This window comes from Streptomyces sedi (assembly GCF_006335015.1).
Taxonomy (GTDB): domain Bacteria; phylum Actinomycetota; class Actinomycetes; order Streptomycetales; family Streptomycetaceae; genus Streptomyces; species Streptomyces sedi.
Window position 1 is genome coordinate 1 of the sequence record NZ_VDGT01000004.1, and the last position, 230,686, is coordinate 230,686.

Annotated in this window: 188 protein-coding genes, 3 tRNA genes, 1 other RNA gene and 2 pseudogenes (1 of these 194 cut by a window edge); 83 read left to right on the plus strand and 111 right to left on the minus strand. The window is 72.6% G+C overall.

The genetic code is table 11. From position 1 onward, the window contains the following. Window positions 1-346 precede the first annotated feature (346 nt). From FH715_RS06720 to FH715_RS06730, 3 genes are all read left to right on the plus strand, one after another. Window positions 347-721, plus strand: a complete 375-nt coding sequence (locus tag FH715_RS06720) for a mCpol domain-containing protein (protein ID WP_139641775.1) — start codon at window positions 347-349, stop codon at window positions 719-721. A 95-nt stretch (window positions 722-816) separates the two neighbouring features. Then, entirely contained in the window at window positions 817-1,518 is a 702-nt protein-coding gene (locus FH715_RS06725; protein ID WP_139641778.1) for a hypothetical protein, read from the plus strand. Window positions 1,519-1,968: 450 nt separating this feature from the next. Beyond that, the gene (locus FH715_RS06730) at window positions 1,969-4,002 is read left to right on the plus strand and encodes a nuclease-related domain-containing DEAD/DEAH box helicase (RefSeq protein ID WP_246108606.1); all 2,034 of its coding nucleotides are present in this window, start codon (window positions 1,969-1,971) and stop codon (window positions 4,000-4,002) included. A gap of 128 nt (window positions 4,003-4,130) precedes the next feature. On the opposite strand, the gene FH715_RS06735 is transcribed toward FH715_RS06730, so the two are convergent. The 5 genes from FH715_RS06735 to FH715_RS06755 all read right to left on the minus strand — a co-directional run bounded on the left by FH715_RS06735 (window position 4,131) and on the right by FH715_RS06755 (window position 10,992). Then, window positions 4,131-4,601, minus strand: a complete 471-nt coding sequence (locus FH715_RS06735; RefSeq protein ID WP_139641782.1) for a hypothetical protein — start codon at window positions 4,599-4,601, stop codon at window positions 4,131-4,133. 238 nt (window positions 4,602-4,839) lie between these two features. Beyond that, complete coding sequence (locus FH715_RS06740) at window positions 4,840-5,157, minus strand: hypothetical protein (protein WP_139641784.1); 318 nt, start codon at window positions 5,155-5,157, stop codon at window positions 4,840-4,842. Then, window positions 5,154-9,620, minus strand: coding sequence for a TreTu family toxin (locus tag FH715_RS06745; protein ID WP_139641786.1), 4,467 nt, complete (start codon window positions 9,618-9,620; stop codon window positions 5,154-5,156). The genes FH715_RS06740 and FH715_RS06745 overlap by 4 nt, the downstream gene beginning before the upstream one ends. Before the next feature lie 312 nt (window positions 9,621-9,932). Next, window positions 9,933-10,006, minus strand: a tRNA-Pro gene (locus FH715_RS06750). Window positions 10,007-10,050: 44 nt separating this feature from the next. Then, on the minus strand, window positions 10,051-10,992 hold the full coding sequence (locus tag FH715_RS06755) for a metallophosphoesterase (protein ID WP_139641788.1): 942 nt from the start codon (window positions 10,990-10,992) through the stop codon (window positions 10,051-10,053). Window positions 10,993-11,050: 58 nt separating this feature from the next. On the opposite strand from FH715_RS06755, the gene FH715_RS06760 reads away from it, so the two are divergent. Continuing rightward, window positions 11,051-11,515: a GatB/YqeY domain-containing protein gene (locus FH715_RS06760; protein ID WP_139641791.1), complete on the plus strand. Its 465-nt coding sequence runs from the start codon at window positions 11,051-11,053 to the stop codon at window positions 11,513-11,515. Between the two features lie 82 nt (window positions 11,516-11,597). On the opposite strand, the gene FH715_RS06765 is transcribed toward FH715_RS06760, so the two are convergent. Continuing rightward, window positions 11,598-13,883: a transglycosylase domain-containing protein gene (locus tag FH715_RS06765; RefSeq protein WP_139641793.1), complete on the minus strand. Its 2,286-nt coding sequence runs from the start codon at window positions 13,881-13,883 to the stop codon at window positions 11,598-11,600. Window positions 13,884-14,243: 360 nt separating this feature from the next. Here FH715_RS06765 and FH715_RS06770 point away from each other — a divergent pair, with 360 nt between their 5' ends. Beyond that, window positions 14,244-14,597, plus strand: coding sequence for a WhiB family transcriptional regulator (locus FH715_RS06770; protein ID WP_139641795.1), 354 nt, complete (start codon window positions 14,244-14,246; stop codon window positions 14,595-14,597). Window positions 14,598-14,884: 287 nt separating this feature from the next. Here the strand turns inward: FH715_RS06770 and bagB are convergent, their stop codons facing one another. From bagB to bagA, 3 genes are read right to left on the minus strand one after another with little or no spacing between them, the layout of a single operon-like run. Then, entirely contained in the window at window positions 14,885-16,369 is a 1,485-nt protein-coding gene (bagB, locus tag FH715_RS06775; protein ID WP_139641797.1) for an ATPase BagB, read from the minus strand. Continuing rightward, complete coding sequence (locus FH715_RS29275; RefSeq protein ID WP_281290712.1) at window positions 16,366-16,497, minus strand: hypothetical protein; 132 nt, start codon at window positions 16,495-16,497, stop codon at window positions 16,366-16,368. Before FH715_RS29275 ends, bagB begins: the two co-directional genes overlap by 4 nt. After that, window positions 16,491-17,447: an ATPase BagA gene (bagA, locus tag FH715_RS06780; RefSeq protein ID WP_139641799.1), complete on the minus strand. Its 957-nt coding sequence runs from the start codon at window positions 17,445-17,447 to the stop codon at window positions 16,491-16,493. The genes FH715_RS29275 and bagA overlap by 7 nt, the downstream gene beginning before the upstream one ends. Before the next feature lie 72 nt (window positions 17,448-17,519). Here bagA and sp36 point away from each other — a divergent pair, with 72 nt between their 5' ends. The 3 genes from sp36 to FH715_RS06795 all read left to right on the plus strand — a co-directional run bounded on the left by sp36 (window position 17,520) and on the right by FH715_RS06795 (window position 20,155). Next, the gene (gene sp36, locus FH715_RS06785) at window positions 17,520-17,681 is read left to right on the plus strand and encodes a Sp36 family protein (protein ID WP_139641801.1); all 162 of its coding nucleotides are present in this window, start codon (window positions 17,520-17,522) and stop codon (window positions 17,679-17,681) included. A 5-nt stretch (window positions 17,682-17,686) separates the two neighbouring features. Beyond that, window positions 17,687-18,154 carry a RidA family protein gene (locus FH715_RS06790; protein WP_425472691.1) on the plus strand — a complete coding sequence of 156 codons (468 nt, stop codon included), beginning with the start codon at window positions 17,687-17,689 and terminating at the stop codon, window positions 18,152-18,154. Between the two features lie 147 nt (window positions 18,155-18,301). Continuing rightward, on the plus strand, window positions 18,302-20,155 hold the full coding sequence (locus FH715_RS06795) for a S9 family peptidase (RefSeq protein WP_139641805.1): 1,854 nt from the start codon (window positions 18,302-18,304) through the stop codon (window positions 20,153-20,155). On the opposite strand, the gene FH715_RS06800 is transcribed toward FH715_RS06795, so the two are convergent. The 4 genes from FH715_RS06800 to FH715_RS06815 all read right to left on the minus strand — a co-directional run bounded on the left by FH715_RS06800 (window position 20,100) and on the right by FH715_RS06815 (window position 25,023). After that, window positions 20,100-21,011, minus strand: coding sequence for an SURF1 family protein (locus FH715_RS06800; protein WP_139641807.1), 912 nt, complete (start codon window positions 21,009-21,011; stop codon window positions 20,100-20,102). The genes FH715_RS06795 and FH715_RS06800 overlap by 56 nt on opposite strands. 154 nt (window positions 21,012-21,165) lie before the next feature. Continuing rightward, on the minus strand, window positions 21,166-22,692 hold the full coding sequence (locus FH715_RS06805) for a hypothetical protein (protein ID WP_139641809.1): 1,527 nt from the start codon (window positions 22,690-22,692) through the stop codon (window positions 21,166-21,168). Continuing rightward, window positions 22,689-23,318 carry a SigE family RNA polymerase sigma factor gene (locus FH715_RS06810; protein WP_139641811.1) on the minus strand — a complete coding sequence of 210 codons (630 nt, stop codon included), beginning with the start codon at window positions 23,316-23,318 and terminating at the stop codon, window positions 22,689-22,691. The genes FH715_RS06805 and FH715_RS06810 overlap by 4 nt, the downstream gene beginning before the upstream one ends. Window positions 23,319-23,751: 433 nt before the next feature. Next, the gene (locus FH715_RS06815; RefSeq protein ID WP_139641814.1) at window positions 23,752-25,023 is read right to left on the minus strand and encodes an aspartate kinase; all 1,272 of its coding nucleotides are present in this window, start codon (window positions 25,021-25,023) and stop codon (window positions 23,752-23,754) included. 272 nt (window positions 25,024-25,295) lie between these two features. Between FH715_RS06815 and FH715_RS06820 the strand changes: the two genes are divergently transcribed. Further along, complete coding sequence (locus tag FH715_RS06820; RefSeq protein WP_139641816.1) at window positions 25,296-26,039, plus strand: DUF2625 family protein; 744 nt, start codon at window positions 25,296-25,298, stop codon at window positions 26,037-26,039. A 153-nt stretch (window positions 26,040-26,192) separates the two neighbouring features. After that, window positions 26,193-28,319: a SpoIIE family protein phosphatase gene (locus tag FH715_RS06825; RefSeq protein ID WP_139641818.1), complete on the plus strand. Its 2,127-nt coding sequence runs from the start codon at window positions 26,193-26,195 to the stop codon at window positions 28,317-28,319. A 91-nt stretch (window positions 28,320-28,410) separates the two neighbouring features. Here the strand turns inward: FH715_RS06825 and FH715_RS06830 are convergent, their stop codons facing one another. The 5 genes from FH715_RS06830 to ffs form a co-directional block, all read right to left on the minus strand. Next, a complete protein-coding gene (locus tag FH715_RS06830) occupies window positions 28,411-29,103 on the minus strand; it encodes a DUF5063 domain-containing protein (protein WP_139642301.1) in 693 nt (230 codons plus the stop codon). Window positions 29,104-29,262: 159 nt separating this feature from the next. Beyond that, window positions 29,263-29,862, minus strand: coding sequence for a recombination mediator RecR (recR, locus tag FH715_RS06835; RefSeq protein ID WP_139641820.1), 600 nt, complete (start codon window positions 29,860-29,862; stop codon window positions 29,263-29,265). Window positions 29,863-30,145: 283 nt separating this feature from the next. Further along, complete coding sequence (locus FH715_RS06840; protein WP_097234075.1) at window positions 30,146-30,487, minus strand: YbaB/EbfC family nucleoid-associated protein; 342 nt, start codon at window positions 30,485-30,487, stop codon at window positions 30,146-30,148. A gap of 69 nt (window positions 30,488-30,556) precedes the next feature. Then, on the minus strand, window positions 30,557-32,749 hold the full coding sequence (locus FH715_RS06845; protein WP_139641823.1) for a DNA polymerase III subunit gamma and tau: 2,193 nt from the start codon (window positions 32,747-32,749) through the stop codon (window positions 30,557-30,559). Between the two features lie 30 nt (window positions 32,750-32,779). After that, an RNA gene (gene ffs, locus FH715_RS06850) (signal recognition particle sRNA small type) lies at window positions 32,780-32,876 on the minus strand. Between the two features lie 95 nt (window positions 32,877-32,971). On the opposite strand from ffs, the gene FH715_RS06855 reads away from it, so the two are divergent. Further along, a tRNA-Ser gene (locus tag FH715_RS06855) sits at window positions 32,972-33,056 on the plus strand. A 94-nt stretch (window positions 33,057-33,150) separates the two neighbouring features. On the opposite strand, the gene FH715_RS06860 is transcribed toward FH715_RS06855, so the two are convergent. The 9 genes from FH715_RS06860 to FH715_RS06900 form a co-directional block, all read right to left on the minus strand. Then, window positions 33,151-34,398, minus strand: coding sequence for a tyrosine-type recombinase/integrase (locus FH715_RS06860; protein ID WP_139641825.1), 1,248 nt, complete (start codon window positions 34,396-34,398; stop codon window positions 33,151-33,153). Window positions 34,399-34,408: 10 nt separating this feature from the next. Then, window positions 34,409-34,627: a helix-turn-helix domain-containing protein gene (locus tag FH715_RS06865; RefSeq protein WP_170184654.1), complete on the minus strand. Its 219-nt coding sequence runs from the start codon at window positions 34,625-34,627 to the stop codon at window positions 34,409-34,411. Further along, window positions 34,624-35,961 (minus strand): replication initiator, encoded by a 1,338-nt coding sequence (locus tag FH715_RS06870; protein WP_246108624.1) that lies wholly within the window; start codon window positions 35,959-35,961, stop codon window positions 34,624-34,626. Before FH715_RS06870 ends, FH715_RS06865 begins: the two co-directional genes overlap by 4 nt. A gap of 140 nt (window positions 35,962-36,101) precedes the next feature. Continuing rightward, a complete protein-coding gene (locus FH715_RS06875; RefSeq protein WP_139641831.1) occupies window positions 36,102-36,296 on the minus strand; it encodes a hypothetical protein in 195 nt (64 codons plus the stop codon). A gap of 24 nt (window positions 36,297-36,320) precedes the next feature. Continuing rightward, the gene (locus tag FH715_RS06880) at window positions 36,321-36,506 is read right to left on the minus strand and encodes a mobile element transfer protein (RefSeq protein ID WP_139641833.1); all 186 of its coding nucleotides are present in this window, start codon (window positions 36,504-36,506) and stop codon (window positions 36,321-36,323) included. After that, window positions 36,445-37,092: a DUF2637 domain-containing protein gene (locus FH715_RS06885; RefSeq protein WP_139641835.1), complete on the minus strand. Its 648-nt coding sequence runs from the start codon at window positions 37,090-37,092 to the stop codon at window positions 36,445-36,447. The genes FH715_RS06880 and FH715_RS06885 overlap by 62 nt, the downstream gene beginning before the upstream one ends. 5 nt (window positions 37,093-37,097) lie before the next feature. After that, the gene (locus FH715_RS06890; protein WP_139641837.1) at window positions 37,098-38,438 is read right to left on the minus strand and encodes an FtsK/SpoIIIE domain-containing protein; all 1,341 of its coding nucleotides are present in this window, start codon (window positions 38,436-38,438) and stop codon (window positions 37,098-37,100) included. Between the two features lies 1 nt (window position 38,439). Continuing rightward, window positions 38,440-38,790, minus strand: coding sequence for an SCO3933 family regulatory protein (locus FH715_RS06895; RefSeq protein WP_139641839.1), 351 nt, complete (start codon window positions 38,788-38,790; stop codon window positions 38,440-38,442). Between the two features lie 207 nt (window positions 38,791-38,997). Further along, entirely contained in the window at window positions 38,998-39,786 is a 789-nt protein-coding gene (locus FH715_RS06900) for a GntR family transcriptional regulator (protein ID WP_139641840.1), read from the minus strand. Window positions 39,787-39,871: 85 nt separating this feature from the next. On the opposite strand from FH715_RS06900, the gene FH715_RS06905 reads away from it, so the two are divergent. The 4 genes from FH715_RS06905 (at window position 39,872) to FH715_RS06920 (ending at window position 43,525) form a co-directional block, all read left to right on the plus strand. Next, complete coding sequence (locus tag FH715_RS06905; RefSeq protein ID WP_139641842.1) at window positions 39,872-40,303, plus strand: NUDIX hydrolase; 432 nt, start codon at window positions 39,872-39,874, stop codon at window positions 40,301-40,303. A gap of 141 nt (window positions 40,304-40,444) precedes the next feature. Next, complete coding sequence (locus FH715_RS06910) at window positions 40,445-41,101, plus strand: hypothetical protein (RefSeq protein ID WP_139641844.1); 657 nt, start codon at window positions 40,445-40,447, stop codon at window positions 41,099-41,101. Window positions 41,102-41,640: 539 nt separating this feature from the next. Beyond that, on the plus strand, window positions 41,641-43,014 hold the full coding sequence (locus tag FH715_RS06915; RefSeq protein WP_139641846.1) for an AAA family ATPase: 1,374 nt from the start codon (window positions 41,641-41,643) through the stop codon (window positions 43,012-43,014). Next, window positions 42,980-43,525: a hypothetical protein gene (locus tag FH715_RS06920; protein WP_139641848.1), complete on the plus strand. Its 546-nt coding sequence runs from the start codon at window positions 42,980-42,982 to the stop codon at window positions 43,523-43,525. The genes FH715_RS06915 and FH715_RS06920 overlap by 35 nt, the downstream gene beginning before the upstream one ends. 1,027 nt (window positions 43,526-44,552) lie before the next feature. Here FH715_RS06920 and FH715_RS06925 read toward each other — a convergent pair. The 6 genes from FH715_RS06925 to FH715_RS06950 all read right to left on the minus strand — a co-directional run bounded on the left by FH715_RS06925 (window position 44,553) and on the right by FH715_RS06950 (window position 48,922). Then, window positions 44,553-44,942 carry a hypothetical protein gene (locus FH715_RS06925; RefSeq protein ID WP_246108608.1) on the minus strand — a complete coding sequence of 130 codons (390 nt, stop codon included), beginning with the start codon at window positions 44,940-44,942 and terminating at the stop codon, window positions 44,553-44,555. A 171-nt stretch (window positions 44,943-45,113) separates the two neighbouring features. Next, the gene (locus FH715_RS06930) at window positions 45,114-45,374 is read right to left on the minus strand and encodes a hypothetical protein (RefSeq protein ID WP_139641850.1); all 261 of its coding nucleotides are present in this window, start codon (window positions 45,372-45,374) and stop codon (window positions 45,114-45,116) included. 218 nt (window positions 45,375-45,592) lie between these two features. Continuing rightward, window positions 45,593-46,315, minus strand: coding sequence for a phosphotransferase (locus FH715_RS06935; protein ID WP_139641852.1), 723 nt, complete (start codon window positions 46,313-46,315; stop codon window positions 45,593-45,595). Between the two features lie 38 nt (window positions 46,316-46,353). After that, on the minus strand, window positions 46,354-46,938 hold the full coding sequence (locus FH715_RS06940; RefSeq protein ID WP_139641854.1) for an HhH-GPD-type base excision DNA repair protein: 585 nt from the start codon (window positions 46,936-46,938) through the stop codon (window positions 46,354-46,356). Between the two features lie 114 nt (window positions 46,939-47,052). Further along, a complete protein-coding gene (locus FH715_RS06945) occupies window positions 47,053-47,931 on the minus strand; it encodes an LLM class F420-dependent oxidoreductase (protein WP_139641856.1) in 879 nt (292 codons plus the stop codon). Between the two features lie 124 nt (window positions 47,932-48,055). Next, window positions 48,056-48,922: a glycoside hydrolase family 16 protein gene (locus FH715_RS06950; RefSeq protein WP_139641859.1), complete on the minus strand. Its 867-nt coding sequence runs from the start codon at window positions 48,920-48,922 to the stop codon at window positions 48,056-48,058. A gap of 255 nt (window positions 48,923-49,177) precedes the next feature. On the opposite strand from FH715_RS06950, the gene FH715_RS06955 reads away from it, so the two are divergent. Further along, complete coding sequence (locus FH715_RS06955) at window positions 49,178-49,438, plus strand: hypothetical protein (RefSeq protein WP_139641861.1); 261 nt, start codon at window positions 49,178-49,180, stop codon at window positions 49,436-49,438. A gap of 709 nt (window positions 49,439-50,147) precedes the next feature. Here FH715_RS06955 and FH715_RS06960 read toward each other — a convergent pair. From FH715_RS06960 to katG, 4 genes are all read right to left on the minus strand, one after another. Continuing rightward, window positions 50,148-51,020 (minus strand): RNA polymerase sigma factor SigF, encoded by an 873-nt coding sequence (locus FH715_RS06960; protein WP_139641863.1) that lies wholly within the window; start codon window positions 51,018-51,020, stop codon window positions 50,148-50,150. Between the two features lie 206 nt (window positions 51,021-51,226). Continuing rightward, on the minus strand, window positions 51,227-52,009 hold the full coding sequence (locus tag FH715_RS06965) for an RNA polymerase sigma factor SigF (RefSeq protein ID WP_139641865.1): 783 nt from the start codon (window positions 52,007-52,009) through the stop codon (window positions 51,227-51,229). Window positions 52,010-52,244: 235 nt separating this feature from the next. Continuing rightward, window positions 52,245-52,406 (minus strand): hypothetical protein, encoded by a 162-nt coding sequence (locus FH715_RS28100; RefSeq protein ID WP_170184658.1) that lies wholly within the window; start codon window positions 52,404-52,406, stop codon window positions 52,245-52,247. Between the two features lie 226 nt (window positions 52,407-52,632). After that, window positions 52,633-54,858, minus strand: a complete 2,226-nt coding sequence (gene katG, locus FH715_RS06970) for a catalase/peroxidase HPI (RefSeq protein WP_139641868.1) — start codon at window positions 54,856-54,858, stop codon at window positions 52,633-52,635. Window positions 54,859-55,111: 253 nt separating this feature from the next. On the opposite strand from katG, the gene FH715_RS06975 reads away from it, so the two are divergent. After that, window positions 55,112-55,525, plus strand: a complete 414-nt coding sequence (locus tag FH715_RS06975) for a Fur family transcriptional regulator (RefSeq protein ID WP_139641870.1) — start codon at window positions 55,112-55,114, stop codon at window positions 55,523-55,525. 10 nt (window positions 55,526-55,535) lie between these two features. On the opposite strand, the gene FH715_RS06980 is transcribed toward FH715_RS06975, so the two are convergent. From FH715_RS06980 to FH715_RS06995, 4 genes are all read right to left on the minus strand, one after another. After that, entirely contained in the window at window positions 55,536-56,555 is a 1,020-nt protein-coding gene (locus FH715_RS06980; RefSeq protein ID WP_139641872.1) for a methyltransferase, read from the minus strand. Between the two features lie 205 nt (window positions 56,556-56,760). Then, a tRNA-Ser gene (locus tag FH715_RS06985) sits at window positions 56,761-56,847 on the minus strand. Between the two features lie 10 nt (window positions 56,848-56,857). Continuing rightward, window positions 56,858-57,343 carry a tRNA adenosine(34) deaminase TadA gene (gene tadA, locus FH715_RS06990; RefSeq protein ID WP_139642303.1) on the minus strand — a complete coding sequence of 162 codons (486 nt, stop codon included), beginning with the start codon at window positions 57,341-57,343 and terminating at the stop codon, window positions 56,858-56,860. A gap of 46 nt (window positions 57,344-57,389) precedes the next feature. Beyond that, window positions 57,390-57,932, minus strand: coding sequence for a tRNA adenosine deaminase-associated protein (locus FH715_RS06995; protein WP_139641874.1), 543 nt, complete (start codon window positions 57,930-57,932; stop codon window positions 57,390-57,392). Window positions 57,933-58,186: 254 nt separating this feature from the next. Between FH715_RS06995 and upp the strand changes: the two genes are divergently transcribed. After that, on the plus strand, window positions 58,187-58,819 hold the full coding sequence (upp, locus tag FH715_RS07000; protein WP_139641877.1) for a uracil phosphoribosyltransferase: 633 nt from the start codon (window positions 58,187-58,189) through the stop codon (window positions 58,817-58,819). A gap of 187 nt (window positions 58,820-59,006) precedes the next feature. Here the strand turns inward: upp and FH715_RS07005 are convergent, their stop codons facing one another. From FH715_RS07005 to FH715_RS07015, 3 genes are all read right to left on the minus strand, one after another. Continuing rightward, window positions 59,007-59,699, minus strand: a complete 693-nt coding sequence (locus tag FH715_RS07005) for a LytR C-terminal domain-containing protein (RefSeq protein WP_139641879.1) — start codon at window positions 59,697-59,699, stop codon at window positions 59,007-59,009. A gap of 108 nt (window positions 59,700-59,807) precedes the next feature. Further along, window positions 59,808-60,107: a type II toxin-antitoxin system VapB family antitoxin gene (locus FH715_RS07010; protein ID WP_097234055.1), complete on the minus strand. Its 300-nt coding sequence runs from the start codon at window positions 60,105-60,107 to the stop codon at window positions 59,808-59,810. Window positions 60,108-60,222: 115 nt separating this feature from the next. Then, complete coding sequence (locus FH715_RS07015) at window positions 60,223-61,683, minus strand: M28 family peptidase (protein WP_246108609.1); 1,461 nt, start codon at window positions 61,681-61,683, stop codon at window positions 60,223-60,225. Window positions 61,684-61,825: 142 nt separating this feature from the next. On the opposite strand from FH715_RS07015, the gene FH715_RS07020 reads away from it, so the two are divergent. Continuing rightward, window positions 61,826-62,749: an AEC family transporter gene (locus FH715_RS07020; protein ID WP_139641881.1), complete on the plus strand. Its 924-nt coding sequence runs from the start codon at window positions 61,826-61,828 to the stop codon at window positions 62,747-62,749. Window positions 62,750-63,144: 395 nt separating this feature from the next. Here the strand turns inward: FH715_RS07020 and FH715_RS07025 are convergent, their stop codons facing one another. The 3 genes from FH715_RS07025 to FH715_RS07035 are packed head-to-tail and all read right to left on the minus strand — an operon-like array spanning window position 63,145 to window position 65,921. After that, window positions 63,145-64,071, minus strand: coding sequence for a UbiA prenyltransferase family protein (locus FH715_RS07025; protein ID WP_139641883.1), 927 nt, complete (start codon window positions 64,069-64,071; stop codon window positions 63,145-63,147). Then, window positions 64,055-65,287, minus strand: a complete 1,233-nt coding sequence (locus FH715_RS07030) for a 4-hydroxybenzoate 3-monooxygenase (protein WP_281290715.1) — start codon at window positions 65,285-65,287, stop codon at window positions 64,055-64,057. The genes FH715_RS07025 and FH715_RS07030 overlap by 17 nt, the downstream gene beginning before the upstream one ends. 52 nt (window positions 65,288-65,339) lie before the next feature. Further along, on the minus strand, window positions 65,340-65,921 hold the full coding sequence (locus FH715_RS07035) for a hypothetical protein (protein ID WP_139641887.1): 582 nt from the start codon (window positions 65,919-65,921) through the stop codon (window positions 65,340-65,342). Between the two features lie 355 nt (window positions 65,922-66,276). Between FH715_RS07035 and FH715_RS07040 the strand changes: the two genes are divergently transcribed. The 3 genes from FH715_RS07040 (at window position 66,277) to FH715_RS07050 (ending at window position 70,185) form a co-directional block, all read left to right on the plus strand. After that, window positions 66,277-67,809, plus strand: coding sequence for an SDR family oxidoreductase (locus FH715_RS07040; protein ID WP_139641889.1), 1,533 nt, complete (start codon window positions 66,277-66,279; stop codon window positions 67,807-67,809). 74 nt (window positions 67,810-67,883) lie between these two features. Further along, entirely contained in the window at window positions 67,884-69,245 is a 1,362-nt protein-coding gene (locus FH715_RS07045) for a cryptochrome/photolyase family protein (RefSeq protein ID WP_139641891.1), read from the plus strand. 73 nt (window positions 69,246-69,318) lie between these two features. Further along, on the plus strand, window positions 69,319-70,185 hold the full coding sequence (locus tag FH715_RS07050) for a PhzF family phenazine biosynthesis isomerase (protein WP_139641893.1): 867 nt from the start codon (window positions 69,319-69,321) through the stop codon (window positions 70,183-70,185). On the opposite strand, the gene FH715_RS07055 is transcribed toward FH715_RS07050, so the two are convergent. Continuing rightward, window positions 70,186-71,262, minus strand: coding sequence for a hypothetical protein (locus tag FH715_RS07055; protein WP_139641894.1), 1,077 nt, complete (start codon window positions 71,260-71,262; stop codon window positions 70,186-70,188). A gap of 168 nt (window positions 71,263-71,430) precedes the next feature. On the opposite strand from FH715_RS07055, the gene FH715_RS07060 reads away from it, so the two are divergent. Continuing rightward, on the plus strand, window positions 71,431-73,653 hold the full coding sequence (locus FH715_RS07060) for a terpene synthase family protein (RefSeq protein ID WP_139641896.1): 2,223 nt from the start codon (window positions 71,431-71,433) through the stop codon (window positions 73,651-73,653). 58 nt (window positions 73,654-73,711) lie between these two features. Here the strand turns inward: FH715_RS07060 and FH715_RS07065 are convergent, their stop codons facing one another. Then, on the minus strand, window positions 73,712-76,060 hold the full coding sequence (locus FH715_RS07065) for a rhamnogalacturonan lyase (RefSeq protein ID WP_246108610.1): 2,349 nt from the start codon (window positions 76,058-76,060) through the stop codon (window positions 73,712-73,714). 292 nt (window positions 76,061-76,352) lie between these two features. Here FH715_RS07065 and FH715_RS07070 point away from each other — a divergent pair, with 292 nt between their 5' ends. Further along, window positions 76,353-77,060: a sensor domain-containing protein gene (locus FH715_RS07070; RefSeq protein WP_139641898.1), complete on the plus strand. Its 708-nt coding sequence runs from the start codon at window positions 76,353-76,355 to the stop codon at window positions 77,058-77,060. Window positions 77,061-77,185: 125 nt separating this feature from the next. Here FH715_RS07070 and FH715_RS07075 read toward each other — a convergent pair whose 3' ends face one another. The 6 genes from FH715_RS07075 to FH715_RS07100 all read right to left on the minus strand — a co-directional run bounded on the left by FH715_RS07075 (window position 77,186) and on the right by FH715_RS07100 (window position 83,767). Next, window positions 77,186-77,521 (minus strand): hypothetical protein, encoded by a 336-nt coding sequence (locus FH715_RS07075; protein WP_139641900.1) that lies wholly within the window; start codon window positions 77,519-77,521, stop codon window positions 77,186-77,188. Window positions 77,522-77,537: 16 nt separating this feature from the next. Continuing rightward, a complete protein-coding gene (locus tag FH715_RS07080) occupies window positions 77,538-78,992 on the minus strand; it encodes a WXG100 family type VII secretion target (RefSeq protein ID WP_170184659.1) in 1,455 nt (484 codons plus the stop codon). 459 nt (window positions 78,993-79,451) lie between these two features. Beyond that, window positions 79,452-81,323, minus strand: coding sequence for a hypothetical protein (locus tag FH715_RS29280; RefSeq protein WP_170184660.1), 1,872 nt, complete (start codon window positions 81,321-81,323; stop codon window positions 79,452-79,454). A gap of 80 nt (window positions 81,324-81,403) precedes the next feature. Next, window positions 81,404-82,039 (minus strand): MBL fold metallo-hydrolase, encoded by a 636-nt coding sequence (locus FH715_RS07090; RefSeq protein ID WP_139641904.1) that lies wholly within the window; start codon window positions 82,037-82,039, stop codon window positions 81,404-81,406. Beyond that, window positions 82,036-83,121: an S-(hydroxymethyl)mycothiol dehydrogenase gene (locus tag FH715_RS07095; RefSeq protein ID WP_139641905.1), complete on the minus strand. Its 1,086-nt coding sequence runs from the start codon at window positions 83,119-83,121 to the stop codon at window positions 82,036-82,038. Before FH715_RS07095 ends, FH715_RS07090 begins: the two co-directional genes overlap by 4 nt. 145 nt (window positions 83,122-83,266) lie before the next feature. Beyond that, window positions 83,267-83,767 (minus strand): hypothetical protein, encoded by a 501-nt coding sequence (locus FH715_RS07100; protein WP_139641908.1) that lies wholly within the window; start codon window positions 83,765-83,767, stop codon window positions 83,267-83,269. A 196-nt stretch (window positions 83,768-83,963) separates the two neighbouring features. On the opposite strand from FH715_RS07100, the gene FH715_RS07105 reads away from it, so the two are divergent. Further along, window positions 83,964-84,392 (plus strand): pyridoxamine 5'-phosphate oxidase family protein, encoded by a 429-nt coding sequence (locus tag FH715_RS07105; protein ID WP_139641910.1) that lies wholly within the window; start codon window positions 83,964-83,966, stop codon window positions 84,390-84,392. Between the two features lie 122 nt (window positions 84,393-84,514). On the opposite strand, the gene FH715_RS07110 is transcribed toward FH715_RS07105, so the two are convergent. After that, window positions 84,515-85,096 (minus strand): hypothetical protein, encoded by a 582-nt coding sequence (locus FH715_RS07110; RefSeq protein WP_139641912.1) that lies wholly within the window; start codon window positions 85,094-85,096, stop codon window positions 84,515-84,517. Window positions 85,097-85,455: 359 nt separating this feature from the next. Here FH715_RS07110 and FH715_RS07115 point away from each other — a divergent pair, with 359 nt between their 5' ends. The 13 genes from FH715_RS07115 (at window position 85,456) to FH715_RS07175 (ending at window position 119,559) form a co-directional block, all read left to right on the plus strand. Continuing rightward, window positions 85,456-89,415 (plus strand): non-ribosomal peptide synthetase, encoded by a 3,960-nt coding sequence (locus tag FH715_RS07115; protein WP_139641914.1) that lies wholly within the window; start codon window positions 85,456-85,458, stop codon window positions 89,413-89,415. Window positions 89,416-89,508: 93 nt separating this feature from the next. Then, on the plus strand, window positions 89,509-95,949 hold the full coding sequence (locus FH715_RS07120; RefSeq protein WP_139641916.1) for a non-ribosomal peptide synthetase: 6,441 nt from the start codon (window positions 89,509-89,511) through the stop codon (window positions 95,947-95,949). Next, entirely contained in the window at window positions 95,946-103,877 is a 7,932-nt protein-coding gene (locus FH715_RS07125) for a non-ribosomal peptide synthetase (protein ID WP_139641918.1), read from the plus strand. The genes FH715_RS07120 and FH715_RS07125 overlap by 4 nt, the downstream gene beginning before the upstream one ends. Then, the gene (locus tag FH715_RS07130) at window positions 103,874-111,013 is read left to right on the plus strand and encodes an amino acid adenylation domain-containing protein (RefSeq protein ID WP_170184661.1); all 7,140 of its coding nucleotides are present in this window, start codon (window positions 103,874-103,876) and stop codon (window positions 111,011-111,013) included. The genes FH715_RS07125 and FH715_RS07130 overlap by 4 nt, the downstream gene beginning before the upstream one ends. 33 nt (window positions 111,014-111,046) lie before the next feature. After that, on the plus strand, window positions 111,047-112,030 hold the full coding sequence (locus FH715_RS07135; protein WP_139641923.1) for an ATP-binding cassette domain-containing protein: 984 nt from the start codon (window positions 111,047-111,049) through the stop codon (window positions 112,028-112,030). Beyond that, on the plus strand, window positions 112,027-112,815 hold the full coding sequence (locus FH715_RS07140) for an ABC transporter permease (RefSeq protein ID WP_139641925.1): 789 nt from the start codon (window positions 112,027-112,029) through the stop codon (window positions 112,813-112,815). Before FH715_RS07135 ends, FH715_RS07140 begins: the two co-directional genes overlap by 4 nt. Window positions 112,816-112,833: 18 nt before the next feature. Beyond that, complete coding sequence (locus FH715_RS07145; RefSeq protein WP_139641927.1) at window positions 112,834-113,688, plus strand: tryptophan 2,3-dioxygenase family protein; 855 nt, start codon at window positions 112,834-112,836, stop codon at window positions 113,686-113,688. A gap of 77 nt (window positions 113,689-113,765) precedes the next feature. After that, window positions 113,766-114,305 (plus strand): DUF3995 domain-containing protein, encoded by a 540-nt coding sequence (locus tag FH715_RS07150; protein WP_139641928.1) that lies wholly within the window; start codon window positions 113,766-113,768, stop codon window positions 114,303-114,305. Window positions 114,306-114,438: 133 nt separating this feature from the next. Then, window positions 114,439-115,062 (plus strand): hypothetical protein, encoded by a 624-nt coding sequence (locus FH715_RS07155; protein ID WP_139641930.1) that lies wholly within the window; start codon window positions 114,439-114,441, stop codon window positions 115,060-115,062. After that, window positions 115,059-116,285, plus strand: a complete 1,227-nt coding sequence (locus tag FH715_RS07160) for a cytochrome P450 (protein ID WP_139641932.1) — start codon at window positions 115,059-115,061, stop codon at window positions 116,283-116,285. Before FH715_RS07155 ends, FH715_RS07160 begins: the two co-directional genes overlap by 4 nt. An 80-nt stretch (window positions 116,286-116,365) precedes the next feature. Then, window positions 116,366-117,688, plus strand: a complete 1,323-nt coding sequence (locus tag FH715_RS07165; protein ID WP_246108611.1) for an acetylxylan esterase family protein — start codon at window positions 116,366-116,368, stop codon at window positions 117,686-117,688. Window positions 117,689-117,773: 85 nt separating this feature from the next. Continuing rightward, entirely contained in the window at window positions 117,774-118,514 is a 741-nt protein-coding gene (locus FH715_RS07170) for a TetR/AcrR family transcriptional regulator (protein ID WP_139641934.1), read from the plus strand. A 76-nt stretch (window positions 118,515-118,590) separates the two neighbouring features. Continuing rightward, complete coding sequence (locus FH715_RS07175; protein WP_139641936.1) at window positions 118,591-119,559, plus strand: alpha/beta hydrolase family protein; 969 nt, start codon at window positions 118,591-118,593, stop codon at window positions 119,557-119,559. 38 nt (window positions 119,560-119,597) lie between these two features. Here FH715_RS07175 and FH715_RS07180 read toward each other — a convergent pair whose 3' ends face one another. Next, window positions 119,598-120,059 carry a DUF4396 domain-containing protein gene (locus FH715_RS07180; protein WP_139641939.1) on the minus strand — a complete coding sequence of 154 codons (462 nt, stop codon included), beginning with the start codon at window positions 120,057-120,059 and terminating at the stop codon, window positions 119,598-119,600. 183 nt (window positions 120,060-120,242) lie between these two features. On the opposite strand from FH715_RS07180, the gene FH715_RS07185 reads away from it, so the two are divergent. The 5 genes from FH715_RS07185 to FH715_RS07205 all read left to right on the plus strand — a co-directional run bounded on the left by FH715_RS07185 (window position 120,243) and on the right by FH715_RS07205 (window position 126,108). Beyond that, the gene (locus FH715_RS07185; protein WP_139641941.1) at window positions 120,243-120,521 is read left to right on the plus strand and encodes a heavy-metal-associated domain-containing protein; all 279 of its coding nucleotides are present in this window, start codon (window positions 120,243-120,245) and stop codon (window positions 120,519-120,521) included. A 74-nt stretch (window positions 120,522-120,595) separates the two neighbouring features. Further along, window positions 120,596-121,525 (plus strand): hypothetical protein, encoded by a 930-nt coding sequence (locus tag FH715_RS07190; protein WP_139641943.1) that lies wholly within the window; start codon window positions 120,596-120,598, stop codon window positions 121,523-121,525. Between the two features lie 71 nt (window positions 121,526-121,596). Further along, the gene (locus FH715_RS07195; protein WP_139641945.1) at window positions 121,597-123,921 is read left to right on the plus strand and encodes a heavy metal translocating P-type ATPase; all 2,325 of its coding nucleotides are present in this window, start codon (window positions 121,597-121,599) and stop codon (window positions 123,919-123,921) included. A 72-nt stretch (window positions 123,922-123,993) separates the two neighbouring features. Further along, window positions 123,994-124,899, plus strand: a complete 906-nt coding sequence (locus tag FH715_RS07200; protein WP_139641947.1) for an aminoglycoside phosphotransferase family protein — start codon at window positions 123,994-123,996, stop codon at window positions 124,897-124,899. Window positions 124,900-125,118: 219 nt separating this feature from the next. Beyond that, window positions 125,119-126,108, plus strand: coding sequence for an excalibur calcium-binding domain-containing protein (locus FH715_RS07205; protein ID WP_170184662.1), 990 nt, complete (start codon window positions 125,119-125,121; stop codon window positions 126,106-126,108). A gap of 140 nt (window positions 126,109-126,248) precedes the next feature. Here the strand turns inward: FH715_RS07205 and FH715_RS07210 are convergent, their stop codons facing one another. The 22 genes from FH715_RS07210 to FH715_RS29285 form a co-directional block, all read right to left on the minus strand. Beyond that, the gene (locus tag FH715_RS07210) at window positions 126,249-127,229 is read right to left on the minus strand and encodes a helix-turn-helix transcriptional regulator (protein ID WP_139641951.1); all 981 of its coding nucleotides are present in this window, start codon (window positions 127,227-127,229) and stop codon (window positions 126,249-126,251) included. A 190-nt stretch (window positions 127,230-127,419) separates the two neighbouring features. Beyond that, entirely contained in the window at window positions 127,420-127,626 is a 207-nt protein-coding gene (locus FH715_RS07215; protein ID WP_139641953.1) for a hypothetical protein, read from the minus strand. Between the two features lie 119 nt (window positions 127,627-127,745). Beyond that, on the minus strand, window positions 127,746-128,783 hold the full coding sequence (locus tag FH715_RS07220) for a polyprenyl synthetase family protein (RefSeq protein WP_139641957.1): 1,038 nt from the start codon (window positions 128,781-128,783) through the stop codon (window positions 127,746-127,748). 413 nt (window positions 128,784-129,196) lie between these two features. Then, on the minus strand, window positions 129,197-129,409 hold the full coding sequence (locus FH715_RS07225; RefSeq protein ID WP_139641959.1) for an MbtH family protein: 213 nt from the start codon (window positions 129,407-129,409) through the stop codon (window positions 129,197-129,199). Window positions 129,410-129,604: 195 nt separating this feature from the next. Then, window positions 129,605-130,255, minus strand: coding sequence for a 2-hydroxychromene-2-carboxylate isomerase (locus tag FH715_RS07230; protein ID WP_139641961.1), 651 nt, complete (start codon window positions 130,253-130,255; stop codon window positions 129,605-129,607). 34 nt (window positions 130,256-130,289) lie between these two features. Continuing rightward, a complete protein-coding gene (fabG, locus tag FH715_RS07235) occupies window positions 130,290-131,036 on the minus strand; it encodes a 3-oxoacyl-[acyl-carrier-protein] reductase (protein WP_139641963.1) in 747 nt (248 codons plus the stop codon). After that, window positions 131,033-131,728 (minus strand): 3-hydroxyacyl-ACP dehydratase FabZ family protein, encoded by a 696-nt coding sequence (locus tag FH715_RS07240; protein WP_342782163.1) that lies wholly within the window; start codon window positions 131,726-131,728, stop codon window positions 131,033-131,035. Before FH715_RS07240 ends, fabG begins: the two co-directional genes overlap by 4 nt. After that, window positions 131,725-132,243, minus strand: a complete 519-nt coding sequence (locus tag FH715_RS07245) for a 3-hydroxyacyl-ACP dehydratase FabZ family protein (RefSeq protein ID WP_139641965.1) — start codon at window positions 132,241-132,243, stop codon at window positions 131,725-131,727. Before FH715_RS07245 ends, FH715_RS07240 begins: the two co-directional genes overlap by 4 nt. Next, a complete protein-coding gene (locus FH715_RS07250) occupies window positions 132,243-132,497 on the minus strand; it encodes an acyl carrier protein (RefSeq protein ID WP_097231058.1) in 255 nt (84 codons plus the stop codon). Before FH715_RS07250 ends, FH715_RS07245 begins: the two co-directional genes overlap by 1 nt. A 91-nt stretch (window positions 132,498-132,588) precedes the next feature. After that, a complete protein-coding gene (locus FH715_RS07255) occupies window positions 132,589-133,695 on the minus strand; it encodes a beta-ketoacyl synthase N-terminal-like domain-containing protein (protein WP_139641967.1) in 1,107 nt (368 codons plus the stop codon). Window positions 133,696-133,812: 117 nt separating this feature from the next. Further along, window positions 133,813-134,259 carry a hypothetical protein gene (locus FH715_RS07260; RefSeq protein ID WP_246108612.1) on the minus strand — a complete coding sequence of 149 codons (447 nt, stop codon included), beginning with the start codon at window positions 134,257-134,259 and terminating at the stop codon, window positions 133,813-133,815. A gap of 1 nt (window position 134,260) precedes the next feature. After that, complete coding sequence (locus FH715_RS07265; RefSeq protein WP_139641969.1) at window positions 134,261-134,668, minus strand: hypothetical protein; 408 nt, start codon at window positions 134,666-134,668, stop codon at window positions 134,261-134,263. A gap of 2 nt (window positions 134,669-134,670) precedes the next feature. After that, window positions 134,671-135,024: a hypothetical protein gene (locus FH715_RS07270; RefSeq protein ID WP_139641971.1), complete on the minus strand. Its 354-nt coding sequence runs from the start codon at window positions 135,022-135,024 to the stop codon at window positions 134,671-134,673. After that, complete coding sequence (locus FH715_RS07275) at window positions 135,021-136,064, minus strand: hypothetical protein (RefSeq protein ID WP_139641973.1); 1,044 nt, start codon at window positions 136,062-136,064, stop codon at window positions 135,021-135,023. Before FH715_RS07275 ends, FH715_RS07270 begins: the two co-directional genes overlap by 4 nt. Continuing rightward, entirely contained in the window at window positions 136,061-136,891 is an 831-nt protein-coding gene (locus FH715_RS07280; RefSeq protein ID WP_139641975.1) for an alpha/beta fold hydrolase, read from the minus strand. The genes FH715_RS07275 and FH715_RS07280 overlap by 4 nt, the downstream gene beginning before the upstream one ends. Then, window positions 136,888-137,838, minus strand: coding sequence for a beta-ketoacyl synthase N-terminal-like domain-containing protein (locus tag FH715_RS07285; RefSeq protein ID WP_139641978.1), 951 nt, complete (start codon window positions 137,836-137,838; stop codon window positions 136,888-136,890). Before FH715_RS07285 ends, FH715_RS07280 begins: the two co-directional genes overlap by 4 nt. Further along, a complete protein-coding gene (locus tag FH715_RS07290) occupies window positions 137,835-138,980 on the minus strand; it encodes a beta-ketoacyl-[acyl-carrier-protein] synthase family protein (protein WP_139642312.1) in 1,146 nt (381 codons plus the stop codon). Before FH715_RS07290 ends, FH715_RS07285 begins: the two co-directional genes overlap by 4 nt. Beyond that, on the minus strand, window positions 138,980-140,278 hold the full coding sequence (locus FH715_RS07295) for a beta-ketoacyl-[acyl-carrier-protein] synthase family protein (RefSeq protein WP_139641980.1): 1,299 nt from the start codon (window positions 140,276-140,278) through the stop codon (window positions 138,980-138,982). Before FH715_RS07295 ends, FH715_RS07290 begins: the two co-directional genes overlap by 1 nt. 88 nt (window positions 140,279-140,366) lie before the next feature. Further along, window positions 140,367-140,621 (minus strand): acyl carrier protein, encoded by a 255-nt coding sequence (locus FH715_RS07300; RefSeq protein WP_139641983.1) that lies wholly within the window; start codon window positions 140,619-140,621, stop codon window positions 140,367-140,369. A 209-nt stretch (window positions 140,622-140,830) separates the two neighbouring features. Continuing rightward, window positions 140,831-141,619: a thioesterase II family protein gene (locus tag FH715_RS07305; RefSeq protein WP_139641986.1), complete on the minus strand. Its 789-nt coding sequence runs from the start codon at window positions 141,617-141,619 to the stop codon at window positions 140,831-140,833. A gap of 123 nt (window positions 141,620-141,742) precedes the next feature. Then, window positions 141,743-143,440, minus strand: a complete 1,698-nt coding sequence (locus FH715_RS07310; protein ID WP_139641988.1) for a hypothetical protein — start codon at window positions 143,438-143,440, stop codon at window positions 141,743-141,745. A 1,470-nt stretch (window positions 143,441-144,910) separates the two neighbouring features. Continuing rightward, window positions 144,911-154,561, minus strand: coding sequence for a condensation domain-containing protein (locus tag FH715_RS29285; protein WP_139641989.1), 9,651 nt, complete (start codon window positions 154,559-154,561; stop codon window positions 144,911-144,913). 289 nt (window positions 154,562-154,850) lie between these two features. Between FH715_RS29285 and FH715_RS07320 the strand changes: the two genes are divergently transcribed. Both FH715_RS07320 and FH715_RS07325 read left to right on the plus strand, forming a co-directional pair. Next, window positions 154,851-156,821, plus strand: coding sequence for an ABC1 kinase family protein (locus FH715_RS07320; protein WP_139641991.1), 1,971 nt, complete (start codon window positions 154,851-154,853; stop codon window positions 156,819-156,821). Between the two features lie 92 nt (window positions 156,822-156,913). Then, window positions 156,914-157,612, plus strand: coding sequence for an SIMPL domain-containing protein (locus FH715_RS07325; protein WP_139641993.1), 699 nt, complete (start codon window positions 156,914-156,916; stop codon window positions 157,610-157,612). Between the two features lie 13 nt (window positions 157,613-157,625). On the opposite strand, the gene FH715_RS07330 is transcribed toward FH715_RS07325, so the two are convergent. Beyond that, complete coding sequence (locus FH715_RS07330; protein WP_139641995.1) at window positions 157,626-157,832, minus strand: DUF397 domain-containing protein; 207 nt, start codon at window positions 157,830-157,832, stop codon at window positions 157,626-157,628. Further along, window positions 157,829-158,623 (minus strand): helix-turn-helix domain-containing protein, encoded by a 795-nt coding sequence (locus FH715_RS07335; RefSeq protein ID WP_139641997.1) that lies wholly within the window; start codon window positions 158,621-158,623, stop codon window positions 157,829-157,831. The genes FH715_RS07330 and FH715_RS07335 overlap by 4 nt, the downstream gene beginning before the upstream one ends. Window positions 158,624-158,779: 156 nt before the next feature. On the opposite strand from FH715_RS07335, the gene FH715_RS07340 reads away from it, so the two are divergent. The 3 genes from FH715_RS07340 (at window position 158,780) to FH715_RS07345 (ending at window position 160,140) form a co-directional block, all read left to right on the plus strand. Then, complete coding sequence (locus tag FH715_RS07340; RefSeq protein WP_139641999.1) at window positions 158,780-159,181, plus strand: hypothetical protein; 402 nt, start codon at window positions 158,780-158,782, stop codon at window positions 159,179-159,181. 199 nt (window positions 159,182-159,380) lie between these two features. Next, the gene (locus FH715_RS28110) at window positions 159,381-159,518 is read left to right on the plus strand and encodes a hypothetical protein (protein ID WP_170184655.1); all 138 of its coding nucleotides are present in this window, start codon (window positions 159,381-159,383) and stop codon (window positions 159,516-159,518) included. Further along, window positions 159,511-160,140, plus strand: coding sequence for a DUF6879 family protein (locus tag FH715_RS07345; RefSeq protein WP_139642001.1), 630 nt, complete (start codon window positions 159,511-159,513; stop codon window positions 160,138-160,140). The genes FH715_RS28110 and FH715_RS07345 overlap by 8 nt, the downstream gene beginning before the upstream one ends. Window positions 160,141-160,272: 132 nt before the next feature. On the opposite strand, the pseudogene FH715_RS07350 reads toward FH715_RS07345, so the two are convergent. Beyond that, window positions 160,273-160,875: pseudogene (locus FH715_RS07350) on the minus strand (lytic polysaccharide monooxygenase auxiliary activity family 9 protein); the annotation flags it as partial. A gap of 432 nt (window positions 160,876-161,307) precedes the next feature. Then, window positions 161,308-162,162 (minus strand): NAD(P)H-binding protein, encoded by an 855-nt coding sequence (locus FH715_RS07355; protein WP_139642005.1) that lies wholly within the window; start codon window positions 162,160-162,162, stop codon window positions 161,308-161,310. Window positions 162,163-162,402: 240 nt separating this feature from the next. Here FH715_RS07355 and FH715_RS07360 point away from each other — a divergent pair, with 240 nt between their 5' ends. The 9 genes from FH715_RS07360 to FH715_RS07400 all read left to right on the plus strand — a co-directional run bounded on the left by FH715_RS07360 (window position 162,403) and on the right by FH715_RS07400 (window position 172,609). Next, a complete protein-coding gene (locus FH715_RS07360) occupies window positions 162,403-163,161 on the plus strand; it encodes a helix-turn-helix domain-containing protein (protein ID WP_170184663.1) in 759 nt (252 codons plus the stop codon). A 107-nt stretch (window positions 163,162-163,268) separates the two neighbouring features. Then, complete coding sequence (locus FH715_RS07365; RefSeq protein WP_139642009.1) at window positions 163,269-164,276, plus strand: glutathione S-transferase family protein; 1,008 nt, start codon at window positions 163,269-163,271, stop codon at window positions 164,274-164,276. 925 nt (window positions 164,277-165,201) lie between these two features. Beyond that, window positions 165,202-165,735 (plus strand): hypothetical protein, encoded by a 534-nt coding sequence (locus tag FH715_RS28115; RefSeq protein WP_170184664.1) that lies wholly within the window; start codon window positions 165,202-165,204, stop codon window positions 165,733-165,735. A 259-nt stretch (window positions 165,736-165,994) separates the two neighbouring features. Continuing rightward, window positions 165,995-166,363, plus strand: a complete 369-nt coding sequence (locus tag FH715_RS07375; protein ID WP_139642011.1) for a hypothetical protein — start codon at window positions 165,995-165,997, stop codon at window positions 166,361-166,363. Window positions 166,364-166,749: 386 nt separating this feature from the next. Next, window positions 166,750-167,964 (plus strand): hypothetical protein, encoded by a 1,215-nt coding sequence (locus FH715_RS07380; RefSeq protein WP_139642013.1) that lies wholly within the window; start codon window positions 166,750-166,752, stop codon window positions 167,962-167,964. A 727-nt stretch (window positions 167,965-168,691) separates the two neighbouring features. Further along, window positions 168,692-169,201: a SigE family RNA polymerase sigma factor gene (locus FH715_RS07385; RefSeq protein ID WP_139642016.1), complete on the plus strand. Its 510-nt coding sequence runs from the start codon at window positions 168,692-168,694 to the stop codon at window positions 169,199-169,201. A gap of 22 nt (window positions 169,202-169,223) precedes the next feature. Continuing rightward, window positions 169,224-170,561, plus strand: coding sequence for a hypothetical protein (locus tag FH715_RS07390; protein WP_139642018.1), 1,338 nt, complete (start codon window positions 169,224-169,226; stop codon window positions 170,559-170,561). 120 nt (window positions 170,562-170,681) lie between these two features. After that, complete coding sequence (locus tag FH715_RS07395) at window positions 170,682-171,344, plus strand: hypothetical protein (protein ID WP_139642020.1); 663 nt, start codon at window positions 170,682-170,684, stop codon at window positions 171,342-171,344. 245 nt (window positions 171,345-171,589) lie between these two features. Next, a complete protein-coding gene (locus FH715_RS07400) occupies window positions 171,590-172,609 on the plus strand; it encodes a hypothetical protein (protein WP_425472692.1) in 1,020 nt (339 codons plus the stop codon). A gap of 162 nt (window positions 172,610-172,771) precedes the next feature. Here the strand turns inward: FH715_RS07400 and FH715_RS07405 are convergent, their stop codons facing one another. Beyond that, a complete protein-coding gene (locus FH715_RS07405) occupies window positions 172,772-173,251 on the minus strand; it encodes a DinB family protein (RefSeq protein WP_246108626.1) in 480 nt (159 codons plus the stop codon). Window positions 173,252-173,460: 209 nt separating this feature from the next. Between FH715_RS07405 and FH715_RS07410 the strand changes: the two are divergent. Beyond that, window positions 173,461-174,408: pseudogene (locus FH715_RS07410) on the plus strand (helix-turn-helix transcriptional regulator); the annotation flags it as partial. 354 nt (window positions 174,409-174,762) lie between these two features. On the opposite strand, the gene FH715_RS07415 reads toward FH715_RS07410, so the two are convergent. Next, window positions 174,763-175,452 carry a glycoside hydrolase family 11 protein gene (locus tag FH715_RS07415; RefSeq protein WP_139642027.1) on the minus strand — a complete coding sequence of 230 codons (690 nt, stop codon included), beginning with the start codon at window positions 175,450-175,452 and terminating at the stop codon, window positions 174,763-174,765. Window positions 175,453-175,939: 487 nt separating this feature from the next. Here FH715_RS07415 and FH715_RS07420 point away from each other — a divergent pair, with 487 nt between their 5' ends. The 6 genes from FH715_RS07420 to FH715_RS07445 are packed head-to-tail and all read left to right on the plus strand — an operon-like array spanning window position 175,940 to window position 180,965. Next, complete coding sequence (locus FH715_RS07420; protein ID WP_139642028.1) at window positions 175,940-176,962, plus strand: MBL fold metallo-hydrolase; 1,023 nt, start codon at window positions 175,940-175,942, stop codon at window positions 176,960-176,962. A gap of 60 nt (window positions 176,963-177,022) precedes the next feature. Next, on the plus strand, window positions 177,023-178,402 hold the full coding sequence (locus FH715_RS07425; protein WP_139642030.1) for an ATP-binding protein: 1,380 nt from the start codon (window positions 177,023-177,025) through the stop codon (window positions 178,400-178,402). Beyond that, the gene (locus FH715_RS07430; RefSeq protein WP_139642032.1) at window positions 178,399-178,827 is read left to right on the plus strand and encodes a roadblock/LC7 domain-containing protein; all 429 of its coding nucleotides are present in this window, start codon (window positions 178,399-178,401) and stop codon (window positions 178,825-178,827) included. Before FH715_RS07425 ends, FH715_RS07430 begins: the two co-directional genes overlap by 4 nt. Beyond that, entirely contained in the window at window positions 178,824-179,195 is a 372-nt protein-coding gene (locus FH715_RS07435) for a DUF742 domain-containing protein (RefSeq protein ID WP_139642034.1), read from the plus strand. Before FH715_RS07430 ends, FH715_RS07435 begins: the two co-directional genes overlap by 4 nt. Beyond that, window positions 179,173-179,775, plus strand: coding sequence for a GTP-binding protein (locus FH715_RS07440; RefSeq protein ID WP_139642035.1), 603 nt, complete (start codon window positions 179,173-179,175; stop codon window positions 179,773-179,775). The genes FH715_RS07435 and FH715_RS07440 overlap by 23 nt, the downstream gene beginning before the upstream one ends. Continuing rightward, complete coding sequence (locus FH715_RS07445; RefSeq protein WP_139642037.1) at window positions 179,772-180,965, plus strand: cytochrome P450; 1,194 nt, start codon at window positions 179,772-179,774, stop codon at window positions 180,963-180,965. Before FH715_RS07440 ends, FH715_RS07445 begins: the two co-directional genes overlap by 4 nt. A 99-nt stretch (window positions 180,966-181,064) precedes the next feature. On the opposite strand, the gene FH715_RS07450 is transcribed toward FH715_RS07445, so the two are convergent. The 3 genes from FH715_RS07450 to sigJ form a co-directional block, all read right to left on the minus strand. Then, window positions 181,065-182,135 carry an acetylserotonin O-methyltransferase gene (locus FH715_RS07450; RefSeq protein ID WP_246108613.1) on the minus strand — a complete coding sequence of 357 codons (1,071 nt, stop codon included), beginning with the start codon at window positions 182,133-182,135 and terminating at the stop codon, window positions 181,065-181,067. A gap of 32 nt (window positions 182,136-182,167) precedes the next feature. After that, window positions 182,168-183,754, minus strand: coding sequence for a class I adenylate-forming enzyme family protein (locus tag FH715_RS07455; RefSeq protein WP_139642039.1), 1,587 nt, complete (start codon window positions 183,752-183,754; stop codon window positions 182,168-182,170). Between the two features lie 115 nt (window positions 183,755-183,869). After that, on the minus strand, window positions 183,870-184,808 hold the full coding sequence (gene sigJ, locus FH715_RS07460) for an RNA polymerase sigma factor SigJ (protein ID WP_139642041.1): 939 nt from the start codon (window positions 184,806-184,808) through the stop codon (window positions 183,870-183,872). A gap of 230 nt (window positions 184,809-185,038) precedes the next feature. Between sigJ and FH715_RS07465 the strand changes: the two genes are divergently transcribed. Continuing rightward, a complete protein-coding gene (locus FH715_RS07465) occupies window positions 185,039-185,413 on the plus strand; it encodes a DoxX family protein (RefSeq protein WP_139642043.1) in 375 nt (124 codons plus the stop codon). A gap of 156 nt (window positions 185,414-185,569) precedes the next feature. Continuing rightward, window positions 185,570-186,178 (plus strand): NAD(P)H:quinone oxidoreductase, encoded by a 609-nt coding sequence (wrbA, locus tag FH715_RS07470; protein ID WP_139642045.1) that lies wholly within the window; start codon window positions 185,570-185,572, stop codon window positions 186,176-186,178. A gap of 60 nt (window positions 186,179-186,238) precedes the next feature. On the opposite strand, the gene idi is transcribed toward wrbA, so the two are convergent. The 16 genes from idi to FH715_RS07550 form a co-directional block, all read right to left on the minus strand. Next, the gene (idi, locus tag FH715_RS07475; RefSeq protein ID WP_139642047.1) at window positions 186,239-186,811 is read right to left on the minus strand and encodes an isopentenyl-diphosphate Delta-isomerase; all 573 of its coding nucleotides are present in this window, start codon (window positions 186,809-186,811) and stop codon (window positions 186,239-186,241) included. Window positions 186,812-186,918: 107 nt separating this feature from the next. Next, window positions 186,919-187,833: an aromatic prenyltransferase gene (locus FH715_RS07480; RefSeq protein ID WP_139642050.1), complete on the minus strand. Its 915-nt coding sequence runs from the start codon at window positions 187,831-187,833 to the stop codon at window positions 186,919-186,921. 60 nt (window positions 187,834-187,893) lie between these two features. Further along, window positions 187,894-188,892, minus strand: coding sequence for a class I SAM-dependent methyltransferase (locus tag FH715_RS07485; RefSeq protein ID WP_170184665.1), 999 nt, complete (start codon window positions 188,890-188,892; stop codon window positions 187,894-187,896). After that, complete coding sequence (locus FH715_RS07490; RefSeq protein ID WP_139642052.1) at window positions 188,889-190,049, minus strand: DegT/DnrJ/EryC1/StrS family aminotransferase; 1,161 nt, start codon at window positions 190,047-190,049, stop codon at window positions 188,889-188,891. Before FH715_RS07490 ends, FH715_RS07485 begins: the two co-directional genes overlap by 4 nt. Continuing rightward, complete coding sequence (locus FH715_RS07495) at window positions 190,046-190,609, minus strand: cupin domain-containing protein (protein ID WP_139642054.1); 564 nt, start codon at window positions 190,607-190,609, stop codon at window positions 190,046-190,048. The genes FH715_RS07490 and FH715_RS07495 overlap by 4 nt, the downstream gene beginning before the upstream one ends. Before the next feature lie 101 nt (window positions 190,610-190,710). After that, a complete protein-coding gene (locus FH715_RS07500) occupies window positions 190,711-191,778 on the minus strand; it encodes a type III polyketide synthase (protein ID WP_211367479.1) in 1,068 nt (355 codons plus the stop codon). 824 nt (window positions 191,779-192,602) lie between these two features. Further along, a complete protein-coding gene (locus FH715_RS07505; RefSeq protein ID WP_139642057.1) occupies window positions 192,603-192,806 on the minus strand; it encodes a MerR family transcriptional regulator in 204 nt (67 codons plus the stop codon). After that, entirely contained in the window at window positions 192,803-193,270 is a 468-nt protein-coding gene (locus tag FH715_RS07510) for a hypothetical protein (protein WP_246108614.1), read from the minus strand. The genes FH715_RS07505 and FH715_RS07510 overlap by 4 nt, the downstream gene beginning before the upstream one ends. A gap of 611 nt (window positions 193,271-193,881) precedes the next feature. Then, window positions 193,882-194,751: an ABC transporter ATP-binding protein gene (locus tag FH715_RS07515; protein WP_139642059.1), complete on the minus strand. Its 870-nt coding sequence runs from the start codon at window positions 194,749-194,751 to the stop codon at window positions 193,882-193,884. Continuing rightward, a complete protein-coding gene (locus FH715_RS07520) occupies window positions 194,748-195,803 on the minus strand; it encodes a FecCD family ABC transporter permease (RefSeq protein ID WP_139642062.1) in 1,056 nt (351 codons plus the stop codon). The genes FH715_RS07515 and FH715_RS07520 overlap by 4 nt, the downstream gene beginning before the upstream one ends. Further along, window positions 195,800-196,861 (minus strand): FecCD family ABC transporter permease, encoded by a 1,062-nt coding sequence (locus tag FH715_RS07525; protein ID WP_139642064.1) that lies wholly within the window; start codon window positions 196,859-196,861, stop codon window positions 195,800-195,802. The genes FH715_RS07520 and FH715_RS07525 overlap by 4 nt, the downstream gene beginning before the upstream one ends. After that, on the minus strand, window positions 196,858-197,928 hold the full coding sequence (locus FH715_RS07530) for an iron-siderophore ABC transporter substrate-binding protein (protein WP_139642067.1): 1,071 nt from the start codon (window positions 197,926-197,928) through the stop codon (window positions 196,858-196,860). The genes FH715_RS07525 and FH715_RS07530 overlap by 4 nt, the downstream gene beginning before the upstream one ends. Window positions 197,929-198,180: 252 nt before the next feature. After that, complete coding sequence (locus FH715_RS07535) at window positions 198,181-198,999, minus strand: helix-turn-helix domain-containing protein (RefSeq protein WP_139642069.1); 819 nt, start codon at window positions 198,997-198,999, stop codon at window positions 198,181-198,183. A 161-nt stretch (window positions 199,000-199,160) separates the two neighbouring features. Beyond that, a complete protein-coding gene (locus FH715_RS28120; protein ID WP_170184666.1) occupies window positions 199,161-199,448 on the minus strand; it encodes a hypothetical protein in 288 nt (95 codons plus the stop codon). Window positions 199,449-199,600: 152 nt separating this feature from the next. Beyond that, complete coding sequence (locus FH715_RS07545) at window positions 199,601-201,013, minus strand: sensor histidine kinase (protein WP_246108615.1); 1,413 nt, start codon at window positions 201,011-201,013, stop codon at window positions 199,601-199,603. 32 nt (window positions 201,014-201,045) lie between these two features. After that, the gene (locus FH715_RS07550; RefSeq protein ID WP_139642070.1) at window positions 201,046-201,708 is read right to left on the minus strand and encodes a response regulator transcription factor; all 663 of its coding nucleotides are present in this window, start codon (window positions 201,706-201,708) and stop codon (window positions 201,046-201,048) included. 146 nt (window positions 201,709-201,854) lie between these two features. Between FH715_RS07550 and FH715_RS07555 the strand changes: the two genes are divergently transcribed. After that, window positions 201,855-202,562, plus strand: a complete 708-nt coding sequence (locus FH715_RS07555; RefSeq protein ID WP_139642073.1) for a DinB family protein — start codon at window positions 201,855-201,857, stop codon at window positions 202,560-202,562. Then, on the plus strand, window positions 202,559-203,125 hold the full coding sequence (locus tag FH715_RS07560) for an AAA family ATPase (RefSeq protein WP_139642075.1): 567 nt from the start codon (window positions 202,559-202,561) through the stop codon (window positions 203,123-203,125). The genes FH715_RS07555 and FH715_RS07560 overlap by 4 nt, the downstream gene beginning before the upstream one ends. 29 nt (window positions 203,126-203,154) lie before the next feature. Here the strand turns inward: FH715_RS07560 and FH715_RS07565 are convergent, their stop codons facing one another. Next, window positions 203,155-203,580 (minus strand): DUF6896 domain-containing protein, encoded by a 426-nt coding sequence (locus tag FH715_RS07565; protein ID WP_139642077.1) that lies wholly within the window; start codon window positions 203,578-203,580, stop codon window positions 203,155-203,157. Between the two features lie 392 nt (window positions 203,581-203,972). On the opposite strand from FH715_RS07565, the gene FH715_RS07575 reads away from it, so the two are divergent. The 14 genes from FH715_RS07575 (at window position 203,973) to FH715_RS28130 (ending at window position 217,093) form a co-directional block, all read left to right on the plus strand. Beyond that, window positions 203,973-205,121 carry a helix-turn-helix domain-containing protein gene (locus tag FH715_RS07575; RefSeq protein WP_139642079.1) on the plus strand — a complete coding sequence of 383 codons (1,149 nt, stop codon included), beginning with the start codon at window positions 203,973-203,975 and terminating at the stop codon, window positions 205,119-205,121. A 168-nt stretch (window positions 205,122-205,289) separates the two neighbouring features. Then, window positions 205,290-205,583 (plus strand): Os1348 family NHLP clan protein, encoded by a 294-nt coding sequence (locus FH715_RS07580; RefSeq protein WP_139642081.1) that lies wholly within the window; start codon window positions 205,290-205,292, stop codon window positions 205,581-205,583. 301 nt (window positions 205,584-205,884) lie between these two features. Continuing rightward, window positions 205,885-206,862, plus strand: a complete 978-nt coding sequence (locus FH715_RS28125) for a hypothetical protein (RefSeq protein ID WP_170184656.1) — start codon at window positions 205,885-205,887, stop codon at window positions 206,860-206,862. Beyond that, window positions 206,852-208,114 carry an alpha/beta hydrolase gene (locus FH715_RS07590; protein ID WP_139642083.1) on the plus strand — a complete coding sequence of 421 codons (1,263 nt, stop codon included), beginning with the start codon at window positions 206,852-206,854 and terminating at the stop codon, window positions 208,112-208,114. The genes FH715_RS28125 and FH715_RS07590 overlap by 11 nt, the downstream gene beginning before the upstream one ends. Further along, window positions 208,111-209,535 (plus strand): AMP-binding protein, encoded by a 1,425-nt coding sequence (locus tag FH715_RS07595; protein WP_139642085.1) that lies wholly within the window; start codon window positions 208,111-208,113, stop codon window positions 209,533-209,535. The genes FH715_RS07590 and FH715_RS07595 overlap by 4 nt, the downstream gene beginning before the upstream one ends. Beyond that, window positions 209,525-209,869, plus strand: coding sequence for a phosphopantetheine-binding protein (locus FH715_RS07600; RefSeq protein ID WP_170184667.1), 345 nt, complete (start codon window positions 209,525-209,527; stop codon window positions 209,867-209,869). Before FH715_RS07595 ends, FH715_RS07600 begins: the two co-directional genes overlap by 11 nt. Beyond that, complete coding sequence (locus tag FH715_RS07605) at window positions 209,862-210,584, plus strand: 2OG-Fe(II) oxygenase (RefSeq protein WP_139642089.1); 723 nt, start codon at window positions 209,862-209,864, stop codon at window positions 210,582-210,584. Before FH715_RS07600 ends, FH715_RS07605 begins: the two co-directional genes overlap by 8 nt. Window positions 210,585-210,634: 50 nt before the next feature. After that, complete coding sequence (locus tag FH715_RS07610; protein ID WP_139642091.1) at window positions 210,635-211,375, plus strand: 2OG-Fe(II) oxygenase; 741 nt, start codon at window positions 210,635-210,637, stop codon at window positions 211,373-211,375. Beyond that, window positions 211,372-212,715 carry an MFS transporter gene (locus FH715_RS07615; RefSeq protein WP_139642093.1) on the plus strand — a complete coding sequence of 448 codons (1,344 nt, stop codon included), beginning with the start codon at window positions 211,372-211,374 and terminating at the stop codon, window positions 212,713-212,715. Before FH715_RS07610 ends, FH715_RS07615 begins: the two co-directional genes overlap by 4 nt. Before the next feature lie 21 nt (window positions 212,716-212,736). Next, window positions 212,737-213,792, plus strand: a complete 1,056-nt coding sequence (locus FH715_RS07620) for a radical SAM protein (RefSeq protein ID WP_139642094.1) — start codon at window positions 212,737-212,739, stop codon at window positions 213,790-213,792. Then, on the plus strand, window positions 213,792-214,559 hold the full coding sequence (locus FH715_RS07625) for a class I SAM-dependent methyltransferase (protein WP_139642095.1): 768 nt from the start codon (window positions 213,792-213,794) through the stop codon (window positions 214,557-214,559). Before FH715_RS07620 ends, FH715_RS07625 begins: the two co-directional genes overlap by 1 nt. Before the next feature lie 20 nt (window positions 214,560-214,579). After that, on the plus strand, window positions 214,580-215,662 hold the full coding sequence (locus FH715_RS07630; RefSeq protein WP_139642097.1) for a GSCFA domain-containing protein: 1,083 nt from the start codon (window positions 214,580-214,582) through the stop codon (window positions 215,660-215,662). A 37-nt stretch (window positions 215,663-215,699) separates the two neighbouring features. Beyond that, on the plus strand, window positions 215,700-216,311 hold the full coding sequence (locus FH715_RS07635; protein ID WP_246108616.1) for a hypothetical protein: 612 nt from the start codon (window positions 215,700-215,702) through the stop codon (window positions 216,309-216,311). Between the two features lie 128 nt (window positions 216,312-216,439). Continuing rightward, entirely contained in the window at window positions 216,440-217,093 is a 654-nt protein-coding gene (locus FH715_RS28130; RefSeq protein WP_170184668.1) for a hypothetical protein, read from the plus strand. A gap of 178 nt (window positions 217,094-217,271) precedes the next feature. On the opposite strand, the gene FH715_RS07645 is transcribed toward FH715_RS28130, so the two are convergent. Continuing rightward, complete coding sequence (locus FH715_RS07645; RefSeq protein ID WP_139642101.1) at window positions 217,272-219,830, minus strand: NACHT domain-containing protein; 2,559 nt, start codon at window positions 219,828-219,830, stop codon at window positions 217,272-217,274. Window positions 219,831-219,970: 140 nt separating this feature from the next. Continuing rightward, window positions 219,971-220,591 (minus strand): hypothetical protein, encoded by a 621-nt coding sequence (locus FH715_RS07650; protein WP_139642103.1) that lies wholly within the window; start codon window positions 220,589-220,591, stop codon window positions 219,971-219,973. 91 nt (window positions 220,592-220,682) lie between these two features. Between FH715_RS07650 and FH715_RS07655 the strand changes: the two genes are divergently transcribed. Continuing rightward, a complete protein-coding gene (locus FH715_RS07655) occupies window positions 220,683-225,140 on the plus strand; it encodes a CHAT domain-containing protein (RefSeq protein ID WP_139642105.1) in 4,458 nt (1,485 codons plus the stop codon). A gap of 306 nt (window positions 225,141-225,446) precedes the next feature. On the opposite strand, the gene FH715_RS07660 is transcribed toward FH715_RS07655, so the two are convergent. From FH715_RS07660 to FH715_RS07670, 4 genes are all read right to left on the minus strand, one after another. After that, on the minus strand, window positions 225,447-225,893 hold the full coding sequence (locus FH715_RS07660) for an SUKH-3 domain-containing protein (protein WP_170184669.1): 447 nt from the start codon (window positions 225,891-225,893) through the stop codon (window positions 225,447-225,449). After that, window positions 225,893-228,523 carry an RHS repeat-associated core domain-containing protein gene (locus tag FH715_RS07665; RefSeq protein WP_170184670.1) on the minus strand — a complete coding sequence of 877 codons (2,631 nt, stop codon included), beginning with the start codon at window positions 228,521-228,523 and terminating at the stop codon, window positions 225,893-225,895. The genes FH715_RS07660 and FH715_RS07665 overlap by 1 nt, the downstream gene beginning before the upstream one ends. Next, window positions 228,469-230,421 carry a DUF6531 domain-containing protein gene (locus FH715_RS28135; RefSeq protein ID WP_170184671.1) on the minus strand — a complete coding sequence of 651 codons (1,953 nt, stop codon included), beginning with the start codon at window positions 230,419-230,421 and terminating at the stop codon, window positions 228,469-228,471. The genes FH715_RS07665 and FH715_RS28135 overlap by 55 nt, the downstream gene beginning before the upstream one ends. Window positions 230,422-230,613: 192 nt before the next feature. Next, window positions 230,614-230,686, minus strand: partial view of a 5-methylcytosine restriction system specificity protein McrC gene (locus FH715_RS07670; protein ID WP_139642111.1) — the 3' portion only. The gene runs 1,199 nt beyond the window's last position; 73 of the gene's 1,272 nt are visible here — the last part of the coding sequence; its start codon lies off the right edge, out of view; it ends in the stop codon at window positions 230,614-230,616.

Consider the following 230,686-nt stretch of genomic DNA (forward strand, 5'->3'; position numbering starts at 1 on the left):
ACACTCCGCCACCATGGTCCGCTGGGCGATGACCGACGTGATACTCCGCCGACTCACCCGTGGCCAACCCGCGACCCGACCCGGACGGCGCCCCCTACGACGCACCTCATAACCAGATCTCAAACGCGCTCTAAGATCATGGCCCCAACGTCGTGCTTGATCGGGCAGGTCCACGGACTGCCCGATGCGTCGAAAGCTTACAGGGCCATGATCACTCGCCCCAAAGCTCTCTGGCCCGAAGCCGTTCCGCCAACCGGAGGGTCTGGCCGACCCTTTACACTAGATTCCCAACGCAAGCGCTCATCTGCACGCGATAAGAGCCGTATTCCACATCCAAGAGGTAGGAATGGAATTCGCATACTTTGACGGGGACGACATCGGCGGACCTCTCGAACTTCTTCTTCTTGAGGAGAGGGTGAGTGATGCCTGCAACTACAGCAAACTAGTTAGCGCCGCAATGGGGAAGTTGATCTCGGATTTGAGTGCTAGCCGTGGCGTTGATGTTCTCTTCAGCGGTGGGGACGATCTTCTGGCCGCATGGCGGCAAGGGCGTGTCGACGTCGGTGAGATCGAGGCAATGAGAAGGCGCTTCACCGGTTTGTGTGGAAGGACCATCAGCGTAGGAGTTGGATCATCGGCATCCGAGGCGCTTGGGAATCTGCGGAAGGCTAAGCTGTCCGGCAAAGATCGCGTCATGGCGACAATGGTGGTTTGCGAGTGATTCGGAGAAGAAGACGGTTCGATGGCGGGTCCCGCAATATCTACCTACTTGTCACCTCGCACATTCCTGATCCTTACGTAAATGTACTCACCTACTTGTTTGAGCATGAAGCGCCTGCATCGATCACTTTCGTCAAGATCGTCGAAAGTGGCGACATCTCCGCGGAAGCTGATGAGCAGATTCATTCCATTTACACAAAGATCTCGAATCTTATGGAAGGATTGGCCGGTGGGTACTACCCTAAAAGAGTGGGCGAAGGAGTCCAGCCTCGTAAGATCGATAGGCTAGCTGTCGATAGATACCGAGGCGTCCTCGATAAGTTGTTGCAGACAGAAACCCGAATGACAAGTGTAGCTTGGAGTGAGTTAGACAAGGAGTTGGGGAGGTTCCTTGTTGACGACCAGGCGGTCTTCGATGTCACGACACTCAAAAAAAATCTTCTCGTTGACGTAACCTCCCTCCTGGTTTCTCGCGATTGTCTGGAATTCTACTCTTTCGACCTGGGGGAGGCTCCTCGGCATTTTGATGATCGAGAGTTGATTCACTCGCTGGATCCCGGCAGGTATAGGTACAGGAGGATTTCGGATAGTCCACACGTGGTGACGGCGAGAAAGCGAATGGTGGCGAGGTCGGCGACCTTGAAAGTCTTGCTGTTTTCTGCCTCTTCGGTTGGCCTGTCCGTGATTCTTATTCAATTCCTGCTTTCGGGGTCTTGGGTCGATAGACTGGTGGTGGCAATCGCGACGGCGGCCAGCATTGTCAGTCTTATTTTGGCCCTGCGAAGGGATGACCGCTGAGAGTCTACGTGCGGGCAGTGCATCTGTGGTTGCTGTACAGCAGCTCGGTACCGCAACCACAGCAGCCGCCACCACCCTTCGCCGCTCCTCACCACCCCAACCGCGCCCCCAACGACCGCAGATGACCGATCTCTTTCGAGCTACGGACCAGAAGGTTGCAGGTTCGAATCCTGCCGAGCGCGCACCAGCTCAGAGGCCCTGTCGAGTGATCGACGGGGCCTTTTGCATGGGGCGTGACGCCCACGGTTGACGCCAACCGCCACTCGCGGGCGTGGTCTGCCGCGCCGGAGCCCGGCCGGCACTCGGTCGTCCCGGTGAGTTTCCGGCCTCGTACCCCTGTCGGACCGTCGCTTACCGTCCTATGATCGCTACTCCACGTACGAGGGGTAGGGCATGGCCGCGGGGGGATCTGCGTCGCGACGGGCTCAGGAAGCGCGTCGCCAGGAGCGGTTGCTGCGGGAGCAGTGGCAGGCGGCGCGGTGGGAGGCGTACAGGTGGGAGGCCGCCAGCGAGGGTGAGCAGGCGGTGGCCGCGCAGCTGCTGGTGTTGACGGAGCGCGGGTGGCGGCTGCTGGTGGACCGGAAGTGGCCGGGGACGCGGGCCGCCAACGTCGACATGATCCTCGTCGGTCCCGGTGGCGTGTTCGTGCTGGACGTCAAGAACTGGCGTTCCGCTCCCGAGGTGGCCCAGGGGGCCCTCCGCGCGGGTGGTCAGAACCGCGACGAGCACGCCGCGAAGCTTCTGGCGGTGACCAGAAGCGCCGAGGGGGCGGTGGCGTCGCTCGGGATGTCGCCGGTCGCGGTGCGGCCGTTGATGGTCTTCGCCGGCCGTAGCCTCGACACCGAGCTGGGGCGCATCCGGCTGCTGGGTGAACGCGAGGTCGGCCCCGTGCTGTTGTCGGAACGCCTTCGGCTGCCTGCCAACTCCGTGCGTGCCATAGCCGATCACCTGGAGCGCGCCTTCCCCGAGTACGAGGGGTCCGCCGTGGCGCCGCCCGCGTCGGAGCCACGGGAGCGGCGCACCGAGCCCGCCGACGGTCTGTTCGATCTCGAAGGACTGCGCGACGCGGCCCTGGAGGAGGCGTTGCGCGCCCCGATCGAGCAGTGGATGACGTTTCTCCACCCGGACCAGGTGGCCCTGGTGCGGCGCAACTGGTCCGGTCCCGCTCGTATCAGTGGGCCGGCCGGTACGGGAAAGACCGTCGTCGGCCTGCACCGCGCCGCTCACCTCGCCCAGCGCGGCAGCGGGCGCGTGCTTTACATCACCTTCGCCAGGAATCTGCACCGGGTGCAGGCCACCTTTCTCAAGGCGATGTCGCCGGCGGTGGCCGACAGGGTCGACTTCCGCGGTCTGCACGCCTGGGCGCAGGAGTTCCTTCAGGACCGCGGTGTCCGGGTTCGAATCAACGGCGAGAAGATCGACACCGCCTTCGGCTTCGCCTGGAAGAACGTGGGCAGGGACAGCTGCCTCGCCGAGATCGACGACACCCCCGGGTACTGGCGCGAGGAGATCGACTACGTCATCAAGGGGCGGGGCATCACCTCGTTCGAGGAGTACGCGGGCCTGTCCCGTCGTCGCCGACGCGCGAGACTGGGGCGGGAACACCGGCGGGCGGTGTGGAACCTCTTCGAGGAATACCAGTCCCGGCTCGCCGAACGTGAGGTCCACGACTTCCAGGACGTTCTCGCCCTCGCCCTGGCGGAGGCCCGTCGTGAAACGGGTCAACGCCCGTACGCGGCGGTCATCGTGGACGAGGTGCAGGATCTGACACTGGTCGGCGTCCGCCTTCTGCACGCGCTCGTCGGGGACGCGCCGAACGGGCTTCTGCTGGTGGGGGACGGTCAACAGGCCGTGTATCCGGGCGGGTTCCGCCTGTCCGAGGCGGGTATCGACATCCGCGGTGACCGTGGGCAGGTGCTGCGCACCAACTACCGCAACAGCAAGGAGATCCTCGACGCCGCGCTGGCGGTGGTCGCCGACGACCCCTTCGAGGACATCGACGGCCTGCGCACTCCCGGGCGTCGGGACGTCGATCTGACGTACCACGACGGTAGGGTGGTACGCGTCGTGAAAGCGTCAACGGCCGAGCACGACGAGGCACTTCTGGACGCGCTGCGGGCCCTGCCGTCCGACGCCCGCCGGGACAGCGCCGTGCTCTGCGCCTCGATGCGCGCCATCAGTCACTACCAGCGGCTTCTCGACCGGGCCGGGATGCGGGTCTGCCTGCTTGAGCACTACGACGGCAACCCCGTCGAGGCGGTCAAGCTCGGAAGTTACCACCGCGCCAAGGGGCTTGAGTTCAAGCGGGTGTTCCTGCCCGGCCACGACACGGACGGCCTCGCCGATGCTCGGGCTCCCCAGGAGCAGGTCCCGGACACGGTCCGCGAACGACGCGAACTCTCCCGCAGCCGACTCTTCGTGGCCATGACGCGCGCACGTGACGAACTCTGGCTGGGCAGTGTGCGACGGGACCCGGCGGGGTGACGCGGGGCGGCTCGCTGGTCCATCCGAGGATGGCACGTGCCGACGCGGTCCGTTCACTCCCGTGGGAGGTCAACGGAGGTCGACGGCCGTGGAGGTCGACGGCCGTGGGGCACGCGCGAGGGAACGGGTCACCCGTCCAACCGCCGGATGATCTCCAGGACATAGGCCGTCCATCCGGTTCCGCACGCGGGGCAGTGGGTGATGTGGTCGTGCTCCTGGAGCCGACGGGGGCGATCACGGGAGAAGCCGGGGAACTCGACCGCGTAGAGGATGGAGAAGCGGGCCCCGCACCCACGGCACCGGCGGGTCAACGTCTGGCCCGTGACCGCGTCGTGGAAGTCCTCCTCCGTGGTCGTGCCCGCAGCGACCCGTGCGTCCAATTCGGTGAGCGAAGCCGCCTCGCTCCAGTGGAGATACAGCGCGACGAGCGGGGAACTCGGCAGCGGCCGGAAAACGACGCGGCGCACCCGCGCATTCCCGGCCAGCAGCGCGTCCTCATGAGGGGCGAGATACCGCACCGGCTCCTCGGCGTTCAGCACTTCGCCGCCAGTGAAGTACCGGACTGACACACCACCGATGGTCAGGTCGTGGGCTTCCACGGCGTTGTCTCGACTCCGTTTCTCTCGTGGGCGTTCCTTCGATTGTCACTCCCGTGCGCCGCGTCCGAGTCAGGCCGCGGAGCGGAGGGACGGGCCGTGCCAGGCGAAGACAAGCTGCCTGTTCCGTCCCTGTGTCGAGACGAGCCCGCAGCCTCCACTCCGGGTGAGGGGGAACGTGGAGAGCCCGCCGCCCCGCGCCACCGCCAGGTGCTCCTGCCCGGGGCGCACGCGGTGGGCGTCAGCCTCGTGGATCCGGCGGTCGCGCCCAGTTGAGCCGTTCGTTCAGTTCGTCTTCCAACTGCTCGGGGGAGAGCGACTCGTGGTACGTATGCGTCGGTTCGGCTGCCGCGGCGTAGTCGACGGTCGAGAACTGGACCTCGCCCGAACTCCACGCGGTCACTTGGACACCACGGTCCTCGGACTCGAAGTAGGCCGTCAGCGACGGCTTCGCCGCCTCGGGCTCCGAGGCGGTGGGTTCCTCCAGGGAGAAGCCGCGCCGAGCGAGTTCGGCGGTATGCGACCGATGCCAGTCGGCTAGCCATTCGTGGAGTCTCATGAGCATTTTCTCGTGATCATCTGGATGTTCTCGAAGCGCGGCATCTCGGGTGGTGGCAGGCCCCGGCGCGCGTTCAGCCTGGTATAGAGCTGGTTGTCCGGGCCGGGGATCTGGCGCCAGCCGGGCTCGCCGGCTGTCCTGAGGGAATCGCTGGGTACGTCGAACTCCACGTAGAGCGAGCCGGGTGCCGCCTGCCGACCATACGCGGTCTGGTCCGAGGGGAAGGCCACGTAGGTGGACTGTCCTCCGCTGCCTGCCTGCACGTAGCCCGTGTCGAGCATGGCCTGGTACTCCGCATCACCCATCCAGCGGCCGACCCGGCTCATGTCCAGCCCCAGCGGGTCGGCCCAGGTGAGCGGGTTGTGCACGTAACCCGTGGGGTTCGGCGACGGGTCCAGCCCCAACGGGTCAGGGGAGGTGTACCGCGCCGTCCGCGGGTCGTAGTGCCGGTGAACGTTGTAGTGCCAGCCGGTCTCGGTGTCCTCGTACTGACCGGGGAAGCGCAGCGGGGTGCTGACGGACGCCGCGGTGTCGCGTCCCCCGCCGGCGCGCAGGCCCCAGACCGTGGTGCGTGCCCGCCAGACGACGTGGCCTCGGTCGTCGAGGAGTTCGGTGGGGGCGCCGACGAGATCCGTGACGATGGCGTAGAACCGTTCGTCGACGTCAGCCTGGGGCAGGTCGGCCGCCGGTAGTTCGCGTTCGATCTGCGCTACCGGGTGAAGCCCGTGGTACTGCCAGCTCACGGCAGTCGCGCGGTCTTCCGCCTGAGTTCTGCTCAGTTGTTCCACCAGGGTGGTGCCGGACCAGCTGAAATCAACCCGCTCCCGCACGCCGCCGTCCTCGCCCAGCCGAAGCTTGGCGACCCGACGGCCCAACCCGTCGTACTGGTAACGCCACCGGCTCCCGTCCGGTGTGCTGGCCTCGACCAGCCGGTCCTCCGCGTTCCAGCGGTAGTGCCAGGTCGACGACGTCCCGGAGAGCGACTTCGTCGTGCGCCGCACCACCCGGCCGGGTGCGTCGTGATGGTAGTGAGCCCGCCCCGCACGGGACACCCGGTTCCCCAGGTAGGCGCGGTCACCGGAAGCATCGGCCAGATCGTCGCCCCAGTGGGCGGTGAGCTGGTTGCCGAGCGCGTCGTAGGTGTAGGTCTCGGCCCGTTCGCCACCCGAGTGCACCGCGGCGACCCGCCCCAGAGCGTCGAGATCGAGAGCGATCCGTGGCGCGCCCGCCTCGTGCAGCTCGGTGAGGTAGTGGTCCGGGCGGTAGGCGAAGCCGCGCTCTTGAAGCAGACGCCCACCGGAGAGAACCTGCTGTTGGGAGAGCCGGCTGACAGGGTCCCAGCTCATCCGGAGGCTCAGCGCGGCGCCGTCCGCACCGGTGATGTGGCGCTCGGCCTCGCGCCCCAGCGCGTCCCTGGCGAAGACGATGCGGCGTTCACCGGAGGCCATCGACGCGACGTTGTCCTCGTCGTCGTAACGCCAGTCCGTACGGTGGCCGGAGGGGCTCGTCCGGGTGGTGAGCCGGCCCAGCGCGTCGTAGCTCTGGCGGACCTGACGGCCGTTGACCGACTCCGCGACCACGCGACCGACCGGGTCCCGGTCCAGCGTCAGTTCGACTTCGCTGCTGAACGATCTCACCAGCCGACCGAGCGGGTCGTATTCGAAGCGGGTCACTTCCCCTTCGACGTCCTTGCCGACCAGGCGCCCCAACGCGTCCCAGTCGAACGAGACGGTCTCGCCCAGCGCGTTGGTGCGCCGCGTGACCCGCCCGGCGGCGTCGTGGGCGAAGCGGACCTCGTGACCGTCGAGGTCGGACTCCGCCACCAGCTGTCCGGCGGGGTCATAGGTGTACTCCCAGGTCTGACCCTTGGGATTGACCACCCGGAGCAGCCGCAGCTCGGCGTCCCTGTGGAACTCGAACCGTTGGCCGTCGGGCCTGACCTGGGCCGTGGGCAGGTCGAAGGGGCCGTACTCGTAACGAGTGGTTCCGCCGTTCTCGTCCGTGTGCGCGAGGCAGTTGCCTTCGCCGTCCCACCTCCAGGTCGTGGAGTGGCCCGAGGGGTCGATCTGTTCGGTGAGCTTCCCCTCGGTGTTCCACCGCAGCCGCGTCACGCCGCCGGACGGGTCGGTGATCTCGATCGGGCGCCCGAAGGGGTCGCGGCGCTGCCTGGTAGTGGCGCCCAGGGGCGTGGTGACGGCGAGCGGCAGTCCGCAACCGTCCGACTCCACGCGGGTGGTGCGCCCGAGCGCGTCGACGACGGAGACCATCTCTCCCCGGACGCCATAGGAGTAGCGGGTGACGGCGCCGGTGGGGTCTGTGCCCTCCGTCTGGTTGCCCCGCGCGTCGTAGGCCATCTGCCATACGGCGCCGTTGGGTTCGATGAGCTGTACGGGCAGTCCGCGTTCGTCGTAGCGGGCGCGGGTCGCGCGGCCGTCCGGCCGGATCACCGCGACCAGGTTGCCGTGCTCGTAGGTGTAGCTCGTCTGGTGCCCTGCGGGGTCGGTCAGGCTGACGAGGTTGTCGTAACGGTCCCAGGTCCGGTGCGTCTTCCGTCCCAATGGGTCGGTCTCGACGAGGAGTTGGAAGCAGTCGTTGAACTCGTAGGTGGTGATGTGACCCTGCGAGTCGGTGAAGAGGGTGCGGTGATTCTCCGCGTCATAGGCGACTCGGCCCCGTAGGTAGCCCTCGCTGCCCGTCGCCTCGACGCAGCGGCCGTCTTCGTCGTAACGGTAGCCGTACCAGGTGTCGTTGCGGTCCCGCCAGCCGGTGAGGCGCCGGGAGTCGTCGTAGGAGAACCGCATCGGGCGGTCCGAGGAGTTGAACACCTCGCTCAGATTGCCTCGGCCGTCGTAGCGGTACCGCACCAGCACCGGTTGGTCGGGCGCGCTGAGCAGCCGCAACTCGGTGACGCGGCCCCGGTCCGTGGTGATGCCCAGGTGGTAGCCGCCGCTGTGGTGGAGCGCGACGGGAGCGCCCCGCCCCCCGTACTCCACGCGCGTCTCGTTGCCGTTGGTGTCGAGAACCGCTGTCAGGGGAAGCTCGCTGCCCGGACGTGACTCCGTGGGCGCGAAGACCAGGGTGGTTCCTCGCTCCGGCTGGCGGAGGTACATCGGTGTCCCCGGCTCTCCCTGCCAGGTCAGCCCCCAGCGAGGGCCCTCGACGGGATAGACCTCCACGTCCGCAGGGGGGCGGGGATAGGTGAGCACCATTCCGTCGGCGGTGATCACTTGCACGCCCTCCGCCCGCAGCAGGATGCGCTGGTCGAGGGTGGAGGCCCAGGAGGGCCCGAAGCACCGGCCGGTGACCACCGAGGTGCGATGGTGTCGTTCCAGCAGCAGGGGGAGTACACCCGGGAGATGCACATCGGTCGCGGACATGACGACCTCACCTGTTGCCATGTCGATCGGGTCCACCCGGCAGAACAGCCGCCGAATGCTTCTGCTCATGCCGCGAAGTCCCTGACCGAGGCCCCTGACTCCGGCGGAGATCCCGCGCAGCCCGGTACTGGCCAGGCCCCTCAACCCTCGGGCGAGTCCGCCGAGGGTGGTGAGGCCCTTCATGCCGGGGATGCAGTCGAGTGCTGCGAAGGCGACGTCGAGGAGTCCGGCTTCTCCTCTGGCGTATTTGATGAGGGTGTCGGCGAGGACGACGAGGGCGGCTGCGAGGACGACCCAGGCGAGGGGGCCGCCGATGATCATGACGACGATGCCGAGGACGGCGACGATGACCTTGCATATCTCGACGAGGGTGTCCCAGTTGTCGGTGGCCCATTTGATGGCCTTTTCCCACCAGCGGCGGTTCTGGATGCCGGCGTCGGAGGCCTCGTCGATGTCGCGGGCGCACTCGCGTGCGGCTTCCTCTCGCATCTCCTGGGCGTCGAGGGCGAGTTGGCGGGCGGCGGAGAGGCGTTCCTCCGCGTCGTTGACCTGGGACTGGGCGGCGCCGGCGGCGGCTTCGGCGGCCTGCTGGTCGCGGGCGGCGGCGCGGACGTCGGCCTCGTCCGGGGGGTCGACGTTGTCGCGTTCGCCTTCGCGTTGGAGGCGTTCGGCCTCGTCGCCGGCGCGGCCGACCCAGTCGGAGGCGTCGCCGAGCGCGGACTGCGCGGAGGCCAGGTCCGCCTGCGCGGTGATGGCGCGATCCAGGGCGCGGTCGGCCATGCCCTGGGCGGTCTGGAGCTTCGGCCAGTAGGTGTGCAGCGCCTGGGAGCAGAGGGAGTAGGAGTCTTCGAGTTTGGTGAGGTTGTCCGGGACGCCGTCGAACTCCCGGCGGAACGCGTCCGCCGAGAGCCCCGCCCAGTCCAGTACCGCTCGCTCGCCCGCCATGCCCCGGATCTTGCCGAGCGCCTCACCGACATCGTCGGCGAACTCCCCCAGATCATCGGCCAGTTCCCTGACCTCGTCCGGGTCCCCCGGCGTCGGGTCCCGGTCCATGTCCACCGGTGACCAGTCAGACGGTCGCGCCACCAGTCCCACCCCCCCCGTGAGCGTTGGTCCGACGAGGTTACCCGAGGTCAGGCGCTGTTGTCGTGAGCAAGGCGGTGGAGGGCAGGGGGGCGCCAGGGCGCCGCCGTCGGCGTCGTGCACCCGCGCCGGCCTCGACGGTGGCGGGGCGGGGGTGCTCGTGCCGGGGGCGGGGGGCGTTGTGACGCGGGCCCTGTGCATTCCCTCGGGCGCGTGGAATGGGGCCGCATCGGTTCTTGGCCCTCAAGTGTGCCCCCACGCACATCAGGCCCGGTACTGATCTCTCAGTACCGGGCCTGACCTGGTGTTTCACCGTCGGGGTGGCGGGATTTGAACCCACGACCTCTTCGTCCCGAACGAAGCGCGCTGCCAAGCTGCGCCACACCCCGGTGGAGCGTGAACTACTTTAGCTGACCAGCGGGCGTTCACGAAATCAGGTTTCGGCGGGGGTCAGGGTCAGCAGCGTGGCCTCCGGGGGGCAGGCGATGCGGACGGGGGTGTAGCGGTTGGTGCCGCAGCCCGCGGAGACGTGGAGGTAGGAGCGGTGGTCCGCCGCCTCGTGGTGGGAGAGGCCCTTGACGCGGTCGGTGTCGAGGTCGCAGTTGGTGACCAGGGCGCCGTAGAAGGGGACGCAGAGCTGGCCGCCGTGGGTGTGGCCGGCGAGGATGAGGGGGTAGCCGTCGGCCGTGAAGGAGTCCAGGACGCGCAGGTAGGGGGCGTGCACCACGGCCAGGGCGAGGTCGGCGTCGCGGTCGGGGCCGCCGGCGACCTTCTCGTAGCGGTCGCGTTTGATGTGCGGGTCGTCGAGCCCGGTGAGGGCGATCTCCGCGCCGCCGGCCTTGAGTTGGCCGCGGGTGTTGGTGAGGTTGACCCAGCCGGCCTCGTCGAACGCGTCGCGCAGCTGCCACCACGGGTTGCGGGGAACGTTGCGCGCCGGCGCGTTGCCGTTGAGGCCGTGGCGGCCGGAGGAGCGTTCCGCCAGGTAGCGCACGGGGTTGCGCAGGCGGGGCGCGTAGTAGTCGTTCGAGCCGAAGACATAGGCGCCGGGGAACTCCATCAGCGGCCCCAGCGCGTCCAGCGCCTCCGGTACGGCCTCGGGGTCGGAGAGGTTGTCGCCCGTGTTGATCACCAGGTCGGGCCGGAGGCCGGCGAGGGACTGGAGCCAGCGGCGCTTCTTGTTCTGCCCTGAGACCATGTGGATGTCCGAGACCTGGAGCACCCGCAGCGGCGGCGCCCCCGGGGGCAGCACGGGAACGGTCACCCGCCGCAGCCGGAAGGATCTCGCCTCGAACCCCGCGGCGTAGGCGACCGTCCCGGCCGCGAGGGCGCCGGCGGCGAGGGCTGCGTTCAGGGGAATGCGGTATCGCGCGCGCATGTGACCATCGTCGCAGAGCCCACCGGGTGGGCGGGAACCGGCTGTCACAATGGTCGACATGACCACGTTCAAGTCCCGGCTGCAGGGCGATCTGACGGCAGCGATCAAGGAGCGCGACGAGCTGCGTTCCGCCACCCTCCGGATGGCGCTCGCCGCGATCACCACCGAGGAGGTCGCGGGGAAGACCGCGCGCGAGCTCTCCGACGACGAGGTGCGGAAGGTGCTCGCGCGCGAGGCGAAGAAGCGCCGGGAGGCCGCCGAGGCGTTCGAGAAGGGCGGCCGGGCCGAGAGCGCGGAGCGGGAACGGGCCGAGGGCGCGGTGCTGGCCGACTATCTGCCGCGGCAGCTGACCGACGAGGAGCTGGCGGTTCTGGTCGACGAGGCGGTGGCCGAGGCCAGGGCGCAGGGCGCGGAGGGCCCGCGCGCGATGGGTGCCGTGATGAAGGCGGTCAACCCGCGGGTCGACGGCCGGGCCGAGGGCGGCCGGGTGGCCGCCGCCGTCAAGCGCGCGCTGGCCGGCTGACCAGGACGGTAACGAACGAGGCGCCCCCGTCCGCTCGTCGTGAGCGGGCGGGGGCGCCTCTCGTGTCGCCGGGGCCCCGGGCCTACGGCCATTCGCCCCAGTCGAAGTCGTCCCAGTTCGGGCCGTTGTTACCGCCACCGCCACCGCCACCGCCGCCACCGCCCGGGGGCCGGGCGTCGTCGCGGTCCTCGTCACGGTCCCGGTCCCGGTCACGGTCGCGATCGCGATCGCGGTCACGGTCCCTGTCGCGGTCGTCGTCGTCCCGGTCGTCGTCGTCCCTGTCGTCGCCCCTGGGGACGTCGACCTGGGTGAACTCGGTGGCCTGCACGCCCTGGAGCGCGCCCGACATGGCCTGGCGCCAGATCGGGCCGGCCACGGCCGCGCCGCTGGCCCGCTCGTAGTACTGTCCGCCGATCGTGATGTCCTCCATCGGCGGCAGCGTCTGGTCGCCGCCGACCCGGACGGCGGTGGAGAGCTGCGGGGTGTAGCCGACGAACCAGACGTTCTTCCGCTCGTCGGTGGTGCCGGTCTTGCCCGCGTTGTCCCGGTCGGAGAGGCCGACGGTCTGGCCGGTGCCGTCCTCGACGACGCCGCGGAGCATCATGTTGATGGTCCTGGCCGTCTTCGCCGACATCACCTGCCCGCACTCGCTGGGCGGAACGCTCAGCTCCTCGCCGTCCGCGTTGGTCACACCGGTGATCGCCACCGGGCGGCAGTAGGTGCCCTCGTTGGCGAACGCCGCGTAGGCGCTGGCCATCATCAGCGGGGTGGTCTCCTGGCCGCCGAGGGTCACGGAGGGGTTGGCGCCGAGCGGCTCGTCGCTGCCGCGCTCGACGCCGAGGTCGCCGGCCATGGTGATGGTCTCGCAGAGGCCGGCCTGGCGCTCCAGCTCGGCGAAGTAGGTGTTGATCGACTGACCGAGCGCGTCGGTCATGTCCCACTCACCGGTCTCGTCCTCGCGCTCGTTCTTCAGCGTCCACTCGCGCTCGTCGGCCGAACCCAGCGGCTGGTTCTCGCAGTTGCGGAAGTCGGCCATCGGGAGGGTGATCTCGTGGTCGGTCTCGTAGGTCTGCGCGGGGGAGATGCCCTGTTCGAGCGCGGCGGCGGCGGTGAACGGCTTGAACGTGGAGCCGGGCTGGAAGCCGTAGGTGGTGCCGCCCATGCTGCTGGAGACGTTGAGGTTGATCGAGGTCTGGTTCTCGCCGTAGCCGTAGGGGCGGCTCTGCGCCATGGAGACGATATGACCGGTGCCGGGTTCCACCTGGACGACGGCCGCGGTGATCGGCTCGTCCGGGTTGGCGCCGTCGCGTGCCGCCTGGGAGGCGGCCTCCTGGGCCTGGGGGCGCAGCGTGGTCTGGATGGTCATGCCGCCGAGCGCCCACTGGGCGGCCCGCTCGTCGCGGGTCTCGCCGAAGATCGGGTTCTCCAGGAACTCGCGGTGCACGTAGTCGCAGAAGAACGCCGCGTCGTTGGGCGCGGTGATGCAGCCGTTCCTCGGCTCGCTGATCGCCAGGTTCAGCTCGGCGGCCATCGCCTCCTCGGCCTCGGCCTCGTCGATGTCGCCGACGTCCAGCATCCGGCCGAGCACCAGGTTGCGTCGTTCGATCGCGGCCTCTTCGTTCGCGACCGGGTCGTATCGACTCGGTGACTGGACGAGACCGGCGATGAGCGCGGACTCGGCGAGGTCGAGGTCGGCGGCCGACTTGGAGAAGTACCGCTTGGCGGCGGCCTCCACCCCGTAGGCCTGCTGGCCGAAGTACGTGATGTTGAGGTAGTTCTCCAGGATCTGGTCCTTGGAGAGCTCCTGTTCGAGCTGGATCGCGTACTTCATCTCGCGGATCTTGCGGCCGAGGCCCACGGCGCCGGACTGCTGGGTGGCCTCGGCCACCGCCTCCTCGTCCTCGCCCGCCGCCTCGACGAACACGTTCTTCACGTACTGCTGGGTCAGGGTGGAGGCGCCCTCGGCGACCCCGCCCGACTCCATGTTGCGGTTGAGCGCGCGGAGGATGCCGCGCAGGTCGACGGCGCCGTGCTCGTAGAACCTGGCGTCCTCGATGGCGACGATCGCGTTGCGCACGTCCTCGGACATCTCGTCCAGCGAGACCACGGTGCGGTCGCGGAAGTAGACGTCGGCGATCTGGTTGCCCTCGGCGTCCAGAATGGTCGTCTTCTGGCTCAGCGGAGGGCGCTTCATCATGGCGGGGATCTCGTCGAAACCCTCGGCCGTGCCCCGGGCCGCCAGACCGATGGCGCCGACGGCGGGCAGGGCGATGCCCGCCAGCACGGCGCCGGAGAGCACGCTCACACCGAGGAACTTGGCCACCTGCTGAGCGGCGCTGAGGCCGCCACCGGGACGCTTCCTACCCATGGGCCCAGCCTACGTTCTCAAACGCCGGACAGGGGCCCGGGTGTTCGCCTAAGCTACTTACCGGTTCACATCTCGCCTTGCGAGTCAAGTTCCCCCTCACTCGAAGGGGTGAGTTCGCAAAGGGTCTGTGTGTCGCCGCCCACCCCCTACACAACTCGCACGCGCGCTCTGGACCGAGTCTCCGAACTGTCACTCTTTCGAGTTACTTCGCGCTTCCCATAGTCCGATCGGGCCATTCAAGATGAGACCCCTCGGGGGTGTTGTGGTGTGGCTGCCTTCCGTAACGTCGCCAACTGGCGAGGGCGAATATGCCACTTGCCGCCGTGGGGGAGCCTCGATTCGGGAGAGGACGGCACCGGCATGGGCTGGGTTACCGACTGGAGCGCGCAGGCGGCCTGTCGCGCGACAGATCCGGATGAGTTGTTTGTTCAGGGCGCGGCGCAGAACCGCGCCAAGGTGGTCTGCACCGGCTGCCCGGTGCGCACCGAGTGCCTGGCCGACGCGTTGGACAACCGCGTCGAGTTCGGCGTGTGGGGTGGCATGACGGAGCGCGAGCGGCGTGCGCTGTTGCGCCGGCGCCCGACGGTCACCTCCTGGCGTCGTCTGTTGGAGACGGCGCGCACCGAATACGAGCGGAGTCTGCGCTACAGCGGAGACGGCCGTTATGGAGACGCCGCCGGCGGTTCCTTCGAGGAGTGGGCAGGGGTGGGATAGAGAACGAACGGAGGCGCGTGACATCGGGCGCGCCCGTGGCATAGCTGTTCCCGCTTTCCGGGGGTCCCGGAAGCGCGTGACGCATTTCGCGTTGTTCGTATATGGCGGATGCGCTACTGGATTTGTTTGATTTGCTGTGCGGCGATGGACGTGAGTGGCGTCTGAGGCGCGAGTGACACGAGTGTTTCTGACGCCATGGCCACTGTGAGGGCTCTCACAGTGGCCTCGGTCGTCCTCCCCTCCCCTCAGATGACCGGGGCACGGCTCAGGAAGCCGGGGCCACGGGTTCAGGGAGCGGAGTCGCCGAGCGCGGCGCCGATCGTCCGCAGTCCGTCCAGGTCGTGCACGTCCCCCGGGAGCGCGGCGACCTCGACGACCGGCACCTCGGGGTGGAGCGCGGTGAAGCGTGCCCTGGTGCGGTTCTCCCGCGCCAACTGCCGCATGTGCTCGGCGTGGACGCGCAGCAGGGCCGCCGCGAGCAGGTCGGCCGTCACGGGGGTAGCGCCCTCGTCGTGCCCGGTGCCCTCGTGCCCGATGTCCTCGCGCGGGATCGGGATGCCGTGCTGCCCGCCGCTGTCGTGCCCGCCGTCGGTCGTCTTGTGGTCGGCGGCCTCGGCGTCCGTCGGGTAGGAGCCCGTGGAGGAGTGGGTCTCGGGAGAACGACGGCCCGGCGGTCGCTCCCGCCCGGAATCCCCGGGGGATGGGGATTCCTGTGCGGTGGTCCGCTCCGTCTCTGTCTGCCCGGTCGGATCATCGGCCATGCCCTGCGGAGCAAGATTTTTTGCCTCCAGGGTCTCGGCCGCAGCCAACGCGCGCTCCGCGCTCAGCCCGGGGGCCCCCGAGGTGTGCACCCGGTTGAGCACCAGGCCGGCCAGCGGCATCCGGTCGGCCGCCAGCCGCTCCACGAAGTAGGCGGCCTCCCGCAGCGCGTCCCGCTCCGGCGCCGCGACCACCAGGAACGCCGTGCCCGGCGCCTGGAGCAGCCGGTACGTGGCGTCGGCCCTGGTCCGGAAGCCGCCGAACATGGTGTCCAACGCGGCGACGAAGTTCTGCACGTCGCGCACGAGGCCCGCGCCCACCACCCGGTCGATGGTCCCGGTGAACCGGGAGAGCCCGGCGAGCCCCAGGTCCATCACCTTGCGCCCGGCCCGGCCGCCCGCCTTCGCCGGCCCCATCAACACCCGGATGAACCGCCCGTCCAGGAACGAGCCGAGCCGCTGCGGCGCGTCCAGGAAGTCCAGCGCCGAACGGCTGGGCGGGGTGTCGACGACGATCAGGTCCCACTCGTCGCGCGCCACCAGCTGCCCCAGCTTCTCCATCGCCATGTACTCCTGGGTGCCGGCGAAGCCGGTGGAGAGCGACTGGTAGAAGGGGTTCTCCAGGATCGCGCGGGCGCGCTCCGGGTCGGCGTGCTCCTCGACGGTCTCGTCGAAGGTCCGCTTCATGTCGAGCATCATCGCGAACAGCTCGCCGCCGGCCGAGCCGTCGACGTCCGGCACCCGGCGCGGCACGTTGTCCAGCTCCGCCAGGCCCATCGACTGCGCCAGTCTGCGGGCCGGGTCGATCGTCAACACCACGACGCGCCGGCCCCGTTCGGCAGCGCGCAGGCCGAGCGCCGCCGCTGTCGTGGTCTTGCCGACCCCGCCCGAGCCGCAGCAGACCACGATCCGGGTCTCCGGCCGGTCCAGCAGCGGGTCGATCGCCAGCGACGGCACCTCGGCGACGGCCGGGTCGACGTCCGCACGCTCCCGGCCCTGCCGCGGCTCGGTCATCGGTCGGCTCCTCTCACGCCTCGCACACTCCCCGGCCCGGTCCACGCCTCGTTCCCGGCCGCCTCGACGACTCCGGCCACCCCGACCACCCCGACCATCTCGGCCACCTCGGCCGCTGCGGTCACCATGCGTGCTCCCGCAGCCGGCGGGCCAGGCGGTAGAGGCCGGCGAGGTCCGCGCCGTCCGCCAGCAGCGGCAGCTCCCGCACCGGCAGCCCCAGGGCGGCCAACTCGGCGCGCTGCGCGGCCTCCAGCGAACGCCGCTCCGCGTGCGCGGCGCCCTCGTCGAGCAGCGGGTCGACCAGCCGCGTCGGCGCGCGCAGCCCGGCCGAGCGCAGCGCGGCGGCCAGCTCCCGCCGGTCGACGCCGGCCGGGGCGGCCGGCCCCTCCACCGGCGGACGGACCATGTTGACCACCACGGTGCCGACCGGCAGCTCGGCGGCGCGCAGCTCGGCGACGCCGTCCGCGGTCTCCTGGACCGGCATCTCCTCCAGTAGGGTCACCAGATGGACCGCGGTCTCCGCGGACTTCAACACCCGCATCACCGCCTGCGCCTGGTGGTGGATCGGGCCGACCTTCGCCAGGTCGGCGACCTCGTCGTTGACCCCGAGGAACCGGGTGACCCGGCCCGTCGGCGGCGCGTCCATCACCACCGCGTCGTAGACGAACCCGCCGTCCGGGCCGCGACGCCTGGTGGCCTCGCAGACCTTGCCGGTCAGCAGCACGTCACGCAGCCCGGGGGCGATGGTGGTGGCGAAGTCGATCGCGCCGATCCGCCGCAGCGCGCGGCCCGCGCCGCCGAGCTTGTAGAACATCTGGAGGTAGTCGAGCAGCGCCTTCTCCGTGTCGATGGCCAGCGCGTACACCTCGCCACCGCCGGGGCCGATGGCGATCCTGCGCTCCTCGTAGGGCAGCGCCTGGGTCTCGAAGAGCTGGGCGATCCCCTGGCGTCCCTCGACCTCGACCAGCAGGGTGCGCCGCCCCTCCTCCGCCAACGCCAGGGCGAGCGCGGCAGCGACGGTCGTCTTGCCGGTGCCGCCCTTGCCGGAGACCACGTGCAGTCTGCGTTCTGGGGTCACGTGGGCGAGCCTAAGGGAACGCCGGGAGAACGCCTCGGGCGGCCGTCGCGGACAGGCTCTAGAGTGGCCGCCATGAAGAAGTGGGAATACGCGACGGTGCCCCTGCTGGTGCACGCGACCAAGCAGATCCTGGACACCTGGGGCGAGGACGGCTGGGAGCTGGTGCAGGTCGTGCCGGGGCCGAACGCCGAGCAGCTGGTGGCGTACTTCAAGCGCGAGAAGCCGACCGGATGAGCGCCGTGAGCGGCGTGGAGCGGCGCCTGGCGGAGCTGGGGCTCGAACTGCCGCCGGTCGTACCGCCGGTGGCCGCCTATGTGCCGGCCGTGATCAGCGGGCGCTACGTCTACACCTCCGGGCAGGTCCCCCTGGTCGCCGGCGAGCTGCCGATCGCGGGGAAGGTCGGCGCCGAGGTCGACGAGGAGCGGGCGCGCGACATGGCGCGGGTCTGCGCCCTCAACGCGCTGGCCGCCGTCAAGTCCGTGGCGGGTGACCTGGACCGCGTGGCCAGGGTGGTGAAGGTGCTGGGCTTCGTCGCCTCGGCGCCGGGCTTCACCGGCCAGCCGCAGGTGGTCAACGGCGCCAGCGAGCTGCTCGGCGAGGTCTTCGGCGAACGCGGACGCCACGCGCGCAGCGCGGTGGGCGTCGCGGTGCTGCCGCTGGACGCGCCGGTCGAGGTCGAGCTCCAGGTCGAGCTGGCCGACGGCTGAGGTACGCGGGGTCTTCGAAGGTTCCACGCCGGGTCCAACGAGCGGACGCGCACGGTGCCTTCACCGGTTGCCGGTTCAGGCAACGCGTCCTTCGGCCGGGGGAAGCGCGACGGTGCGCTGTCGGTCCCTTCGGGTACAACTGACCGCATGACTGATTCCGCGTTCGAGGAGGTCGGGACCACACCGACCGACGGTGCCGCCCCCGAAGTACCCGACTGGGAGCTGCGGTTCCGGGCGCCCCGGGTGAGCCTGCCGAGCTGGGCCCGCGAGGCGCCCGACCGTTCCCTCTTCGTCTCCAACGCCACGGGGACGTTCGAGCTGTACGCCTGGGACCGGGCCACGGGGGAGCGTCGGCAGGTCACCGACCGGCCCAACGGCACGGTCTCCGGGCGGCTCTCGCCGGACGGCGAGTGGGTCTGGTGGTTCGACGACACGGACGGGGACGAGTTCGGCGTCTGGCGGCGGCAGCCGTTCGGCGGCGGCCCGGACGAGACGGCCGTGCCGGGGCTCGCCGCCGGGTACCCGAGCGGGCTGGCGCTCGGCCGGGACGGCACGGTCGTCGTCAGCCGGGACACGGAGGAGGACGGCTCCACGATCCACGTCCGACGGCCGGGCGAGGCGGAGACCACCGAGATCTACCGGCACCGGCAGTCCGCCGACGTCGCCGCGATCTCCCACGACTCCTCGCTGCTGGCGATCGAGCACACCGAGCACGCGGACGCGATGCACTCCGCGCTGCGGATCGTCCGCCTGGACGGCTCGACGGTGGCCGAGATGGACGACACCGAGGGCGGCACGGTCGAGTCGGGGCTGCTGGCGCGTGGCTTCGCGCCGCTGCCGGGCGACAGCCGGCTCCTCGTGGGACACCAGCGCCGCGGCCGTTGGGAGGCGCTGCTGTGGGACCCGCTGACCGGTGAGCGGCGCGAGCTGTCGTTCGGCCTGGCGGGGGACGCGTACGCCGACTGGTATCCGGACGGTTCGGCGCTGCTGGTGCTGCACAGCTTCCAGGCGCGCGACGAGGCGTACCGCTACTCGCTGGCCGACGGCGAGTTGACCCGCCTGGAGACGCCGCCCGGCACGCTGGGCGGGGCCGCGGCGCGGCCGGACGGCGAGGTCGAGTTCCTCTGGTCCTCGGCCGCCGAGCCGCCCCGCGTCATGTCGACCAGCGGGCGGACGGTGCTCGACCCGCCGGGGCCGAAGGCGCCGCGCTCGGTGCCGGTCGAGGACGCCTGGGTGGAGGGGCCGGGCGGCCTGGTGCACGCGCTGGTGCAACGGCCGGCCGGCGAGGGCCCGTTCCCCACGGTCTTCGACATCCACGGCGGGCCGACGGCGCACGACGAGGACGGTTTCGCCGCGGGTCCCGCCGCCTGGGTCGACCACGGTTTCGCGGTCGTCCGGGTCAACTACCGCGGCTCGACGGGCTACGGCAGGGAGTGGACGGACGCGCTCAAGCACCGTGTCGGGCTGATCGAGTTGGAGGACATCGCCGCGGTGCGCGAGTGGGCGGTCTCCTCGGGGCTGGCCGATCCGGAGCGGCTGGTGCTGACCGGCGGCTCCTGGGGCGGGTATCTCACCCTGCTCGGCGTCGGCGCCCAGCCGGACAGCTGGGCGGTCGGGGTGGCGGCGGTCCCGGTGGCGGACTACGTCGCGGCCTACGACGACGAGGTGGAGGCGTTGAAGGCGCTGGACCGCACGCTGCTCGGCGGCACGCCCGAGGAGCGGCCCGAGCGGTGGGCCGCCTCCTCACCGATCACCTATGTCGACGAGGTGAGGGCTCCCGTCTACATCTCGGCGGGGACGAACGACCCGCGCTGCCCGATCCGCCAGATCGAGAACTACGTGACCCGGCTGACCGACCGGGGCCATCCGCTGGAGGTCTACCGGTACGACGCGGGACACGGCTCGCTGGTCGTGGAGGAGCGGATCAAGCAGGTGCGGATGGAGATCAGGTTCGCGCGAGATCATCTGCCGGCTGCTCGGGAGGCCGCTTCGACCGACTAGCCGCGGTGTTCGCGCCGCCGCCGGTGTCGCGGGTGCTCTCCGCGCCTTCGGCGCTCGCCTCCCCGGCGTCCTTCGGGGCGCCGGGGGAGGGGGGCGGTTCCTCGGCCAGGCCCAGCTCGCGGTCGCGCTGCTGCTCCACCTCGCGGCGGAGCAGCCGGAACCACATGAAGACCGCGAAGCCGGCGAAGACGAACCACTCGGCGGTGTAGCCCAGGTTCTGGAAGGCGTCGAGGTCGAGCCCTGTGCCGGTGGGCGCGGTCGCCGGCACGGCCACCATCGGCGGCTCGGGGTCGCGCACCGTGATCCAGGAGTCCTGGGTCTCGTACGGCAGGACGTTGATCAGCGAGGCCGCGCCGATCACGCCCAGCTCGCCGGGGGCGAGGCCCTCGGTTCGCCCGCTGACCGTGCTCGGCGACTCGGCGGCCTGGAGCGCCCCGACGACGGTCACCTCGCCGGCCGGCGCCTCGGGCGCGGCGGCGGGATCGGCCGCGCCCGGCAGCCAGCCGCGCACCACCGGCACGGCGGGCGAGCCGTCCGAAGGGCGCAGCGGGGTCAGCACATAGAAGCCGCGCTCGCCGTCCACCATCCGTTCGGGGACGAGGAGTTGGTTCTCCGCGTCGAAGGTGCCCGCGACCTCGACCTGGTGGCCGACGGTGTCGGTGGTCAGCGGCAGCATCTCGGCGATCGGGCGTACCTCGCCCTCGCCCCGCGCCAGCTCCTGCTGCGCGCGGTGCGAGTCCACCTGCGCCTCGAACCGGCTCAGCTGCCAGGTGCCGGCGGCCAGACAGACGGGCACGGCCAGCACCACGAAGACGTTGATCGCCCACCATCGGGGGGTGAGCAGGAACCGGTACACACCCCAACGGTACTGGCGCCCGCCCGCCTCCCCGGTGCGGGGGTCGCCGGGGTCGACGCCTCACGCGCACGGCTCGGACGGGTGTTCGTCCGCGCCCCGGTGGCGGGTTTCCCCTGCCGCCGTCGCCCCGGTGGGCGGGCTTTGGGCGCGGGTGTCAGCCGGCGGCCGTCAGGACGCCGGTGCGGTAGACCGTTCCGGAGCAGGTGCCGTCGAGCAGGATGCGCGCGGCTTCCGGCTCCCCGGCCGCCGGGGTGTAGCGCAGCACCACGCCCGCGGACTCGCCGCCACTCCCGCTGCTGTCGGACGGCGCGGTGGAGCCGTTGTCGCCCGAGCCGCCGCCGGGGCCGCCCGGGTCGGAGCCGCCGGCGCCGCCCGCACCTCCCGCGCCCTCGTTCACGCCCCCGGCGCCCTCGTCGGTGCCGCCGTCGTCGCCCGAGCCGCCGTTGCCCGAGCCGCCGTTGCCGGAACCGCCGCCGGAGCCAGAGCCCCCCGCGCCGCCGCCGACCGTCTCCGAACCGTCCGCGTCACCCGAGCCGCTGGTGTCGCCGGAGGTCCCGGTGGCCCCGGAAGTGCCCGAGTCCCCGGAGCCGTCCGATCCTCCGGAGCCGTCCGCGCCGGCCGAGTCCGCGTCGCCCTCGCCCGTCGACGTCTCCGGGGTCTCCCTGCCCAGCTGCGGGCTGAGCGTGGAGCCGCCGTTCTCCGCCGGGCTCGCCGCGACCGCGCAGCCGCTGATCGCCATGCCGCCGTCCGGCACCCAGGCGAAACGCACCTCGTATCCCTCGCCGGGCGGCAGGATCAGCTCCTCGTGCGCCTCGTCCGGGGTCGGCAGCCGGGTGGCGCGGTCACCCTCCGTACGGTCGACGACCCGCACGAGGGGACCGCCGGCCGAGTCGGAGAGCACCGCCAACTCGCCGTCGCCGGTGACCCGGCAGGCCTCGTTCGAGACGTTGACCATGCGGATCACGCCATAGATCCGGCCGTTCTCGTCGGCCGGCTCGGTGTCGGCCGCGACCTGGCCGAGCTGTTCCCGCAGGCAGCTGGGCGAGGTCACGCCCAGGGTCTCGCGCGCGTCCGTCGGGTCGCCCTCGCCCGGCTCGCCGATGTCGAACGGGTGGTTCTCGCCGTTGCCCGCGCCGCCGTTGGCCAGCTGGCCGGGGTCGGCGCCGTCCGTCGGATAGGTCGCCTCGGGGTCGCCCGGACCGGTGTTGTCGCCCCAACTCCCGGGCGGGCCACCGCCGTTGGAGGTGTCCATGGCCGAGTCCTGGCCGCCGTCCGAGTCGGCGACGCTGGCCATCAGCGGGGCGCCGATGCTCAACAGGGCGACCGAGGCAGCCGCGCCCAGCAGCACATGGCGGCGGCGTCGACGGCGCAGCGGCACCGCCACCCGCAGGTTCTCCAGGGAGTCGGCGCCCGGTTCGAGATCGCCGACGGTCTCCTGGAAGAGCCGCCGCAACGCCTCGACCTCGGCGTCCTTCGCGTCGGCCGGGGCCCCCCGCTCGTCTGCCGAGGCCCCCCGCTCGCCGGGGGTCTCGTGTCGTCCCGCCGGGCGCGGCTCGTCGCGGTCGGCGGAATCGGCCGCCGGGTGCTCCGAGGGCTCGGCCTCGTGCCGGCCCCGCCTCGCGTGGGCGTCGTGGGGCTCCGGGTCCGGCTGGTGCCGGGAACCGGGGCGTGGCTCGGTCATCTGGCGGCCTCCATGGCGACGCGCAGCGCCGCGATCCCGCGTGAACCGTATGCCTTGACCGAACCGGCCGAGATGCCCAGCGTCTTGGCCACCTCGGCCTCGGACATGTCGGCGAAGTACCGCAGCACCAGGACCTCGCGCTGGCGTCGCTGGAGTCCGCGCATCGCCTTTATCAGGTCGGCGCGCTCCAGCTGCTCGTACGCGCCCTCCTCGGCGCTGGCCATGTGGGGCAGCGGCTTGCTGAGCAGCTTGAGGCCGATGATCCGCCGACGCAGGGCGGAGCGGGAGAGGTTGACCACCGTCTGCCGCAGGTACGCCAGGGTCTTCTCCGGGTCGCGCACCCGGCCGCGCGCCGAGTGGACGCGGATGAACGCCTCCTGCACCACGTCCTCGCAGGAGGCGGTGTCGTCGAGGAGCAGGGCGGCCAGGCCGAGCAGCGAGCGGTAGTGCTCGCGGTAGGTCTCGGTCAGGAAGTCGACGGTGGTTCCCTCAGCCATCGCGTCGTCCGCACCCGCGCCGAGGGCGGGGATGCGACTCGGTCGCGCCGCCGGCAGGGGCGCGGTCACGGCCCCGCCCCCGGCTCCCGACGAGTGGGGACGGGAGAACGGTCGGTTCGGCGCCGCCATGAATTCGAGGACCTCTGCCACGCCTGTTGGACACGTTCTCCCCCGCGAAGGTTGTACGGCGCGGGCAAGCGGTCGCCTATCGGGTGATCTGCCCTCATGTTCCCGCCCTGCCGTCGATGTCCTGGTCTGGTCGGTGCCTGGCCCTGCATGCGAGGACGCACTAACGACTCTCCCCGCGACCGCGGTGGGAACGTGCGGCGCGGGGAGAAGAAATCGTCTCTCGGGTGCTCGGTCCCTAGCAAGCCGCAGCGGCCTACGAGTTGGTCACGGGGGACGCACAAGCGGCCATCATCGGACGTCGAGGGTGGCAAACAAGTCAGCGAACGGTCCGGCCGGGGCCGTGCGACCGACGGGACCGCACCGCGGTGGCGGGGTCCCGCGGCGGAGTCCGGCGGCGGGCGACGCCGCCGAACCCGCCTCCGGGCGACCGGAGTCAGCGCCCCGTTCCGCCGTAGACCACGGCCTCGTCGCTCTCGCTGTCGAGGCCGAACGCGGTGTGCACCGCGCGGACCGCCGAGTCGGCGTCATCCTCGCGGGTGACGACCGAGATCCGGATCTCCGAGGTCGAGATCAACTCGATGTTGACCCCGCTGTGGGAGAGCGCCTCGAAGAACGTCGCCGTGACGCCGGGGTTGGTCTTCATCCCCGCGCCGACCAGCGAGATCTTGGCGACCTGGTCGTCGTAGCGCAGCGCGTCGAAGCCGATCTGGGAACGCCGCTTCTCCAGCGCCTCGATCGCCTTGCGCCCCTCCGTCTTGGGCAGGGTGAAGGAGATGTCGGTCAGCCCGGTCGAGGCGGCCGAGACGTTCTGCACCACCATGTCGATGTTGATGGTGGCGTCGGCGATGGCCCGGAAGATCTTGGCGGCCTCACCCGGCTTGTCCGGCACCCCCACGACCGTGATCTTGGCCTCCGAGGTGTCGTGGGCCACCCCCGAGATGATTGCCTGCTCCACCGCTTCCCCTTCCTGCTGACGGCTCCCGACCCAGGTCCCGGGCTTGCCGGAGAAAGACGACCTGACGTGGATCGGGATGTTGTAACGGCGGGCGTACTCCACACACCGGTGGAGCAGCACCTTCGAGCCGGAACTGGCCAGTTCCAGCATGTCCTCGAAGGAGATCCAGTCGATCTTCCTGGCCTTCTTCACCACCCGGGGGTCGGCGGTGAAGACGCCGTCGACATCGGTGTAGATCTCACAGACCTCGGCGTCCAGCGCGGCGGCCAGCGCCACCGCCGTGGTGTCCGAGCCGCCCCTGCCCAGGGTGGTGATGTCCTTGCTGTCCTGGGAGACGCCCTGGAAACCCGCGACGATCGCGATGTTCCCCTGGTCGACGGAGCTCTTGATGCGCCCGGGGGTCACATCGATGATGCGTGCCTTGTTGTGCACGGCGTCGGTGATCACGCCGGCCTGGCTACCGGTGAACGACTGGGCCTCGTGGCCCAGCGAGGTGATCGCCATCGCCAGCAAGGCCATGGAGATGCGTTCCCCGGCGGTCAACAACATGTCCATTTCCCGCCCCGAGGCGACGGGGGACACTTCAGCGGCGAGATCCATCAGCTCGTCCGTCGTGTCGCCCATCGCGGAGACCACGACCACCACCTGGTGGCCGTTCTTCTTGGCCTCGACGACTCGCTTGGCGACCCGCTTGATACCTTCGGCATCGGCTACGGAGGAGCCGCCGTACTTCTGCACGACAAGGCCCACGTGTGCTCGCTCCTCGTGTAAGTCACTCTCCGCAGTCGCTGAGGACTGCGGCCGGCTGAATACTACCGAGCGAAGCCATGGCCCCGCCCGTCCAGCCACGAGCCCTGCCCGCTGGTCGGGGGGTCACACGGAAACAAGCACGAAACGTAATCGACCTCACATCAGCAGCGAAATGCTGAGAGTGGTCGACGATGATGTCGACACGGCGAGGATGATGTCGGCAGGACGTGGAAGCCGCAGGAAACCCGGCACAGATGGGGCACAACATGAATATGCGCGGTCTCGAAGAACTCACCGGAGTGCCCGAGCCCGCCTGGCCCCGGCTGGTGAGCAGGGTCTCCTCGGCCACCGTCCCCCTGGAGATCGTGCCGGTCGACGCCGCGTTGGGCCGTTCGACGCTCCTCCAACTCCAGGTCACCGCCCGTTCCTACCTGGGCGCCTTCGCCCTGCACTGCGGCGGGCTGCTGCTGGACGACGGCTGGCTCCGGGTCTTCGGCAGCGCGACACCCCGCAATCCGCACGGGCTGCCCAGCCTCGCCCGGGTCAACGCGTTCCCCGCCGACCTCGTCCCCGGCTGGCGGCCCGGTTCCGGTCTGGTGCTGGCGCAGGACGTGGTCGGCGGCGTCTTCGCGCTCAACGGGCCGGAGCCGGAGGCCGCCGGGCGTCCCGGCCGGCCGGACGAGGTGATCTACTTCGCGCCCGACACCCTCGGCTGGACCGCGCTCGACGTGGCGCACCAGGGCTGGTTCGACTGGCTGCTGACCGGCGGGTCCGCCGCGTTCTACCAGGACGTGCGGTGGCCCGACTGGCGCGCGGAGACGAAGGCGCTGGCCACGGCCGGCGAGGGGCTCTCGGTCGTGCCGCCGCTCTGGTCGCGTGAGGCGCGCGCCGACCTGTCGGGGACCTCGCGCCGGCCCGTGCCGATGGGCGAGCTGCTCGGGTTGCACCAGGAGTACGCCCGCCAGCTGACCGGCGCCGACCCGGGCTTCCTCGGGGAGACGGACGTCCCGGAGTAGCCGTGCCGTTGGGGGACGCCCTCGGCGCCTCGACGTTCCAGAGGCGGGCCGGGTGGGCCGGGCGGGACCTGGTGGACCGGACCGAATCGGGGCGGGGCGGATCGGGGCGGGCGGGGACGCGCGACCGGTGCGTATCGGGCATATCTTTTGTTTATGGGCGTTTCGCGGCGCGGCTCCCGGCTCTCCTCGCTGGAACCGCCGGTGGTGGAGGCGCTGGAGCGGACCGGTGCCTACGGCGCCCTGGTCCATCTGCTCCAGCCCGGTTCCACGCTGCTCCGTCTCGCCCTGATCAGCGGCGTTCCCCCTAACCTCGCCTGGCAGTGGACGCGGGTCGAGCTCGGCTCCCGCCAGCCGGTCGCCGAGGCGGCCCGGCGCCTGCGACTCGCGTGGCGGGACGTCCAGGGGCGCGGCGAGGTGACGGGCGAGGGGCAGGCCGCGATGGCCCTGCCCTACGCGTTCGCCCTCGGCTCCGCCCCGATCCGCGACGCGCACGACGCGCCCGACACCTGCTGGGGCGTCGCCACCCTGCTCTGGCCCGCCTCCCACCCGCGCGGCCCCTCCGCGGGCGAGGCGAACGAGCTGCACCGGCTCTGCCGCCGGCTGGCCGGGCCGCTGCGGCGCGCGGAGGAGGAGGGCGAGCCGCACGTCGCCGACGCGGAGCCGGTCGTGCTCTCCCGACCGCGGTCGCGCACCCCGACGCCGCACGAGGCGCTCGCCGCCGCCGACCTGGTCGAGGGGCTGCCCGACGGCTGGTGCGCCGTCGACCTCTTCGGGGTCGTCGCCTACGCCAACAGCCGGGCCGCCGAACTCCTCGACACCCGGGTCGACGCACTCCTCGGCAGCCTGCCGGCCGAGACCGTGCCCTGGCTCGGCGACCCGATCATCGAGGACCGCTACCGCACCGCCATCTTCAGCCGGGAGCCGCTGTCGTTCTCCATGGCCAAGCCCTCCGGCGAGTGGCTGACGTTCCACGTCTACCCGGGCCCGCGGGGCATCACCATCCGGATCAGCCCGGCGCCGGCGAGGGCCGCGGGCGACGAACGCCCGCCCGACCTCGGTCTCCCCCACGCGCCGGCGGAGGGCGGCGCGCTCTACCAACTGCTCCAGCTCGGCGCCGCGCTCACCCAGGCCGTCGGGGTCAAGGACGTGGTGGAAACGGTCGCGGAGCAGGTGATGTCGGCCTTCGAAGCACAGGGGCTGATCATCTATGTGGCGGAAGGCGGTCGACTTCGGTCCGTCGGCTATCGCGGCTTCACCAGGCGGCAGCTGGAGCGCTACGACAACACCCCGCTGCACCCGCCCCCTTCACCCCCGGCGAGGACGCTGGTCAACAGGGCCCCCGCGTTCTACGACTCCCGCGAGGACCTGGCGCTCGACTACCCGGAGCTGCGCGGCAACCTGGTGATGCGTGCCTGGGCCTTTCTGCCGTTGATCACCTCCGGTCGCTCAGTGGGCTGCCTCGTGCTCACCTATGACCGGGACCATCACTTCACTTCCGAGCAACGAGCGGTACTGACCTCGTTGTCCAGCCTGATCTCCCAGGCCCTGGACCGGGCGCGGCTCTACGACGCCAAGCACCAGCTGGTCCTCAGCCTCCAGGCCGGGCTGCTGCCGCACCGGCTCCCCGAAGCCGGGGGGCTGTCCGTGGCGGCCCGCTATCTGCCGGCCACCGAGGGCATCGAGATCGGCGGCGACTTCTACGACGTGATCCCGTTGGACGCCCGCCACACCGCGGTCGCCATCGGCGACGTCCAGGGCCACAACGTGCGGGCGGCGGCGCTGATGGGGCAGGTGCGCACGGCCGTGCACGCCACGGCGGGCGCCGCGCCCGGCGAGGTGCTGCGCCGCACCAACCGGCTGCTCACCGACCTCGACCCCGGCCTCTTCACCAGCTGCCTCTACGGCCACTACGACCGTTCGACGCACCGACTGCGGCTGGCCAGCGCCGGCCACCCGCCGCCGCTGCTGCGCCACCCGGACGGGCGGGTCGACCTGCTGACCGTCCCGCCCGGGCTGCTGCTGGGCATCGACCCGGCTGCCGAGTACCCGGAGACCGAGGTCGCGTTGCCGCCGGGATCGGTGCTGCTCATGTACACCGACGGCCTGATCGAGACCCCGGGCGAGGACCTGGAGGACTCGGCGCTGCGCCTGGCCGGCCAGCTGGTGCGCGGCGAGGGCCAACGGATGGACGCGCTGGCCGACACGCTGCTGCACGGCACACACCACGCGGAGACCAGGGACGACGACATCGCGCTGCTCCTGCTGCGGACCGTGGACTGACCGCGCTCCGTTCCCGTTCGTTCCGTTCCGTTCCGTTCCGGTCCGCTCCGGTCCGCCGGTCCAGGTCGTCCGGTCCCGGTCGTCCGGGGACTCAGCGCGGGTCGCGCGTCCGCAGCCCCAGCGGGGCGCCGATCTCGGCGGCCATGACCCGCCCGGCCTGGCGCTCCAGGTCGCCGTCCTCCGCCGCGCTGTCGGTGTCCAAGCCGTTCAACTCGGCCAGCGGCGTGTTCAGTCGGACGTGCGCCACCAGCGACTGGAGCGCGCGCAGGGCGGCACTGGCCGTGGGGCCCCAGTTCGTCAGGTAGGAGAACTGCCACCACCACAGCGCCTCGCTGACCCGGCCCCTGCCGTAGTGCGCCATGCCGTGGCGCAGGTCGCTGACGATGTTCGCCAGGTCGTCCGATATCCGGGCCGCCACCGGCTTGCTGTGCGGCACATAGGGGTCGAAGACCTCGGAGTAGACATCCACCGGCGTCAGCAGCGCCGCCAGCCCCTCGCGCAGCGAGTCCATGTCCGGGTCGGGGCCCGCGTCCGGCTCGTACCGCTCGTCCGGGAGGATGTCCTCGTGCGCCCCCAACCGGCCGCCGGCCAGGAGCAGTTGCGAAACCTGGAGCAGCAGGTAGGGCACCGCGCTGTCCGGGTCGTCGCCTCTGGCGACCTCGGTCACCGCGACCACGAAGCTCTCGATCTGGTCCGCGATCTGCACCGAGAAGCTGTCGGGCCCGGTCAGGGCCCCGACGGCCTCCTCGCGGACCGACGGGCCGGCCTGCTCGACCTGGTCCATCGGCGTCTCCTCGATCTCCGGCCTCGTCGTCGCATCGGACATCAGGCGGTCGCCTCCCCAAAGGTCACTACGTCTGCAACGGACGCCGCGCGCACCACGTTCCCGGCCGCGCGGACGTCCGGCGGAACGGCACCGGCCCTCGCCGCCACCGTCCGCGCGTCACACATCAAGCAGCCGCCTGCCCTCGAAGGCCCGGCCCAGGGTGACCTCGTCGGCATACTCCAAGTCTCCCCCCACCGGCAGGCCGCTGGCTAGCCGGGTGACCCGGAGGCCCATGGGGCCGACCATCCGCGCCAGATAGGTGGCGGTGGCCTCGCCCTCCAGGTTGGGGTCGGTGGCCAGGATCAGCTCGGTGACCGAACCGTCGGCGAGCCGCGCCAGCAGCTCCCTGATCCGCAGGTCGTCCGGGCCGACCCCGTCGATGGGGCTGATCGCGCCGCCCAACACGTGGTAGCGGCCCCGGAACTCGCGGGTCCGCTCGATCGCCACCACGTCCTTGGGCTCCTCGACCACGCAGATCACGGCCGGGTCCCGGCGGGGGTCGGCGCAGACCCGGCACCGCTCCTCCTGCGCGACGTTGCCGCACACGGCGCAGAACCTGACCTTCTCCTTGACCTCGGTGAGGGCGTGGGCGAGCCGGCGCACGTCGGCGGGCTCGGACTGGAGGATGTGGAAGGCGATCCGCTGGGCGCTCTTCGGGCCGACGCCGGGGAGGCGGCCCAACTCGTCGATGAGTTCCTGGACTACGCCCTCGTACACGGGATGCCTCTTCCGCCTTCGCCGTCCGCACCACCTGCGGCGACCATCGCCTGGACGGCCGCGCTCCTGCTCGTGTTCCCCGGGGCGAGGGCCGACGCGGCGGTCGGTGTGGCCGCCGCGGTCGTCATCGCCTCCGTGCCCGCCGTGGCCCTCGTGCCCGCCATGCCCTTCGTGGACCTGGTGGACCTCGTGGACCTCGTGCCCGCCGTGGACCTCATGGCCTTCGTGCTCGCCGTGCTCGCCGTGCTCGCTGTGGTCGTCATGGTCGCTGTCGCGGGGTGGCTCACATCGGCAGGCCGGGGATGCCGCCGCCGCCCAGACCCTGGGCCAGCGGGCCCAGCTTCGCCTTCGCCAGCTCCTGGGCCGCGTTGTTGGCGTCGCGAACGGCGGCGATCACCAGGTCGGCCAGGGTCTCGGTGTCCTCGGGGTCCACGGCGGCGGGCGAGATCACCAGGGCGGTCAGCTCACCGGAGCCGGTGACCGTGGCCTTCACCAGGCCACCGCCGGCGCTGCCCTCGACCGGGGTCTCGGCCAGCTCCTGCTGCGCCGTGGCGAGATCCTGCTGCATCTTCTGGGCCTGCTGCAACAACTGCTGCATATCGACCCCACCGCCACCAGGGAACACGGGCTTCACTCCTGGGCTATCGACAACAATTCCGTACCCCTGAGCGTACGGGCTCCGGCGGCTTCGGTCTCACTCGTGCCGAATCTCCTCAACAACCGTCGCTCCCAGCTCGCGAACGATCAACTCGTGGCCGTTGAGCGCCGTCTCGTCCAGGTCGGGATCGTCCTCGTCCGGGATGTCGTCCTCGACGGCCACCCGGGGGCGCGGCGCGGGGGGCGCCTCGGCCACCGGAGCCGGGGCGGCAGGGGCGGGGGCCGGCGGCGCCTGGTGCGTCGACTGGCCGGGCTGCTGCGGGGACGGGGCGGCCCCAGGCGCCGGCGGCTGGGCCGGGGACTGCTGCGCCGAGGGCTGCCGCGGGGGCGCGGAACGGTCCGCAGGCGGCGCCTGGTGCGGCGGGGGGGCGGCCGGCGGCGCCGAGGGGCCGGAGCCGAACCCGCCTCCCGGCCCGCCGAACCCGCCTCCGGGACCGCCTCCCGGCCCGCCGGAACGGGGGCCACCGCCCCCGCCCTGGTCGACCACGGCCTCGATCCGCCAGGTGACGCCCATCCGGTCGTTCAACGCCTGACGCAGCACGTCTTCGCTGCCGCTGTTGACGAAGTTGTCCCGGGCGCCGGAGGAGGCGAAGCCGAGACGGAGCGTGGAAGTGCCGTTGTCGAAGCCGACGACCTGGGCGTTCTGGCTCAGCAGGATCCAGCTGTAGCGGCGGCGCTTCTTCACCGCGTCAAGGATCTCCGGCCACAGCTGGCGCACCTGCGCCGGGTCGCCCCCGCCGCCACCGGGCGCGGGCGGCGGCGCGGCGGCCACGGGCTCCGGCCGGGACGCCGGCTCGGGCCGCGCGGCGGGCGCGCCCCCGCCCCCCGGCCAGGCGCCGGGGCGCGGGCCGCCACCGGAACCGGCGGCCCCCGAGGGCCACGCGCCGGGCTGCGGCTGCTGCTCCTGGGGTTGCTGTTCCTGCGGTTGCGACTGCACGGGGGGCTGCTGCTCCCGCACCGGCGGCGGCGCCGGCTGCGCGGCCGGGGGCGCCTGCGCGGCAGGGGGAGCGGGAGCCGGGGCGACGGGCGCCGCCTGCGCCTGCGCCGCCTGCGCCGGCGGCCCGGCCAGCGAGACGCCGCGCTCCAACCGCTCCAACCGGCTCTGCAACGACCGTTCGTCGTCGAACGCCGCCGGCAGCAGCACCCGCGCACAGATCAGTTCGAGCTGCAACCGGGGGGACGTCGCGCCCCGCATCTCCGTCAACCCGGAGTTGACCAGATCGGCGGCTCGGCTCAACTCCGCCGCGCCCATCCGTGTCGCCTGCTCCCGCATCCGCTCCAGCACGTCGGCGGGAGCGTCGATCAGGCCCTTCTCCGCCGCGTCGGGAACCGCGGCCAGGATCAGCAGGTCCCGCAGCCGCTCCAGCAGGTCCATCACGAAACGACGCGGGTCGTGCCCGCCCTCGATCACCCGGTCCACCACGCCGAAGGCGGCCGAGCCGTCGCCCGTCGCGAACGCGTCGACGACGCTGTCCAGCAGCGCGCCGTCCGTGTACCCGAGCAGCGCGGTCGCCATGTCGTAGGTGACGCCGGAGTCGGTGGCGCCCGCGAGCAGCTGGTCCATCACCGACATCGAGTCCCGCACCGAACCCGCGCCCGCCCTGACCACCAGCGGCAGCACTGTCTCCTCGACCGGAATCGACTCGCTGCCGCAGACGCTGGCCAGATACTCCCGCAGCGTGCCGGGGGGAACCAGCCGAAAGGGGTAGTGGTGGGTGCGCGACCTGATGGTGCCGATGACCTTCTCGGGCTCCGTGGTCGCGAAGATGAACTTCAGATGCTCCGGAGGCTCCTCCACCACCTTCAACAGGGCGTTGAACCCCGCCGAGGTGACCATGTGCGCCTCGTCGATGATGTAGATCTTGTACCGGCTGGACGCCGGGCCGAAGAACGCCTTCTCCCGCAGGTCCCTGGCGTCGTCGACACCACCGTGCGACGCGGCGTCGATCTCGATCACGTCGATCGAACCGGGCCCGTTCCGTGCCAGGTCACGGCAGGACTGGCACTCCCCGCAGGGGGTCGGCGTCGGGCCCTGCTCGCAGTTGAGACAACGGGCGAGGATCCGCGCGCTCGTCGTCTTTCCGCAGCCTCGCGGGCCACTGAACAGATACGCGTGGTTGACCCTGTTGTTCCGCAGGGCCTGCTGCAACGGATCGGTGACATGCTCCTGCCCGATGACCTCGGCGAAGGTCTCGGGTCGGTAGCGGCGGTACAGCGCGAGGGAGGACACGACAACGACGATATCGGCCCCCACTGACAACGCGAGGGCCCCTCACGCACCCACCAGAGCCCACCTACCCTTGCTGCCTTCCGGCCCTGGGGGAGTTCAGTGAGATAGCGCCGCGTGAGGGGCTGTCCCCAACCCTACCGGATGCTTCCCCCGCCCCTCACACCCCCGGCCCAACGGAAGCGGGTTCGCGACCACACTCCTCGGTCTTGTATCGTGTCCGGCGGAGGATTCGCCTAGAGGCCTAGGGCGCACGCTTGGAAAGCGTGTTGGGTTCACACCCTCACGAGTTCGAATCTCGTATCCTCCGCCCAGCCTTCACCGGGCTGTCACGAAGCCCCGACCGGCTCGCCGGTCGGGGCTTCGTCGTGCTCCGTCTCACTTTCCGTCTCAGTCGCCCGGACTCAGGTCGTCGGCTGCTCGCCCCAGAGCGCGTCGCCGACCTGCCCCGCGACCTGCTTCAGGACCGGCCCGGTGATGTGCATGTACCGCGCCCGCATCCGGGCGGCCCCGCCCGGCTCCCATCCCATGATCGCGTCGGCGACGACATCCGGGACGCCGAGGATCAGCAACACCGTCGCGGCGGTGTGGCGCGCGTCGTGCAGCCGGCCGTCCCGCACCCCGGCGTCCCGCAGCAGCTGCTTCCACACGTGGTAGTCCGTGTTCGGACTCAACGGCCCACCGGTCGGCGAGGCGAACACATAGCCCGTCCCCCGCCAACCCCCACCGGCCGCCTCCCGCTCCCGTTCCTGCTCCTCCCGGTGCTTACGCAGCAGCTTGACCACCGGCTCGGGCAGCCCGATCGTGCGACGGCCCGCGCGCGACTTCGTTGACTTGAACTCGCGTCGCACCTGCTTTCGTTGCGGGCAGTACCCCGGCTTCCGGCCGCAGGTGTCGCCGCAGCCGTGCGCGTACTTGGGCCGCAACCGGTTCTTCCTGGTCCGCAGATAACCGGCCGCCAGGTCCACGTCCTCCCAGTGCAGCCCGAGCGCTTCGCCCTGCCGCAGGCCGAGCGCCAGGGCGACGACCCACCGTGCGCTGTTGCGGAGCCTGGATGCCTCCAGGAGCACCCGTTGCACCTCCTCGATGGTGAACGGCTCGATGTCCTCCTCTTCCAGTCGAGGCGCCTTGGCGATCTCCGCGACGTTGACCGTGAGATGCCCCCGCCTGACGGCTTGGCCCAGGGCGACCCGGATGGTCCGGTGAACGTGATGGGCCGTCGCGGCGGCGCTGCCGTTGCGCTGCATCTTCAGGTAGAAGCGCTCCAGGTGCTCCGGCTTCAGCCCGTCGAGCAGATGGGCGCCCAGCCCCGGCACCAGGTGCACACGCACGTCCACCTCGTAGCCGTCGTAGGTGTTCTCGGACACGTACGGCTTGGCGATCTCGGTGACCCAGTGCTCAAGCCATGCGCCGAGCGTCCACCGCTTCCCGGCCTTGCGCAGCTTCCCGGCGTCCCGCTGCTTCTCCAACTCCCGGACGGCGCGGGTGACCTCGGCGCGCGTCCTACGCTCGACGTGCCGGCGGTCCGGCTTCCCGTCGTCGCGCACGCCCACGGTGACGCGGCCGTGCCACTTCCCGTCCTTGCCGAGGTAGATCGAGGAAGCGCCGTTGGGCTGGCGCGTCCGCTTCTTCTGTTCTGGCTGCTCCGTCATCGTCGCCCCCTCACGCGGCCAGGGCGGCACGGGAGGAAGCCCGCAACCGGTGGACGTAGGCGGCCAAGGCATCAACGGGAACACGCCGCAGCCGCCCCACGGTCACCGACTCGATCTGGCCGGAGGAGATCAGGGCGTAGCAGGTCGTCCGCCCGATCCGCAGCCGATGAGCCGCCTCCTCAACGGTGAGCAGGGCGGTGTGGGTGGTGGTCTCGGTGAACTCCTTCACAGCGATGTCTCCCTGATCGTTTCGCGGGCGGTGGTGCGGTGGGTCTGTTCGGCTTGGCCGAGGCTTGCTGAGAGCCAGGTTTCGGCGGGGCTGAGGCCGACTCCGGCGTAGGTCCATTCGGCGATGACGAGGGTGGTTTCCCCGTCCGGGCCGTGGTCGCCGGCTTGTTGGCGTCTCCATTCGGCGCGGGCGTCGCGAAGCGCGCCGAGGGTGGTGGAGTAGTGGCGGGATTTGGTGGAGAAGTGGCCTCGGAAGCCGAGCATGTGGGCCCAGGCGCGCAGGCGTAGGTGTTCGAGGTTGGTGCGTGCGCCGAGGTTCCAGGCGGTTCGGATGAGGCGTCGGGCGTGGTCGGAGATGTCCAGGGGGCCGAGTTCGGCGAGGAACTTGAGGGGGCGGTCGAGGGCACCCGTGGTTGCCTCGGCGCCTTTGGTGGCGTACTTGGCGATGTAGCCGGCTACGGCTTGGTCGGTGAGTTCGGTGTCGCCGTCGAATTCCGTGCTGCGGATGGTGCGGACGTCGGTTTGGCGGCCGAAGGTGAGGGTGTGGGTTCGGCTGTCGATGGTGGGGCCGGTGATGTGGGTTCGTTGTGCGGCGGTGTGGATGGCGTCGGTGAGCAGTTCGGCGGTCGCCCACGAGGGCGGGGTGGTCGAGCCGCCGTGGGGGCCGTCGAGGCGGATGACGGCGTGGAAGTGGACGGCGCCGCGTTTTTGGAACTCGGCGACTTTGGCGAAGGAGACGCGGGCGTGGTCGGCCAGGGCGCGTTGGGTGAGTCCGGCGCGTTTGGCGATCTCCCGCCGGAGGTGGATGGTGAAGCGGCGCCAGAGGTGTCCGGCGTGGGCGTTCCAGAGCACCGCGGCTTCGTAGTCGTAGCGGTCGGGGTCGAGGGGTTGTCCGAGTCGGGTGTCGTCGGGGTGGTGGGTGGTTCCGCAGCGGCAACGGGCACCGGCGGTGGGGCGGTTGTGGACGGGGCCGAAGCTGGGGGCGGTGAGGGTGGCGAAGACGCGCGGGTGGGTGGCGATGCGTGCTGGGGTGCCTTTGCCACCTTTGAGGCCGGCGGTGATGAGGTGGTAGGTGTCGCGGCGGTAGGTCTCGGCGCAGGCGGGGCAGCGGGTGGCGCGGCGGTTGTTGCAGCGGGTCAGCAGGTTCCCGGCGGGCAGCTCGGTGGAGACCAGAGACCGCAGCGGGGCGCCGATCTCTCCGGTGGTGGCGTCGATGGGGTGTTCGGTGCGGTGTCCGTTGAGGCGAACGGGGCGGGTGCAGCCGCCGAGGCGGGCGAGTTGGTGGCCGAGGGCGGGCAGGGTTCCGGTCGCGGCGAGTTTTCCGAGTTCGGGCAGCGGGGGCGGGGTGGTGCGGGTGAAGATGGGACTGCTCCTTCTGCGTGCGCGTGGGTGGAGTGGGGGTCCCGGGGGCGGTGGATGCTTGGCGGTATCGGTTCCGCCCCGGGGCCTCGGTCCGTTGCTCGTTGGCTAGTTGTCTAGTCGTGTTGGTTGTTGACGATGTCGACTCCGGTGCGGGTGCCGTTGTCGATGGCGGGGGCGGCGAAGGTGTCGGCGAGGTAGAAGCCGAACAGGGCGATCAGGGCCACGGCCCATGGGCGGATGCCGAGCAGGCGCACGGCGGCCCAGGCGGCGAGGCCGAAGACGACGACCACGGGCAGGTTCACGTTCACGGTGCGGTCTCCCTCAGCGGCGTTTCAGTGGGCGGAGCAGCGGTGTGTGGTGGCGGCGAGTTCGGCGGCCGAGCGGGTGTCGTACTCGGCGGAGAACCCGCAGCGGGGCGCGGTGCAGGCGGCCGTGTGCTTCTCTCGGCCACGCTGGTCATAGCCGGTGGCGACCTGGACCGGACCGAGGCGGGCGAGGTTGCGGAAGCGGCGCAGCATCAGGCGTGATCTCCCTCGTTCCAAGCTGTCGGTTGATGGCCTCGGCCAGCGGTGCGGGGACGCCGAGGCGGGCGCGGAGTGTGCCGGTGTCGATGGGTTGGCCGGTGCGTTGCTGGTGTTCGGCGGCGACCTTCCGCGCGTGCTCCACCAGCGCGGCCGGGACAGGCGGAGGAGGAGGCGCGGCGGGGGCGACCTCGGGTTCGATGGAGGCAGGTTGTTCGAGTTGGCGTGTGTGGGCGAGGAGCGTTCCGCCGAGGAAGGCGAGGGCGGGCCAGCCGGCGACCAGGACGCGCAGCCAGTCGGGCACGTCGCCCAGGTCGAGGAGGCCAGCGGTCGCGATGTTCGCGCCGAGCGAGGCGGCCAAGGCGATCAGGAACCAGCACCAACCCGCCGCCACCCCGTTCCCGGACCGCAGTCGCCGCCAGGCCGCCACCAACAGCAGGTCAACGGAGACCGGATACGCCCACGCCTTCCACCCGTCCTGTCCGGCAGCCGCCGCCAGGTCGTGAATGTGCGCGAACGACAACGCGGCAGCGATCACCGCCTGAACCAACACCGGGTCCGGCCTGATCAGATGTGCACGCAACGCGATCAACTCCCCGCAGGTACGGTCTCGACCGCCGTCGAGGCCCCGGGCCGGAAACGAGCAAGAGCGGGCAGCACCGGAGTCCGGTGGGTATGGATCGCGCAGTGCGTGGCAGCGTCGGTCAGCGACAGGTACGGGGTGCGCGCCCGTGTCCAACGCCCGGAGGAATCGGCGGCCACGGCGAGGCCGGGGCGTTCGGCGGGGATGGCGCAGGCGGCCGTGACGGCTTCGGGCGCGATGTCGCCGAGGGCCATCTTCGCGGAGGCTTCGTCGTTGACTCGGTGGCAGACGCGACCGGTCAACTGGGCGCGGAGCATGGTGGCCCCCTTGCCCAACTCGGCGCCGAAGCGCTGCCCACAGACCTCCAGGTAGATCCCGGCTGCGCGGCCGAGTTGCGCCAGCCGCACGAGATGCGTCACCAACTCGTCCCGCCGTTCCTCGTCCTTCCGCGTCGCGGTCAGGAACAGCTCCGCCACCTCGTCCACGAACACCACCACCGGCATCGGCCGTTCCTCCTCCGGCAACCCCCACACATCCGACGTGGCCCCGTCGTCCCGTTGCCGGGCGCGTATGAGGTCATAGCGCTCCTCCATCAACGCCACGAGCGCGGGCAGGAGTTGACCGGCCTCGGCCGGGTCGGTGGCCAGCGCCGACAGGCGTGGTGCGAACGGAGCCAGCTCGACGCCGCGCTTGCAGTCGATCCCGACCAGCGCGACCCGCTGCGGGGCAAGGCCGGCAACGAGATGCCGCAGGTACATGGACTTCCCCGACAGCGTCGCGCCGAGGGTGAGTTGATGCGGAACGGTGCGGTAGTCGCGCACGAACGGCGTGGCGTCCTCCCGCAACGCGACCGGCACCCGCAGCAACCCGTCACCGCCGTCGCTCGTTCTCGGCATTCGCACGTCGTTGAGTACGTCGAAGCCGACCAGGCGCAGTTCCACTACACCCGGTTTGACCTCGGCGACGTGCACGGCGTGGACGCTCCACGCGTGGCGGAGGCGTTCGGTCGCGGCGGCCAGGTCGGCTACCTCCTGCCCAGGGGCGAGCCGCAGCCGCACCCGCAACCCCGTGGCTGTCGGACGCACCAACCCACGCCGAGGCGGAACAGGCCGCACCTCCCGACGCGTCGTCGCCCGAACAGCCAACGCCCGCAACCGGGACGGAGGAACGGCCAGCCCGCACGCCTCCATGACCGACCCGTAAGTGGTCAGCAACCGGACAACTGACCACGGCAGGCCGACCGTTGACCAGTACAGACGCGGGCACCTCGCGCGGGCGAGGGCTGCGCCCCCGGCAGCGGCGGCCACCGGGGCGCCGGTGCTCAACAGGGTGACCAGTTCGGACACGTCAGGCCCCCGCCGAGGCCGGGAGGGCGGCCGGGGTGACGGCGGCGGCGCGGAAGGCGATGCCGTGGCGGGACTGGCCGTTGAAGACCGACTCCCACGGCCGGGCGATCAGCCCCGGCAGCGCGACCGGGCCGCCGAGGGCCAGGCCCTCGGAGACGCCGGACTCGGGGACGGTCACCTGGAGGAGGGAGGATTCCCCGTCCTCCAGGTAGACGACGCCAACCTTCATCAACGCTTCGCCCGTCACGGCGTCCTTGGCGATCTCCCCGGTCTGCCGGTCGCGGACCTTGGGGGCCGGCTCCTCGGTCAGCAGGATGGTGGCGGCGGAGGTCTCAACTCGGATGGTGCGCACGCTCGTTAACTCCTCGTACGGTTTTCCAGACACCGGGACGACCGTGTACGGCTAGTCGTCTAGACAAGATGCGATCCGGTGGCCCCGCGGGTGTGGTGGCGTGGTCCAGTGTGCCACACCTCTGACTACTCGTCTATACGAGTATGGGTGTTGGTGTGTACGAGTCGTTCCGACCGGCTCCCGAAGAAGCCGTCCTGTCAGGTGCCGTCAATTGGCGGGGAGTTGGTAGGCCAGCACGTAGGCGTCGGCGGCCATCACGGTGTCGCAGACCTCGACCGCGCGGCCCTCGGTGTCGTAGGCGGTGCGCACGAGGTGGATGACGGGGACGCCGGCGGCCAGGTGGAGGCTCTTGACCTCGGCGGGGGTGGGCATCCGGGCGCGCACCTCTTCGTCGAAGTGGTCGAGGCGGTGGCCGAGTTCTTCCAACCGGGCGTAGATGCCGCCGGGACCCGGGTTGGGCTGGGCGATGGGGGTGTCGCGGGCGATGTCCAACGGCAGGAACGAGGCCGCGAACTCGACCGGCCGCCCATCCAGCAGGTAACGCCGCCTACGCGCCAGGACCTTGCGCGGCTCACCGAGCCTTGTGGCGATGTCGCGGGTGGGGCGTTCCTCCTTGACCTGGAGGTTGTCCACCTCGGGACGGCTCCCGGCCGCCTCGGCCTCCACCGTGAACGCGGACTTCCCCTGATCCCGATGCCGCCGCGCGAACCGGTCGGAGGCGAGGCGCCGCACGGGCGGCCGGGGGCGGACGAAGACGCCCTTGCCGTGCTCGGAGTGCACCAGCCCTTCGCCCTGGAGGACGGAGAGCGCGTTGCGTACGGTCATACGGGAGACGCCGAAGTGCTCCACCAGCTCGGACTCCGATGGCAGCTTGGCGCCCTCCTTGAAGCGGCCCTTGTCGATCGCTTCGCGCAGCCGGTCGGCGATCTGGCGGAAGACCGCCCGGTCACTGGTGGAATCCAGCGAGCCGAGAACGCCGGAGGAAAGAGGCGCCATGGAAGTACTCCTTTAGGTATCTAGACGAGAAGCTGAGTTCTGTTGCTACGGTGGGAAGCCTAGCCAGTCGAGAGGGCCGAGGAACATGAGTCGTGAGCGTCCGCACTCCGTCAGCGTTGCGGGAGTGATCGTGGACGATCAGGGACGTGCACTGCTGATCAAGCGGCGCGACAACGGCAAGTGGGAACCGCCCGGGGGCGTGCTGGAGGCCGGGGAGACGATCCCCGAGGCCCTGGAACGCGAAGTCCTCGAAGAGACCGGCATGAAGATCGCCGCGCCCGCAGCCCTCACGGGCGTCTACAAGAACATGACCGGCCTGATTGTCTCCCTGGTCTTCCGCTGCACCGCCATCGGCGGCCAGCCGACGACCGGGGACGAGACCAGCGAACTGCGCTGGGTCACCCGCGAGGACGTCTCGACACTGGTCGACGAGGCGTACGCGGTCCGCGTCACGGACGCCCTGGACGGGGCCAACCCGCCGGCGGTCCGCGCGCACGACGGCGTGCGACTCGTCTAGCACCAACCCATACCCCATAGCCGCCTACCAGCACGGAGAAACTTGTATGCACGAGTATACGAGCACACGTGAGACGGGTAAATGGCCTCAGAACCATCGGGCCGACGAACCGCCCCTCAACACGCCTACCGGGTGGCTCCGATGAGCCCGGCGACCACCACCAGGACGACCGTCCCCTACATCACCCAGTGGACCGGCGAACGTTCCGTGCGCACGGAGGTCGTGGCCCGACGTGGGCGGCTGGCGTACGCGGACGAGCGTTCCTACGACCGGGACACCGGCGGCGTCCTGTGGCGCCGTGCCCCCTCCACACCGGGCAAGGGCAAGCCGAAGTTCGGCGCGGTCCACCCGCTACGCCAACGCGTCGCGCTGGCGGGCCTGTTGTGCCAGGTCTGCGGAAGCCCGGCGGACCGCAACGAAGACGGCGTGCTCTGGCTCATGGGTGAGGCATCGGACAACCCCGGTGACTGGCCACAGGGGTTGGAGACGGCCCACCCGCCGGTCTGCCTGCCCTGCGCGACGCTCTCCGTCCGGGCCTGCCCCCACCTCAGAGCACGCTTCGTCGCCCTACGCGTCCGGGCTTGGAGCCTGGTGGGAGTCCAAGGCGCCCTGTACCAGCCCAGCTACAACGGCCCCGTGCTGACCGGAGGCACCAGCATCGCGTTCGACGACCCCGACATAGATTGGATCATCGCCAGCCAACTCATCGCCTCACTCGACCGCTTCACCTTCACCGACCTCGAAGCCGAGACCCAAGCGGCCGGCAGCTCCACCAGCAATCACCGGCAGCGTGAGTAACAACCTTCTCTACGACATCAAGACGCCGCGCAAGCGCGGCGCGCACGGCAGCGGCGGCCCCCGGGCCGCCGCTCCTGTCTCCGCCCCGCTCCGGCCCGCAGCCGCCGGCCGCGCACCACAGTGCAGTTCGTGAAGGGTTGCTGTTCCGGGCGCCGTCGTGGCTGGGGGTCGGCTCCACGGCTTTACGCACCTGCCGGGCTCGGGGCCCGCGTCGGGCAAGGACAGGGGGCCATCGGCCGGATTAACCGGGCAGGGCTCCGCCCCGCCCGATCAGCTGAGCAAGCGTACGGCCCCCTGCCCATGCCCGACCCCAACCCCGACAGGACACCGCCCAAACCCGCTCCACCGACCTTGGCCCGGGTGTGGCGCCCGGCAGAGGGACTGTGCATGGCTGCCACCGCCCCCTGCAGCTACGACGAAGAGTCCTTCAGCGCATCAGATCGGTTCCGCCATCTATGCCCCAATGGCATGCCGGCCCAGATACGATCGCCCAGGTAACGGAGCGCAGGGGCAGCAGTCGATCAATTTAGGGAACAAAAATGGCGGAAAATCCCAACAAGAGGAGATATCTCAACCGGCCCTCGAATATTCATTTCAGGGTTGCAGGGTACAAGTCGCTGCGAGATGAAGTTTCCATTCCAGTGCGACCCTTGACTCTCATTGGAGGGGCAAATAGTGCCGGAAAGTCGAGCTTTATGCAAGCAATTCTCTTGCTGAAGCAGACCATTGAAGCACAGTTTGATCCTGGTCCGCTACTGCTGGACGGGCCCAATGTGGCGATCACTGAGACCAGGCAAATGTTTTCACGGGGTAAATCCCAAAGAGATACCTCGAAGATCTTGAGGATCGGGATGTCCACCAAGCGCATGAGCGTGGATCTGTCGTTCGTCAAGGGGGGGAGAGGTCTGCAGTTGGAAGCAATGGAGGTAGAGCAAGACCAGAAGAGAATGCGAATCCGCGAGGATACGCAAGGGGGTAGAGATCTGATCGATCAGATTCCGAATTTCCGAAAGCAGACCTACAGGAGAATCCTCGATTCCGAGGAAGATGTCTCCCTCTTTACAAGAAGAGATCGTTGCTTTTTCGAAGTAGTTATTAAGATGGGGGGCCTCACGGGAGTAGGCGTCCCTTACGACCCCGTGAATCTATTTCGCCGGATCGCTCTTGATGTTATCCATGTCCCAGGTCTTCGTGGGAATCCCGAACGGGTCTATCCAAATTCGGCGGTGGGGTCCGCATTTCCTGGAACTTTCGAAAAATACGTAGCCAGCTTGATCCACGACTGGCAGACTCCCAGGAAAGAGAAAGCAGATCATCTAAAATCGCTGAACCGTGACCTCGAAGAGCTGGGTCTCACTTGGAAAATTACCGCCCGCCCGGTCAACGACACGAGCGTTGAGTTGCTCGTCGGTCGGATGCCGCACGCGCAGCAAGGGGGCGCACATGACGTAGTAAATATCGCCGATGTGGGTTTCGGGGTATCTCAGACGCTCCCGGTCCTGGTTGCTCTATCGGTAGCCCGACCTGGGCAGATCGTTTATTTGGAACAACCCGAAATTCATCTTCACCCTAAAGCTCAGTCGATTCTTGCTGGGATCCTCGTTCGCCACGCCAAACGGGGAGTAATGATCGTGGCAGAAACGCATAGTTCGCTTCTTATAAAGGCGGTCCAAACGTCATTGGCTCGAGGGGAAATTGGCCCTTCCCAAACAGCCCTCCACTGGTTCGGGAGATCGCCTGAAACGGGTGTCACTACTGTGAGAACAGCGGAATTGGACGAGCTGGGACGCTTTGGAGATTGGCCTATCGACTTCGATGATATCGCACTAGAGGCCGAAATGGGCTATCTGGATGCAGTCGAGAATCGATTGGCTGTTGATGCCGAAGCAGGAGAGGGTGGGGAAAATGAGTGACAGAGTGGTCGTTGACGCCTGCGTAGGTCGAGAGGCAGGGGAGACGAACGCTCCACGCTCCAAATCTTCTCGCCTTGTGCTCGAAGCGATCCTGCGGCAGGGGGTCTTCGTTGATTTTTCTCCCGAGGTCGATCGAGAGTGGAGAAAGCATGCATCCAGGATTTCTATCATGTGGCAGACTCGGATGATCGCCAAGAGGAGACTCAACAAAGTCAGAGATAAGCCGAGTGCTCTTTTGAGGAAACATGTGAGAGATCTGCTAGGGAACCCCGATGATATTGCGGCATTGAATAAAGACGTTCATCTGTTAGAGCTGGCTTTAGCGTATGGCTCCGGAATAATCTCGAGCGACGATAGGTCGGGGCGTCTTTCGCGTATTGTCGCTGAAGGGTATAGACCGCTCAGGCGGGTGCAGTGGGTTAGCCCGCACGATCCAGAAGGCTCTTGCCTGGCGTGGGTTGCTGGGACGCTCGCAGACAAGGAGGTCGGCAGATTGGGTGACGGGGGCTGAATTTCGGCTGCAGAAGATAGAAACGGGTGTGTCACGGATTCTTCCTCTGAGCAGACGAGGGCGGGAGACGTGGGTGTGATTTGAAGCCGTGGAATCGTTTCACGAAGCGTGCCGTGTCGGCACACGTGACGGGTCTTAGCGGTGGTACGGCAGTGGAGTACAGCAACGCGAGCAACCAGCGGCCCATCACCGTCTCGCAAAGCTCTCACGGCGGCCTCTTCGACCTTCGATGACCGGTCTCTTTCGATCTACAGACCAGAAGGCGGCCATGTCAGCATGACAGGTCGGTTCGGGGCCAGGGCCACTTACCGCCCAGTCGGCGAGCCGCCGATTGGGCACAGGTCACCCTCTGTATCAGCTCGCAATGAGGTGGTTGAGTCGACGGACCAGGCGAGGTGGAGTGGGGGTTTGCGGTCGCTAGGAATCAGCCCTGGTGGGGTGGCTTCATGCTCGACTGTGAAGGCACAGAGCGTCCAGGACAGAGCCCGGGCGTATGGCGGGCGTCGTCGCAGCCGCCACCAGAAGTTCGTGCCGTTAACGGCGACGCGTCGCGAGCCCTTGCGGGGGCAGCACCATGGCTCCTCCCCAACCGCCAAGGTGCCAGCAAGTCTCGTCCGCCGCCCGTCTCATTTTGCGTCTCATTCAGCGGCGTTCACTGCCGGTCCGGCGGGGCCGCTGCCCATGTCACGCTTGGCCCACAGCAGCTGACAGATTCAGGTGAACGGGCTCGAACGGTCGGCGACGAGGCGCCAACAGACTTGGAAAGCGTGTTGGGTTCACACCCTCACGAGTTCGAATCTCGTATCCTCCGCCCAGCCTTCACCGGGCTGTCACGAAGCCCCGACCGGCTCGCCGGTCGGGGCTTCGTCGTGGTGTCGTCCCGGTGTCGGTGTGCGCGACGCCCGTTGGCCGAGCGCGTTCGCCCTGCCGGCGTGGGGGAGCGTCGTCGTTGGTGACGCGGGGCGGTGCTCCGGGGCCGTTGGGCTCGTCGGGTGGCACGGAGGTCGTCAGCGCGGACGCGGATCTTCTACTGGATCGGCGGAGTGACGTTGGTCGTCGTTGCTGTCGCCCCGCGGGTCGGATCGTGAGACGGCGGCGCTCGGAACGGAATGGACACGTCGAGGCGGAACGGGGAGCCGGGGGTCGTCGGGGTCCAGCCCGTGTGGAGGGCGTGCCGGATCGCCCGGGCCACGTCGGACGGGAGCACGGGTTCGGCCGGGTGTCCCATCCAGTTGCTCGGGTGGGGTTGGTCGGTGGTGACGACGAGGGTGGTTCCGGGGGTGTCCGCGTGCTCGGCGGCGAAGGTGCAGGGGGTCCAGCCCATGCCCTGGTCGTAGGTCGGGCGTCGGCGCACCCGCCAGCGGAAGGTCGTGCCGTTGACGACGATGCGTCGGGCGCCCCTGCGGGGGAGTGCCATGGTTCCTCCTCAACGCCCCCAGGGTGCCAGCGGGTTGGCCGCCGGCGCGCGTCGTTTCGTGTCGTGGGGGTGGGGAGCTTCCGGCGAACCGAACCGAACCGAACCGGCGCCGTCGTGGCCGGAAGGGAAGGGAAGGGGACGGAACGGAAGGGAACGCGTGCTGGGCCGGGTTCAGCGAGTGCCGCGCACGGCGCGGCGGTTGGCCTCGGCGACGCGGGCGCGCAGTGACTCGCTGGCGCTGATGGGGCGCAGGTCCTCCGGGTTCGCCGTCCACTCGCGACCGCCGCCCGGGGGCCGCAGATACACGCGGCCGGAGAGGTGTGCCATGATCCGGCCGACCTGGTCGCTGGTGACGTCGCGTGCCATGGTGCCGATCTCCAGGCCGGGAGCTCCCGGGCCTCGACGGTCGGGGCTGTGGGGGTCGCTGCTCATGCGCCGGGCTCCGGAAGCGTGGACGGTATGCCGCCTGATGTCGGCTTGGTCACTCCCTACCATGCCCGAACCGGCCGGGGGCAAAAGGCCCGGGTCCCGCTCTCAGAGCAAAAATTGAGGTTGCCGGCGCCCCTCTTCGCGCCTCGGCGCCGGTTGGTGGCCGGCGCGCCACGGTGCGCGTCGGGCGCTACTCAGGGTGCGCGTCGGGCGACTTGGGGTCAACGGTCGCCGGTGGTGCGCTTCGGCGGCGACGCGGCCTGTTCGGCGACCCGTTCCAGGGCGAGGTCGACGGCGCGCCTCTCGGCCGCGTCGAGCGTCGGGTTGGCGCGCCTGAGGTCGCCGGCCCAGGTGAGTTCGGCCTCGGTGAACGGCGGTTGGTCCCCGCCGTCACCCGCCGGACGCAGCGCGTCGAGCAGCGCGGTCAGCATCGGCCCCGCCACCGGGTACGGTCCCGACGCCGTCTCGGCGAGGATCAGCGCCGACACGGCGCGGTCCCGGCCCGGTGGGCGGCCCTCGCGCGCGTTGCACCAGTCGATGACGACCGGGCCGCGCGCCGTGCGAAGCACGTTCTCCGGGTGGAGGTCGAGATGGACCAGGCCGCCGGGCAGCGCGTGGAGTTGGTCCAGTAGCCGGGCCAGGGTCGCGCCGGTCCGCGCGGGGCTCTCCGAGCCGTCGAGGACGGCCCTCAGAAGCGTCGGCCCGTGCAGCCGTTCCATCACCAGATCGCCGGGGAGCCCGGCCTCGCCCGGTTCGGGGTGCGGGTGGACGCGCGGCACCGGGTAGCCGAGCCGGCCGAGGCGGAGCAGCAGCCGCGCCTCGGGCCCGGCGTCGCGCCCGTTCCGGTAGCGGCGCAGCACCCGGCCGCCGGGGAGCGCGTACACATCAGCCGTGCGCCCCGAGGCCAGGAGGGGCCCGGCGGGGGCGCCGTTCTCCGTTCCCATGGTGCGAGGGTACGAGTCCTGCCGGCGGTCGGCACCGGCTACTTCGCCGAATCCTTGGCCGCCTGCTTCGCCCGTTGCTTGGACTCCCGCACGCGCGCCAGGGACTCGGGTCCCGTGATGTCGGCGACCGAACGGTAGGAGCCCTCCTCGCCGTAGGGGCCGGCGGCCTCGCGCCAGCCCTCGGGGGTGATGCCGAAGCGCTTGCCCAGCAGGGCCAGGAAGATCTGCGCCTTCTGCCTGCCGAAGCCGGGCAGGGCGTGCAGCCTCCTGAGGAGCTCGGCGCCGCTGTCGGCGCCCCGGGTGAGCGCGGCGGCGTCGCCGTCGTAGTGCGCGACCAGATGGCGGCACAGCTCCTGGACGCGCTTGGCCATGGAGGTGGGGTAGCGGTGGACGGCGGGCTTGGTCGAGAACAGCGCGGCGAACTCCTCCGGGTCCATCGCGGCGATCCGCCGGGCGTCGAGGTCGTCCTCGCCGAGCCGGGTGGCGAGCGTGTAGGGGCCGGTGAACGCCCACTCCATGGGCACCTGTTGGTCCAGCAGCATCCCGACCAGTGCGGCGAGCGGGCTCCGGCCGAGCAGCGCGTCGGCCTCCGGGTGCTGGGCGAGATGTACGTCAACGGTCATAACGCCCATCATGGAGCACCGTCGCGCACGCCGGCGTGACTCCCCCGGCGCCCTCCGGCGTGCGCCGTTCCGCTCGCGCTCGTGGGAGGAACGGCGCACGCCGGGGGAGTCCGGTCAGCGCGGCAGCGCCGGGGCCAACGCGCGCAGCACGGCGAGCGGCAGCTCGCGGCCGATCTGGTCCGTCACCACCTGGAGCGCCACATGGTCGGCGCCGGCCGCGAGGAAGGCGTCGATCCGACGCCGTACCGCGTCCACGTCCCCCAGCGCGAAGACCTCCGACAGCAGCCGGGCGCTGCCGCCGCCGTCGAAGTCCTCGGGGGAGAAGCCGAGGCGCTCCAGGTTCCGTGTGTAGTTCGGGAGTCGCAGGTAGCGCGAAAGATAGGCGCGCGCCGTCTCGCGCGCCCGCGCGAGGTCGGTGTCGAGCACCACCTTGAGCTCCGGCGCCAGCAGCGCGTCCGGCCCCAGCGTCGCGCGCGCCCCGGCCGTGTGCTCCTCCGTGACCAGATAGGGGTGCGCGCCGGCCGCCCGGTCGCGCGACAGCTCCAGCATCCGGGGGCCGAGCGCCGCCAGCACCCTGCGGTCGGCCGGGACCGGCCGGTCCGCCGCGTCGAGGGCGTCCAGGTAGGAGACCATCGCCGCGTAGGGCCGCCGGTAGCGTTCGCCGGCCACCGCCGCGTGACTGACGCCGAGGCCGAGCACGAAACGGTCGCCGTGCGCGTCCAGGAGCGCGGCCGTCTCGGCCGCCACGGTCGCCGGCTCCTCGTCCCAGATGCTGGCGATCCCGGTCGCCAGCCGCAGGGTGGAGGTGGCGGCGAGCAGCGGCCCCGCCTGCCGGACCAGGGGACTGCCGCCGAGCCAGACCGTGCCGTAGCCCAACTCCTCCCACTCCCGCACCCCTTCGACGAACTCCGGGGTCGGTGCCCCGTCGTCCCCGGTGAGCGTGACCTGCCAGACCCCGACCGGGCCCAGCTCCGTTGCCAGGTTGTGTGCCATGTGGCGGGAACGTCCCGGCGGGGCGCGCTGTTCCGGCCGGCGCTGGGCCGTTCGGCTGGTTCCGGAACCCGCCCCCGGAACCGGGGTTCCGAGGGCGGGCGGGGAGGGAGGGCCGGGGGAGCGGTCAGTCGGTGGTGACGCTGACGTAGTCGACGACCATCTGCTGCGGGAACGAGGTCGAGTCGTCCGGCGGGCCCGGCCAGTTGCCGCCGACCGCGACGTTCAGGATCATGAAGAACGGCTTGTTGAAGACCCAGGCGTCGCCGCCGAGGTCGGCCGGGGTCAGCTCCTGGAAGACCTGGCCGTCCACCGACCACACCAGGGAGTCCGGCGCCCAGTCGATGGCGAAGGTGTGGAAGTCGTCGGCGAAGGTCTCGCCGTCCGGCAGGGAGTAGCTGTTGCCGATGCCCTCGCCGCCCGAGTACCCCGGGCCGTGCACGGTGCCGTGGACGGTGCCCGGCTCGTGGCCGACCAGCTCCATGATGTCGATCTCGCCGCTGTCCGGCCACGGAACGCCGGGGAAGTCGGAGCCCAGCATCCAGAACGCCGGCCAGATGCCCTGCCCCTGCGGCAGCTTGATGCGCGCCTCGACCCGGCCGTACTCGGCGGCGAAGGTGCTGGCGGTGTTGATCCGCGCCGAGGTGTACTCGCAGGTGCCGTAGTAGCACTGGTGGTTCGCGGCGCCCTCCTCGGTCGCCGTGATGACGAGGTTGCCCTCGCCGTCGAGCTGGGCGTTGTCGGTGCCCTCCGTGTAGTACTGCAACTCGGCGTTGCTCGCGTTGTCGCCCGGGTCCATCTGCCACTTGGAGCTGTCGACGGGCGAGCCGGCCGCGCCGTCGAAGTCGTCGACGAAGACGACCTCCGTGGGCCGCACGTCACCCGGCTCGGGCTCCGCCTGGGCGTTGGCGGTCAGCAGGGAGGTCAGGCCGAGGGCGAGGACCGCGCCGCCGGCGAGCCAGCGGCGGGTGGGGGAACGCCTGGCACCGCTCATGGACATCACATCCAGGTGTCGTGTTCGTGGGGGGACTTCATTGGACCCGCGCGCCAGGTGCCCCGCAAGAGCGCGGGACAGGTTCCGGAACCGGCCGAAAACCGCTCCTCCGAAAGAGGGGTGAACGCCGTGAAGGCCATCGAACGCGTCGGTAACGGTCAGCGGGCGCGCCGGCCGGCCGATGCCGCCGGCCGGCCACGAAAGGCCGGTGACCGGCTGTGCCGAGGCGGGCGGCGTTCGCTAGGGTCGGCAGGCATGGCGCACAATCCCCAAGCACCGCAAGGCCCTCAGGGGCCGCAGGACGTCGACCCGGCCGGTAGCACGCAGATGTTCCAGGCCTTCGTCAACGACGGTCCCACGGCCGGCCCCTCGTCCACCGGAGCGGGCCCGGCCGCCCCGTACTCCCCGAACTCCCCGCACGCCCCGGTCTCTTCGGGGCCGTCGCTCGGCCTGATCGTGGGCGGCGTGGTGGGCGTCATCGCGCTCGCCGTGGTCGCCTGGCTGCTGTTGGGCTGAGGCCGCCCCGGGCGCGAAGGCGTCGACGACGCGAAGGCGTCGACGGCCGGGCGCCGTTCGGTGCCCTCGTCGTGCGGGCCCCTCGCCGTTCGGTGTCCCGTCGTGCGGTGTCCTTCGGTGGCGGCGGGAGGCTGGTTCGACGTCACGCCTGTCGCGGCGGCGGGAGTGGGGCGCACACGTCGCTCGACGGCGTGCGCGGCGGCGGCTGCGGGCGCGCATCGGCGCCCGGTCGCGGGCGCGCGCCGGCGCGAAAGCCGCGGGGCGCGAAGGCTGTTGGCGCGCGGGCTGTCGGCGCGCGGGCTCAGGAGACGCGCTCGGTGAGCGGCGTGGCCCCCGTCGGCCGAAGTCGTGTGGCCGCCGTGTCATCGCCGTTTCGACGCCGGGGCTCCTGGGCCTCTCCTGGCCCGGGTGTCCTTGCGTCCATGGAGCTGTCTCGGTCGTCCTGCGGGCGGAACCATGCGCGGGTCGGTCCGCCTAGGTCGCGCGCGGTCGCACTCGATGGCGCGGTCGCGCTCGTTCGTTCGGTCGCGCTCGTTCGTTCGGTCGTGTCCGGTCGTCCGGTCGTGCTCGTTCGCGCGTTGATCGGCCGCGTCCTCCGGGGTCGTTGACAACCGCGCGGGCCGTCCGGGGCGTGCGGAGCCGGTGAGCGGCCCGCCCGGAGGCCACCGCTCTTCCTTCGGACCGGCGGCCACCCCGCCGGTCCCGCCCCTCACTCCTCGGCCGTCAGCCCCTCACGCAGCTGCTGGAGCGTGCGCGTGAGCAGCCGGGAGACGTGCATCTGGGAGATGCCGACCTCCTCGCCGATCTGCGACTGCGTCATGTTCCCGAAGAAGCGGAGCATGATGATCCGCCGCTCCCTGGCCGGCAGCCTCGCCAGCAGGGGCTTGAGCGACTCGCGGTACTCGACGCCCTCCAGCGCGGTGTCCTCGTACCCGAGCCGGTCGGCCAACGAGCCCTCGCCGCCGTCCTCCTCGGGCGAGGGGGAGTCCAACGAGCTGGCGGTGTAGGCGTTCCCCACGGCCAGGCCGTCGACCACCTCCTCCTCGGTGACGCCGAGGGCCGAGGCCAACTCGGCCACGGTGGGCGAACGGTCGAGCCGCTGCGACAGCTCGTCGCTGGCCTTGGTGAGCGCCAGCCGCAGCTCCTGGAGCCGCCGGGGGACCCGGACCGACCAGGAGGTGTCACGGAAGAAACGCTTGATCTCGCCGACCACCGTCGGCATCGCGAACGTCGGGAACTCGACGCCGCGTTCACAGTCGAAACGGTCGATCGCCTTGATCAGGCCGATCGTGCCGACCTGGACGATGTCCTCCATCGGCTCGTTCCGGCTGCGGAACCTGGCCGCCGCGTAGCGCACCAGCGGGAGGTTCAGCTCGATCAGCGTGTCCCGCACGTAGCCGCGCTCGGGGCTGTCGGCGTCCAGCGTCGCCAGGCGCTGGAAGAGGGAGCGCGAGAGCGTGCGGGTGTCGAGGTTGTCGGTCTCGGCGGGAGCCGCGTGCGGCACCGAGGCTTCGGGCGGCGCGGGTTCGTGCGGCGTGCCGGCTGTGGTGAGCACCTTGGAGCTGCCCAGTTCTACGGACATGCCACCCCCTTGAGGTCGGCGGGACGGGTCGCGGCGGACACCTCAGGCATGACTCCACGAGAGGCACCCTCTCGTGGATACCGGAGCTGCCGCCTTGCCAAACGCGGTTCCAACAGAATGTCACATGTCATCAACGCGATGTAGCTTCATGTCGATAAAACGGCACAGCGGGGGCCTGAGTTCCCGGAGTTGGTCCTTCGTCCGGCTTAGTTCTCGATCGGATTTGCGGAGCGCAGCTTGGTGACGGAGCGCGCGAGCAACCGGGAGATGTGCATCTGGGAAACACCGAGTTCGTCGCTGATCTGGCTCTGCGTCAAGTCGCGGTAGTAGCGCAACACCAGGATGCGCTGCTCGCGTTCGGGGAGTTGCACGAGCAGATGGCGTACCAGCGCCCGGTGTTCGACGCCGGCCAGTCCCGGGTCCTCGTAGCCGAGCCGGTCGATCGGGCTCGGCGCGCCCTCCTCGCGGTCCCTGGCCGCCTCCAGCGACGAGACCCGGTAGGCGCGTCCGGCCTCCATGCTGGCCAGCACGTCCTCCTCCGGCAGCCGCAGCCGTTCCGCCAACTCGCCGGTGGTCGGCGAACGGCCCAGCGCCGCCGTCAGCTCCTCGCCGGCCGAGCAGACCCGCGCCCACAGTTCGTGCAGCCGGCGCGGCACATGGACGCCGCGCACGCTGTCCCGGAAGTAGCGGCGGATCTCGCCGACGATGGTCGGCAGGGCGAACGTGGCGAACTGGACCCCGCGCGTGGGGTCGAAGCGGTCGATGGCGTGGATCAGGCCGATCGTGCCGACCTGGACGATGTCCTCCATCGGCTCGTTCCTGCTGTGGAAGCGCAGCGCGGCGTAGCGGACCAGCGGGAGGTTCGTCTCGATCAGCGCCCCCCGGACGCGGCTGTGCTCGGCGGTGCCGGCCTGGAGCCGGGCGAGCCGTTCACAGAGCGACTGCGTGAGCACGCGGGAACTGGCGCCTTCGGACTGCGTCACCGCCACCTGCCGACCACCCCTTCACGGTGCACTCGCCGCAAAAGCAGTCATAGCATCACAAGACATGCGCACCGTGCGCAAGCACCCGTTCACGACGTGTTGGTCATGTGAAACGGAACGATTGCCCTCGGTCAATTCCGGTGCCGCGCGGGCGAGTCAGGAAGCGGTCGAGAAGCGGCGGGAAGGGGGCGTCAGTCGCCCCCCGCCGCTCTGGAACGGTTCAGAGCGGTTCGGCGCGCGTTCAACGGTTCAACGGAGCCAGCAGGCCGTCCGCGGCGTCGGCCAGCGCGGTGAAGACCAGCTGGACGAACTCGCCGGAGCGCGCGGGCTCGCTCAGCACGGAGTAGAGCACGCCGACGGCCAGCAGATAGAGGCCGATCCGCCTCGCCAGTGCCAGGGACATGTCCACCTCCGAGGCTCGCAGTGTAGCCACCCGCACGGCCCAAGGCCGACGGCCCCGTGCCGCCTCGGGGGAGGGGCGGCACGGGGCCGTCGTGTCGTCACCGGTCACTCGGCGAGCGGGCGGCGGGCGTTCCCGCGCGGACAAGCGCGGGAACGCCCGTGCCCTGGACGCTCGGCGAGCGGCCGGCACGCGGTCGGCGGGTGGCTGCGGAGCGGCCGTCGCCCGCTCAGGCGACGTCGAACCGGTCGAGGTCCATCACCTTGCGCCAGGCGGCGACGAAGTCGTGCACGAACTTCTCCCCGGCGTCGTCGCTCGCGTAGACCTCGGCGAGCGCCCGCAGCTCCGAGTGGGAGCCGAAGACCAGGTCGGCCCGGCTGCCGGTCCAGCGGACCTCGCCGGACTCGTCCCGCGCCTCGAACGTGTTGCCGTCCTCGTCCGCGCGGTGCCACTCGGTACCCAGGTCGAGCAGGTTGACGAAGAAGTCGTTCGTCAGCGTCCCCGGCCGGTCGGTGAGCACGCCGAGCGACGAGCCGCCCTGGTTGGCGCCCAGGACGCGCAGGCCGCCGACGAGGACCGTCAGCTCGGGCGCGCTCAGCGTCAGCAGGTTGGCGCGGTCGATCAGCAGGTACTCGGCCGGCAGGCGGGTGCCCTTGCCGACGTAGTTCCGGAAGCCGTCCGCCTGCGGCTCAAGCGCCGCGAACGAGTCAGCGTCGGTCTGCTCGGCCGACGCGTCGACCCGGCCCGGGGTGAAGGGGACCTCGACCTCGACGCCCGCGTCCCGCGCGGCCTTCTCGACGCCCACGCCACCGGCGAGCACGATCAGGTCGGCCAGCGAGACGCCCTTGCCGCCAGCCTGCTCGCCGTTGAACGACTCCTGGACCTCCTCCAGCGTGCGCAGCACGCCGGCCAGCCGCTCCGGGTCGTTGACCTCCCAGTCGCGCTGCGGGGCGAGGCGCAGACGGGCGCCGTTGGCGCCGCCGCGCTTGTCGCTGCCGCGGAAGGAGGAGGCCGAGGCCCAGGCGGTCGAGACCAGGTCGGAGACCGAGAGGCCCGAGGCCAGCACGCGCTCCTTGAGCGCGGCGGTGTCCTCGGCGGACAGCGGCGCGAAGGTCGCCTCCGGCAGCGGGTCCTGCCAGATCAGGGTCTCGCTCGGCACCTCGCCGCCGACATACCGCGCGACCGGGCCCATGTCGCGGTGGGTCAGCTTGAACCAGGCGCGGGCGAACGCGTCGGCGAACTCCTGCGGGTTCTCGTGGAAGCGCCGCGAGATCGGCTCGTAGACCGGGTCGAACCGGAGCGAGAGGTCGGTGGTCAGCATCGTCGGCTGGTGCCGCTTCGACGGGTCGTGCGCGTCGGGAACGGCGTTGGCGCCCGCGCCGTCCTTCGGCCGCCACTGGTTGGCGCCGGCCGGGCTCTTGAACAGCTCCCACTCGAAGCCGAAGAGCACGTCGAAGAAGGTGTTGTCCCACTTCGTCGGGGTCGGCGTCCAGGTGACCTCCAGGCCACTGGTGATGGCGTCGCCGCCCTTGCCGGTGCCGTAGGCGTTCTTCCAGCCCAGGCCCTGCGCCTCAAGCGGCGCGCCCTCCGGGTCGGCCCCGACGTTGTCGGCCGGGCCGGCGCCGTGGGTCTTGCCGAAGGTGTGACCGCCGGCGATCAGCGCCACGGTCTCCTCGTCGTTCATGGCCATCCGGCCGAACGTCTCGCGGATGTCGCGCGCGGCGGCGACCGGGTCCGGGTTGCCGTTGGGGCCCTCGGGGTTGACGTAGATCAGACCCATCTGGACCGCGCCGAGCGGGTTCTCCAGCTCGCGGTCGCCCGTGTAGCGCTCGTCGCCGAGCCAGGTGGTCTCCGGGCCCCAGTAGACGTCCTCCTCGGCCTCCCACACGTCCTCGCGACCGCCGGCGAAGCCGAAGGTGTCGAAGCCCATGGTCTCCAGCGCGACGTTGCCCGAGAGGATCAGCAGGTCGGCCCAGGAGAGGCTCTGGCCGTACTTCTTCTTCACCGGCCACAGCAGGCGCCTGGCCTTGTCCAGGTTGCCGTTGTCCGGCCAGCTGTTGAGCGGGGCGAAACGCTGCTGCCCGGCGCCCGCGCCGCCGCGGCCGTCGCTGATCCGGTAGGTGCCGGCGCTGTGCCAGGCCATCCGGATGATCAGCGGGCCGTAGTGGCCGAAGTCCGCCGGCCACCAGTCCTGCGAGGTGGTCAGCACCTCGGCGATGTCCCGCTTGACCGCGGGCAGGTCCAGGGCGGCGAACGCCTCGGCGTAGTCGAAGTCCTCGTCGAGCGGGTTCGAGACGGCCGGGTTCTTGGCCAGGATCTTCAGGTTCAGCCGGTTCGGCCACCACTGGCGGTTGCCGCCGCCCTGCGTCGGGTGCGGGGCGCGCCCGTGCGCGACGGGGCAGCCTCCGGTGCCCTCCGAGGTGGCGTCTGTGACGGCGTCTTGGTTCTCAGACATGGGGAATCCTTCCGGCCCGGGGCGGATCACGTGGTTCGGCGACCAACGGTGGTGGCGTCGTCGACCCGGTTGCCGCCGCTGGGGCTCCTCCGCGGGGCCGATCGGGGTCTACCTGTCCCTTGGCTACCATCGGAACCGATCCTACGATGGACAGAGTACAAGTCAAGAAGCGCACCAAGGCCGTATCTCTTCCCAACTCGGACTTCCCCTGGTTAACTGTGCGTATCCCGTCAGACGTGAATAGGTGAACCCCATGAGCGACCTGCTGGAGCGACTACGCGGACGTGGCTGGCGGCTGACCTCGCAGCGACGCGTCGTCGCCGAGGTCCTCGACGGCGACCACGTGCACCTCACCGCCGACGAGGTGCACGCCCTCGCCACCCGCCGCCTGCCGGAGATCTCCCGCGCCACCGTCTACAACACCCTGGGCGAGCTGGTCACCCTCGGTGAGGTGACCGAGGTCGCCACGGACGGCCGCGCCAAGCGCTACGACCCGAACGGGCACCGCCCCCACCACCATCTGGTCTGCTCGGTCTGCGGCACGATCCGGGACGTGCGCCCCGGCGGCGACCCGCTGGCCGACCTGCCGGCGGACGAACGCTTCGGCTTCACGGTCGCCGAGGTCGAGGTCACCTACCGGGGCGTCTGCCCCGGCTGCGCCGACTGACCCCGGGCGATCACCGGGGGCGGTTCTCGGCCGCGCACTCGAAGAGGTGGTGGCCGGAGGAGAGGCGCTCCGCGCGCAGCACGGTCAGGCCGGCGTGGGCGAGCAGCGCGACCAGGTCCTCCGCGGTGAACGGCCGGGAGCCGTCGTGGCAGACCACCATCTGCGCCAACGCGTGCGCCGCCCCCTCCTCGCCCTCGAACAGCGGCTCCAGCACCAGCAGCCGCGCCCCCTCGGTGCGGTCCAGCGCCGCGCGCACGTTCTCCAGCAGTCGCAGCCGAAGCTCCGGCGACCAGTCGTGGAGCACGTTCTTCAACAGGAACCGGTCGCCGTCCGCCGTGACCTCGGCGAAGACGTCCGCCGGCCTGAACGCCAGCCGCCCGCCGGCCAAGTGCGGCCGGGCGGCGGCCCGTTCGCAGACCGTGGGCCGGTCCAGGCAGACGCCCTCCAGCCACGGCGCGTGGGTCAGCAGCGCGTCGAGCAGGGTGCCGTCGCCGCCGCCGACGTCCACCACCCGGCGCACCTCGCCGAAGTCGTAGGTGCCGGCCAGCGCGTGCGCGGTCGGGCGGCACAACTCGGCCATCGCCGCGTCGAAGACGGCCGCGGTCTCCGGACGCTCCGTCAGATAGGGGTACAGGTCGGTGCCGTGGACGCGCGCGAAGCCGGACTCGCCGCTGGTCAGCGTCCGGCCGAGGCCGTTGAACGCGTCGGTGTACGGGCCGGCCATCAGCACGCACATGTTCCGCAGCGACCGCGGATGGTCGGCGCGCAGCGGGGCGAACGCGCCGGCCAGCCGGTAGCCGCCCGCCGCGTCGGGCTCGAACGCGCCGGCCAGGGCCAGGGTGCGCAGCAGCGTGTCGAGCACGTCCCGCCGGGTGCCGGTCGCCGCCGCCAGGTCGGCCACCGGAACGAAGTCGTCGCCCGCCAGGTCGGGCAGGCCCAGGCGCACCGCCTCGGCCAGAGCCTTGACGAACTGGCCGCCGTAGAAGAGCCGGAGAAGGGAGCGGGCCTCGGTCTCGACGTTCTCGGACATGTGTGCACCTCACACGAACGGGGGACGGCGCCGTCCCCTCAGTGCTGCTCCGCGGACGGCCCGTCATGCGAAAGGGGCGACCAGAACGCGTGAGCGGGGGAGGCGCTGGTCGCACGCGGGGGCTCGTCGGGGCGGGCGGCGGCGCGAACGCCGAAGGCCCGGCCCCCCTCGCGGGGAGCCGGGCCTTCGGTCGTCGTGCTCGGAGCGGTAGCGGAGGGATTTGAACCCTCGGTGGAGTTGCCCCCACACTCGCTTTCGAGGCGAGCTCCTTAGGCCGCTCGGACACGCTACCGAGAGAGAGCCTAACCCACCGTGGGCCGTGGTTCGAAACCGGTGGGGGGCGGCTGCCGGCGGGGGGCGCGGAAGAAGTCGGTGAGGAGTCCGGCGCACTCGTCCGCGAGCACGCCGGAGACCACCTCGGGGCGGTGGTTGAGGCGTCGGTCGCGCAGCACGTCCCAGAGGGAGCCGGCCGCGCCGGTCTTGGCGTCGTGCGCGCCGTAGACCACCCGGCCCACCCGGGCGAGCACGGCGGCGCCCGCGCACATCGTGCAGGGCTCCAGGGTGATCACCAGGGTGCAGTCGGTCAGCCGCCAGTCGCCCAGGCGCCGGGCGGCGGCGCGCAGCGCGAGCACCTCGGCGTGCGCGGTGGGGTCGGCGTCGGCCTCGCGTTCGTTGTGGTGTGCGGCGAGCGGCTCGGCCTCGGGCCCTCCGGGGCCCAACAGCACCGCGCCGACGGGCACGTCGCCGGCCTCGCCGGCGAGCGCGGCCTGGGTGAGCGCCCGACGCATGGCCGGGCGCCAGGGGTCTCGGAGCGGGTCGCTCACCTGTCGCCCGTCACCTGACGGCCTCCAGGACGTCGGCGCAGCCCAGCGCGTCCGCGATCTCGCCGAGCGCGTCGTCGGGGCTGAGGGTGAGCACGGTCGCGGTCTCGATGCCGAGGTCGCTCAGCAGGGCGGCGTCGCCGACCGGGCCGCGGGGCGCCGCGTCGCCGCTCTCCTCGTCGTCGTCCCCGTCCTCGGACGCCTCGTCGTCGGCCGAGCCGTCCTCCGTGCCGTCGAGGTCCACCATCCGCTCCAGGGCGTCGGGGGACGTCGGTGCCCGGCCGAGCAGTTCGTCGGTGAGCAGAATCTCGCCGTAGGCGCTGCGCATCGCGCGGGCGGCGTCGGAGACGAAGACGCGGGGGTCGTCCTCGCCGTCGACGCGGACCAGCCCGAACCAGGCGCCCTCCTGCTCGACGCAGATCAGCACCGTCTCGTCGTCGGGGACGGCCGCCCTGGCCAGCTCCGCCAACTCGTCGAGGCTCTCCACGTCGTCAAGCTCTGTATCACTCGCTTCCCAACCATGATCGGTCCGCGCGAGCAGTGCGGTGAAGTACACCGTGACTCTCCCCACTCGGTTCGGCAGTGCCCTTAAGCATCGTGGCAGATAAGGGGTGCGCTGTCGGGTAACTCGGCAGTTCGCCAACGGTATGTCCGCCTGTGGTCTTCCCGGTTCTCGTTCCGACGCTGCCGGTCCCCACTCTCCACGGATGCGGCGCACCATGTCCACCGGGAGGTCACAGACGGAGCGCCGGCCGCCGGCGGGGGGCGGCGCCGACGGCGGGCTCCGGGGCGTTCGCTACTGTCGGGGACATGCGGACCCATGTCGTTGACCACCCGCTGGTGGCGCACAAGCTGACCACGTTGCGCGACCAGCGCACCGACTCCCCCACGTTCCGGCGGCTGGCCGACGAGTTGGTCACCCTGCTGGCCTACGAGGCGACCCGTGACGTCCGCACCGAGCAGGTGGACATCCACACCCCGGTCGTCCCGACCACGGGCGTGCGGCTCTCGCACCCCAGGCCGCTGGTGGTGCCGATCATCAGGGCCGGGCTCGGGATGCTCGACGGCATGGTGCGGCTGCTGCCGACGGCGGAGGTCGGCTTCCTCGGGATGATCAGGGACGAGGAGACCCTCCAGGCGTCCACCTACGCCAACCGGATGCCCGAGGACCTGTCGGGCCGCCAGGTCTATGTGTTGGACCCGATGTTGGCGACCGGCGGCACGCTGGTGGTCGCCGTCGACGAGCTGATGCGCAGGGGCGCGGACGACGTGACGGTGATCTGCCTGCTGGCGGCGCCGGAGGGCGTGGAACGGATGGAGGCCGAACTGGCCGACGCGCCGGTCACGGTGGTGACGGCGGCGCTGGACGAGGGCCTCAACGAGCAGGGCTTCATCGTCCCCGGCCTCGGCGACGCGGGCGACCGGATGTACGGAACGGTCTAGCCGGCCGGCCGGGAGCGGGGGCGACTACCGGGCGTCGTGGTCGGGGACCGCCGTCGTCTCTCCCCCGCCACGGACGCACCGCCCCGTGCCTCCGGCGGAGAGCCGCGGTCGACGACGCGGACGGGCCAGGTCGCGAGACGGCCCAGGGGCCCGCGTGGTCGAACCGGCCCCGCCGCGGCGTCCCCGCTCAGCAGTCCTCGTCCCGCTCCGTGGCGGGTTCGTTGGCCGGGATGGCGAGTTCCGCGAGCTGGGTGGCGGCCTCCTCCGCCGTGGCCAGCGAGGTGAAGCCCTCGCCGAGCACCAGGTCGACGGCGGCGGGGCCGGTCGCGCCGGCCTCGCCCGCGGCCTCGGGGTCGCCGGTCTCCGCGCCGGTCAGCTGGGCCGTGACCAGCCCGACCGCGCCGGAGGCGTTGGCCGCCTCGGCGCCGAGCACCAGCCCCGGCGCCTCGACGCGGCCGTCGAGCGGCTCGGGGGCGTTCTCCACCTCGCCGATGGTGAAGCCGCGTTCCGCGAGGGCGTCGGCCGTCTCCTGCGCGAGCCCGGTGCGGGTGGTCGCGTTGTAGACGTTGACGGTGACGGCCGTCGGGTCGGGGGCCTCGGCCGGCTCGGGGGTGGCGGCCTCGGTGGTCGGTTCGCAGGTCTCGCCGCCTCCGGTGGCGGACCGCGCCTGGGTGGAACGGTCGCGTGCGCCCGCGGAGCCGTCCGAGGTGAACACGTCGACCAGCTGCACCGTTCCGAAGCCCAGCACACCCAGCGCGGCCACCGTGCCGAGCGCCGCGAGCACCCTGCGACGGTGGCGGGGGCGGCGCATTCGCGGGTAACGGTCGCCCGTGACACGGAACTTCTTGCCGCCCATGCCAGGGGGCGTCAACATGCTCATGACGGCAGCGTAGTCAGACTTATCGCCACGGCCCAATATGTGATCAGCTGAATTGCTGATGCGGGGCCCGAACGGGGCAACGCCCGGTGGCGGCGCGCCCCCGGCGCGTCAGTCGTCCAGCTCCAGCACCCTGGCGTGCAGCACCTGCCGCTGCTGGAGCGCCGCGCGCACCGCGCGGTGCAGGCCGTCCTCCAGGTAGAGGTCACCCTGCCACTTGACCACGTGGGCGAAGAGGTCGCCGTAGAACGTGGAGTCCTCGGCGAGCAGTGTCTCCAGGTCCAGCTGCTGTTTCGTGGTCACCAGCTGGTCCAGGCGAACCGGGCGCGGGGCCACGTCAGACCACTCCCGGGTGTGGTCCCGGCCGTGGGCCGGATAGGGCCGTCCGTTTCCGATGCGCTTGAAGATCACACGGAGAGCCTACCGGGCGCGGTGCTCCCGCCGCAGCCTCCCGGCGTGGTACGGGCGGAGACGAGGGGGCTGGCGTGGCGTCAGCGGCACGCGGGGCGGGCGGGCGCGGCGCGCGTCAGGGCAGGTGCCAGGCGTAGCGGCCGACGGCGCGGGCGAGCGCGCGGGTGTGGGCGGCGAGGGCCTCGGTCGAGATGTTCTCCACGGTGTCGCAGGCCCGGTGGTAGCAGGGGTCGTAGGGCTCGCCCGCGGTGCCGCCCCAGAGCGCGGCCTCCTCGGCGGTCTTCAGCCCGTCGCCGCCGGCGAAGGTCCCGCCCGCGGGGATGCCCGCCTCCAGGAACGGGGCGTAGTCGCTGCGGCCGTTGAACGGAACGGCACTGGTCCTGGAGGCGTCGCCGTCGCCGAGGAACGCGGCCAGGTCGTCGGCGACGGCGGCCGAACGCTCGTCGGCGCCCGCGCCGTCGTGGACGAAGAGCCCGTGGTTGGGGGAGCCGGCCATGTCGAGGTTGAGATAGAGGGCGGTGGCCTCGCGTTCGGCGGGGGTGAGCCGCGCGACGTGGTGCTCGGCGCCGCGCAGCCCCATCTCCTCGGCCGACCAGAGCGCGAAGCGCACCCGGTGCGGGTGCTCGCCCGCCGGCTCGTGCTCGGCCAGGGCCAGCGCGGTGGCCAGCACGGCGGCGGCGCCTGAGGCGTTGTCGTTGATGCCGGGGCCCTCGGCGACGGAGTCCAGGTGCGCGCCGACCACCACGGTGGTGGCCGGGTCGCCGCCCGGGGTGTCGGCGATGACGTTGAACGTCTCGCGGTCCTCGACCAGTTCGCGCAGTTCGAGCCTGACCGCCGCCGCCGGGTTCTCGGCGACGGCGGCGAGCAGGGCCAGGCCGTCCTCGCGGGTGAGGCCGCCGACGGGCAGGGCCGACGGGTCGGGGTCGCCGAGGGTGCCGGCCAGTTCGCCGGCCTCGGAGTTGTAGACCAGGGCGGCGACGGCGCCGGCCGAGGCGGCGTTGGCCTGCTTCTCGGCGTAGGTGCACTCGCCGCGCTCCAGCAGGGCGACGCGGCCGGTCAGCTCCAGGCCGGCGAAGTCCTCGGCGGCGCAGCCGGCGCCGCCGGTGCCGTGCGCGGTGACGGGGGTCAGGGCGGCGGTGAGCCCGCCGGGCGCGGTGGCGCCGGTGTAGGCCATGGCACGCACCGGGATGTGCCGCTCCGCCTCGTTCCCCTCGCCGGTCGGCAGCAGGGTCAGCCGTTCGGCGAGCGTCTCCCGGTAGGGGAAGGTGAAGCGCTCGTAGCCGACCCGCAGCCCGGCGCCGGTCAGGACGCGGGCGGCGTGCCGTGCGGAGATCTCGTGGCCCCGGCTCCCGGCGGCGCGGTGGCCGTCGGCGGCCTCGGCGGCGGCCTGGAAGGCGTCGAGATGGCGGAACGTGTCGGCTGCGGTGAGGCCGGCGGCCATCGACTCGCCGAGCGCTTCGCCGAGGGACTCGCCGAGCGACTCGCCCCGCTCGGCGGCGGGTGGTTCCCGGTGGTCCGAGGCCGTCCAGGGGGCGGCGAGCGCCAGGGCGAGCGCGGTGGCGACAAGAGCGATCATGTAAGAGGACGTTATGTGAGGTTTATAGGGAAAGGTGGGTGGACGCACGCGTCATTTCGGATTGATTTCTGTCAATGTGCGTCTTGTCTCGAAAGCTGGGCGTCCATTGACGACTGATCGTCGGGCGACGGAGGGTTCGCACATGCGTGGGGTGCTGACCGGTTTTGCGATCATCGCGTTCATCATCGTCGTCGGCTACCTGCTCGGGCGGCGCGGAGCCCTGGGGGAGGACGGCCGCGAGGTCCTCACCCGGCTGGCGTTCCAGGTGGCGACACCGGCGCTGCTCTTCGTCACCGTCTCCGAGGCGGACCTCTCCGCGCTCTTCTCCCCCCAGCTGCTGGTCGCCGCCCTCACCTTCGTCGGGGCCTCCGCCATCTTCGTGGTGGTCGCCCTGGTCCGCCGCTGGGGCGTCGGCCAGACGGTGGTCGGCGCGCTCTGCTCCGGCTATGTGAACGCGGCCAACCTCGGCATCCCCGTCGCCGTCTACGTGCTCGACGACATCTCGCTCGTCGCGCCCGTGCTGCTCTTTCAACAACTGGTCATCTCACCGGTCGTGTTGACCGTTCTCGACCTGACCACCCGGTCGGCCGACGCGCGCGACGGCACGCTGCGGCGGCTGACCACTCCGTTCCGCAACCCGATCGTGCTCGGCTCGCTCGCCGGCGTGGCCGTCGCCGCGTCGGGCTGGCGCCCGCCGACCGCCGTGATGGAACCGGCCGTGCTGCTCGGCAACATGGCCGTGCCGGCCGTGCTGCTCGCCTTCGGCATCTCGCTCTACGGCAGCGAGATCCCCGGGCGCGGCGCCGACCGCGCCCAGGTGCTGCTCGCCGTCGCGCTGAAGTCGCTGGTCGCGCCGGCGCTGGGGTGGCTGCTGGCGCTGGCCTTCGGCCTCGACCGGGGCGCACAGCTGGTCGTCGTGGTGACCGTCGCGCTGCCGACGGCGCAGAACGTGTTCACGTACGCCTCGCACTACGGGGTGGGCCTGCGCCTGGCCCGCGAGTCGGTCCTGCTCTCGACGGCGCTGGCCGTCCCCGTCCTCACGGTGATCGCTGCGCTGTTGGGGTGAGCGGCAGTCGACTACCGGCCTTGCCGGCCTGGGTGGGTGGTCGTGCTCGGCCCGGTGGGTGGTTGCTCGCGCGGTTCCCCGCGCCGGTTTTCGGCAGGTGGCGGCCGTCTTGGGGGCGCGGGGAACTGCGCGGTGCATGTGTGGCGGGGGTCGGGCGACTACCGGCCTTGCCGGCCTGGGTGGGGTGTCGTCCTCGGCCCGGTGGGTGGTTGCTCGCGCAGTTCCCCGCGCCCCTGGTTGTGGCGGGCGTCGCCGGTCAGGTGCCGGTCAGAGGTCGGTCAGGCGACCACGGTGCGGCACCGGTGAGGTGGGTGGTCGTGCTCGGCCCGGTGGGTGGTTGCTCGCGCGGTTCCCAGCGCCCCTGGTCGTGGCGGGCGTCGCCGGTCAGGTGCCGGTCAGAGGCCGGTCAGCGCGTGGACCGGGAGGCCGAGGAGGGCGAAGCCCAGCACCACCAGTGGATACAGCGACGCGCGGTTGAAGACGTCCAGCGCCGTCGGCGGCTCGCTGCACCGCAGCAGCCGCTGCGCCGGCCACACCAGCGCGTAGCCGCCGGCCGCCAGCGTGCCGACCGCGCCCAGCAGGCCCACCACCGGCAGCGCCTCCAGCACCATCCCGACGCTCGCCGCGAACGTCACCAGCAGGCCGACCGCCGACACCAGCCCGCTGCGCCTGCGCCCGTAGACCGTCGGAACGGTCCGCACCCCGAGGTGCTTGTCCTCGTCGACGTCGGCGAGGTCGTTGACGATGTTCCTGCCGCCGATCTCCCAGGCCGCGAGCCACAGCGCGAACAGCCACAGCAGCGGGTCGTTCACCGCGTCCGTCACCGCGAACCAGCCGACGCAGCCGCCGAGCGCCACCATCACTCCGGTGAGCAGCGTCTTGTAGGGGGTGACGCGGGCCAGCTTGCAGTAGACCGCCTCCAGCACACCCGCCGCGACGAACAGCGCCACGCAGACCCAGCTGATCATCGCCGCCAGCACCAGCGACACCGCGCCCAGCGACGCCACCCACGAGGCGGCGACCGGCAGGCTCAGCCGGCCCTGCGCCAGCGGGTGGCGCACCCCCGCGCTGTCGATGTCGTAGCCGTCGAACTCCCGCAGGTTGGAGAAACGTTGCTGGTCGATGTTCCAGTCGATCAGGTCGTTCACCGCGAAGACGGCGAAGTACGCGGCGAACGAGGCGAGCGCGACCAGCACCATCCGCCCGGGCGAGGCGCCGCCGGCCAGCAGCAGGCCGAGCATCGGCTGCGCCACGCTCAGCGTGGCCTGGGTGCCCCGGGAGAAGCCGTAGAGCACTCGGACGTTCTCAACCAGGAGGGTCATGACACCACTCCCGCACCCCTGAGCCCACATAGCGGTGCGCGAAGCGGTACGCGTGCGGTCCTGGCTCGGCCAGCCGGCGTATCGCGGCCAGCCGCGACGTCAGCTCGGCCTCCGGCGCGGCCGACGCCTCCTCCGGCAGGTGGAGCAGCCCCAGCAGCCACTCCGAGAAGCCCAACACCCGGCGCACGTCCGCCAGTCGGGTGGCGCTGTACGCGGCCAGCGGCCCCTCGTCGCCCTCGCGCAGCCGCGCCACCAGCGCCTCGGCGAGGGCGGCGGCGTCGGCGATCGCCAGGTTCATCCCCTTGGCGCCCGAGGGGGTCAGCACATGGCCGGCGTCCCCCGCCAGCAGCAGCCGGCCGTGCGCCAGCGGCGTCAGCACGCTGCTGTGCATCCGCAGCATCCGCACCTCCGGTGTGGCGCCGATCGCGGGCAGCCCCGCCGGGTCCCCGTCCGCCAACCGCTCCCGCAACTCGGCGACGATCCGTGAGGCCGGCCAGGCCGCCACGGCGTCGCCCGGCGGGCACTGGAGATAGAAGCGGCTCAGCCGCGGGCCACGCGGCATCATCCCGGCGAAGCCCGCGCGGTGCACCGCGTAGCGCACGCCCTCCACCGGACGGTCCACCTCGGCCAGCACCGTCAACCAGTCGTACGGATAGCGGCGGTTGTGCGCGCGGTGCCCGGTGGCGGGCAGCGCGGCACGCGATATGCCGCGGAAGCCGTCGCAGCCGACCACGTAGTCGCATTCGATCTCCATGCCTTCGCACTCCAGCCGGGGACGTCGGCCGGTGATGTTCGTTACCGCCCGCACGTTATGGGAGAACAGCGGGGGGGTACCGGCCCGCTCCAACCCGGCGATCAGGTCCCTGACCAGGTTCTGCTGCGGGTAGACATGGTGTTGGCGTCCGTCGGAGTACGCTCCGTAGTCCACTCGAACGGTGTGCCCCAGACAGCGGAAGTCGCACCAGTGGTGGAGGGTCGACTCGGCCAGCAGCCGATCGGCGAGCCCCTGGGAGCGCAACCAGCGCACGGTGCGGTCCTCAAGCAGGCCCGCGCGCTGGCGCTCCTCCACGCGCTCCCTGCTCGCGCGCTCCACCACCAGGCAGTCGATCCCGCGCCGGGTCAACACGTTGGCCAGGGCGAGGCCGGCGGGACCCGCGCCCACGATGCCGACCTCGACGCGCAGCCGGCGCGCCGGCGTGCGCCGGGGCGCGGTCACGACGCGGAACGACCTCTCGGAGTGCGGACAGGCCGCGACATGGGAGGTCATCTCAGGCCGCCGGCACATACGACGGGTGGAACAGCTCGTTGATGAGGACGAGTGGCTCGTCGCCGTGCCAGACCAGATAGGTCTTGAAGCAGGCGGCGCGCTCGTCGCCGCCCTGCCCCCAGGGGCGGCGGCCAGTCTCCAGCAGCGTGCGGCGGTGCCCGGTGCCGGCCTCGGTCAGCGCGCGGCCCAGCGGTACCGAGGTGGAGGTCAGGCAGTGCTCGATGGCCGGCGCGAGGTCCAGCCGGGCGACGACGTGGTTGACGGACAACGGCTCGCCCCCCTGCCGGGTCGTCGCCGTGTGCCGGACCAGCACGCCCGCGTCCTCCTCCACGCCCAGCAGCACCGCGACCCCCTCCCCGGTCTGCCGCGTCGGCACGCGTAACTGGGCGAGACACCTCAGCTGCAACGATTCTCCGGCCAGCGACTCAAGGAGCGTGGTGGTCTGTCCCTCGCTGCTGAGCAGCATCCGCGTGATCGGCGAGGCGAACTCCCCCGGACGGACCAGCGGCCACGTCCGTCTCCCCAACGGGAAGACGACCGGAAAGGCCAAGGGGAAGACACCCGACGGCGTCGGCAACGACATCCTGATCACTCCTCACCGCCGTGCTACGAAAGGGCCAACGGTGTGTACCTCGTTGAGGTCACGGGCGACCGGCGGGGGCGAACAGACAACCGAGCCCTCCGAGGCGGCCGGCGGGGCCGCCCCCAGGGGCGGCGGTGGTTGCACGGGGCCCCTCCCGGGGCGGCCAGGGGGCGCGGGGAACCGCGCCGTGCCGGGGGCCGCGCGGGGAAGCCGCCAGGGGAAACGGGCCGCGGACGCGCGTGGTGCCGCACCGGTCGGACGGGCGGCCCCCCGGGTGGCGGAGGTTGCGGGGGTGGTGGGGACGGCGAAGCATGGCGGGGAGGGCGCGCCCCGCGCCCGGAGGCGGAGGCGAGCGATGGGACAGGCCGAACCGGAGGCACCGTTGCGCGTCCTGGTGACCGGAGCGACCGGCTATCTCGGCGGGCGGCTGGTCCCCGAGCTGCTGGCCGCCGGGCACTCCGTGCGCTGCCTGGCGCGCACCCCGGCGAAGCTCGACGACCGCCCGTGGGTGGGCCGGGTCTCGGTGGTGCGCGGCGACCTGACCGACGGCGACTCGCTGGCGGAGGCGCTGCGCGACATCGACGTGGCGTACTACCTGGTCCACGCGCTCGGCGGCGGTGGTGACTTCGCGGCGCGGGACCGGCTGGCGGCGCGCACCTTCGCCGAGCGGGCGCGCGCCGCTGGGGTCGGCCGGATCGTGTACCTCGGCGCGTTGACCCCGCCGGACGTGCCGGTGGAACGGCTCTCGCCCCATCTGCGGTCGCGGGCCGAGGTGGGGCGGGTGCTGCTCGACTCCGGCGTGCCGACGGCGGTGCTCGGGGCGGCGGTGGTGATCGGGTCGGGCTCGGCCTCGTTCGAGATGTTGCGGCACCTGACCGAACGACTTCCGGTGATGACCACCCCGACCTGGGTGCGCACCAGGGTGCAGCCGATCGCGGTCCGCGACGTGCTGCATCTGCTGGTGGGCTGCGCGCGGCTGCCGGCGCATCTCAACCGGGAGTTCGACATCGGCGGTCCCGACGTGCTGACCTACCAGGACATGATGCGCCGCTACGCGCTGCACGCCGGGCTGCCCCGGCGGGTCATCCTGCCGGTGCGGGTGCTCAGCCCCGGGCTGTCCAGCCTGTGGGTCGGCCTGGTCACGCCGGTGCCGCGGCGGCTGGCGCGGCCGTTGGTCGAGTCGCTGCGCCACGAGGTGGTCTGCCGCGAACAGGACCTGACCTGCTACGTGTTGCCGCCGCCCGGCGGGTTCCTCGGCATCGACCTGGCGCTGCGGCGCGCGATCCGGCGCGTCGGCGGCGCCGAGCCGGTGGCGCCGGCCGAGCGGGTCGCGCCGAGCGACCCGCTGCCGAGCGACCCGTCGTGGGCGGGCGGCAGCCTCTACGCGGACCGGCGGGCACGGGTGGTGCACGCCGACCGGGACGCGCTCTGGCGGGTGATCGAGGGCATCGGCGGGCGGAACGGCTGGTACTCCTCGCCGTTGGCGTGGGCGGTGCGCGGCTGGCTGGACATGCTGACCGGCGGTGTCGGGGCGCGGCGCGGGCGGCCCGACCCGGCGCGGCTGCGGCTGGGCGACGCGCTGGACTTCTGGCGGGTGGTGGCGTTGGAACGCGGCTCGCTGCTGCGGCTGCGGGCCGAGATGCGGCTGCCGGGCGACGCGTGGCTGGAGTTGGGGGTGGGGACCGACGCGGCGGGTCGGACGGTCTACCGGCAGCGGGCGCTCTACCATCCACGCGGGCTCGCCGGCCATCTCTACTGGTGGGCGGTGGCGCCGTTCCACGCCTGGATCTTCGGCGGCATGGTCCGGAAGATCTCGGCGCGCGCCGAGATGGACGCCGGCGTGGAAGCCGGCGCGCACTCGGCCGCCGCGCGCCCCTCGCCCGGCTGAGCACCGGCCGAGCCCCGGCCGGACCGTCCGGCTGACGACGGCCCGAACCGGCCACCCCACACAGGGAGTTCCCCTTGGACGTCTCCATCGCGCTCTTCACCGCCGACCTGCGGCTGCGCGACAACCCGGTGCTGCGCGGGGCGTCGCGCTCCGCCCGCCGGGTCGTGCCGCTGTTCGTCGTCGACCGGGGGATCGCCGCACGCGGCTTCGCCGTGCCCAACCGCGCCGCGTTCCTCGCCGACGCCCTCGCGGAGCTGGACGAGGCGCTGCGGGAACGCGGCGGCCGGCTGGTGGTCAGGCACGGCGACGTGGTGGCGGAGACCGCCGCGGTCGCCGCGGAGACGGGGGCGGGCGAGGTGCATCTGGCGGCGGGCGTCAGCGCCTACGCCGACCGGCGCGAACGGCGCCTGCGCGCGGCGCTCGAACGCGACGGACGCGCCCTCACGGTCCACGAGGCGGTGCTCACCGTCGTTCCGCCCGGCGCCCTGACGCCGGCGGGCAAGGACCACTTCGCCGTCTTCACGCCCTACTTCCGCCGTTGGGAGGGCGAGAGCCCGCGTCGGCCTGGGCCCGCGCCCCGCGAGGTCCCGGTGCCGGAGGACGTGCGCTCCGAGCCGCTGCCCGATGCCGCGGCGCTCGCCCCGGGCGACCCCTCGCCCGCGCTGCCGCGCGGCGGGGAGGCCACCGGCCAACGGCGGCTCGCCGCCTGGCTGCGCCGGGACCTGGACGGCTACGCGGACGGCTCCGACGACCTGGCAGGCGACTCCACCTCGCGGCTCTCGCCCTACCTGCACTTCGGCTGCCTCTCCCCGACCGAGGTGGTGCACCGGGCGCGGTCGCGCGGCGGCGCCGGCGCTGACGCGTTCGTTCGCCAGCTGGCCTGGCGCGACTTCCACCACCAGGTGCTGGCCGCCCGCCCCGCCTCGGCGCACCGCGACTACCGCGGCCACGACGACCGTTGGCGGAACGCACCGGCCGCGTTCGACGCCTGGCGCGCGGGGCGCACCGGCTACCCGGTCGTGGACGCGGCGATGCGGCAGCTGCTCCACGAGGGGTGGATGCACAACCGGGCGCGGCTGCTGGTCGCCAGCTTCCTCACCAAGACGCTCTATCTGGACTGGCGCGCGGGTGCCGCGCACTTCCTGGAGCTGCTGGTCGACGGCGACCTGGCCAACAACCAGCTCAACTGGCAGTGGGCCGCGGGCACCGGCACCGACACCCGCCCCAACCGGGTGCTCAACCCGCTCAGCCAGGCCCGCAGGTTCGATCCGCGCGGCGACTACGTCCGGCGCTGGGTACCCGAGTTGGCCGGTGTCGAGGGGAACGCGGTGCACAGCCCCTGGCGTCTGCCCGAGGAGCGGCGCCCGGCCGACTACCCCCCGCCGATGGTCGACCTGGCGGCGGGCGCGGAACGGTTCAAGGACGCGCGGGCGTGAACGGGGGCGCGGGCGCGTGAACGGGGCGCGAAGTCGTTGGACAGCGCCCCCGAGAGCTGGCAGGTTGCCCGGCATGACCCAAGCAACCACCCCCGATCTGCTGCGCTACGCCGCCTTCACCGACGACCCGGCCGGGGGCAACCCCGCGGGCGTGGTCCTCGACGCCTCCGGCCTCGACGACGCCGCGATGCTGGCGGAGGCGGCCCGCGTCGGCTACTCCGAGACGGCCTTCGTCACCGAGGCCGACCACGCCCGACGCCGTTACCGGCTGCGGTACTTCAGCCCGCTGGCCGAGGTCGCGTTCTGCGGCCACGCCACCGTCGCCACCGCCGCCGCGCTGGCCGAGCGGATCGGCCCCGGGCCGCTGTGGTGCGAGACGCGGGCGGGCGGCATCGGGGTGGAGACCGCCGTCGACGCCAGCGGGCCGCGGGCCACGCTGACCAGCGTGGAGACCGCGTCGGCGCCCGCCTCGCCGGCCGACGTCGAGACCGCGCTCGCCGCGCTCGGCTGGGCGGCGGCCGACCTCGACCCGGCGCTCCCGCCGCACGTCAGCTTCGGCGGCAACAACCACCTGGTGCTCGCCGCCGGCTCCCGGGCCCGACTGGCCGCGCTGGACTACGACTTCGACGCGCTGGCCGCGCTCTGCCGCGCGCGCTCGTGGACCACGGTCCACCTCGTCGCGCGCGACCAGGACGACCCCGCGACGTTCCATGTCCGCGCCCCGTTCCCGACCGGCGGGGTGGTCGAGGACCCCGCGACCGGCGCTGCCGCCGCCGCGTTCGGGGGCTACCTCCGCGCGCTCGGCCTGGTGACCGAGCCCACCCGCTTCCGGCTGCGGCAGGGCGAGGACATGGGCCGCCCCAGCCTGCTGCTGCTCGACCTCGCCCCCGACGACGCCCGTTCCCGCGTCACCGGCCGCGCGGTGCGCATCCCCGGGTAGTCACTCCCCGCCGCCCCCACCGCCGCCGTCCCCGCCACCGCCGCCGGAGTCCCCGCCCCCGGAGTCGCCACCCGAGCCACCGCCCGAGTCGCCGTCCGCGCCCCCGCCTCCGCCGTCGCTCCAGCCGTCGCCGGAGGCACCCGGGCCCGAGTCGTCGCGGCTCTCGCCCAGTCCGGTGTACCAGGGCAGCTCCCAGGTCGCCGGCACCTCGGGCGACGGCTGGCTGTGCCGGCCGCCGAACCGCGCGGTGCCCGTCGCCTCGCCCAACCCCAGGGCCACGCCGCAGAGATGGGCCAGCGCGGCGTCCAACGGGTCCCGCGACCGGTGGCGGACGTCGGCCAACGGCAGCAGCCCGTTCACCGGGCGGCCCGTCGGGCGGGCGATCGTCGCCACGGGCTCCCCGTCGCGCAGCAGCCGCCCCGAGTCGCGTGTCGCGCGGATCAGTTCCCACTCCGTCGCGCCGTCCGAGAAGGTGACCGACCGCCCCCACCGGCCCCAGGTCGGCGCCATGTCCACCGGCCGTTCGCCGATCGTGACCCCCAACCCGGCCAGCGGGTCGCCCGCCCCCGCCGACCAGCCGTAGGGGCCGCGCAACCGCACCGCGGGCGCGCCCTCGACCCACACGTCGGCCCGCACCAGCCGGCGGTCCACGGCCACCGTCACCGGCCGCCCGCCGGGTCCCGGCGCCTGCCTCCGCGCGATCCACAGCGGCACGCCCTCGGCCGCCGCCCGCCGCGCCGCCTCCCGCACCGCGCCCGCGCCGCCGGCGTGCCGCGCCGCCAACTCGCCGAGCGCGGCGGCGAATCCGGCGACGTCGCGCACCCGCAGCGGCAGCGCCGTCCCGCTCGCGCGGACCAGCGGAAGCCGCCCGGGGCCGTGCGGCAGCCCGGCCAGCGGCCGTTCGCTGCCGCCACCGCCCAGCCAGACGCCGCGCAGCCACGCGTCGGCGACGGCCACCAGCGCCAACTCGCCCACCGGCGTGCGCCGCGCGCCGACCCTCAGCTCGTGCTCGGTCAGCGTGACCGCGCGCGCCAGCGGGTTCCAGCCGCGCTTCTCCGCGTAACGCGTCAACTCCATGCCCCGCTACCCCCGTTGCTCGTTGCCGTCGTGCTCTTCGGCGCCCGTTCGATACCCGTTGCGGGTACATCATGTGACTTATTGGGAGGCCGGGTAGTTCCCGAAACCGGGGGGTATGACTGTCTGCCGATCGGGTGACCCCAGCAGACAAACAGAGAAGACACCTCCATGGCACAGCCGTTCGCACTGCCGGACTTCTATCTGCCGCACCCCGCGCGGCTCAACCCCCATCTGGAGCAGGCCAGATCCCACACCACCGCATGGGCGCGGCGGATGGGGATGCTGGAGGGCTCCGGCATCTGGACCGAACAGGACCTCGCCGACCACGACTACGCCCTGCTGTGCGCCTACACGCACCCCGACGCCACCGCCGAGGGGCTTGACCTGGTCACCGACTGGTATGTGTGGGTCTTCTTCTTCGACGACCACTTCCTGGAGATCTTCAAGCGCTCCCAGGACCGGGCCGGCGGCAAGGCGTATCTCGACCGCCTCCCCGCCTTCATGCCGATGGACGACACCCCGCCACCCGAGCCCACCAACCCGGTCGAGGCCGGGCTCGCCGACCTCTGGGCCCGCACCACCCCCGCCATGTCGGCGGACTGGCGCGCACGCTTCGCGGAGAGCACCGAACACCTGCTCAACGAGTCCCTCTGGGAGCTGTCGAACATCAACGCCGGCCGGGTCCCCAACCCGGTCGAGTACATCGAGATGCGCCGCAAGGTCGGCGGTGCCCCCTGGTCCGCCGGGCTCGTCGAGTACGCCGCCGGCGCCGAGATCCCCGCCCGCGTCGCCGGCGGACGCGCGCTGCGGGTGCTGCGCGACACCTTCTCCGACGGCGTGCACCTGAGGAACGACCTCTTCTCCTACCAGCGGGAGACCGAGGAGGAGGGCGAACTCAGCAACGGCGTGCTGGTGCTGGAGAAGTTCCTCGGCATCACCACCCAGGAGGCGGCCGACTCGGTCAACGACCTGCTGACCTCACGCCTCCAGCAGTTCGAGCACACCACCTTCACCGAGCTGCCGACCCTCGCCGTCGAGGCCGGACTCGACCCGGCCGAGCAACTGGCCGTCGCCGCCTACGTCAAGGGCCTCCAGGACTGGCAGTCCGGCGGCCACGAGTGGCACCTGCGCTCCAGCCGCTACATGAACGAGGGCGCCGTCGACGACACCGCGCCCGCCCGCGCCGCGTTCCCGCTGCCGCTCGGGCCCACCGGCCTCGGCACCTCGGCCGCCGACCTCGGGCGCGCGGCCGGCCGACTCGGCACCCGGCGGCTGCGCACGTTCAGCCATCTGCCGCACCCCGTCGGCCCCTCCCAACTCCCCGACTTCGAGATGCCGTTCCAGGTCAGGCTCAGCCCGCACCTGAACCGCGCACGGCGGCACGTCGTCGAATGGGCCCACCAGCAGGGGCTGTTGCTGCCGCAGCCGGGCCAACCGGCCTCCTACATCTGGGACGAGGCCGACCTGGTCGACTTCGACTTCCCGCTCTGCGCCGCCGGGATCCACCCCGACGCCACCGAGGACGGGCTCAACCTCACCTCCTGCTGGCTCACCTGGGGCACCTACGGCGACGACTACTTCCCCGCCGTCTTCGGCCGCGTCAGGGACCTGGCCGGTGCCCGCGCCTGCGTCGCGCGGATGCCGGGGCTGATGCCGGTCGACGGCGAGCCGTCCGCCGTGCCGCTCGACGCGCTCGAACGCTCGCTGGCCGACCTGTGGGCGCGCACCGCGGCGCCGATGGACGTCGAGGCGCGGCGCACCTTCCGCGCCACCATCGAGACGATGACGCTGAGCTGGATCTGGGAGCTGGAGAACCAGGCGTTCAACCGGGTGCCCGACCCGGTCGACTACATCGAGATGCGCCGCGCCACCTTCGGCTCCGACCTCACGATGAGCCTGTGCCGCATCGGCCACGGCCGCACCGTGCCGCCCGAGGTCTACGCGAGCGGCCCCATGCGTTCCCTGGAGAACGCGGCGGCCGACTACGCCGCGCTGCTCAACGACGTCTTCTCGTACCAGAAGGAGGTCGAGTTCGAGGGCGAGCTGCACAACGGCGTGCTGGTGGTGCAGAACTTCTTCGACACCGACTACCCCACGGGACTCGCCATCCTGCACGACCTGATGAAGGGCAGGATGCGGCAGTTCCAGCACGTCGCGGCGAACGAACTCCCCGTGCTCTACGACGACTTCGACCTGAGCGCCGAGGCGCGCGCGGTACTCGCCGGCTACGTCCAGGAGTTGGAGAACTGGCTCTCCGGCATCCTGCTCTGGCACCAGGACTGCCACCGCTACGGCGAGGCCGACCTGCGCCGCGTCCGGGGACCCAGGGGGCTGGGCACTACCGCCGCCCGACTGCCGCAACTCGCGGGGCGCGCCGCCGCGTTGGGCTGAGTGCGCGCGTCGGTGGTCGGCCCGGGGGCCGGGGAGCGACCACCGACGCCGCTGGGCCTCAGCGCGGGAGCGGGACCTGGGACCAGTCCATGTCGGCGGCGAGATAGAAGCCCGGGTGCGACGGCTGGTTGTAGGTGGTCTGCTGGCGGGCGACCTCGACGCGGTACTGGGGGTCGTGCATCAGGGTGTACAGCTTGTGGTCGGTGACCTCGGTGCTGGTGTAGATCCGGATCGCCGAGCTGTCCTCCGTCCGCAGCAGCAGCTCCTCGCGCCAGTCGCCCCAGATGTCGGCGACCAGCGACGGGTTGCCCTTGGTGTGGTTGTTGGTGCGGGTGCCCTCCGCCGTCAGCAGGGTGCCCCGCTGCCAGTCCTCGACGGTCGGCGTCACCTCCAGTGCCCCGTCCACGAGTTGGGTCGTGGGCTCGGCACCGAAGCGGATGCTGGCGTTGGTGCCCGGGGTCTCGTCCCCCAGCCGTTCGCCGTCCGCGCTCCACAGCCCGACGTCCGAGCCCCAGGTCTCAAGTCCCGGCCGTTCGGGGTCGATGTCCCCGACCATGCCGCGCCCGGTGTCGACGCCGGTGTAGCCGCCGTACAGCACCTCGCCGGTCTCGGCGTCGCGGAGCGCGTAACCGTAGGGCGCGCTCGGCCCGCCCTCGTGGACGGTGAAGATTTCGAGTCCTGGGCGGTGGGGGTCGATGTCGGTGACGTGCATGGCGTCGCCGTGGCCGAGGCGGGCGGTGGTGCCGGGGTTGTCGCTTTCGGGGGGCATGGGGGCGGTGGAGCTGTAGAGGAGTTGGCCGTCGTGGTCGAGGGTGGCGGAGCCGTAGACGATCTCCTGGTGGCCGTCGTGGTCGACGTCGGCGGAGGTGAGGGAGTGGAAGCCCTGGGTGGTGAGGGTGCCGTAGGTGGGGTCGGTGCCGTCGACGCCGTGGGGGGAGTCGTGGAAGGGGTTGGTCATGGGGGTGAAGCCGGAGTCGACGTTCCAGTGGGGGCGGATGCGGTGGCCGTCGAAGTGGTAGGTGGCCAGGGTGGTGCGGGTGTAGTAGCCGCGGGCGAAGACGGCGGCGGGGCGTTGGCCGTCGAGGTAGGCGACGGTGGCCAGGAAGCGGTCGACGCGGTTGCCGGGTTCGATGCGGCTCATGGCGTAGTCGCCCCACATCAGGCCGTCGTCGTGGCGGTCGGGGGTGTAGCGGACGGTGTCGAGTTCCCGTCCGGTGCGGCCGTCCAGGACGGTGAGGTATTCGGGGCCGTGGAGGATGAAGCCCTCGAAGTCGCGGAGTTGGTTGCGTGTGCTGCGGGCGGGGGCGTAGACGTCGACGAAGTGGTCGGCCAGGGCGGTGGCGTCGGTCTGGTTGAGGGGGTAGTCGTAGGCGGGTTCCAGGCCGAGGGCTTCTTCGAGGGTGGCGGGCCAGTTCCCGGCCGTGACCTCGGGGTGGGCGTGCCAGCCTTGGAAGGTGTCGACGAGGTGGTCGAAGTAGTCCTCGGCGGAGAGGCGGTAGTCGTCCGCGTGGCTGACGCCGTCGCGGGTGTCCTGGCGCGGGAGGGTGATCGGGCGGGTGGTGGTGGGGCGACCGGCGGGGTTGTAGCGGGTGACGGTGGTGCCCGGCGCGGTCTTGAGCATGATCTCCGCACGGCCGTCCTGGTCGAAGTCGTAGACCAGGAACTGGGTGTAGTGCGCGCCGGCGCGGACGTTGACGCCGAGGTCGACGCGGTGCAGCAGGGTGCCGTCCAACTCGTAGGTGTCGAGGTAGACGTTGCCGGTGTAGCCGACCTGGGAGACGTCCTTGGAGTTGGAGGGGTCCCACTTGACGACGTACTCGTAGGCGCCGTCGCCGTCGACGTCCCCGACGGACATGTCGTTCGCGGAGTAGGTGTACTCCTCACCGGCCGGGGTCACCCCGCCCGCGGGGCGCCGCAGCGGGATCTCATGGAAACGCTCGGAGGCCGGCGTCACGCTCGCACCAGGACGCCGCGACCCATCACGCTCACCCACCGGCACCACCCGATAACGCGAAACCGAAGTCCCCCCGGCGTCCAGGTAGTTCGTCGAATCCGAAACGGTCGCGACCTCACGCCCATCCCGCAACACCCGAAACTCCACACCCGAGACCCCGCTACCGGTATGCCCCCGCGCCTCCTCACCGAGCAACCGCCAACTCAGAAACACCCCCTCCTCCTGCGCCACCGCCACCAACCCGCGATTCAACGCCTCCAACTCCGGGCCCGAGCGTTCCATCCCGGCGTCCTCGGCCACCGCCCCCGACGCCCCACCACCCCACAACCCGGCGGTCAGCAGGGTCGCGGTCAGCAGCGCGACGCGGGAGCGGCGTCCGCGGCGGCTGCCGCGGCGGCTGTCGCGGCGGCTCTCACGGCGGCGGGCGGGGGGCGCGGCTCGTCGAGGTCTCATGTGCGGCTCCTCCTGGCGGAGTTGAGTCGATTCACTTTTGGGGAGTGAGATCGCTGATTGCAGGGTGCGGTGGAGTGAGTCGTTTCAATGAACGGGTCGCCCGAGGCGGTCGCCGCGACGCTATGAGGGCGCTCGACGCCCGTCAAGAGTCAGGACACGGTGGGTCTGGCGACCGTGCCGGGGGGTGGTGCGAGGTACACCCCGACCGGGTGGGTGGCCGGGCTGACCGTGAACTGTCGCATCGGAAGGATGGTGTGCGACGACGAACACGACCGTAGAAGGCGGGAACGAGATGGCCACCGACACGCTGGGGCGGACGACCTCCGACGGGACCTCCCTCGACGGGGCGGTGCGGGAAGCGGGACGCGACGGTCACCCCGCGCGCCCCGACGCCCCCGCCGAGGGGCGGACCGCCGCGCTCCTCAAGGCGCCGTGGCGCGGGCTCGGCATCGCGCTCGCGACCATCTTCGTCTCGATACCGCTGTTCGCGCTGACGCTGGTCTCGATCTGCCTGATCCCGCTCGGTATCGGTCTCTACACGACCCCCGTGCTCATGGCCTGGATGCGGGACTTCGCCGACTGGCGCAAGTCGCTGGTCGTCGGGTGGGCCGGCCTCCCGGTGCCGGAGGCGCGGCGCCTCGGGTGGGCCGAGGACGCGGGCGCCCCCCGCAGGACGCTGGTGCTGATGGCCGACCCGGCGAGCTGGCGGCAACTGTGGTGGCTGATGGGCGACATGACCGTCGGCCTGCTCGTCGCGCTGCTGCCGTTCGCCATGATCGCCCAGGCCGGCTACGGCTATGTGCTGGCGGCCGGCGTCTGGGAGCCGATCAACGACGCCGGCGGCAGCAACTGGTACGCCTTCATCAAGATCGAGGACCAGGACGCCGCCAACCAGGCCGCGCTGCTGGGCTCCGGCCTGCTGGTCGTCGCCATCCTCATCGCCGGCGCCGTGCTGCGCGGCAACCTCCGCCTCACCCGGCTGCTGATCGGCCGCTCCTGACCGCCGCGGGCCTCCCCGCCCACCCGACCCCCGAGCCCCGGCGCCACTCCATCCCCAGCGCGCCGGGGCTCGGGTCGTCCTGTCTCGCCGTGTCGTACCGGCCGCACCGCCTTGGCGGCACTCTCTCAGCCGTAGTACTTGGTGACATTCGCGGGCGGCGCTCCCTTCTCACGCAACGCCCGCCTGATGCTGCTGGATACCAGCGCGAACTCCTCCCTGCTTATGCTTCGATGGCTGTCGTCCCGCACATCACTTTCCGTCGTGGAAGGCAGGGAGGAACCGTCCACCAGGGACATGCGCATGTCTCCCGCAGGCTCCCCCTCTGCTGTGGACGAGAAAATTCTCCCTCCCTCGACATCGATGGTGACAAAGGTGAACCGTTCGCCGCCGTCGATGATGATCCGATAGATATGGAGACCATCCGTACTGCCGGCCAACTGGGCGAGAAATGACATCATCATGAGTGAGACTCTCCGTTCAATGGGGCCGCTGGAATCCGAGCCCATCCCGCGACGGGGCTTCGCCGTCCCACCCCAAACCGGCCTCAACGGTCGCCCGGTGGGCTTCGTTGTAGCTGGGATTTCCCGTGTCGCGCATGTAGTTCGACTCGTATAGTTCGTGGCGAAGAAGCGTGATGTCCTCCGGGTGTGGAGTGCCTTGCTGAAGGCGTTGCCAGGCCTCCGCCATTCTGGGATTACTCTCGAATCTGGCCACCTCTGCCGGAACCCCGTAGTCCACGTAGTAGTCCAGCAGATGATCCTCCTCGAATACGTGGGACTTGATCTGCGCTATCTCGTCCCGGGTGAACCCGTATTCTGCAACGTTGGCGGCGATCCCGTCCACGTCGTCCGTTGCCCTGATGGAGTCGTACGCCTCGTCGGCCCACGCGTTGTCGAAGTCTTCTTCACTGCGCCAGGGGCGCACCTCCCCTCCGGTTTGACGCCCCGGTGTGAAGACGTCATCGATGCCCCGGCGGATACCGCCCGCCAGGTCGCCCAGACCGCCGCGGGCAAGTCCTCTGAGGCCGGCGGCGAGTCCGCCGAGGGTGGTGAGCCCCTTGAAACCGGGGACGCAGTCAAGAGCCGCAAACGCGACATCGAGAAGTCCGACTTCTCCTCTGACGTACTTGATCAGTGTGTCGGCGAGAACGACCAGCGCCGCCGCGAGGACGACCCAGGCCAACGGGCCGCCGATGATCATGACGACGATGCCGAGCACCGCCACGATCACCTTGCAGATCTCCACCAGGGTGTCCCAGTTGTCGGTCACCCATTTGATGGCCTTCTCCCACCAGCGGCGATTCTGGATACCGGCGTCGCTTGCCTCTTCCACGTCGCGTGCGCATTCGCGGGCGGCCTCCTCCCTCATCTCCAGTGCGTCCGAGGCCAGTTGACGTGCCGCCCTGAGGCGTTCCTCCGCGTCGTCGACGCTTCCCTGGGCGGCTCTGGCCGCCGCCTCGGCGGCCTCGTGGTCGCGGGCGGCAGCGCGGACGTTCGCCTCGTCCGGTGGCTCGACGCCCTCACGTTCCCCTTCGCGCTGGAGACGCTCGGCTTCCTCTCCCGCGCGGCCCAGCCAGTCTGTCGCGTCTCCCAACGCTGACCGCGCGGAGGCGAGATCAGCCTGCGCGGTGACGGCGCGGTCCAGCGCGCGGTCGGCCATGCCCTGAGTGGTCTGCAGCTTGGGCCAGTAGGTGTTCAGCGCCTGCGAACAGAGACTGTAGGAGCCCTCCAGCTTGGTGAGGTTGTCCGGGACACCGTCGAACTCGCGGCGAAACGCCTCTGCCGACAGCCCCGCCCACTCCAGGACCGCACGCTCGGAGGCCAGCCCTCGAATCTTTCCCAACGCCTCTGCGACCTCGTCGGCGAACTCCTGTAACTCGTCCGCTAACTCCCGGACCTCGTCCGGATCGCCCGGAGTCGGATCGCTGTCCATCTCGACCGGTGACCAGTCGCTTGGCCGTGCCATGAGTACCCCCGCATGATGTCGATTGCGACGATTCCATGCCTCTCGACAGCGAACGTGCCCGCCGCCCCTTGTGGCTATGTTGCTTGACACGCCTCCTTTGTCGCATCGGTTCCTCGCAAGGGCCGACGCGTCCCGCGACGAACCGTGAGGAAGTCAGCCGATGATGCCCTCTCCGCGCGACGATGAAATCGACCTGCGGATCGGGGAGGACTGTCTTCGGCTGGTCGCCTGGTGAGAGAAGACCGTTCGGTGACACGGCGTTCCGGTGATCGACATCGGAGTGGATCCACCCTGTGTGCACATGTGCCTGAGTCACGACGACTCGGCGATGGCCGAGTGGGGAACGTCCCGGGGAGTCTTCTCGCGACGCTCATCCGGACTCCGAGGGACGCACCCGTGGCGGAGGCGCGGTGAGGGCAGGGCGCTTCACGTGCCCGGAGCGGGTGAACGGCGGGCCAGGACCTCGGCCAGGGTGCGGTGGCGCAGCGCGGTGGTGGCGAAGCGGTGCCAGGCGTCGGGGTGTGCGGACAGGGCTTCGGTGACGAGGGTGAGCACGGTGGGGAGTCCGTCGTCGGGGGACGGTGGCGGCGCGGTCAGGGCGGGCTGGGCCGGGAGGGCCAGCAGCGTCTCGGCGTCGCGGTGGGCGCTGACCACCACGGCCTCCGTCCAGGCGCCTGCGGCGCCCGGGTGCTCGCCCAGCAGTTCGGGGAGTCGGGTGGTCAGGCGCAGCAGCGCGGCGGTGGGCGCGGAGTGGTGGACGAGGATCGCGTCGAAGTCGGGCCCCGCCGGGTAGCCGCGCACCGCGTGGGCCAGCAGCAGCCTCTCCAGGGTCTCGTCGGTCGCGCCGGGTGCGGCCATCCGGTCGAGGGTGGCGGCGGGTTGCCAACTCAGCTCGTCCAGGGCGAGGTTGGCCGGGGCCTCGGGGTGGTCGGAACGCTCGGGGGCGAGCGACCGCAGCACCGTGTGCAGGGCGCGGTCGAACGCCGGGTCCTCGGCCGCCGGGTAGGCGCCCCGGCGGCGGCGCCGGTGGGCGCGGCCCTCGCGGGCGTCGGCGAGGAACTCCCGCGCGTGCTCGGTGAGCGCGGGGCGCCGGTCGGCGGGGAGTAGCCGCGCCAACTCGGCGAGCCAGGCGAGTTGCGGGGGTTGGCAGAGCGGGAAGCCGGGGCGTGGGCGCCAGAGCGCGAGGGCGGTGAGGGCGGCCTCGGCGAACCGTTGGCGCAGCGCGGTCCTGGTCTCCGGCGGGCTGCGCCAGGGGAGCGCGTGGTCGGTGTCCGGCGCCAGCAGGGGGCGCCAGCGTTCGGTGAGGGCGCGGGCGATCCAGTCGGTCGCCGCAGCCAGGCCGCGTTCCGGGGTGGCGCCGAAGGTGCCGAGATAGGCCAGCGGCAGCCGGCGGTCCGGCTCGGGAAGCGCGGCCAGCTCCTCGGCGACGCGGGCCGCGGTCTCCTCCGGGGTGTGGCCCTCGACGCGCAGCCGGCAGACACGGCTGGTCAGGGCGGCGCCGGCGAAGCGGGCCAGGTCGGCTTCGGCCAGCTCGACCAGCAGCGTGGCGGGGACCGCGTGGGGAAGGGTGCCGAGGAGGAGTTCGGCGACGACGGCCCTGGCCTGCTCGTGCGCGTCGTCGGCCAGCAGTTCCCAGAGCGTGGTGAGACGGTCGGCGTGGGTGGTGAGCACCTCGCGCCAGAGCGTGCGCCAGGCGGCGAGCGCCGCCCCGTGCGCCGACACCCAGGCGTTCAGTTCCTGGCCCTCGGCGAGTTGCGCGGGCGGCCCGGGGAGCAGGGCGACGGCGGTGGCCAGCACCTCGGGCGCCAGGTCGGGGGAGCGCAGCACCAGCCGGGCGGCGTCGGGGCGTTCGACGGTCCCGGGGGTGACGGGCGCGGGGGTCGGAACGCGGCGGTGTAGTTCGGCGACCACGGCGGCGCGCGAAGCGGGGTGCGCGCCGGCGTGCGCGAGGGCGCCCAGCCGTCGGTCCGCGCTGCGGGCGGCGACGGCGGCGTGCCACTCCTCGGGGCAGTCCGGGTGGGCGAGCGCGGCCAGCACCGGGGCGTCCGCCTCGGCCTCGACGGCGGCGGCCAGCAGCGCCTCGGGTGCGGCGTCGGCGCGCGGGCCGGTGAGCAACGCGGCGAGCAGCGCGTCGCGTTCGGGCCCGGCCGGCAGCGTGCCGACCCGATCGAGCGCGAGGGCGACCACCGGCGCCTCGGGCGCCGCACCGGCCACGGCCCGCGTGAGAAAGACGGCCGGCAGCCGCACCCTGGTCTCGTTCCCCCGCGCGTTCCCCGCCGCGCCTCCGGCCGCCGACATCCGCGTTCCCCCGCTCGAAGCCTTCCGGAGCGGGGCGTGCGCCCCGCTCCGGAACAGCCTAGGACCCGGAGCGCCGGCGCTCAGTGGCCCCTGGCGATCCACTCCGGCAGGTGCGGTGCCTCCTGGCCGATGGTGGTGGTGTCGCCGTGGCCGGTGCGGACCACCGTGCCCAGCGGCAGGGTGAGCAGCCGGTCCCTGATCGAGTCGACGATGGTCGGGAAGTCGGAGAACGAGCGCCCGGTGGCGCCGGGGCCGCCCTGGAAGAGCGTGTCCCCGGTGAACACCGTCTCCAGCGCCGGCGCGTGCAGGCAGACCGCGCCCGGCGCGTGCCCCGGCGTGTGGAGCACGGTCAGCTCCACCGAGCCGACGGAGAGCCGCTGCCCGTCGGCCAGTTCGCCGTCGGGGTCGTGGGCGGGGTGGGTCAGCTTCCAGAGCGGCAGGTCGTCGGGGTGGAGCAGGACGGGGGCGCCGGTGCGCGCGGCCAGCTCGGGCGCCGCGTTGACATGGTCGTTGTGCCCGTGGGTGGCGACGATCGCCCGCACCGTGCGGGCGCCGACGGCCTCGGCGATGGCCGCCGCGTCGTGGGCGGCGTCGACGACCAGCACCTCGCTGTCGTCGCCGACCAGCCAGACGTTGTTGTCGACCTCCCAACTGCCGCCGTCCAACTCGAAGACGCCGGAGGTCACCACGCGTTCGACCCGGGTGCCGGTGCTCACAGGACCACCACCGAACGGAGCACGTCGCCCTCGTGCATCCGGTCGAAGGCCTGCTCGACCTGGTCGAGAGCGATCGTCTCGGTGACAAACGCGTCCAGGTCCAGCCGGCCCTGTCGATAGAGATCGATCAACATCGGGAAGTCGCGGGAGGGCAGACAGTCCCCGTACCAGGAGGACTTCAGTGCCCCGCCCCGCCCGAACACGTCGAGCAGCGGCAGGTCGATCCGCATCTCCGGGGTGGGCACCCCGACCAGGACCACCGTGCCCGCCAGGTCGCGGGCGTAGAAGGCCTGTTCGTAGGTCTCCGGGCGGCCGACCGCCTCGATCACCACGTCGGCGCCGAAGCCGCCGGTCAGCTCGCGGATCGCGGCCACCGGGTCGTTCTCCCCCGAGCGCACGGTGTGGGTGGCGCCGAGCCCCTCGGCGATGCTCAGTTTCCGGTCGTCGATGTCGACCGCGATGACCTTCGCGGCACCGGCCAGTCGGGCGCCCATGATCGCGGCGCCGCCGACCCCGCCGCAGCCGATCACGGCGACGCTGTCGCCCCTGCCGACCTGGCCCGTGTTGAGGGCGGCGCCGATGCCGGCCATCACGCCGCACCCCAGCAGGCCGGCGGCGGCCGGCGATGCCTCCGGGTCGACCTTGGTGCACTGTCCGGAGGCCACCAGGGTCAACTCGGCGAAGGCGCCGATGCCCAGCGCCGGGCTGAGCGGGGTTCCGTCGGTGAGCGTCATGGGCTGCTTCGCGTTGTGTGTGGCAAAGCAGTACTGCGGGCGGCCCCGCAGACAGGCCCGACACTGGCCGCACACCGCACGCCAGTTGAGCACCACGAAGTCGCCAGGCTCGACGTCGGTGACGCCCTCGCCGACCGACTCGACGACGCCGGCCGCCTCGTGCCCGAGCAGGAACGGGAACTCGTCGTTGATCCCGCCCTGCCGGTAGTGCAGGTCGGTGTGGCACACCCCGCAGGTGCGGACCCGGACCAGCGCCTCGCCGGGCCCGGGATCGGGGACCAGGATGGTCTCCACGCGCACCGGCTCGTTCTTGCCGGGTGCGATCACACCGCGTACCTCATGTGCCATTTCGGACGCCTCCGGGTCGCTTTGTCGATCACGAGGCAGCCATTGTGCGGCACCGTGGCCGCCAGCGGAAACCCCGCGCGGGGGCGCGGGGTTTCCCCTGACGGGGGCGACGGCGGGCGTGCCGGTGCCCGGCGGCGGCTGGTGTTCAGCGACGGCGGGCGGGCGAGAGGCGGGCGAGGGTCCAGGACGTGACGAGGCCGTAGGCCGCGTGGGGGAGGAGGTCGCTGAGCCAGTCGCCGGCCGACCAGCCGCGGGGGTCGCTGATGCCCAACGCCGCCATCGGCGCGTTGGAGCCGACGAGCGCGCCGGCCGTGGCCAGCAGGGTGGTGGCGGCCGGGTGGCGGGGGCGGGCCAGGCCCAGGGCGGCGCCGACGCCCACGCCGGTGGCGAGGCCGAGCAGCGGGCCGAGGCCGGAGACCCGGTTCTCCCGTGCCGCGCCCTCCCCCGGGATCGGCACGCCCGTCACCTCGGAGAGCCGCTCGACGCTCTCCGTCGGCGTGTCGCTGGCGCCGCGCCCGCGCGCCACCATGTCGAGATAGCTGACGGCGTTGAGCGCGCTGGTGCCCGCCGCGCCCGCGGCGGCGCCGGCGAGCAGCCGGCCGGAGAGGCAACGGCCACTGCGGGCCTTTTGTCCGGTTCGTCTCACGGGTCGAGGCTACGGCGACCGAGGGAGGCGCGCAGCGCGAACGCCGCGCGCCGCCCGCCGTTGTCAGCGGCGGGTGCGAGGGTGGCACCTCGCGGGTCGGCGGTGTCCCTCACGTCCACGGGGGGTGTGGCGGCCACCGCCGCCGCGTCCCGCGCGACGCGAGCGGGCGGGCACCGACACCGAGAGGAACGACGAGATGGCACTGACCCCCGAGGAGCGCGAGAGCTTCCTCGCCGAGCCCCACATCGCCGCGTTCTCCGTGGCCTCGGGCACTCCGGAGCGGGCGCCGCTGACCGTGCCCATCTGGTACCAGTACACGCCGGGCGGCGAGCTGTGGGTGCTCACGGGCAAGGACTCGCGCAAGCACCGACTGGCCGTCGAGGCGGGCCGTTTCGCCATGATGGTGGAGCGGCTGGAGCCGACGGTCCGGTATGTCTCCGTCGAGGGGCCGATCACCGCGATCACCGACGGCGGGGAGGCCGAGCTGCGGGAGATGGCCGCCCGCTATCTGCCGGCCGACAAGGTCGAGGGCTATGTCCGGTACGCGTACGCCGAGCAGGGCGCACACGTGGTGATCCGGATCCGCCCCGAGCGCTGGGTCTCCAGCGACCTCGGCACGGTCTGACTCCTCCGGGGAGTCGGCCGACGGCGGGGGCGGGCGACGCTCCGGGCGGCTGACGCTCCGGGCGGGCGACGCGGGTGGTCGTCCGCGCCCCGGTCACCGACTCCCCCGCGCGGCGACCGCGGTCACCGCTTGCCGTGGTCCTCCGGCCGTTCCACGGGCAGCTGGCTTATGCCCAGGTCGCGCCGCATCACCTGGCGCGCCTCGTACAGCCTTCGCGAGGCCAGGCCCATCAGCTCCGCGATGTCCTCGCCCTCCCCCGGCGAGGACCGCTTCTCCAGGGCCTCCTGGATCCTGAACAGCGGCAGCACCAGCCGCGAGACGGCCGTCAGCACCTCGTCGCTGACCGCGAGTTGGGCCTCCGCGTAGGCCGCGTTCAGCTCGTCGCGGGCCTTCTCGGCGGCCTCGCGCGGCGCCCGCTCCTCCGCTTCGACGCCGGTACGGGCTCCCGGCGAGCGGGCCTCGTACCAGGTGCCGAGCGCCCGGTGGTGCGCGCGGGCGAGCTGGTTGAGCGCCACATAGCTGGCGCGCCGCAGCTCCCGCGCGTCGGCGCGTTCCCGCTCCTCACGCTCCCTGGCGCGCTCGCGCTCGGCGTGCGCCAGCTCGACGCGCGTGGCGCGTGCCGCGGCGCGCTGTGTCAGCAGCGCGGAGAGCAGTGTGCCGAGCACACCGACGATCGCCACCGCCACCGTGGTCGCGCCTTCCATCTCGCCCATGGTAGCGGGCTGTTGGGTCGGCGCGACGGCTGGTGACGGACCTGGAGCGCTCTTCGGGGGCCGCCGCCGGAACCCCCGCGCGCCGGGGGAACGAGGGCCGTTCCGCGGCCCCCGTCGGGTCGCGCCAGGCGAGCGCCCGGGGCCATGCAGCTTGATGCAAGGCAGCTTGTTCACTCTCCTTAGCCGCTGGCAGATTGGCCGGCAGAGTCAATGGGGGTCACTCAGGGGAAACGCCGTAACCCACCGTCGGAAAACGCCACACAGAACGGCTAGCGGGTAACGCTTACCCGGTTTTCCCAGGACCGTTGGCAGAGGTAGTTCCCGGCTATCTGCTTGAGGTGGAAGAACGAATGCCCGTCGGACAGGGGATACCGCTCACGGCCGCTCAGGCGGGAATCTGGTTCGCCCAGCAACTCGACCCGGGAAACCCGATCTACAACGCGGCCGAATACCTGGAGATCCGCGGTTCCGTCGATGCCGACGTGCTGCGCGAGGCGCTGCGCCGACTGGTCGGCGAGGCTGAGGCGTTGCAGGTGCGGATCGTCTCCGACGGCGACGAGCTGTACCAGGTGCTCGACCCCGACCGCCCCTGGGAGCTGGACGTCGTCGACCTCAGCTTCGAGGTGGACCCGGACGCCGCCGCCCAGCGGTGGATGCGGGAGGTCATGGTCGAGCCGGTCGACCCGACGGTCGACCCGCTCTTCCGCTTCGCCCTGCTGCGGGTCGGCACCTACCGCCACTACTGGTTCTACCGCTACCACCATGTGACGGTCGACGGATTCGCCGTCGCGATGCTCGCCAAGAGGGCCGCCGAGATCTACACCGCGCTGCTCGAAGGCGAGCCGGTCGGCGAGAGCCCGTTCGGCCCGCTGGCCGAGCTGGTGAAGGCGGACGAGGAATACCGGGCGGACCGGCGTTTCACCGCCGACCGTGAATTCTGGGCCGACCGGCTGGCCGGCAGCGCCGACGTGGTGAGCCTGTCGGACCGCAAGCCCACGCTGGCGCACGCCCTGGTGCGGCGCTCGGAGTTCCTGCCGGACGACCGGCTGAACGCGCTGCGCGACACGGCGCGCGACGTCGGCGTGACCTGGCCGGCGATCATGATGACCGCCGCCGCGCTCTACCTCCAGCGGACCACGGGCGTCCCGGAGGTCACCCTCGGCCTGCCGGTGAGCGCCAGGACCGGCCGCGCGGCGCGCGCGATCCCCGGCATGGTCTCCAACGTGATCCCGCTGCGGCTGACGCTGGATCCGGCCAGGACGCTGGCCGAGACGCTGCACGCGGTCTCCGCCGAGATGCGGGCCGCCGTCAAGCACCAGCGCTACCGCTACGAGGACCTGCGGCGCGACCGGGGGCTGCTGGCCGGCGACGAGCGGCTGGTGGGGCCCGAGGTCAACATCATGATGTTCGACTACGACCTCCGGTTCGGCGAGACGCCCGCCCTCGTCAACAACCTCTCCATCGGCCCGTCCGACGACCTGGCGATGATCTTCTACGGCCGCCCCGACGGCCGCGGCCTCCAGATCGACTTCGACGCCAACCCCGAGCTGTACCGGGGCGAGGAGATCGCCGCCCACCAGAACCGCTTCCTCGGCTTCCTCGACCAGCTCTCGAAGGCCGACCCCGAGCTGCCCGTCGGCCGCGTCGACCTGCTGCCGCGCTCCGAACGGCGGCTGGTGATCGAGCGGTTCAACGAGACGGAGAAGGCCCACGGCGCGCCCGAGGCGACGCTGACGCAGCTGCTCGCCGAGCAGGCCAAGCGCACCCCGGCCGCCGTCGCCGTACGCCACGAGACGACGAGGCTCAGCTACGCCAGCCTGCACGTCCAGGCCAACCGCCTCGCCCACCTGCTGCGTTCGCGGGGCGCCGGCCCCGAGACGCTGGTGGCGTTGGCGCTGCCGCGCTCCGTCGACCTGGTGGTGGCGCTGCTCGCCGTGCTGAAGACCGGCGCCGCCTACCTGCCGGTCGACCCCAACTACCCGGTGGACCGCATCGCGCTGATGCTTGAGGACGCCGGCCCCGCGGTGCTGCTGACCACCACCGAGACCGAGGTGGGCCTCCCCGACGAGCTGCCCGTGCCCCGGCTGGTGATCGACTCGGTCAAGACGCGCTACCAGGTCACGGGACGCCCCGGCAGCGCGCCGCCCGACCAGCTGACCGGACCCGACCACCCGGCGTACGTGATCTACACCTCGGGCTCCACCGGCCGCCCCAAGGGCGTGATGGTGCCGCACCGCGGCGTGGTCAACCGCCTGCTGTGGATGCAGGACCGGTACGGACTGACCGAGGACGACCGGGTGTTGCAGAAGACGCCGGCCAGCTTCGACGTCTCCGTCTGGGAGTTCTTCTGGCCGCTGATCACCGGTGCCACGCTGGTGCTGGCCAGGCCGGAGGGGCACAAGGACCCCGTCTACCTCAGCCAGTTGATCAGGGACGCCGGGATCACCACGGCGCACTTCGTGCCGTCGATGCTGAGCGCGTTCCTCCAGGAGCCGGCGGCGGCCGACAGCGTCGGGCTGCGCCGCGTGATGTGCAGCGGCGAGGCGCTGCCCGAGGAGTCGCAGCGCCGCTTCCTGAAGCTGCTGCCCGACACCGAGCTGCACAACCTGTACGGCCCGACGGAGGCGTCCATCGACGTCACCTCCTGGCAGTGCTCCGACGCGGCCGGCCAGGTCCCGATCGGCCGCCCGGTGTGGAACACGCGGACCTATGTGCTGGACTCGGCGCTCCGCCCGTCCGCGCCCGGCACCCCGGGCGAGCTGTATCTGGCCGGCGTCCAGTTGGCGCGCGGCTATCTCGGCAGGGAGGGGCTGACCGCCGAGCGGTTCGTCGCCGACCCGTACGGGCCGCCCGGGTCGCGGATGTACCGCACCGGCGACCTGGCGCGTTGGGAGCCGGACGGCGCGCTGCGCTATCTGGGCCGGACCGACGACCAGGTGAAGATCCGGGGCTTCCGCATCGAGTTGGGCGAGATCGAGACGGCGCTCGCGCAGCACGAGGAGGTCGCCGAGACCGCCGTGCTGGCGCGCCGCGACCGCCCGGACGACGTGCGGCTGACGGCGTATGTGGTGGCGGCTCCCGGCACCGGCCCGAGCGTCGACGACCTGCGGCTGCACCTGGCGGGCCGGCTGCCCGAGCACATGGTGCCGGCCGCGTTCGTGCTGCTGGAGTCGCTGCCCGTGACGCCCAACGGCAAGCTGGACCGCAGGGCGCTGCCCGCGCCCGACCTGGCGTCGGCCGCCTCCGACCGGGGCCCGCGCACCCCGCGCGACGAGATCCTGTGCGGGCTCTTCGCCGAGGTGCTGGAGTTGCCGCGGGTCGGCGTCGACGACAACTTCTTCCACCTGGGCGGCCATTCGCTGCTCGCCAACCGGCTGATCAGCCAGGTGCGGAACGTGTTCGGCGCCGAGCTGACCATCCGTTCCATCTTCGAGGCGCCGACCCCGGCGCTGCTGGGCGCGCGGCTGGAGGACGGCGGCGGGACCAGCGACAGCCCGCTGGACGTGCTGCTGCCGCTGCGTCCGCACGGGGAGCGTCCCGCGCTCTTCTGCGTGCATCCGGCCGGCGGGCTGAGCTGGTGCTACGCCGGGCTGATCAAGCATGTCGACGCGGAGACCCCGGTCTTCGGCCTCCAGGCGCGCGGCCTGGACGGTGCCGACGAGGAGCTGCCGGACAACTTCACGGAGATGGCCGCCGACTATGTCGAGCAGATCCGCAAGGTGCAGCCCACCGGCCCCTACCACCTGCTGGGTTACTCCTCCGGCGGCATCGCGGCGCAGGTGATCGCGGCGCATCTGGAGAGCGTCGGCGAGGAGGTGGGCCTGGTCACCATCCTGGACACCTACCCGGGCCAGCCCATCGCCGAGCTGGGTGAGCAGGAGATCCTCGCCGACCTGCTGCGCTGGGTCGGCTACGACCGCAGGTACCTGGGCGACGAGCCGCTGCGCTACGAGCAGGTGATGGCGATCCTGCGGCGGCTCGGCAGCTCGATGGCCAGCCTGGAGCAGCGCCACATCGAGAACATCGGCCGGGTCTACGCCAACGGCCGCCACCTGGTGAACAACTTCGCGCCGCCCGTCTTCGGCGGCGACGTCGTGGTGGTCGTCGCCTCACTGGACAAGGTGGACGTCTCCCCGACGCCCGAGAGCTGGCGTCCGTTCGTGGACGGCCGGATCACCACCCACACCCTCGAACGCAACCACAACGACCTGATGAAGCCAGGGGCCATGGCCGAGATCGGCCGGATAGTCGCCGACGAGCTGCGGAAGTTGGACGCCCGCGCGCCCGCGCTTCCGCACGGCGCCCGATGAGGCGGCGCCCGATGGCACGGCGCCCGATGGCACGGCGCCCGAGGGCGTGGCGCCCGATGACTCCCGCACCCCTGGTCCGTCGGAGGGACGACCATGACTGACGCCGCGCGGCACTCGCCGCTCGCCGATGTGATCACGCTGTTCGAGTCCCAGGTGGCCCGCACCCCCGACGCGGTCGCCCTGCGGCAGGACGAGCGGGAGCTGAGCTACGCCGAGCTGAACACCCGGGTCAACCGGCTGGCCCGGCAGCTCATCGCGTTCGGCGCCAGCCCGGAGCGGCTGGTCGCGGTGCGGCTGCCGCGTTCGCCCGAGCTGTTCGTCGCGCTGCTCGCGGTGCTCAAGGCGGGCGCCGCCTATGTCCCGTTGGACCCCGACTACCCGGCGGACCGCGCCGCCTACATCCTCCAGGACGCCGAGCCCGCGCTGCTGCTCGACGAGGCGCGGCTGGCGAAGCTGGAGGAGATGGCCGCCGCGCTGCCCGGGGGCAACCCGGACGACGGCGACCGCCGTTCGCCGCTGCGCCAGGAGCACCCGGCGTACGTCATCTACACCTCGGGCTCGACCGGCCGCCCCAAGGGCGTGATGATCCGCAGGGACGCGCTGGCCAACCTGGTGCTGTCCGTCGCCGACCGCTTCCCGCTCTCCCCCGGGGACCGGATGCTGGCCGTCACCACCATCTCCTTCGACATGGCGGTCGCCGAGATCTACCCGCCGCTGGTCTCGGGCGCCGCCCTGGTGATCGCCGACCGGGCGACGGTGGTCGACCCGGGCGAGCTGCTGGCCCTCGCCGAGCGCGCCGACGCCACCGCGCTCCAGGCCACCCCCTCGCTCTGGCAGGCGCTGACCACCCACCGGCCCGCCGCGCTCAAGGGGCTGCGGATGATGGTCGGCGGCGAGGCGCTGCCCAGGCCGCTGGCCCGCCAGATGCTGGAGCTGGGCGGCGGCGTCACCCATCTCTACGGCCCGACCGAGACCACCGTCTGGTCCACCTCAGCGCGGCTGCGCGCCGAGGAGGGCGAGCCGACCATCGGCGGCGCGCTGCGCAACACCACGCTCCACGTGCTGGACGAGCGGCTGCGGCCGGTCGCCGACGGCGCCGTGGGCGAGCTGTACATCGGCGGGCGCGGCCTGGCCCGCGGCTACCACGGGCGGCCGGGGCTGACGGCCGGGCGGTTCGTCACCAACCCGTTCGACGGCCCGGGTGAGCGGATGTACCGCACCGGTGACCTGGTGCGGCGCCGCCCCGACGGGCAGCTGGAGTACCTGGGCCGCGAGGACCACCAGGTGAAGATCCGCGGCTTCCGCATCGAGCTGGGCGAGATCGAGGCCGTGCTGGGCGACCACCAGGACGTGGGGCAGGTCGCCGTCGTGGCCCGCGAGACCACCGAGGGCGACCCGCTCAGCCCCAGGCAGCTGGTCGCCTACCTGGTGCCGGACGGCGCCGACCCGGGCGCGCCCGCGCTGCGCGCGCACGTCGCCGAGCGGCTGCCGGAGTACATGGTGCCGGCCGCCTTCGTCACGCTGGACGCCTTCCCGCTGACGCCCAACGGCAAGCTGGACCGCAAGGCGCTGCCCGCGCCCGTCTTCGAGCGCGCGGAGAACGGCCGCCGGCCGCGCGACGAGCGGGAGACCCGGCTGGCCGAGGTCTTCGCCGAGGTGCTCGGGCTGCCCGAGGTCACCATCGACGAGGACTTCTTCCTGCTGGGCGGCCACTCGCTGCTGGCGACCCGGCTGGTCAGCCGGGTTCGCGCGGCGCTGGGTGTCGAGGTCGCGGTCCGCACGGTCTTCGAGGCGCCGACGGTCGCCGCGCTCGCCGAGCGCCTGGCGCACGCCGGCGCCGCGCGCCCCGCGCTCACCGCGGGCGAGCGCCCCGCGCGCCCGCCGCTCTCCTCGGCGCAGCGCCGGCTGTGGTTCCTCAACCGCCTGGAGAACCGCGCCGCCACCTACAACCTCCCCTACGCGCTGCGGCTGGTCGGCGACCTCGACGTGGTCGCGTTGCGGCTGGCGCTGCGCGACGTGGTGGCGCGGCACGAGGCGCTGCGCACCCGCTTCCCCGAGGAGGGCGGGGTGCCGTGGCAGGAGGTCGTCCCCGACGAGTCGGCCGAGCCGCCGTTCCTGCTGCACGGCCCCGAGTCGCTGCGCCCCGGCGACGCCGACCCGTTGGCGCACGCGCTGGCCGGCGCCGCGCGGCGCGGCTTCGACCTGGCGACGGAGCTGCCGCTGCGCGCCGAGCTGTTCCAGCTGAGCGAGCGGGAGCACGTGCTGCTGCTGGTGGTCCACCACATCGCGTGCGACGGCTGGTCGCTGGTGCCGCTCGGGCGCGACCTGTCGACGGCCTACGCGGCCCGGCGGGAGACCAACGCGCCGCGCTGGAGCCCCCTGCCCGTGCAGTACGCGGACTTCGCGCTGTGGCAGACCGAGCTGCTGGGCGACGAGCGGGACCCCGAGTCGGAGCTCGCCCGCCAGCTGGCCTACTGGAAGCAGGAGTTGGCCGGCCTGCCCGAGGGGCTTGAGCTGCCGGTCGACCGGCAGCGCCCGGCGACCGCCTCGCACCGGGGCGCCAGCCTCGCGTTCAGCCTGGACCCGGAGCTGCACCGCGCGCTGGCCGGCCTGGCGCGCGAGTCGCGGGCGACGCTGTTCATGGTGCTCCAGGCCGGGTTGGCGACGCTGCTGCACCGGCTCGGCGGCGGGAACGACATCCCGCTGGGCGGCGCGACGGCGGGCCGCCCCGACGAGGCCGTCGACGACCTGGTCGGCTTCTTCGTCAACACGCTGGTGCTGCGGAACGACCTGTCGGGCGACCCGACGTTCCGTGAGCTGCTGGAGCGGGTCCGCGAGGACGACATCAGCGCCTACGCGCACCAGGACGTGCCGTTCGAGCGGCTGGTGGACGTGCTGGCGCCGGACCGCTCGCTGACCAGGCACCCGCTCTTCCAGGTGATGCTGGTCCTCCAGAACAACGACGCCGCCCGGATCGACCTCCCGGGCCTGGACGTCGACATGCGCCGGGTGGACGCCGGGGTCGCCAAGTTCGACCTGGCCTTCGAGATCACCGAGCGGGACTCCGGCGGTCTGGAGGGACTGGTCGAGTACGCCACCGACCTCTTCGACCGCGAGACGGTCGAGGGGCTGGTGGAGCGGCTGGTCCGGGTCCTGACCCAGGTGGTGGCCGATCCCGGGCTGCGGGTCGGCGACGTGGAGGTGCTGGGGGACGGCGAACGCGAACGCGTGCTGGTCGGGTGGAACGTCGCGGGACACGAGGGGACCCGCGAACTCTCCGGGCTGACCGTGCCCCAGCTCTTCGCCCGCCGGGTGGCCGAGGCACCGTCGGCGGACTGCGTGGTCTCGGCCGAGGGCACGCTGTCGGCGGCCGAGGTGGACGCGCGCGCCGAGCGGCTCGCCGGGTATCTGGCGGCCGAGGGCGTGGGCCCCGAGCGGCTGGTGGCGCTGGCGCTGCCGCGCTCCGTCGAGCTGGTGGTCGCGGCGCTCGCGGTGTGGAAGGCGGGTGGCGCCTATCTGCCGGTCGACCCGGAGTACCCGGCCGACCGGATCTCCTACATGCTGGGCGACGCCAAGCCCGTGCTGACGCTGGCCACTTCCCAGACGGCCGGCGTGGTGCCCGAGGGGCATCGCACGCTGCTGCTGGACGCCCCCGCGACCCGCGCCGCCGTCGAGGCGGCCGGGGCGCCGGCGCCCCCCGAGGACAGGGGGCTGCGCGAGACGCACCCGGCGTATGTGATCTACACCTCGGGTTCGACCGGCCGCCCCAAGGGCGTCGTCGTCTCGCACGCCGGCGTGGGCAGCCTGCTGGCGACGCACCGCGAGCGGCTGGCCGCCGGGCCGGGGGCGCGGGTGTTGCAGTTCGCGTCGCCGAGCTTCGACGCGGCGTTCTGGGAGCTGTGCATGGGCCTGCTCTCCGGCGCGGCCCTGGTGGTCGCCGACCGCGAGGAGTTGGGCGCGGGCGAGCCGCTGGCGGGCACGCTGCGCCGCTTCCGGGTGACGCACGCGACGCTGCCGCCGGTGGTGCTGTCCGCGATGGAGCCGGACGAGACGCTGCTGCCCGGCGGTGTGCTGGTCTCCGCCGGTGAGGCGCTCTCCGGCGAGCTGGTCGGCCGCTGGTCGGTGGGGCGCGGGCTGGTCAACGCCTACGGCCCGACGGAGTCGACGGTCTGCGCCTCGATGAGCGTGGCGCTCTCCGAGCCGGTGGTGCCGCCCATCGGGCACCCCGTCGTGGGCTCCCGCGTGTATGTGCTGGACGAGCGGCTGCGGCCGGTCGCGCCGGGCGTCGTCGGGGAGTTGTACGTCTCCGGCCGCAGCCTGGCGCGCGGCTATCTGGGGCGCCCCGGGCTGACGGCGACGCGTTTCCTCGCCGACCCGTTCGCCGGCGACGGCGCGCGGATGTACCGCACCGGGGACCTGGCGCGCTGGTCGCGCGACGGGGCGCTGGTCTACGGCGGGCGCGCCGACGACCAGGTGAAGGTCCGGGGCTTCCGCATCGAGTTGGGCGAGGTCGAGGAGGCGCTGGCGGACCAGCCGGGCGTCGGCCAGGTGGTGGTGCTGGTCCGGGAGGACGAGCCGGGCCGCAAGCAGCTGGTCGGCTACGTGGTGCCGCGCGGCTCCGCCTCGCTGGCCTCCGGCGCGCTGCGCGAGGCGCTGGGGCGCCGGCTGCCGGACTACATGGTGCCGGCCGCCGTCGTCGTGCTCGACGCGCTGCCGCAGACGCCGAACGGCAAGGTCGACCGCAAGGCGCTGCCCGCGCCCGACCTGTCCGCCCAGGCGGGCGGCCGGGAGGCGCGCGACCGGATCGAGGAGACGCTCTGCGGGCTCTTCGCCGAGCTGCTGGGGCTCGGCTCGGTCGGCATCGACGACAGCTTCTTCGACCTCGGCGGCGACAGCATCATGTCGATCCAGCTGGTCAGCCGCGCCCGCGCGGTCGGCCTCGTGGTCACGCCGAAGCAGATCTTCGAGCAGAAGACGGTCGCCGCGATCGCCCCGCTGGTCACCACCGTCGGCGTCGCCGCCAGGCCGGACGCCGGCGAGGACACCGGGCGCGGCACGGTGCCGACGACACCGATCGTCAGCTGGCTGCGTGAACACGGCGGCCCCGTCCGCACGTTCCACCAGTCGATGCTGGTGCAGGCCCCGTCCGAGCTGGACGGGGACCAGCTGACGGCGGCGGTGACCGCCCTGATCGACCACCACGACCTGCTGCGCGCCCGGCTGGTCGACGACGAGGCCCGCCCGCTGGAGGTGCCGGAGCCCGGCGCGCCGGGGGCGCTCACCGTCTCCCGCGCGCTGCGCCGCGTCGACGTGCGCGGGGCGGAGGGCCCGGTGCTGGCCACCGTGATCGAGGGGCACACGGAGGCCGCGGCGGCGCGGCTCGACCCCGAGGGCGGGGTGATGTTCCAGGTCGTGTGGTTCGACGCGGGAGCGGACACCCCAGGCCGGCTGCTGCTGGTCGCCCACCACCTGGTGGTCGACGGCGTCTCCTGGCGCATTCTGCTGCCCGACCTGGCCGCCGCCTGCCAGGCCGTCGCCGAGGGCCGCCGCCCCGAGCTCCAGCCCACCGGCACCTCGTTCCGCCGCTGGGCCGAGCTGCTCACCGAGGCCGCCGCCGAACGGGTCGGCGAAGTGGAGCTGTGGCGGCGGCAGTTGGCCGCGCCCGACCCGCTGCTGGGGGGCCGGCCCTTCGAGAAGGCCCGCGACGTGATGGCCACCGAGCGCTCCGTCACCTTCGCGCTCTCCGCCGAACGCACCACCGCGCTGCTCACCCGGCTGCCCGCCGCCTACCGCGCCGGCATCGACGAGGTGCTGCTCGCCGGCCTCGCGCTGGCCGTCGGCGACTGGCGGCGGCGGCGCGGGCAGGAAGCGGCCGGCGTGCTGGTCGACCTGGAGGGCCACGGCAGGGAGGACGTCGTCGAGGGCGTCGACCTCTCCCGCACCGTCGGCTGGTTCACCAGCCTCTACCCCGTCCATCTCGACCCGGGCGTCACCGACTGGGACGACCTGTGGCGTGGCGGGCGCACCGTCTCCGAGGCGATCAAGCGCGTCAAGGAGCAGCTGCGCTCCCTGCCCGACCACGGCGTCGGCTACGGGATGCTGCGCCATCTGCACCCGCCGACCGCCGCCGAGTTCGCCGCGTTCGCCGGACCGCAGCTCGGCTTCAACTACCTGGGCCGGTTCGACGGCGCGACGGCCGAGCCCGCGCCCTGGGCGCCGGCCGTGGAGTCCGACCCGCTGGGCGGCGGCGCCGACCCGGGGATGCCGATGACCCACACCCTCGAACTCAACGCGCTGACCGAGGAGCACGCCGAGGGCCCGCGCCTGAAGGCCACCTGGTCCTGGCCCGCGCTGCTGCTGGACAACACCGAGGTCACCGATCTCGCCGACACCTGGTTCCGCGTGCTCGGCGTCCTCGCCGACCACGCGGAGGGGCCCGACGTCGGGGGTCACACCCCCTCCGACCTCTCGCTGGTCTCGCTGTCCCAGAGCGAGATCGACCTGCTGGAAGCCGACTGGAGGATCTCCCGATGACGAAGCAGGGCCTGGCGGACGTGCTGCCGCTGTCCCCGTTGCAGGAAGGGCTTCTCTTCCACGCGCTGTACGACCAGCGGGCCGACGACGTCTACACCGTCCAGCTGATCCTCGACCTGGAGGGGGCGCTGGACCCCACCGCGATGGCCGAGGCCGCCACCGGGCTGCTGCGCCGCCACCCCAACCTCCGCGCCGGCTTCCGCTACGAGGGCCTCAGCCGCACGGTGGGGATCATCCCGAACGAGACGCCGCTCGACTGGACCGAGACCGACCTGCGGCGGCTGGAAGGCCCGGCCCAGGACGAGGAGTTGACCCGGCTGCTCGCCGAGGACAGGGCGCGCGGCTTCGACCTGACCAGGCCGCCGCTGATCCGCTTCGCGCTCTACCGGCTCGGCGAGTCCCGCCACCGGCTGGTGCTCACCAAGCACCACATCCTGGTCGACGGCTGGTCGATGCCGGTGCTGGTCAAGGAGCTGTTCGCGCTCTACAGCGCGCGCGGCGACGAGCGCGGGCTGCCCCGGGTCACCCCGTTCCGCCAGTACCTGTCCTGGCTCGGCGAGCAGGACCAGTCGGCCGCCGAGTCCGCCTGGCACCAGGCGCTCGCCGGCCTGGAGGAGCCGACGCTGCTCGCCGGCGAGCGGGAGGGCGGCGAGCTGCCTGCCAGCCAGCCGCGGGCGCTGACCGTGGAGCTGCCGGCCGAGCTGACCCAGCGGGTGCGGGACGCGGCCAGGAGCCACGGGCTCACCCTCAACTCGGTGCTCCAGGGCGTCTGGGGGCTGCTGCTGGCCCGGCTGACCGGGCGGGACGACGTGGTCTTCGGCGCCACGGTCTCCGGCCGCCCGCCGGAGATACCGGGCATCGAGACCATGGTCGGCCTCTTCATCAACACCCTGCCCGTGCGCGTCGAGTCGCCGGCGCGGCGTTCGCTCGTCGAGGTGTTCTCCGCGACGCAGACGCGGCAGGCCGAGCTGATGGCGCACCAGCACATCGGGCTGACCGACGTGCAGCGGCTGGCGGGGCACCCCACGCTCTTCGACACCATCGCGGTCTTCGAGAACTACCCGCTGGACCCGGCCGACCTCCAGCCGTCCGACCCGGAGCTGTCGCTCGCCGACCTCTCCGCCAACGACGCCACCCACTACCCGCTGGGCGTCATCGCCTCCGTCGTGGACGGCCGGCTGCGGATGCGGCTGGACCACAGGACCGAGGTCTTCCCGACCGAGCGGGTGCGGGAGATCGGCGACCGGCTTGCCCGGCTCTTCACCGCGTTCGCCGACGACCCGGAGCAGCCCGCCGGCCGCGTCGACCTGCTCGGCGAGGAGGAGCTGCACCGCACCCTCGTCTCGTGGAACGGCACGGGCCGCGAGGTGGCGCCCGCCACCATCCCCGAGCTGTTCGCGCTCCAGGCCGCACGCACCCCCGCGGCCGTCGCCGTCACCCACGGCGAAACGTCGCTGACCTACGGGGAGTTGGAGGAGCGGGCCAACCGCCTCGCGCGGGCGCTGGCCGCGCGCGGCGTCGGGCCCGAGCGGTTCGTCGCGCTGGCGCTGCCGCGCTCGGCCGAGCTGGTGGTGGCGGTGCTCGCCGTGCTGAAGGCCGGCGGCGCCTATGTGCCGATGGACCCGAGCTATCCGGCGGACCGCCTCGCCTACATGCTGGACGACGCCCGCCCCGAGCTGCTGGTCACCAGCGGCGACGCCGCGCTGCCCGAGGCGCTGGACGCCTCGGGCGTGGCCCGGGTGCTGCTGGACGACCCGGCGTTCGCGGACGAGTTGGCGGGACTCCCGGCCGGCGCCCCCGAGGTGGCGCCGCACCCGAGCCACCCGGCGTATGTCATCTACACCTCGGGCTCCACCGGCCGCCCCAAGGGCGTCGTGGTGCCGCACCGCAACGTGGTGCGGCTGATGGGCTCGACGGACCACTGGTTCCACTTCGGGCCCGACGACGTGTGGACCCTCTTCCACTCCTACGCCTTCGACTTCTCCGTCTGGGAGCTGTGGGGCCCGCTGCTCTACGGCGGCCGGCTGGTCGTCGTCCCGCGGCAGGTCAGCCGCTCGCCCGAGGAGTTCCTGCGGCTGCTGGCCGACGAGGGCGTCACGGTCCTCAACCAGACGCCGTCCGCGTTCTACCAGCTGATGAACGCGGACCGCGAGGCGCCGGAGGTCGGCTCCCGACTCGCCCTGCGCTACGTGGTCTTCGGCGGCGAGGCGCTGGACCTGTGGCGGCTCGCCGACTGGTACGAGCGGCACGACGACGCGGCCCCGACGCTGGTCAACATGTACGGCATCACCGAGACCACGGTGCACGTCAGCCATCTGGCGCTCACCGCGCCGAGCGCGGCGGCCGGCCCCGGCTCGATGATCGGCTCCGGCATCCCCGACCTGCGGATCTATGTGCTGGACGGCGGGCTGCGGCCCGTCGCGCCCGGCGTGGTCGGCGAGATGTACGTGGCCGGCGCCGGGCTGGCGCGCGGCTATCTGGGGCGCCCCGGGCTGAGCGCGAGCCGCTTCGTCGCCAGCCCGTTCGGCGAGCCGGGGGAGCGGATGTACCGCACCGGCGACGTGGCGCGCTGGACGGAGGACGGGCGGCTGGAGTTCGTCGGCCGGGCCGACGCCCAGGTGAAGATCCGCGGCTTCCGCATCGAGCTGGGCGAGATCGAGGCCGTGTTGGGCGACCACCCCCGGGTGGCGCAGGCCGCCGTGCTGGTCCGCGAGGACCAGCCGGGCGACCGCCGGCTGGTCGGCTACTACGTGCCGGTCGCCGGCGACGAGCCGGCCGAGGCGGAGCTGCGCGCGCACGCCGCCGCGCGGCTGCCCGACCACATGGTGCCCTCGGCGCTGGTCGAGCTGGCCCGCTTCCCGCTGACCGCCAACGGCAAGCTGGACGCCAAGGCGCTGCCGGCACCGGAGTTCGCCGGCGAGACGGGCTCGGGCAACGAGCCGCGCACCGCCCGGCAGGAGATCCTCTGCGGGATCTTCGCCGACGTGCTGGGGCTGCCCACGGTCGGCGTGCACGACGACTTCTTCCTGCTCGGCGGCCACTCGCTGCTGGCGACCCGGCTGGTGAGCCGGGTCCGTTCCGCGCTCGGCGCCGAGCTGGCGATCCGCACCCTCTTCGAGTCGCCGACGGTCGCCGCGCTGGCCGCCGCGCTGGAGGGCGCCGACGGCGAGCGCCCCGCGCTGGTGCCGGCCGCGCGTCCCGCGGCGCTGCCGCTGTCCTCGGCGCAGAAGCGGCTGTGGTTCATGCACCGCTTCGAGGGGCCGAGCGCCACCTACAACCTGCCGTACGCCCTGGAGTTGAAGGGCCAGCTGGACGTGGGGGCGCTGCGCGCCGCGCTGCGGGACGTGGTGCTGCGGCACGAGAGCCTGCGCACCGTCTTCCCCGACGACAGCGGCGTGCCGCGCCAGCACGTGCTGGCGGAGGACGAGGTCGACATCGCGCTGCCGGTGGTCGAGGTGGAGCAGTCGGCGCTGGCCGAGGCGCTGGACGCGGCGGCGGCCGAGACCTTCCTGCTGGAGAGCGAGCTGCCGCTGCGCGGGCGGCTCTTCAGGGTCGCCGACGACCAGCATGTGCTGTCGCTGACGATGCATCACATCGCCTCCGACGGCTGGTCGCTGGGCCCGCTCGGCGCCGACCTGGCCCGCGCCTACCGGGCGCGGTGCGAGGGCGGGGCGCCGCGTTTCCCGGAGCTGCCGGTGCAGTACGCGGACTTCGCGCTGTGGCAGGCCGAGGTGCTGGGCGACGAGGACGACGAGGAGTCGCTGGTCTCCCGCCAGCTCGCCTACTGGCGGGAGGCGTTGGCCGGGCTGCCCGAGGGCCTGGAGCTGCCGACCGACCGGCCGCGCCCGGCCGTCGCCTCGCACCGCGGCGGGATGTACACGTTCGGCGTCAGCGCCGAACTGCACGAGGGCCTGGCCGGGTTGGCGCGCGAGTCGCGGGCGACGCTGTTCATGGTGCTCCAGGCCGGGTTGGCGACGCTGCTGCACCGGCTCGGCGCCGGCGAGGACGTTCCCGTCGGCGGGGCGATAGCCGGCCGTCCCGACGAGGCGGTCGACGACCTGGTCGGCTTCTTCGTCAACACGCTGGTGCTGCGGAACGACCTGTCGGGCGATCCGACGTTCCGTGAGCTGCTGGAGCGCACCCGCGAGCTGGACCTCCAGGCGTACGCCCACCAGGACGTGCCGTTCGAGCGGCTGGTGGACGTGCTGGCGCCGGAGCGTTCGCTGACCAGGCACCCGCTCTTCCAGGTGCTGCTGGTCCTCCAGAACACGGGCTCCACGGAGCTGGAGCTGCCCGGCCTGACCGGGCTGCCGAGGGATGTCGGGACCGGTGCGGCCAAGTTCGACCTCTCCTTCGAGCTGGCCGAGCGGGAGTTCGGCGGGCTCAACGGCATCGTCGAGTACGCCACCGACCTCTTCGACCACGACACGGTCGGCCTGCTCGTCGAGCGGCTGATCCGGGTCCTGTCCCAGGTGGTGGCCGACCCGGCCGCCCGGGTCGGCTCGGTCGAGGTGCTGGGCCACGGGGAGCGCGAGCGGGTGCTCACCGAGTGGAACGCGGCCGGCGACGAGGGCCGTCGGGTGCTCGGCGGGCTGACCGTTCCCGAGCTGTTCGCCGCCCGCGTCGCGGGCGACCCGGCGGCCGACTGCCTGGTCACCGCCGACGGCGTGCTGTCGGCTGCCGAGGTGGACGCGCGCGCGGAGCGGCTCGCCGGACATCTGGCGGCCGAGGGCGTGGGCCCCGAGCGGCTGGTGGCGCTGGCGCTGCCGCGCTCCGTCGAGCTGGTCGTCGCCGTACTGGCCGTGTGGAAGGCGGGCGGCGCGTATCTGCCGGTCGACCCGGAGTACCCGGCCGACCGGATCTCCTACATGCTGGGCGACGCCAAGCCCGTGCTGACGCTGGCCACTTCGGAGACCGCCGGGGTGGTGCCCGAGGGGCACCGCACGCTGCTGCTGGACGACGCGGCCACCGAGGCCGCCGTCGCCGCCGCGCCCGCGCCGCCGAGCGTCGGCGCGCTGGGGCTGCGCGAGACGCACCCGGCGTATGTGATCTACACCTCGGGTTCGACCGGCCGCCCCAAGGGCGTCGTCGTCTCGCACGCCGGCGTCGCCGGCCTGCTGGCGACCCAGCGGGAACGGCTGCTGGTCGGCCCCGGCTCGCGGGTGTTGCAGTTCGCGTCGCCGAGCTTCGACGCGGCGTTCTGGGAGCTGTGCATGGGCCTGCTCTCCGGCGCGGCCCTGGTGGTCGTCGGCCGCGAGGGCGTCACCGCGGGCGACCCGCTGGCCGCGACCCTCTCCGGCCTCGGCGTCACCCACGCGACGCTGCCGCCCGTGGTGCTCTCCGCGATGGAGCCCGAGGAGAGCCTGCTGCCGGACGGCGTGCTGGTCTCGGCGGGCGAGGCGCTCTCCGGCGAGCTGGTCGGCCGCTGGTCGGTCGGCCGCACGCTGGTCAACGCCTACGGCCCGACGGAGTCCACGGTCTGCGCCTCGATGAGCGACCCGCTCGCCGAGCCCGTGGTGCCGCCCATCGGCCACCCCGTGGTGGGCTCCCGGGTCTACGTCCTGGACGAGCGGCTGCGGCCGGTCGCGCCCGGCGTCGTCGGGGAGTTGTACGTCTCCGGCCGCAGCCTGGCGCGCGGCTACCTCGGCCGCCCCGGGCTGACGGCGACCCGTTTCCTCGCCGACCCGTTCGCCGGCGACGGCGCGCGGATGTACCGCACCGGGGACCTTGCGCGCTGGTCGCGCGACGGGGCGCTGGTCTACGGCGGGCGCGCCGACGACCAGGTGAAGGTCCGGGGCTTCCGCATCGAGTTGGGCGAGGTCGAGGAGGCGCTGGCCGCCGACCCGCGCGTCGGGCAGGTCGCCGTGCTGGTCCGCGAGGACACCCCGGGCGTGCGCCAGCTCGTCGGCTATGTGGTGCCCAGGGCCGGCGACGCCCCTGACCCGGCCGAGCTGCGGGAGTTCGTCGGGCTGCGGCTGCCGGACTACATGGTGCCGGCCGCCGTCGTCGTCCTCGACGCGCTGCCGCAGACCCCCAACGGCAAGGTCGACCGCAAGGCGCTGCCCGCGCCCGACCTCTCCGCCAAGGGCGACGGGCGCGAGGCGCGCGACCGGATCGAGGAGACCCTCTGCGGGCTCTTCGCCGAGCTGCTCGGCCTGTCGGCCGTCGGTATCGACGACAGCTTCTTCGACCTCGGCGGCGACAGCATCCAGTCGATCCAGCTGGTCAGCCGCGCCCGCAAGGCCGGGCTGATCATCACGCCCAAGCAGATCTTCGAGCACAAGACCGTCGCCCGCCTCGCGGGTGTCGCCGGCACCGTCGACTCGGTCGTCGGCGACGGCCCGGACACCGGCATCGGCGAGGTGCAACTCACCCCGAGCGTGCACTGGTTGCGCGACAGGGGCGGCCCCATCGACAGGTTCAACCAGTCCTCGCTGGTGCACGCCCCCGAGTGGCTCACCGAGGAGACCCTCGTCCAGGCCGTCGCGGTCCTCGTCGACCACCACGACGCGCTCCGCACCCGGCTGATCCGCGACACCGGCGCCTGGAAGCTGACCGTTCCCGAGCGCGGCACGCTGCCCGCCGTCAACCTGGTCCGCCGCGTCGACGTCGCCGGCCTCGCCGCCGACGCGCTGCGCGAGGTCTCCGCCCGCGAGAGCGAGGCCGCCTGGGCCCGGATGAACCCGGACAACGGCGTGATGCTCCAGGTCGTCTGGTTCGACGCCGGGCCCGACGCCACCGGCCGGCTGCTGCTGGTCGCCCACCACCTGGTGGTGGACAACGTCTCCTGGCAGATCCTGCTGCCCGACCTGGCCGCCGCCTGCGCGGCGCTCGCCGAGGGCGAGGAGCCCGAGCTCCAGCCCACCGGCACCTCGTTCCGCCGCTGGGCCGAGCATCTCGTCGAGGAGGCGCACCGCGAGCCGCGGGTCGCCGAACTCGACCGCTGGAAGCAGGTGCTGGCCAAGCCCGACCCGCTGCTCGGCGAACGCCCGCTGGACGCCGGCCAGGACGTGCTGGCCACCCTGCGCTTCCTGACCAGGGACGAGCCGGCCGAACGCGTCGAGCCGCTGCTGACCACCCTGCCCGCCGCCTACCGCGCCGGCGCCAACGAGGTGCTGCTCACCGCGCTCTCCCTCGCCGTCGCCGAGTGGCGGCGCGGCCGGGGCGAGCCGGCCGAGGGCGTGCTGGTCGACCTGGAGGGCCACGGCCGGGAGGACATCGTCGAGGGCGTCGACCTCTCCCGCACCGTCGGCTGGTTCACCAGCCTCTACCCGGTGCGGCTCGACCCGGGCGTCACCGACTGGGACGAGCTGTGGGCAGGCGGCGCCGCCATGGGCGAGGCCGTGCGGAACGTCAAGGAGCAGCTGCGCGCCCTGCCCGACCACGGCATCGGCTACGGCCTGCTGCGTCACCTCAACCACGAGACCAGGGACGCCCTCGCCGGCGTTCCGGGCCCGCAGATCAGCTTCAACTACCTGGGCCGCTCCCCGGCGCCCGGCAGCCAGGGCCCGGCCGAGCCGTGGACCCCGGTCGCCGACGCCGACATGGTGGGCGGCGCCGACCTCAGCGGCGGCCGGCCGGAGCCGGAGAGCCCGATGACCCATGTCGTCGCGCTCAACGCCATGACCGAGGACCACCCCGACGGGCCGCGCCTGCTGCTGGTCTGGTCCTGGCCGAAGACGCTGCTGAGCGAGCGCGACGTGCGCGCCCTGACGGACTGCTTCAGCCGCGCCGTCGCCGCGCTCGCCGCCCACGCGGAACACGCCGACATCGGCGGCTTCACCCCCTCGGACCTCTCCCTGGTCTCGCTCAGCCAGGACGAACTGGACGCCTTCACCCGTGGCGCTTCGGACGCCGACGGCGCCGACGACGCCGAAGCGGACGAGGACGAGGACGACTTCACGGACGAATGGGAGATGGCCAAATGAGCAAGCCAGGCGTCGAGGACGTCCTGCCGCTTTCCCCCCTCCAGGAGGGAATGCTGTTCCAGGCCCTCTACGACGAGGAGGGGCCCGACCTCTACGTGCACCAGCTGCTGCTGGACCTGTCGGGGCCGCTGGACACCCGCGCGCTGCGCGCCGCCGCGCGCGCCCTCCTGAAGCGCCACGCCAACCTGCGCGTCAGCTTCCGGCACGCGGACCTCAGCCAGCCGGTGCAGGTCGTGCACGCCAAGGTCTCCGTCCCGTGGGAGCAGATCGACCTCTCCACGCTCGACCACGAGCAGCAGCAGGCCGAGCTGGCCAGGCTCGCCGACGTCGACCAGGCCAGGGGCTTCGACCTGGAGCGCCCGCCGCTGATGCGGTTCACCGTCTTCCGCCTGGCGCCCGACCGGTTCCGGCTGATGCTCACCAAGCACCACATCCTGCTCGACGGCTGGTCGGTGCCGATCCTGGTGCGCGAGCTGTTCGAGCTGTACGGCTCGAAGGGCGACCCGGCCGCGCTCGGCCCGTTCACCCCGTACAAGGACTACCTGTCGTGGATCTCCCGGCAGGACGAGGACGAGTCGCGCCGGGTGTGGACCGCCGCGCTCGCCGAGATCGAGGAGCCCTCGCACGTGGCGCCCGCCGCGCGCGGCCGGGCCCTGGTGCGGCCCGGCTGGCTGCGCCAGGACGTGCCGGCGAGCACCACCAACGGGCTGCTGGCGCTGGCCCGTTCGCGCGGCCTCACGGTCAACACGGTGGTGCAGGGCGTCTGGGGCCTGCTGGTCTCCTCGCTGACCGGCAAGGACGACGTCGCGTTCGGCGCGATCGTCTCCGGCCGCCCGCCCGAGGTGCCCCGCGTGGACACCATGATCGGCCTGTTCATCAACACCCTGCCGGTGCGCGTGCGGCTGCCCGCCGCCGAGACGCTGCTGGACGCGCTGACCCGGCTCCAGGAGGAGCAGTCCGAGCTGCTGGCCCACCAGCACGTGCGCCTTTCCGACGTGCAGCGGCTCTCCTCCCACCAGGAGCTGTTCGACACCACGCTCGTCTACCAGAACTACCCCGTCGACCCGACGACCGCCGAGATGGAGGTCAACGGCGTCCGCTTCTCCGGCGTCGACGGCAGGGACGGCGCGCACTACCCGTTGAACCTCGCGGCCGGACTGATGGGCGAGGACCTGCATCTGCGCCTCTGCTACGCGCCCGACCTCTTCTCCGAGGACGAGGCGCGCGGCGTGATGGACCGGCTGCTGCGGCTGCTGGAGACCGTCGCCGACGACCCGGGCGCCACCATCGGCCGGCTGGAGATGCTCTCCGCCGAGGAGCGCCGGCGGATGCTGGTCGACTGGAACGACAGCGCCGCGGACGTCGAACCCGCCACCCTGCCCGAGCTGTTCGCCGCGAAGGTCAGGGACAACCCGGACGCGCCGGCGCTGCTCTTCCAGGACGAGGTCGTCTCCTACCGCGAGCTGGACGAACGCGCCAACCGCCTCGCCCGGCTGCTGATCGCGCGCGGCGTCGGCCCCGAGGAGTTCGTCGCGGTCTCCGTGCCGCGCTCCGTCGAGATGATCGTCGCGCTCTGGGCGGTGTTGAAGTCCGGCGCCGCCTATCTGCCGCTGGACCCGGACTACCCGGCCGAGCGGCTGGCGTTCATGGTCGACGACGCCCGCCCGAGGCTGCTGCTGGCGACCTCCGCCACGGAGGGGCTGCTGGATGGGGCCGGCGCCGACGTGCCCCGGCTGGTGCTGGACGCCGAGGAGACCCGCGCCGCGCTCGCCGACGGCGCGCCGGAGCCGGTCACCGACGCCGACCGCGTCGCGCCGCTCACCCCGGCGCACCCCATGTACGTGATCTACACCTCGGGTTCGACCGGCCGCCCCAAGGGCGTCGTGGTGCCGCACCACGGCCTGGCCGCCCTGGTCGCCACCCAGGCCGAGCACACCGGCGTCGGCCTGGGCAGCCGGGTGCTCCAGTTCGCCTCCGTCAGCTTCGACGCCGGCTTCTGGGACATCGCGATGGGCCTGCTCTCCGGCGGCGCCCTGGTCCTCGGCACCTCCGAGGAGATCCTGCCGGGCGACCCGCTGGCCGCGCTGGTCCGCCGCCACAAGGTCACCCACGCCACCCTGCCGCCCGTCGCGCTGGCCTCGCTGCCGGCCGACCAGGACGTGCTGGCCGGCGCCACGCTGGTCTCCACCGGCGACGCCTGCACCCCCGAGCTGGTGGCCCGTTGGGCGCCAGGACGGCGGATCGTCAACGGCTACGGCCCGACGGAGACCACCGTCGGCGCCACCATCTCCGGCGCGTTGACCGCCGACGGCCAGACCCCGCCGATCGGCCGCCCGTTCGCCAACACCCGGGTCTATGTCCTCGACGGCCGGCTCAAGCCGTGCCCGGTCGGGGTGCCGGGCGAGATGTACCTGACCGGCGACGGCCTGGCGCGCGGCTACCTCAAGCGTCCCGGGCTGACCGCCGAGCGGTTCGTCGCCGACCCGTTCGGCCCGGCGGGCTCGCGCCTCTACCGCTCCGGCGACCTGGGGCGCTGGCGACCGGACGGCACCCTGGAGTTCGTCGGCCGCGCCGACAACCAGGTCAAGGTGCGCGGCTTCCGCATCGAGCTGGGCGAGATCGAGACCGTGCTGACCGGGCACGACAGCGTCGCGCACGCCGTCGTCGTGGTCCGCGAGGACACGCCGCAGGACAAGCGCGTGGTGGCCTACGTCGCCTCCGCCGAGGGCCGCGCCGCCTCCGTCGACGAGCTGCGCGAGCATGTCGCCGCCAGCCTCCCCGAGTTCATGGTGCCCTCGGCGACGGTGGTGCTGGACGCGTTCCCGCTGCTGCCCAACGGCAAGGTCGACCGCAAGGCGCTGCCGGCGCCCGAGCTGGCCGGCAGCGTGGGCGGGCGGCAGCCCATGTCGCCCGAGGAGGAGACCCTGTGCGGGCTCTTCGCCGAGGTGCTGAGCCTGGAGTCGGTCGGCGTCGACGACAACTTCTTCGACCTGGGCGGCCACTCGCTGCTCGCCACCCGGCTGATCTCCAGGGCCCGTTCGGAGCTGGGCGTCGAGCTGGCGATCCGCACCCTCTTCGAGGCGCCCACGGTCGCCGGCCTCGCCGAGAAGGTCGCCGCCGCCGGCGGCGCCCGCCCGCCGCTGCGCGCCGCCGAGCGGCCCGAGCGGGTGCCGCTGTCCTACGCGCAGGCCCGCCTGTGGTTCCTCAACCGGATGGACACCGAGCGAGGCACCTACAACATCCCGCTCAGCCTGCGGCTGCACGGCGCCGTCGACGAGACGGCGCTGGCCGCCGCGTTCGGCGACCTGCTGGCCCGCCACGAGTCGCTGCGCACCGTCTACCCGGTCGCCGAGGACGGCGAGCCCCGCCAGCTGGTGCTCCCCGTCGAGAAGGCCCTACTCCCGTTCGAGACCAGGGAGTCCGACGAGGACGGCCTGATGGACGTCCTGACGGCCGAGGCGCTGCGCGGCTTCGACCTGGTCGAGGAGCTGCCGCTCCGGGTGACCCTGCTGCGGGTCGCCGAGGACGACCACGTGCTGCTGATCGTGCTGCACCACATCGCCACCGACGGCTGGTCCATGGCGCCGATGACGCGCGACCTGGCCGCCGCCTACGAGGCCCGGCTCGCCGGCCGCGCACCCGAGTTCACCCCGCTGCCGGTGCAGTACGCCGACTACGCCCTCTGGCAGAACCGGATGCTGGGCAGCGAGGACGACGAGAGCAGCGTCATCTCCCAGCAGCTGGACTTCTGGCGGCGCGCCCTCGCCGACCTGCCCGAGCAGCTGGCGCTCCCCACCGACCGGCCGCGCCCCGCGGTCCTCGGCCACGAGGGCGCGGGCGTCACCCTCGCCATGGACGCCACGCTGCACGCCAGGCTGGCGCGGCTGGCGCACGACTCGGGCGCCAGCATGTTCATGGTGCTCCAGGCCGGACTCTCCGCGCTCTTCGACGCGTTGGGCGCCGGCGACGACATCCCGATCGGCACCCCGATCGCCGGCCGCACCGACGACGCGGTGGCCGACCTCGTCGGCTTCTTCGTCAACACGCTGGTGCTGCGCACCGACACGTCGGGCGACCCGACGATGCGGCAGCTGGTGGAGCGCGTCAAGGAGACCAACCTCGCCGCCTACGCCCACCAGGACCTGCCGTTCGAGCGGATGGTCGAGGTGCTGAACCCGCCGCGTTCGCTCTCCCGGCACCCGCTCTTCCAGGTGCTGATGAGCGTCCACAACAACGCGGACGCCGAGCTGACGCTGGCCGGGCTGACCGCCTCGCCGTTCGCCGCCGAGCAGAAGGTCGCCAAGTTCGACCTGGCGGCGCACTTCGCCGAGAGCTTCGACTCGGCCGGCTCGCCCGCGGGTCTTGAGGGCGTTCTCCAGTACAACGTCGAGCTGTTCGACCGCGCGACCGTCGCGACCATGGGCCAGCGCCTGGTCCGGCTGCTGACGGCGGCCGTCGAACGTCCCGACACCCCGCTCGGCCGGCTCGACCTGCTCGCCGACGAGGAGCGCGCCGCGCTGCTCGCCCACGGCACGGGCCCCGAGCTGGCGCTTCCCGACGTGCCGGTGAACGCGCTGATCGAGGAGCGCGTCCAGCGCGACCCGGAGGCCGTCGCGCTGGTCAGCGGCGAGGTCACGCTGACCTACGCCCAGCTCAACGCGAAGGCCAACCGCATCGCCAGGCTGCTGCTCTCGCACGGCGCCGGCCCGGAGCGGGTGGTGGCCCTCGCGCTGCCGCGCTGCGCCGACCTGGTCGTGGCGATGCTCGCGGTGTGGAAGTCCGGCGCCGCCTATCTGCCGCTCGACCCCGACCACCCGGCCGAGCGCACCGCGTTCGTGCTGGCCGAGGTCACCCCGGCGATGGTGATCACCGTCTCCTCCACCGAGGTCAGCCTGCCGGCCGACGACGGCACGCCGCGGCTGCTGATGGACGACCCCGGCACGGAGGCGCTGCTCGCCGGCCACCAGGAGCACGACGTCACCGACGCCGAGCGCCCGATGCCGCTGACCGCCGCGCACCCGGCGTATCTGATCTACACCTCGGGCTCCACGGGCCAGCCCAAGGGCGTGGTCCTGGAGCACCGCGCGCTGGGCAACTACCTGGGCCACGCCGCCCTGTTGAACCCGGCCTTCGGCGGCACCACGCTGCTGCACGCGCCGATGACCTTCGACGGCAGCGTCTCCTCGCTGTACGTCCCGCTGGTGCGCGGCGGCCGGGTCCACCTGGCCTCGCTCAACGAGGGCGCGCGCCGCGGCCCGGACGGCGGCTCGTCCGAGTCGACCAGGATCGCGCTGGCCCGCGACCCGTTGACGCTCTTCAAGGGCACTCCCAGCCATCTGCCGCTGCTCGCCGGGCTGCCCAAGGAGTACAGCCCCGACGAGGAGCTGCTGATCGGCGGCGAGGCGCTGCACGGCGAGGCCGTCGCCGCGCTCCGCAGGGAGCGCCCGGGGCTGCGGGTCAGCAACGTGTACGGGCCGACCGAGGCGACCGTCAACTGCACCATCTACACGGTGGAGCCGGGCGACGAGCTGCCGCCGGGCCCGGTGCCGATCGGCCGCCCCTACGCCAACAACCGGGTGCAGGTGCTGGACGGTTCGCTGCGCCGGGTGCCGCCGGGCGTCGTGGGCGAGCTGTATGTCTCCGGCGTCAACCTGGCGCGCGGCTACCACCAGCGCCCCGGGCTGACCGCCGAGCGTTTCGTCGCCGACCCGGGCGGCCCGGCCGGCTCCCGGATGTACCGCACCGGCGACCTCGCCAGGTGGAACGGCGACGGGCAGCTGGTCTACGTCGGCCGCGCCGACGGGCAGGTCAAGCTGCGCGGCTTCCGCATCGAGCTGGGCGAGGTCGAGGCGCTGCTGGTCAAGGAGTCGACCGTCGAGCGCGCCGCCGTGATCATCCGCGAGGACACCCCGGGCGACCAGCGGATGGTGGCCTACGTGGTGCCGGTCGCCGGCACCGCGCCCGACGTCGCGGTGCTCCGCGAGGCCGTCGCCGCGCGGGTGCCGGACTACATGGTGCCGGCGGCGATCGTGGTGCTGGACGCGCTGCCGCTCAACCACAACGACAAGCTGGACCGCACCGCGCTGCCGAAGCCCGACTTCGGGGCCGGCTCGACCGGCCGCCCGCCGCGCGACGAGCGGGAGCGGGTGCTGTGCGAGGCGTTCGCCGAGGTGCTGTCGCTGCCCAGCGTCGGCATCGACGACGACTTCTTCGAGCTGGGCGGCCACTCGCTGCTGATCATGCGGCTGGCCGGGGTGGTCAAGGAGCGGCTGGACGCCGAGCTGACCATCCGCACCATGTTCGAGGCGCCCACCGTCGCGCGGCTGGCGCACCGGCTCGGCACCGACACCTTCGACGACGCGCTCGGCGTGCTGCTGCCGCTGCGCGTGCCCGCGACGCCGGCGCCGCTGTTCTGCGTCCACCCGGGCCTCGGCGTCGGCTGGGTGTACTCGGGCCTGGTGAAGGAGCTGGAGGCGGACCGCCCGGTCTACGCCCTCCAGGCGCGCGGCCTCACCGGCGAGGGCGAACTCCCCGCCAGCGCCGCCGAGATGGCCGACGACTACCTGGCGCAGATCCGCCAGGTCCAGCCGCACGGGCCCTACCACCTGCTGGGCTGGTCGCTGGGCGGCATGGTCGCGCACCTGATCGCGACCCGGCTGCAACAGCTGGGCGAACGCGTCGAGTTGCTGGCGCTGCTCGACGCCTACGCCTCGGGCCGTTCCCAGGCGCACTTCGAGACCGGCGAGTTCCTGCGGGAGCTGGTCGGCGCCGTCCACGAGGACGCCGCCACCGGCGCCAAGCCGCTCGACTACGAGCTGGCGGCGGCCGTGCTCCGCGAGGGCGGCAGCGCCCTGTCCGGGGTCGAGGCCCGCCACGTCGCCGCGATGGAACGCGTCGCGGTCAACAACCAGCACATCGCCGACTCGGCGCGTTTCGACGTGTTCACCGGCGACGTGCTCTTCTTCCTGGCCAACCGTGGCCGCACCCAGGACGCCCCCCTCGCGGAGTCCTGGAAGCCCTACACGGACGGCCGACTCGACATCCACGAGATCGCCTGCACACATCACGAGATCCCCCTGCCGGGCCCGATCTCCGAGATCGGGCGGATCGTCGCGGCCAGGCTCAGCGGCAACTGAGCCGGCCGCCCAGCAGAGGAACGGAGTGATGTGATGGAACTGGCGATCCACGCGGAGGGCCTGCGGAAGCGCTACGGCGACTTCGAGGCGCTGCGCGGGCTGAGCCTCTCGGTCCCCGCCGGCCAGGTGCTCGGCGTGCTCGGCCCGAACGGCGCCGGCAAGACCACCACGGTGCGGATCCTGTCGACGCTGCTCACCCCGGACGCCGGCTTCGCCCGCGTCGCCGGGTTCGACGTGGTCAAGCAGCGCAAGGACGTGCAGCGCGCCATCGGGCTGACCGGGCAGTACGCGGCGGTCGACGAGCAGCTCTCCGGCCGGGAGAACCTGGTCATGATCGGGATGCTGCAACGCTTCTCGCGCAAGCAGGCCAAGCTGCGCGCCGACGAGCTGCTCCACCAGTTCGACCTGGTGGAGGCCGGCACCCGGCCCTCGGGCAAGTACTCCGGCGGTATGCGCCGCCGGCTGGACCTGGCGGCCAGCCTCATCAACCAGCCGTCGGTGCTCTTCCTCGACGAGCCGACGACCGGGCTCGACCCGGCCAGCCGGCAGACGCTCTGGGCGATCATCCGCAAGCAGGTCGCCGCCGGCGTCACCTGCCTGCTGACCACCCAGTACCTGGAGGAGGCCGACCAGTTGGCCGACCGCATCGTGGTCGTCGACAAGGGGCAGATCATCGCCGAGGGCACCGCCGACCAGCTGAAGGACCAGGTGGGCGGCGCCCGCCTGGACGTCACGGTCGGCGACCCGGCGCAGCAGACGATGGCCGCCCACACCCTCTCCGGGGTGACGGCGGCCCAGCCGACGCTCGCCGAGGACGGCCGCGGCGTCTCCGTGCAGCTCACCCGGGGCATGACGGACGTCGCCGAGGCGGCCGTCGCGCTCCAGCGCAGCGGCATCCCGGTGGTGGACTTCGCGGTCAGGCGTCCCTCGCTCGACGACGTGTTCCTCAGCCTGACCGGCCAGAACAGGGCGTCCGACGAGCAGTCGGCCGCCGCCCCCGAGAGGAGCCCCGCATGAGCACGGCGGTCGTGGACGGCGTCGTCTGTGTGGAACGACACCTGAGGCACCTCATCCGCACCCCGGGCAAGCTGGTCAACGCCGTGCTGCTGCCCATGATCTTCGCCCTGCTCTTCGGCCTTCTCTTCGGCAGCGTCATCGAGGTGCCGAACGGCGGCTACGAGGAGTTCATCATGGCCGGCATCTTCGTGCAGGGCGTGATGACGGCCGTCCCCAACTCGGCGGTCGGCGCGGTCGAGGACCTGCGGAACGGGCTGATCGACCGGTTCCGTTCGCTGCCCATGTCCAACTCGGCGGTGCTGATCGGCCGCACCGTCGGCGACATGGTGCTGCGCGCGCTCAGCTGCGTCGCCATGGCCGGCGTCGGGCTGGCCATCGGCTGGCGCGTCCACACCAGCTTCCTCGAAGTGGCGGCCGGCTTCGCGCTGCTGCTCTTCTTCGGCTTCACGGTGGCGTGGGTCGGCGCCCTGATCGGCCTCTCCGTCGGCAACGCGGAAACCGCCGCCTCGGTGCCCTCGGTGCTGCTGATGCCCGTGATGTTCCTGTCCAACGCCTTCATCCCGCTGACCGGTCTACCCGACTGGCTGCGGGTGGTCGCCGAGTGGAACCCGCTCAGCGCCATCGTCGGCGCCTGCCGCGAGCTGTGGGGCAACCCGTCCGCCTCGAACAGCGGCTCGTTCCCCACCGAGAACCCGGTGCTGCTGAGCGTGGTGTGGATGGTCGCCATCCTCGCCGTGGTCGCACCGCTCGCGGTCCGCAAGTACCAGACGGCCGCGGCCGGCTGACCCGGGAGGACACCCACCATGACCGACACCGTCACCGACCCCGTGACCGACACCCTGCCGGGGAGGCCGGAGAAGGAGGACGTCACCTACGGCTCCTTCCTGCGCCTGCCCGAGCTGCTCACCCTCCAGGGCCGTTCCACCAAGGCCCACGACGAGCTGCTCTTCCAGATCACCCACCAGTCGTTCGAGCTGTGGTTCGCGCTCTCCCTCGACGAGTTGGAGCACGTGCGCACCCGGCTCGCCGAGGGCGAGCTGTCCACGGCGCGCGCCGGGCTGCGCCGGCTGCGGGAGATCACCCGCCTCTGGCTCGGCCACATCGACGTGCTGGACACCATGACCCCGGGCGGGTTCAACGAGTTCCGCTTCACGCTGGAGGACGCCAGCGGCTTCCAGTCCGTGCAGTTCCGCGAGCTGGAGATGGTCTCGGGCCACAAGGACTCCCGCTATCTGCGGCTGCCCGGCGCCACCGGGGACGAACTGGCCAGGCTGCGCCGCCGGTTCGACGAGCCCTCGCTGCGCGAGACCTTCGCCGCGCTGCTGGAGCGCCGGGGCGTGACGGCCGACCAGCTGTACACGGCGCCGGACGACGCCTACGGCGACCTGCGGGACACCGCCGACGAGCTGCTGTCCTACGACGCGATGTTCCACCAGTGGCGCTACCGCCACTGGCTGATCGTCTTCCGGATGCTCGGCACCCGGCGCGGCTCGGGCGGCAGCTCGGGCGCCGGCTTCCTACAGTCGACCCTGAACCAGTGGTTCTTCCCCGAACTCCAGGACGCCAGGGCGGCCGTGTACAGCACGCCGGACGAGCCGTCGGCCGAGGGGGACGGGGACGTGGTCTACGGCTGCCCGATGGGCTACGGCAGCGAGTGAGCCTCGCACCGCGCCCGTCGCACCGCTGACCGTTGACCGCCCACGACCCAGCTCCCCCACACGAAGGAACGCACACGATGACCGCGAGCACCGCCGAGAGGCCCGGAGACGTCAAGGCGCCAGGACGGATCTTCACCACCCCGCCCGCGCACGTGAAGGACCCGGGCGCCGAGAAGTGGTGGGCCTACACGGCCGCCCTGTGGATGCTGATCTTCGCCGGCTTCCACGCCTACTGGGCGCTGGGCGGCACGTTCGGCCTGCCGCCGGGCGAGACGCTGCGGGACAACCTGCCGCTGTTCATCATCGACATCATCGCGATCCCGATGAACCTCGGCGGCGCCGCGCTTGCCCTGGCGCTGGTCCAGCGCTGGGGCCTGCACATCCGACGCTTCTGGCTGCTGCTGGGCGGCTGGGGCTGCGCGGCGCTGATGGTGGTGCACGCGCTGCCGGCGATGGTCGGCCTCGCCGAGTTCTGGCTGGACATGCGGGACACCCCGCTGGAGGGCCTGGAGCGGTTCAGCCTGCTGGTCTACGAACCGTTCTGGATGCTCGGCGGCGTTCTCTTCGCCTTCGCCAGCTGGTACTACCAGCGCCGCACCCGCCCCGTCACCTCCTGAGCCGCCGGGTACCACCCCGAACGCGCCTGCGAGACGCACCCACCGAACGACCCCGGAACGACCCCGGGACGCCCCGGGAACGACCCCCGAACCATCCCCGTCGAAGGAACCCAGAGGGAACGAGGCAGCTGCTATGACGGCCACCCGACTCGACGAGCTGATCCCCGAGTGGGACGTGCGCGACCGGCACACCCAGCCCGTGCGCGCCCCCCGGGCCGAGGTGCTGCGGACGGCCCGCGAACTCCAGTTCAAGGACCTGCCGATGATGCACCTGCTGATGCGGGTCGGCACCCTCGGCACCAAGCGGGGACAGGGCAAGCGCCCGTTCCTGGACAGCATGGTCGCGGGCGGCTTCAGCTGGCTGCACCGCGACGACGACGAGCTGATCGTCGGGGCCGCCGTCCGCACCAGCGGCGACAAGGGCCCCTCGCCGCTGGGCGACGACCCGTTCACCGGCTTCCAGCGGCTGACCGAGCCGGGCCACTACAAGGTCGCCTTCAACTTCCGTGTGGACGACGGCGAACTGTCCACCGAGACGCGGGTGATCAGCACGGACGACGCGACCCGGCGCAAGTTCGCGCGCTACTGGAAGGTCATCCGGCTGCCCAGCGGCGTGATCCGCATCGAGTGGCTCCAGAGCATCCGCAAGGAGTCCGAGCGGCGCGCCGCCGCCGGCCCCCAGGGGCCCGCCGCCGAGCAGCCGCCGACGGCACGCGAAGACCAGACCACCAGCACCCCGGGAGACCAGCCCGCATGACCGCCATCGACCTCGCCTCGGCGCCCGACCCGCTGACGGTCGACCTCACCGACCCCGGCACGTTCGTCCGCGACGACCTGCACGAGATGTGGGCCCGCTTCCGCGCCGAACGGCCCGTCCACCGGCACCCGGAGACCCCGGGCCGGCCGCCGTTCTGGGTGGTCACCCGGTACGCCGACGCGATGTCCGTCTACAAGGACAACAAGAACTTCACCTCCGAGCGCGGCAACGTCCTCGCCACGCTGCTCGCCGGCGGCGACTCGGCGGCCGGCAAGATGCTCGCCGTCACCGACGGCGCGCGCCACCGCGCGATCCGCAACATGATGCTCAAGTCCTTCTCCCCACGCGCCCTCCAGCACGTGGTGGCCGGCGTCCGCAAGCGCACGAAGGACCTCGTCGGGCAGGTCGTCGCGAAGGACTCCTTCGACTACGCCAGGGAGGTCGCCGAGCACATCCCGATGGGCACCATCTGCGACCTGATGGCGATACCCCCGCAGGACCGCCCGCAGCTGCTGGCGTGGAACAAGAAGACCCTCAGCTCCGAGGCGGAGAACGACTCCCTGGACGACCAGGTGATGGCCCGCAACGAGATCCTGCTGTACTTCTCCGACCTGGCCCGCCACCGCCGCCGCAACCTCGGCGACGACGTGCTCTCCACGCTGGTCACCGCCGAGATCGACGGCGAGCGGCTCAGCGAGGAGGAGATCATCTTCAACTGCTACAGCCTGATCCTCGGCGGCGACGAGTCCAGCCGGGTCTCCTCGATCAGCACGGTGCTGGCGTTCATCCAGCACCCCGAGCAGTGGCGGCGGTTCAAGGCCGGCGAGGTCACCACGAACGTCGCCACCGAGGAGGTGCTGCGCTGGGCCACCCCCGCGATGCACTTCGGGCGGCGCGCGCTGGTCGACGTCGAGGTCGGCGGCGAGAGGATCGCGGCCGGCGACATCGTCACCCTCTGGAACACCTCGGCCAACTTCGACGAGTCGGTCTTCGCCGACCCGTTCGCCTACGACCTGGCCCGCACCCCCAACAAGCACCTCACCTTCGGCTACGGCCCGCACTTCTGCCTGGGCGCGTTCCTCGGCCGCGAGGAGCTCAAGGCGCTCCTGGACGAGCTGCGGGAGAACGTCGCCACGATGGAGCTGGTCGGCACGCCGGAGCGCATCCGTTCCAACTTCCTCTACGGCTACCGGAACCTCCCCGTCAGCTTCTCGGCCGCCTGACGCCACCTCCCGGCGGTGGGACTGGCTCCACCCCCGGACACCCACTGGGCCCCGTGCGCCCCGCCGCCCCCGCTGCCAGCGTGGGAGGAGCACGGAGCAGGGACGAACGGGTGGAGATGATGGCGATGCGCGGCGTGCGGAAGACCTGGATCGCGGCGGCGGCCGGCCTCGTGGTGGCCGGCGCGATCCCGGTGGTCGCGGCGGTGGCGGGGGACGACGAGGGGTCCGAGGACCGCCCGGCGGCGGGCGCGGAGTCGGGCGCGGAGTCGGATGAGGCGGAACGCGGCGCGCTCGTCGACGCCGAGCCGCTCTTCGCGCTCCCCGACGGCGAGGCCGCGGCCGACGAGTTGACGGAGAACGGCTTCGACGCCTCGGACACCGAGCACGGCGTCGACCTGTGGCGGCTGACCTACCGCACGGTGGACGCGGAGGGCGCGCCCACCACGGCCAGCGGGGTGCTGGCGCTGCCCCGCGACGCGGGGGAGCGGCTCCAGCTGGTCTCCTACGCGCACGGCACCGAGGTCGACCGGGCCTCGGCGCCCTCGGTCAGCCGAGGCTTCGCCACCGCGCCCACCGTCGCGTACGCCTCGGCCGGCTACGCGGCCGTCGCCCCCGACTACCTCGGACTGGGCGAGGGCCCGGGACCGCACCCCTGGATGGACGTGCCCTCGGAGACCACCGCCTCGCTCGACCTGCTGCGCGCCGCGCGCGAGTTCGCGCCCCGGGAGGGCCGCGAGCTGGAGCCCGAGGTGCTGGTCACCGGCTTCTCGCAGGGCGCGTCGGCGGCGCTCGGCCTCGGCCGCGAGCTGCGCGAGGGCGGCGACGACTACTTCACGCTCGGCGCGCTCGCCCCGGTCAGCGGCGGCTACGACTTCGCCGCGAGCCAGCTGCCCGCCGTCCTCGACGGCCGGGTCGACCCGCGGTGGGCGGTGGCCTACGGCGCCTACCTGCTGGTGGCGTTCGACCGGCTGCACGACGTGTACGGGGCCCCGGAGGACGTCTTCCGCGCGCCCTACGCCGACACCGTCGAGGACCTGTTCGACGGCGACCACCCCGGCGAGGAGGTGATGGCCGGCCTGCCGGCCTCCCTCGACGAGCTGCTGACGGACGAGGGCCGCCGGCTCCTGGCCGAGCCGACCGGCGCGATGGCCGACGCCCTCGCGGAGCTGGACGGCGTCTGCTCCGACTGGGACCCCGAGGCGCCTCTCACCCTCTTCGAGGCGACGGACGACGAGCAGGCCGTCAACGAGAACACGGACGCCTGCCTCGCCTCCTTCCGCGCCGCCGGCGTCGACCCGGGCGAAGTCGACCTCGGCGAGGTCGACTTCGAGGGGTCCCGCCACATCGGCTCCCATGTGGCGGCCATCCCCGAGATCATCGACTGGTTCCACCGGGTCGCCTGACCGGCGGGTCATCTCGCATGGCACCTCGTATAGCGCCGATAGGCTCCTGGTGGGCTTTCGAGGGCCATTTGCGTATCATCGCTATATGGCGAAGGAAGCTTCATCGGCCCAGCGAACCCGCGCGTTGATCATCGAGGCGGCTGCCGACCTACTGGCGGCGTCGCCCAGCGGGGAGTTCTCGACCCGCGAGGTGTGCGTCGCGGCCGGCGTCGCGGCGCCCACCCTGTACCACCACTTCGGTGACAAGGACGGTCTGCTGCGGGAGGTGGCGGCGGACAGGTTCAGCCGCTATCTGGCCCGCAAGCAGGCCCGGGAGACGACCGGGGACCCGGTCGAGGACTTCCGCCGCGGCTGGGACACGCACGTGGAGTTCGGGGTGACCAACCCCGCGCTCTACGCCATCATGTACGGCCGCCTGATGGACGGCCTCACAGCGCCGGCGGAGCACGCCCACGCCGTTCTCGTGGCGATGATGCGCGACCTGGAGCGAGCCGGGCGGCTGCGCGTGCCGGCCGGGACGGCCGCGGACATGGTGTCCTCGGCCGCGGTGGGGGTCACGTTGCATCTGGTCCGCACCCGCGCGGCGGCCGACGACCAGCTGTCGGCCCTCGTGCGTGACGCCGTCACCGCGGCCGTCATCGGCCCGCCGGCCGTCCCCGGGGCGGCTTCGGTGACGCCGGGGCTTGTGCGAGCCGCCGCGCGGCTGGAAGCGGAGATGCCGCACGGCTCCGTCGGCACGCTCCGTGCCTCGGAGGCCGCGCTGTTGCGCGAATGGCTGGCCCAGCTGGCCGTCCCCGGCCCCACGGCGGGCGGTGACCCGTCCTGACGGCGCCCTCCGGAACGACCGGCCACACCGCCGGGGGCCCCCTCGGCCCGCGGAACCTCACAGGAATGAGGAGCACATGAGCACCATCCAGCACCAGCACCAGGAGCGGCGCCAGGAGCAGGCCCTCGGCGAGGGGGAGATCCAGACCATCCTGGACGGCATCGCGCAGGGGTTCGGTCACCCCATGCGCTCGCCGATCCTCAAGACCCCGGGTGACTACGGCCTGGACTTCGAGGAGGTGTCCTTCCCCTCCATGGACGGCGTGCCGCTGGAAGCCTGGTACATCCCCCGCGAGGGATCGGACAAGCTGATCATCGCGAACCACCCCCTGTGGTTCAACCGGTACGGCTTTCCCGCCCACCTGGAGCCGTGGAAGTCGATCGGCGCGAGCACCGGCAACGACTTCGAGGTCGACTTCGTTCCCGATTACCGCATCCTGCACGAGGCCGGGTACCACGTCCTCACCTACGACATGCGCAACCTCGGCCACAGCGGAACCGGCAACGGCGGCATCGGCAGCGGCGGTCGCTTCGAGGCCCGCGACGTCGTCGGCTCGCTGCGGTACGTGCGCGGCCACGAGGACCTGAAGGACATGACCGTCGGTCTGTTCAGCCGCTGCCAGGGCTCGAACGCGACCATGTTCGCCATGCGGATGTACCCCGAGTACTTCGAGGACGTGCGCTGCGTCGTCTCCCCGCAGCCGCTGTCGGTCGGCGTGACCATGGAGCGCACCCTGGAGATGCTGGGCATCCCCGAGCGCATCGACGAGCTGGAGGAGAAGGTCCGCCGGATCGTCAGCTTCCCGTTCTCCGAGATGTCGCCGGTCGAGGCCGCCAGGAGCGTCACCGTCCCGACCTTCCTCTACCAGGTCCACGACGACCTGATGACCCGCCCCGACGACGTCCAGGCGATGTTCGACAACATCCCGATCGAGGACAAGAAACTCGTCTGGGTCCACGGAACCACCGCCCGCTGGGACGGCTACCTGTACTTCCAGCGCGAGCCCGAGGAGATGCTGGACTGGTTCGCCACCCACATGAGGTAGCCCCGGCTCCGCGGCGGGCGGTGGGCTCCCGCGTTCCGTCAGCCGCCGTGGTGGTGGCGGTGGGCGACCGCGTGGCCTCGGCCCCGGGCGATGAGGTGGCGGTTGACGGGGACGGTGGCGACGAACGCGAGGGCCAGGGCCAGGGCGAGGGACCACCAGAAGAGGCGGTCGTCCAGGTGCGCGTCCACCGCGCCGGGCAGGAGCAGCAGCACCGCGTTGTCGACCAGTTCCATCGTCGTGATGGAGAGAGTGTCGGCGGCGAGGGCGACGCCGAGCGCCGCGCCGAGGGACAGCCCGGAGCGGAGCACGGAGCGCAGGGTGAACGAGTAGCCGAAGACGAAGGCGAGGACGATCGCCAGCAGCAGGGTGGGGACGTTGCCCCAGCCCAGTGCCGTGCCGATCGCCATGCCCAGCACCTCGCCCACGGCGCAGCCGGCCAGGCAGTGGCCGGTGGCGCGCAGCGCGGGGCGCCAGCCGGTGGGGGCTGAGGGAGCGTTCATGGCCCGGAACCCTACCCGCGCGCGGCCATTCCCCCGGGGGGTATCTTGTCGGCGGGCGCGTCGTTCCGCCGCTGAGCGGCGTTGCGCTTGACTAATACCCCCCTGGGGTATTCCATAGGCGGTGTCGTCGGTGACTCCGGCGACCCGAGAGGCCGGAGGGCCCCGAGCGACAGGAGATCCGTCATGAGCGCTGCCACCGCGGGCACCGTGGAGACCCGCTACACCGTCGAGGGCATGACCTGCGGCCACTGCGTCAGCGCGGTCACCGAGGAGGTCGGCGCGCTGGACGGCGTCGCCGAGACGCATGTCGAGCTGTCCACCGGGCTGCTCCGCGTGGTCAGCGCCGCGCCGCTGGACCGCGCGGCGGTGGCCGGGGCGGTGGACGAGGCGGGGTACCGGCTGGCGCCGGAAGCGCCCGCCGCCGCCGAGGGCGGCTGCTGCGGCGGTGGCGGCTGCCACTGAGCGGTCGCCGCCCGCCCCACCGGGCGACGCGCGGGGGAGCCAGAACCAGGCACACGGCAGACGGGACCAGCAGCATGAACACCGCGATCAGGGCCGGCGCCTTCGGCGCGGGGGTCGCCCTCACGTTCGGCGCCGCGTTCGGAGTCGGCCGACTGGTCGGCAGCCCGGTCGACGACAAGCCCCCCGCCGCCCACCACGGCGACGAGGCCGCGCCGGACGCGCACGGCGAAGGCGCCGGCGGGCACGCGACGCCCGGTGGCCTCCAGATCTCCGAACGCGGCTACACCCTGGTGCCCCCCGAGGAGCCGCCCGCCGCCGGCGAGCCGACCGACCTCGCCTTCCGGATCGAGGGACCCGACGGCGCACCGCTCACCTCCTACCAGGTGAGCCACGAGAAGAAGCTGCATCTGATCGTCGTCCGCCGCGATCTGACCGGATTCCAGCATCTGCACCCCGAGTTGGGGCCCGACGGCACGTGGTCCGTTCCGCTGCTCCTCGAAGAGGCCGGCACCTACCGGATGTTCGCCGACTTCCTCCCGGAGGGGGAGGAGGACGGCCTCACCCTCGGCGCCGACCTCGCCGTCGCCGGCACCCACACCCCCGAGCCGCTGCCGGAGCCGGCCGCGACCGCCGCCGTCGACGACTACACCGTCACCCTGGAGCCGGCGGACGGCGACGAGGTGCGGGCCGGCGCCGAGACCGCGTTGACGTGGCACGTCCACAGGGACGGCGAGCCGGTCACCGACCTGGAGCCCTACCTCGGCGCCCACGGCCATCTGGTCGCGTTGCGCGCCGGCGACCTCGGCTACCTCCACGCGCACCCGCGCGGCGAGCCCGGCGACGGCACGACGCCGGCCGGCCCCGGGACCACCTTCCACACCACCGTGCCCAGCGCCGGCGACTACCGCCTCTACCTGGACTTCCAACACGAGGGGCGGGTGCGCACCGCCGAGTTCACCCTCCGGGTCGACGCGGGCGCCGGGGCCCAGGGCCACGGGCACTGAGCCCGACCTCACGCACGGAACGACGACCGGCCGCACGCACCGAACGACGACGGAGAGAAGCGGGGGAGACCATGAGCAGCACCGAGACCGCCGCTCCCGGCGCCACCCAGCGGGTCGAGTTGGCCATCGGGGGCATGACCTGCGCCTCCTGCGCCAACCGGGTGGAGCGCCGACTCAACAAGATGGACGGCGTCACGGCCACGGTCAACTACGCCACCGAGAAGGCCAGCGTCAGCTACCCCGAGGGCGTCACGGTGGACGAGCTGGTCGCCCGCGTCGAGGCCACCGGCTACACCGCCGAACCGCCGCCGCCCCCCGCGCCCGCGCCCGACCCGGCGGACGGGGACGCGGACCGGGCCGCCGACCCGGCCGAGGAGGGCCGGCTGCTCGCGCTGCGGCAGCGGCTGCTGGCCTCGGCGGTGCTCACGGTGCCGGTGATCGCGCTGGCCATGGTCCCGGCCTGGCAGTTCACCCACTGGCAGTGGATCTCCCTCGCCCTCGCCTGGCCGGTGGTGCTCTGGGGCGGCTGGCCGTTCCACCGCGCCGCCTGGACCAACCTGCGGCACGGCGCCGCCACCATGGACACCCTGGTGTCGCTCGGCACGCTGGCCGCGCTCGGCTGGTCGCTGTACGCGCTGCTCTTCGGCACGGCGGGCGAGCCGGGGATGACCCACCCGTTCCGGCTGACGGTCGAACGGGTCGACGGCGGCGGCAACATCTATCTGGAGGCGGCGGCGGGCGTCACCACGTTCCTCCTCGCCGGCCGCTACTTCGAGGCCCGCGCCAAGCGCCGCTCGGGCGCCGCGCTCCGCGCGCTGCTTGAGCTGGGCGCGCGCGACGTGGGGCTGCTGGTGGACGGACGCGAGGAGCGGGTGCCGGTCGAACGGCTCGCCGTCGGCGACACGTTCGTGGTGCGGCCCGGCGAGAAGATCGCCACCGACGGGGTGGTGGTCGAGGGCTCTTCCGCGGTCGACGCCTCCATGCTCACCGGCGAGTCGGTGCCCGTCGAGGTCGCCGTCGACGACCGGGTCACCGGCGCGACGATCAACGCGGGCGGCCGGCTCGTGGTGCGCGCCACCCGGGTCGGCGCCGACACCCAACTGGCCCGGATGGCGCGGACGGTCGAGGAGGCGCAGAACGGCAAGGCGCGGGTCCAGCGGCTGGCCGACCGGATCTCCGGGGTCTTCGTCCCGCTGGTGATCGCGCTCAGCGCGGGCACCCTCGGCTTCTGGTGGGGCACGGGCGACGGGGCGTCGGCGGCGTTCACGGCGGCGGTGGCCGTGCTGATCATCGCCTGCCCGTGCGCGCTGGGCCTGGCCACGCCGACGGCGCTGCTGGTCGGCACCGGGCGCGGCGCCCAACTCGGCGTGCTGATCAGGGGCCCCGAGGTGCTGGAGTCCACGCGCCGGGTCGACACCGTCCTGCTGGACAAGACCGGCACGGTCACCGAGGGCCGGATGACGCTGCTGTCCGTGGTGGCCGCCGAGGGCGAACGCGAGGACGAGGTGCTGCGGCTGGCGGGCGCGCTGGAGCACGCGTCCGAGCACCCGGTCGCCCGCGCGGTGGCCGAGGCGGCGCTGGCGCGTTCCGGCGGGGCGCTGCCGGTGCCGGAGGAGTTCGCCAACGCCGAGGGGCTCGGCGTGCGGGGCGCCGTCGAGGGCCACACGGTGCTGGTCGGCAGGGAACGGCTGCTGGCCGAGGAGGAGTTGGCCCTGCCGCCCGAGCTGGCGCGGGCGATGGCCGAGGCGGCGGACGAGGCCCGCACGGCGGTCGCCGTCGCCTGGGACGGCGCGGCGCGCGGGGTGCTGGTGGTCGCCGACGCGGTGAAGCCGACCTCGGCCGCCGCCCTCGCCGAGCTGCGTCAACTGGGCCTGACGCCCATGCTGTTGACCGGCGACAACGCGCGGGTGGCCGCGACGGTGGCGCGTGAGGTCGGCATCGAGGAACGCCACGTGATCGCGGAGGTCCTGCCGCGCGACAAGGCCGACGTGGTCGCCCGGCTGCGGGCCGAGGGCCGGGTCGTGGCGATGGTCGGCGACGGCGTCAACGACGCGGCGGCGCTGGCCACCGCCGACCTCGGCCTGGCGATGGGCACCGGCACGGACGTCGCCATCGAGGCGGCCGACCTGACCCTGGTCAGCGGCGACCTGCGCGCCGTCGGAGACGCGATCCGGCTGGCCAGGCAGACGTTGACCACCATCAGGGGCAACCTCTTCTGGGCGTTCGCCTACAACGTCGCCGCCCTCCCGCTCGCCGCCGCCGGCCTCCTCAACCCGATGCTCGCCGGCGCGGCGATGGCCCTCTCCTCGGTCTTCGTCGTCACCAACAGCCTCCGCCTGCGCGGCTTCCGCGCGACGCGGACGGAGACGGGGCCCGCGGGTGCGGCGACGGCCTGACGCTTCCGTGGGCGACGGCCGGCCCTCGGCCTCCGCCGGCCCCGGTGCACGCCCCGGCTACCGTGGGCCGGCATGACCCACACCGACACCGAGATGACCGCCGAGCTGGTCACCGCGCTGCTGCGCGAGCAGCACCCCGATCTGGCCGACCTACCCGTGGAGTTGGGCGCGCGCGGCTGGGACAACCAGCTGTGGCGGCTCGGTGACGACCTCGCGGTGCGGCTGCCCTGGGCGACGGAGTCCGCCGACGCGCTGCTGCGCAAGGAGTTCGCGCTGGTGCCGGCGCTCGCCGAGCGGCTGCCGCTGCCGGTGCCCGTTCCGTGGCGGCTGGGCGAGCCCTCGCCGCGCTTCCCCCGGCCGTGGCTCGTCACCACCTGGGTGCCGGGCACGCCGGCCGACCGGGCGCCGGTCACCCGGGGGCCGGAGGCGGCCGGGACGCTGGCCGCGTTCCTCACCGCGCTGCATCTGCCCGCCCCGGCGGACGCGCCGGCCGGCCGGCAACGGGGCGGCCCGCTGGCCGCGCACACGGCGGGGATCGAGCAACTCCTCGCCGCCGGCGCCGCGTCGGGTCTGGTCCCCGACCCGGACGCGGCCCGCGCGCTGTGGGCCGACGCGCTGGCGGCACCCGAGTGGCCGGGCCCCGCCGTCTGGCTCCACGGCGACCTGCACCCGGCCAACGTCCTCACGGCCGGCGGCACGCTCAGCGGCGTGATCGACTTCGGGGACCTGTGCGCGGGCGACCCCGCCTACGACCTGTCCGCCGCCTGGCTGCTGCTCCCGGACGGCGCGGCCGACGACCTCCTCGCCGCGTACCGGCCGGCCCCCGACCCGGCGACGGTGCGCCGCGCCCGCGGCTGGGCGCTGGCGCGGGTGCTGTCCGCGTTCCAGATCGCCCAGGCGGGCCGCGAGGGCCGCCCCGGCGGCAAGCCCACCTGGGGCCCACCCGCCACCGCGGCCCTGCGTCGCCTCACGGCCTGAACGGGGTCGAGATCGCCAACGCGCCCGCCCGATCGGACCGTTGGCCACAGATCGGTGAACTTCCTGATGAGTCGTCGGATCTTCGGTAGCGTGCCAGCGCTCCACAGAATTCGGCCATCGAAAGGTCACCGGACATCCATGCGAACTCCTCAGAACGACCCGCCGTCGCCGCCCGTTAGGCCTCCCGGGAGACCGGAATCCAGATGGCGGCATCCGTATGTGATCGTCCTGCTGTTGGTCCTCTTCCCGCCGGTGGGCATCTGGTTGGCCTGGCGGAGTGGCTGGCCGCAGCGGCGGAAGATCGTGGCCATGGGGCTGTCGGCCGTGTGGCTCCTCTTCCTGGTCTTCGCCCCGAGAGAGGAGGCGGAGGACGCAGAGGTGGCCGCGGCCGACGCCGAGGCGGTGGTCGACGAGGAGCCGCGCGAGGTGGCCGACTATGTCGGTCAGAACCTGGCGGTCGCCCGCGAGGCGGCTGAGGCCGCCGGGTACGAGACCGCCGCCCATGACGCGACCGAGGGCGACGCGACGCAGAACGTCGCCGAGGAGTGGACCGTCTGCTTCCAGACCCCGGAGGCAGGCGAGCCGCTCGCGCCGGGGGAGACCATCGACTTCGCGACGGTACGCGAGGGCGAACCCTGCCCGACGGCGGACGGACTGGCCGTGTTGGCGTCGACGGTGCCCTCCGTCGTCGAACTGGACTACGCGGAGGCCGTGGAGCGGCTGACCGAAGCCGGGCTGAGCGACGTGGAGGGCAACAGCTCCTATCGCGACGTGGAGTTGCCGGACGAGTACGACGACTGGTTGGTCTGCTTCCAACGTCCGGCCCCGGGAAGGGAGATCGCGGAGCCGGAGGCGACGACGGCGCGGCTCTCCCTCGTCGAGCCGGAGACCGACTGCCCGGCGGCCGACAACGAACGGCTCAACCCCGAGCCGGAGCCAGAGCCGGAGCCGGAACCGGAGCCCGAACCCGAGCCGGCCCCCGATCCCACGACGGGCGGCGGCGGTTCGAGCGGTTCGGGAGGCTCCGGTGGTGGTGGCTCCGGTTCCGGCTCCGGAGACTCGGGTGACGACGACTCAGGCGGCGGCATCACGCACTACGAGAACTGCGACGCGGTCCGTGCGGCCGGCGCCGCTCCGCTGCACCGCGGCGAGCCGGGCTACGCCCGACACCTCGACCGCGACGGCGACGGAGTGGCCTGCGAGACCTGACACGCGGCGGCGCCGCCACGCGGACCCGGCACGGACCGGGCCCGGCACGGACCGGTGGTGGCCGGCGGTGGGGGGGTGGGGGCACGGCCGACAACCCACCCCCCGTTGTCGGTAGGTCGTCGGCCGCGGTCGGCGTCAGGTCAGATCAGGCCGACCTGCATCGCACGCACCCCCGCCTGGAAGCGGCTGCGTGCGTTCAGCGCGGTCATCGCGGAGGCGACATCGTTGCGCACCGTCCGGACCGAGCAGCCGAGGCGGCGGGCGATCGCGTCGTCCGTCAGGCCCTCGGCCAGCAGCCGCAGCACGATCTCCGAGCGCGGCCGGCGGGTCTTGGTGTAGCTGGCGCGGCCCGCCGCCTGGCGGACGGGCATCCCGCGCTCCCAGAGGCGCTCGGCCACCGAGTTGAGCCACTCCAGCTCGGGCGCCGCCCAGACGAGCCGGGCCCGGTTGTCCTCGCTGACCACCACGGCCGTGGTGCCGTCCATGATCATCGCGCGGATCGGGATGGGGCTGACCGAACGCGGCGGCATCTCCTGCTCGGCGAGCCACTGCGCGTGCCGCGCGCAGGCCGGCGAGCGCAGCGCCGAGGGGGCCCAGATCGAGCGGACCGTCGCGCCGCGCCGCAGCGCCATGTCCGCGATGGGGCGGGAGAGTTCGAACGCGCCGTCGGCCGGGTCGGAGGCGCTGCCGCCCGGCACCAGGAAGACGATGTCCTTCTCGACCCTGGTGATCAGCCGCTCGACCATCGTCGACGCCTCGTCGCGGCCGGTGCCCTGGGTGACCGGGCCCAGCCGGTCGGTGGCCCGCTCGTGGAGGCGCACGAAGCGCTCCACCATCACGGGGCCGGCCTGGGCGGTGTTGGCCTCGCGCATCCGCCGCGCCAGCAGCGTCGGCAGGGCCACGCACGGCTCGATGCCGCGCACCGCCTTCGGGTCGTCACCCGACGAGCTGGCCAGCCCGTCGGCGCGCAGCGTGGCGAGGATGGCGTTGATCTCCGCCTCGGGCCAGCCGAAGTCACGGCTGAGTTCGTGCGGTCGCCATCGCGGGCCCAGCAGCAGCTTGCGGTAGACCAACTCCGCGCGCTTGTCGAGACCGAGCCCGATCCCCGTGTCGTCCCCCACGTCAACCTCCCTGAGCGTCCCCCGGACGGCACGCGGGGTGCTGCGGCCGTCCACTCCGTCCACGCCAAAGTACGGCGGGAGGTGTGATGCGGGTTGCCCGTGGGCACACTTGTGTCCGCTACAGGTCAGAGTTACCGACCGGTTCCCTGAACTCGGCCCAAGAGCGAGGGAGAAGCGGCCACTTGGGGCGTTATCCGCAACCGCCCGCGTGTCCCTCGTCGCCGCCGGGCGTCACCGTGAGGGAGTCGATGTAGGCGGCGAGCAGATTGGCCCAGCCGTCGCACTCGGTGCCGGGCTCCGGCAGCTCCAGATACTCCTGGTCACCCAGGTGGTCGCGCCCGCCAGGGGCGGTGGGTTGGGCCTGCGGCTCGACGGTGGCCTGTGGCTCAACGGTCATCGGAAGTCTCCTTACCCAGCGGAACGGTCCGCATACCTACGCGCCGCCCCCGGGAGGGCCAGCGCCGTCCGTGGCGCACCGCCGGTGGGGGTGGCGCCGCCGCGCACGGCTCGGTTCGGTCAGTTGGTGCGCCGCGACACGTAGTCGCACAGCGAGTCCAGCGCGCGCACGGAGTGGTCGCCGGGGAGCGTGGTGAGTACCCGGCGCGCTCTGGCCAGCCGTTCGTCGAGCACCTTCCGCGCGCTGGGTATGGCGTCGGAGGCGCACAACAGGTCGACGGCGCGGGTGTGTTCCGGGGTGCCGGGCACGGGTCCCGCGGTCAGCAGGTCGCGCAGCTCGGCGTTGGTCGGGGAGGTGTCCTCCAGCGCCAGCAGCACCGGGAGGCTGACCACCCCGCTGGCGATGTCCTGCCCCCGCTGTTTGCCGGAGTCGGACTGTGCCGAGGTGACGTCTATCAGGTCGTCGCCGATCTGGAAGGCGATGCCCAGCTGCTCACCGTACTCTCCGACGCGCTCGACGAGTTCGGTGCCGGCGCCGGCCTCCAGCGCGCCGAGGCGGAGCGCCGCCGAGATCAGCGCGGCGGACTTGCCGGCTATCACCTCCAGGTAGTAGGCCAGCCGGTCGTCCTCGGGGCCGGGACCGATCAGCTCCCGCAGCTGGCCCTCGACCAGCCGCTCGATCGTCTCGGAGTGCAGCCGTACGGAGGTGTCGCCCAACTCGGCGGCTATGCGTGCGGCCTTGGCCATCAGCCAGTCGCCGGAGAAGACGGCGATCCCGTTGCCGTAGCGCGCGTTGGCGGTGGGCCGGCCGCGGCGGGTGGTGGCGCGGTCCATCACGTCGTCGTGGTGGAGGGAGGCGACGTGCACCAGCTCGGCGATGGTCGCCGCGTCGACGAGGTGGTCGCCGCCGGGATCGCCGAACTCGGCGCCCAGCAGCACCAGCAGGGGCCGCAGCCGTTTGCCGCCTGCCTCGATCAGATGGCCCGCGGTGGTGGCGACGAACGGGTCGGTGGCCTCCGTGACGCAGCCGCGCAGCCGCGTCTCGGTGCGGTCCATGCCCTCCCGGAGGCGGTCGGCCAGTGGGGCGTGGGAGATGTCCAGCATATTGAGAAGGTCCGCGTACCCGGCCTCCGGATACGAGAGCGCGTAGTCCGCCATCTCAATCCTCGTCAGTTCTCTGCGGCTGGACCCGAACGGGGGCGCGCCTGGGGTGGTGTTGCCGGTGGCTCGCGAGGGGGCGCGAGGGGCCTGAATGCGGGAAACCCGTCCGCCGCATACCGGCACGATGGCAGTAAATGGTTGAAGCTCGCAATGGAAATGGCAGCTTCGAGACAGCGGGTGACAACTACCGGCAAAATTTTGCTTCGCGTTGACATCTCCGTGTCTTCTTAATGACGTCTTGCCGGTGCTTTCCTTCGTTGGTTCTTAGGGACAACGACGGGGCGGCGCCCGTTCGTTCCCCCGGCGCCGTGCTCAAGCATCCCGCACGGCGCGTGGCCCGGGCCTCGCGGGGTCCCGCGCGGCCCGGGCCACGGTGCGGTCGTGCGGCGCATCCACCGCCGCCTCGCAGGTCAGTCGCCCATCGCCTCGGCGAGGCTCTTCGGACGCATGTCGGTCCAGTGGGTGTCGATGTACTCCAGGCAGGCCGCGCGGCTGTCCTGGCCGTGCACCGTGGTCCAGCCCGCCGGAATCTCGGCGAAGGCCGGCCAGAGCGAGTGCTGGTTCTCGTCGTTCACCAGCACGTAGTAGCTCGCGTTGTCGTCCTCGAACGGGTTGGTCGCCATGGAACGTTCTCCTTGAATCGCTGAAGTGCGGTACGAGTGGTCCTGGTTCACGGAAGGGTCACCGGACCATCCCGCCTTACCCGGACCCGGTCGTCAAGCGGTCGTATTCCGTTTTCGTCACGGGCGGTTCTCGGTAAGCCTTGTTCTGTTGTGATCGGGGTCGAGCATGGCAAGTTACCGACCAGAAAGAAACGCTCACCCCTCCCGGCGGTGTTCGACAGCCTTCCGATGCGCGGCCTTCCGATGCGCGGCGGCGAAGCCGGGGAGCCGGTCGACGCCCCAGAACTTGTCGTGGCCCTGGAGGAAGAACGGCACCCCGAAGACATCGTCCCGGTCCAGCGCGCGCAGTGCCAGCAGCCCCCGTGCCCGGACCTCCGGATCGTCGGCCGCCCCGGCCAGCGGCGCGGGGTCGAGCCCCAGCTCCTCGCCGACCTCCACCATGGTCGCCGGGTCGGAGATGTTCCGTCCCCACTCCCAGCGCGCGCGGTACACCGCGTCGACGAACTCCCGCCCGCGGCCCGCGTCCTGGGCGACCAGGTAGGCGAGGTGGGCCACCTCCCAGCGCGGCTCCCGGTCGATCGGCCAGACCATCGTCAGTCCGCGCTCGGCCGTCAGCCGCCGCACGTCCTGGAGGATGTAGAGGTGCTTGGCCTTGGACATCGTGGCGTACGGCAGCGCGATGCCGTCGGCGGCCAGCTCCTTGGCGAACGCCTCCTCGGGCTCCCAGAACGGCAGCCACTCGACGCCGTCGGCGACATCCGGGTAGTGGGTCAGCAGGTCGTGGTACGCCAGCCAGGAGTAGGGGCTGCGGAAGGAGAAGTACCAGCGCGGTGGCCGTCTGGCCATCACTTCCTCCAGGTCTCTTCGTCGGGTGCGGCGGTCAGAGGGTGATGCCCCCGTCGATCTGGAGCACCGAGCCGGTGACGTACGCCGCGCGGTCGGAGACCAGGTAGGCCACCATGTCGGCGACCTCCTCGGCCCGGCCCATGCGGCGCATCGGTATCTTGCCGACGGCCTCCTTGCGGGCCTTGTCGTTCATCGAGCTGGTCATGTCGGTGTCGATGAAGCCCGGCGCGACCACGTTGACCCGCACGCCGCTGCGCGCGACCTCCTTGGCGAGCGCCTTGGAGAAGCCGATGATCCCGGCCTTGGAGGCCGAGTAGTTGGTCTGGGTGGCCTGGCCGTAGACGCCGGCGACCGAGGAGATGTTGACGATGACTCCCGCGCGGCGCTTCATCATCTCGAAGCAGGCGGTGCGGCAGACGTGGTAGACGCCGTCGAGGTTGGTGTCCAGCACCTCGTGCCACTGGTCGTCCTCCATCAGGACCAGCGGGTTGTCCCGGGTGACACCCGCGGCCGTGACGACGGCGGTGACCGGGCCCAACTCGGCCTCGACGGACGCGAACCAGGCCCGCACGGCGGCGCCGTCCGCGACGTCGACGCGGTGCGCCAGCGTCCGGGCGCCCAGCTCCGCGGCCTCCTTCTCGACGAGCAGGGCGGCGTCCTCGGCCGACCGGTAGCAGAAGGCCACGTCGTAGCCCTCCTTGGCCAGTGCCAGCACGGTGGCCCGGCCGATGCCCCGGGTGCCCCCGGTGACCAGGGCCACGGGCCGCTCGGTGGTGCTCATGCGCTACTTCCCGTCTGTGCGGACGCCGCTGCCGGCGGCGCGATGGGTTCGTTCGGTGCGGCCGGTGGGGAGTCGGCCGAGGTCGGGTCGGCCAAGGCCGGGGCGACCGGAGCGGTCGCGGTCGAAGTCGTGGCGGCCGGTGGGGAGTCGGCGGCGTCGGTGCGTTCGGTGGCGGGTTCGGTGGGGCGTTCGGTGGTGGCGGGGCGCAGGGCCTCGGCCGGGCGCAGGGCCATCACCACGCGCTCCACGGTCAGCACCGGCTCCCCCTCGACCGTCGAGACGCCCTCGAAGATCAGGGTGTCGCCCAGCGAACGGCTCAGCAGCACCTCGTGCACCACCACGTCGCCCGGCAGCACCGGGGCGTGGAAGACCACACCCGACATCCCGCCGAAGAGCATCACCTGGCCGGTGAGCACGTCCGGGTTGGGGGCGTCCCAGGTCGCCAGCACCCCGGCGGACTGGCACCAGGACTCGACGAGCAGGGTCTGCGGGTAGGCGAACGCCGACTCGGGGTGGTCGGGGCCCAGTTCGGCGTACCAGGGTTCGTTGCAGGTGACGGCCTTGCGTGCCACCAGGCGCTCGCCGGGGACCACCTCGGTGACGCGGTCGACCAGCAGCATCGGGAAGCGGTGCGGCAGCCTGGCCCTGATCTGGGCCTGCGCCGCGGCGACCGCGCGCGGGGTCTCGCTCACGCCGTTCCCTCCTCGCCGTTCGGGGACTTCTCGCCGCCCGGGGACCTCGCGTCGGTCCCGGGCCGCTCCCCGGCCGGGGCCTCGAAGCGCAACCGGACCTTCGCGGCCTCGCCGCGCGGGCCGGACAGCGCCGCCCGGCACTGCCAACCGGCCGCCTTCCGCCGCCAGTCGAGGGTGATCGTCACCTCGTCGCCGGGGAAGACCGGGCCGGTGAACCGGGTGGACTCGATCTCGGCCATCCCGGTGGGGCCGCCGTCCGCCGGGGCCAGCGGCGCGGGCGCCGTGGCCTCGGCGGCCAGCCGGACGCACTCCACCAGGCAGACGCCGGGGAAGATCGGGAAACCCGGGTAGTGGCCCGGCAGCACCGGCTCGCCGGCCGCGACCGTGAGCGCGGCCCTCGCCGTGCCGCCCTCGCCGTCCGTCTCCCGCGCCAACACCCGCACCGGCCCGGCGACCGGGCCGGCGTACGGCACGGTCCCGGCGGCGGGGGCGGTGGCTGCGTCCGTGGTGACCATCAGCCGGCGAGCTTGCGGCTCAGCAGGTCGAAGGCGGTCTGGAGGGTGGTGATCTCCTTCAGCTCCGACTGGGGGAGCTTGACGCCGTACTTCTTCTCCAGCACGACCACGACCTCAAGCGCCATCAGCGAGTCGACCTCCAGGTCGTCAACGAAGCTGGCGTCGTCCGTGAGGTCGGCGACCTCCACGTCCAGGGCCTGGGCCACGGTGGCGCGCAGGTCTTCCTTCTCCAGAGTGGCCGGAGCGCTCGTCATGGTCTCTTCCGATCTCTCGCTAACGGATGTTTCTGGCAACGCCGGGACGTCGTAGCGTCGACGCCCGGCGGGTCTTGGGCCGGCGCCCCGCTCAGCGGAGGCGCAGCACCGCGCAGCCGACGGAGCCGGCGCGGTCGACGGAGGTGATCAGGCCGATCCGGTCGCCCGAGGGCGCCCGCTCCGCCTCGGAGAGCAGGGTGGCGATGCCGAGCGTGGTGGCGGCGGCGCCGGTGTCGCCTATCAGCTCGGCCGGCAGATGGGTGATCCGCGCCGAGTCGGCGCCGGAGCCGCCCAACGCCTCGCTCACGGCCGTGAGTTCGGCCTCGCCCGCGGTGCCGGGCGCGCCCGAGCAGGCCACCGCCGACACCTCGTCCGGCGTGACCTCGGCGCGCTGGAGGGCGCGGCGCAGGGTGCGCGCGAGCGCGCCCCGGGTGTCGCCGTCCAGCTCCACGCCCAACTCGACGGCCAGCACCTCGGCCAGCACCGGCTGGTCCTCGCCGCCGGCGGGCTCGACCAGCAGCACGGCCCCGCCCTCGCCGAGCGCGGCGCCGGCAGTCTCCCGCTCGGCGGAGCGGTGTTCGAGCCAGGCGCGCGCCGGGGTGAACTCCTCGGCCGAGCCGCACAGCACGGCCCGCGCGCGGCCGGTGGACAGCAGCCTGCGGGCGTAGTTCAACGCGTGGAGCCCGGCGCTCCGGCCGCCGGCGACGGTGGTGTTGGGCCCCTTCAGCTGGTACCAGATGGCGCTCTGGCCCGCGGCGCAGTTCATCACCGTGTTGGGGAAGCGCGCCGGGTCGACGAAGAACGGCTTGTCGCCGGTGAGCGACTCCCTGGTGAAGTCCATCATCGACTGGGCGCTGCCGGTCGTGGTGCCGAGCACGAACGCGGCCTCCTCCCCGGTGCCGACGCGGCGGTTGCGCTCCGCCTCGTCGAGCAGCTGGCCCACGGCGGTCACGGTCAGCCCGGTGACGCGGTCCATGGAGCGGGTGCCCTTCTTGCCCAGCTGGGCGCGGACGTCGAAGCCGGGCACCAGGCAGGCCGTCTCGTGCGGCATCGGGCCCAGCGCGGGGTCCAGGGGGGCGGCCGTGGCGCGGCGTTCGGCCATGCCGGCGTTGAAGGCGGCGCGGCCGACCCCGAACGGGGAGACGGCCGACCAGGCCGTGATGACCGGACGCCGGGTGGCGACGGTGGTGGGGCTCATGTCCGTCTCGTTCCTACTCGCAGGGTCGTCGTGGGGCGCTCGGAGGCGCGGGCCTGGGCATCGGCGCGGTGGTCGGCGCGGTGGTCGACACGCTCGTCGGCGCGGTGGTCGGCGCGGTCATATGAAGAACACCAGCCGGTAGTCGGGCCAGCGCGGGGCCAGCTCGCCGTCGGCGACGGGCACCACGCCCGGCGTCAACCGCGCGGCGCCGCCCGGCAGATACGCCGCCAGCGACGACTCCTCGGCGAGCACCCGCACGCCGTTCTCCAGCAGGGTGACCAGGTCCCGGCGATGGTCGCTGAGCGTGGTCACGGTCGCCTTGCCGAACCGCAGCTCGGGAACGGTCGCCGAGGCCGCCGCGTAGCAGACCGCCTGGCCGCGCAGCAGCAGGTCGAGGCCGCCGAGCTGGCGGTGCATCTCGACCGACAGATACAGCTCGTCGAAGAACTGCTTCTCCAACGCGCCCCGGTAGGCGCGCTCCACGATGCCCAGGCAGCGCCGCTCGTCGGCCTCCTCGACCGTGTCCGCGCCCGCCCCCGAAGCCGGCTTCGTCCCGTGGGGCATCTCAGATCACCCCGATCTTGATGACCCGGCGGGCGGCGGCCACGTTCGCCGCGTACCCGGCCGGGGGCCGCAGCACCACCTGCGGCAGATGGTCGTGGGCGCCCCGGTCGTCGCTGCAGAACCGGCAGCCGTACCAGTACAGCTGGTCGGGGAACGCCTCCAGCATCCCGCTGGCCACCCGGGCCATCGAGGGATAGTCGGTGTTCCAGTCGGCGAGGTTCCGCGGCTTGTCCTCGCCCAGCGCGCGCTGGGTCAGCAGCGTGGCGTAGCCGCACGTCCACACCTGGACGCCGGCGCCGCGCTCCAACAGCGCCTGGGTCAACCGCAGGGCGCTGGTGACCTGGTCGGACGCGTGCGGGGCGCCCATCAGCGTCACCAGCACGTCGGTCTTCGGAATGCGTCGTGCCATCGCTAGTGCCACACCACCTGTACGTCCGGGTCGAGCACCCAACGGGCCAGGTCGTCCATGCCGGCGACCTGGGTCCTGGGACGGAGCGACGCGTCGGCCAGGCCGCGCTGCGCCAGTGAGAAGTCGTCGGCGGCGAGCGTGCCGCCGGCCGCCTGGAACGCGTCCAGCCGCTCGTCGCTGCCGGGCAGGGCCAGCGCCACCCCGTCCTGGACGAGGTAGAGCAGCACCCCCCGCCCGGCGGCGGCCAGCGCCACCGCGTCCCTGCGGAAGCCGAACTCCCCGACGTCGGCGCGGCCCTGGCTCTCCACCAGCAGATGCCGAGGCCGCCCGGCCGCTCCCTCCCAGGTGGTGTTCACGCGTCCCGCACCGCGCCCGTCTCCGTGCCGTTCACCGCGTCCAGCACCCGCTGGTCCAGGCTGACCAGCTTCCAGTCGCGGCGGTTCTCGATCACCGCGTACCCGTGGGTGATCTTCCCCGTGGAGGTGAGGACGGGCTTGCCGTCGCGCACGACATAGGTGTCCATCCGGGAGGTGTAGACGAAGTCCTTGAAGACCTCCTCCACGGTGAACACCGTGTACAGCACCTCCTCCATCAGCGCCTCGTCGGTGAGGGTGATCGAGGAGTGCGGCACGACCGGGATCCAGCGGCGGTCGTCCAGCAGGGACTTGATGGAGATGCCGCGCTCGGCGACGAAGAGGTCCTTGGCCTCCTCCATCAGCCGCAGGTAGCCGGACATCTGGAGGCGCTCCGTGAAGTGGCAGTACGGGTAGGGGATCCGCCACTTCCAGGCGTAGGCGTTGGCGCCCTGGGTGAGCGCGGCGAGCAGCGGGTCGGACGGGTCGTCGGAACGGACGATCGTCGACGGGTCGTGCTCGGTGCCGGCCGCGGCCTCGACCACGGCGGCCGAGGGCTCGACGCCGGTCGCCGCGTGCCCGCCGAGCCGCTCCACGGCGAACCTGGCCAGCGCCTCGGGCGCCGGCTCGGCCGCCGCGAGATAGCCGTCGATCCGCAGCGCGACCCGGACCTTCGAGGTGACGGCCTTCAGGGTCTCCCCGTCCCGCTCGACCTCGATGACGACCTTCAGACCGATGGTGCCGTCCGCCTCCTTGGTGTTCGGCGTGACGGTCGCGGTGGCCAGGTCGTCCATGTGGAACGCGTGCAGGATGCGGGTGTCCAGGCCGACGATGTCCAGGCCGAGACCGTGCTCCTCGTACAGGCCGCGCGCCGGCAGCCCCGACTGCCGGAAGTGGTCGAGGACCGCCTCCTCGACCATGTAGTTGACGTGCTTGAAGCCGATCCAGGTGCAGATGTTGGACCCCTCGTAGCGGGGCCGCACCTGGGTGCTGCTCTTCGTGTCCAGCAGCGCCTTCACTGCGGTTTCGGTGACGATGCTCATCTCTGGGGCTCCAAAGTGCGGGAATCGGATGCCACGGTCGCGGCGAGAAACGCGTTGAGCGTGTGGGTGAACGCGGCGGCGTCCTCGATCATGGGGAAGTGGCCGGTCTCCGGCAGCAGTTCGGCCCGGGCGTCGGGCAGCGCCGCGGCCAGCGCGAGGGCCTCGCCCGGCGGGGCGGCGAAGTCACGCTCGCCTGCCAGCAGCAGGCACGGCACGTCGAACCGGTCCACCCGCAGATCGGGTGTGCGCAGATACAGGTCGAAGAAGCGCATCCACCCGTAGGGGCCGACGAAGTCCCGCACCCGCTCGCCCATGGCTCGCTGGATGTCGGGCGCGAACCGGCCGGCCGAGTGGACCCGGATGCCCTCCTCCATGATCAGGTGGAAGTCGTTGAGGTAGTAGGTGATGGTCTCCCAGTCGAACTCCTCGGCCGAGGCCCGGTAGAACGGCGAGACCAGCGCCAGGGCCCGGGTGTTCCGCTCGGCGAGCGGCGCGCGGCCCTCCTCGGCCTCCCGGTGCAGCACGTCCAGCAGCAGCGTCGCCGCCATGGAGTGCGCGACCACGACCTCGGGACCCCCGGGCACCGCGTCCAGCGCCTGGCGCAGCCACACGCCCGGGTCGCCGCGCCGCGCCCAGTCCTCGACGCCGCCGTTCCGCCAGGGGAGCTGAGCCGTCCAGACGGAGCAGTCGGGCGGCAGCAGCGGCAGGCAGGAGTCCCACAGGGACTCTCCCGCCGCCAGGCCGTGCAGCAACAGCAGCCGGGGCCCGGCGCCGTGCGTGCGCCGAGCCACCGTGACCGGCGGCTCGGCCCCGGTCGTGCCGTTCACGGCGCCCCCGGCGCGATCAGTTCGAGGCCGGCGCTGGCGTCGTCACCGGCCGTGCCGGCCAGCGCCACCACGCGGCCGACGGCGCCCTCGTCGAACCAGCCGACGGCCGTGGCCAGTTGCAGGACGCCCAAGGCGCCCGAGGCGCGCCCCGAGTGCTCCGGCAGGGCGGCGCCGGCCTCCACCGGCAGCGCCGCCGGGGCGTCGCCGCCCGGCCCGGCCTCCGGGCCGAGCCAGCGGGCCTCGTCGCCCGACAGCCTCTCCAGCACGGCGGCCGTGTCGCCGGCCCTGGTCTGCCTCCCGAGGACCGCGCGCGGCGCGACCCCCCGCTCGGCGGCGGCCTCGGCCGCCTCCAGCACGACGGCGGCGCCGCCGTCCACGGCGCGGCGGCCGTCCAGCAGCCGGCGCACCACCTCGTTGTCCGGCTCGACGCCCAGCACCAGCACCCGGCTGACCCGCCCGGCCCTGATCATGGTCGCCGCCCAACGCACCGCGTCCAGGCCCGAGGTGGCGCCGTTGCACACCATCAGGTTGGGGCCGCGCAGCTGGTAGCGGATCGCGATCGAGGAGGCGATCACGTTGCTCGACGCGTTCGGCAGGTCCATCGGGCTGGTGCCGGTCACCGTCTCCTCGCGGATGGTGTCCAGCGCGCGGGCGACGGTGTCCAGATTGCCGTAGTTGGAGCTGGCCACCACGCCGACGGACTCGGCGGGCACGGTGGTCCCGGTGGGCTTCTCACCCTCCACGAGACCGGCGTCGCGCAGCGCGGCCACCGCCAGGCAGTAACCCAGCTGCGTGGCCCGGTCCTTGTACCGCAGTCCCTTCTTGCCGACCAGCCCTGCGGGCGCCGGCGGCTCGCCCCCGGCGGCGGGGCCCGTCAGCAGCGCGGGCAGGGAGTCGGCGCCGGGCAGCAGCACTGCGGCCCCGGTCACCACCACGGACGCGGTCATCGGGCGGCCTCCACGATCGCGACGGCGTTGATGCCGCCAAAGCCGAAAGCGTTCAACTGGGCGACGCGCACCGGCGCCTGGGCCGGCTCGCCCGTGACGAAGCGGAAGCCGGCGGCCTCCTCCACGGGCTGCTCCAGGCCCAGCGTCGGCGGCACCCGGCCCTCCTCCATGGCCCGCACGCCCATCACCAGATTCAGCAGGCCGGAGCCGCCCGAGGTGTGGCCCGTCATCGACTTGACCGCCGTCATCAGCGGCCGGTCGCCGTCCTCGCCCAGCACCTCGGCCATGGCGGTCGCCTCGGCCTCGTCGTTGAGCAGGGTGCCGGTGCCGTGCAGCATCACCAGGTCCACGTCGGCCGGCTTGACGCCCGCCAGCCGGTGCGCCGAGCGGATCGCGGTCGCGATGCCGTCCGGGTCGGGCGCCGTCACGTGGTACGCGTCGCAGTTGACCGCGACGCCCCGCAGCCGGGCGCGGACCGCGCGCTCGCCCGCGGCCTCCGCGTCGCGGTGCAGCACCACGGCGGCGGCGCCCTCGCCCATCAGCACCCCGGTGCGGTGCGCGTCGAACGGCCGCACCCGGTCCGGCGGCGCCGGGTGGACCCGCTCCAGCAGCCCGTACATCGACTCCGTCAGCACGTCGACGCCGGCCACGATCACCGTGTCCGTGTCGTCCTGCTCCAGCAGGTCGGAGGCGAGGGCCAGCGCGTAGAGCGAGGCCGAGCAGGCGTTGGAGAAGGTGTGCGTGTCGTCGGCGCCGAACCGCTCGCGCAGCGCCGTCCCGAAGTGCAGCCCGGCGTCGTCCAGCTCGGCACCGTCCCGCCACCACAGCTCGGCCGAACGCAGCTCCCGCAGCCCGGTGCCGACCAGGATCGGAATCCCGGACAGGTCATCGCCGAGGCCCGCGTCCGCCGCGGCCTGCGCCACCGCGTCCAGCAGCAGCCCCGTCGCCCGCGCCGGCACGTCCACGCCCTCGGGGCCGCGGTCGTCCACCTCGTACGCGTGCCGCGCGCGGAACCTGCTGCGGTCGAAACCGCGCAACTCCGCGTGGCCCGTGCGCCGCGCGCACAGCCCGTCGAACAGCTCGGCCACGCCGCGGCCCACACTGGCCACCGCGCCCATTCCGGTGATCGGACGGCTCAGCATCATGCCTCCCAGGCCGGGGCGGCGCCCGCCGCCTCGGCCGCGGTGTCGTAACGGCCAAGCAGCACCACGGCGTTGTTCCCCCCGAAGGCGAGGCCGTTGTTCTGCACCACGCGAAGCTCGGCGGGGACGGCCTCGTTCGGCACGCAGTCCACCTGGCACTCGGGGTCGGTGGTGACGTGGTTGATCGTCGGCGGGATGAAGTCGTTCTGGAGCGCGAGGGCGCATCCGATGGCGCCCAGCGCGCTCGCCGCGCCCATCGAGTGGCCCAGCATCGACTTCATGGAGACGGTGCGCGGCGGCGTCTCGCCGAACACCTCGCGGATCGCGCCGGTCTCCGTGACGTCGTTCGCCTGGGTGCCGGTGCCGTGCGCGGAGACCAGGTCCACCTGCTCCGGCTTGACGCCCGCGTTCTCGTGGGCGAGCCTCATGCACTCGGCGACGCTCGCCTGGTTCGGCGCGACCGGGTGGTAGGCGTCGCAGTTGAGCCCGTAGCCCAGCACCTCGGCGTAGATGGTGGCGCCGCGCTCCAGCGCGGACTCCAGCCGCTCCAGGATCAGCACGCCGGCGCCCTCGCCGGTGAGGATGCCCTTGCGGTCCACGTCGAACGGCTGGCAGCGCTCGGGGGCGATGGTGCCCAGCCGGTAGAAGCCGGTGAACGTCTTGCGGCACATCGCGTCGGCGCCGCCGCAGAACGCGAACTCGGCCTCCCCGCTGCGCACCGCGTCGAAGCCGTAGCCGATCGCGTAGTTCCCCGCGGCGCAGGCCGTCGGCACCGTCACCGCCTCGACGTCGGGCAGCCCCAACTCCTGCGCGATGACGACCGAGAGGCGCGCCGCCGGCACCCGCCGCGCCGCCTCGCCCTCGAACGCGCCGGCGCCGTCGGCCACCTCGCGCTCGACCAGCTGGTCGAGGTCGTAGGACTCGCCGTCGGTGGTGCCGATCGAGATCATGCCGCGCCGCTCGCGCAGCGCGTCGAGGTCGAGCCCCGCGTCCGCCAGCGCCATGCGGGCGGCGGCGGCGGAGAACTGGGCGGCCCTGCCGAGCTGGGCCGGCTCCAGCCGCTCGATCCAGCGCTCGGGCTCGAACTCCGTCACCTCGCAGCCCTGCGCGTGGGCGAAGCCCTCGGTGTCGAAGACCGAGATGGGCCGGGCGCCGCTGCGCCCGGCACGCAGCCCCTCAAGGAACCGGTCGGCGCCCAGGCCGATGCTGGAGACCACGCCGAGGCCGGTGAGCACCACCCGGTGCCCGGCCTCGTCGCCCGGCGCCTTGGCGCCGGCGTCGAGCCGTGTTGCCGTCATGACTGCCCCTTCACTCCCACGGTCGTGGGCCGCCCGCTGGACGGCCCCCCTCGGACCGCGCCCGCCCGCTGACGCCGGCGACGGCGCTTCACCAGCCGGCGGACTCCGAGACCACCGCGTAGACACCCTTGAGGTTGGTCATGCGGGGCAGCTCGGCCTGGTCGATGACGACACCGAACTCCTTCTCCAGCGCGGCCAGAATCTCGATGGCGCGCAGCGAGTCCGCGTCGTGGTCTTCCTTGAAGAGGCTGGTCTCGGTGACCTCGTCCTCCTCGATCTCCAGAATGTCGCAGACGATTTCCTTGATGGTGGCAAGACGCTCGTCGCGCGTGGTGGCGGGCATACCTGTCCTCTTCTCGGTGAGGGCCCCGTGTCGGGTCCCGTGGTGTGGGAGTGAGAAGTCCGCCCCGCGGCTCACGGGCCGAATGGTCCGGCCGGCGGGCGGATGCTGCTCAAGTGGTGCGGTGTCGCTTGTCGTTCGGGGTGGTGCTTTCTCTCAAAACTTTCTAACGAGGGCGCCCGCACGCTCACAAGGAGCGCTGCAACAAGCTGCTAACCGAGCCCCTGACCAGCCGCCACTTCCCGCGCGCCGAGAAGCCGCCGACGGAGGTCGGCGACCACCTCGGCACGCCGGCCGACGAGATAGAAGTGGTCCCCGGTGAGCACCCGCAGCGTGAATCCGGCCGGCGCCACGTCGCCCCACGCCCGCACGCCGTCCACGGGCGACGAGGGGTCGTCGGCGCCCGCGTAGGCGACGACGGGGCAGCTCACCGGCATCGGGGCACGCGGCCGGTAGGTGCCGACCACGGCGAAGTCCGCGCGTATCGCGGGCAGCAGCAGCTCCCGCATCTCCGGATCGTCCAGCACCGAGCCGTCGGTGCCACCCAGCCGGCGCACCTCGGCCAGCAGCGTGGCGTCGTCCGCCAGATACTCGTCCCTGGGCGCCACCCGGTGCGGTGCGGCGCGTGCCGACACGCAGAGCCCGTCGAGCCGCACGCCGTGCAGCTTCTCCAGACGCAGCGCCACCTCGTAGCCGAGGGAGGCGCCCATGCTGTGCCCGAATATCGCCAACGGCAGGTCGGTGAACGGCAGCAGCGCGCCCGTCACCTCGTTGGCCAGCGGCTCCATCCGGTCGATGCACGGCTCGTGGAGCCGCTGCTGCCGCCCCGGATAGCGCGCCACCAGCACCTCGACGTCCGGCCCGAACGCCTCGCCCCACTCGTGGTAGAAGGCGGCGGTGCCGCCCGCGTGCGGCAGGATCGCCAGCCGCACGCGCGGCGCCCTCGTCCCCCGGTAGTGGCGGAACCAGGGGCTCTCACCTGCCGGTCCATCCGCTCGCATCCCTGGCTGCCCCCTGCTCGCTCCCGCGCCTGGACGACCGGCGTCCGCCGTCGGGAGAACAGCCGGCCCCCCTCCGGCCGTTCTCACGCCTTCCGGCCGCACTCACGGCGCCCTCTCGCCGTTCTAACGGTCGCCGGGCTGCCGCGGAGCCTCGCTTGCAGGAAGCTGCGAGTCGGAGCTCGGGGGGTCGGTGAGCAGTCCCAGCTCGGCGGCGCGCACCCCCGCCTGGAAGCGTGAGGTCGCCCCCAACACCGCCATGATCTCCGCGACATGCCGTCGATAGGTCCGCACCGAGACCGACAGCTCCCTGGCCGCCACCTCGTCGGTCACCCCGACCTGGAGTTTCTGGAGGATGCGGCGCACGGTCTCGGTCCGCACCCGGCCGCCGAAGTCCAACTGCCCCGGCGTGCGGACCGCGTTGCGCCAGACGCCGGCGAAGAGCGTGTTCAACGTGCGGATGACGCCGGGAGCGCGGATCATGGACGCGCGTCGACCGGCGGGGGACTCCGTGCTGACCAGCGCCACCCGGTCGTCCACCACCGTCGCGGTCAGCGCCGGCATCCGGGCCACCCGCGCCTCCCACGGCCGGCCCGTCCCCTGCGTGGAGAGACAACCCGCCTCCACCGCCGGCTGGTTGCACAGCAGCCGCACCCGCACCCCGGCGCGGGCCTCGGCCGCCACCCGAGCGAGGGCCGCGTGCACCTTCCTGGTCCGCGCGGGGTCGGCCGCCAGCACCACGTCCACGCTGTGCTCGGCCTGCTCGACCAGCTCCCGCACGGCCGTCACCAACGCCTCGTCGTCCAGCGTGACCTCACAGACCAGCGACCGGTGGCTGAGCTGGCTGGCGTGCTGGCGTCTGGTCTCCTCGATCAGTGTCCGGATCTCCAACAGCGCACGCTCCAGCTCATCCCCCCGGCTGCCCCGGGGTCTCTCCTGACGGTGCCGCTGGGCGGGCGACCCGGGGTGCAGCGCCTCCTGGAGGGTCTCCGAGAGCGTCGCGGCCAGCGACTCGCGGTCGGGCAGCTCCGCGCGTGCCCGGTCGCCGTCCGGCAGCAGCCCCAGCTCGACGGCCCGCACCCCGGCCTGGAAGCGGGAGTTGACGCCGAGGGCGCACTTGATCTCGGCGACCAGGCGGCGGTAGGTCCGCAGCGACATCTCCAACTCGGGCGCCGCCGCCTCGTCCGTCGCCCCGTCCCGCAGCTGGCCCAGGACCCGCTGCGTGGGCGTCCGCCGCAGCCGTTGGGCCAGCCTCCGGTGCGCGGTCGGCGTCAGCGCGGTCTGCCAGGTGCCGGCGAGCAGCAGGTCCAACGCCCGCACCGTGGCCGGGTCCTCGGTGACGGCGGCCTGCGCACCGTGCCGGTCGCCGCCGCGCAGCAGCGCGACCCGGCCGTCGACGATCAGCGCCTCCTGCACGTCCCCGCCGGTGACCCTGACCTCCCAGCCGGTCGGCTGCGGGGTCAGCCCGACGGACTCCTCCTCGTCCAGCGGGGGCGCCGAGTACAGCATCCGGACCCGCACCCCGCGCTCGTAGGCGGCGTGCAGCCCGGAGAGCACCGCCTGCTCGTCCTCCGTGCCCTGCGGCGGGTGCGGGCCGGCGTAGCTGATCCGTCGCTGGGCCCCGTCGATCAGCAGCCGCGCCGTGCCCGAGGCCGCGAGGCGGCCGGGCAGCATCTGGAGGGAACGGTTGTCGGCGCCGTTGCGGTGCAACGAGACGGTGGACTCGATGAGACGCAGCGCCTGGAGCAGCGAGGACTCGATCTCATCACCGCTCGCGCCCGGCAACGGCCGGAGATGCTCTGCGGCGGATGATGGTGCGGACATTTTCCCCCTTCGAAACTTCCGAGGCCCCTCGAATGAAGCAGGAACGAGACGGAGTGAAACCGGGTTCCCCGACACGCGGAACCGTGGTCGTACGAGGTGTTCTGCCAGGAGTGAAACGGCGGCCGTAGGGGGGTTTCCCGAGGGCCGGGGAATGCGGTTTTAACGTTCAACCGGGCGCGGTTCGGCTTTGTTCGGATGAACCGACTTCCCCGACTTCCCTCGTTCCCCTCAGCCGTTGGCGAGGTGCGGGCAACTCCCGAAAAGCCTTGGGATTGCCGGCCGCGCGGTCACTCGGAGCGGTTGGCGCGCGCTCGCGCTCGGGTGCCCGGGCGGGGTGCGGGAGGCGGTTGGGCCGGGGCCTTCACAGGGTGGCCGATAAGGCGGAGCGTCGCGTGAAGCCCGTGGGAGGCGCGAGCCGCCGGGGAGGCGCCGCTCGTTCGCGCCGGCGTGCGCAGGGGGACGCCGGTCGTCGACCCGGCGCGCTCACCTGGGAGAACGCCCTGTCGTTCGCCCTCGCGCCCGGCGGCGAGGCCGGTGCGGTGGGCGGGGCGTCGGAGGCGGTGTCGTCCGCCTTCGCAGAACTCATCGGCCATCGGCTGTACATGCGTGTGGTCTCCCCCGAGACGAGTCTTCTGTTAGCGCGTCACCCGGCGGAGCGCACTCCGGCGGGGCGTTCGACGCATTCGCGGAGGGCGGGCGGTGCCGCCTTCCGTCGAATCTTCTCCTCCCGGCATATGTGCGGGCGTGCGCCTTGGCATATGCCTTTGCGGTCCCACGTGGGACACGGTCCTTCCCCGTGTCTCCCGGCCGAACCGGAAGCGTTCGACCGCGAGCCGGAGAGGCGCCGGAATCCCGCGCTCACCGCTCGGATGGGCACGCGGCCCACCTTCCTCCGGCTTCCGAATGCGAGTTCGGAAGCCGACGACACCGTAGCAGCCCGAACACGCGACTGAGCGGGACGTCGTCCATGCACGACTCCCCGCGCCCGGCGGGTAAACCGCGGTGGGGGAGGCGCTCGCAAGAACGTAGTCGAAGTTTCCGCGAATACCAGAGAGGGGTTTGGCAACTTGCTGCCAAAGCGGTCATTCGATCGACAGAAAAGAACGCAACATTCAACTTTCTCCGGCGCGGGAGTCCGACTGTTCCCGATTTGGCACAGACCGTACGCCGCGCGGACAACCGAACGTCGCTTCCCGTTGCCCTCCCTCCGACCCGTCGCGCACCGCCCCCCTCGCGCCGGAACGACCGGGGAAGCCAGGGGAACTGTTGACGAACTGTTGCGGAACGACCGCCCGCCGCACTCGCGGCAGGGCCCGCCGCCCGTTGGTTGCCCCGGCGCCGACCGTTCCAAAGGGCCGCCGCCCGACCGATGGTGGCGCGCGCCGGCGTGACGGAGTGGGCCAACGCGAAGGGGCACGCCCGGGGGAGTGTGAATCCCCGAACGCGCCCCTCGGTCGCGGTCGCCCCGGATCAGCCGACGGTGACCTCCGACTCCCGACCCGCGAGTGCGGAGAGCGCGGCCAACAACCCCTCGGCCAGCTCGTTCACCGACTCGCGCGCCCACAGCCCCTCGGGCCAGCGCCAACCGATCACCAGCCGGGGCCCGGACGCCAACTCCTGCACATGGCAGCTGATCTCAAGCCCGTGGGAGAGCCGCGTGCCCCGGGCGCCCGCGGGTCCCGGCAGCCCGACGCCGCCGCCGTCGGCGACCAGCTTCCAGTCGGCGTCGGCGTCCCCCGCCTCGGCGGCGGGGAACCGACCCAGCCACGCGAAGCCCAACTGCGGCTGCGCCGCCTCCGCCAGATCCTCGGCCAGCTCGGGCTCCAGATAGCGCAACAGGCCGTAGCCGAGCCCCTCGTCCGGCACCTCGCCCAGCGTCTCGGCGACCCGCGCCACCGCCTCGTCGCGGCCCACGCCCGCCAGGTCGAGGCGCACCGGGTGCGGCGCCGCGAGCCAACCGACCGTCCGCTCGGCGCCGCTCCTGCGCGCGGTGTCCAACAGGTCGACCAACAGCCCCTGGCCCTCGCTCATCCCGCGCCTCCGCCGCCAGTCACCGACCGACAACGCCAGCCCGGCCAGCAGCACGGCGAGCGGATCGCCCTCCGCGCCGGCGGCCCGGCCCGTGCCGAGCAGCGCGGTGGCGCCCTCCTCGGCGGACAGGCTGACCGTCAGGCTCCGCGTCGTCGCCGGCTCCTCCGGCAGGAACGGGCGGTCGGTCAGCGCGCCGTCGGACCACTCCAGGATCTCCTCCCAGAGCGGGAGTTCGTCCTCGCGCTCCTCCGAGTCCGCGGTGATCCGCTCCGCCCAGGCGCGCACCGAGGTACCGACCGGCGGCAGCTCGGGCGTCCCGCCGTCGACCACGGCGGCGTAGGCGGTGGCCAGGTCCTCCAGCAGCACCCGCCAGGAGACGCCGTCCACAACCAACTGGTGGGCGGCCAGCAGCAGATAGCCCGGCTCGTCGAAACCGCTGTCGAACCAGACGGCGCGCAGGGTCTCGCCCTGCTCCGGGTCCAGCTCGCCGACCAGGTGATCGGCCTCGTCGCGGAGCGTCGGGTACAGGTCCTCGCCCTCAAGGCCCAGCACCTCGGCCCTGGTCAGGCAGAACGCGGCGTTGACCGCGCCCGGCTCGCGGACGCGCAACGTCCAGAACGGCTCGCCCGTCCCCTCCGTCCGCGCCTGGCCTGCCTGGTTCGTCTGGCCTGCCTCGGCGTCGTCGGTGCCGTCGGCCGGCTCGGTGGTGAGGGTGAGTCGCAGCCCGGCGTGGTGGTCGACGACCGCCTGGAGGGCGTCGGCGAGTGACTGCTCGTCGGCGCCGCCCGGCGTCCGCACCAGCACCGACTGGTGGCAGCCGGCCAGCGGGCCGCCGCGCTCCCGCAGCCAACGCGCGTTGGGCGGCAACGGCAGCTCACCGGTGCCGGAGTCATGCGCGACGGCGGGTGCGGGTGCGGGCGCGGGTGCGGGTGCGGGCGCGGGTGCGGGAGGCTCCGCCTCCACGCGTGCCGCCTCCATGTGCTTCGCCGCGTCGTGCGCCACCTCTGTGTGCGCCACCTCTGTGTGCGCCGCCTCTTCGGTCGCCGCCGTGACGGTCTCCGTCTCGGGGGGTGCCGACTCGACGGGTGCCGTCAACGCGGACGGCTCCGGGGCCCCTTCGGCCTGGACGTCCCGCGGCTCCGGCTCGTGCGCCGTCCGCGCGGCCCCCGACGGGGGGCCGCCGGCCTCCACGGTGCCGCCGTTGAGCAGGGTGCCCAGGATCTCCAGCAACGCCGAACCGTCCGGGGCACGTTCACGGAGCGCCGCCAGGTCGTCGGCGGCGCGCAGCGCACGGTCCACGACCTCGCCGTGGGAGACGGAACCGTCCGGGCCCACCAGCGCGGGCTGGTCCACGGCCACCGCGACGGGTGAACGGGGCGCCGGCGTCACGGCGATCTCGGGCCGGTCCAGGGCCAGTTCGCCGGAGCCTGCCTCCGCCGCCACCAGCGTCAGGTCCGCTTCCGAGGTCTCCGTCGACGCGGCGGCACCGCTGGCCAGGGTCGCCAACAACCCGACCACCAGGTCGGCGGAGCGCGCCACGCCCAGCGCGACCTTCGCACCCGGGCCGATCTCCCGACCCATGAGCACGGCGGTCAACCTGCCCACGCGCTCGTACAGTTCGGCGTAGGAGAGAGTGTCGCCGGAGAGCGCGACGGCGGGCGCGGCCGGCGTCTTGGCGACCTGCACGCGGAAGGCGTCGGGAACGGTGGCCCGAGGCCCGGCGCCCAGCGGCGCCCCGCCCGCGTTCGTGCCCGCGTTCGTGCTCCGCGACGCGACCGACGGCGACTCGGCGGCGCGGTCCGTCTCCGCCCTCGGCGCGGGGGCGGGGGCGGGGGCCGTTTCGGGTGCCGGTGCCGGTGCCGGTGCCGGTGCGGCCTCCGGCTCGGAGGCCGGCTCGGAGGCCGGCTCGGCCTCGAACGCCGTCGCCGGGAACGCCGTTTCCGTTTCCGTCTCCGGCTCCGTCTCCGGCTCCGTCCCCGTCTCCGGCTCCGTCCCCGTCTCCGCCTCCGGCTCGCTCACCGCCGCCGGGGCGTCGTTCCGCGGAACCCCGACCTCTCCGGTCGACGGCGCCGCCTCCCGCTCCGGCAGGTTGTCGATGCGGAGTGCGACGGTCGGGTTTGGTGGCTCGGCCGGGACGTCGTTGGTGGCGGGCCGGTCGGCCCCCGGTTCGGGCAGGTTGTCGATGCGGAGTGCGACGGTCGGGTTCGGCGGTTCGGCCGGAGCGTCGTTGGTGGCGGGCCGGTCGGCCCCCGGCTCCGGCAGGTTGTCCACCCGCAGCGCCATCGTCGGGTTCGGCGGCGCCGCCTCCGGCTCGGCCGTGCTCGCCGCGTCAGCCGCCTCCGGCGGCGGCGGGAGCTTCAGCATCATCGTCGTGCCCGGGTCGGCCGCCGGCTCGTCGACCGGTGCGCCCGTCACCCGCGGGTCGACCGGGGCCGGGGACGCGACGGGAACCGGCAGCGTCTGCCGGTAGTCGGGCACCGGGCCCGGCGCCTCCGCCGGGTCCGCCGCACGCGGGGCGGCCCCCACGAGACGCCCGTCCTCCGTCCAGCGCACCACCGCGCCGGTGCGCAGCATCCTGGCTCCCGGCTCGCCGTGCGGGTCGGCGACCAGCCGGGCCGCCGTCGCGCCCGGCTGGCCGGCGTAGCCCCTGGCCAGACTGGGGCCCGTGACATACAGCTCGCCGGCGACGCCGATCGAGGCCGTGCGCAGCAGCCCGTCCAGCACCTGAAGTCGCATACCGGGCGCCGGAGTTCCCCAGAGGGCGGCGCCGTCGAGCCCGTCGAGGCCCTCCGGCCCCTGCGGCCCGGTCACCGTCGCCGGCACCCCGCTCTCCGGCACCGCGCGGGTCACCAGGGCGGCGGGCCGCGCGCCCGCCTCCCTGGCGGTGCGCGGCGTGCCGGGCACGACCACGACCAGCCCCTCGGGCAGCGGTCCCGCCAGCCCGAGCGTGGTCAACTCCTGGTCGCCCAACGTCAGATGGCTCACCGCCGCCTGGCCGAGCAGCGTCGCCAACGCCTGCCCGCCCGGCACCTGCGCCGGCAGCACCAGCGTCGCGCCGTTCAACAGCGCCGCGTACACCGCGCGTTCCGCCTCGGGGTCGCCGGGGCGGGCCGTGGCCAGGGAACGGCTGCCGGCCGTCAACCCGGTCAGCCGCAGCGCGGCGTCCGCGAGCGCGGCCACGCCGGCCTGGGTGACCAGCGCGCCGGGGCCCGAGGCCTGGTCCCTGGCGTGGCTGACATAGGCCGGGCTGGCGCCCCGCAGCGGCGCGACGCGCTCCGCGTCGGTCGGGTCGCCCGCGTTGCCCGCCGGACGGTCCCGGTCGGCGGCGGTGTCCTGGTCGGGACGGCCGCCGGCGACGTCGGAGAGGCGCAGCTGCGTCGTCGCCTCGGAGTCCAACGAGCCGTCCGAGGGGCCGTCCGAGGCCGGCTCGGGGTCGTTCGGCTCGCCGAAGCCGCTGGTCAACTGACGGACCACGCCCGGGTCGTCGAGGATCAGACGCCCGGGGCCGAGCCCGGTGCGCAACCGGCCGCTGTTCGCCTGGTCGGTGATCAGCAGCAGCGGCGCGGCGGCCGTCAGCAGCCGCTCGGTGCGGACCAGGGGCTCCGTCGGGTCCAGCAGCAGGTGCGCGGCACCGGACTTGAGCACGCCGAGCATCGCCACGACGAGATCGGCGGAACGCGGCAGCGCGATCGCGACGACCCGCTCCGCGCCGATGCCGCTCTGGATCAGCAGCCGGGCCAGCCGGTTGGCGCGCAGGTTCAGCTCGGCGTAGGACAGCTCGCCCGCCTCGGTGACCAGCGCGGGGGCGTCACGGCGCTCGGAGACCTGTCGTTCGAACCGCTCGACCGCGGTCTCCGTCGCCCTGGCCCGCTCCGCGCGGCCCTGGAACGCGGTCAGGCGCACCCGCTCCGCTTCGCCCGGCCGGCCCACGGCCGCCGTGCGGGCGCCCGGGGTCAGGGCGAGCGCCGTGAGCAACTGCCGCACGCGGCCCAGCAGCCGCGCCGCCGCGGCGCCGCCCAGCGCGTCGGGCCGGTGGCCCAGCCGCAGCGTGAGGCGCTCGCCCGGGACCACGGCCAACGTGACCGGCGTCGCCTCGGCATCCAGCCTGCCCACGGACGTCAGCCGCGGCTCGCCCGCGTGCGCCGGCCTGGCCGGCTCCCGCACCAGCACAGAGGAGTCGAAGAGCGTTCCGGCGCCGGCCAGTTGACGCAGCGCGGCCAGGGTCACCCGGCCGTGCGGCAGCAGCGCGGTGCGCTCCGCGTGGACGCGCCCGAGCAGCTCCGTAAGGGGCTCGGCCGGGTCGATCCGCACGCGCAGCGGCACCGTGTGGTCGAACGGGCCGAGCGCGCCGGCCGCCTCGGGCGACCGGCCGGGGGCCGTCACGCCGAGCACCACGTCCCGACGCCCGGTCAACGCGCCGAGCGCCAGCGCCCACGCGGCGTGCGCGGCGGCCTCCAGCGGCACGCCCCTGGCGTGAAGTGTCGCCGTCAGCCGCTCGGTCACCGAGTCGGACAGCTCGACGGCGACCGTCTCCCGCGCCGTGTCGGGCGCGCCCGGCGCCTCGGCGGCCAGCGTCGGCCCGCCCAGGTCGGCGAGGACCGCGCGCCACGCCGCGAGGTCCGCCTCCCCGTCGAGCGCGGTCAGCTCCGGCAGCGCCGCCCGGTAGGAGGGGGCCGCGGGGACGGCGGCGAGGTCGTCGGCCGCGTAGAGATGCAGCAGCTCGCCGGGGAGCAGCGAGAGCGAACGGTCGTCGAGCAGCAGCCGGTGCGCGGTGAGCACCAGTTGGTGCCGGTCCGCGCCGAGCCGCACCAGGGCGCCCCTGGCCAGCGGCGGGGCGTCCAGCGCGAACGGCTGGTCGCGCTCGCTGCGCCGCACGGACAGCAGCCTGCCGTCCTGCCGGTGGGCCGGCACGTCGCCCAGGTCGATCTCCTGCCAGGGCAGGTCGCCCGCCGGCCGTGGCGCCTCGGCGCCGGCCGGGGCGAGCCCGGTGCGCAGCGCGTCGTGCCGGCGCAGCAGCGCGTCGAGCGCGCCGCGCAGCCGCGCCGCGTCCAGCGGGCCTTCCAGGTCCAGCGTCAACTGCGCGGCGTGCACCGCCGCCCGGCCCTCGCCGGGCGCCAGCGCGCCCAGCAGCTCCGACTGGCGCGCGGTGAGCGGCCCGGGCCCGGTGAGCGCGGCCGGCTCGGCGGCCGGCGGGCCGGCGTCGGCGGGGCGCTGCCCCGCGAGATCGGCGAGCGCGGCCAGCCAGTGCCCGGCGATGGCGGTCAGCTCCGCCTCGCCCAGGCCGTCGCCGCCGCGCCACTCGGCGGTCAGCACCGGGCCCCGGCCGGACTCCACGGTCCGCACCTCCAGGCCCAGTTGACGGCCGGGCGGCAGCGGGGCTCGGCCGTCCTCGGCGGCCTCGGAGACCGGCAGCCAGTCGGAGTCCTGCCCCGTGCCGGGGGTGCGGCCCCGGTAGCCGAAGACGATCCTCGGCTCCGGCGCCCCCGCCAGCACGGCGGACGTCTCCGCGTTGAGCCAGCGCAGCAGGCCGAAGCCGGCGCCGCGGCCCGGCAGGGCGCGCAGCTGGCCGGCGACCCGGCCCAGCGCCTCGGCCGGCACCTCGCCGGGGTCGACGGCCGCCGGGTAGCTGTTGGCGAACCAGCCGACCGTGCGCGACAGATCGGCCCCGCCCGAACCCTCGCCCCTGCCGTGCTCCACGATCTCCACCAGCGTGCGCCGCCCGCCGCCCAGCCCGCGCTCCGCGCGCCACTCGGCGACCGCGACGCCGAGCGCCGTCAGCAGCACGTCCACCGTGTTCACCGGGAGGCCGGGGACCGACAGTCCGGCGCCGGCGCGCAGCACGGCGGCCGACACCGCCGGGTCGACCGTCACGGTGTGCCGTCCCGCGCCCGCGCCGCCCGGCGCCACCGGCGCGTCCGGCGCGTCCAACACCTGCCGCCAGCCGTCCAGCTCGGCGGAGCGCGCGGCGGCCTGCCGCGCCAGGTCCAGGGCCAGGGCGCGCGCCGAGGTGCGCACCGCCGGCAGATGGGGCGTGGCGCCGGCGGCCAACGCCCGGTAGGCCGCGTGCAGATCGGGCAGCAGCACCCGCCAGGACGCGTCGTCGATCACCAGCCGGTGCGCCACGACCAGCAGCCGCCCGGCCCGCCCCGGCCCGGTGTCCAGCCACACCAGCCGCAGCATCACGCCGTCCCTCGGCGACAGCTCGCCGGCCGCCTCGGCCAGCGCCGCGTCCACCGAGGCGCCCAACTCCCGCTCGTAACGGCCGAACACGTCGACCCGCCGGAACGCGCCCGCCGCGTCACCCGTGCCCGGCTCGGCGATCTCCAGCGCCCAGCCGATCGCGGCCGAGCCGACCAGCCTGCCGCGCAGCGCGTCATGGTGGTCGAGCACCGCGCCCAACGCCCCGACCAGCGCCGACTCGTCCAGCCCGCCGGGCACCTGGAGCACCATCGCCTGGTGCCCCTCCGGGCTTCCGTGCCGCTCGGCGAGCGCCAGCAGCTGCGGCGTCGCCGGCAGCAGCCCGACGCCCGAGGGGCCGCCGGCCGCGCGCCCGGCCGCCGCGCCCAGATACTCCAACTGCCCGTGGGGCCGCCACCGCGCCAGCTGCCCGGTGCGGAACATCCGCGCCCCGGGACCGCCGAACGGGCAGGCCACCAGCCGCTCCGCCGTCGTGTCGGCGCGCCCCGTGTAGCCCCGCGCCACGCCGGCGCCCAGCAGATACAGCTCGCCCGCGACCCCCACCGGCACCGGCCGCAGCGCCGCGTCCAGCACGAACGCCCGCGTCCCGACGACCGGCCCGCCGAGCGACGGCGGCTGCCCGCCGCCCAGCGGCGTGCTGACCACGGCCAACGCGCTGGTCTCCGCCGCCGAGAGGCCGCCGACCAGCGTCCGGCCGCGCGACCAGCGCGCTACCAGCGCGGCGTCCACCTCGGTGCCGTCCAGCACCAGCACCCGCAGCCAGGGCAGCTGCTCGGGCGTGGCGCCCGACAGCGCCGCCGCGTCGACCAGCGCGTGTGTCACCTGCCACTGCGTCATCAGCTCGGTCGGCAGCCGCCGTTCACCCGCGTCCGCGGGCGCGACCAGCAGGGCGGCGCCCGTGGTCAGTGCCACCGTCAGCTCCAGCAGCGAGCCCGTGGAGCCCGGCCTGGCGTACATCAACACCCGGTCGTTGCCGGTGAAGACGAAGCGCTGCGCGGCCGTCGCGCTCAGGCTCGCCAGCCCCGTGTGCGGTACCACCGTCGCGCCCCGTGCCCCGCCGGCGTCCACCAGCAGCGCCGCGTGCGCCGGCTGGAGCCGGCGACGGCGGTCGGAGTCCGTCGGGTTCGTCGACTCGGCCCTGCCCAGCTCGACCAGGGTGTCCGGCGCGTCCAGCGGCAACGTCGGCACCTCGGCGCGCGCCCCCGTCGTGAACGCCGCCGCGCACGCCCGGGTGGTGAGCGTCAGCGCGGGCCGCACCCCGGCCGGCCACGCGTCGCGGCCGGCCGGGTCGACCGGCAACGAGACCGCGCCCGCCTTGGCCACCGCGAGCGTCGCCACCACCAGATCGACGGACCTCGGCAGCGGCAACGCCACCACGTCCTCCGGGCCGACGCCGCGCGCGATCAGCAGCCGCGCCAGCCGGTTGGCCCGCCCGTTCAACTCGCCGTAGGTCGCCAGCCCGTGCTCGCCCAGCAGCGCCGGCCGCTCGGGCCCCCGTTTGACCTGCTGCTCGAAGAGCTCCGGCAGGGTGCGCGCCCACAGCGGCACCCCCGAGTTGTTGAAGTCGACCAGGACCCGCTGCCGCTCGGCCGGGTCCAGCACGTCCACGGCGCCGACCGGCTGCTCCGGGTCGTCGGCCAGCGCCACCAGCAGCCGCTCAAGGCAGCCGGCCAGCCGCTCCACCGCCGGCTGGTCGAAGATGTCAGGCCGGTAGTCGAAGCGCAGCCTCAGATCAGGCGCCGCGCTGCCCAGCACCGTCAACGGCTGCGGTGAGCAGTCCAACTCCCGCACGCCCACCAGCCGGGGACCGCCCGCCGGCGCGCCGTCCGCCAGCGCGTCGGCGACCGAACGCACCCCGAAGCCCACCACCGTGTCGAAGAGCCCGTCCGTCGGCCGCGGCGGCGTCGCGTAGGGCAGCGGCTCCAACGCCCGCTGCCCTTCCGAAACCCGCCGCAACAGGTCAAGCAGCGTCTCCTCGGGCCCGAGCGCCACCCGCAGCGGCAACACCCCCGCCAGCGCGTCCAGCAGCGAACCGCTGCCCGCCACCTCCGCCGGACGCCCCGGCAGCGCACTGCCCAACACGACCTCGGAACGCCCCGTGAACCGCCCCAGCACCAGCGCCCACGCCGCGTGCAGCACCGCCGACAGCGTCGAACCCGTCCGGTCCACCAGCCCGTTCAACCGGTCGGAGAGCCCGACCGGCAGCGGATGCGCGTACGACTCCCGCGCCAACGGCACCCGCCGGTCGCCCGAACGGGTGAGAAAACCGGGCTGCCTGATCTCGCCCAACACCCGCTGCCACGCCGCCGCGTCGGCCTCCGCGTCCCTGGCCGCCTGCCAGTCGAACCAGCCGCGCGACGACGGCGGCTCCGGCAGCTCCTCGTCCGAACCGCCCGCCGCCAGCAGCGCCAGCAACTCGGCGACCAGCAACGGCCGCGCCCACCTGTCCAGCGCCAACTGGTGGTGCGTCACCAGCAGCAGATGCCGCTCGGGCGCCGTCCGCAGCAGCGTGAACCGCACCAGCGGCGGCTCCGCCGGCGCCAACCGCCGCCCGCGCTCCACCTCGGCCAGCCGCGCCACCTCGCGCTCCCGCAGCAGCGGCGGCAACGCGCTCAGGTCGTGCTCGACGAACGGCAACTCGGGGTCCGCCGGGAGGAACCGCACCGGTCGCGCCGCGTCCTCGGCCAGGAACCCGGCCGTCAACGCCGGGTGCCGACGCAGCAACGTGCCGATCGAGGCACGCAACGCCGCGACGTCCAGGGGCCCTTCCCACGCGCACTCCACCTGCCCGGTCAGCAGCGCCAGCGCCTGCTCGTCGGCGAGGGCGCGGGAGAGCAGATCGCGTTGCGAGGGCGACAGCGGAGCGACATCCGCGAGCCTGGACTTGCCCATAACTCGGACTCCCCAATTCCCGGTCCAGCTAGGCTGGCACCGTGCTGGACATACAGCGGTTCCCCCCGTAGCAGACCATCCGGGCGGCCTCCCGTCGGTGCCCGATGCAGCTTCCGGAAACCCTGGCCATCGGTACGACCGGAATCCCTGGCCATCGGTGCAGCTTCAGGAAAACTGGGCCCGCTCCCCGTCATGGGCGGCCGTTCGGTGACAGTCTGGACATCGCTCGTCACACACCAGCGTCACGGGCCTCGCCCCCACACACCCGCTAGCCCCCAGGGCAGGATCGATGGAACTGGCGTTCTTCCTCGTCATCGCCGCCGCCACACTCGCCTTCTTCGTCGCCGCGCTCTCCGCCGGCGCCGGCCGCATCCTGGGGCTGCGTCTCGGCCTGATCAGAGCCACCCTCACGGGCGGTGCCGGCGCCGCCGTCTTCTGGATGGTCGGCCAGCTGATGGGTGACGCCCGAGGCGGCGCCCTGATCACGGTCCAGCTCGGCCTCGCCGCCGTCGCCGCCCTGCTCTTCCTGGCGCTCTCCGAGGTGCTGCTGCCGACCGGTTCCCTTGCCAACGTGGTCCGTTGGCCCGGCCGCATCCGCCGCCAGATCGCCAGGACCCGTCGCTACTCGGCGCTCAGCCGCATCGCCATCCGCCACGGCCTCGGCAGCGCCCTCAGCGGCCGGGGCCGCAGCCGAAAGGGACGCCCGGCCAGCGGCGAGAGCTACCGCTCCACCGCGATCAACCTCAGGCTCGCCCTGGAGGAGGCCGGCGCCACCTTCGTCAAGGTCGGCCAGCTCCTCTCCACCCGCTACGACCTGCTGCCGATGGAGTTCATCGAGGAGCTGGCCCAACTCCAGCACCAGGTCGCGCCCGAGCCCACCGAGCGCATCACCCCCGTCCTCCGCGAGGCGCTCGGCGCCGACCCCTCGGAGATCTTCGCCGAGTTCGACCCCCAGCCGCTGGCCGCCGGCTCCATGGCCCAGGTCTACCGGGCCCGGCTGCACAACGGCGACGCGGTCGCGGTCAAGGTGCAGCGCCCCAGCGCGCGCGACGTCGTCGAGCAGGACCTCGACATCCTCTTCCGCCTCAGCAGCAAGCTGGAGCAACACACGGACTGGGGGAGGAACTTCGGCGCCACCGAGCTGGCCGCCGGCTTCGCCGCCTCCCTCCACGAGGAGCTGGACCTGCGCGTCGAGGCGCGCAACATGGTCGCCATCGCCGCCTCGGCCGGCGCCGACGACCCGGAGATCGACGTCGCCATCCCCCGCGTCTACGAGGAGCTGTCCTCCGAGCGGGTGCTCGTCCTGGAGTGGCTCGACGGCGTCACCCTCGACACGGCGGGCCCCGTCCTCGAAGAGCGCGGCCTCGACCCCACCGAGGTCGCCCGCAGGCTGCTGCGCTGCCTGCTGCAACAGATCATGACCGGCGGCGTCTTCCACGCCGACCCGCACCCGGGCAACATCATGCTGCTGGAGGACGGCCGCCTGGTGCTGCTGGACTTCGGCTCCGTCGGCCGCATCGACCGTTCCCTGCGCTCCTCGCTCCAGACCATGCTGCTGGCGATACACCGGCAGGACCCGGCCGCCCTGTGCGACGCCATGCTGGAGCTGGTCGAGCGCCACGAGGACACCGACGCCGACCAACTGGAGCGCTCGCTCGGCCGGTTCATGGCCAAGCACCTGGCGCCCGGCGGCCCGCCCGACCAGGCCGCCATCTTCGCCGAGCTGTTCGTCATGGTCACCGCGCACGGGCTGCGCGTGCCCCCGGAGTTGGCCGCCGTCTTCCGCGCCATCGGCACCATCACCGGCTCCGTGCAGCGGATCGCGCCCGACTTCGACCTGGTCGAGGAGGCCCAGTCGCTGGCCGCCGGCCAGATACAGGAGAAGCTCACCCCCGAGGCCGCCGGCCGCACCATCGCCGAGGAGACGCTCTCCCTGGTCCCGGTGATCCGCCGGCTGCCCCGCCGGATCGACCGCATCACCGACTCCCTGGAGGGCGGCCGACTCGGCTTCCAGGTACGGCTGTTGGCCGACCCACGGGACCGCCGCTTCATCCGCGGCATCGTCAACGACGTGCTGCTGTCGTTCCTCGGCGGACTCATCGGACTGATGGGCGTGCTGCTCCTCCGCACCGACGACGCCGAGGCCAACGAGATCGCCGGCTCCCTCACCCTCTACGACGTCATCGGACTCAACCTGCTGATGTTCAGCGGTGTCCTGGTCCTGCGGGTGATCTTCTCGATCATCCGCGCCCCCAGATGAGCCGGTCGGCCCGGTCGGACTGTCAGTGCCCTCGCCTACGGTTCCACTGACCCCTTCGTCCGACTCCTCACTCCCCTCCCGGAGCAGCGCCCATGACCCACGCGGAAAGCCCAGCCGACCACCCGACCACGGGACCGCGCGTCGCCGTGCGCGGCGAGGCCCGGCTCGAAGTCGACCCGGAGACCGCGCGGATCGGGGTCACGGTCGGCGCGCGCGGCAGCGACCGCCGCGCCGCGTTGAACGACCTGACGATGCGCAACAACGCGGTGCTGGACCTGCTCCGTTCCTACGGTGACGCGACGGAGAAGCTGGAGACCGGAGCGTTCTCCATCAGCCCCGAGCTGCGCGGTCGCGGCGAGCGGGTGCGGGCGTACCAGGGGAAGGTCCATGTCCAGGCGGTGTTCAACGACTTCACCGCGCTCGGCGAGGTGACGACGAGGCTCGCCGACCTGGAGCTGACCAGCGTCTCCGGCCCCTGGTGGGGCCTGCGCCCCGGTTCGCCCGTGCACCGCGAGGCCCGCCAGGAGGCCGTGCGCCAGGCCGTCGCCCGCGCCCGGGAGTACGCGGAGGCTGTGGGCTCGGAGTTGGCCGGGCTGATCGACATAGCCGACCTGGGCGCGGAGGGCCAGCCCGAGTTCGGCGCCGCCCGCGGCGGCTACGGCGCGGCGGCGGCCCCGGCGGGCCGCGCGGCGGCGTCTCCCGCCCCCGCGGCCCTCGACCTGGAGCCCAGGCGCCAGACGGTCCACGCCCGGATCAACGCGAGGTTCACCATCACCCCGCCGGTGCTCTGACCTCTGACCGGGGTCAGCCCCGAGCGAGACCGAGGAACGCGTCCCAGGCGGCGGCGGGGATCAGCAGGTGGGGTCCGGTGGGGTTCTTGGAGTCGCGGACGGGGACGGCGCCGGGCTGGTCGTCCCGGACCTCCAGGCAGTTGTCCGCGTTGGGGCCACTGTAGGAGGACTTGCGCCATCCACGCGTTGCGGCGGCGACGGGGATGGAGCGGTTGGTCATGGCGTGAGGTGATCCTTCGCGATGGCCCTCATCAGAGTGAGGGAGTCTTCCTGGGGCAAGGCTTCGCCCAACGCCAAATCGTATGTGTTCTGGAGCCTTTGAACTACGGCAGGGGCGTCATGCAACCGGCCGAATTCGTGGCCCTCGCTGTAGGCACATGGCGGCTGGTCTTCGAACCACATGAGGGTCAGCGTGCCCTCCATCAGTGGGTAGGCGTTCTGCAGTGGCATCACATGGGTTCTGATTCTGCCCACCTCGGTTAGCTCCACCAAGTGGCCGATCTGCTGTGACATCACCTCTCGGCTACCTACCGTACGGCGCAGTGCGGCCTCGTCGATCAACGCCCACAGTACGGGTGACACGGGGTCATCCAGTACGCGGGAACGATTCAGGCGAGCGACAACCCGCCTGTCACGCTCCGCCTCACCCACCGGAGGGAAGGCCGATCCCAGAACGGCCTTCGCGTAGTCCTCGGTTTGCAGCAGGCCGGGTACGTAGGACAGGGCGAACTCTCGGATGATCGTGGCCTGTTGTTGCAGTGGCTCGACCGGCTCGAAGTAGTCGGCAAGGGCCCGCTCGTCACCTCCCCCAGGCAGGAACGTGCTGAGCACATCCCCGGTGTTCAGCGCCTTGTCCAGCCTGCGGGCGTCCTCGCGGGACGGGACCCGGCGACCGCCCTCGATGTGGGAGATGTGCGAGCGGGTCATGATCGCCCGCTCCGCCAGCTCCTGTTGTGTGAGGCCGGCGCTCTCGCGTTGGGCCCTCAACCACTCCCCATAGGTGTTGCTCATCGTTGCCTCTCCTGCGACGGGTCGACTGTCACCCGCGACTCTCTGGCCAGGCTAGTTGCGTTGGTTCCAGGCTGTGAGGGGTTCGCTACAGATCGGTCGCCAACTGTCGATCTTCTGCGTCGACCACACCAGAACCTGAGTCAAGGAGCACCCAAGATGATCGTTATCGACGACAAGCCGGCCCGACTGCTGCCCTGGGAGGACGCGTTGGGACGGCCCTGCTATCTCGCCGGCGGCGGACGCGGCCGGGTCACCGCGTTCGCGGACGAGGCCGAGCGGAAGCAGATGCGGTACGCGGAGCTGTTGATCGACCTCAGCGACGGCATGATCGAGGACGAGAGCTGCGAGCGCGCCGATCTCGCCGACCTCGGCACCTGCCTCACCGCCGCACTCCGCGACCTCCACCGCATCGCCCGCAGCCGGGGCAGCCGCCTGGACCACTACCTGACTCAGGAGTTGGAGGCCGAGTCCCCGGAGCCCGACGACCCCACCGCGTCCGACGAAGAGGAAGCCGACGACGGCGACGGAAGCGACGACGGGGAGCCGTCGGCAGGCTGAGACGTTGGGCAGAACCGCCCGTCGAACGGCCGGCCGCCTGCTACGCCCGGCTCCGCCGCGTGCGCCGCCCGGCGGAGCCGTCGCTCGCGCGCCGTCGAATGGCGCGAACACGCTCCCACCCGGGGCCTCGTTCCCGGTATCGCCGTGGATACCCACGGTGACTATGAGAGCGACCATGAGGGCGGCCACGACAGCGACCGTGAGAGCGGGGAGAGACGAGCCCGGACACTACGCCTCCCGTCTGCCGCCGGGAGTCGCGCTGGACGCCGAAGAGCGGCTGGTCGTGATCCCGGGCGGGATGTTGCGCGCCGCCAAGGGGGACATTCCCGATGAGTGACCTCCGTGCTCCGTTCCTCGCTGACGAAACGGGGACGCTCCTGACCCGTTCCGAGTTCAGGCAGGACTTCCGTGAGCGCAGAGCGGTCGTCCGCGGCGCGGACTCGTTCAAGCTCGAACGCCTCCAGCACTTCGAGGAGGTCGACGACCCGAGTCGGGACGCGTTGCGGCGTGGCGACTGGCAGGAGGCGCTGCGCCTCTTCGAGAGCGAACGGGAATCCGCCCGCCGGGCCGCCGAGGAACAGGCGGCGCGCGGCGCGGTCCGGCACCGCGTCCGGGTGGTGGAGCAGCCGGTGACGCCCTATGTCCAGTGGGAGTTGCACTGGCTTCGGATGCGAGCCGAATCGGGCCACTCCGTGCGCGTTCTTCCCGCTTCCGAGATCGCTTTCGACGAGGCGGCGGCCGGGCGGCCCCTGCCCGAGTTGGTGTCACTCGGTGATCGGACCCTCTTCCGCGTGCGCTACGACGACCGGGGTCGCCCGGCGGGGGCGGTCCGCTTCACCGACCGCGAGACCGTGCGTCGCTGGGGCGCTCATCTGCGCGAACTGTTCACGGCCGCCGAGGACGTCCGCACCTTCTTCGCGCGCGAGGTGGCCCACCTGGCTCCCCCACCCCCCGCCTGACCCGGGCCCGCCCGCACGCCCCCGCCGCACGCCCCGCGCCCCCGCCCGGAGCGTGGCCGGGCGGGGGCGGGGTGAGCTGGTCGGGCGGGAACGGCCGGGGCGGCCGTTCGCCCGTGCGCGGGCTCAGCTCAGGACGACGTCCGAGCAGGAGTAGAAGTTCTCCTGGCTGTCGGAGCGGATCCAGTGCACGTAGAGGATGTGCTGGCCGGTCCGGTCGGACGGCAGGTTCACGTCCCAGTAGTAGTGGCCGCCGTCGGAGCCGGCGCCGCCGGTCTGGGGCGGGTCGGTGACGCTGCCGAGGAGTTCGAGGTCGCCCCAGCCGAGGGAGTCCGTGGGGGACCAGCCGCTCTTGGTGATGTAGACGTCGAAGTCACCCGGGTGGGCGGCCCAGTTGCTGTACTGCAACTCGATGGTCGAGCCGGCCTGGAGGTCGGTGCTCGGCCAGTCGTCGCGGGCCGCGTTGTAGGAGGAGAAGTCGTAGGGCCCGTTGCTGCCGCCGCTGCACAGCTCACCGTCGGGGATGTAGCCCTCGGTCCGGCCGCCGCCGTTGGAGTCGAGCACGGCGAACCAGTTGTACAGCGGGTTGGTGCCGCTCTCGGCCACCGCGTCGGCACAGGCCGGGTTGGCCGGCGTGCCGTTCTCGATCATGTCCCGGTAGCAGAGGTACGTCCGCGAGCCGGGGGACATGGCGACGCCGTGCGCCGCTGCGGGGGACGGCAGGCTCGTCAGCACCATGGCGACGAGCGCGGTCACCAGCAGGCTCAGAAAGCGTGCCCTGCGGGCCCGTGTCCCGCCGAGCGGCGAGGTGCGCCGGGCGGAGGTGCTCCGGTCGGTGGGAGGTCGAATGGCCATGTGGGGGGTCTCCTCTAGAGTCCTCCTCGACCTCGGGTCGTGCGACCGCCAACTCCCGTGGCCGGCCGGCGAACGGCTCTCCTGCGCCTCGCCCTCCACCGTGCGCGGCTGTGGGGTGGTGTCGCCCGACCGTGGTCGAGGTATGCCGCCGTGCGTCGTGGGAGCGCTCCCGTTAGCAACGTACCTCCAACCCGGCCACTTCGAAACCACCCCGTCCACAACTCCGTTGCCCGCGATGCCCGTTGGCTTGTTCATGACGGCCGCCGCGTGAGGGCGCGACGGGCGTGCGCGGGGGAACCGTTCCGCCGCCTGACGTCAGCCGGTGAAGTCAGCGCGGTGGTCGTGGGCCCAGGCGGCGAAGGTGCGGGGTGGCCTGCCCAGCACCCGTTCCACGTCGTCGGTCAGGTCGGCGACGCCGCCCTCCGCGACACGACGCGCACCGTCGACGGCGGCCTCGACGAACGCGGGATCCAGCCCCGCGGCGACCAGCCCGTCGCGGTACTCCTCGGGCGTGAGGTCGATGGTCTCCACCGCCCGGCCGAGAACCCGGCCGAGCCGCGCGGCCATGTCGGGCACGCTCAGCGACTCCGGCCCGGTCAGGGTGTGGACGCTCTCGTGGTGACCGGACGAGGTCAGGGCCAACGCCGCCACCTCGGCGACGTCCCCCGGATCGATGACGCCCTGGCCGCCGGCCCCCATCGGGTTCGGCACCGGCGCGCCGCTTCTGAGGGCGTCGGCCCAGCCCAGGGCGTTGGAGGCGAAGCCGGACGGCCGCAGCACCACCCACTCCAGGCCGCTGGAACGCACCGCCTCCTCCCCCGGGAGGTGCCAGTCCCCGACCCGGGCTCCGTGCGCCTCGCCCGTTCCGATCGCCGAGAGCTTCACCACCTTCCGCACGCCCGCCGACCGCGCCGCGGCGAGGAGCGTGGCGTCGTGCCGGGGGAGCCAGGGGCCCGGGGCGCTGAGCATGAACACGGCGTGCGCCCCCTCCGCCACGGCCTCCCACGAGGCGGGGTCGTCGAAGTCCGCCCGCACGACCTCGACCCCGGCGGGCACGGCGGCGGCCCGCGCGGGGGCGCGCGTCGCCGCGCGCACGCTCTCTCCGCGCGCCGCCAGTAGCCGGACCACTTCTCGACCGATGGTGCCGGTGGCACCGGTGATGAGGATCATGATCGCCAGGCTGCCAGGGCGTTTCCGCCGGTTCCTAGGAAAAATCGGCCGGGTCCGGAGGCGTCCCGGGCCGGCGGCGGGGCCTTCGACGGAAGGCGCGACGGGGGTCTTCGACGGAGAGCGCGACGGGGGCCTTCGGCGGAACGCGAGGTGATGTCTTCGGTGGAGCGTGAGGTGGGGCCTTCGGCGGAACGCGCGACGGGCCCGTTCGGCGGAATCCCCCGCAGTAGGGTCGGTGGGGTGAAGACCGTCGACGGCCTGGTCGCGCCCCTCGGGGAGGTGTGCGACCTGAGCGGTTCCACCGACGCCGGGTTCACCCAGCTGCCGGACCCGGCAACGGCCCTGGTCCTCCGCGTGACCCCCGAGGGCGAGGGCGACCTGCTCGTCGTCGGCCCCCGCACCCGTGCCTCCTACCACACGGGCAAACCGCTGCCGGTCTGTCTCAGGTTCCGGCTGCGGCCCGGCGTCACCCGTCCCGTGCTGGGCGTGCCCGTCGGCGAGTTGGTGGACCGGGTGACGCCGCTCGCCGACCTGTGGGGCGCCGCGGGCGCCCGTCTGGAACGGCGGCTGCTGGGCCTCGGCGGTGCCCCCGAGCTGATCGCCGGGCAGCTCGCGGCGGCCCTGCGGAGCCGCCTCGACGCCCACCCGTTCCAGGAACCCTCCCGCGCCCTTCTCATCGCCGACGCCGCCGAGATCCTGTCGCGCCGGGGCCCGGCCCGGCTGCCCGACCTGGCGCACCGGCTGTCCGTCAGCGAACGCCACCTCAGACGACTGCTCACCGAGGACCTCGGGCTGCCGCCCAAGTCCTACGCCCGGATCTCCCGCGTGCGCCGGGCGCTCGCCGACGGTCGGCGGGGCGACCCGGCGACTTTGGCGCGACTCGCCGCGGCGACCGGTTACTACGACCAGTCCCACATGGCCGCCGAGTTCAGGAGCATGGTGGGTGTGCCTCCCGGGGCGTTCTTCGCCGGCCGACTCCCGACGCCCGGGCCTTGTTGATCCGCTGGTGTGCCGTTCACCGTTTCCCGGGGTGACGTGCGGCATGAACGCGGCGGGTGGGGGCACGCTGCGTCCGAAACGGAAACGACGAGGACGCGGGGAACGCCATGACCGGGTTGGGCGAGGGCAACACCGAGTACGGCCGTAAGAAATTTAAGCGTTCACGGAGCCACTTCACCGACCGGATCACGGCGGCGGGCGAGGACGGGTGGCCGGTGGAGGCGGGGCGTTACCGGCTGGTGGTCAGCCGTGCCTGCCCGTGGGCGAGCCGGGCGCTGATCTCGCGGAGGTTGCTCGGGCTTGAGTCCGCGCTCTCCCTCGGGGTGGTCGACCCGATCCAGGACGACCGCAGCTGGCGGTTCACGCTGGACCCCGATGAACGGGACCCGGTACTGGGAGTCCGCTTCCTGCACGAGGCGTATGACGCGCGCGAGACGGACTACCCGGGCGGGGTCAGCGTGCCGGCGATCGTGGACGTGCCGAGCGGGGTGCTGGTCACCAACGACTACCCGCGGATTACCCTCGACCTGGCCACCGAGTGGACGGCCCTGCACCGGCCGGGCGCGCCCGACCTCTACCCGGAGCGGCTGCGGGACGAGATCGACGAGATCGCGGAGGACGTCTTCCGCGACGTGAACAACGGGGTCTACCGCGCCGGGTTCGCCACCGACCAGGACGAGTACGAGGCGGCGTACGCGGACGTCTTCCACCGGCTCGACCGGCTCTCCGACCGTCTGGCGGAGCGCCGTTACCTGGTCGGCGACCACATCACGGAGGCCGACATCCGGCTCTTCACCACGCTGGTGCGCTTCGATGCGGTGTATCACGGCCACTTCAAGTGCAACCGCAACAAGCTGACCGAGGACCCCGTGCTCTGGGCGTACGCCAGGGACCTTTACCAGACGCCGGGGTTCGGCGACACGGTCGACTTCGACCACATCAAGCAGCACTACTACCGGGTGCACACCGGCATCAACCCGACGGGCGTGGTGCCCGCCGGCCCCGACCTGTCCGGTTGGTCGACCCCCCACCACCGCGAGCAACTCGGCGGCTCCCCGTTCGCCCCGGGCGCCACACCGCCGGGCCCGCCGCCGGCGGGGGAGGTGATCCTCTGAGAGGGGGGCCGCACGACGAGATCCGCGGCGGGTGGGCCGCTGCGTGGCCTGCGTGACCGGCGTTGGTCGAGCGGTGCGCGCGGTCACGGGCCGTCGATAGCGGGGCGGGGCGGTGCGAGCGGGCCGGGCACTCGCCGGGGGCTCGCGGGTTCGGTCGGTGCGGGCCGCGCGGACGCGGGTATCGGCGGGCTGGGTGGTTGCGACGGTCGGCCAGGGGGCGGGGCGGTGTGGTCCGAGAGATGTGGTCAGGCCCCTCCCGGTCGATTCCCGGGTAGCCGTGGCGCACGGGCTCATCGTGGATGTGGCGGGAGATCAGCACGGCGGCCACGACCGAGGGGGCGCCTGCGCGAGCACGGCGCGCGCCGGCGCGGCTTTCGAAAGGCGCGCCAGCACCCGAACGGTCAGCCGCTGGCGGCGCCGGCGGGCCCGAGGCGCACGTTCCCGGCGTGCGGCGCGAGCCGGCCACGAACGCGCCCTCTCCGAGGCCGTTCGGTTGCGCGCGAACGGCCGCGGGGCCGCGACATGACGACCGCGTCAGGCGACCATCGCGGTGTGCGGACCGGGGGCGACGCCCACGGGTCGGTCGTCGCGGGTGACGGCGACCACGTCTCGACCCGCCCGACGGCGGGTCGGTTGTCCGGACCAACGCCGCGCGAACTCGGCACCGTCTGCGCGCCGTGACCGACGGCGACACTCACATCCACCAGAACGGCGCCGGCACACGCTCCGCCTCCTCCTCTCCCTCCGCCGCTTCCTCCTCTTCTGAGGACTGAGCCGGCGGCGGTCGCGAGAGGAATGCTGGAAAGTCTGCGACATGCGGGCTGTGCCGACGCGTCTTTATAGGTGGCGGGGCGAGGAGGGCGAGGAGCCCGCTCGCCGGAGAACGCCAGCAGGCCCGCCCAGAGAGAGCCAAGGAGAAGTACGCATGAGCAAGCACAGCCGCGGTACGGAAAGCCGGTCGACGAAGCAGCGCCGACTCGTCGGCATAGCCGCCCTCGTCGCGGCGGCGTTCGCCACGATGGGCGTTGCCGCGACGAGTCACGCCCAGCCCGGGACGTCCGCTGGGGACGTGTCCGGCGAGCGGAGCGCGCCCGCCGAGGCCGATGGTGACTGGGACGGGGAGGACGAGACGGGTTCCGTGGTCCCGATCGAGGAGCTGGAGATCGCGGCCGAGGGGGCGTCGGACGCTGCCGCCGAGGCCGGGGCGGTCGCGGCGGAGGCGGGCGAGGGGGACGACGCGGAGTGGGAGGACACGACCGGTCCCGTGGTCCCGATCGAGGAGCTGGAGGTCGCCGCGGAGGCGGAGCCCGGGGCTGACGTGATCGCCGAGGCCGCCGAGGCCGAGCCGATGCCGGCGGAGGCTGCCGCCGAGGCCGATGGTGACTGGGACGGGGAGGACGAGACGGGTTCCGTGGTCCCGGCCGAGGAGCTGGAGGTCGCCGCGGAGGCGGCGCGCTGACCCTCGGGAGAGCGGGGCGCCGCCGGGAGCGGCGCTCCGCGCCGAGCACTGATCGCCGGGCACCGGTCGCCTGAGCTGCGGGCTTTTTGTGTGGACCCTTCTACGTCAGAGTGGCGGCGGCTTCACAAACTTTTGGGACTACTGCGACATTGAGGCCGGGCTGGAGTGTCTATCCAGGTGGCAGGGTGAGAGGGGAGAAGAGTCCGCTCGGCGGAGGCCCTTCGGGCCCCGCCCGGAGAGCTACGAGGGGTCGAAGCGCATGAGCGACGACAGCCAGAAGACGACGAGTCGGTCAACGAAACTGCGCCTGGCAGGTATAGGCGCCGTCGCGTCCGCGGCATTGGCGACCCTGATCGTCGCCTCGCCGAGTCAGGCCCAGCCGGGGCTTTCCGGTGAGGAGCCGCGGACGGAGCGGGGCGCGTCGATCGAGGTTGAGGAAGGCATCGGCGGATACGCCGACGGAGGCTACGGGTACGGCCCGAGCGATCTGGCCGAGGAGGTCTCGGGCGATGCCGCGGCGGCGGAGGACGCGGTACAGCCTGAGGAAGCCATCGGCGGCTATCCCGATGGCGGGTTCGGCTACGGTCCGCAGGACGAGGCCGAGGCGCCCGTCGACGCGTCCGAGTAGCGGCTCCCGCGGAGTCGCTCCTGCGAGTGACAGCTGTGACGGCGATGTGAGCGTCGAGCTCCCGGGGCGAGCGAGGCGTCGCTGAGTCACGGTGAGCGAAAGAGCTGCGCTGACCAGCACAAATTGGACGATGGTTCGGGTGGCGCCGCCGTTCGGCGGCGCCACCGCCCGGGGGATCGTACGGTCGGCCCGTGGACGTCCCGTTCCCGCGAGAAGACGGCGTGCGCCGGTTCGGAAAAACTCTGCTTCCGCCTGCGACGGCGTGCGTGGGCCGGGACGTCTTCCTGGGTGAGGACGGGACGTGTGAAAGCGCGCCCGCCGAGAGGCCGCGAGGCCCAAGCCCACGAGACCCGCAGGACGGGATATCTATGAGTAAGACGCACGACATGAGTGAGCAAAGCGAGGAGGCCGCAGGACGGCGTTGGTCGAAGCGGCGGTTGGCAGCGGTGGCGGCCGTCACGGCCGGCGCGACGGCCGCCGTGGTCATCGCCTCGACCAGCCATGCCGAGCCGGACAGGTCCCACGCGCCGGTGGCGGAGGACGAGGTGCCCCGTACGGAGAAGGATGTGGTCGAGGCGCTGGAGGAGTTGCTGCCTGAAGGCGTGGAGACCTCGGATGCCGAGGGGCAGGGCGTCGACGAGTACTGGGAGGTCACCGCCTCCCTGCTGGCGGAGGACGAGTCCGCCGGCGCCCCGGTCGATCTGGCCGCCGGGCAGCGGGGCGTGGAGGACTGGCGCGACGAGGCAGGCTGCACGGGCATGGTCGACGAGTTCGACTACGTCTTCTGCGAGGAGACGGAGTTGCCCGACGGCGGCGTCCTCTCCTACTGGACGTGGGAGCCCAGGGGGGAGGAGACCGACGAGCCCGAGCCCGGCAAGTGGGAGGCCGTGTGGAACGGGCCGGGAGGCGAGGCGGACGGGTACCAGACCCTCCGCACGGTCCGGGTGGCGGAGCGGTACCCGGAGGGGAACGACGCCCCGGGCCCGGACGAGATGCCGGTCAGCGTGGACGAGTTGGCCGAGGTCGCGCAGGCCCCGGTCTGGCAGCAGGTGCTGGACCTGGTCGAGGAGGAGTGGGGACCGCCCGACGCTCCGAACGAGCCTCCGGAGGACGACCCCTACCCCGGTGAGGAGTTGCGGGACACCTTCCTCTCCCTGGCGCCCGACGAGGTCGAGGTCACCGACCTGGACTCCGAATGGCCGGGCGTGGCGGACCTTGTCGCCGACGACGGCGAGGGCCCGGGCATGGTCCGTGTCGAGGCCGGCGGCCCCATGCCGGGTTCGTCTGCTGCCGAGGCCGCCGGCGGGGGCACCTCGGCGGGGTCCGCTTCCGCGACGGGCGCGGATGACGCGCGTTGCACGGCCAGCGAGTTGGAGGACGGCAGCACGCTGAGCCTCTGCGAGAAGGAGGCCACCGAGGACACCCCGCTGGCGTACAGCGGTGCCACCCTCAGCTACCCGGACGAAGGCGGCAGCATCGCGCTCACCGCCTACAACCGGGCCGGTGAGAACGAACGGCCCTCGCGGGACGGTACGCCGTTGAGCAGCGAGGAGTTGGGTGACATCGCGGTGGCCGATGAGTGGCGGGAGCTCATCGGCTGATCCGCCCTCCGGCCGGATCGGCCGTAGGCGAGGACAAGGGGGGTGCCGGACCGGCACCCCCCTTTCGCCGTGCCCCGCCGCGTCGTCCTGACGGGGTGGCGGCTCCGCGCACGCCGCCCTGAGCACTCGCCGGTGGCGGCGGGAGAGAAATCTTCGCGAGGGCTGCGACATCCGACGGGGCCTCGAGCGTCTCTATAGGTGAGGGACGAGATAGGTGAAGTGCCTCATCGGAGGAGCCGGGGGATCGGGGGGACGGATCCCCGCAGGGCCCCGAGGTGGGACAGCGTGAGGAAGACGTGCGACATGAGTAAGCGCAGCGAGACGACGCCGGGAGGTCGGCCGCGGCCGGCAGCCGTCGCCGCTCTCTTCGCCTTGCTGGGGGCGGCGGTCGCGAGGGCCATCGTGGTCATCGGTGCCACGGTGCGGACCGCGACGCGTTCGCGGATGCCGGCGTTGACGCCGCCGCGGTCGGGAAGCCCGGCATTCGGGCCAATCCCGAGGCGCGGTGTGTCAGCGGTGAGTGAGGAGGTGAGGGCGGGGGAGCGCGGCGCGTGCGCGGACGAACGGCCGGTGACGACGCTTCGCCTCCTGATATCCGGGCTCTCCGCGCCCGCGCGGTCGCCAGCCGTGTAGGGCGCCGCATCGGCGTCCGTGCCACCAGCGAAGGGGCCACGGTGGCGGACGACACCACGGCCACGGTCCTGAGTAAGAGAGCCAGGGGGATGTGATGAGGCGGCGAGACGAGGAGTCTTTTCGCCAGTTCGCCGCGAGTCGGAGTCAGCGGCTCTTCCGGTCGGCGTGCCTGATGGTCGGTGGCGACACCCACCTCGCCGAGGACCTCGTACAGGAGACCCTGGGACGGATGTTCACCGTGTGGGGCCGCAAGCGCTGCATCGAGAATCCGGATGCCTACGCGCGCAAGGTGCTGGTGCGCGCCTGCGTCACGCATCGCAGGCGGCGTAGCAGCAGTGAGCAGCCCGCGGCCTGGCTCCCGGACGAGCCCGTGGAGATAGGAGACTTCTCGCTGCGGGTCACCTTGATCCAGGCCATCGCGACCCTGCCGCCGAAGGACCGGGCGGTGGTGGTCATGCGCTACCTGGAAGACCTCAGCATCGAACAGACGGCGGCTGCCCTGCGCACCAGCTCCAGCGCCGTCCGTTCCCGCTCCAGCCGTGCGCTGGCCAAGCTCAGGAGCGAGCTGGAGCAGACCGGCTTCGCCGAACTGACCGCCGTCTGAAGCCCGGTGAAAGGGGGGCCCGATGACCAACCAGCCAGACAACGTGCCAAGCAACGAGCCAGACAATGAGCAGCTCACCCCGTTCGAGCGGACGCTCGCCACCCAACTGCGGGCGGCGGGCGGCGGGTTCCGGCCGGACGCCGAGGTGCTGGTGGACGGCGGCCTGCGGCGCGGGCGGGCGCGGCTGTGGCGTCGACGTGCCGCCACCGTGACCGGGGCCGTCGCCGTCGCGGGAGTCGCCGTGCTCGCCACCCAACTCCCCGGCGGCAGCGGCAAGGCGGCGGACGGTGACGGCGTCGCCGCGACGGCGGGGGTGCCAGAGACCGAGGCCGAGCTGACTGCGGCCGTGCGCGGGATGCTTCCCGAGGACGTGCGGGTCGCGCGGACGGTGGCCGTGGGCGTCGACCAGTCGGCGGAGCCCGTCGCGTCGTTCGTGATCGAGTCGGGGGAGGCGAGTTACACGCTGGAGGTGGCACTCTCCCGCGGGCTGACGGAGGACTGGGGCGCCCACGCCGGCTGTGCGCCCGTCGTTCCCGACGAGGCGCGATGTGAGGAGAGCGAGCTGCCCGACGGCTCCGTGCGCTCGGTGACGGAGAGGGATCCAGAGGATCAGAGTTTCGACATCATCGGCCAGGACCAGGACCAGGACCAGGACGGCGGTGGCGCCTCGGAGAGCGGTGATGACGGGGCCCTGCGTCTGGCAGACCAGCGTTCCTGGAGCGTGCGGGTGGAGTCGCCGACGAGTTGGGGGTCGGGGAAGGACGGGTTGCGGAGGCTCACCGTCGACCTCGCCCCCCAGGCGCAGGAGGAGTCCCCGCGCAGGGCGGCCCCGCTCAGCGAGGCGGAGCTGGTCGCGCTCTCCGAAGAGCCCGTCTGGCAGCGGCTCTTCGATCGCGCCGACGTGCTGCACGGCGCGCCCGAGGAGCCCCTCGACCCGGGCGCGAGGGGGGTGGTTCCGTCGGCCGGTTTCAGCGGGCTCTTCCGGGAGTTGGCTCCCAACGGCCTCACGGTCACGGACCGGCCCAACCAGACCTCCGGCGGCGCGGTCATGTCGGTCGCCGACGGCGTCGCCACGGCCCGGGTCGAGGTCAGCGGCCAGGTCGCCGAAAGCACCGGCCTCCCCGGGGAGGCCGGGGAAACGCCGGAAGGCTGCCAGCGGGAGACCTTGGAGGACGGCACCCAGATGTTCCTCTGCGCCGGCGAAGGCGGCGCGGCCGAGACCCGGGTCGATGTCCACTACCCCGACGGCGCCTCTCTCCTCGTTCTGGTCAGGCCGGTCGCGGGCGGCGACTCCCCGTTGACCGAAGACCAACTCCTCGACATAGCCCGAGACTCGGCGTGGCTGGCGCTGCTCGGTTGAGCGGGGCGCGGCGTCCGGTGGGAGTCGGCGGTGCATCTCACTGACTCCGACCCGGTCCCAGCGGGAGGTCCGCTCCGTAAGCTGTAGAGGACCGCCCCAGCCGCACCCTCCGGAGTCAGCGTGACCAGCCGAACCAGGACCGCCCTTGTCGCCGGTGTGGCGGCCGCCTCGTTGCTGCTCTCCGGGTGCGGTGGGGACGGGGAGGAGAGCAGCGAGGAGATACCCGGAGTCGACGAGGGTGGCGGGAGCCCGGGCGGCGACGAGGACCCTGCCGGGGAGCCCCCCGCTCCGCAGGACGACGGCATCGAGCGGCCAGACATCGCGCTGCCCGACGACGTGGACAACGTCTTCGAGGAGGTCGGCACGGAAGACCCGGTCGAGTTGGCGGTGTTGGCCGACCACGAGCGTCGGGTCAACTCGATCGACGAGGCGATCACCAGCGGCGACCTGGAGCGCCCCGCGCTCGGCTTCTACTCCTCGGGGGAGGCGTTGACCTCCGCCGTCGAGTGGGCCCAGTCCCTGGTGGAGAACGACGAGAGCTTCACCGGTACCACCCGCTACTACGAGCGTCAGGTGACCGTGGACGAGGAGACCGGGCGGGCCTCCGTGAGCTACTGCATCGACGCCAGCGAGTCGTTGACCACCACCCGCAGCTCCGGCGAGGCCGATCCCGACTCGGCCGTGACCGTGAAGGTGCACTACGTGACGCAGCTCGATCGGAACGAGGCCGGGGTCTGGCAGACCACCGAGGCCGTGGCGGACCCGGAGACAGACAGATGCTGAGCACCAACGGCCCCGCTCCCGCGGGCGGCCCCGTACCTCCCGGCACCCCCCTGTCTTCCGACCTCGCCATGCCCCCCGGCTCTCCCGCGCCCGCTGGCCTTTCCGCGTCCGCACCCGCGCCCGCCTCCGGTGCCGTCGTACCCGCCGGGGCTGTCGTACCCGCCGGGGCTGTGGCCGCGCGGGGGAGCGGCGATGGGGGGAGGTTCCCGGGGCGGGGGCCAGGTGCCGTCCGGTGGTTGGCGGTCGTGCTGCTGGGCGGCGGGCTGGCGTTCGGTGCTCCACTCGTCCTCGCCCCGCAGGCGGCGGCCGAGGGGGAGAACCGGGGCCGGTTCAACGACCACACGGAGAACACGTTTGGCGAGGGGGGCGACGGCGAGTTGGCGGCCGGCGCCGGCATCACCATCACCACCAGTGGCGGCGGCGGAACGAACGGCGGGACGATCAGCAGCGTCGACACCTCCTGGACGCCGCCGCCCTGCTACTACGCCCCGACCTACACCCCCACGGAGTTCAAGGAGAACTTCCAGGACTACCTGAACTCCCCCCTCCACTCCGGCAAGGGCGAGGCCGTCCAGATGCACGAGGAGGCGTACGGGGAGGACAGCGAGTACAACGACCACAACCTCGACCTGGAGGGCGAGGGCATGTGGTGGACCGCCGTGATCAACACGGCCTCCGACGACCACGAAGGCAAACTGGCCTGCAACGAGCCCACGTTCTGGGTCGACTTCGGCGACGCGCCGCCCGACATCCCCGGCGTGCCGACGCCCGAGATGCTCGCCGAACTGGCCTACGCCCAGACCCGGGTGCCTCCCACCGAGATCGAGTGGAACCCGGAAGGCACCCAGACGGTCAACCTCGCCACCTGGATATGGCTCGACCCGGCCGACTTCCAGCCCGTCGAGGTCACGGCCCAGGTCGAGGGGTACGACATCTGGGCGACCACGCACGCCGAGCCCACCGCGTTGAGTCTCGACGCCGGCACCGGGGACGCCACCCTCCACCCCGCCTCCGGCATCTGCCCGACCGGCGACGGCGGCGCCATAGGCAGCCCCCACCCCGGTGGGGAGACCGACCAGGCGCCGCCCTGCGGAATCACCTATCTCCGTGCCACGCACGGCACCGGTCCGTTCTCGCTCGCCGCGGGGCTGACCTGGAGCGTCGCCTGGGAGGGCTCCGGAGGGACGGGCGGCGATCTCCCCGACGGCACCTACGGCACCGAACAGGACGTCGAGGTGCAGGAGATACAGACCATCGTCCGGTGAGCCGACCCGGGGTGAACGAGTCGTCCGGGGTGAACGAGCCTTCCGAGGCGAAGGAGTTGCCCGGGGCGAAGGGGGTGCGTGGGGCGAACGAGTCGTCCTGCGTCGTGAGCCGCCTGGTGTGAGCGACCCGCTCCGGGACGGCCAAGGCGGGTGGGGGCCAGGTCAGCCCATGCTCTTCGCGCCGTCCAGCGACTCCCGGATGATGTCGGCGTGACCGGCGTGCTGGGCGGTCTCCGCGACGATGTGGAGCAGCACCCGGCGCGCCGACCACCTGGCGTTCGGCTCGAACCACGGCGCCTTCGGCAGCGGGTGCGACAGATCCAGGTCGGGGAGGGAGTCGACGATCTCGTCGGTCCGCTCAGCCACCCGCGCGTACTCCGCCAGCACCCCCTCCAGTGTGTCCCCGGGCAGCATCCGGAACTCTGCGGCCCGCTCCGCGAAGTCCTCCTCGGTCATCGCGGAGAAGTCGACCATCGCCGACGGGCCCTCCAGGATGAAGCGCGCCCAGCCGCGTTCCACCGACGAGACGTGTTTGATCAGTCCTCCGAGACACAGCTCGCTCGCCGTGGTGCGCCGCCCGGCCTGTTCGTCGGTGAGGTCCCTGGTGGTGAAGCGGAGGAAGTGCCGCTGGTGGGCCAGCATCGCCCGCAGGTCGGCTCGTTCGGTGCGGTTCCCGGGGGCGGTCTCGCCGACGGCCGTCTCCGCTGAGGTCAGTTCCTGAGCGCTCATGTTCTTTCTCCACCGTCCGTGCGCTTGCGTTTTCGTCGTTCCGGGAACACGGTAGAGACGGCAGCGGACACTTTCTGTCCGCAATCTCGCGGTTCCCCGCGAACGCGGAGGAGGACGGCGCCTTGGCCAACACCAGCGGGCGCACCCTGCGGCTGCTCTCCCTCCTCCAGAGCCATCGGCACTGGTCGGGCGAGGAGTTGGCCGAGCGCCTCGGGGTCTCGCCCCGCACGCTGCGCCGCGATGTCGAGCGGCTGCGCGAGTTGGGCTACCCGGTCGAGGCCAGACGCGGCGTCGACGGGGGGTACCAACTGGCCGCGGGCGCGGCGTTGCCGCCGCTGGTGATCGACGACGAGGAGGCGGTGGCGCTCGCCGTCGGCCTGCACACCGCGGCGCGGGGCGCGGTGGAGGGCATCGCCGAGTCCTCGGTGCGGGTGTTGGCCAAGGTGGTGCAGGTGATGCCCGCCCGGCTGCGGCGCCGGGTGGAGGCGCTGAGCGCCGTAACGGACGCCGTGGAGTGGGGCGGCGCGAGCGCCGGCGTCGACCCGGCCGCGCTGACGGTGATCGCGCTGGCCTGCCGGGACGGCGAACGGCTCACCTTCGCCTACGCCACCGCCGACGGCCGGCGTGGCGAACGCCGGGTGGAGCCGCACCGGTTGGTCTGCGTCGGGCGCCGCTGGTATCTGGTCGCCCACGACCTCGACCGCCACGACTGGCGTGTCTTTCGACTGGACCGGCTGGCCGAACCCCGGGGCACCGGTGGCCGGTTCGCGCCGCGCGTGCTGCCGGCGGCGGACGCCGCCGCGTTCGTGCGGGCCAGGCTGACCGGCCTGCCGGGTCCGTGGGAGGCGGAGGCCGTCGTCGAGGCGCCGGCGGAGGTGGTGCGCCGGCGCATCGGTCGGTGGTGCACGGTGGAGGCGGTCGACGCGGGGCGTTGCCGGGTGCGGATGACCGTCGACTCCCTGAAGTGGGGGGTGATGTGCCTCGGCGCGGCCGAGGCCGAGTTCCGGGTCGTCCGCCCGCCCGAACTGCACGCCGCCGTCGCCGACTGGGGCAGCCGTTTCGCCCGCGCCACCGACACGGTCACGGTTACCGACTCCGGTACCGGCACCGACACCGACACGGTCATCGACTCCGACTCCGACACGGTCACGGTTACCGACTCCGGCACCGACACCGACACGGTCACCGTTGCCGACGGTGCCGGACAGACCGCGACCACGCCGACCGCCCCCGCCCGGGCCACGGTCGGACGGGCCACGTCCGCACCGGGGCCCCCGCCCGGCTGACCCTTCGGGCCTTGGGCCTCGGCCCCGGGCCCCGGGCCGGGTGTGGCGCGGCGACGATCCCCGATCGCCGCGCCACCCGCCCCCGCCCCGGCCGGGCGGCCAGCCCCGCCCGGCCGGGCGTCCGGCCCCGCCTCGGACTCAGCTCACCGAGATGTCCGAGTTACCGCTGCTCTGGTAGCCCTCGGTGGCCATGATCATGTAGTAGCGGAAGTCGCCGAGGTTCATGCCGGACTGGGCCCAGGCGTCGAAGTGCGCGCCGGTGTTGATGGAGCCGCCGACGCGCGGGGACTGCCGGGTGCTCCAGTACTGCGGGAACGTCTGGGTGCCCTCGACCGAGGGGGCGTTGTACCGCATCGTGTGGTAGATGTCGTAGCTTCCGCCGTCGGTGTTGACCGTTCCCCGGTGTTCGCCGGTCGGCCGGTAGGTGCCCCAGCTGTCCACGATGTAGTACTCGACCAGCGGGTTGGACGTCCAGCCGTAGAGGCACAGGTAGCCGTTGCCGGACGGGTTGAAGCTGCCCGAGTAGTTCACGGTGCGGCGACTGCCGTTGCTCCAGCCCTTGCCGCAGACGAAGTTGCCGGTGTTGCTCCACTGGGTGCTGTACTGCCCGCCGTTGCCCATGGTCATGGAGACGCTGCCGGGGGCGTCGGTCCAGAACGAGAAGTAGTAGCCGTTGTGGGTGCCCTCCTGGTTCTCCGTGACCGTCTGCGCCTGTGCTCTGCTCGGCAGCGAAAGCACCGACGCGGAGGCCAGCGCGAGGGCGCCGGCGCCGCCGATGAGCGTCCTGCGGCTGAGTTTGGGGCTGGTGGGGGCGTTCTCCTGGTCCATGCTCGTCCTCCTCGTGGAACGTTGCGGCTCCGGCGGCCAGGGGTCGGGCCAGCGGCACGCGGACGTGCGGTGGCCGGGAACGGCGCGCGGTGGATGGGCCGGTCCCTCGTCCCGCACGTGGACCGGTGAGCTGGGGCGCACGTTCAAGTGGCCGTCGCCGGCGGTGAGTTGGTCTCATCGCCAGTGCCATGACAATGCTCCGGCGGCGACAAGCTGTCAACGCCTTCCGCAAGATTCCCGGAAGGATGAAGCGCTGGCGCGTCCCGCGGTCGGGCTGGTACTGCCAGCTCAGGGCCGGGCAACGCGCGTCACTCGGTCCGCTCGACGGACCAACTCGCCTCGCTGTGCGGCGCATTCGCACACATCCAACCGAGAATTATCGAAAACCTTCCGGACCTCCCGGCGCCCCCGGGGCCCCTCGGCCTCCGCGACGGCCCGTCACCACGCGGCTCTTCCCTCGTGACCGGGTGACGGCATAATCGCGCGCATGACGATCAGGGACTGGACCGTGTCCGAGATAAGCAAGGACCTCCACGCGTGGCTGCCGCCCCGCCGCGGCTGGGGGCTCGCGAACTGCGGGCTGCTGGTCTCGCCCCGCACCGCCCTGTGGATCGACACCCCCTACGACCCGGTGCTGGCCGGGGCGTTCCTCGACCGCAGCCGCGCGCTGCTGCCCGAGGGCGTGTCCGTCGACCGGGTGGTGGTCACCCATGGCAACGGCGACCACTACTGGGGCGCCGGCGTCGTTCCGGAGGCCGAGATCATCGTCACCCGGGGCGCCCGCGACCAGATGTGCTTCGAGCCGCCGCCCCAGCAGCTGCACGCCATGGTCTTCGGTACCGACCCCGACTCCCCGCTGGGCGGCTATCTGCGGCGCCACTTCGGCGTGTTCGACTGGGCCACCACCGAACCCGTCCAGCCGCACACCTACTTCAACGGCGAGCTGGAGCTGTCGGTCGGCGACTACCCCGTGCAGATCAGCGCCCTGCCGCCCGCGCACACCGCCGGCGACCTCATCGTCCACCTGCCGGCGCAGCGCACCGTCTTCACCGGCGACGTGGTCTTCGCGTCCACCCCCGAGCAGCCGGGCGACCACCCGGTGCACTGGGCCGGTCCGCTGGGCAATGTCGTCTCCGCCTGCGAACAGGTGTTGGAGACCGGCGCGGAGATCTTCGTCCCGGGCCACGGTCCGGTGCTCGACCGCGCCGGCGTGCGCGCGCACATCGCCTATCTGGAACGCGTGCGGGAGGCGGCCCACACCGCGCACGCCGCGGGCGTCCCGGCGCACGAGGCCGCGCGCCGGCTGATCGACGAGGGACTGGGGCGCGAGTTGGAGTTGCCGGAGCGGCTGGTGGTGACCATCGGTACCGAGTACCGTCACCTGGACGGCACCCAGCGGCCCAACATCGTGGAAGTGATGACCCAAGTCGCCACCCTGGCCCACCAGTTGACGGCCGACGGCGGTGCTGTCGAGGAGCGGTCCGCCGAGGGCCGGTCCGCCGGTGAGTGAGCTGCCGGTGAGTGACCTGCCGGTGGTTGACCTGGGGCGACCCTGTGAGACGGAGGAGCCATGACGGGCGCGGTGCTCGCGGCGCTGACGACGGCGTTGGTGGTGCTCGCCGGAGCGCTCTGGCAGCGCCGCCGTGATCTCTCACGGCTGCGCGCCGCCGAGGCGCTGGCCCGCGCGGTCGAGGCGAGGGAGATGGGCACGGTGCGCCGCCTCGACGCGGTCACCGGTGAGCTGCGGCGGCTGGCCAGGGAACGCGTCCCGGCCGCCGCGATGGCGCTGACCCACCCCCACGCGCCCGTCCCGCCGCCGCCCTCGGCGGGCGAGATCGGCCCGGAGGCCGTGGCCGCGTTGAACGAGGCGCTGGACGCGGTGCTCGCCGCCCTCGGCGAGGAGCGCGAACGGGTGGACGCCGCCGCCAGGGCCTCCATGCGCGGCGCCACCGCCAAGGTCCAGTCGCTGCTCTACCAGATCCAGAGCCTGCTCCACGAACTCCAGCACGAGAACGACGACCTGCGCCTGCTGGAACTCGACTTCCGCAACGAGCTGGCGCTGCGCCGCATCCAGGCCACCGCCGTGCTCTGCGAGGCGTGGCCGGGACTGGCCCGCACCGACTCGCCGCTGGCCGAGGTGGTCCGCGGGGCGCAGTCCCGGGTGCCCGGCTACCAGCGCGTCAAGGTCACCAACCACCTGCGCGAGCAGCGCCTCGGCGTCGTCGCCCGCGCCGCCGAGCCGCTGGCCATCGCGCTGGCCGAGCTGTTGGCCAACGCCACCGCCTACTCGCACCCCGAGACCGAGGTGCCCGTCACGCTGCAACACGGCGGTGGCCGCGGGGTGTTCCTCGTCATCGACGACGCCGGCATCGGCATGGAGGAGGACGCCCTCACCCGCGCGCGCCGGCTGCTGGTGGGGCCCGAGGGGCTGCTGCTGACCGAGCTGGGCAACCCGCCGCAGGCCGGGTTCGCCGTCGTCGGGCGGCTGGCGCGCCAGTACGGCTTCACCTGCCATGTGGAGCCCTCCCCCTACGGCGGCGTCCGTGCCATGCTGAGGGTGCCGGCCGAGATGCTCACCGTGGTGGAGGACGAGCACGACCTGTCGGTGCTGGCCCCCGAGCCGGTCCAGGCGCGCCCCACCCCGACGGGGCGCGAGGGCCACGGTGTTCCCGTCCCGGGGACGGGGGAGCCGACGCCGCGGCGGCCGGTCGACGTACCGGAACCCGACCCCGACACGGCACGCCTGCCGAGCCGCCGCCGCCGCGCCCCCCGCCACCAGGACGCGACGGGCCTGGCCGACGCACGGGTCGCCGCGCGGACGCCCGAGGAGGCCGACGCCCGCTGGAGCGCCCTGCAACAGGGCACCGTCAGCGGGCGGAACGCCGTCGGCGGCCTGCCGGCGCCGAGGACGGCAGGCGGACGAGACCACGAAGGAGACGAGGGCACGTGAACACCCCCCAAGCCCGCTCGGCGGACGGCCTCGCCTGGGTCCTGACGCCGCTGCTCGAACTGCCGGGCGTCCGCCACGCGGTGATCGCGACCGGTGACGGCCTGGTCGAGGGCAGCTCCCCCGGGCTCGGCAGGGCGTCGGCGGAACGGGTGGCCGCGATGACGGCGACCCTGCACGCCGCGGCCCGCGCCTTCACCACCGCGTTCACCGAGCGGGAGGCGCCCGGGCTCCAGCAGACGGTCGTCGAGTCCGAGCAGGGCTTCGCCATCGTCGTCCCCGCCGGGAAGAACACCTCGCTCGCGCTCTTCGCCGAACCCGACGCCCAGCTGGGCAACATCGCCTACCAGATGCAGGTGCAGGTCGCCGCGCTGGCCCGGGCCATGTCCGCCCCGGCCCGCCAGCCGGATGCCACCACCAGGCCATGAGCCGTGCGCCCCGACGCCGACTCGTCCCCGCCTATCTGGTCACCGGCGGGCGGCAGCTGACCTCGCGCGCGGACCTGGACCGGCTCTCCGTGCTGACCCTGGCCGACGCCAAGCTCACCGAGACACCCGAGGCCACCGCGGGTATCGGGCCCGAACACCACCGGCTGTGCGCCCTGTTAGCGCCCGGTTCCCTCAGCCTGGTCGAGTGCGCCGCCCATCTGGGGCTGCCGGTCAGCGCCACCGTGGTCGTCGCGGCCGATCTGATCGAAAGCGGCCACCTGCAAGCGCGGGGACCGGTGCCCCGGGCGCAAGAGATAGACCGTTCGCTCGTGGAGAGGCTTCTCGTTGGACTCCGCACCCTCCGTTGACCTGGTCGGATACCTGCCAGCCGGCGGACAGACCCTGATGAAGCTGGTGGTCACCGGCCCGTTCGGAGTGGGCAAGACCACCTTGATCCGGACCCTCTCCGAGATCCCTCCCCTGCACACCGAGGAGGCGATGACCGAGACCGGCGCCGGGCACGACGACCTCGCCGGCGTGCCCGACAAGACGACGACGACCGTCGCCGTCGACTTCGGCCGGCTCACCGTCCCGGGCGAGCTGGTGCTCTACCTCTTCGGCACGCCGGGACAGGAGCGGTTCTTCCCGCTGTGGGAGGACATCGCGCGCGGCGCGCTGGGCGCGTTGGTGCTGGCCGACACGCGGCGGCTCGGCGACTCGTTCCCCGTCATGGACATGGTCGAGGAGCAGGGGCTGCCCTACGCGGTCGCCGTCAACCGCTTCCCCGACGCGCCCACCTACGGCGACGAGGTGCTCCGCAAACACCTCGACCTGCACCCGAGCACCCCACTGGTGCAGTGCGACGCGCGCGAACGCCGCAGCAGCGTGGAGCCCCTGATCGCGCTGGCCGAGCACGTACTGACCCGACTACCCGAGGACCGGCCATGACCACCTCGACCCCGCTCGCCCTCTACGGCCCGGACTTCGCGGCCGACCCGGCAGGCCACTACGAGCGGCTGCGGGTGCACGGCCCCGTGGCGCCGGTCGAGTTGGCGCCCGGAGTGCGGGCGCTGCTGGTCACCGACTACCAGGCGGCACTCGACCTGCTGCGCGACACCCACACGTTCTCCAAGGACCCGCGCGGCTGGCAGACCACCGTCCCGCCGGACTCGCCGATCCTGCCGATGCTCGCCTACCGGCCCACCGCGCTCTTCAGCGACGGCGACGTCCACGCCCGCTACCGCGCGGCCATCACCGACAGCCTCGGCCTGATCGAGCCGCACGTGCTGCAACGCCAGGTCTCCACGGCCGCGCAGCGGCTGATCCGGGACTTCTCGGCGACCGGCCACGCCGACCTGATGACGCAGTACGCGCGGCAGCTGCCGCTGCACGTCTTCAACAGCTGGTTCGGCGTCCCGGAGGAGGACAGCGACCGGCTGGTCAACGGCATCGCCGGGATGATGAACTCGGCGGGCAACGCCGCCGCCGCCTACGCCGACCTGGTCGCCGTCGTGACCCGGCTGGTCGCCGACCGCAGGGTCCGCCCGCGCCGCGACCTGATCTCCTGGTTCATCGCCCACCCGGCGGGGCTGGAGAACGACGAGGTGATCCGCCAGATCACCCTCACCATGAGCGCCGGCCACGAGCCCAGCACCAACCTGATCGGCAACGCGCTGCTGCACATGCTGACCGACCCGCGGTACGCCGGCTCGCTCTACGGCGGCGCGATGACCGCCCACGAGGCGATCAACGAGGTGCTGTGGCAGGACCCGCCGGTCGCCAACTTCTCGGCGCACTACCCCCGTTACGACACCGTCTTCCACGGCCGCCAGCTGCGCGCCGGCGAGCTGGTGCTGGTCTCCTACGCCGCCGCCAACCTCCAGTCGAGGCCGCCGGTCGGCCACGACCTGCCGCGCTCCGGGGACAACGCGCACCTGGCCTGGGCGGCCGGCCCGCACGGCTGCCCGGCCCGCCAGCCGGCGCTGCTGATCGCGATCACCGCCATCGAGCAGCTGACCAGCCACCTCACGGACATGGAACTGACCTGCCACCCGTCGGAACTGCTGTGGCGGCCGGGACCTTTCCACCGTGCCCTGACCCATCTGCCGGTCAGGTTCAGCACGTTGACCGGTTGGTGAGCCGCCGGGCCCCGGGGGAACGCGAAAACCCCCGGCGGCGTCCGGCCGGGTGGCCGGGCGCCGCCGGGGGCGGTGGGTTTCGGGGTGTGCGCGAGGGCGTCAGGCCGTCTTCGTCGCGGAGAGGATCGCCGGGACCGGGATCACGTCACTCGGGATCTCGGCCGGGTCCTTGGAGACCGTCGCCGTCACGGTGAACCCGCACTCCTCCAGCCAGCGCCGGTAGACGGAGAGCTTCTGCGGTCCGCCCTGGCCCATGGTGCAGCCGACGAAGAACGCGGGGAAGAAGTCGACGTTGTAGTTGTCGGTGTCGTGCGGGTCCTCCGGATAGACCGGCACCAGCACGTTGACCCGGCCGCCGACGTCCAGCGTGTCGTGGACGCCCCGCAGGATGCGGAAGACGTCGTCCCGGTCGAACATGTCCAGGAAGTGCTTGATCAGCACCACGTCGAAGCCCGAGGGGATCTTCTCGAAGACGTCGCCCCCGACGAAGGAGCAGTGCTCGGCCACGCCGTGCGCCCGGAAGTTGGCCAGCGCCTCCTGCTCCTTCTCCGGCAGATCGAACGTGGTCACCCGCAGACCGGGCGACTTCTTCCACTGATAGGTGTGGATCGCCCCGAGACCGGTGTTGCCCGCGAGATCCAACACCCGGGAGCCGGCGGGGATGTCGGCGTGCTCGAAGAACCAGGGGTCGATCCGCGTGGTGACCGTGTCCATCAGTGTCGCCCAGGACTCGCGCAGGTCCCGGTGCTCGGCGACCGCGCCGTAGAGCGTGCCCTCCGCCCCGTACAGCTCCTTCAGCCCGACCAGGGTGCCCGTTCTGGCGCTCTCCGTCAGATAGAACAGCTGGCGCAGTGCCACCACCTTGATCATGTTCATGTAGGTCAGCGCGCGCCGCAGATCCTGCTCCGGGACCTCGGCGAGCGCGTCCAGCGTGTAGCCGCCCGACTCCTCGTCCCACGCGACGAAGCGCTCCTTCACCAGCAGGAAGAGCAGCTGCTCCACCGCGTCCGGCTTCACGTCGACGGCCTCGCCCAACTGGGCCGCGGTCAGCCCCGGCCGCTCCCGCAGAGCGTCGACGACGCCCAGCTCGAAACAGGACAGCAGGGTCATGAACCGCGCCGGTCCCACCATGTACTCGCGGAAGCGGGCGAGTGTGGCCTCAGGAGTCATTGCACTGGTCCCTTTCGAGTCGGTTGTCGTCGTCACCGCGCCGTCAGCCCCCGCTCTTCCCGGAGCCGGCGCGACAGCTCGGTCCGCCGCACCTTCAACGTGGCGGTCCTGGGAAGTTCGGCCTGCGGGATGTGCACCGGCTCGGCCAGCTGCGGGAAGCCGGCCGCCGCTGCCCGCCACCGCTCGGGGTCCAGCGGCTCGTCCTCGTGGGTGCAGACCACGGGCACCGGCCGCTCGTCAGGGCCGCGCACCACGACCAGCTCGCTCAGCTCGGTCAGTTCGCCGAGCACCTGGTCCTCGACCTCCAGCACGCTGCGCACCCCGGGGATCATGTCGACCTCGCGGTCCAGCATGTGCAGACAGCCCAGCCGGGAGCGGAAGCCGACGTCTCCGGTGCGCCACCAGTCGCCGCGGCGGTTCTCGTCGTAACGCTCCTGCTCGCCGTGGTACGTCTTGGCCAGGCCGTCCCAACCGACCTCGATGAAGCCGGGGTTGCTCGGGGACACCGGCCGCCCGTTCCGGCTCACCAGCCGCACCTTCGCCGACCCCGGCCAGGGGAAGCCCACGCAGCGGCCGTCCGCCTCGTGGGCCGTCCGCCGGAAGTAGGGGCGGCCGACGGCGGGGCCCACCTCGCTCTGGCCGTAGATCTGGAAGAAGACGGGCGCCTTCCGGTCCGAGGCGTGCAGCAACCGGCTCATCGTCCGGGGATGTATCGCGTCGAAGGTGCTGCTGAAGCACTTCACCGAGGAGAACGGGCGGCGGGGATCGTCGGCCAGCCCCTCCCACTCCATCAGGGAGTTGGGCAGCGCCTCGACGAACCCGGGCCGGTGCCGCACGAACTCCGCGGCGACATGCTCGGGGTCCGGGTCGCGCAGCAGCAGCACCGGGATCCGCTTGAGCAGCGCCAGCGACATCGCCGCGAACATCCGCGAGTGCACGAAGGAGATGTGCACCGCCACCGTCTCCCGCATCCTGGTCATCGACAGCAGATGCCACTGCGGGACCAGCCGCGAGCCCATGGTGCGCGGCGTGTGCACCACCAGCTTCGGCAGCCCCGTGGTGCCCGAGGTGTGGGTGATCATCGCGGCCTCGTCGACGGGCCGGAACCGCGCCTCGACCCGCGGGGCGCCGGCCAGCGCGTCCAGCGCGGCGGCGCCGGGCCGTTCGCCCGCGACGACCAGCACCCGTTCCGTCAGCTTCGGAAGCGGCACCCCGGCCAGCCGGTCGAGGGTGTCCACGTCGGTCAGCAGCGTCGGCCGCTCCAGCCGCGCCAGCAGCGCGCCCACCGTCGTGCCGTCCAGGTGCGGCGAGAGCATCACCGGGACCGCGCCGATCCGGGAGCTGGCCGTGGCGAGTATCCAGACGTCGAAGTTGGCGCTCTTGTGGACGGCGACCCGCCCGCCCGGCCGCACCCCGGCGGCCCACAGCCGGGCGGCCAGGTCGTCGACGTGGCCGGCCAGTTCGGCGACCGTCAGCCGCCGCCCCGCCTCCGGCAGGACGTCGAGGTCGTGGTCGAGGGTCAGCGACGTGGTGCCGTCCCTGGCCGCGGCTCGCTCCGGCACGACGCCGAGCGCGAGGCCGTGTTTCCGTATCGCCTTGTGGATGGACAGGCCCTTCATCCTTGACTGTCTCCTTCGCGGTGTGCGGTGAACCGGCGGGCCGGTGGCGCGCGGGCACACGACGCACGCCCCCGGCCGGGCCGGGGGCGTGCGTGTGACGGGGCGGGTGGGGCGGTCAGGTCGTCCAGGGGCGCAGCTTCTCCGGGTTGCGCATCGCCCAGATGTGGGTGACGCGGTCGCCGACCACGTCCAGTGCCAGCACCACCACCAGTGCGTCGCCCTGGCGGGCCACCAGTCCCGGCTGGCCGTTGACCGTGCGCTCCAGGATGCTGAGGTCCGGGGCGCGCTCGGCGATGTCGACGAAGACCCGGGCGACCCGCTCGTCCCCCTCGACCGGGTGGGGTTCGGCGCTGACGATGCCGCCGCCGTCCGCGACCGTGCTGACCTCCGGGTCGAGCAGCCCGATCAGGGCCTCGATGTCCTTGGCCTCCCAGGCCCGCTTGAAGTGGCGCACGACGGCCGCGCGTTGCGCGACGGTGGCCTCCGGCGCGCGCCGGGCGCGGATGCGGCGCCTGGCCGAGGAGGCCAGCTGACGGCACGCGGCGGGGGACCGGCCGACGATCTCGGCCACCTCGGCGAACGGGTAGTGGAAGACGTCGTGCAGGATGAACGCCACCCGCTCCGCCGGCGTCATCGCCTCCAGCACCACGAGAAAGGCCATGTTGACCGACTCGTCGAGGGTGACCCGGTCCGCGGGGTCGACGGTCGAGGCGGCCGGCCGCCCCTCGGCCCACTCCGCGCGGTCCGGCAGCGGTTCGGGAATCCACTCGCCCACATAGCGTTCCCGCCGCGCCCGGGCCGAGCCCAGCAGGTCGAGGCAGACGCGGCTGGCGACCCGGGTCAGCCAGGCGCCGGGCGAGGCGATCGCGTCCCGCTGCTCGGGGGTCAGGGCGTACCAGCGGGCATAGGTCTCCTGCACGACGTCCTCGGCGTCAGCCAGCGAACCCAGCAGCCGGTAGGCGACGTTGATCAACTGCCGCCGCTCACGCGGCACCGCGCCCGGCTCCCGGTCGACCGGGGGGCCCGCGGCCTCCTCCCCCTGCGAAGTGCTCATCGCTCCTCAACTCCCGTCCGTCGGCGTCTCGTTCGGGGGCACGGGGCGACGGCTTCCGGGTCGCGACGCACCTCACCTCACATTACGAGGCGCCGCTTCGTCGTAAGGGTGACCGGCCGGTTCCCCGTCCCCCGCCCGCCCTGGCGGGGGACGGGCGCCGGTCGGGGCCGGCTCCGGTCCCGGAGCCGCTCACCGTCCCGACCCGTCCCGAGCTTTCGAGGAGAACCGTCATGAACGTCGCCCTGTGGATCGTCGCGAGCGTGCTGGCCGTGGCCTTTCTGGCCGGTGGGGCCATGAAACTGGTCCAGTCGAGGGAGAAGCTGGCCGCCTCGGGCTTCGGCTTCGCGGACGACTTCTCCGACAACGCGGTGAAGGGCATCGGCGCCCTGGAGCTGCTGGCCGGCATCGGGCTCGTGCTGCCGGCCGCGGTCGACATCGCGCCGGTGCTGGTGCCGCTGGCCGCCGTCGGGATCGTGCTGTTGATGATCGGCGCGATCGTGGTGCACGGACGCCGCAAGGAGGCCCAGTCGATCGTGGTGAACGTCGTGCTGATCGCCGTCGCGGCCTTCGTCGCCTGGGGTCGCTTCGGTCCCCACTCCTTCTGAACCCTCCTGCCGCTCCGCCCCGCCCCGCCCCGGCCGAGTCGCCAGCGCGGGACGGGCCACCCCGTGAGCAGGCCCCCTGAGCAGGCCACCCCTGAGCAAGCGACCCCTGAGCAAGCGACCCCTGAACAAGCGACCCGTGAGAGGGAGAAGCCGACCGTGGAACCCGTGAGTACCGCCGTCATCTACTACAGCGCCACCGGCACCGTGCACGCATTGGCCGAGGCCGCCGCCGAGGGCGCCGAGAAGGCCGGGGCCCGGGTGCGGCTGCGCAGGGTCGCCGAACAGGCCCCGCCCGAGGCCGTCGCGTCCAACCCCGCGTGGGGCCGCCACCTGGAGGAGACCGCGCACGTCGAGGTGGCCACCCTGGACGACCTGGCCTGGGCCGACGCGGTGCTCCTCGGCACCCCGACCCGCTTCGGCAACCCGTCGGCGCAGCTGAAGTCGTTCCTGGACAGCGCCGGCGGGCTGTGGCACGAGGGCGCGTTGGCCGACAAGGTCTACTCCGCCTTCACCGCCTCCGGCACCGCCCACGGCGGGCAGGAGTCCACCCTGCTGGCGCTGGCCAACGTCTTCTACCACTGGGGCGGCGTCATCGTGCCGCCCGGCTACACCGACCCCGTCCAGTTCCAGACGGGCAACCCGTACGGCACCTCGCACGTGGCGGGCGAAGGCCCGCCCGGCGAGACCACGCTGAAGGCCGCTCGCTACCAGGCCAGACGCGTCGTGGAGACCACGGCCGCGCTCCGGGCCGGCCGCGCCGGCTGACCACGGGGCGGAACACGGCCACGCGTCCCGGGGCCGCCCCGGGACGCGACCGGCCGCCGCCTACTCGGCGGCCAGCGCGGCGGCGGCCGGCAGCCGGTCGGCCGCCGCGCTGGCCACCCCGAGCACCCCGGCGAACCACGGCGCGAAGTGCTCCGGGTCGTCGGCCAGTTCGCGGCGCAGCCGCGCCGGCGGGACCCACCGGACGTCGGCGACCTCCTCCGGGTCCGGGCTCAGCTCCGTGCCGACCGGCACCCGGCCGACCAGCACATGGTCGTACTCGTGCTCGACCCGGCCGGTCGCCGGGTCCTCCGCCCGGTACACGTAGACCCCGGCGCGGTGCAGCGCCGCGCCCCGCACGCCGATCTCCTCGGCCAGCCGCCGCTCGGCGTCCTCGACCAGGGTGTCGCCGGGAGACGGGTGCCCGCAGCAGGCGTTGGCCCAGCGCAGCGCGAACCGCGTCTTGACCTCGGCCCGTCGCTGCACCAGCATGCGCCCGTCCTCGTCGAGCAGCAGCACCGAGAACGCCCTGTGCAGCCGCCCCGGCGGGGTGTGCGCCTCGGCGACGGTGGCGGACCCGGTGGCCGCGCCGTCCGTGTCGACCAGCTCCACCAGCTGCGCTTCCCGACTGCTCATCCTGCGCCACCCGTCTGTCTGGTACCGGGCGGCGCCGTGCCGGCCGGAGTCGAAGGCCCACAGCGGTGGGTCCCGTACACCCACCGGGGTTGAGGCGGTCGAAAGACCTAGCCGCCGTCCTCTTCGGAGTCCGACAACAACATGATGTCCAGCATCTGAGCCCGCCACTGATAGTACGCCTGGACTTTGTGGTACTCCCCGTCGGGCGCCGCGGTGATGGCGTACACGGATCTGCGGTCGTCGCCCTCGTGCGGATAGTGCCGCAGGAAATGCTCGATCTCCGGTTCGATACGGACCGGTAGCGTCAACGGGTCCCGGGTCATCGCGGCGAAGCAGATACGTTCGACGCGCGGGGAGTCCCATCCGAACGTGGTGTAGATGCCGAACGCCTCACGGCCGAGACGCAGCAGCCTCTCACTCGGCTCGGGCAGCCCGATTTCCCGCAGGATCGCGCGCATAGTCCCCGGTTCGAAACAGACGGACGGCGCGTTTCCGAAATAGGTGTTGACCGTGCGGTGCCGGTAGTCGATCCCCACCAGGCTGACCCGGTCGGCCAGCCCGTGGCGCGTGAGGAACTCCAGGTTCTCGCCCAGCGCGGGAGGCATCGACGGCAGCTCGGCCAGCGGCTCCACCCGTTGCAGCGCGTCCCCTGGAAAGAACGACCAGGTCTTCTTGAAACCGCCGACGACCCCGAAGTCTATTCCCGAGGTGTCGACAGGGAATTGCCTGTGGATCTCCCCGAGAAGGCCACCCACGGGATGGTCCGTCTTCGGCGTGAGATCGTGCGCCAAAGCCGTCGCGTAGGGATCGGTATCGGGCGGGAACATCGTGAGACGGCAGTCCAGATCGCCCGCGTTCCGCGCCCCCGTCGCCACCCGGAAGGCGATGACGGACCGCGCGACATGCTCCTCGTAGGCGTCGAGGATCGTGCGGACCTTCGCACGTTCGCACGGAACGCCCAACAGTCCGGCCGCTTTCTCGATATCGGCGTGGACACGCGCCAGCGCCGCGTTCTCGGACATGCGTCCTCCAGGTGTCCGTCTCGGCGGGGATGTACGGGCCGCCGGTCGGCGGCGGGCCCGCTATCGGGCGAGGACCAGGGTGGCCGGCGACGGGGTCGGCCGGAAGGTGACCTCGTCGAAGCCCGCCTCGGCGAGCCAGGCGCGGTAGTCCGCGCGGCGCCACGTCCCGCCCCGCCCGCTCTTCAGCAGCATCTCCGAGGCGAAGACCAGCGGGAACGGCGGGCCCGAACGGTCGTCCTCCACCACGTAGTCGCAGATCACCAACGTCCCGCCGGGCCGCAGCGCGCGCCGCAGCCGGGTCAGGATCGCGATGTTCTCCTCGGGACCCTCCTGGTGCGCGATATGGGAGTACACCGCGACGTCGTGGACGGCCGTGCCGAAGTGCGTGGTGTGCAGGTCACCGTCGACGCAGCGGAAACGGTCGCCGACGCCCCGCTCGGCGACCAGCCGGCGGGCCAGCGCGTTGATCGGCGCCCAGTCCAACTGCGTCGCCCGCGCCTCGGGGTTGAGGCCCAGCCAGATCGCCGAGTAGATGCCGGAGCCGCCGCCCACGTCGAGGATCGAGACCGGTCCCGCCTTCGCCAACCCCAGCTCCTCGGCGGCCAGTTCGGCGACCGGCACCGACTGCGCGGCAATGGCCGGCACCACCTCGGCCCAGTGCGGGTTGTCCGCCACCTCGGTCGTCGGGTCGGCCACGGGGCCGCCGGCCCTGACCACCTCGGGCAGGTCCACCATGCCGCCCATGTGGTCCAGCTTCAGCCGGGCGAAGGCGCTCAGGTCCGCCGGCCTCCCCCGCACCAGGAACGCGGACGCCTCGGGCGAGTTGCGGTAGCCACCGTCCCGCAGCTCGACCAGGCCGAGGCTCACCAGCCCGTCCAGCAGGGTCTGGGCGCCGCGCGGGGAGATCTCGGCGAGCTTCGCCACCTCGTCGGCCGTGGTCGCGCCCGCTTCGAGATGGGTGAAGAGCGCGTGCGTCGCCGCGGCGCCGACGATGCCGGTGGCCCAGTAGCCGTTGATCAGCCGCATCACGCCGTCGGGCGTGGGGGACTCGTCGCTCATGCCGCTCCCTTCCGTTCGTGGGACAGCGCGTCGCGCAGCGCGAAGGCGACCCGTTCGGTCTGCGCCTCGGTCAGCTCGGCGTGCATGGGGATGGCCAGGTTCCTGGCGAACAGGTCGGCGGAGACCGGGCACTTCTGGTCGGTGCCGTAGACCGGCTGGAGGTGGGAGGCCCAGGTGCCGTGGCCGCAGCCGACGCCCCGCGCCCGCAGCCGGGCGGCGACCGCCGCGCGGTCCAGCCGCGGGTCGAGCGTCACCATGTACGACTGCCAGGCGTGGGTGCGGTCGTCCGGCACCGAGGGCAGTGTGAGCAGCTCCTCCTCCGCCAGCAGCTCGGCGTACCGCGCGGCCACGGCGTGGCGCCGCTCCCGCAGCTCCCCGACCCGCTCCAGTTGCACGCCGAGGATCGCGGCGGCGATGTCGGAGAGCTTGTAGTTGTAGCCGATCTCGGTGAACTCGGGGATCGGCAGGCCCACGACCCGCGCCTGGTCGAAGATGCTCCCGATGCCGAACGACGACCGCACCCGCGCGTCGGCGGCCAGCGCGGGGTCCGCCGTCAGCAGCGCGCCGCCCTCCCCGCTGGTGGCGCCCTTGCGGCCGTGGAAGGAAAGGCAGGCCACGGGCGCCAGGGCGCCCGCCGGCGCGCCCCGGTAGGTCGCGCCCACCGCGCAGGCCGCGTCCTCCACCAGGAACAACCCGCGGCGCTCGGCGATCTCGTTCAACTCGGCGTAGTCGGCGGGGAGTCCGACGGTGTCCACCGCGATCACACCGACCGTGCGCGGGCCCACCAGGTCGGCGACCGCGTCCGGGTCGACGGTCCCGGTGTCGGCCCGCACGTCGGCGAAGACGGGGGTCCCGCCGACCCAGCGCACGGCGTGCGCCGGCGCGGGAAAGGTGTAGTCGGCGACGATCACCTCGTCGCCCTCGCGCACCCCGAGCGCCAGCAGGGCGAGATGGAGCGCGGCGCCGCAGTTGCTCGTCGCGACCGCGCCGGGAACGCCGTAACGTTCCGCCAGTTCGCTCTCCAGCGCCTTGCCGCGCGGGCCCTGGCCCGCCGGCCAGCCGCTGGCGAACACCTCCGCCACCGCGGCCAACTCCCGTTCGCCCAGGCTCGCGTGGACGAGGTCGACGTGCTGGTCCCGGTTCACCTCGGCCGTCATCCCGCGGCCTCCACCGTCGCGACGCCCCGGCCGGCGGCCGGCGTCGGGGGCTCGAAGCGCAGCGGCGTGAGCTGCGTGACGTCGTAGCGGTCGCGGAGCGCGGCGACCGCCTCCCGGTCAGGCGGGCCACCCGCGTCGAAGATCCGGCAGATCTCCTCGAAGTACCGCTCGTGGTCGGGCGAGGGCGCGCTCTGGAAGAGCATCCGCGCCGGTCGGTCGGTCGGGTTGCGGAACGCGTGCGGGGTACCGGGCGGCACGAACATGCACGCGCCGGCCCCGGCCCGCACCGGGCGGTCGCCCTCGGGCGACTCCCAGTCGTGCCAGGTGTCCTCCGTGCGTTTCGACGGTTCGAAGGCGAGGAGTTCCAACTCCCCTTCGAGAACGTAGAAGAGTTCCTGTGACTTCCGATGGGTGTGGGCGCCGACATCGAATCCCGGCGGTACCACCACCTCGAACACGGATATCGAAGAGCCGTCCGCCTCGGTGACCTTGAAGGTCACCTCCTGCATGGGGGTGACGAGCTTTCGCCCCTCGCCCGTCGGAAGTATGAGACCGGTCATGGTCAGTGCTTTCCTGTCGTCGGTGTGGACGGTTCTCCGTGGTGCCCTGGCTTTCTCGGGGGACGGGGGAGCGTGGCTGTTCCCAGGGGGCGGCGCGTACTTCACTCAGCGGCCAGGGCCGTCCCCTGACCCCAGCGGCCCACCGCCATCTCGGCGGTGATTCCTGGGCCGAATCCGGCGATCACGCCCGTGGCCCCCGGCATCGGGGTGTCCTCGTCGAACAGCCGCAGCAGCGCGTCGAGCACGACCGCGCTGGCGATGTTTCCGTATTCGGTCAGCGTCGCCCAACTGTGCCGGAACATCTTGCGGTCGACATCGAGAAACCTGCTCAGATCGTCCAGAATTCGGGGGCCGCCGGCGTGCACCACATAGAAGTCCAGATTGCGGATGTCCCATCCGTGGTCCGCCGCCAGGCCGCGCAACACGGGGGCGAGTGGCTCCATCGTTCCCGGGACGCGGCGGTCGAGCTGGAAATGGAATCCGGTGTCCCGCACCGCGTAGGAGATCCAGTCCTCGGTGTGCGGAATGAGATGGGAGGCGTTCCTTTCCAGCGTCACCCCCGTGCCGCCCTTTCCACGGACCACGGCGGCGGCGACGGCGTCGCCGAAGAGGCCGTCGGAGAGCAGGGAACCGACATCGTCATCCGTCGGTTGGTAGCAGAGGGAGCAGAGTTCGCAGGAGACGATGAGGACATTGCCCTCGGGATAGGCCGTCAGAAAGTCGTGGGCCCGGTTGATGGCCGATCCCCCCGCCGCGCAGCCCAACTGCGCGATGGGTATCTGGCGGGTGTCGGAGCGGAACCCCATCGCGTTGATCAGCCAGGCGGTGAGCGACGGCATCAGAAAGCCCGTGCAGGACACGTAGACGATCGCGTCGATGTCGCGCGGTCCCAGTTCCGCGTTGCGCAGCGCCTGTTCGACGACCGGTGGGCACAGTTTCTTCGACTCGGCCTCGTAGACGCGGTTCCGCTCCTCAAGGCCCGGGTGCCGGAGTGTCTTCTCGACGGGCTGCACCAGATGACGCTTCCGTACCCCCGTGTTTCTGATGAGCCGCAGGGCCAGCGGAAGTTGGGGCTTTCCCGCGTGGACCCTCCGGGCGAAGTCCAGCGTCTCCTCCAGTGTGATGACGTGTTCCGGCACACTCACCGACGGCCTACAGAGCCTTGCCATATCGAGGATCTACTTTCTGTGGCGTTTCCTGGAATCTGCCTTCTCCACGCGCCGTTCTCTCGCGGTGATCTCGGTGCGCCCGGGCGTGTTCGGCCGGGCGCTCGTGTGCTCGGGACGTGGGGGCACGCTCGGGGCGTGTCGGGGGGACGGCGCGGCCGGGACGGGCGGGCAGGTCCCGGGGCCGGTGGGGCGGTGGCTGGTCCGCGTCGGGACCGCGGGGGAGGGGCCCCACGGCGCGGGGAACACGCGGTTTCCGCAGGTGAACGGAGCGCGTGGCGATGGTGGCCGACACGTGTGGCGGCCCGCGCCGGCCTCGGGCGAGGTCGCGGGGCGGCGGGGAGTGGCCGTGGGGGCGGGCTGCTCTACGCCCGTGTCGCCCGGGGGCCGGCGGCGGCGGAGGCGCGCGCTCGCGGGGGAGGGCAGAGGCCGGGCGGTGATTGTATGTATAGGTTCTTCGCCCCTGGACTGTCAAGGTGTGGACGGACTCTTCCCGGTTCGCGGTCCGGGCGGTCGCGCCGCTCGCGGAACCGACCCCGGGGGATCGTCGGGCCGGCGAATGCGGTGGCCCGACGCGACGAGCCGGACGCCGGAGCGCCGCGCGTTTCGGCGGCGATTCCGCGGCGCTGCGACGGCCCTGTCACGACTACGCGAAAGCGTCGCGCCGCTCGTTCCGATATCCGCTGCCCGACGGGTTGTCGGCGGCTTGTCCACGAGGTGGGAGGCTGTGCGAACGGCCACCATTCCCATGCGAATGGTGGCCGTTCGGGTTGGTGCCGGTTTCTCTTCGGCGGGGCGGTCGACCCGGCCACGGAGGATCGGGAGGGCTAGCTTCTTCCCCTGTCCGGCCTGTCGTTCAAGTCGTCGAAAGTCGTGGTGACGTCGTCGGGATGGTAGTAGGTGCGGCCGGTGTCGGTGTACCGGCGCCACCGATAGGTGTGCGCGTAGCGGTAGATGGTCCCCTTGGGGACCTTCCAGAGTGCGGCGATGTCATTGACGGTCAGCCCGGCCGCCGGACCCTGGGAATTCACGCGCCGCCCCCTTGCCCGCCACGGACCTGGCGCGCGAGCCGGGCCCAACTCGTGGCCGGCCACGCGTGCTGTGAGGAGACGGAGCAGGCGATTTCCGAGGGCGTGACGTCGTCACGGGAACGCATCTGGGCGACCAGTTCCCCGTCACAGCCGGGGGCCGGGCAGCGTCCCAGGGAGACGCGGCGCACGCGTTCGGAATAGGCGACCTCGTGAGCCTTCCGCGTGAGTTCGCTGATCTCGTCCACGAGTTCACCGGCGGCGGGATGTCGGCTCAGCCACTCGATATGGCGACAGAGGTAACGGGAGAGGGCGGAGACGTCGCGGGCCGGGCGCGCGAGACGGTGTTCCTCAGCGACAAGTCCGGCCCAGGAGGCCAGCGTTCCCCGCATGGCCGACCTGATCTCGGTGGCGACGGAGCTTATCGAGTCGTGTGCCACGCCCCTGCGCGGCGTCTTCCGTATCACCCGCACCACTTTCGGGTTCAGGCCCCGGTTGCAGTCCGAGTAAAGAATAGGTATGTTCAGCAGGTCACTTACGAGGCGGTTCCGACAGTCCGGGCATAACTGCCCGCTTCCGTCGACGCTTCCCCGCCCCCCGGTCGTGGCGCCGCCGTTGCCGCTTCGGCACGAGGCGGCCTGGCAAAGCCCAAGTCTTATCAAGATTCCCCCTTCGACATGCCCCGGTCGGTCCTCAGCCCTTCTGTCCGTGCCGGTCCCCTCCTGGCGTGTGGAGGGAGCACGGGCCAAGGCGTGCGGGAATGGGGCCACTTGTCAAAGCGTCCCTCGCTCGCCTCGCGCGAAGATCTGAGAAGGCTGCCCCACGATCATCGAGATTGAGGGCGCTCGTCAATAGTCCTCCTGGCCACCTCTCCCCGGGCGATGCGCGCACGGATGCGTGAGATGTCTTTCGGGGTAATTTCGTCGGCGATATGTTCTGGTTTGTTCCGATCGAGGGGCGCCCCTCGCGGTTGGCGGATACTCGCCAGCCCACGGGCGTGGAGCCGGCGGGCTGGCCTGAACCGGACCGCCGGTCAACGCCCCCGCCGGGCCGTCGCGTTGACCGGTCCGGCGGAGACCTAACCGGCGTCGCGAGCCCCCGCGGAGCGGTCGGGCGCCGCCCCCGAGGGGGTCGCCCCCGCGTCGGCGCCCCCCGAGTGGTGGCGGCCGATCGGCAGCATCAGCGGGCGGCCCGAGACCGGGTCCTCGATCACCCGGCTGTCCAGGCCGAAGACCGCCTTGACCGTCGCCTCCGTCAGCACCTCCCCCGGCGTCCCCGCCGCGTGCAGCGCGCCGTCGGCGACGGCGATCAGATGGTCCGCGTAGCGGGCCGCGAGGTTGAGGTCGTGCAGCACCATCACGACCGTGGTGCCGCGCGCGTGGTTGAGGTCGGTCAGCAGGTCGAGCACCTCGACCTGGTGGCTGGCGTCGAGGAACGTCGTCGGCTCGTCCAGCAGCAGCAGGTCCGTCTGCTGCGCCAACGCCATCGCGATCCACACCCGTTGCCGCTGCCCGCCGGAGAGCTCGTCGACGGCGCGGTCGGCGAGTTCCGCGGTGTGGGTGGCGTCGAGCGCCGCCGCGACGGCCGCGTCGTCCTCCGCGTTCCACCGTGAGAAGACGCCCTGGTGCGGGTGGCGTCCGCGGCCCACCAGGTCGGAGACGGTGATGCCCTCGGGCGCCACCGGCGACTGCGGCAACAGGCCCAGGGTGCGGGCCAGTTCCTTCGCCGGCAGCCGGTGCACCGCCTTGCCGTCCAGCACGACCCGGCCCTCGCGCGGGGCCAGCAGCCGGGTCATCGACCGCAGCAGGGTCGACTTGCCGCAGGCGTTGGCGCCGACGATCACCGTGATCTCGCCCGGCGGCACCGCCAGGTCGAGGGAGGAGATGACGACGCGGTCGCCGTAGCCGAGCGTCAGACGCTCGGCGGCGAGGCGGTGGGTCAAGGTCACAGCGAGCCTCCCGACCGGTGGGTGCGGATGATCAGATAGAGGAGATAGGGGGCGCCGAGCACCCCGGTGACGACGCCGACGGGGTAGCGGTGGTCGAACGCGAACTGCCCGACGAAGTCGGCGGCCAGCACCAGCAGCGCCCCCACCAGCCCCGCAGGGACCAGCAGCGAGCTGCCCGGCCCCACCAGCCGGGCGGCGATCGGCCCGGAGAGGAACGCGACAAACGCGATCGGCCCGGCCGCCGCCGTCGCGAACGCGATCAGCCCGACGGCCGCGACGATCAACGTGATCCGGGTGCGTTCGACCCGCACCCCGAGCGCCGCGGCCGTGTCGTCGCCCAGCCGCAGCGCCCCCAGGTCGCGCCCGCACGCCAGCAGCACCGGCGCGAGCACGGCCAGCGCGACGACGGCCGGCACGGTCTCCTCCCAGGTGGTGCCGTTGAGGCTGCCGGTCAGCCAGCGCATCGCCTCCTGGAGGTCCCACTCGGCGGCGCGGGAGAGGACATAGGAGGTGACGCTGTCGAGCATCGCGGAGATCCCGATGCCGATCAGGATCAGCCGGGTGCCGACCACCCCGTCCTTGAACGCCAGCCCGTAGACCAGCAGCGCGACGCCGAGGCCGGCGGCGATCGCCAGCACGGAGACGGCCGTCCCGCTCAGCGACAGCGTCACGATCGCGACGGCCGCGGCGGCGCTGGCGCCCGCGCTGATGCCGATGATGTCGGGGCTGGCCAGCGGGTTGCGCAGCATCGTCTGGAAGGTGACGCCGGCCAGCCCGAAGCTGAACCCCGCGACGACCGCCAACACGGCGCGCGGCAGCCGCAGTCGGCCGACGGTGAACGAGGCGCCCGGCACCCGCTCGCCGCCGATCACCCGCAGCACCTCCCCGGGCGGGTAGTACGTCTTCCCGTACATCAGGCTCGCGGCAAACCCGGCCACCACCAGGGCCAGCAGGACCAGGACGACGAGTCGGCGCCGGGCGGCGCGCCGCGTCCTGCCCCGGACGACGGCGCGCAGCGTGGTCGACGGCGGGCTCGTGGCGGGGGCGCTCACAGGGCACGCACCTTCTTGCGGCGGACGATGTGGAGGAAGAACGGCGCGCCCAACAGCGCCGTCACGATGCCGACCTCGACCTCGGCCGGGCGGGCGATCACGCGACCGATCACGTCGGCCGCCGTGAGCAGCGTCGCGCCGGCCAGCGCCGAGAACGGCAGCAGCCAGCGGTGGTCGACCCCGACCAGCAGCCGGCAGGCGTGCGGAACGACCAGCCCGACGAACGCGATCGGCCCGGCGGCGGCGGTCGCCGTTCCGCACAGCACCACGGCACCGACGGCGGCCGTCGCCCGCGCCCGTGCCACGCGTTCGCCGAGGCCGGCGGCGAGTTCGTCGCCGAGCGCCAGGGAGTTCAGCGCCCTGGCCGACAGCAGGCAGATCGCGAAGCCGACGGCGAGGAACGGCCAGATGTGGCCGAGCCGTTCGTAGCTGGCGCCGCCCACGCCGCCGACCTGCCACAGCCGGAAGCCGCCCGCGATGTCGTTGCGCGGCAGCATCACGGCGCTGACCAGCGAGGCGAAGGCGGCCGACGTGGCGGCCCCGGCCAGCGCCAGCTTCAGCGGGGTGGCGCCGCCGCGCCCGAGGGAGCCGACGGTGTAGACGAAGCCGGCCGCGACGGCGGCGCCGGCCATCGCGACCCAGACATAGCCGGTCGGCGAGGTGAGCCCGAAGTAGGCGACGCCGACCACCACCGCGAGCGAGGCGCCCATGTTGACGCCGAGGATGCCGGGGTCGGCCAGCGGGTTGCGGGTGACGCCCTGCATCACCGCGCCGGCCAGGCCGAGCGCCGCGCCGACCAGGATCGCCAGCAGCGTGCGGGGCACGCGTTTGGCGACGGCCGCCTGTTCCAGCGACTCCTCGGAGCCGCCGAGCGCGGCGAACACGTCGGACCAGGGCACGGTCCGCGAGCCGAAGGCGAAGGAGGCCAGCACGGTCGCGGCCAGCACCGCGACCACGGCCAGCAGCCACAGCGACCGCACGCGCGCCGGACGCCGCGCGGGGGCGGCGTCCGGCTGGCGTTCGGTCGTGGCCGCCGTGGTGGGGGCGGCGTCCGTCATTCGACGCGTTCCGCTGCCTCGGCGAGCGCCGACACGTAGTCCTCCAGCACCCAGGAGATCGACAGCGGCGTCGGGTTGGCCGCCGTGGCCAGCGGGCTGCTGCCGGGCAGCAGGAAGACCGAGCCGCGCTCGACGGCCGGGATGCGGGACAGCAGCGGGTCGTTCTCCAGCGTCTGGAGCAACTCGCCGGTGTCGTCGCCGTAGCCGGTGATGATGTCGACGTCGTCGAAGAGGTCGATCTGCTCGGCGCTGCGGGTCAGCGCGAACTGGTCGGTGCCCTCGGAGGCGCCGGCGATGCTCTCCGGGGTGGTCATCCCCAGGTCCTCGAAGAAGAGGGTCCTGGTGTCGTGCGTGGTGTAGAAGCCGACCTGGCTCACGTCGTTGGGGTCGACATGCGTCATGAACATCGCCGACTTCCCCTCCAGCTGCGGGTAGTCGGCGACGGTGGCCTCGATCTGGCCCTCCACGTCGGCGATCAGCTCCTCGCCCTCGTCCGCCATGCCGATGGCCTGGCTGTTGACGCGGACGATCTCCCGCCACGGGGTCGCCCAGGGGGCGTCGGGGTAGGCGACGACGGGGGCGATCTCGCTGAGCGTCTCGTAGTCCTGCTCGGTGAGGCCCGAGTAGGCGGCGAGGATCACGTCGGGCTGGGTGTCGGCGACGGCCTCGAAGTCGATGCCGTCGGTCTCGTCGAAGAGCGTCGGCGTCTCGGCGCCCAGCTCCTCCAGTTTCTCGCTCACCCAGGGCAGCACGCCGTCGTCGTCATCGTCGCCGAAGTTCGCCGCGGCCATGCCGACGGGGACGACGCCGAGGGCCAGCGGCACCTCGTGGTTGGCCCAGTTGACGGTGGCCACCCGCTCCGGCTTGGACTCCAGGGTGGTCTCGCCGAGGGCGTGCTCGATGGTGAGGGGGAACGCGTCGGAGTCGCCGCCCGCGTTTCCGTCCCCGGAGCCCGCGCCCGAGTCGGAGCCCGAGGCGCCGTCGCCGTCGGAGTCGGAGGAACCGCAGGCGGTGAGCCCCAACAGGACCGCCGCCACGGCGAGTAGGGGGAGGCGGGGTGAACGCATCGTTCCGTGCTCCACTTCCGTGGGTCTGGGTGCCGGACCTCGCAAACGGGTCGCGGGACGCGGCCGTGGAGCGGTGCACCGTACTGGGGTAGGGGGTTAGGTAAGGCTTACCTTGCCCGTACCTTAGGGAAGTGGTGCGGGTGTCGCAATCGACCTTTCGGGACAGCCGCTGTCGCGAAGAGGACAGAAGAGGACGGCGCCCGGCGGGGCGAACGACCGGGAGGGGCGCGCCCGTCGACCCGGGCGGGGGCCTCAACGGGACCGAAACGCCCCTGGGGTCAGGCCCGTTGTGCGGCGGAACGCCGCGCCGAAGGCGCTCGCCGACTGGTAGCCGACGGCCTGGGCGACGGCGTCGACCTCCCAGCCGCGTGTGAGCAACTCCACGGCGTGCCGGGCGCGCACCGAGGCGACCCAGCGCACGAAGCTGGTGCCGGTCTCGGCGGTGAACGCGCGCGCCACGGTCCGCGAGCTCACCCCGAGCTCGGAGGCCCAACGGGCGAGGGTCCGCTGGTCGCCGGGGTTCTCCCGGACCGCGTCGGCGATGGGGCGCAGCAGCGACGAGACCGGCATCCGGGTCAACAGCGCGTGCGGGGACGGCGTGACCACGTCCAGCACCATCGCCTCGGTCACCGAGCGCGAGGCCGGCGCGAGGCCGGGCTCCGCGAGCCGCTCCAGCAACAGCCGCAGCAGCGGGGTGATCTCCACGGCCACCGGCACCTCGGAGATCGAGGTGGTGCCGACGAAGCCGAAGAAGCTGGCGCGGAACCAGGTCCCCGCTATCGCCGACCCCGAGTGGAGCGTGCCGGCCGGCATCCACAGCCCCAGCGTCGGCGTGATGGTCCACACCCGCGAACCCACCACGGCGGTGGAGGCGCCCCGCTCGTTCCACAGCAACTCGTGCGAACGGTGGGAGTGCGCGTCCCAGGTGGTGTCGCACTCCACGACCTCGTCGTAGCACCTGATCACGAACGGCGCGTCCACGGCGCCCGGCGGATACGACGGCAGCCTGCGGGTCTCCCGCTCCCTGCGTGCCCCGTCGCTGGCGGCGGATGCGGAGGTCGCGGCGGGCATTCGCCCAGCTTAGGCGCCGCCGGGCGACGCCCGTGGGCGGCCGGTGCAGGCGGTTGGCGCAGGCGGTTGCCGGAGTGGGGCCGCGTGGTCCGCTCGCGCGCGCGGACCATGCGGGCCTGCCCGACTCCCGCAGGTCGCGGGGGTGTTACTCGGCGCGAGTGTTACTCGGCGGGCGGGGTGACCGGCTCCCAGCCGTCCGCCTCCTCGACCTCCTCCTGGGTGAGCTGGGTGAGGTCGATCGAGCCGTCCTCGTTCTTCTTCACGCTGACGCCGGGGCCGAGGTCGATGTCGCCCTCGCCGGGCTGGGTGGGGCCGGACTCGGTCTGGCCGGAGGTGGCCGGCTTCTCCTCGGCGCCGTCGGAGGCGTTGGCGGAGGTGGCGGCGAGGGCGGTCAGGCCGAGGGCGGCGACGGACGAGGCGATGATCCCCACAACCTTGAACTTGCGCATGACGGGCTCCCTGCTTCCTGGTGTGCACCGCGCTTCCCGCTGTGCACTGTGTCGGTTCCCGAACTCGACCGTTCGCCGTGTTCGTGCCTCCATCACATCGCGGGCCCACGTTCAGCCCGGTAAACGGACGCACGACCTTGGGGCGACTTTCCTTATCCGGCCGTGACAACGGCCCTTCGGGCCGGCTCGCGCGCGAATTCGACGGTGATCGCGAGCCCGCCGTCCGGGCCCGGCTCGGCGCGGAGCGCGGCCCCGTGGGCCCTCGCTATGGAACGGACGATGGACAGGCCGAGCCCGTGCCCCGTCGTGCCGACGCGGTCCTGCCCGAGGCGGCGGAACGGCTCGAAGAGCCCGTCTACCTGGTCGGCGGGGACGGGGGCGCCGGTGTTGGCGACCGTCAGGGTCGCGCCGTCCAGCGTCACCTCGACGTGGCCCCCCGGGCGGTTGTACTGGAGGGCGTTGCCCACCAGATTGACCACGAGATGGCGCAGGAGCACCGGATCCCCCGTGACCCGCCCGGGATCGCTCAGCCGGGTGCGCAGCGCCAGCCCCTTCTCCTCGGCGACGCGGCGCAGCCCGTCGACCGCCTCCTCGGTCGTCTCGGCCAGCGCCACCTCCTCCCTGTGCTCCAACCCGCGCTCGCCGCGCGAGAGGACCAGCAGCGAGGCGATGAGCCGCTCCGCCTCGCGGTTGGTGGTGAGCAGGTCCTCCCGGGTCTCCACGAGATGCTCGGGGAGGGGGTCGGCCAGGCCGACCTCGATGCTGACGCGCTGGGCGGCGAGCGGGGTGCGCAGCTCGTGGGAGGCGTTGGCCACGAAGCGGCGTTGGCTGTCGAAGGCGGCCTGGAGCCGTGCCAGCATCGAGTCGAACGCGTCGGCCAGATGGTGCAACTCGTCGTCGGGGCCCGGCAGGTCGAGGCGCCGGTCCAGACTGGTCTCGCTGATCCGCAGCGCCGTGTCGGTCACGGCGGTCACCGGCCGCAGCGCGCGCCGGGCCAGCCAGCGGCCGGTGAGCACCACCAGAACGGTCATCAGCAGCAGCCCGATGCCCGACCAGACCAGCATCTGCTCCACCGCGGTCTCCCGCACCGACTGGATGGTCGAGTTGAGGGCCTGTAGCGAGACCTCGCCCCCCGCGAACTCCCCGCCGGCGGTGCCGGCGTCGCCCGCGCCGGAGGACTCCGTCGGCCCCGAGGTCTCCGTCGGCCCCGAGGTCTCCGTCGGCCCCGAGGTCTCCGCCGGCCCCGAGCCCTCCCGCGGATCGCCCTCCTCGGTCGGCAGATAGCCGGTCGTGTCCCGCGGCCAGTCCTGGGCGTCCTCGTCCAGCGCGACGGCGATGCCCGAGGAGCGGGAAGCCGTCCCGTGGCGTGCCAGCGCGACGACGAACGCCAGCAGGGCGGTCCCCGACAGCAGGAAGAGGCCGCCGAAGCCCAACGCGAGCCGGGTCACGAACGGCAGCCGCGACCAGCGTCCCCCGCCCCGCGCGCCCCGACTCCCCGAGCCCTCCGGCCCGTTCCCCGCCCCGCGCGCCGCTCCGGCGTCTTCCACGGCTCCGTCCTCCGCCACGGCTCCGTCCTCCGCCACCGCGCCCTTCCCGTTCACGAGGTGAGCCGGTAGCCGCGACCGGTGTGGGCGGTGATGGTGCCGGGGCCGCCGAGCTTCGTCCGCAGCCGGCTGACCGTGGCGCGCACGGCGCTGGTCTCCGGGTCGAGATGCTCGTCCCAGACGGTGCGCACCAGCTCGCGACGCGAGACCGGCTCGCCCCCCGAGGCCAACAGCAGGTGGAGCACGGCGAACTCCTTCGGGGTGAGGTCGACCGGCCGGCCGTCGACGAGCACCTGGTGGCGGTTGTGGTCCATCTCTATCCGGCCGCTCCGCAGCACCGAGGGCGGAGGCGTCGGCGCGCGTCGGTGCAGCACATGGACGCGGGCCAGCAGCTCGGGGAAGTCGAAGGGCTTCGCCATGTAGTCGTCGGCGCCCAACTCCTCCAGGCCGTAGATCTTCTCCGAGAGGTCTCCTGCCGCCGTCAGCATCAGGACGCGGGGCGGACGCGGCAGCCGCCGCACTCTCCGGCACACCTCGTCCCCGGTCATCACCGGAAGGTCCCGGTCAAGAACGAGCACGTCGTAGTCGGTCAGCTGGCACATCCGCTCGGCCTCGTCGCCCGTCTCCGCCACGTCGACCGCGATCGACGCGCGACGCAGCCCCTTGGCGACGGTGCGGGCCAACACCCGGTGATCTTCGGCAATCAGAACCCTCATGCCCCTCATGCCATCAGGCCGCCTGTTACAGAGATATAAAGACTCGCGCCGACCCTCGCCGTCGGCCACGCTGGGCGTCAGGGGCGCCCGACCGCCGGCGCGGCGCGGGGGTGCGAGGACCGGAAGGTGAGGGGTGAGGGGCCGAAGTGGGGACCACGGGCACGCGGGACACCCGACTGGGGCTGCTTCTCGCGCAGTTCGACCAGGCCAGGGAGATGGCCGGGGTCCGGCTGACCGGGCTCGGTGACGAGGAGTACCTGTGGGAGCCGGTGCCGGACTGCTGGTCCGTCCGGCGCCGGGCCGAGGCGAGGACGCCGAGGGCGTTCGGGCCGGGGGAGTGGGTGCTCGACCAGGGCCTCCCGGACATCCCGCCGAGCGAGTACGCCGAGGTCGCTCGGCAGGCCGCCGGCGGCATGACCGTCGCGAAGATCGCCGAGGACTGGAGCGTCGGCGTCGAGCGGGTGGAGGAGGTCCTGGCGCACCGGGGGGACCCAGAGCCCGGGCCGACGCACGTGACGACGATCGCCTGGCGGCTCGGCCATCTGCACTTCCACTTCGAGGGCGGCTGGGAGTGGGCGTTCGGCCGGCGGCGCGAGCCGAAGACGCTGGTCGACTTCACGCCCTCCGCCGAGCTGGCGCTGGCGCGCTTCTGGGAGACGATCGACCGCTGGCGTGAAAGCGTCGCCACCGTCACCGAGGAGCAGCTCGACACCGTCGGCTTCTCCCGTTATCCCTACGCCTCCGACGCGGACGACACCTATGCCAGCGTGCTGGGGGGCGCGAACCTGGAGTTCATCCACCACATGGCCGAAATCGCCCTGCTCCGCGACCTGTTCCGGGCCCGCGTCCGATGACCCCCTGGGCCGGTTGGGCCGCCGCGACCGCGGGGACCGCCGTCGGCTCGGAGACGACCCGACTGGTCGTGCTCAGGGGGAACTCGGCCTCCGGCAAGTCGACCGTCGCCGCCGAGGTCAGACGCCGGCACGGGCGCGGCATCGCCCTGGTCGGGCAGGACAACCTGCGGCGCGTCGTGCTGCGCGAGCGTGACGTCCCCGACGGGGTGAACATCGGCCTGATCGACACGGTCGCCCGTTACGCGCTGGAGCACGGGTACCACGTGCTCGTCGAGGGCATCCTGTACGCCGCCCACTACGGGCCCATGCTGGAGGCCCTGCGCCGGGACCACCGGGGGCCGACGCACCACTACTACCTCGACGTCTCCTTCGACGAGACGCTCCTCCGCCACGCCGGCAAGCCGCAGGTGGCGGAGTACGGGGAGGCCGAGCTGCGCGGCTGGTACCGGCCGCTCGACCTGCTGCCGGGCGGGGTCGAGACGGTGGTGCCGGAGACGAGCGGCAGCGCCGAGACGGTGGAACGGGTGCTGTCGGACTCCGGGTTGGGCGCCGCGGCGAGCTGAACGGCGCCCGCACGGGGAACGGCAAACGGTCACCCCTCGGGCAGCAGAAACCCCCCGCCGGGCAGGGCCGTCAACTCGCCGCGCCCCGCCCTGCGGCGCAGCTCCGCCCCGAGACGACCTAGCCCCGCGGGGGCGGCGGCGTCGGAGGCCGACTCCAGGTACTGCCGGACGTCGAACGCGCGAAAGCACGCCCCGCCCCCCGGCGCCGCGTCGAGGTGCACGTCCCCGCCGTCGGCGAGGGTGACCGTGTAGCCGATCCCGTGCACCTGGTACTCCCACCCCTCGCCCGTCCGTCCCGCCCTCGGCAACGCCCCCCGCAGGACCGCGCCGACGATCCCCTCCACGGACGCGACCCCGCCCCGTCGCGCCATCGCCCGGCGCCCCTCTCGGAAGGCACTCAGCGCGCGGTCGACCGCCTCGTGTGCCGGCGGGTCGTCGCGGTGCTCGGTCTCCATGCCCCCATGCTGCCGCTCGCCGCCACCCGGCGTTCCCCCTACCGTCTGCCGGGCGCGGCGCAGCGGGTCAATGTTTGTTGCTGCAAATGAACTGCGCCTAGTGTTCGGAGACTTGACGCCGAGGTAGTGCATCTGTGACGTTCCCCCTGTATGCGATCGCTATCAACAGGGGGTTGAGGCAACGGCATGACAGGGGAAGTGCCGAGCGGGGGAGTCGGCGGGCCGGGGCCGCGGTTTCGGCCGGGGGGCGGGTGCCTGGGGGCCGGGTCCGGGGGAACGGGTGGGCCGGCGGGAGGAAACGGGGCCGGGCTCGTCCCGGCGGGAGCGGCGCGACGGGGGTGCGCCGCTCCAGGGGTTTCCCGCCGCCGGCGCCGGGTTGAGAGGACAGGACGTTGTTTCACGAAGTTCAGCAACCGCGACCGGTTCACTACGTTCCGGTCGACGAACTGCTCCCCGCGGACTCGCCCCGCCTGGGCGGACTGGACGAGGACCACGCCCGTGGACTGGCCGAGAGCGGGCGGGTGTTCGAGCCGATCCTGGTCCATCGGGAGCCGCGGCGGGTGGTCGACGGGATGCACCGGCTGCGGGCCACGATCCTGCGTGGCGAACGGCGGATCGCCGTCCGGTACGTCGACGGGGCGCCGGAGGAGATGTTCATCCGCTCCGTGCAGAGCAACGTCAACCACGGTCTGCCGCTGAGCCGGAGCGACCGCAGGGCGGCCGTCGCGCGGATTCTCGCCACCCACGCCCACTGGTCGGACCGGGCCATCGCGACCGTCACCGGTGTCTCGCCCAAGACCGTGGGCGCGGCACGGGGCAGGCTTGCCACCGAGGAATCTCCTCACTCGAACCCGCCGCCGACCCGGGTCGGCAGGGACGGCAGGCTGCGTCCGGTCGACACGGGGGAGCGTCGCGAACGGGCGCTGGCGCTGCTGGCCCAGCGGCCGGGCGCCACGCTGCGCGAGGTGGCCGCGGGCGCCGGCGTCTCCATCAGCACCGCGCACCGGCTGCGGCAGCGGCTGCGCGCGGGCGAGATCGCGCCGGAACGGGCGGCCGACGGTGGCGCTCCGCTTCCGCCCCCGGGGTCGGGGCCGGCGGCGAGGCCGGAGCGGGCACCGGAGCCGGGGTCGGAGCCGGAACGGGCGCCGGAGCCGGGCGCGGCCGAGGCGCGGGGCGACGCCTCGCCGCTGGCCGCGCTGGTCAGCGAGGCGGCGCGGCGCGGGCTCACCTCGCTCCCCGCGGGGCGGCGGCCTGGCGGTGGCGACGAGGAGGACATCGCCCAGATGCGGATTCGCGCGTTGGAGATCCTCTCCAACGACCCCTCGCTCCGCTTCACCGACAGCGGGCGCGCGCTGCTGCGTTGGCTCAACGGGCAGGCCCAGGTGCTGGCCGCCGGGGAACAGCTGCTGGCCGCCGTTCCGCCGCACTGCGCCCAGGCGCTCGCCGAGGTGGCGAGCCACTATGCGCGCGCCTGGGAGCGGTTCGCCGTCGAGATGCTGGAACGGGAACACTCCCGGGACGACCTCGGCGTCGCGCGTTGAACGTCGCGCATTGAACGGCTCCGGTGTTTCCCTTCAGTCGAACGGGAATTCCCGCAGCGGGGAACACGGCGAAGTATTTCCCAGCATGAAAACCCGTTCGTTGACAGTCAGTTGACGGCCCGCTTACTGTGCTTTCGCAATTCCACAACGCCACGGAGGTGTTCAGGCATGGCAGAAACTCTCCAGCTCACGCGGGAGCAGGTCGACTCCGCGCTGCGAGCGGGCTCGACGATCGACGCGCTCATCGGGCGTCTGACCTACGACGAGGACTTCGCGAAGCGCCTCGCCGACGACCCGCGCAACACGATGGAGAAGGCGGGGCTGGCCTTCGACAAGGAGGGCATGGACAGCCTGATGGTCGTCGACCCGCAGCGGTTCGACGGCGCCTGCGAGGCGCTGTTCAACCTGGTCGACGCCGAGTTCCTCTACAAGGTCGCCGCGCCTTCCTGCGACCCCGTCTGAGGGGGCGACGGCTTTGCCGTCGTTTGCCCGCGTGATCTCTGGTAGTTGATAGAAACCGCCGGATAGTCAACGGGTTTCGCGTGACCGTGGCCTGGTGGTCGAAATGTTCGCGCCATCAGGCCACGCCCGCCCTTTCGGTACGCCTTTCCGTTCGGGCCGTGATTCCGGGAATCCCTTCGCGCCCGCGGGAACCGGCGTTTCCCGGACGTCTCCCTTTCTGATCCGTTCACCGCCCACCGTTCACCGCCCACCGTTCACCGCCCACCGTTCACCGCCCGCCGTCCCAGCCGAGGGGGTTTCCATGACTGCCGCCGTTTCGACCGGAGACACCACCGGCCCCAGGCCGTCAGCCGTGCGCGCGCTGCGGCCGGCGGACATGGCCGAGATCCGTGCGCTGACCGGCGGGTTCGGGCTGACGCCCGAGCGGTTGGGGCAGGAGCTGGCGGCGCGCGACGACTTCCGCTGGATGGGTCTGACCGACCCGGACGGAAGGCTGAGCGCCGTGCACCGTGCGATGCGCTGGGGCCCCCTTCTCCTGCTGAAGGGCGTCTTCGTGCGCGAGGACACGCGCGGCTCGGGCGCCGCGATACGGCTCGCGTTGGCGCTGCGGGCGGCGGCCGAGGCGGAGGGGCTGCCGGGGATCGCCGTCTGGTACGAGCCGGGGATGCCGGAGTCGGCCATCGCCGAGCTGCTGCGCGTCCGCCCGCGCGGGCCGCTGGTCCACCGCATCACGCTGCCGCTGCCGACCGAGGAACGCGCCGCCGGCACCGCGCCGGTCGACACCGCGCCCACCGCGTCCGCCGACACCGCGCCCACCGGCACCGCGCCCACCGGCACCGCGCCCGCCGCCACCGCGACGGCGTCGGAAGCCCGACCGCCCGCGTTCCGCGGGGAGTTCACGCTGCCGCCCGAGGCCGTGGAGGGCCCCGCCGCCGAGGGGAGGGTGGATCTCCTCGACGGGCTCGTGCCGGACGCGCGGCCCCGTTGGGTGCTGGACGGCGACCGGCTGGTCTCCAGCGTCGGCCTCGGGCCGGACGGGGTCGCCGCGCTGGTCGACGCGTTGGGCCCGGTCGCGCGGCGGGTCGGCGCGCGCACGCTGGAGTTCCCGGTGCTCGCCGCCGACGTCCTCGGCGCGCTGCGACTCGCGCGCACCGGCGCCCGCCGCCGCAACCGCGTGCCCGTCCGGCTGGGAACGCTGAGCCTGAACGGGTCCCCGCCCGACACGCCGCCCGCGACCGTGCCCGCCCGCGCGACTCCGGAGCCGCGTCATGTCCGGTGAGCCAACCCCGCACGAGGCGCGCGGGCTTGGCGCCGACGGCGACCCGTCCGCGCTGCGCGCCCGCGTCGACCGCGCGGGCCTCGACGCGAACGGCGTGCGGCGGCTGCTGCGCGCCCGTGAGGGCGCCCCCGCGCCGGAGCCCGGCACCCGGCTGGAGCCCCTGACCGACGTCGACGGCCGCACCACCGACATGGCCGTCCACGTTCCGGAGGGCGCGGACCCCGGGACGCTGGGCGCGCTGGTGCTGCTGCACGGCGTCGGCGGCAGCGGCCCCGCGACGCTGCCGCGCTTCACCGAGCTGGCCCGGCGGGCGAACGTCGCGATCCTCGCGCCGACCGCCCGCGCCGTGCGCGACCGCTCCAACCAGCTCGACCTCGCCGGGCTCTTCGGCAACCGCTTCGACGCGCCGAGCTGGGACCTGCGCGGCGCCGACTTCCCGCTCGCGGCGCTGCGTTGGGCGCGGGTCACGCTCGGCGTCGACCCGGACCGCTGCCTGTTCGCCGGCACCTCGATGGGCGCGCTGGCCACCTGGAACCTGGCGATGCGCTACGGCGACCGCCTCTGCGCCGCCGTGCCGATCAACGGGGCGCTGTCGATGTGGGAGACGTTCGGCACCGACCGCCGCAAGCGCGCGCTGCTGCCCAACGTGCTGACGCTGCCGCTGTTCGTGGTGCACGGGGCGGAGGACACGCAGATACCGCCCGCCTTCGACCGGCAGTCGGTGGCGACGCTGCGGGAGTCGGGGCATCCGGCGCTGCGCCACGTGGAGGTGCCGGGCGGCGGGCACGCGCTGGAGACGCTGAACCTGGCCGACGGGGCGGCGCCGCTGCTGGGCGAGTTGGCCGACTGGCTGGCCGGCCGGCGCCGGCCGGGACCCGCCGCGCGGATCACCCACCGCGCGCTGGACGACCGGCACGGCCGGTCGCGTTGGGTCGCGGTGCGGGGCGTCGCGCCGGGGGCGGTCGCCGAGGTGCGCGCCGAGCGGCTGGCGGCGGACGCGGTGCGGGTGACCGTGACCGGCGCCCGCGAGGTGCGGCTCCATCTGGGAAGCGACCTGTTCGCGCCGGGCGAGGTCGCGGTCTCGGTCAACGGGGTGGCGCACACCGTGGAGTTCCGCCCCTCGCTCGACAGGCTGCTCGCCTCCTACCGGGCCGAGGCGGACCCCGCGCTGCTCGACGAGCAGACGGTGACGCTGCCGGTCCCCGCGGCGGGGGACGGCCCGGACGCGTCGCGGACAGGGGAGGAACGATGAGCCGGGGGCACGAGCCGACGACGGCCACCGAACGGTCGGAGCGGGACGAGGGGCGCCCGAAACCGGGCGTCGAACGGTCGGACTCGGCCGTGGAACGGTCGGAAACGCTGGGCGAGCGACCGGAGTTGGCCGAGCTGGTGCTGGAGGGCCGGTCCCGGGTCGACGGCGGGGCGCTCGGCCCCCACGTGGTCGGGGCCGCCGAGGCCGCGCTGCGGCGCGCCGGCGTGCGCCCCGGCGCGATCGTGCTGCTGACCGGTCTGGACGCGGTCGAGGCGCTCGGCGGGATGGTGGCGGCCTGGCGGCTGGACGCCGTTCCGCTGGTGGCGCCCGCGACCCGCCGGCTGCCTCGGGAGGCCCACGGCGTCTGCCGCCTCGGCCCGTCCGCGCAGGCGCTGCCCGCGACCGACGCCGCCCCCGTCGCCGGGCTGGAGCGGACGGCCGTGCTGATGCCGACCTCCGGCAGCACGGGCGAGCCCAAGCTGGTCCGCCGGGGCGTCGCCAGCGTGTTGGCGGAGGCCGAGGGCTATCGCGAGCATCTCGCGCTGACATCGGCCGACCGGGTCGCCGTCCCCGTTCCGCTCACCCACTCCTACGGCTGGGGCGTCGCCATGAGCGCGCTGCTGACGGGCTGCGCGCTCGACACCACGCCGCCCGCCAGGGCGCGCACGCTGGCGCGGCTGATGGACACCGGCGCGGTGTCGGTGGTCGCGCTGACGGCCGCGCTGGCGCGGCTGCTCGTCGAGGTGCGGCGCGACGGCGCACGACGGGTGCGGCTCGCGCTGGTCGGCGCCGGCGGCGTGTCCGACGCGCTGGACACGGCCTTCGCCGCGCGCTTCGGCAGGCGGCTGCACCGGGGCTACGGCTCCACCGAGACCGGCGGTGTCTTCCTCGGCCGCGAGGGCATCGGCCGCCCGGTCGCCGGAGTCCGGGTGCGGCGGCCGGCGAGGGGAGCGACGGGCGAGCTGGTGCTGGAGACGCCGGCGCCTGTGGAGGGCGTGCTGGGCGCCGAGCCGACCGGGCTGTGGCACACCGGCGACCTGGTGCGCCGCGACCCCGACGGGGTCTGCCACCACCTCGAACGGCTCCGCCCCGGGCTGCGGCTCAACGACCGCTTCGTCGACACCGCCGAACTCACGGGCGCCCTGGGCGCGTTGCGCGGGGTCACCGATGTCCAGCCGCTGGTGCTCCCCCGGAGCGGCACCCCCGAGTTCGAGGACCTCTATGTGGTCGTCGAAAGCCTTTCCCCGCTCGGGGAGGACGACTGGGAACGCGTGATGAGCGCACTCCCGGAATCCCTGCCCCGCCCGTGTGTGCTGCGCTGCGAGGCGCTGCCGCGCGATGTGCTGGGAAAGCTCGACCGGGACGCGTTGGTCACCTGGATTCGCGACAAGGAGAAACGTGGGGGAAAACGTGCGCGCTGAGAGCGGCGACTGGGCGGAGAGTCAGGGGAGCGTCGGGGGAGGCTCAGCCACCGAGTTCCGGAATCTGGTCGCCGGGCAACTCGCCCGCACCCTGGTCGAGATCGGAGCCACCGCGTTCTCCCGCGAGGAGATCCTGGCCGACGAGGGCCTCAGAAACCGGGATCTGGTCGGCTTCGGGCTCGGTTCCCTCGACTGGATCAGGCTGGCGGTGCGGGTGGGTGAGGAAACGGGCCTCGAACTCCCGGAGAACACCCTGGTGGACGCGGAGTTCCGCACGGTATCCGGCTGGAGTGCGGCCCTGGCCGAGCTGAAGGGAGAAGGAAACGATGCGTGAGACACACCGTAGGGAGAGGTTTGTCGTCTTCGACGACTTCCTCGACGAGGCGACGCTCGCCGAACTGCGCGGACAGGCCGACCGTTCCACCTTCTCCGAGGTGAGGAGCGTCATCTATCCGGACAGCGACGGCACTGCCCACCGTTCGAGGGGCGCCTACCTCAAGGGCGCCGCGCTCGGCGCCGCGGACGGCGCGGGCCGGCCGAGGGCCTATGAACGGATTCTGCGCACGGTGGCCGAAGAGACCGCGGTATTCGGCGAGCGCGGCGAGGACTGGAACCGCGCCGCCTTCACCTTCTGGCGCTATCCGGCGGGCAGCAGGCTGAGTTGGCACAACGACGTGGGCGGCGGCCGGGTCGGCGAGTACATTCTCTTTCTCCACGAGGAGTGGAGCGCCTCCTGGGGCGGCGAGCTGATGATTCTCGACGAGGACCCGCCGCGCGCTTCGAGCGGCGATTTCGAGGACTTCATCGCGCAGATGGAGCTCCAGGTGCGGAACTCCTCGGTCAGCCCGGTCGCCATCGTTCCCAAACCGAACAGGCTGGTGCTGGTGAAAGCCGGAACGGCGCACCAGATCAACCGCGTCGACCCGACCTCGGGTTCGGACCGCCGCACGCTCACCGGATTCATATCGAAGAAATCGGAAGAGGACACCGAAGCGGCCCGTGACGCCCTGAGGAGACTCGTCCGGGAATCAACGCCGGCGACCCGATGAACGCGCCGAAACCGACCACACACGGGCGCGAAAGGCCAGAGGGAGGAACCATGCGGATCACACAGCGCGGGGAACGCTTCACCGTCGTCGACGACTTCCTCGACGACGAGGAACTCGCCGAGCTGCGCGGGGTGGCGGAACGCTCCGCGTTCTCCGACGCGGTGAACTCGACCGTCTCCGTCATCCAGGCCGAGGACGGCGCGGCCCGCCGCGGTCGCCGCACCGTGGTGCGCGGCGCCACCGACGGGCGCACGGCCGGCGACCCGGCGGCGTACGCGCGGATCCTCCGGCTGGTCGCCGACGAGCCGGCCACCTTCGGCGTCCCGGGCGAGGACTGGGACAAGACGGGGTTCACGTTCTGGAACTACCCGGCCGGCTCCCGGCTCGGCTGGCACAGCGACGCGGGCGGCGGGCGGCAGGGCTCCTACATCCTCTTCCTACACACGGAGTGGCGCGCCTCCTGGGGCGGCGAGACGCTGCTGCTCGACGAGGACGCGTCGAAGCCGAGGGACGGCCTGGACCCGGCGGACGTCGCCGGCTGGGTCCGCGACTCCGACCGCGTCCCCGTCGCCGTGCTGCCCCGCCCCAACCGCCTGCTGTATCTGAGGGCCGGCACCCCGCACCAGGTCAACCGCGTCGACCCGACCGCCGGCCTGGTGCGGACCAGCCTCACGGGGCACGTCTGGAAGAAGCTGCCGGAGAGCGTCACCGAGTCCCGCGCCAGCTTCCGCCGGCTGCTGGGCGCGCTGGACGGAAGCGCGGCGCCGGAGGCCGGACGCGGCACGTCATGACGGGAGGGAGCACCGGCCCGCTGGCCAGGGCGCTCGGCGCGGTCTCCTGGCGCGGCGAGGTCAGGGGCCCGGTCGAACGGCGGCTGGCCTGGGCCCTGATCACGCTGTACGTGGCCACCGGGCTCTCGTTCTCCGTGCTGGTGGTGTACATGCTGCACCAGCAGGGGCTGAGCCCCGCGGTCTACGGCCTGGGCGCGACCGTCGCCGCCGTGCTGGGGCTGGTCGCCGGCCCCGCGATCGGCACGCTGGCCGACCGGGTCAACGGCTGTGTGCTCTACGCCTGTCTGATGTGGACGATGGCGCTGGCCACCCTCGCGCTGACGGTGGCCTCGCCGCTGGTGGCGCTCGGGCTGCTCGGCGTCCTGGTGATGAGCGCCAGGGGCAGCGCCGCGATCCTGGCGGCGCTCGTCGGGCGCGCGGTGGAACGGGAACGCCGGCTGCGTTTCCGGGCCGTGGTCAGGGCGATGAGCAACGTCGCGATGATCGTCGGCCTCGGCCTCGGCGCCGTGGTGCTGGCGCTGGACAGCGGGCCGGCGTTCCGCGCCTCCTTCGTGCTGGAGGGGGTCGCGCTCCTCGTCGTGGGCTTCCTGGTGTGGCGGCTGCGCCATCCGGTCGCCGCCCTGGAGGCCGCCGCGCGGGAGGCCGAGGAGCCGGCGCGGGCGGACGGCGAGGAGCCGGCGCGCGGCGTCCTGCGCGACCCGCGCGTGGTCGCGCTGATGGTGACGGGCTGGCTGTTCTTCCTCGCCGAGCCGATGCTGACGATCGCCGTCCCGCTGTGGGTGGGCGCCCGGATGGACGTGCCGCTGTGGATCGTCTCGGTCGCGCTGGTCGTCAACACGCTGGGCGTGGTGTTCTTCCAGGTCCCCGTCGCGCGCCGGGTCACCACCGTGTGGCAGGCCGCGCGCGCGGCCCAGTGGGGCGCGGCGCTCTTCACCGTCGCCGCCGTCATGTTCCCCGTCGCGGCGTTCGCCTCGGACCGGGCGGGCGTCGCGGCGGCGCTCGGCGCGGTGGTGCTGCTCGCGGTCGCGCTGGTCGGCGGCAACATCCTGACCAACGTGGGCTCCACCGGGCTGCTCTACGAGATCGTGCCGCAGCGCTCCTACGGGAAGTCCCAGGGGGTCTACGGCATGGGCTTCGACGTGGCGAGCCTGACGGCGCCGGCGCTCTTCGGCTGGTTCGCGGCCGGCGGCGGGCCGGCCGGCTGGTACGCGCTCGGCGTGCTCTTCCTGGCCAGCGTCCTCCCGGTGCGGTGGGTCAGCGCGCGCACCGCGGCGGCGAACGACCGGGACAACGAACGGGATCCGGCCGCGACGGACGTCTCGGCGGCCCCGGCCGCCTAAGGAACGGGAGGGTTTTCCCACATGCTTGACGAGCGGGACGTGACCGAGCTTCTGCTGCTCCGCGGAGCGGAACAGGAACAGCTCTTCGCACGCGCCAGGGCGGCGCGGCACAAGGTCTTCGGCGACGGCGTCGTGGTGCGCGGCGTCTCCGAGATCACCAACCAGTGCCGCGTCAACTGCGACTTCTGCCCCATGCGGCGCGACAACACGCGCCACAACAGCGACTTCCGGATGGACGCGGAACGGCTGGTCGACACCGCCGCCTCGATCCGGGCCAGCGACATCGACGTGGTCTTCTTCCAGGGCGGCGAGATCCCCCAGACCACCCGGGTCGTCGCCGAGGCGATCCCCGGCGTCCGCGCCCTCTACGGCGACCGGGTGGAGATCCTGCTCAACCTCGGCAACAAGCGCCGCGACGAGTACGCCCGGCTGCGCGAACTCGGCGCCACCAGCTACATCCTGAAGTTCGAGACCGGCGACCCGGAGCTCAACCGGCGGATGCGCCACGAGTCGCTGGAGTCCCGGCTGAAGTGCCTCACCGACCTGCTGGACCTCGGCTACCGCGTCGGAACGGGCTCGATCGTCGGGCTGCCCGGCCAGGACGTGGCCGCCGTCGCCCGCGACCTGGTCCTCGCCCGCGACCTCGGCGTCCACATGGCCAGCGTCGCGCCGTTCATCCCGGCCCCCGACACCCCGCTGGCCGCACACCCGCCGGGTGACGTGGAGCTGACCCTGAACGCGATCGCCGTCTCCCGGCTGCTCGACCCGAGCTGGCTCATCCCCTCGGTCAGCGCGCTCTCCAAACGCGCCGACGAGGGCCAGTACCGGGGGCTGCGCGCCGGCGCCAACGTGATGACCGTCAACTTCACGCCCGACGAACAGCGCGACCGCTATCTGATCTACGGGCGCGACCGTTTCGTGGTCAGGCGCGACTACGCCGGCGAGGTCATCGCCAGGGCCGGACTCACCCGGAGCGGCTCCGTCTTCCTCGACGCCGAACCCGCCGAGGTAGGGGAACCCGCCACCCACGGCAACCCGCCCGCCACCGCCGCGCACCGCGCGCCGGGGGTGGCGTGATGCGACCGCTCTCGCGCCATGTGCGCAGCGTGGACGACGTGCTGGACCTCCTCGACGGGCTCTTCCCGGCCAACGCCGACCGCTGGACCACCGCCGGCGGCGTCGACTACTGGGACCAGTACTACGCGGACCGGGAACGCGAGGTGCCGTTCTTCGTCAACAAGCCCGACGAACACCTCGCACGCTACGTGGAATCCGGCCGGCTCACCCCCGGCCGCGCCCTCGACCTCGGCTGCGGGCCCGGCCGCAACGCGGTCTATCTCGCCTCCCACGGCTTCCAGGTGGACGCCGTCGACATCTCGCCCGACGCCCTGGCCTGGACCGGTGACCGGGCGCGCGAGGCCGGCGTGGAGGTCGGCCTGCACCGGGGCGACGCGTTCGCGCTCACCCGCGCCGAACTGACCGGCCCCTACGACCTGGTCGTCGACTCCGGCTTCTTCCACCATCTGCCGCCGCACCGCCGCATCAGCTACCTCCAGCTGCTGGAGCGGACGTTGGCCTTCGGCGGACACCTGGTGCTGGCCGCGTTCGCCGCCTGGGCGCCCGGCTCCGGCTCACCGGTCCCCGACCCCACCCTCTACCGCGACGGCAAGCTCTACGGCGGACTCGCCTACACCTCCCAGGAGTTGCGCTGGATCTTCGCCGGCCTCACCGAGCTGGAGATCCGCTCGCTGCGTGAACAGCCGCCCGAGGCCCCGTACTACGGGCCGCCCTTCCTCCTCGGCGGCCTCTTCCAGCGGGACGCCGAGACCCTCACCCTCCCCTGAGCGGGAACCGGAGCGCGCATATGAACAATCCCTATGAATCCCAGCCGCCGCGCGCCTTCTGGCGGACCGCGGTCGCCGAGCCGGGGCCCGAGGGCATCGGCGACCTGTGGCGGCCCTCGTTCACCCTCGGCCAGGACGAGCCCGTGCTGACCGTCGGCTCCTGCTTCGCCGCCCACATCGGCCGCGCCCTGCTGGAGCACGGCATGTTCTGGCACGACGCCGAGCCCCCGCCGCCGGGACTGACCGCCGAGGAACGCCGACGGCGCCAGTACGGCGTCTTCTCCTTCCGCACCGGCAACGTCTACACCGCCGCCATGCTGCGGCAGTGGGTCGCCTGGGCCCACGGCGAGAGCGCGCCGCCCGAGGAGTCGTGGTCGGAGGACGGCCGGCACCGCGACCCGTTCCGCCCCACCGTCGAACCCGAAGGGCACGCGAGCACCGAGGAGATGCTGGCCGCCCGCGCCGCGACGCTCGCCGCGATCCGCGAGGCGGTCGCCGACGCCTCCTGCATGATCATCACCCTCGGCCTCACCGAGGCGTGGCGCTCCCGGCACCACCACGCCACCTACCAGCTCTGCCCCGGCGTGCGGCACGGCGTCTTCGACCCGGAGGAGCACGAGTTCCACCAGCACTCCTACCCCGAGGTGCACGAGGACCTCACCGCCGCCCTCGCCCTGCTGCGCGCCGCCAACCCCGCGCTGCGGGTGGTGCTCACCGTCTCGCCCGTGCCGCTCACCGCGACGGCGACCGACCGGCACGTGCTCGACGCGACCACCCAGGCCAAGTCGGTGCTGCGCGCCGTGGCGGGCCAGGTGGCGGCCGACGACGCGCTCACCGACTACTTCCCCGCGTACGAGATCATCAGCGGCTTCCCGTTCCGCGGCGCGTTCTTCCAACCCAACCTGCGGTCGGTGACCCCGGAGGGCGTCGCCTTCGTGATGAGCCACTTCGTCGGCCCGGTCACCCGGCGCCCGGTGGCGGAACGTTCACCCCAGCAGGCCGCACGGAGCGGAGAGGCATACTGCGATGACGCACTCCTCGACTACTACGGCCCCCACCGGACTTCCCGCCGGACCCCCCGCGAGATTCCTGCTGCTGGGTGACTGCCACGCCGGACCGATCGGCCGCGCCGGCCGGGCGATGCGCGTCCCGTTCCACGGCGGACCGCTCGGCGTCGGCCGGGACTTCGTCACCGACTTCGCCCGACTCACCGACGGCCGGCTGACGTTCCGCGGCCCGCTGGCGCAGAAGCTCTACCGGGACCACCTCGCGCGCTTCGGCGCGCGGGAGTTGGGCGAGGTCCCCGTGCCGCTGGTCTCCACCTTCGGCTGCGCGCTGACCTCCCTCGCCGGAGTGGAACTCTGGCGCGTCCACCGCGTCGGCGACGGCTTCCCCGAGGGCTTCCCCGACGGCTTTCTGGAGAGCCCGTTCTTCCGCACGCTCGCGCGCGCCCTGACGCGCCACGCGCTGGAGTTCTACCGGCACGCCGTCGAGGTCAGCCCACGCGTCGTCGCCGTGCTGCCGCCGCAACGCGTGCCGGAGGGCGCCGACCCCGCCGTCTTCGCCGCGCTCCAGGAGACCGTGCGCGAGGCGGTCGAGGAGTGCGGCGCCGAGATCGTCGACCCGCGCCCCAAGGCCACCGACGAACACGGCCGCCAACGCCCGGAGTTCAGCGACCCCGACTCGCCCCTCCACGGCAACGTCGCCTTCGGCCGGCTGATCGTCGCCGACCTGCTCGACCGGGGACTCTGAACGCGACACCCGCCGCCCACCCCGCGCCCCGAGGACCCCGAACGCGACACCCGCCGCCCACCCCGCGCCCCGGGAACTCCGAACGGGACCACCCGCCGCCCACCCCGCGCCCGGAGGAAGGAACGACCGTGCACCCAGCAGCCCGCCCCCCGGGGGCGCCCGAGTGGCTGACCCGACTGGCCGCCCCGCTCGCCGTGGAACCCGCCGCGCTGACCCGCGCCCTGCCGGCCGGCGGCGTCCCGTTCCGCCTCGTCCACGACTGGCACGCCCGCGCGGTGCTCCCCCTCCTCGCCGAGACGGAGCCACCCGAACCGGTCTACGAACCGCTCCGCCGACTACACGCGGAGGCCGCCGAGGGGCGGCCGGCGCCGGAGGCCGACTGGCGCGCCGCGCTCCACCCCGCGCTGCTCACCCTCCACCGCGCCGCGTTCCCCCACGCCGAGTTCCACGCCAAGGCCCACGCCACCGCCCTCGCCGACGCCACCGGCCACGGGCGCGGCCCCGACGAGGCACGCCGCTTCGCCGACAACACCGCCCGCCGCATCGCCGACACCGACGCCCGCTGCTTCGCCGAGGCCCACGCCCTCGCGCTCACCCCCGCACTGGCCGCCGCCTACGCGGCCTCCGACCCCGCCGCCTACACCGCCACCTTCCCCACCGCCCACGTCAACGCCTACCTCGCCGCCCACCGCCACCACGCCCCACCCCGCCACGGCCACCGGCCCCCCGCCGCACGCCTGGCCACCGCGCTCCTGGAACTGCTCGACGGCGCGGAGGGGTGAACCCCAGCGGACAAACCGAACCGGCCCGCCGCGGACCTTCCGCATCCCCACGCCGCACTCAACCCCCGACGCCCGCGCCGCGCAGTCGCACCCCGGGCCGCAGCCGCTCCGCCCCGGCGCCGAGGAGGCGCACCTTCGCGCCGTGCGGCGGATCGAGCACATCCACCCGCCGCCGGCCTCAGGAGACGACCTCGCCCCGGCGCGCCCACCGCACCTCGACCCCGGGCGGCACGCCCCCCGCTCCGCCGGCCGCCCCCTCGGGCAGCACGAGCACCCGCAGCGCGGGAAGGGCCCCCAGCCATCCGGCCCCGTCCGCGTTCCCCGCCGGAAGCCCCTCGCGAAGCCACAGATGGGTCAGGCGCTCGCCGTCGACGAGTTCCACCAGCTCGGCCGGGGCGCAGTCGAACGCCACCTGCACCCGGCTCCGCCCGCCGAGGCCCCGCAACACCCGCAGATGCTCCGGACGGTGAACGGTGAAGTAGACGTCCCGCTCGTCCACGTGCCGCAGCACTTCCTCGGCGTACCGTTCGGTGTCGAAACGGTGCCAGCACCAGGCGAGTTGGCGGCGTACCTCCAGGCTCGGATGGTCGCGATAGCGCGCCAGCAGCGGGATCGCCGCGTCATCGCCCGTGCGCGTCGCCGCCGCGACGACGAAAGGCGCCTCCTCGTCGCCGCACGACTCCGGCCCCGGCAGCAGCTCCAGCACCGCGCCTCCGCCCCCGTCCGCCAACCGCCGCGCCGCCGCCCAACTCCGAGGCGGAACCAGCTCGGCGGCCCGCGCCACGACCCGGGCCCGCACCGCCGGATCGACGAACCCCGCGTGCTCCAGCGAGGCCGCCGCCAGCAACGCCCCGCGCACGGTGCCGCCCTCGACCAGCCCGTCGAGAATCCGAGCCGCCTCCTCCGGCCGCCCCCGCACCACCGCCATCCGCACGACGTCCTCCCCGCTGGCCTCGTGGGCGTTACCCAGCAACAGCGGGAAGTCCCCCTCCTCAAGAAGGGCCCTCGCCCCGAGATAGTCACGGAAGGTGCCGTGCGCGAACTCGTAGCGGTCGGCGGCCGATTCCCGCAGCACCCCGGACCCCTCCACCAGGGCGTCCCACGCCTCCGCCGGAGAGACGGAAGCGTGCCCCGGCAGGGTGAGCAGCGCCCGTTCGACCTGGCGCAGCGCGTCCCGGCGTTCCACCTCCGCGACCCCGTTGCGGATCATCCAGTACGCCAGCCGCTCCAACAGCGGGACCCGCGCCCCTTCCGCGATCCCGCCCCCGCCCCCGCCCTCGCCCCCACCCGCGCCCGCGCCTTCCGCGCGTTTCCCCAGCATGTGGAGCGCGGTCTCGAAGAGTTCCCCCCGCCCGCTCGGCGGCCAGGCGCCCGCGCCCTCCCGGTGCGACGCGCACAACAGCCCGCACAGCAGCGGGTTCGTCGCCAGCCGAGCCAACCCGCCGTCCGCCCGGACCGCGGCCAGCAGCGACTCCGCGCGCCCCTCGGCCTCCCCGCCGCCCTCGACGGCACCGTGCCAACGACGGACGAAACGCGCGACCTCCCCGTGCCCCATCGGCGACAACGACACCTCGGCGAACCCCTGCTCGGCCAGCCACCCCTCGGGAACCGCCGAGGGCCGTGCCGTCACCAGCCACAGGTTCCCCGGAAACTCCCCGACCAGCTCGTCCACCCAACGACGCGCCTCCGCCCGCGCGTTCTCCGCCACCTCGTCCAGACCGTCGACCAGCAACACCCCGCGCCCCGCGCCGAGCACCCGGTCCACCCACCCGTCGGGCTGCCCGCCGGAGACCGAACTCCCCACCCGGCGCAGGAAATCCTCCGGAAGCGGAAACCGGCCCTCCCGCACGACGCGCCGCAGCGGGAGCACGAAAGGCACCCGGCCGAGCAGATACCCGGGGGTCCCGCCGAGGTCCTGCCGCGCCGCGGCCACCGCCACCCACTGCGCCAGCGTGCTCTTCCCCGCCCCGGCCCCGCCCCGCAGCAACACCCGTTCGTCCCCGGCCAACACCCGTTCCGCCGCCACCGGACCGCCCGGCCCGTCCGCCGTCTCCAGTGACACATAGGCGGCGTCCAACGGCACCCGGGGCCCCGCCGAGACATCGGGCGCCGGCACACTCAACCGCCCGTGCACGCGCACCACATGCTCGGCGTAGCGCGTCTCGAACCGCACATCCTCCGCCGCCCGGCGCGGAACCCGCTCCGCCAGCAGGCCAACGGCCGTGACCAGCCCGTCGATCCTCCGGGTCTGCTCGACCAGCGTCCGGGCGACGAAGGCCGACCGCTGACTGAAGAAGTTCAGCACGTGCAGGCAGGCGACCTCCAACAACGCGTCCAGGTGCGCCTCCACCTCGGCCGACACGTCGTCCACCGGCCGCCGCAACCGCCGCGCCAACTCCCGGTGCCCGAGCGCCACGGCCTGCACATCGTCCATGTCGAGATCCCCGAGGCTGTGCAGAGACCGCACCAACGCCTCGACCAACTCCCGCCGCCCGTCCTCCCCCGGCGCCTCGCGCGGCCCACTCGCCTCAAGGAAACGCCGCACCAACTCCCCGGCCAGCTTCCGCAGCTCCCGCTCCGAAAGCGTGCGCCGCTCCCCGCGGAACGAGACCAACGACGAAACCCGCACCGGCCGGTCCACCACCCCCGCCCCGACCCCGTCCCGCACGAACAACTTCCTGACCAGCGGCCCCACGACACCGGCCGCGACACGGGCGGAGGCGGACGCGATCTCCATACCGCCAGATGCTAGGCGGTTCCCCTCGCACCACCCACCGCCCCGGGCCCCGTGGAGGCAGCCGCCGCGACGAACCCGTCCCACGCGACGGCAGCGCCGCGGGCGGGCCGTCACCGCGCCGCCCCGACAACCGATCCGGGTCACCCGCCGCCGGGTTCGGGGCTCCGTTCCAGCCGCACCACCGCGTCCGTGGTGCGGCAGAGGGCGTCGACGGCTCGGCGCAGCGACAGCCAGGACGCGGCCCACAGCAGGACCCCGGCCGGGGCCGCCGGCCACCACCACGCGCCGAGGAGCACGAGCGCCCCACTCCACACCAGGGCCTCACACGCCGCGCCGTAAGCGTCGCGGGCGGTGCCGGCGGCGCGTGCCCGTACCGACTCCCGACCGAGTTCACCGGGCGGCGCCCACCGGTCGACCCGCCGGGCGATCAGCCGCCGGCCCAACGGCATCAGCCACCAGGGCCAGGCCCCGGACGCGAGCGCTCCGACCGCGTCGGCGGCGACCGGCACCGCGAACGAGGCCGCCACAGCGACGGCCGCCAGCAGCAGTAACGAGGCCAGGCCGTCCGCGGTCCGGTCCCCGGCCGGGCGCAGCGTCTCCGTGAGCCGTTCCCGTGCGAGACCCACGTCACCGGCGTCGCCGTGGCCGAGCTGGCCGCCGCCCACGAACGCGAGCATGACGAACAGCGCCGCCGGCAGCAGCCGACGCAGCAACCACCGGTCCGGTATGCGCGTGTGCAGGTCGCTCAGGAGCCCGATCACCTCGCCGCCACCCTCAGTCGCCCACTAGACGCATCGCTCGATCCGTCAGAACGCAGCACGCATCGTCTCGGCTCACTCCAGGGGTGATGCCGTGCCACTCTCCGGCGACGACGTCGCGGACGACGCGCTGGCCCTGCTGCGCGAGGCCGCGCCCGCGCCTGACGAACCGACCGACCTCGGCAGCGTTCTCGACGTCTTCTGGACGTTCTGGCTGCGCCGCCAACGTGCGGACGACCCCGACGCCTCGCGGAACCTCATGGTCGCCCTGAGTACCTTTGGCCATCTGTGGCCACGGTTGTCGGAGGGCGCACGCGGCCGGCTCCCCGAGGCGCTCGTCGATGCCTTCGAGCCGGACGCTCCCTCCCACGAGGCCCGCTTCGCCGGCGTCGTGAGCGCGGCCCACGCGGCGGCGGGCGCGGGCACCCGGGAGCGGCTGCTCGCGTTGGAACGGGCCCTGGCCTGGGCGGACCACGCCACGGAGCGATGGCCGCGGTACCACGAGGAGTTCCCCGAGCTGGTGCTCCAGATCCTCGGGCTCCAGCTGACCCGCTTCCTGCTCGCGGCAGAGCCCGAGTTCCTCGCCACCGCGGCTCGCCACGCGGCCGTGGCGTGCGAGCGGCTGCGTCACGACCTCTCCACGCACGAGGCCGTGGCCCCGCCGGGGGGCGTGCCCGCAACTTCCCTGGGCGCCGCGGACCGGGCCGTGCTCGTGGCCCTCGACACCGTGGTCAGCGCCGCGTGGCTCCTCGGCGAGCCCTCCCTGACGGAGGTCGAGCGGCTGGTGGAGTCAGCTCCGGCGGCCGGTGCCGTCCCGGAGATCGCCGCGAAGCTGCGCGCGCTGCGGGAGCGGGAGAGCGCGCCCGCCGGAGGACTGGAAGACCGGGACCTCCACTTCGGAACGTTCATCGTCGCCGCGGGCGTGCGCGGACAGGACCCGGACGTGCTGACCCGCGGCACCGAGTGCCTGCGCGCGGCGCTCGCCAGCAGCCCGGCCGGCCACGAGACGCACGGCGCCGCGACCGCGATGCTGGGTCAGGCGCTTCTGGCACTCGGCGGGATGGCGACGGAGCGCGGCGACGCCTCCGCGGCGAGCGAGGCCCTGGGCGAGGGGACCGCGCTCCTGACGGCGACCAACGACATGGCGGGGGCACTCGACGCGGAGGACGCGGAACTCGTCGGCGCGTTACGCGAGTTTCTGGAACTGCCCGACGAAGACGCGGCCGCAATGCCGCTGTCCCGGCGTCTCGTCGAGACGGTGAGCGAGCGGGAGACGCGTCGGGGCGATCCCCCGGACATCGACCTGGAGGTTCTCGCCCTGGCCTCGGGGGGACTCTCCGCCGACTCGCTCTCCGCGGAACGGGTCGACCGGTTCCGGCTCGCCGTGGCCGGGCTTCCCGCCGAGCATCCGAAACGCCACGCCTACGTCGCGGTGCTCGCCGCTCTCGTGGGCTGCCTGGCCCAGAGCCGGCAGCGGGACGACGCCACCGGCGCCGCCCAACTCGCCGCCGAGGCTCGTGACCTCGTCGAGGAGGCGGCAGCCCGAGCCCCCGCAGACTTCGCGCCACTCGGGCTACTGCGGCGCGGACAGTCCGAGCTGGCCCTGGGCGTCGCCCTCGCCACGGTCGCCGCCGACCTGGCGGGGGCGGGCGCGGAGGAGGAGTCAGCGGAGCAGCTGACGCGGTTGACCGACATGGCCTCGCTCCTGTCTGACATGGAAGACAACGACTCCGGCGTTTCCGAGGACCTCGACTCCTTCATCGCCCGACTCCGCACGCTGGGCCCGGCCTTCGGCGACGACCCCTCCGGCAGGGCGTGGTCCGCCGCGTCACTCGGCGCCGCGCTCGCCGCCCGCGCGGCCGAACGCGGCGACTCGTCGAGTTCCGAGGAGATCGCCGAACTCCTGCGATACGCCAGCGAGCACGAGCCCGAGATCGCCGCCGATCCGGAGTTCAGCCGCATGTTCGCCCACGCGCTCAACTCATCGGCGCTGAGGGACTTCGACGCGGAGAAGGCCCGCGAGGCCGCCGTGCTCCTCGCCACGACACGTGCCCAGGAGAACGCGGAGCCCCCCGCAGAAGAGGGGTTGGTCGACGAGCTGGACAGGGCCGTCCTGACCACGCACACCACATTCCACAACGCCCTGCAGAACTACCTCCTCGGCTTCGACCCGGCGGAGCTGCGCCGCGTCGAGGCGTTGGCCGAGCGTCTGAAGGAACTCGGCAGGGAGACGGACGCCCGGGACACCGCGGCCGGCCGCCCGCTCCGCTACCACCTCATGGGCGAGTACTACGCCGGCCTCGTCGAGACGATGGGCCCGGGCGGGCCCCGCTCCGACGTCTCCGACGAACTCGTGGCCCGCTGCCGGCGTTCCTTCGAGGCATGTCCCCCCGAGAACGGGCACCACTTCCTCTTCGCCAGCACGTTCCTGCGCGTGCTCGTGCAGCGTGCCGTCACGGTGCGGGGTCGGGGCGACGAGGCGCGCGCCGGAGACATGCTGGACGAGGCCGAGCGGGTGATCCGTTCGGTCGGGGACCGGGCCCCCGAGGGCTGGGCCGCCACCATGCGCTTCTTCATGGGGCGCCTGGGCGGCGGCGACCGGCAGGCCGGCACGGATACCCCGAGCCATCAACTCCCCGCGCAGATACGCCATCTCGTCGGCGTGCTCGACTTCCCGACGGGCGACGCCCCCGCCGACCCGAGCACTTGGCGGGACCCGGCGACTCCCGCGTGGGTCCGGGCGAACGGCGCGCTCGCCCTGGCGGCAGCGGCGGTCATGAGGGAGGAGAGCGTCGACCGGGCGCTGGCCCATCTGGAGACAGCAGTGGACGCGATGGCCGCCGTCACGGACCGGGGCAGCGACCAGGCGTCCGCCGAGCACGCCCTGACCTCCTTCGACGGCGACATCCGCGGCGTGGCGCAGCTGATCCTCGCGCGGATCGCCCTCGGCCGAGGAGCCGCCGAGATACCCGGCATCACGAGCGCGTTCGAGAATCTCCTCCACCGCGTCGACAAGGCGGGCGAGCCGGGCGAAGCCGGAGGAAAGGGCGGCCCGAACGACGGACTGCTGCCTGATCTCGCGGCGCTCGGCGAGGCGCTGCGCGCCGTCCACCCGGAGGCCCCTCTCACGGGCCCGGAGATCGACCGCACCGCCGAACTGCTGGAACGCGGACGCGGCCTCCTGCTCGCACGCCGAATGGAGGCCCGCGTCGACCTGGGCGAGTTGCGGGCCAACCACCCGGAGCTGGCCGGTGAGTTCGAACGGCTCACCGACCTGTTCACAGCCGTCCCGACGGCCGCGCCGAACACGTCACCGCCGGGCCAGCCCGAGCGGGAGCGACTGGCCAGGCTGCGCGCCTCGCACGAGTTCGACGAACTGGTGGCGCGCATACGCCAGCAGCGCGGCTTCGGAGACTTCCTTCGCCCCCTCTCGGCCGAACGCATCCGCGCGCTCGCGGGCGACGGCCCGATCGTGGTACTCAACCACGCGCACGGAAGATGTCAGGCCATCGTCGTGACACCCCGTTCGATCGTCGCCCTCCACCTGCCCGCCGAAGCGGAGGCCGTCACCGACACGGCCCGACGGCTTCGCGAGGCACTCGACGTCATCCACGCGCGGGGAGCGGAGCGTCCCTCACCGGCACGACTGGTTGCCGCCGGAGCGACGGTGCGCGAGGTGCTGGCCTGGACCTGGCACGCCGTCGTCGGACCGGTGCTCGAACTCGTCGGGGCCGACGGACCGAACGCCGGCGACGGGGTCTGGCCACGGCTGTGGTGGATGCCGACAGGAGCCTTCCACGCCCTACCGCTGCACGCCGCTGAGTGCTCCGCACCCGACTGCGAACGCGGCGGCTGCGGGGCCGCGCTCGAATCGGTGGTGTCCTCCTACGCCCCCGGCTTCCAGACCCTGGCCTACGCCCGCAGCCGCGCGGCACACCGCGCAGAACACCGCGCGGCCCATGCCGCCGGCGCCATGGGCCATGCCACCGCGCTTCTCGTCGCGGAACCGGAGGAGCAACTGCCCGGCGTCGCCGCGGTCGCGGACTACGCCGCCGAGTCGCTCGGCGCACCCGCGCCGCTGGTCGGTGCCGCCGCCGACCGCGACACCGTCCTCGCCGCACTGGGCGGCACGTCGTGGGCGCACTTCGGCTGCCACGCGGCCACCGACCCGTTCGAGCCGTCGGGCGCTCGACTTCACCTACCCAGCGGTGAACAGCTGTCCGTCCTGGAGATCTGCCAAGCACGCCCGGAGTCGGCCCAGTTGGCGTTTCTCGCTGCGTGCGGTACCGCACGCAGCGCGGAGCGGCTGACGGACGAGGCCCTCCACGTCACCAGCGCGTTCCTCCTCGCCGGTTTTCCCACCGCGGTGGGCACCCTGTGGGAGATCGACAGCGCCCACGCGGAACGCGTCACCCGGGGCTTCTACCACCGCATGACGGGCCACGACGCACCCACCGCGGCGTACGCCCTGCACGACGCGGTACGAGCCCTACGCCGAAGGAGCCCCGATCGCCTCCACGCGTGGGCCGCCTACGTTCACGCCGGCGTCTGACGCGACGACGGCCGGCTACGCGGTCCTGTGGAGTCCAGCCTGCTTCTCTCAGGACGCGATCGGTCTTGGGCGACCATCGCCCCGCTGCGGTCGGTCACTCCTGTTATGCCGAACTGGTCGAGTACGTGGCGCGTGACGGGCAGATTTCTTTCGGAATCTGGTGTTTCGGGTTGTCCTCGGCGCGGACTTCCACGGCGGCCATCGTTCCACCACGTGGGTCGACTCCGGCGTTGCGAGCGTGAGAGAGCGCTTCGGCCTCACGAGCGCGTCGGGAGTGGTCTGCGGAAAGCCCTGCCGGGCGGCCTCTCATCGATATCCGACGATGAGTTTGTCCAGTGCCTGATCCCCGCTCTCGGCGAAGAAGTCCACCGCGTCGCGGCCACGAAAGATCGACCCGTCCTCGGCCATCCCCAGGAACAGGTGCCCTTTGGCCATTTCTCCGATGGGGTAGACGGCGGTACCAGCATATTCGCTCATTTCCTCGAAGATGTCGGATTCCCACTGGCCTTCCAGCGGGTTGATCGAAAAAGGTAGGAGAGCTACCTTGGCGCCCGCACCGGTCAGCGCGAATGTGAGGCCGCCGAACTCGGCAAGGAACGCCCGTACTTTCTCGTGTGCCGAGAAACCGTCGCTTTCCCTGAGGGTCCTCTCCCATTGCTCCGTGGCTACGCGGCGCTGTGGAGTCCAGCCTGCTTCTCTCAGGACGCGATCGGTCTTGGGCGACCATCGCCCCGCCATGGTGTTATCCGTCATCAGGTCACTCCTGTTATGCCGAACTGGTCGAGTACGTGGGCGCATGATGGGCAGATTTCTTTCGGCACCCCGTGTTTCGGGTTGTTGGCCGCGCGGACTTCCACTGCCGCCATCGTTCCACCTCGTGGGTCGACTCCGGCGTTGAGGGCGTTGGTGAGTGCTTCTGCTTCGCCGCATCTACCGTGCTGGTTCCCCTGGAGTGCTTCGCGGACGTCTTGCGGGACTCTGTCGTACGCCGCCTGGACGTCCGGGTGGAGATTGTGGTCGCCGCCGCCCTTGATGCTGGCGCCGGTGAAGGTGTGTTGGTTGCCGGCGGCGTCGGTGACGGTGAGGCCAGCCGAGCTGGTGGGGCGGTTGAATTTATTCGCACCTGGCCGGGCCCGTTCGAGGTTGGCCCGGTCGCGTGCCGCGGCGAGGGCGCGTTCGCAGTCGGGGGCGAGGCCGAAGGGGTCGACCTCGTGCATGGGGTTGGCGACGTATCCGCGGGGGTTGGGGCCGGGGGCCAGGCCGAGGGGGTCGAGGGTGGCGTACTGGCCGGTGTCGGGGTCGTAGTGGCGTTGGTAGTTGTAGTGGAGGCCGGATTCGGGGTCGGCGTACTGGCCGGGGAAGCGGAGGGGGCAGTGGGCGCGTTGGGCGTCGGGCTCGGTGCGGGGGGCGCCCCAGACGGTGGCTTGGTGATGCCAGGCGATCTCGCCTGTCTCGTCGACGAGTTCAGTGGGGGTGCCGACGAGGTCGGCGACGATGCTGTAGAAGCGTTCGTCGACCCATTCCTGGGGGCGGTCCCCTGGGGCGACGCTCTCGATCTGGGTGACCGGGGTGAACCGGTCCTGTTCCCAGTCCCAGACGGTGCGATGGATGTCGCCGTCCGGTGTGGTCTCGGTCTGCTCGGCCGGTGTGAAGCGGTCCCAGTGGAACCGAGTCTCGGACTCGACCGTCTGGCCGTCGGCTGCCATGCGGCGTTTGGCGACGCGGCGGCCGAAGGGGTCGTACAGGTAGGTCCAGCGGGTGCCGTCCGGGGTGGTCACCGCGACGAGTCGGTCCTGGCTGTCCCAGGTGTAGTGCCAGACGTCGGCCTTCCGCGACAGCCGTTTGCGGCGGCGCACGACGACGCGCCCCTGGGCGTCGTGTTGGTAGCTGATGTCGGAGCGCGAGCGCCGCCCCTCGTTGCCGGCGCCCACCAGCTCGGCGTCGGCGAGGTCCCCGGCCGCGTCGTAGACGTAGCGTTCCGTCCATCCTTCCGCGCGCACGCCGGTGATCCGGCCGCGGTCGTCGAGGTCGATGGAGCGGTCGCCGCCGAGGCGGTCGGTGATGGCGTTGACCGGCCCGTCCGCGCGGTAGGTGTAGGCGCGGTGCTGGAGGGAGCGGGCGGCGGGGCCGCGTTCTGAGTGGAGGGTCTGGGAGGCGAGCTGTCCGGCGTCGTTCCAGGTCTGGCTCACGCGGGAGGCGCCGACGCGGCGTTCGACCTCGTGGCCGTTGTCGTCGTGTGCGAAGGTCATGCGCCTGCCGGCGCTCGCGACCGAGGTGGGCTGGTCGCGGTCGTCGTATTCCCAATGGCTTTGGTGCCCCGACGGAGTGACGCGTCGGACGCGGCGGCCCCGGGTGTCGTACTCGGAGCGCACGGTCGCCCCGTTGCAGGTCTCGGCGAGGATGCGACCCAACGGGTCGCGTTCGTAGTCGAGTTCGACACCCGGGGCGTGCACGTGCCGCACCTGACCCATCGGGTCGTACGCGAAGGTGGTCCGGCCCTCCGGGGCGTGCTGTTCGAGGATCTTCCCTCGGTGATCGCGGGAGTAGCGGATCGTCTGGCCGGCGGCGTTGACCCGTTCCATCAGCTGCCCCGCGGCGTCGTGGCGGTAGGTCTGGGTGCGCCCCCCGAAGTCGGTCTCGTGTGTCAGTCGCCCGACCGGGTCGTAGGCGTAGCTCCAGGTGGCGCCGCTGCCGTTGGTGACCTCGGTGACGCGCAACTCGCTGTCGTAGGCGAAGCCCAGGCGGGTGCCGTCCGGGTTGATCCTGCTGCTGAGCAGGTCAAGGCCGTAGTAGGTGAACCGGGTCGCCGCGCCGTTGGGGGCCAGGTGTTCGAGGAGGTTGCCCTCGCCGTCGTAACCGCGGCGCTCGGTGCCGCCGTCCGGGTGGACGCGTTCGGTCAGCAGGCCCTCGACCGTCCAACGCGATCGGTCGACGCGCCCGTCCGGCGCGACGCGGGTGGTGACCCGGCCGAACGCGTCCCGTTCCAGCCGGGTGACGGCCCCCTCGGCGTCGGTCGCGGCGACGGGCATCCCCGTCGCGTCGTTCGTCAGGTGCGCGCTGCGGCCGGCCGCGTCGGTGATGGTGACGACGGCCCCGGTGGCGTCGAAGGTGTAGGCGATCCGCCCGCCGGCGGGGTCGGTCTCGGAGGTGAGGTTGCCCCGCTCGTCGTACGTCATCCGCCAGACTCCGCCGTCCGGCTGGGTGACGCTTACCGGCCTGCCCAGGTCGTTGTTCTCCTGCGCATGGCGGGTGCCGTCCGGCTCCACGAGCGCGTTCAGGTGGCCGCTGGCGTCGTACTCGTAGGACGTGGTCCGACCCAGCGGGTCGGTCAACGATCGCAGCCGGTCGTAGCGGTCGTGGGCGCGATGGGTCTGGTGCCCCAACGCGTCGGTCTCGGTGAGGAGTTGGTAACTGTCGTTGAACTGGTGGTGTGGCCCAGCGCGTCGGTGAAGCGCGTCTGATGGGTCTCGGCGTCGTAGGCGATGCGGCTGCTGAGTAGCCCGTCCATCCCATCGGTCGCGACGCAGCGGCCTTCGTCGTCGTACGAGTACCGGTACCAGACGGCGTTGCGGTCCTGCCAACCGGTGATGCGCCGCCGCTCGTCATAGCCGAACTCGGTCGCGGACTCGGACGAGTTGAAGACCTGGGTGAGGTCGCCTCCCTCGCCGTACCCGAAGCGGCGCAGCAGCGGGCGAGCCGGATCGTTGAGCAGATGCAGCGCGGTGACCCGGCCGTCCCGCGTCGTGACGCCGACGTGGTAACCACCCTGGTGCACGACATCGGTCGGCGCGCCGGCTTCGTCGTACGCCACATCGATCCGGTTGCCGTTCCGGTCGCTGATCGCGACCAGCGGCAGCTCACCGCCCGGGCGGCCCGGCACGGGCGCGAAATGCAGGCGCTCACCCGTTCGCGCACGCTTCACCACCAGAGCCGAACCCGGCCCACTCTCCCAACGCAACGGCCAACGCGGACCCTCGACCGGGAGAACGCCCTCCTCCAGGTCCGGGCGCGGGTAGTCCAGGATCATGCCATCGTCGGTGACCAGCCGCAGACCAGCCGGATCGAGCAGCAGACGTTGGTCCAGCGTCGAGGTCCAGGACAGGCCGAACCAGCCTCCGGAGCGGAACCGCGACCTGTGGTGACGCCGGAGAACCAGCGGCAGTGCGCCAGGGAGTTCGACGTCCGTCTCACTCATGACCATCTCACCGGTGGCCATGTCGATCGGGTCCGTGCGGCAGACCAGGTCATCCGCGCCGCGACCGGAGCGCCGCAGGCTGCGGCCGAGGCCGAGTGCGCCCTGGCGCAGACCACGCAGGCCGGTCGATGCCGCACCTCGCAGTCCGCGGGCGAGTCCGCCGAGGGTGGTGAGTCCCTTCATGCCGGGGATGCAGTCAAGTGCCGCAAATGCGACGTCGAGGAGTCCGGCTTCCCCTCTGGCGTATTTGATGAGGGTGTCGGCGAGGACGACGATCGCGGCGGCGAGGACGACCCAGGCGAGGGGGCCGCCGATGATCATGACGACGATGCCGAGGACGGCGACGACGAGTTTGCAGGCGTCGACGAGGGTGCCCCAGTTGTCGGTGGCCCATTTGATGGCCTTTTCCCACCAGCGGCGGTTCTGGATGCCGGCGTCGGAGGCCTCGTCGATGTCGCGGGCGCACTCGCGTGCGGCTTCCTCTCGCATCTCCTGGGCGTCGAGGGCGAGTTGGCGGGCGGCGGAGAGGCGTTCCTCCGCGTCGTTGACCTGGGACTGGGCGGCGCCGGCGGCGGCTTCGGCGGCCTGCTGGTCGCGGGCGGCGGCGCGGACGTCGGCCTCGTCCGGGGGGTCGACGTTGTCGCGTTCGCCTTCGCGTTGGAGGCGTTCGGCTTCGTCGCCGGCGCGGCCGACCCAGTCGGAGGCGTCGCCGAGCGCGGACTGCGCGGAGGCCAGGTCCGCCTGCGCGGTGATGGCGCGATCCAGGGCGCGGTCGGCCATGCCCTGGGCGGTCTGGAGTTTGGGCCAGTAGGTGTGCAGCGCCTGGGAGCAGAGGGAGTAGGAGTCTTCGAGTTTGGTGAGGTTGTCCGGGACGCCGTCGAACTCCCGGCGGAACGCGTCGGCAGACAGCCCGGCCCAGTCCAGCATGGCACGTTCGCCCGCCATGCCCCGGATCTTCCCCAGCGCCTCACCGACATCGTCGGCGAACTCCCCCAACTCCTCGGCTAACTCCCGGACTTCATCCGGATCCCCCGGCGTCGGGTCCCGGTCCATGTCCACCGGAGACCAGTCAGACGGTCGCGCCATGATCCCCCCAAGGCCGCTCTCCCCAGAGCGGACGAAACATTACTCAGAGAAGGCGGTGCGAGCAACGGGTAATCAACGGCGCCGAGGTGGTCGGGCGCAGGAGGGCACAAAGATCAGGGCCCACGTCGCTGACCTGGGCCCTGACCAGGGCTCGGGCCGCGTCTTGCTCCGCACCGTGATACGCGACGGCTACTACGGAACGACCGAACTGGCGAATCCCGCGATTGACCTTTGCAGCGGTCCGCACGCGTCCCTGGGCGCGACA

Excerpts from the sequence above, each read along its gene's own strand:
- FH715_RS07310 (WP_139641988.1), bottom strand. The coding sequence starts at position 143,440 with ATGTCCGCACCATCATCCGCCGCAGAGCATCTCCGGCCGTTGCCGGGC.
- FH715_RS07250 (WP_097231058.1), bottom strand. The coding sequence starts at position 132,497 with ATGACGAGCGCTCCGGCCACTCTGGAGAAGGAAGACCTGCGCGCCACC.
- FH715_RS06955 (WP_139641861.1), top strand. The coding sequence starts at position 49,178 with ATGGCGCACAATCCCCAAGCACCGCAAGGCCCTCAGGGGCCGCAGGAC.
- FH715_RS06905 (WP_139641842.1), top strand. The coding sequence starts at position 39,872 with ATGAGTCGTGAGCGTCCGCACTCCGTCAGCGTTGCGGGAGTGATCGTG.
- FH715_RS07075 (WP_139641900.1), bottom strand. The coding sequence starts at position 77,521 with ATGATGATGTCATTTCTCGCCCAGTTGGCCGGCAGTACGGATGGTCTC.
- FH715_RS06830 (WP_139642301.1), bottom strand. The coding sequence starts at position 29,103 with ATGGACCAGGTCGAGCAGGCCGGCCCGTCGGTCCGCGAGGAGGCCGTC.
- FH715_RS07500 (WP_211367479.1), bottom strand. The coding sequence starts at position 191,778 with ATGGCAAGGCTCTGTAGGCCGTCGGTGAGTGTGCCGGAACACGTCATC.
- FH715_RS07055 (WP_139641894.1), bottom strand. The coding sequence starts at position 71,262 with ATGGAGTTGACGCGTTACGCGGAGAAGCGCGGCTGGAACCCGCTGGCG.
- FH715_RS07355 (WP_139642005.1), bottom strand. The coding sequence starts at position 162,162 with ATGATCCTCATCACCGGTGCCACCGGCACCATCGGTCGAGAAGTGGTC.
- FH715_RS07015 (WP_246108609.1), bottom strand. The coding sequence starts at position 61,683 with ATGATCGCTCTTGTCGCCACCGCGCTCGCCCTGGCGCTCGCCGCCCCC.
- FH715_RS07170 (WP_139641934.1), top strand. The coding sequence starts at position 117,774 with ATGGCGAAGGAAGCTTCATCGGCCCAGCGAACCCGCGCGTTGATCATC.
- FH715_RS29275 (WP_281290712.1), bottom strand. The coding sequence starts at position 16,497 with ATGGTGACCGCAGCGGCCGAGGTGGCCGAGATGGTCGGGGTGGTCGGG.
- FH715_RS06980 (WP_139641872.1), bottom strand. The coding sequence starts at position 56,555 with ATGTCCGAGAACGTCGAGACCGAGGCCCGCTCCCTTCTCCGGCTCTTC.
- FH715_RS07345 (WP_139642001.1), top strand. The coding sequence starts at position 159,511 with ATGAGTGACCTCCGTGCTCCGTTCCTCGCTGACGAAACGGGGACGCTC.
- FH715_RS07365 (WP_139642009.1), top strand. The coding sequence starts at position 163,269 with ATGACCGGGTTGGGCGAGGGCAACACCGAGTACGGCCGTAAGAAATTT.
- FH715_RS06860 (WP_139641825.1), bottom strand. The coding sequence starts at position 34,398 with ATGACGGAGCAGCCAGAACAGAAGAAGCGGACGCGCCAGCCCAACGGC.
- FH715_RS07150 (WP_139641928.1), top strand. The coding sequence starts at position 113,766 with ATGACCGCGAGCACCGCCGAGAGGCCCGGAGACGTCAAGGCGCCAGGA.
- FH715_RS07300 (WP_139641983.1), bottom strand. The coding sequence starts at position 140,621 with ATGCCCGCCACCACGCGCGACGAGCGTCTTGCCACCATCAAGGAAATC.
- FH715_RS07420 (WP_139642028.1), top strand. The coding sequence starts at position 175,940 with ATGACGATCAGGGACTGGACCGTGTCCGAGATAAGCAAGGACCTCCAC.
- FH715_RS07125 (WP_139641918.1), top strand. The coding sequence starts at position 95,946 with ATGACGAAGCAGGGCCTGGCGGACGTGCTGCCGCTGTCCCCGTTGCAG.
- FH715_RS07095 (WP_139641905.1), bottom strand. The coding sequence starts at position 83,121 with ATGGCACATGAGGTACGCGGTGTGATCGCACCCGGCAAGAACGAGCCG.
- FH715_RS06935 (WP_139641852.1), bottom strand. The coding sequence starts at position 46,315 with ATGGGAACGGAGAACGGCGCCCCCGCCGGGCCCCTCCTGGCCTCGGGG.
- FH715_RS28135 (WP_170184671.1), bottom strand. The coding sequence starts at position 230,421 with ATGGCGCGACCGTCTGACTGGTCTCCGGTGGACATGGACCGGGACCCG.
- FH715_RS07610 (WP_139642091.1), top strand. The coding sequence starts at position 210,635 with ATGCGGATCACACAGCGCGGGGAACGCTTCACCGTCGTCGACGACTTC.
- FH715_RS07445 (WP_139642037.1), top strand. The coding sequence starts at position 179,772 with ATGACCACCTCGACCCCGCTCGCCCTCTACGGCCCGGACTTCGCGGCC.
- FH715_RS06795 (WP_139641805.1), top strand. The coding sequence starts at position 18,302 with ATGACTGATTCCGCGTTCGAGGAGGTCGGGACCACACCGACCGACGGT.
- FH715_RS07110 (WP_139641912.1), bottom strand. The coding sequence starts at position 85,096 with ATGGAAGGCGCGACCACGGTGGCGGTGGCGATCGTCGGTGTGCTCGGC.
- FH715_RS06910 (WP_139641844.1), top strand. The coding sequence starts at position 40,445 with ATGAGCCCGGCGACCACCACCAGGACGACCGTCCCCTACATCACCCAG.
- FH715_RS28120 (WP_170184666.1), bottom strand. The coding sequence starts at position 199,448 with ATGCGCAAGTTCAAGGTTGTGGGGATCATCGCCTCGTCCGTCGCCGCC.
- bagB (WP_139641797.1), bottom strand. The coding sequence starts at position 16,369 with ATGACCGAGCCGCGGCAGGGCCGGGAGCGTGCGGACGTCGACCCGGCC.
- FH715_RS28100 (WP_170184658.1), bottom strand. The coding sequence starts at position 52,406 with ATGTCCCTGGCACTGGCGAGGCGGATCGGCCTCTATCTGCTGGCCGTC.
- FH715_RS28125 (WP_170184656.1), top strand. The coding sequence starts at position 205,885 with ATGACTGCCGCCGTTTCGACCGGAGACACCACCGGCCCCAGGCCGTCA.
- FH715_RS07550 (WP_139642070.1), bottom strand. The coding sequence starts at position 201,708 with ATGAGGGTTCTGATTGCCGAAGATCACCGGGTGTTGGCCCGCACCGTC.
- FH715_RS06805 (WP_139641809.1), bottom strand. The coding sequence starts at position 22,692 with ATGACCGAGCCACGCCCCGGTTCCCGGCACCAGCCGGACCCGGAGCCC.
- FH715_RS07140 (WP_139641925.1), top strand. The coding sequence starts at position 112,027 with ATGAGCACGGCGGTCGTGGACGGCGTCGTCTGTGTGGAACGACACCTG.
- FH715_RS07335 (WP_139641997.1), bottom strand. The coding sequence starts at position 158,623 with ATGAGCAACACCTATGGGGAGTGGTTGAGGGCCCAACGCGAGAGCGCC.
- FH715_RS07200 (WP_139641947.1), top strand. The coding sequence starts at position 123,994 with ATGACCCACACCGACACCGAGATGACCGCCGAGCTGGTCACCGCGCTG.
- FH715_RS07580 (WP_139642081.1), top strand. The coding sequence starts at position 205,290 with ATGGCAGAAACTCTCCAGCTCACGCGGGAGCAGGTCGACTCCGCGCTG.
- FH715_RS07180 (WP_139641939.1), bottom strand. The coding sequence starts at position 120,059 with ATGAACGCTCCCTCAGCCCCCACCGGCTGGCGCCCCGCGCTGCGCGCC.
- FH715_RS07265 (WP_139641969.1), bottom strand. The coding sequence starts at position 134,668 with ATGGCACGACGCATTCCGAAGACCGACGTGCTGGTGACGCTGATGGGC.
- FH715_RS06760 (WP_139641791.1), top strand. The coding sequence starts at position 11,051 with ATGACCACGTTCAAGTCCCGGCTGCAGGGCGATCTGACGGCAGCGATC.
- FH715_RS06925 (WP_246108608.1), bottom strand. The coding sequence starts at position 44,942 with ATGGCACTCCCCCGCAGGGGCGCCCGACGCATCGTCGTCAACGGCACG.
- FH715_RS06915 (WP_139641846.1), top strand. The coding sequence starts at position 41,641 with ATGGCGGAAAATCCCAACAAGAGGAGATATCTCAACCGGCCCTCGAAT.
- FH715_RS06975 (WP_139641870.1), top strand. The coding sequence starts at position 55,112 with ATGAGCGACCTGCTGGAGCGACTACGCGGACGTGGCTGGCGGCTGACC.
- FH715_RS07175 (WP_139641936.1), top strand. The coding sequence starts at position 118,591 with ATGAGCACCATCCAGCACCAGCACCAGGAGCGGCGCCAGGAGCAGGCC.
- FH715_RS07130 (WP_170184661.1), top strand. The coding sequence starts at position 103,874 with ATGAGCAAGCCAGGCGTCGAGGACGTCCTGCCGCTTTCCCCCCTCCAG.
- FH715_RS07325 (WP_139641993.1), top strand. The coding sequence starts at position 156,914 with ATGACCCACGCGGAAAGCCCAGCCGACCACCCGACCACGGGACCGCGC.
- FH715_RS07260 (WP_246108612.1), bottom strand. The coding sequence starts at position 134,259 with ATGCCCCACGGGACGAAGCCGGCTTCGGGGGCGGGCGCGGACACGGTC.
- FH715_RS07060 (WP_139641896.1), top strand. The coding sequence starts at position 71,431 with ATGGCACAGCCGTTCGCACTGCCGGACTTCTATCTGCCGCACCCCGCG.
- FH715_RS07275 (WP_139641973.1), bottom strand. The coding sequence starts at position 136,064 with ATGAGCATCGTCACCGAAACCGCAGTGAAGGCGCTGCTGGACACGAAG.
- FH715_RS07295 (WP_139641980.1), bottom strand. The coding sequence starts at position 140,278 with ATGACGGCAACACGGCTCGACGCCGGCGCCAAGGCGCCGGGCGACGAG.
- FH715_RS06765 (WP_139641793.1), bottom strand. The coding sequence starts at position 13,883 with ATGGGTAGGAAGCGTCCCGGTGGCGGCCTCAGCGCCGCTCAGCAGGTG.
- FH715_RS07245 (WP_139641965.1), bottom strand. The coding sequence starts at position 132,243 with ATGGTCACCACGGACGCAGCCACCGCCCCCGCCGCCGGGACCGTGCCG.
- FH715_RS07465 (WP_139642043.1), top strand. The coding sequence starts at position 185,039 with ATGAACGTCGCCCTGTGGATCGTCGCGAGCGTGCTGGCCGTGGCCTTT.
- FH715_RS07040 (WP_139641889.1), top strand. The coding sequence starts at position 66,277 with ATGGGACAGGCCGAACCGGAGGCACCGTTGCGCGTCCTGGTGACCGGA.
- FH715_RS07215 (WP_139641953.1), bottom strand. The coding sequence starts at position 127,626 with ATGACCGTTGAGCCACAGGCCACCGTCGAGCCGCAGGCCCAACCCACC.
- fabG (WP_139641963.1), bottom strand. The coding sequence starts at position 131,036 with ATGAGCACCACCGAGCGGCCCGTGGCCCTGGTCACCGGGGGCACCCGG.
- FH715_RS06740 (WP_139641784.1), bottom strand. The coding sequence starts at position 5,157 with ATGAGACTCCACGAATGGCTAGCCGACTGGCATCGGTCGCATACCGCC.
- FH715_RS07635 (WP_246108616.1), top strand. The coding sequence starts at position 215,700 with ATGCGCGTCCCGTTCCACGGCGGACCGCTCGGCGTCGGCCGGGACTTC.
- FH715_RS07660 (WP_170184669.1), bottom strand. The coding sequence starts at position 225,893 with ATGACGGATAACACCATGGCGGGGCGATGGTCGCCCAAGACCGATCGC.
- FH715_RS06940 (WP_139641854.1), bottom strand. The coding sequence starts at position 46,938 with ATGACCGTTGACGTACATCTCGCCCAGCACCCGGAGGCCGACGCGCTG.
- FH715_RS07375 (WP_139642011.1), top strand. The coding sequence starts at position 165,995 with ATGAGCGACGACAGCCAGAAGACGACGAGTCGGTCAACGAAACTGCGC.
- FH715_RS06950 (WP_139641859.1), bottom strand. The coding sequence starts at position 48,922 with ATGAGCGGTGCCAGGCGTTCCCCCACCCGCCGCTGGCTCGCCGGCGGC.
- FH715_RS07115 (WP_139641914.1), top strand. The coding sequence starts at position 85,456 with ATGCCCGTCGGACAGGGGATACCGCTCACGGCCGCTCAGGCGGGAATC.
- FH715_RS07230 (WP_139641961.1), bottom strand. The coding sequence starts at position 130,255 with ATGGCCAGACGGCCACCGCGCTGGTACTTCTCCTTCCGCAGCCCCTAC.
- FH715_RS07425 (WP_139642030.1), top strand. The coding sequence starts at position 177,023 with ATGACGGGCGCGGTGCTCGCGGCGCTGACGACGGCGTTGGTGGTGCTC.
- FH715_RS07405 (WP_246108626.1), bottom strand. The coding sequence starts at position 173,251 with ATGCTGGCCCACCAGCGGCACTTCCTCCGCTTCACCACCAGGGACCTC.
- idi (WP_139642047.1), bottom strand. The coding sequence starts at position 186,811 with ATGAGCAGTCGGGAAGCGCAGCTGGTGGAGCTGGTCGACACGGACGGC.
- FH715_RS07330 (WP_139641995.1), bottom strand. The coding sequence starts at position 157,832 with ATGACCAACCGCTCCATCCCCGTCGCCGCCGCAACGCGTGGATGGCGC.
- FH715_RS07415 (WP_139642027.1), bottom strand. The coding sequence starts at position 175,452 with ATGGACCAGGAGAACGCCCCCACCAGCCCCAAACTCAGCCGCAGGACG.
- FH715_RS07020 (WP_139641881.1), top strand. The coding sequence starts at position 61,826 with ATGCGTGGGGTGCTGACCGGTTTTGCGATCATCGCGTTCATCATCGTC.
- FH715_RS07190 (WP_139641943.1), top strand. The coding sequence starts at position 120,596 with ATGAACACCGCGATCAGGGCCGGCGCCTTCGGCGCGGGGGTCGCCCTC.
- FH715_RS07605 (WP_139642089.1), top strand. The coding sequence starts at position 209,862 with ATGCGTGAGACACACCGTAGGGAGAGGTTTGTCGTCTTCGACGACTTC.
- FH715_RS07025 (WP_139641883.1), bottom strand. The coding sequence starts at position 64,071 with ATGACCCTCCTGGTTGAGAACGTCCGAGTGCTCTACGGCTTCTCCCGG.
- FH715_RS07225 (WP_139641959.1), bottom strand. The coding sequence starts at position 129,409 with ATGGCGACCAACCCGTTCGAGGACGACAACGCGAGCTACTACGTGCTG.
- FH715_RS07105 (WP_139641910.1), top strand. The coding sequence starts at position 83,964 with ATGGCACTGACCCCCGAGGAGCGCGAGAGCTTCCTCGCCGAGCCCCAC.
- FH715_RS07135 (WP_139641923.1), top strand. The coding sequence starts at position 111,047 with ATGGAACTGGCGATCCACGCGGAGGGCCTGCGGAAGCGCTACGGCGAC.
- FH715_RS07340 (WP_139641999.1), top strand. The coding sequence starts at position 158,780 with ATGATCGTTATCGACGACAAGCCGGCCCGACTGCTGCCCTGGGAGGAC.
- upp (WP_139641877.1), top strand. The coding sequence starts at position 58,187 with ATGCGGACCCATGTCGTTGACCACCCGCTGGTGGCGCACAAGCTGACC.
- FH715_RS07005 (WP_139641879.1), bottom strand. The coding sequence starts at position 59,699 with ATGAGCATGTTGACGCCCCCTGGCATGGGCGGCAAGAAGTTCCGTGTC.
- FH715_RS06930 (WP_139641850.1), bottom strand. The coding sequence starts at position 45,374 with ATGAGCAGCGACCCCCACAGCCCCGACCGTCGAGGCCCGGGAGCTCCC.
- FH715_RS06900 (WP_139641840.1), bottom strand. The coding sequence starts at position 39,786 with ATGGCGCCTCTTTCCTCCGGCGTTCTCGGCTCGCTGGATTCCACCAGT.
- FH715_RS06755 (WP_139641788.1), bottom strand. The coding sequence starts at position 10,992 with ATGCGCGCGCGATACCGCATTCCCCTGAACGCAGCCCTCGCCGCCGGC.
- FH715_RS06825 (WP_139641818.1), top strand. The coding sequence starts at position 26,193 with ATGGGCGTTTCGCGGCGCGGCTCCCGGCTCTCCTCGCTGGAACCGCCG.
- FH715_RS06945 (WP_139641856.1), bottom strand. The coding sequence starts at position 47,931 with ATGGCACACAACCTGGCAACGGAGCTGGGCCCGGTCGGGGTCTGGCAG.
- FH715_RS07590 (WP_139642083.1), top strand. The coding sequence starts at position 206,852 with ATGTCCGGTGAGCCAACCCCGCACGAGGCGCGCGGGCTTGGCGCCGAC.
- FH715_RS07120 (WP_139641916.1), top strand. The coding sequence starts at position 89,509 with ATGACTGACGCCGCGCGGCACTCGCCGCTCGCCGATGTGATCACGCTG.
- FH715_RS07185 (WP_139641941.1), top strand. The coding sequence starts at position 120,243 with ATGAGCGCTGCCACCGCGGGCACCGTGGAGACCCGCTACACCGTCGAG.
- FH715_RS07480 (WP_139642050.1), bottom strand. The coding sequence starts at position 187,833 with ATGTCCGAGAACGCGGCGCTGGCGCGTGTCCACGCCGATATCGAGAAA.
- tadA (WP_139642303.1), bottom strand. The coding sequence starts at position 57,343 with ATGCGTCGGGCGCTCACCCAGGCCGCGCTCGCCGGCGAGGCCGGCGAC.
- FH715_RS07320 (WP_139641991.1), top strand. The coding sequence starts at position 154,851 with ATGGAACTGGCGTTCTTCCTCGTCATCGCCGCCGCCACACTCGCCTTC.
- FH715_RS07435 (WP_139642034.1), top strand. The coding sequence starts at position 178,824 with ATGAGCCGTGCGCCCCGACGCCGACTCGTCCCCGCCTATCTGGTCACC.
- FH715_RS07595 (WP_139642085.1), top strand. The coding sequence starts at position 208,111 with ATGAGCCGGGGGCACGAGCCGACGACGGCCACCGAACGGTCGGAGCGG.
- sigJ (WP_139642041.1), bottom strand. The coding sequence starts at position 184,808 with ATGAGCACTTCGCAGGGGGAGGAGGCCGCGGGCCCCCCGGTCGACCGG.
- FH715_RS07305 (WP_139641986.1), bottom strand. The coding sequence starts at position 141,619 with ATGCGAGCGGATGGACCGGCAGGTGAGAGCCCCTGGTTCCGCCACTAC.
- FH715_RS07050 (WP_139641893.1), top strand. The coding sequence starts at position 69,319 with ATGACCCAAGCAACCACCCCCGATCTGCTGCGCTACGCCGCCTTCACC.
- FH715_RS07495 (WP_139642054.1), bottom strand. The coding sequence starts at position 190,609 with ATGACCGGTCTCATACTTCCGACGGGCGAGGGGCGAAAGCTCGTCACC.
- FH715_RS07560 (WP_139642075.1), top strand. The coding sequence starts at position 202,559 with ATGACCCCCTGGGCCGGTTGGGCCGCCGCGACCGCGGGGACCGCCGTC.
- FH715_RS07065 (WP_246108610.1), bottom strand. The coding sequence starts at position 76,060 with ATGAGACCTCGACGAGCCGCGCCCCCCGCCCGCCGCCGTGAGAGCCGC.
- FH715_RS06810 (WP_139641811.1), bottom strand. The coding sequence starts at position 23,318 with ATGGCGGCGCCGAACCGACCGTTCTCCCGTCCCCACTCGTCGGGAGCC.
- FH715_RS07485 (WP_170184665.1), bottom strand. The coding sequence starts at position 188,892 with ATGAGCGACGAGTCCCCCACGCCCGACGGCGTGATGCGGCTGATCAAC.
- FH715_RS29285 (WP_139641989.1), bottom strand. The coding sequence starts at position 154,561 with ATGGGCAAGTCCAGGCTCGCGGATGTCGCTCCGCTGTCGCCCTCGCAA.
- FH715_RS07645 (WP_139642101.1), bottom strand. The coding sequence starts at position 219,830 with ATGGAGATCGCGTCCGCCTCCGCCCGTGTCGCGGCCGGTGTCGTGGGG.
- FH715_RS06820 (WP_139641816.1), top strand. The coding sequence starts at position 25,296 with ATGCGCGGTCTCGAAGAACTCACCGGAGTGCCCGAGCCCGCCTGGCCC.
- FH715_RS07630 (WP_139642097.1), top strand. The coding sequence starts at position 214,580 with ATGAACAATCCCTATGAATCCCAGCCGCCGCGCGCCTTCTGGCGGACC.
- FH715_RS07535 (WP_139642069.1), bottom strand. The coding sequence starts at position 198,999 with ATGCCCGCCGCGACCTCCGCATCCGCCGCCAGCGACGGGGCACGCAGG.
- FH715_RS07615 (WP_139642093.1), top strand. The coding sequence starts at position 211,372 with ATGACGGGAGGGAGCACCGGCCCGCTGGCCAGGGCGCTCGGCGCGGTC.
- FH715_RS07035 (WP_139641887.1), bottom strand. The coding sequence starts at position 65,921 with ATGTCGTTGCCGACGCCGTCGGGTGTCTTCCCCTTGGCCTTTCCGGTC.
- FH715_RS07455 (WP_139642039.1), bottom strand. The coding sequence starts at position 183,754 with ATGAAGGGCCTGTCCATCCACAAGGCGATACGGAAACACGGCCTCGCG.
- FH715_RS07625 (WP_139642095.1), top strand. The coding sequence starts at position 213,792 with ATGCGACCGCTCTCGCGCCATGTGCGCAGCGTGGACGACGTGCTGGAC.
- FH715_RS07620 (WP_139642094.1), top strand. The coding sequence starts at position 212,737 with ATGCTTGACGAGCGGGACGTGACCGAGCTTCTGCTGCTCCGCGGAGCG.
- FH715_RS07080 (WP_170184659.1), bottom strand. The coding sequence starts at position 78,992 with ATGGACAGCGATCCGACTCCGGGCGATCCGGACGAGGTCCGGGAGTTA.
- FH715_RS07565 (WP_139642077.1), bottom strand. The coding sequence starts at position 203,580 with ATGGAGACCGAGCACCGCGACGACCCGCCGGCACACGAGGCGGTCGAC.
- FH715_RS07160 (WP_139641932.1), top strand. The coding sequence starts at position 115,059 with ATGACCGCCATCGACCTCGCCTCGGCGCCCGACCCGCTGACGGTCGAC.
- FH715_RS07390 (WP_139642018.1), top strand. The coding sequence starts at position 169,224 with ATGACCAACCAGCCAGACAACGTGCCAAGCAACGAGCCAGACAATGAG.
- FH715_RS06770 (WP_139641795.1), top strand. The coding sequence starts at position 14,244 with ATGGGCTGGGTTACCGACTGGAGCGCGCAGGCGGCCTGTCGCGCGACA.
- FH715_RS06880 (WP_139641833.1), bottom strand. The coding sequence starts at position 36,506 with ATGCTGCGCCGCTTCCGCAACCTCGCCCGCCTCGGTCCGGTCCAGGTC.
- FH715_RS07525 (WP_139642064.1), bottom strand. The coding sequence starts at position 196,861 with ATGACGGACGCCGCCCCCACCACGGCGGCCACGACCGAACGCCAGCCG.
- sp36 (WP_139641801.1), top strand. The coding sequence starts at position 17,520 with ATGAAGAAGTGGGAATACGCGACGGTGCCCCTGCTGGTGCACGCGACC.
- FH715_RS07145 (WP_139641927.1), top strand. The coding sequence starts at position 112,834 with ATGACCGACACCGTCACCGACCCCGTGACCGACACCCTGCCGGGGAGG.
- FH715_RS06920 (WP_139641848.1), top strand. The coding sequence starts at position 42,980 with ATGCCGAAGCAGGAGAGGGTGGGGAAAATGAGTGACAGAGTGGTCGTT.
- FH715_RS07285 (WP_139641978.1), bottom strand. The coding sequence starts at position 137,838 with ATGACCGCGTCCGTGGTGGTGACCGGGGCCGCAGTGCTGCTGCCCGGC.
- FH715_RS07530 (WP_139642067.1), bottom strand. The coding sequence starts at position 197,928 with ATGCGTTCACCCCGCCTCCCCCTACTCGCCGTGGCGGCGGTCCTGTTG.
- FH715_RS07290 (WP_139642312.1), bottom strand. The coding sequence starts at position 138,980 with ATGCTGAGCCGTCCGATCACCGGAATGGGCGCGGTGGCCAGTGTGGGC.
- FH715_RS07195 (WP_139641945.1), top strand. The coding sequence starts at position 121,597 with ATGAGCAGCACCGAGACCGCCGCTCCCGGCGCCACCCAGCGGGTCGAG.
- katG (WP_139641868.1), bottom strand. The coding sequence starts at position 54,858 with ATGTCTGAGAACCAAGACGCCGTCACAGACGCCACCTCGGAGGGCACC.
- FH715_RS06720 (WP_139641775.1), top strand. The coding sequence starts at position 347 with ATGGAATTCGCATACTTTGACGGGGACGACATCGGCGGACCTCTCGAA.
- FH715_RS28115 (WP_170184664.1), top strand. The coding sequence starts at position 165,202 with ATGAGCAAGCACAGCCGCGGTACGGAAAGCCGGTCGACGAAGCAGCGC.
- FH715_RS07220 (WP_139641957.1), bottom strand. The coding sequence starts at position 128,783 with ATGGCGGACTACGCGCTCTCGTATCCGGAGGCCGGGTACGCGGACCTT.
- FH715_RS07490 (WP_139642052.1), bottom strand. The coding sequence starts at position 190,049 with ATGACGGCCGAGGTGAACCGGGACCAGCACGTCGACCTCGTCCACGCG.
- FH715_RS29280 (WP_170184660.1), bottom strand. The coding sequence starts at position 81,323 with ATGTCGGCGGCCGGAGGCGCGGCGGGGAACGCGCGGGGGAACGAGACC.
- FH715_RS07385 (WP_139642016.1), top strand. The coding sequence starts at position 168,692 with ATGAGGCGGCGAGACGAGGAGTCTTTTCGCCAGTTCGCCGCGAGTCGG.
- FH715_RS07255 (WP_139641967.1), bottom strand. The coding sequence starts at position 133,695 with ATGAGCCCCACCACCGTCGCCACCCGGCGTCCGGTCATCACGGCCTGG.
- FH715_RS06960 (WP_139641863.1), bottom strand. The coding sequence starts at position 51,020 with ATGTCCGTAGAACTGGGCAGCTCCAAGGTGCTCACCACAGCCGGCACG.
- FH715_RS07450 (WP_246108613.1), bottom strand. The coding sequence starts at position 182,135 with ATGACTCCTGAGGCCACACTCGCCCGCTTCCGCGAGTACATGGTGGGA.
- FH715_RS07070 (WP_139641898.1), top strand. The coding sequence starts at position 76,353 with ATGGCCACCGACACGCTGGGGCGGACGACCTCCGACGGGACCTCCCTC.
- FH715_RS07380 (WP_139642013.1), top strand. The coding sequence starts at position 166,750 with ATGAGTGAGCAAAGCGAGGAGGCCGCAGGACGGCGTTGGTCGAAGCGG.
- FH715_RS07155 (WP_139641930.1), top strand. The coding sequence starts at position 114,439 with ATGACGGCCACCCGACTCGACGAGCTGATCCCCGAGTGGGACGTGCGC.